This is a genomic window from Candidatus Tisiphia endosymbiont of Empis tessellata, assembly GCF_964031035.1.
Taxonomy (GTDB): Bacteria; Pseudomonadota; Alphaproteobacteria; order Rickettsiales; family Rickettsiaceae; genus Tisiphia.
In genome coordinates, this window is sequence record NZ_OZ034997.1 from 980,411 (window position 1) to 1,211,096 (window position 230,686).

At 32.9% G+C, this 230,686-nt stretch carries 219 protein-coding genes, 4 tRNA genes and 7 pseudogenes (1 of these 230 only partly in view); 118 read left to right on the forward strand and 112 right to left on the reverse strand.

Annotated features, from left to right (window positions below; all coding sequences use genetic code 11):
• The first annotated feature begins 291 nt into the window (after positions 1 to 291).
• The 12 genes from yidC (at position 292) to AAHM86_RS05245 (ending at position 22,034) form a co-directional block, all read left to right on the forward strand.
• Positions 292 to 1,980, forward strand: a complete 1,689-nt coding sequence (gene yidC / locus AAHM86_RS05185; protein WP_342268391.1) for a membrane protein insertase YidC — start codon at positions 292 to 294, stop codon at positions 1,978 to 1,980.
• Positions 1,970 to 2,578 (forward strand): ribosome biogenesis GTP-binding protein YihA/YsxC, encoded by a 609-nt coding sequence (gene yihA / locus AAHM86_RS05190; protein ID WP_342267517.1) that lies wholly within the window; start codon positions 1,970 to 1,972, stop codon positions 2,576 to 2,578. The genes yidC and yihA overlap by 11 nt, the downstream gene beginning before the upstream one ends.
• On the forward strand, positions 2,532 to 3,446 hold the full coding sequence (locus tag AAHM86_RS05195; protein WP_341747911.1) for an acetylglutamate kinase: 915 nt from the start codon (positions 2,532 to 2,534) through the stop codon (positions 3,444 to 3,446). The genes yihA and AAHM86_RS05195 overlap by 47 nt, the downstream gene beginning before the upstream one ends.
• A gap of 98 nt (positions 3,447 to 3,544) precedes the next feature.
• Positions 3,545 to 3,832, forward strand: a complete 288-nt coding sequence (locus tag AAHM86_RS05200) for a VirB3 family type IV secretion system protein (RefSeq protein ID WP_342267518.1) — start codon at positions 3,545 to 3,547, stop codon at positions 3,830 to 3,832.
• A 32-nt stretch (positions 3,833 to 3,864) separates the two neighbouring features.
• Entirely contained in the window at positions 3,865 to 6,279 is a 2,415-nt protein-coding gene (locus AAHM86_RS05205; RefSeq protein ID WP_342268392.1) for a VirB4 family type IV secretion/conjugal transfer ATPase, read from the forward strand.
• Positions 6,280 to 6,286: 7 nt separating this feature from the next.
• Entirely contained in the window at positions 6,287 to 9,229 is a 2,943-nt protein-coding gene (locus AAHM86_RS05210; protein ID WP_342267519.1) for a type IV secretion system protein, read from the forward strand.
• A 265-nt stretch (positions 9,230 to 9,494) separates the two neighbouring features.
• On the forward strand, positions 9,495 to 11,570 hold the full coding sequence (locus AAHM86_RS05215) for a type IV secretion system protein (RefSeq protein ID WP_410521581.1): 2,076 nt from the start codon (positions 9,495 to 9,497) through the stop codon (positions 11,568 to 11,570).
• 15 nt (positions 11,571 to 11,585) lie between these two features.
• Complete coding sequence (locus AAHM86_RS05220) at positions 11,586 to 14,525, forward strand: type IV secretion system protein (RefSeq protein WP_342267520.1); 2,940 nt, start codon at positions 11,586 to 11,588, stop codon at positions 14,523 to 14,525.
• A gap of 23 nt (positions 14,526 to 14,548) precedes the next feature.
• Positions 14,549 to 17,260: a type IV secretion system protein gene (locus AAHM86_RS05225; RefSeq protein ID WP_342267521.1), complete on the forward strand. Its 2,712-nt coding sequence runs from the start codon at positions 14,549 to 14,551 to the stop codon at positions 17,258 to 17,260.
• Positions 17,261 to 17,287: 27 nt separating this feature from the next.
• A complete protein-coding gene (locus AAHM86_RS05230; RefSeq protein ID WP_342267522.1) occupies positions 17,288 to 20,521 on the forward strand; it encodes a type IV secretion system protein in 3,234 nt (1,077 codons plus the stop codon).
• 484 nt (positions 20,522 to 21,005) lie between these two features.
• Complete coding sequence (locus tag AAHM86_RS05240) at positions 21,006 to 21,785, forward strand: IS3 family transposase (protein ID WP_342267523.1); 780 nt, start codon at positions 21,006 to 21,008, stop codon at positions 21,783 to 21,785.
• 12 nt (positions 21,786 to 21,797) lie between these two features.
• Positions 21,798 to 22,034: a DDE-type integrase/transposase/recombinase gene (locus tag AAHM86_RS05245; protein ID WP_342267524.1), complete on the forward strand. Its 237-nt coding sequence runs from the start codon at positions 21,798 to 21,800 to the stop codon at positions 22,032 to 22,034.
• Here AAHM86_RS05245 and AAHM86_RS05250 read toward each other — a convergent pair.
• Genes AAHM86_RS05250 through AAHM86_RS05270 form a run of 5 tightly spaced genes read right to left on the reverse strand, consistent with a single transcriptional unit; the run spans position 22,013 to position 24,055 of the window.
• Entirely contained in the window at positions 22,013 to 22,144 is a 132-nt protein-coding gene (locus AAHM86_RS05250; RefSeq protein ID WP_342267525.1) for an IS3 family transposase, read from the reverse strand. The genes AAHM86_RS05245 and AAHM86_RS05250 overlap by 22 nt on opposite strands.
• Positions 22,125 to 22,301, reverse strand: coding sequence for an integrase core domain-containing protein (locus AAHM86_RS05255; protein WP_342267526.1), 177 nt, complete (start codon positions 22,299 to 22,301; stop codon positions 22,125 to 22,127). The genes AAHM86_RS05250 and AAHM86_RS05255 overlap by 20 nt, the downstream gene beginning before the upstream one ends.
• On the reverse strand, positions 22,298 to 23,104 hold the full coding sequence (locus AAHM86_RS05260) for an IS5 family transposase (protein WP_342267527.1): 807 nt from the start codon (positions 23,102 to 23,104) through the stop codon (positions 22,298 to 22,300). Before AAHM86_RS05260 ends, AAHM86_RS05255 begins: the two co-directional genes overlap by 4 nt.
• A 3-nt stretch (positions 23,105 to 23,107) precedes the next feature.
• Positions 23,108 to 23,263 (reverse strand): hypothetical protein, encoded by a 156-nt coding sequence (locus AAHM86_RS05265; protein ID WP_342267528.1) that lies wholly within the window; start codon positions 23,261 to 23,263, stop codon positions 23,108 to 23,110.
• Between the two features lie 12 nt (positions 23,264 to 23,275).
• Positions 23,276 to 24,055, reverse strand: a complete 780-nt coding sequence (locus AAHM86_RS05270; protein WP_342267529.1) for an IS3 family transposase — start codon at positions 24,053 to 24,055, stop codon at positions 23,276 to 23,278.
• Between the two features lie 96 nt (positions 24,056 to 24,151).
• On the opposite strand from AAHM86_RS05270, the gene AAHM86_RS05275 reads away from it, so the two are divergent.
• On the forward strand, positions 24,152 to 24,397 hold the full coding sequence (locus AAHM86_RS05275) for an integrase core domain-containing protein (RefSeq protein ID WP_342268395.1): 246 nt from the start codon (positions 24,152 to 24,154) through the stop codon (positions 24,395 to 24,397).
• A 116-nt stretch (positions 24,398 to 24,513) separates the two neighbouring features.
• Here AAHM86_RS05275 and AAHM86_RS05280 read toward each other — a convergent pair whose 3' ends face one another.
• The 11 genes from AAHM86_RS05280 to AAHM86_RS05335 form a co-directional block, all read right to left on the reverse strand.
• Positions 24,514 to 24,654 carry a hypothetical protein gene (locus tag AAHM86_RS05280; RefSeq protein WP_341747918.1) on the reverse strand — a complete coding sequence of 47 codons (141 nt, stop codon included), beginning with the start codon at positions 24,652 to 24,654 and terminating at the stop codon, positions 24,514 to 24,516.
• Positions 24,655 to 24,811: 157 nt separating this feature from the next.
• Positions 24,812 to 25,549: an LPS export ABC transporter ATP-binding protein gene (gene lptB / locus AAHM86_RS05285; RefSeq protein ID WP_410521544.1), complete on the reverse strand. Its 738-nt coding sequence runs from the start codon at positions 25,547 to 25,549 to the stop codon at positions 24,812 to 24,814.
• Between the two features lie 22 nt (positions 25,550 to 25,571).
• The gene (locus AAHM86_RS05290) at positions 25,572 to 25,943 is read right to left on the reverse strand and encodes an LptA/OstA family protein (protein ID WP_342267530.1); all 372 of its coding nucleotides are present in this window, start codon (positions 25,941 to 25,943) and stop codon (positions 25,572 to 25,574) included.
• Positions 25,944 to 26,025: 82 nt separating this feature from the next.
• Positions 26,026 to 26,658: an LPS export ABC transporter periplasmic protein LptC gene (gene lptC / locus AAHM86_RS05295; protein ID WP_342267531.1), complete on the reverse strand. Its 633-nt coding sequence runs from the start codon at positions 26,656 to 26,658 to the stop codon at positions 26,026 to 26,028.
• 85 nt (positions 26,659 to 26,743) lie between these two features.
• Entirely contained in the window at positions 26,744 to 27,700 is a 957-nt protein-coding gene (locus tag AAHM86_RS05300; RefSeq protein WP_342267532.1) for a KpsF/GutQ family sugar-phosphate isomerase, read from the reverse strand.
• A gap of 246 nt (positions 27,701 to 27,946) precedes the next feature.
• The gene (locus AAHM86_RS05305; protein WP_342267533.1) at positions 27,947 to 28,555 is read right to left on the reverse strand and encodes an outer membrane protein; all 609 of its coding nucleotides are present in this window, start codon (positions 28,553 to 28,555) and stop codon (positions 27,947 to 27,949) included.
• A 150-nt stretch (positions 28,556 to 28,705) separates the two neighbouring features.
• Positions 28,706 to 29,440, reverse strand: a complete 735-nt coding sequence (locus AAHM86_RS05310) for an outer membrane protein (protein ID WP_342267534.1) — start codon at positions 29,438 to 29,440, stop codon at positions 28,706 to 28,708.
• Positions 29,441 to 29,986: 546 nt separating this feature from the next.
• On the reverse strand, positions 29,987 to 30,292 hold the full coding sequence (locus AAHM86_RS05315; protein WP_342267535.1) for an RNHCP domain-containing protein: 306 nt from the start codon (positions 30,290 to 30,292) through the stop codon (positions 29,987 to 29,989).
• Between the two features lie 302 nt (positions 30,293 to 30,594).
• Positions 30,595 to 31,374, reverse strand: coding sequence for an exodeoxyribonuclease III (gene xth, locus AAHM86_RS05325; RefSeq protein ID WP_342267536.1), 780 nt, complete (start codon positions 31,372 to 31,374; stop codon positions 30,595 to 30,597).
• A gap of 75 nt (positions 31,375 to 31,449) precedes the next feature.
• The gene (locus AAHM86_RS05330; RefSeq protein WP_342267537.1) at positions 31,450 to 31,902 is read right to left on the reverse strand and encodes a DUF2269 family protein; all 453 of its coding nucleotides are present in this window, start codon (positions 31,900 to 31,902) and stop codon (positions 31,450 to 31,452) included.
• A gap of 23 nt (positions 31,903 to 31,925) precedes the next feature.
• Positions 31,926 to 32,330, reverse strand: a complete 405-nt coding sequence (locus tag AAHM86_RS05335) for an NAD-dependent epimerase/dehydratase family protein (protein WP_342267538.1) — start codon at positions 32,328 to 32,330, stop codon at positions 31,926 to 31,928.
• Between the two features lie 300 nt (positions 32,331 to 32,630).
• Between AAHM86_RS05335 and AAHM86_RS05340 the strand changes: the two genes are divergently transcribed.
• Positions 32,631 to 33,296: a bifunctional (p)ppGpp synthetase/guanosine-3',5'-bis(diphosphate) 3'-pyrophosphohydrolase gene (locus tag AAHM86_RS05340; RefSeq protein ID WP_342268397.1), complete on the forward strand. Its 666-nt coding sequence runs from the start codon at positions 32,631 to 32,633 to the stop codon at positions 33,294 to 33,296.
• 270 nt (positions 33,297 to 33,566) lie between these two features.
• On the opposite strand, the gene gmk is transcribed toward AAHM86_RS05340, so the two are convergent.
• Entirely contained in the window at positions 33,567 to 34,196 is a 630-nt protein-coding gene (gene gmk, locus AAHM86_RS05345; RefSeq protein ID WP_342267539.1) for a guanylate kinase, read from the reverse strand.
• Positions 34,174 to 34,359: a DUF465 domain-containing protein gene (locus AAHM86_RS05350; protein WP_341755487.1), complete on the reverse strand. Its 186-nt coding sequence runs from the start codon at positions 34,357 to 34,359 to the stop codon at positions 34,174 to 34,176. Before AAHM86_RS05350 ends, gmk begins: the two co-directional genes overlap by 23 nt.
• 104 nt (positions 34,360 to 34,463) lie before the next feature.
• Between AAHM86_RS05350 and AAHM86_RS05355 the strand changes: the two genes are divergently transcribed.
• Both AAHM86_RS05355 and AAHM86_RS05360 read left to right on the forward strand, forming a co-directional pair.
• Positions 34,464 to 35,051 carry a UbiX family flavin prenyltransferase gene (locus AAHM86_RS05355; protein WP_342268398.1) on the forward strand — a complete coding sequence of 196 codons (588 nt, stop codon included), beginning with the start codon at positions 34,464 to 34,466 and terminating at the stop codon, positions 35,049 to 35,051.
• Positions 35,052 to 35,110: 59 nt separating this feature from the next.
• Positions 35,111 to 35,716 (forward strand): carbonic anhydrase, encoded by a 606-nt coding sequence (locus tag AAHM86_RS05360; RefSeq protein ID WP_342267540.1) that lies wholly within the window; start codon positions 35,111 to 35,113, stop codon positions 35,714 to 35,716.
• 26 nt (positions 35,717 to 35,742) lie between these two features.
• Here AAHM86_RS05360 and AAHM86_RS05365 read toward each other — a convergent pair whose 3' ends face one another.
• Positions 35,743 to 35,982: a palindromic element RPE1 domain-containing protein gene (locus tag AAHM86_RS05365; RefSeq protein WP_342267541.1), complete on the reverse strand. Its 240-nt coding sequence runs from the start codon at positions 35,980 to 35,982 to the stop codon at positions 35,743 to 35,745.
• 161 nt (positions 35,983 to 36,143) lie between these two features.
• On the opposite strand from AAHM86_RS05365, the gene AAHM86_RS05370 reads away from it, so the two are divergent.
• A complete protein-coding gene (locus tag AAHM86_RS05370) occupies positions 36,144 to 36,386 on the forward strand; it encodes an AbrB/MazE/SpoVT family DNA-binding domain-containing protein (protein ID WP_341747931.1) in 243 nt (80 codons plus the stop codon).
• Positions 36,370 to 36,789, forward strand: a complete 420-nt coding sequence (locus AAHM86_RS05375) for a type II toxin-antitoxin system VapC family toxin (RefSeq protein ID WP_342267542.1) — start codon at positions 36,370 to 36,372, stop codon at positions 36,787 to 36,789. Before AAHM86_RS05370 ends, AAHM86_RS05375 begins: the two co-directional genes overlap by 17 nt.
• A gap of 272 nt (positions 36,790 to 37,061) precedes the next feature.
• Here the strand turns inward: AAHM86_RS05375 and groL are convergent, their stop codons facing one another.
• Together groL and AAHM86_RS05385 are read right to left on the reverse strand one after the other, a co-directional pair.
• Complete coding sequence (gene groL / locus AAHM86_RS05380; RefSeq protein WP_342267543.1) at positions 37,062 to 38,696, reverse strand: chaperonin GroEL; 1,635 nt, start codon at positions 38,694 to 38,696, stop codon at positions 37,062 to 37,064.
• A gap of 57 nt (positions 38,697 to 38,753) precedes the next feature.
• The gene (locus AAHM86_RS05385; RefSeq protein ID WP_342267544.1) at positions 38,754 to 39,038 is read right to left on the reverse strand and encodes a co-chaperone GroES; all 285 of its coding nucleotides are present in this window, start codon (positions 39,036 to 39,038) and stop codon (positions 38,754 to 38,756) included.
• 603 nt (positions 39,039 to 39,641) lie between these two features.
• Between AAHM86_RS05385 and AAHM86_RS05395 the strand changes: the two genes are divergently transcribed.
• Entirely contained in the window at positions 39,642 to 40,097 is a 456-nt protein-coding gene (locus AAHM86_RS05395; protein WP_342267545.1) for a hypothetical protein, read from the forward strand.
• A 310-nt stretch (positions 40,098 to 40,407) separates the two neighbouring features.
• Here the strand turns inward: AAHM86_RS05395 and AAHM86_RS05400 are convergent, their stop codons facing one another.
• The 3 genes from AAHM86_RS05400 to AAHM86_RS05410 form a co-directional block, all read right to left on the reverse strand.
• Positions 40,408 to 40,734 (reverse strand): hypothetical protein, encoded by a 327-nt coding sequence (locus AAHM86_RS05400; protein ID WP_342267546.1) that lies wholly within the window; start codon positions 40,732 to 40,734, stop codon positions 40,408 to 40,410.
• 281 nt (positions 40,735 to 41,015) lie between these two features.
• On the reverse strand, positions 41,016 to 41,159 hold the full coding sequence (locus AAHM86_RS05405; RefSeq protein ID WP_342267547.1) for a hypothetical protein: 144 nt from the start codon (positions 41,157 to 41,159) through the stop codon (positions 41,016 to 41,018).
• 199 nt (positions 41,160 to 41,358) lie between these two features.
• The gene (locus AAHM86_RS05410; RefSeq protein ID WP_342267548.1) at positions 41,359 to 43,047 is read right to left on the reverse strand and encodes a peptidylprolyl isomerase; all 1,689 of its coding nucleotides are present in this window, start codon (positions 43,045 to 43,047) and stop codon (positions 41,359 to 41,361) included.
• A 76-nt stretch (positions 43,048 to 43,123) separates the two neighbouring features.
• Here AAHM86_RS05410 and AAHM86_RS05415 point away from each other — a divergent pair, with 76 nt between their 5' ends.
• From AAHM86_RS05415 to kdsA, 3 genes are read left to right on the forward strand one after another with little or no spacing between them, the layout of a single operon-like run.
• Positions 43,124 to 43,864: a triose-phosphate isomerase family protein gene (locus AAHM86_RS05415; RefSeq protein WP_342267549.1), complete on the forward strand. Its 741-nt coding sequence runs from the start codon at positions 43,124 to 43,126 to the stop codon at positions 43,862 to 43,864.
• A complete protein-coding gene (gene secG, locus AAHM86_RS05420) occupies positions 43,861 to 44,166 on the forward strand; it encodes a preprotein translocase subunit SecG (protein WP_341755495.1) in 306 nt (101 codons plus the stop codon). Before AAHM86_RS05415 ends, secG begins: the two co-directional genes overlap by 4 nt.
• Before the next feature lie 17 nt (positions 44,167 to 44,183).
• A complete protein-coding gene (gene kdsA / locus AAHM86_RS05425) occupies positions 44,184 to 45,017 on the forward strand; it encodes a 3-deoxy-8-phosphooctulonate synthase (RefSeq protein ID WP_342267550.1) in 834 nt (277 codons plus the stop codon).
• A gap of 376 nt (positions 45,018 to 45,393) precedes the next feature.
• Here kdsA and AAHM86_RS05435 read toward each other — a convergent pair whose 3' ends face one another.
• Positions 45,394 to 46,221 carry a class I SAM-dependent methyltransferase gene (locus AAHM86_RS05435; protein ID WP_342267551.1) on the reverse strand — a complete coding sequence of 276 codons (828 nt, stop codon included), beginning with the start codon at positions 46,219 to 46,221 and terminating at the stop codon, positions 45,394 to 45,396.
• Between the two features lie 242 nt (positions 46,222 to 46,463).
• Here AAHM86_RS05435 and ffh point away from each other — a divergent pair, with 242 nt between their 5' ends.
• Both ffh and AAHM86_RS05445 read left to right on the forward strand, forming a co-directional pair.
• The gene (ffh, locus tag AAHM86_RS05440) at positions 46,464 to 47,816 is read left to right on the forward strand and encodes a signal recognition particle protein (protein ID WP_342267552.1); all 1,353 of its coding nucleotides are present in this window, start codon (positions 46,464 to 46,466) and stop codon (positions 47,814 to 47,816) included.
• Between the two features lie 71 nt (positions 47,817 to 47,887).
• A complete protein-coding gene (locus AAHM86_RS05445) occupies positions 47,888 to 48,952 on the forward strand; it encodes a hypothetical protein (protein ID WP_342267553.1) in 1,065 nt (354 codons plus the stop codon).
• 5 nt (positions 48,953 to 48,957) lie between these two features.
• Here AAHM86_RS05445 and AAHM86_RS05450 read toward each other — a convergent pair whose 3' ends face one another.
• Both AAHM86_RS05450 and AAHM86_RS05455 read right to left on the reverse strand, forming a co-directional pair.
• A complete protein-coding gene (locus AAHM86_RS05450; RefSeq protein WP_342267554.1) occupies positions 48,958 to 49,710 on the reverse strand; it encodes a hypothetical protein in 753 nt (250 codons plus the stop codon).
• A gap of 116 nt (positions 49,711 to 49,826) precedes the next feature.
• Complete coding sequence (locus AAHM86_RS05455; protein ID WP_342267555.1) at positions 49,827 to 50,279, reverse strand: hypothetical protein; 453 nt, start codon at positions 50,277 to 50,279, stop codon at positions 49,827 to 49,829.
• 500 nt (positions 50,280 to 50,779) lie between these two features.
• Between AAHM86_RS05455 and AAHM86_RS05460 the strand changes: the two genes are divergently transcribed.
• Positions 50,780 to 51,082, forward strand: a complete 303-nt coding sequence (locus AAHM86_RS05460) for a hypothetical protein (protein ID WP_342267556.1) — start codon at positions 50,780 to 50,782, stop codon at positions 51,080 to 51,082.
• A 51-nt stretch (positions 51,083 to 51,133) separates the two neighbouring features.
• Here AAHM86_RS05460 and AAHM86_RS05465 read toward each other — a convergent pair whose 3' ends face one another.
• The 5 genes from AAHM86_RS05465 to AAHM86_RS05485 form a co-directional block, all read right to left on the reverse strand.
• Entirely contained in the window at positions 51,134 to 52,204 is a 1,071-nt protein-coding gene (locus AAHM86_RS05465) for a hypothetical protein (protein WP_342267557.1), read from the reverse strand.
• Positions 52,205 to 52,217: 13 nt separating this feature from the next.
• Positions 52,218 to 52,550: a ferredoxin family 2Fe-2S iron-sulfur cluster binding protein gene (locus AAHM86_RS05470; protein WP_342267558.1), complete on the reverse strand. Its 333-nt coding sequence runs from the start codon at positions 52,548 to 52,550 to the stop codon at positions 52,218 to 52,220.
• A gap of 16 nt (positions 52,551 to 52,566) precedes the next feature.
• Positions 52,567 to 54,375 carry a Fe-S protein assembly chaperone HscA gene (gene hscA, locus AAHM86_RS05475; RefSeq protein WP_342267559.1) on the reverse strand — a complete coding sequence of 603 codons (1,809 nt, stop codon included), beginning with the start codon at positions 54,373 to 54,375 and terminating at the stop codon, positions 52,567 to 52,569.
• On the reverse strand, positions 54,366 to 54,893 hold the full coding sequence (gene hscB, locus AAHM86_RS05480; protein ID WP_342267560.1) for a Fe-S protein assembly co-chaperone HscB: 528 nt from the start codon (positions 54,891 to 54,893) through the stop codon (positions 54,366 to 54,368). Before hscB ends, hscA begins: the two co-directional genes overlap by 10 nt.
• A 317-nt stretch (positions 54,894 to 55,210) precedes the next feature.
• The gene (locus AAHM86_RS05485) at positions 55,211 to 56,452 is read right to left on the reverse strand and encodes an MFS transporter (protein ID WP_342267561.1); all 1,242 of its coding nucleotides are present in this window, start codon (positions 56,450 to 56,452) and stop codon (positions 55,211 to 55,213) included.
• A 443-nt stretch (positions 56,453 to 56,895) separates the two neighbouring features.
• On the opposite strand from AAHM86_RS05485, the gene rpmI reads away from it, so the two are divergent.
• From rpmI to AAHM86_RS05505, 4 genes are all read left to right on the forward strand, one after another.
• Positions 56,896 to 57,099 (forward strand): 50S ribosomal protein L35, encoded by a 204-nt coding sequence (gene rpmI / locus AAHM86_RS05490; protein ID WP_341747956.1) that lies wholly within the window; start codon positions 56,896 to 56,898, stop codon positions 57,097 to 57,099.
• 27 nt (positions 57,100 to 57,126) lie between these two features.
• The gene (rplT, locus tag AAHM86_RS05495; protein ID WP_342267562.1) at positions 57,127 to 57,483 is read left to right on the forward strand and encodes a 50S ribosomal protein L20; all 357 of its coding nucleotides are present in this window, start codon (positions 57,127 to 57,129) and stop codon (positions 57,481 to 57,483) included.
• A gap of 607 nt (positions 57,484 to 58,090) precedes the next feature.
• Positions 58,091 to 58,273, forward strand: coding sequence for a hypothetical protein (locus AAHM86_RS05500; RefSeq protein ID WP_341751631.1), 183 nt, complete (start codon positions 58,091 to 58,093; stop codon positions 58,271 to 58,273).
• Between the two features lie 24 nt (positions 58,274 to 58,297).
• Positions 58,298 to 58,564 (forward strand): hypothetical protein, encoded by a 267-nt coding sequence (locus AAHM86_RS05505; RefSeq protein ID WP_342267563.1) that lies wholly within the window; start codon positions 58,298 to 58,300, stop codon positions 58,562 to 58,564.
• A gap of 3 nt (positions 58,565 to 58,567) precedes the next feature.
• Here the strand turns inward: AAHM86_RS05505 and fabF are convergent, their stop codons facing one another.
• The 4 genes and pseudogenes from fabF to AAHM86_RS05525 all read right to left on the reverse strand — a co-directional run bounded on the left by fabF (position 58,568) and on the right by AAHM86_RS05525 (position 61,848).
• Positions 58,568 to 59,827 carry a beta-ketoacyl-ACP synthase II gene (gene fabF / locus AAHM86_RS05510; protein ID WP_342267564.1) on the reverse strand — a complete coding sequence of 420 codons (1,260 nt, stop codon included), beginning with the start codon at positions 59,825 to 59,827 and terminating at the stop codon, positions 58,568 to 58,570.
• Positions 59,828 to 59,836: 9 nt separating this feature from the next.
• Positions 59,837 to 60,094, reverse strand: coding sequence for an acyl carrier protein (gene acpP / locus AAHM86_RS05515; protein WP_341747960.1), 258 nt, complete (start codon positions 60,092 to 60,094; stop codon positions 59,837 to 59,839).
• 211 nt (positions 60,095 to 60,305) lie between these two features.
• Positions 60,306 to 61,208, reverse strand: coding sequence for a TerC/Alx family metal homeostasis membrane protein (locus AAHM86_RS05520; RefSeq protein WP_341751634.1), 903 nt, complete (start codon positions 61,206 to 61,208; stop codon positions 60,306 to 60,308).
• A 62-nt stretch (positions 61,209 to 61,270) separates the two neighbouring features.
• A pseudogene (locus AAHM86_RS05525) lies at positions 61,271 to 61,848 on the reverse strand (YqgE/AlgH family protein).
• A gap of 183 nt (positions 61,849 to 62,031) precedes the next feature.
• On the opposite strand from AAHM86_RS05525, the gene AAHM86_RS05530 reads away from it, so the two are divergent.
• The 4 genes from AAHM86_RS05530 (at position 62,032) to AAHM86_RS05545 (ending at position 70,753) form a co-directional block, all read left to right on the forward strand.
• The gene (locus tag AAHM86_RS05530; protein WP_342267565.1) at positions 62,032 to 62,724 is read left to right on the forward strand and encodes a CvpA family protein; all 693 of its coding nucleotides are present in this window, start codon (positions 62,032 to 62,034) and stop codon (positions 62,722 to 62,724) included.
• Positions 62,717 to 62,986 (forward strand): palindromic element RPE1 domain-containing protein, encoded by a 270-nt coding sequence (locus tag AAHM86_RS05535; RefSeq protein WP_342267566.1) that lies wholly within the window; start codon positions 62,717 to 62,719, stop codon positions 62,984 to 62,986. The genes AAHM86_RS05530 and AAHM86_RS05535 overlap by 8 nt, the downstream gene beginning before the upstream one ends.
• A gap of 249 nt (positions 62,987 to 63,235) precedes the next feature.
• Complete coding sequence (locus tag AAHM86_RS05540) at positions 63,236 to 65,311, forward strand: hypothetical protein (protein ID WP_342267567.1); 2,076 nt, start codon at positions 63,236 to 63,238, stop codon at positions 65,309 to 65,311.
• A 642-nt stretch (positions 65,312 to 65,953) separates the two neighbouring features.
• Complete coding sequence (locus AAHM86_RS05545; RefSeq protein ID WP_342267568.1) at positions 65,954 to 70,753, forward strand: autotransporter outer membrane beta-barrel domain-containing protein; 4,800 nt, start codon at positions 65,954 to 65,956, stop codon at positions 70,751 to 70,753.
• A gap of 616 nt (positions 70,754 to 71,369) precedes the next feature.
• Here the strand turns inward: AAHM86_RS05545 and pheT are convergent.
• Complete coding sequence (pheT, locus tag AAHM86_RS05550; protein WP_342267569.1) at positions 71,370 to 73,751, reverse strand: phenylalanine--tRNA ligase subunit beta; 2,382 nt, start codon at positions 73,749 to 73,751, stop codon at positions 71,370 to 71,372.
• The gene (pheS, locus tag AAHM86_RS05555) at positions 73,748 to 74,797 is read right to left on the reverse strand and encodes a phenylalanine--tRNA ligase subunit alpha (RefSeq protein ID WP_342267570.1); all 1,050 of its coding nucleotides are present in this window, start codon (positions 74,795 to 74,797) and stop codon (positions 73,748 to 73,750) included. Before pheS ends, pheT begins: the two co-directional genes overlap by 4 nt.
• A gap of 232 nt (positions 74,798 to 75,029) precedes the next feature.
• Here pheS and AAHM86_RS05560 point away from each other — a divergent pair, with 232 nt between their 5' ends.
• The 5 genes from AAHM86_RS05560 (at position 75,030) to AAHM86_RS05580 (ending at position 79,229) form a co-directional block, all read left to right on the forward strand.
• Complete coding sequence (locus AAHM86_RS05560; protein ID WP_342267571.1) at positions 75,030 to 76,118, forward strand: LptF/LptG family permease; 1,089 nt, start codon at positions 75,030 to 75,032, stop codon at positions 76,116 to 76,118.
• A 34-nt stretch (positions 76,119 to 76,152) separates the two neighbouring features.
• Positions 76,153 to 77,193, forward strand: coding sequence for a rod shape-determining protein (locus tag AAHM86_RS05565; protein ID WP_341751642.1), 1,041 nt, complete (start codon positions 76,153 to 76,155; stop codon positions 77,191 to 77,193).
• A gap of 3 nt (positions 77,194 to 77,196) precedes the next feature.
• The gene (gene mreC, locus AAHM86_RS05570; protein ID WP_342267572.1) at positions 77,197 to 78,033 is read left to right on the forward strand and encodes a rod shape-determining protein MreC; all 837 of its coding nucleotides are present in this window, start codon (positions 77,197 to 77,199) and stop codon (positions 78,031 to 78,033) included.
• 175 nt (positions 78,034 to 78,208) lie between these two features.
• On the forward strand, positions 78,209 to 79,015 hold the full coding sequence (locus AAHM86_RS05575) for a palindromic element RPE1 domain-containing protein (protein WP_342267573.1): 807 nt from the start codon (positions 78,209 to 78,211) through the stop codon (positions 79,013 to 79,015).
• Positions 79,008 to 79,229: a hypothetical protein gene (locus AAHM86_RS05580; protein WP_342267574.1), complete on the forward strand. Its 222-nt coding sequence runs from the start codon at positions 79,008 to 79,010 to the stop codon at positions 79,227 to 79,229. Before AAHM86_RS05575 ends, AAHM86_RS05580 begins: the two co-directional genes overlap by 8 nt.
• Here the strand turns inward: AAHM86_RS05580 and AAHM86_RS05585 are convergent.
• The 12 genes and pseudogenes from AAHM86_RS05585 to AAHM86_RS05635 all read right to left on the reverse strand — a co-directional run bounded on the left by AAHM86_RS05585 (position 79,198) and on the right by AAHM86_RS05635 (position 85,293).
• Positions 79,198 to 79,443 (reverse strand): integrase core domain-containing protein, encoded by a 246-nt coding sequence (locus AAHM86_RS05585; RefSeq protein ID WP_342268337.1) that lies wholly within the window; start codon positions 79,441 to 79,443, stop codon positions 79,198 to 79,200. The genes AAHM86_RS05580 and AAHM86_RS05585 overlap by 32 nt on opposite strands.
• A 9-nt stretch (positions 79,444 to 79,452) precedes the next feature.
• Positions 79,453 to 80,112 carry a DDE-type integrase/transposase/recombinase gene (locus AAHM86_RS05590; protein ID WP_342267575.1) on the reverse strand — a complete coding sequence of 220 codons (660 nt, stop codon included), beginning with the start codon at positions 80,110 to 80,112 and terminating at the stop codon, positions 79,453 to 79,455.
• A gap of 54 nt (positions 80,113 to 80,166) precedes the next feature.
• Positions 80,167 to 80,394, reverse strand: a complete 228-nt coding sequence (locus AAHM86_RS05595; RefSeq protein ID WP_342267576.1) for a transposase — start codon at positions 80,392 to 80,394, stop codon at positions 80,167 to 80,169.
• Between the two features lie 74 nt (positions 80,395 to 80,468).
• Complete coding sequence (locus AAHM86_RS05600) at positions 80,469 to 80,612, reverse strand: hypothetical protein (protein WP_342267577.1); 144 nt, start codon at positions 80,610 to 80,612, stop codon at positions 80,469 to 80,471.
• Positions 80,613 to 80,618: 6 nt separating this feature from the next.
• Positions 80,619 to 80,990: a PDDEXK nuclease domain-containing protein gene (locus AAHM86_RS05605; RefSeq protein WP_410521545.1), complete on the reverse strand. Its 372-nt coding sequence runs from the start codon at positions 80,988 to 80,990 to the stop codon at positions 80,619 to 80,621.
• A gap of 371 nt (positions 80,991 to 81,361) precedes the next feature.
• Positions 81,362 to 81,610 (reverse strand): group II intron maturase-specific domain-containing protein, encoded by a 249-nt coding sequence (locus AAHM86_RS05610; protein ID WP_342268401.1) that lies wholly within the window; start codon positions 81,608 to 81,610, stop codon positions 81,362 to 81,364.
• A gap of 117 nt (positions 81,611 to 81,727) precedes the next feature.
• Positions 81,728 to 82,205 (reverse strand): annotated as a pseudogene (locus AAHM86_RS05615) (reverse transcriptase/maturase family protein); the annotation flags it as partial.
• A 149-nt stretch (positions 82,206 to 82,354) separates the two neighbouring features.
• Positions 82,355 to 82,693, reverse strand: a pseudogene (locus tag AAHM86_RS05620) (reverse transcriptase N-terminal domain-containing protein).
• A gap of 460 nt (positions 82,694 to 83,153) precedes the next feature.
• Positions 83,154 to 83,861 (reverse strand): DUF1016 N-terminal domain-containing protein, encoded by a 708-nt coding sequence (locus tag AAHM86_RS05625; protein WP_342267578.1) that lies wholly within the window; start codon positions 83,859 to 83,861, stop codon positions 83,154 to 83,156.
• A 58-nt stretch (positions 83,862 to 83,919) separates the two neighbouring features.
• A complete protein-coding gene (locus AAHM86_RS07205) occupies positions 83,920 to 84,288 on the reverse strand; it encodes a PH domain-containing protein (RefSeq protein ID WP_410521582.1) in 369 nt (122 codons plus the stop codon).
• Positions 84,278 to 84,829, reverse strand: coding sequence for a winged helix-turn-helix domain-containing protein (locus AAHM86_RS05630; protein ID WP_342267579.1), 552 nt, complete (start codon positions 84,827 to 84,829; stop codon positions 84,278 to 84,280). Before AAHM86_RS05630 ends, AAHM86_RS07205 begins: the two co-directional genes overlap by 11 nt.
• Before the next feature lie 374 nt (positions 84,830 to 85,203).
• A tRNA-Ser gene (locus AAHM86_RS05635) sits at positions 85,204 to 85,293 on the reverse strand.
• 217 nt (positions 85,294 to 85,510) lie between these two features.
• On the opposite strand from AAHM86_RS05635, the gene AAHM86_RS05640 reads away from it, so the two are divergent.
• On the forward strand, positions 85,511 to 85,924 hold the full coding sequence (locus tag AAHM86_RS05640) for a helix-turn-helix transcriptional regulator (RefSeq protein WP_342267580.1): 414 nt from the start codon (positions 85,511 to 85,513) through the stop codon (positions 85,922 to 85,924).
• Here AAHM86_RS05640 and AAHM86_RS05645 read toward each other — a convergent pair.
• From AAHM86_RS05645 to AAHM86_RS05685, 9 genes are all read right to left on the reverse strand, one after another.
• Positions 85,921 to 86,361: a hypothetical protein gene (locus AAHM86_RS05645; RefSeq protein ID WP_342267581.1), complete on the reverse strand. Its 441-nt coding sequence runs from the start codon at positions 86,359 to 86,361 to the stop codon at positions 85,921 to 85,923. The two genes, AAHM86_RS05640 and AAHM86_RS05645, sit on opposite strands and share 4 nt — an antisense overlap.
• A 165-nt stretch (positions 86,362 to 86,526) precedes the next feature.
• The gene (locus AAHM86_RS05650) at positions 86,527 to 88,158 is read right to left on the reverse strand and encodes a tetratricopeptide repeat protein (RefSeq protein ID WP_342267582.1); all 1,632 of its coding nucleotides are present in this window, start codon (positions 88,156 to 88,158) and stop codon (positions 86,527 to 86,529) included.
• Complete coding sequence (locus tag AAHM86_RS05655; RefSeq protein WP_342267583.1) at positions 88,151 to 88,882, reverse strand: hypothetical protein; 732 nt, start codon at positions 88,880 to 88,882, stop codon at positions 88,151 to 88,153. The genes AAHM86_RS05650 and AAHM86_RS05655 overlap by 8 nt, the downstream gene beginning before the upstream one ends.
• A gap of 53 nt (positions 88,883 to 88,935) precedes the next feature.
• Complete coding sequence (locus AAHM86_RS05660; RefSeq protein ID WP_342267584.1) at positions 88,936 to 89,262, reverse strand: hypothetical protein; 327 nt, start codon at positions 89,260 to 89,262, stop codon at positions 88,936 to 88,938.
• A gap of 99 nt (positions 89,263 to 89,361) precedes the next feature.
• The gene (locus AAHM86_RS05665) at positions 89,362 to 89,592 is read right to left on the reverse strand and encodes a hypothetical protein (protein ID WP_342267585.1); all 231 of its coding nucleotides are present in this window, start codon (positions 89,590 to 89,592) and stop codon (positions 89,362 to 89,364) included.
• A 406-nt stretch (positions 89,593 to 89,998) separates the two neighbouring features.
• Positions 89,999 to 90,547 (reverse strand): CDP-diacylglycerol--glycerol-3-phosphate 3-phosphatidyltransferase, encoded by a 549-nt coding sequence (gene pgsA, locus AAHM86_RS05670; protein ID WP_341754986.1) that lies wholly within the window; start codon positions 90,545 to 90,547, stop codon positions 89,999 to 90,001.
• A 126-nt stretch (positions 90,548 to 90,673) separates the two neighbouring features.
• Positions 90,674 to 91,921, reverse strand: a complete 1,248-nt coding sequence (locus AAHM86_RS05675) for a hypothetical protein (protein ID WP_342267586.1) — start codon at positions 91,919 to 91,921, stop codon at positions 90,674 to 90,676.
• A complete protein-coding gene (locus AAHM86_RS05680; protein WP_342267587.1) occupies positions 91,899 to 92,570 on the reverse strand; it encodes a hypothetical protein in 672 nt (223 codons plus the stop codon). The genes AAHM86_RS05675 and AAHM86_RS05680 overlap by 23 nt, the downstream gene beginning before the upstream one ends.
• Positions 92,570 to 94,879 (reverse strand): AsmA family protein, encoded by a 2,310-nt coding sequence (locus AAHM86_RS05685; protein WP_342267588.1) that lies wholly within the window; start codon positions 94,877 to 94,879, stop codon positions 92,570 to 92,572. Before AAHM86_RS05685 ends, AAHM86_RS05680 begins: the two co-directional genes overlap by 1 nt.
• Positions 94,880 to 95,111: 232 nt before the next feature.
• Here AAHM86_RS05685 and AAHM86_RS05690 point away from each other — a divergent pair, with 232 nt between their 5' ends.
• On the forward strand, positions 95,112 to 95,711 hold the full coding sequence (locus AAHM86_RS05690; protein ID WP_342267589.1) for an ABC transporter transmembrane domain-containing protein: 600 nt from the start codon (positions 95,112 to 95,114) through the stop codon (positions 95,709 to 95,711).
• On the opposite strand, the gene AAHM86_RS05695 is transcribed toward AAHM86_RS05690, so the two are convergent.
• Genes AAHM86_RS05695 through AAHM86_RS07215 form a run of 3 tightly spaced genes read right to left on the reverse strand, consistent with a single transcriptional unit; the run spans position 95,694 to position 96,935 of the window.
• Positions 95,694 to 95,978, reverse strand: a complete 285-nt coding sequence (locus AAHM86_RS05695) for a hypothetical protein (protein WP_342267590.1) — start codon at positions 95,976 to 95,978, stop codon at positions 95,694 to 95,696. The two genes, AAHM86_RS05690 and AAHM86_RS05695, sit on opposite strands and share 18 nt — an antisense overlap.
• 3 nt (positions 95,979 to 95,981) lie before the next feature.
• Entirely contained in the window at positions 95,982 to 96,455 is a 474-nt protein-coding gene (locus tag AAHM86_RS07210) for an IS3 family transposase (protein WP_410521583.1), read from the reverse strand.
• 9 nt (positions 96,456 to 96,464) lie between these two features.
• Complete coding sequence (locus AAHM86_RS07215) at positions 96,465 to 96,935, reverse strand: transposase (RefSeq protein ID WP_410521546.1); 471 nt, start codon at positions 96,933 to 96,935, stop codon at positions 96,465 to 96,467.
• 109 nt (positions 96,936 to 97,044) lie between these two features.
• Here AAHM86_RS07215 and AAHM86_RS05705 point away from each other — a divergent pair, with 109 nt between their 5' ends.
• The gene (locus AAHM86_RS05705; RefSeq protein ID WP_342267591.1) at positions 97,045 to 97,980 is read left to right on the forward strand and encodes an ABC transporter ATP-binding protein; all 936 of its coding nucleotides are present in this window, start codon (positions 97,045 to 97,047) and stop codon (positions 97,978 to 97,980) included.
• Positions 97,981 to 98,200: 220 nt separating this feature from the next.
• Here AAHM86_RS05705 and AAHM86_RS05710 read toward each other — a convergent pair whose 3' ends face one another.
• On the reverse strand, positions 98,201 to 99,115 hold the full coding sequence (locus tag AAHM86_RS05710) for a LysM peptidoglycan-binding domain-containing M23 family metallopeptidase (RefSeq protein WP_342267592.1): 915 nt from the start codon (positions 99,113 to 99,115) through the stop codon (positions 98,201 to 98,203).
• Positions 99,116 to 99,206: 91 nt separating this feature from the next.
• Here AAHM86_RS05710 and rpiB point away from each other — a divergent pair, with 91 nt between their 5' ends.
• Positions 99,207 to 99,641, forward strand: coding sequence for a ribose 5-phosphate isomerase B (rpiB, locus tag AAHM86_RS05715; protein WP_342267593.1), 435 nt, complete (start codon positions 99,207 to 99,209; stop codon positions 99,639 to 99,641).
• 256 nt (positions 99,642 to 99,897) lie between these two features.
• Here rpiB and AAHM86_RS05720 read toward each other — a convergent pair whose 3' ends face one another.
• From AAHM86_RS05720 to AAHM86_RS05730, 3 genes are all read right to left on the reverse strand, one after another.
• Complete coding sequence (locus tag AAHM86_RS05720; RefSeq protein ID WP_342267594.1) at positions 99,898 to 101,322, reverse strand: hypothetical protein; 1,425 nt, start codon at positions 101,320 to 101,322, stop codon at positions 99,898 to 99,900.
• Positions 101,323 to 101,706: 384 nt separating this feature from the next.
• Positions 101,707 to 102,237, reverse strand: coding sequence for a DUF2497 domain-containing protein (locus tag AAHM86_RS05725; protein ID WP_342267595.1), 531 nt, complete (start codon positions 102,235 to 102,237; stop codon positions 101,707 to 101,709).
• Positions 102,237 to 103,586 (reverse strand): TolC family protein, encoded by a 1,350-nt coding sequence (locus AAHM86_RS05730; protein WP_342267596.1) that lies wholly within the window; start codon positions 103,584 to 103,586, stop codon positions 102,237 to 102,239. Before AAHM86_RS05730 ends, AAHM86_RS05725 begins: the two co-directional genes overlap by 1 nt.
• A 338-nt stretch (positions 103,587 to 103,924) precedes the next feature.
• Here AAHM86_RS05730 and AAHM86_RS05735 point away from each other — a divergent pair, with 338 nt between their 5' ends.
• From AAHM86_RS05735 to AAHM86_RS05745, 3 genes are all read left to right on the forward strand, one after another.
• Complete coding sequence (locus AAHM86_RS05735; RefSeq protein WP_342267597.1) at positions 103,925 to 105,178, forward strand: hypothetical protein; 1,254 nt, start codon at positions 103,925 to 103,927, stop codon at positions 105,176 to 105,178.
• Positions 105,179 to 105,347: 169 nt separating this feature from the next.
• Positions 105,348 to 107,786 carry a DNA topoisomerase (ATP-hydrolyzing) subunit B gene (gyrB, locus tag AAHM86_RS05740; protein ID WP_342267598.1) on the forward strand — a complete coding sequence of 813 codons (2,439 nt, stop codon included), beginning with the start codon at positions 105,348 to 105,350 and terminating at the stop codon, positions 107,784 to 107,786.
• Positions 107,787 to 108,088: 302 nt separating this feature from the next.
• The gene (locus tag AAHM86_RS05745; RefSeq protein ID WP_342267599.1) at positions 108,089 to 108,916 is read left to right on the forward strand and encodes a DUF2608 domain-containing protein; all 828 of its coding nucleotides are present in this window, start codon (positions 108,089 to 108,091) and stop codon (positions 108,914 to 108,916) included.
• A gap of 191 nt (positions 108,917 to 109,107) precedes the next feature.
• On the opposite strand, the gene AAHM86_RS05750 is transcribed toward AAHM86_RS05745, so the two are convergent.
• The gene (locus AAHM86_RS05750) at positions 109,108 to 109,944 is read right to left on the reverse strand and encodes a DUF2608 domain-containing protein (protein WP_342267600.1); all 837 of its coding nucleotides are present in this window, start codon (positions 109,942 to 109,944) and stop codon (positions 109,108 to 109,110) included.
• A gap of 148 nt (positions 109,945 to 110,092) precedes the next feature.
• Between AAHM86_RS05750 and AAHM86_RS05755 the strand changes: the two genes are divergently transcribed.
• From AAHM86_RS05755 to fabG, 6 genes are all read left to right on the forward strand, one after another.
• The gene (locus AAHM86_RS05755) at positions 110,093 to 110,692 is read left to right on the forward strand and encodes a hypothetical protein (protein ID WP_342267601.1); all 600 of its coding nucleotides are present in this window, start codon (positions 110,093 to 110,095) and stop codon (positions 110,690 to 110,692) included.
• 23 nt (positions 110,693 to 110,715) lie between these two features.
• Positions 110,716 to 111,585, forward strand: coding sequence for a hypothetical protein (locus AAHM86_RS05760; RefSeq protein ID WP_342267602.1), 870 nt, complete (start codon positions 110,716 to 110,718; stop codon positions 111,583 to 111,585).
• Between the two features lie 77 nt (positions 111,586 to 111,662).
• The gene (locus AAHM86_RS05765; RefSeq protein WP_342267603.1) at positions 111,663 to 111,908 is read left to right on the forward strand and encodes a hypothetical protein; all 246 of its coding nucleotides are present in this window, start codon (positions 111,663 to 111,665) and stop codon (positions 111,906 to 111,908) included.
• Positions 111,890 to 112,315, forward strand: a complete 426-nt coding sequence (locus AAHM86_RS05770) for a tetratricopeptide repeat protein (protein ID WP_342267604.1) — start codon at positions 111,890 to 111,892, stop codon at positions 112,313 to 112,315. Before AAHM86_RS05765 ends, AAHM86_RS05770 begins: the two co-directional genes overlap by 19 nt.
• 182 nt (positions 112,316 to 112,497) lie before the next feature.
• Complete coding sequence (gene recA / locus AAHM86_RS05775) at positions 112,498 to 113,538, forward strand: recombinase RecA (protein WP_342267605.1); 1,041 nt, start codon at positions 112,498 to 112,500, stop codon at positions 113,536 to 113,538.
• A 2-nt stretch (positions 113,539 to 113,540) separates the two neighbouring features.
• Entirely contained in the window at positions 113,541 to 114,266 is a 726-nt protein-coding gene (fabG, locus tag AAHM86_RS05780) for a 3-oxoacyl-ACP reductase FabG (RefSeq protein ID WP_342267606.1), read from the forward strand.
• 406 nt (positions 114,267 to 114,672) lie between these two features.
• Here fabG and AAHM86_RS05785 read toward each other — a convergent pair whose 3' ends face one another.
• Positions 114,673 to 115,491: a YihY/virulence factor BrkB family protein gene (locus AAHM86_RS05785; protein WP_342267607.1), complete on the reverse strand. Its 819-nt coding sequence runs from the start codon at positions 115,489 to 115,491 to the stop codon at positions 114,673 to 114,675.
• A gap of 515 nt (positions 115,492 to 116,006) precedes the next feature.
• Between AAHM86_RS05785 and AAHM86_RS05790 the strand changes: the two genes are divergently transcribed.
• The 15 genes from AAHM86_RS05790 (at position 116,007) to AAHM86_RS05860 (ending at position 135,824) form a co-directional block, all read left to right on the forward strand.
• Positions 116,007 to 116,381 carry a helix-turn-helix domain-containing protein gene (locus tag AAHM86_RS05790; protein WP_341747243.1) on the forward strand — a complete coding sequence of 125 codons (375 nt, stop codon included), beginning with the start codon at positions 116,007 to 116,009 and terminating at the stop codon, positions 116,379 to 116,381.
• 139 nt (positions 116,382 to 116,520) lie between these two features.
• Positions 116,521 to 117,210: an RNA methyltransferase gene (locus tag AAHM86_RS05795; RefSeq protein ID WP_342267608.1), complete on the forward strand. Its 690-nt coding sequence runs from the start codon at positions 116,521 to 116,523 to the stop codon at positions 117,208 to 117,210.
• 167 nt (positions 117,211 to 117,377) lie between these two features.
• Positions 117,378 to 117,761, forward strand: coding sequence for a 30S ribosomal protein S12 (rpsL, locus tag AAHM86_RS05800; RefSeq protein ID WP_341747241.1), 384 nt, complete (start codon positions 117,378 to 117,380; stop codon positions 117,759 to 117,761).
• A gap of 19 nt (positions 117,762 to 117,780) precedes the next feature.
• Positions 117,781 to 118,269, forward strand: a complete 489-nt coding sequence (gene rpsG / locus AAHM86_RS05805; RefSeq protein WP_342267609.1) for a 30S ribosomal protein S7 — start codon at positions 117,781 to 117,783, stop codon at positions 118,267 to 118,269.
• Between the two features lie 9 nt (positions 118,270 to 118,278).
• On the forward strand, positions 118,279 to 120,354 hold the full coding sequence (fusA, locus tag AAHM86_RS05810; RefSeq protein ID WP_410521547.1) for an elongation factor G: 2,076 nt from the start codon (positions 118,279 to 118,281) through the stop codon (positions 120,352 to 120,354).
• Positions 120,355 to 120,660: 306 nt separating this feature from the next.
• Positions 120,661 to 120,736 (forward strand) — tRNA-Trp (locus tag AAHM86_RS05815).
• Positions 120,737 to 120,757: 21 nt separating this feature from the next.
• Positions 120,758 to 120,958, forward strand: coding sequence for a preprotein translocase subunit SecE (secE, locus tag AAHM86_RS05820; protein WP_341748453.1), 201 nt, complete (start codon positions 120,758 to 120,760; stop codon positions 120,956 to 120,958).
• A gap of 19 nt (positions 120,959 to 120,977) precedes the next feature.
• Positions 120,978 to 121,511, forward strand: a complete 534-nt coding sequence (gene nusG, locus AAHM86_RS05825) for a transcription termination/antitermination protein NusG (protein WP_341748452.1) — start codon at positions 120,978 to 120,980, stop codon at positions 121,509 to 121,511.
• A gap of 705 nt (positions 121,512 to 122,216) precedes the next feature.
• Positions 122,217 to 122,651 (forward strand): 50S ribosomal protein L11, encoded by a 435-nt coding sequence (gene rplK / locus AAHM86_RS05830; RefSeq protein WP_341747239.1) that lies wholly within the window; start codon positions 122,217 to 122,219, stop codon positions 122,649 to 122,651.
• A 3-nt stretch (positions 122,652 to 122,654) separates the two neighbouring features.
• Complete coding sequence (gene rplA, locus AAHM86_RS05835; protein ID WP_342267610.1) at positions 122,655 to 123,362, forward strand: 50S ribosomal protein L1; 708 nt, start codon at positions 122,655 to 122,657, stop codon at positions 123,360 to 123,362.
• 21 nt (positions 123,363 to 123,383) lie between these two features.
• Complete coding sequence (gene rplJ / locus AAHM86_RS05840; RefSeq protein ID WP_342267611.1) at positions 123,384 to 123,860, forward strand: 50S ribosomal protein L10; 477 nt, start codon at positions 123,384 to 123,386, stop codon at positions 123,858 to 123,860.
• Positions 123,861 to 123,892: 32 nt separating this feature from the next.
• A complete protein-coding gene (rplL, locus tag AAHM86_RS05845) occupies positions 123,893 to 124,261 on the forward strand; it encodes a 50S ribosomal protein L7/L12 (RefSeq protein ID WP_342267612.1) in 369 nt (122 codons plus the stop codon).
• 1,734 nt (positions 124,262 to 125,995) lie between these two features.
• Positions 125,996 to 130,102, forward strand: coding sequence for a DNA-directed RNA polymerase subunit beta (gene rpoB / locus AAHM86_RS05850; protein ID WP_342267613.1), 4,107 nt, complete (start codon positions 125,996 to 125,998; stop codon positions 130,100 to 130,102).
• A gap of 83 nt (positions 130,103 to 130,185) precedes the next feature.
• Positions 130,186 to 134,331, forward strand: a complete 4,146-nt coding sequence (rpoC, locus tag AAHM86_RS05855; protein WP_410521548.1) for a DNA-directed RNA polymerase subunit beta' — start codon at positions 130,186 to 130,188, stop codon at positions 134,329 to 134,331.
• A 296-nt stretch (positions 134,332 to 134,627) separates the two neighbouring features.
• Positions 134,628 to 135,824 carry an IS3 family transposase gene (locus AAHM86_RS05860; protein WP_342267614.1) on the forward strand — a complete coding sequence of 399 codons (1,197 nt, stop codon included), beginning with the start codon at positions 134,628 to 134,630 and terminating at the stop codon, positions 135,822 to 135,824.
• Positions 135,825 to 135,993: 169 nt separating this feature from the next.
• Here the strand turns inward: AAHM86_RS05860 and AAHM86_RS05865 are convergent.
• A pseudogene (locus AAHM86_RS05865) lies at positions 135,994 to 137,550 on the reverse strand (methyltransferase regulatory domain-containing protein); the annotation flags it as partial.
• Positions 137,551 to 137,955: 405 nt separating this feature from the next.
• Positions 137,956 to 138,687, reverse strand: a complete 732-nt coding sequence (locus tag AAHM86_RS05870) for a porin family protein (protein ID WP_342267615.1) — start codon at positions 138,685 to 138,687, stop codon at positions 137,956 to 137,958.
• A gap of 190 nt (positions 138,688 to 138,877) precedes the next feature.
• Here AAHM86_RS05870 and AAHM86_RS05875 point away from each other — a divergent pair, with 190 nt between their 5' ends.
• A complete protein-coding gene (locus AAHM86_RS05875; RefSeq protein WP_342267616.1) occupies positions 138,878 to 139,411 on the forward strand; it encodes an HD domain-containing protein in 534 nt (177 codons plus the stop codon).
• 76 nt (positions 139,412 to 139,487) lie between these two features.
• Here the strand turns inward: AAHM86_RS05875 and AAHM86_RS05880 are convergent.
• From AAHM86_RS05880 to AAHM86_RS05905, 6 genes and pseudogenes are all read right to left on the reverse strand, one after another.
• Positions 139,488 to 140,872, reverse strand: a pseudogene (locus AAHM86_RS05880) (MFS transporter).
• A gap of 6 nt (positions 140,873 to 140,878) precedes the next feature.
• Entirely contained in the window at positions 140,879 to 142,144 is a 1,266-nt protein-coding gene (hisS, locus tag AAHM86_RS05885; protein WP_342267617.1) for a histidine--tRNA ligase, read from the reverse strand.
• Between the two features lie 5 nt (positions 142,145 to 142,149).
• Positions 142,150 to 143,544: an amino acid permease gene (locus AAHM86_RS05890; protein WP_342267618.1), complete on the reverse strand. Its 1,395-nt coding sequence runs from the start codon at positions 143,542 to 143,544 to the stop codon at positions 142,150 to 142,152.
• A 292-nt stretch (positions 143,545 to 143,836) separates the two neighbouring features.
• Complete coding sequence (gene mnmA, locus AAHM86_RS05895; protein WP_342267619.1) at positions 143,837 to 144,934, reverse strand: tRNA 2-thiouridine(34) synthase MnmA; 1,098 nt, start codon at positions 144,932 to 144,934, stop codon at positions 143,837 to 143,839.
• Positions 144,935 to 145,284: 350 nt separating this feature from the next.
• Positions 145,285 to 146,901, reverse strand: coding sequence for an ABC transporter permease (locus AAHM86_RS05900; protein WP_342267620.1), 1,617 nt, complete (start codon positions 146,899 to 146,901; stop codon positions 145,285 to 145,287).
• Positions 146,902 to 147,140: 239 nt separating this feature from the next.
• Positions 147,141 to 148,355, reverse strand: a complete 1,215-nt coding sequence (locus tag AAHM86_RS05905) for a penicillin-binding protein activator (RefSeq protein WP_342267621.1) — start codon at positions 148,353 to 148,355, stop codon at positions 147,141 to 147,143.
• A gap of 84 nt (positions 148,356 to 148,439) precedes the next feature.
• On the opposite strand from AAHM86_RS05905, the gene rsmI reads away from it, so the two are divergent.
• On the forward strand, positions 148,440 to 149,291 hold the full coding sequence (gene rsmI / locus AAHM86_RS05910; RefSeq protein ID WP_341748393.1) for a 16S rRNA (cytidine(1402)-2'-O)-methyltransferase: 852 nt from the start codon (positions 148,440 to 148,442) through the stop codon (positions 149,289 to 149,291).
• A 57-nt stretch (positions 149,292 to 149,348) separates the two neighbouring features.
• Positions 149,349 to 149,660, forward strand: a complete 312-nt coding sequence (locus AAHM86_RS05915) for a hypothetical protein (RefSeq protein ID WP_342267622.1) — start codon at positions 149,349 to 149,351, stop codon at positions 149,658 to 149,660.
• A 369-nt stretch (positions 149,661 to 150,029) separates the two neighbouring features.
• Here AAHM86_RS05915 and AAHM86_RS05920 read toward each other — a convergent pair whose 3' ends face one another.
• From AAHM86_RS05920 to AAHM86_RS05930, 3 genes are all read right to left on the reverse strand, one after another.
• Positions 150,030 to 150,503 (reverse strand): NfeD family protein, encoded by a 474-nt coding sequence (locus AAHM86_RS05920; RefSeq protein ID WP_342267623.1) that lies wholly within the window; start codon positions 150,501 to 150,503, stop codon positions 150,030 to 150,032.
• Between the two features lie 344 nt (positions 150,504 to 150,847).
• Positions 150,848 to 151,375 (reverse strand): cytochrome c family protein, encoded by a 528-nt coding sequence (locus tag AAHM86_RS05925; protein ID WP_342267624.1) that lies wholly within the window; start codon positions 151,373 to 151,375, stop codon positions 150,848 to 150,850.
• Between the two features lie 55 nt (positions 151,376 to 151,430).
• Positions 151,431 to 151,505 (reverse strand) — tRNA-Gly (locus AAHM86_RS05930).
• Positions 151,506 to 151,704: 199 nt separating this feature from the next.
• Here AAHM86_RS05930 and AAHM86_RS05935 point away from each other — a divergent pair.
• The 6 genes from AAHM86_RS05935 (at position 151,705) to AAHM86_RS05960 (ending at position 158,615) form a co-directional block, all read left to right on the forward strand.
• A complete protein-coding gene (locus tag AAHM86_RS05935) occupies positions 151,705 to 153,339 on the forward strand; it encodes a class I SAM-dependent methyltransferase (protein WP_342267625.1) in 1,635 nt (544 codons plus the stop codon).
• Between the two features lie 4 nt (positions 153,340 to 153,343).
• Entirely contained in the window at positions 153,344 to 153,883 is a 540-nt protein-coding gene (ppa, locus tag AAHM86_RS05940; protein ID WP_341748398.1) for an inorganic diphosphatase, read from the forward strand.
• A gap of 70 nt (positions 153,884 to 153,953) precedes the next feature.
• The gene (murJ, locus tag AAHM86_RS05945) at positions 153,954 to 155,477 is read left to right on the forward strand and encodes a murein biosynthesis integral membrane protein MurJ (RefSeq protein WP_342267626.1); all 1,524 of its coding nucleotides are present in this window, start codon (positions 153,954 to 153,956) and stop codon (positions 155,475 to 155,477) included.
• 157 nt (positions 155,478 to 155,634) lie between these two features.
• Positions 155,635 to 156,339: a TraX family protein gene (locus tag AAHM86_RS05950; RefSeq protein WP_342267627.1), complete on the forward strand. Its 705-nt coding sequence runs from the start codon at positions 155,635 to 155,637 to the stop codon at positions 156,337 to 156,339.
• Between the two features lie 240 nt (positions 156,340 to 156,579).
• The gene (locus tag AAHM86_RS05955) at positions 156,580 to 156,789 is read left to right on the forward strand and encodes a cold-shock protein (protein ID WP_341751689.1); all 210 of its coding nucleotides are present in this window, start codon (positions 156,580 to 156,582) and stop codon (positions 156,787 to 156,789) included.
• Between the two features lie 611 nt (positions 156,790 to 157,400).
• Complete coding sequence (locus tag AAHM86_RS05960) at positions 157,401 to 158,615, forward strand: DEAD/DEAH box helicase (RefSeq protein WP_342267628.1); 1,215 nt, start codon at positions 157,401 to 157,403, stop codon at positions 158,613 to 158,615.
• A 647-nt stretch (positions 158,616 to 159,262) separates the two neighbouring features.
• Here the strand turns inward: AAHM86_RS05960 and AAHM86_RS05965 are convergent.
• The 7 genes from AAHM86_RS05965 to AAHM86_RS05995 form a co-directional block, all read right to left on the reverse strand.
• Entirely contained in the window at positions 159,263 to 159,661 is a 399-nt protein-coding gene (locus tag AAHM86_RS05965; RefSeq protein ID WP_342267629.1) for a DUF2660 domain-containing protein, read from the reverse strand.
• Between the two features lie 46 nt (positions 159,662 to 159,707).
• Positions 159,708 to 161,042, reverse strand: a complete 1,335-nt coding sequence (gene tig / locus AAHM86_RS05970) for a trigger factor (protein WP_342267630.1) — start codon at positions 161,040 to 161,042, stop codon at positions 159,708 to 159,710.
• Positions 161,043 to 161,135: 93 nt separating this feature from the next.
• A tRNA-Leu gene (locus AAHM86_RS05975) sits at positions 161,136 to 161,220 on the reverse strand.
• A gap of 45 nt (positions 161,221 to 161,265) precedes the next feature.
• Complete coding sequence (gene dapE / locus AAHM86_RS05980) at positions 161,266 to 162,420, reverse strand: succinyl-diaminopimelate desuccinylase (RefSeq protein WP_342268404.1); 1,155 nt, start codon at positions 162,418 to 162,420, stop codon at positions 161,266 to 161,268.
• A gap of 65 nt (positions 162,421 to 162,485) precedes the next feature.
• Positions 162,486 to 162,914: a universal stress protein gene (locus AAHM86_RS05985; RefSeq protein ID WP_341755957.1), complete on the reverse strand. Its 429-nt coding sequence runs from the start codon at positions 162,912 to 162,914 to the stop codon at positions 162,486 to 162,488.
• 27 nt (positions 162,915 to 162,941) lie between these two features.
• On the reverse strand, positions 162,942 to 163,880 hold the full coding sequence (locus AAHM86_RS05990) for a TAXI family TRAP transporter solute-binding subunit (RefSeq protein WP_342267631.1): 939 nt from the start codon (positions 163,878 to 163,880) through the stop codon (positions 162,942 to 162,944).
• Positions 163,881 to 164,260: 380 nt separating this feature from the next.
• Positions 164,261 to 164,896, reverse strand: coding sequence for an epoxyqueuosine reductase QueH (locus AAHM86_RS05995; RefSeq protein WP_342267632.1), 636 nt, complete (start codon positions 164,894 to 164,896; stop codon positions 164,261 to 164,263).
• A gap of 216 nt (positions 164,897 to 165,112) precedes the next feature.
• Here AAHM86_RS05995 and AAHM86_RS06000 point away from each other — a divergent pair, with 216 nt between their 5' ends.
• The 4 genes from AAHM86_RS06000 to AAHM86_RS06015 all read left to right on the forward strand — a co-directional run bounded on the left by AAHM86_RS06000 (position 165,113) and on the right by AAHM86_RS06015 (position 166,433).
• A complete protein-coding gene (locus AAHM86_RS06000; protein WP_342267633.1) occupies positions 165,113 to 165,250 on the forward strand; it encodes a hypothetical protein in 138 nt (45 codons plus the stop codon).
• A 10-nt stretch (positions 165,251 to 165,260) separates the two neighbouring features.
• Positions 165,261 to 165,479: a D-alanyl-D-alanine dipeptidase gene (locus AAHM86_RS06005; protein WP_342267634.1), complete on the forward strand. Its 219-nt coding sequence runs from the start codon at positions 165,261 to 165,263 to the stop codon at positions 165,477 to 165,479.
• The gene (locus AAHM86_RS06010; RefSeq protein WP_342267635.1) at positions 165,473 to 165,961 is read left to right on the forward strand and encodes a M15 family metallopeptidase; all 489 of its coding nucleotides are present in this window, start codon (positions 165,473 to 165,475) and stop codon (positions 165,959 to 165,961) included. Before AAHM86_RS06005 ends, AAHM86_RS06010 begins: the two co-directional genes overlap by 7 nt.
• Positions 165,962 to 166,022: 61 nt before the next feature.
• The gene (locus AAHM86_RS06015; protein ID WP_342267636.1) at positions 166,023 to 166,433 is read left to right on the forward strand and encodes a hypothetical protein; all 411 of its coding nucleotides are present in this window, start codon (positions 166,023 to 166,025) and stop codon (positions 166,431 to 166,433) included.
• A gap of 272 nt (positions 166,434 to 166,705) precedes the next feature.
• Here the strand turns inward: AAHM86_RS06015 and AAHM86_RS06020 are convergent, their stop codons facing one another.
• A complete protein-coding gene (locus AAHM86_RS06020) occupies positions 166,706 to 167,707 on the reverse strand; it encodes a serine/threonine dehydratase (RefSeq protein WP_342267637.1) in 1,002 nt (333 codons plus the stop codon).
• Positions 167,708 to 167,796: 89 nt separating this feature from the next.
• On the opposite strand from AAHM86_RS06020, the gene lon reads away from it, so the two are divergent.
• The 3 genes from lon (at position 167,797) to AAHM86_RS06035 (ending at position 172,095) form a co-directional block, all read left to right on the forward strand.
• Entirely contained in the window at positions 167,797 to 170,136 is a 2,340-nt protein-coding gene (gene lon, locus AAHM86_RS06025; RefSeq protein ID WP_342267638.1) for an endopeptidase La, read from the forward strand.
• A 69-nt stretch (positions 170,137 to 170,205) separates the two neighbouring features.
• A complete protein-coding gene (locus AAHM86_RS06030) occupies positions 170,206 to 170,757 on the forward strand; it encodes a cytochrome b (protein WP_342267639.1) in 552 nt (183 codons plus the stop codon).
• Between the two features lie 369 nt (positions 170,758 to 171,126).
• The gene (locus AAHM86_RS06035) at positions 171,127 to 172,095 is read left to right on the forward strand and encodes an LD-carboxypeptidase (protein ID WP_410521584.1); all 969 of its coding nucleotides are present in this window, start codon (positions 171,127 to 171,129) and stop codon (positions 172,093 to 172,095) included.
• A gap of 129 nt (positions 172,096 to 172,224) precedes the next feature.
• On the opposite strand, the gene hemC is transcribed toward AAHM86_RS06035, so the two are convergent.
• The 4 genes from hemC to secA all read right to left on the reverse strand — a co-directional run bounded on the left by hemC (position 172,225) and on the right by secA (position 176,950).
• Positions 172,225 to 173,127, reverse strand: coding sequence for a hydroxymethylbilane synthase (gene hemC / locus AAHM86_RS06040; protein ID WP_342267641.1), 903 nt, complete (start codon positions 173,125 to 173,127; stop codon positions 172,225 to 172,227).
• Positions 173,128 to 173,540: 413 nt separating this feature from the next.
• Positions 173,541 to 173,954 carry a phosphotransferase gene (locus AAHM86_RS06045; RefSeq protein ID WP_342267642.1) on the reverse strand — a complete coding sequence of 138 codons (414 nt, stop codon included), beginning with the start codon at positions 173,952 to 173,954 and terminating at the stop codon, positions 173,541 to 173,543.
• Positions 173,869 to 174,279: a phosphotransferase gene (locus tag AAHM86_RS06050; protein ID WP_342267643.1), complete on the reverse strand. Its 411-nt coding sequence runs from the start codon at positions 174,277 to 174,279 to the stop codon at positions 173,869 to 173,871. The genes AAHM86_RS06045 and AAHM86_RS06050 overlap by 86 nt, the downstream gene beginning before the upstream one ends.
• Positions 174,218 to 176,950 carry a preprotein translocase subunit SecA gene (gene secA / locus AAHM86_RS06055; RefSeq protein WP_342267644.1) on the reverse strand — a complete coding sequence of 911 codons (2,733 nt, stop codon included), beginning with the start codon at positions 176,948 to 176,950 and terminating at the stop codon, positions 174,218 to 174,220. The genes AAHM86_RS06050 and secA overlap by 62 nt, the downstream gene beginning before the upstream one ends.
• Positions 176,951 to 177,096: 146 nt before the next feature.
• Between secA and AAHM86_RS06060 the strand changes: the two genes are divergently transcribed.
• On the forward strand, positions 177,097 to 177,942 hold the full coding sequence (locus AAHM86_RS06060) for a peptidylprolyl isomerase (protein WP_342267645.1): 846 nt from the start codon (positions 177,097 to 177,099) through the stop codon (positions 177,940 to 177,942).
• A gap of 284 nt (positions 177,943 to 178,226) precedes the next feature.
• On the opposite strand, the gene AAHM86_RS06065 is transcribed toward AAHM86_RS06060, so the two are convergent.
• A complete protein-coding gene (locus tag AAHM86_RS06065) occupies positions 178,227 to 178,508 on the reverse strand; it encodes a hypothetical protein (RefSeq protein ID WP_342267646.1) in 282 nt (93 codons plus the stop codon).
• Positions 178,509 to 178,816: 308 nt separating this feature from the next.
• Complete coding sequence (locus AAHM86_RS06070) at positions 178,817 to 179,395, reverse strand: disulfide bond formation protein B (RefSeq protein ID WP_342267647.1); 579 nt, start codon at positions 179,393 to 179,395, stop codon at positions 178,817 to 178,819.
• Between the two features lie 640 nt (positions 179,396 to 180,035).
• On the opposite strand from AAHM86_RS06070, the gene AAHM86_RS06075 reads away from it, so the two are divergent.
• Positions 180,036 to 182,069 carry a Sca4 family protein gene (locus AAHM86_RS06075; protein ID WP_342267648.1) on the forward strand — a complete coding sequence of 678 codons (2,034 nt, stop codon included), beginning with the start codon at positions 180,036 to 180,038 and terminating at the stop codon, positions 182,067 to 182,069.
• Between the two features lie 460 nt (positions 182,070 to 182,529).
• Here AAHM86_RS06075 and gltX read toward each other — a convergent pair whose 3' ends face one another.
• The 5 genes from gltX to AAHM86_RS06100 form a co-directional block, all read right to left on the reverse strand.
• Positions 182,530 to 183,900, reverse strand: coding sequence for a glutamate--tRNA ligase (gltX, locus tag AAHM86_RS06080; protein ID WP_342267649.1), 1,371 nt, complete (start codon positions 183,898 to 183,900; stop codon positions 182,530 to 182,532).
• A 66-nt stretch (positions 183,901 to 183,966) separates the two neighbouring features.
• Positions 183,967 to 186,336 (reverse strand): type I DNA topoisomerase, encoded by a 2,370-nt coding sequence (gene topA, locus AAHM86_RS06085; RefSeq protein ID WP_342267650.1) that lies wholly within the window; start codon positions 186,334 to 186,336, stop codon positions 183,967 to 183,969.
• 2 nt (positions 186,337 to 186,338) lie between these two features.
• The gene (gene dprA, locus AAHM86_RS06090; protein ID WP_342267651.1) at positions 186,339 to 187,478 is read right to left on the reverse strand and encodes a DNA-processing protein DprA; all 1,140 of its coding nucleotides are present in this window, start codon (positions 187,476 to 187,478) and stop codon (positions 186,339 to 186,341) included.
• Between the two features lie 344 nt (positions 187,479 to 187,822).
• A complete protein-coding gene (locus AAHM86_RS06095) occupies positions 187,823 to 188,425 on the reverse strand; it encodes a peroxiredoxin (protein WP_341747226.1) in 603 nt (200 codons plus the stop codon).
• A gap of 480 nt (positions 188,426 to 188,905) precedes the next feature.
• Positions 188,906 to 190,675 carry an ABC transporter ATP-binding protein gene (locus AAHM86_RS06100; protein WP_342267652.1) on the reverse strand — a complete coding sequence of 590 codons (1,770 nt, stop codon included), beginning with the start codon at positions 190,673 to 190,675 and terminating at the stop codon, positions 188,906 to 188,908.
• A 125-nt stretch (positions 190,676 to 190,800) separates the two neighbouring features.
• On the opposite strand from AAHM86_RS06100, the gene AAHM86_RS06105 reads away from it, so the two are divergent.
• The 4 genes from AAHM86_RS06105 (at position 190,801) to secB (ending at position 193,279) form a co-directional block, all read left to right on the forward strand.
• Positions 190,801 to 191,058, forward strand: a complete 258-nt coding sequence (locus AAHM86_RS06105) for a DUF2671 domain-containing protein (protein WP_342267653.1) — start codon at positions 190,801 to 190,803, stop codon at positions 191,056 to 191,058.
• 111 nt (positions 191,059 to 191,169) lie between these two features.
• Positions 191,170 to 191,676, forward strand: coding sequence for a copper chaperone PCu(A)C (locus AAHM86_RS06110; protein ID WP_342267654.1), 507 nt, complete (start codon positions 191,170 to 191,172; stop codon positions 191,674 to 191,676).
• A gap of 558 nt (positions 191,677 to 192,234) precedes the next feature.
• Entirely contained in the window at positions 192,235 to 192,801 is a 567-nt protein-coding gene (dcd, locus tag AAHM86_RS06115; protein ID WP_341747229.1) for a dCTP deaminase, read from the forward strand.
• A gap of 28 nt (positions 192,802 to 192,829) precedes the next feature.
• Positions 192,830 to 193,279: a protein-export chaperone SecB gene (gene secB, locus AAHM86_RS06120; protein WP_341747230.1), complete on the forward strand. Its 450-nt coding sequence runs from the start codon at positions 192,830 to 192,832 to the stop codon at positions 193,277 to 193,279.
• 282 nt (positions 193,280 to 193,561) lie between these two features.
• Here the strand turns inward: secB and AAHM86_RS06130 are convergent, their stop codons facing one another.
• Together AAHM86_RS06130 and AAHM86_RS06135 are read right to left on the reverse strand one after the other, a co-directional pair.
• On the reverse strand, positions 193,562 to 193,825 hold the full coding sequence (locus AAHM86_RS06130) for a hypothetical protein (RefSeq protein WP_342267655.1): 264 nt from the start codon (positions 193,823 to 193,825) through the stop codon (positions 193,562 to 193,564).
• Positions 193,809 to 194,519, reverse strand: coding sequence for an IS110 family transposase (locus tag AAHM86_RS06135; protein WP_342267656.1), 711 nt, complete (start codon positions 194,517 to 194,519; stop codon positions 193,809 to 193,811). The genes AAHM86_RS06130 and AAHM86_RS06135 overlap by 17 nt, the downstream gene beginning before the upstream one ends.
• Positions 194,520 to 195,064: 545 nt before the next feature.
• Here AAHM86_RS06135 and ctrA point away from each other — a divergent pair.
• The 6 genes from ctrA (at position 195,065) to sucD (ending at position 199,555) form a co-directional block, all read left to right on the forward strand.
• On the forward strand, positions 195,065 to 195,826 hold the full coding sequence (gene ctrA, locus AAHM86_RS06140) for a response regulator transcription factor CtrA (RefSeq protein ID WP_342267657.1): 762 nt from the start codon (positions 195,065 to 195,067) through the stop codon (positions 195,824 to 195,826).
• Between the two features lie 96 nt (positions 195,827 to 195,922).
• Positions 195,923 to 196,273, forward strand: coding sequence for a hypothetical protein (locus tag AAHM86_RS06145; RefSeq protein ID WP_342267658.1), 351 nt, complete (start codon positions 195,923 to 195,925; stop codon positions 196,271 to 196,273).
• A 24-nt stretch (positions 196,274 to 196,297) separates the two neighbouring features.
• A complete protein-coding gene (locus AAHM86_RS06150) occupies positions 196,298 to 196,972 on the forward strand; it encodes a DUF5394 family protein (protein WP_342267659.1) in 675 nt (224 codons plus the stop codon).
• Between the two features lie 118 nt (positions 196,973 to 197,090).
• Entirely contained in the window at positions 197,091 to 197,309 is a 219-nt protein-coding gene (locus tag AAHM86_RS06155) for a hypothetical protein (protein WP_342267660.1), read from the forward strand.
• Positions 197,310 to 197,487: 178 nt separating this feature from the next.
• Positions 197,488 to 198,648 carry an ADP-forming succinate--CoA ligase subunit beta gene (gene sucC / locus AAHM86_RS06160; RefSeq protein ID WP_342267661.1) on the forward strand — a complete coding sequence of 387 codons (1,161 nt, stop codon included), beginning with the start codon at positions 197,488 to 197,490 and terminating at the stop codon, positions 198,646 to 198,648.
• Between the two features lie 28 nt (positions 198,649 to 198,676).
• The gene (gene sucD / locus AAHM86_RS06165) at positions 198,677 to 199,555 is read left to right on the forward strand and encodes a succinate--CoA ligase subunit alpha (RefSeq protein WP_342267662.1); all 879 of its coding nucleotides are present in this window, start codon (positions 198,677 to 198,679) and stop codon (positions 199,553 to 199,555) included.
• Here the strand turns inward: sucD and acpS are convergent.
• The 3 genes from acpS to AAHM86_RS06180 form a co-directional block, all read right to left on the reverse strand.
• Positions 199,552 to 199,935 (reverse strand): holo-ACP synthase, encoded by a 384-nt coding sequence (acpS, locus tag AAHM86_RS06170; RefSeq protein WP_341751721.1) that lies wholly within the window; start codon positions 199,933 to 199,935, stop codon positions 199,552 to 199,554. The two genes, sucD and acpS, sit on opposite strands and share 4 nt — an antisense overlap.
• Positions 199,932 to 200,327: a DNA-directed RNA polymerase subunit omega gene (gene rpoZ, locus AAHM86_RS06175; protein WP_342267663.1), complete on the reverse strand. Its 396-nt coding sequence runs from the start codon at positions 200,325 to 200,327 to the stop codon at positions 199,932 to 199,934. Before rpoZ ends, acpS begins: the two co-directional genes overlap by 4 nt.
• Positions 200,328 to 200,493: 166 nt before the next feature.
• A complete protein-coding gene (locus tag AAHM86_RS06180; RefSeq protein ID WP_341748029.1) occupies positions 200,494 to 201,660 on the reverse strand; it encodes a glycosyltransferase family 4 protein in 1,167 nt (388 codons plus the stop codon).
• A 24-nt stretch (positions 201,661 to 201,684) separates the two neighbouring features.
• Between AAHM86_RS06180 and AAHM86_RS06185 the strand changes: the two genes are divergently transcribed.
• From AAHM86_RS06185 to AAHM86_RS06205, 5 genes are all read left to right on the forward strand, one after another.
• Entirely contained in the window at positions 201,685 to 202,449 is a 765-nt protein-coding gene (locus AAHM86_RS06185; RefSeq protein ID WP_342267664.1) for an alpha/beta hydrolase, read from the forward strand.
• Entirely contained in the window at positions 202,446 to 203,207 is a 762-nt protein-coding gene (locus AAHM86_RS06190) for a DUF2608 domain-containing protein (protein ID WP_342267665.1), read from the forward strand. The genes AAHM86_RS06185 and AAHM86_RS06190 overlap by 4 nt, the downstream gene beginning before the upstream one ends.
• Positions 203,183 to 204,196, forward strand: coding sequence for an efflux RND transporter periplasmic adaptor subunit (locus AAHM86_RS06195; RefSeq protein WP_342267666.1), 1,014 nt, complete (start codon positions 203,183 to 203,185; stop codon positions 204,194 to 204,196). The genes AAHM86_RS06190 and AAHM86_RS06195 overlap by 25 nt, the downstream gene beginning before the upstream one ends.
• A gap of 85 nt (positions 204,197 to 204,281) precedes the next feature.
• Positions 204,282 to 205,253, forward strand: coding sequence for a stomatin-like protein (locus AAHM86_RS06200; protein WP_342267667.1), 972 nt, complete (start codon positions 204,282 to 204,284; stop codon positions 205,251 to 205,253).
• Between the two features lie 147 nt (positions 205,254 to 205,400).
• Entirely contained in the window at positions 205,401 to 206,003 is a 603-nt protein-coding gene (locus tag AAHM86_RS06205; RefSeq protein ID WP_341751728.1) for an ATP-dependent Clp protease proteolytic subunit, read from the forward strand.
• 72 nt (positions 206,004 to 206,075) lie between these two features.
• Here the strand turns inward: AAHM86_RS06205 and AAHM86_RS06210 are convergent, their stop codons facing one another.
• From AAHM86_RS06210 to phaZ, 3 genes are all read right to left on the reverse strand, one after another.
• Positions 206,076 to 207,182: a hypothetical protein gene (locus tag AAHM86_RS06210; protein ID WP_342267668.1), complete on the reverse strand. Its 1,107-nt coding sequence runs from the start codon at positions 207,180 to 207,182 to the stop codon at positions 206,076 to 206,078.
• Positions 207,183 to 207,244: 62 nt separating this feature from the next.
• Positions 207,245 to 208,009: a hypothetical protein gene (locus tag AAHM86_RS06215; RefSeq protein WP_342267669.1), complete on the reverse strand. Its 765-nt coding sequence runs from the start codon at positions 208,007 to 208,009 to the stop codon at positions 207,245 to 207,247.
• 204 nt (positions 208,010 to 208,213) lie between these two features.
• On the reverse strand, positions 208,214 to 209,458 hold the full coding sequence (phaZ, locus tag AAHM86_RS06220; protein ID WP_342267670.1) for a polyhydroxyalkanoate depolymerase: 1,245 nt from the start codon (positions 209,456 to 209,458) through the stop codon (positions 208,214 to 208,216).
• A gap of 184 nt (positions 209,459 to 209,642) precedes the next feature.
• On the opposite strand from phaZ, the gene der reads away from it, so the two are divergent.
• A complete protein-coding gene (gene der, locus AAHM86_RS06225; RefSeq protein ID WP_342267671.1) occupies positions 209,643 to 210,992 on the forward strand; it encodes a ribosome biogenesis GTPase Der in 1,350 nt (449 codons plus the stop codon).
• 21 nt (positions 210,993 to 211,013) lie between these two features.
• Here the strand turns inward: der and AAHM86_RS06230 are convergent, their stop codons facing one another.
• A complete protein-coding gene (locus tag AAHM86_RS06230; protein WP_342267672.1) occupies positions 211,014 to 211,817 on the reverse strand; it encodes an RMD1 family protein in 804 nt (267 codons plus the stop codon).
• Positions 211,818 to 211,950: 133 nt separating this feature from the next.
• Between AAHM86_RS06230 and AAHM86_RS06235 the strand changes: the two genes are divergently transcribed.
• Positions 211,951 to 212,889, forward strand: a complete 939-nt coding sequence (locus AAHM86_RS06235; protein ID WP_342267673.1) for a folate-binding protein — start codon at positions 211,951 to 211,953, stop codon at positions 212,887 to 212,889.
• A gap of 32 nt (positions 212,890 to 212,921) precedes the next feature.
• Here the strand turns inward: AAHM86_RS06235 and AAHM86_RS06240 are convergent, their stop codons facing one another.
• Entirely contained in the window at positions 212,922 to 214,265 is a 1,344-nt protein-coding gene (locus AAHM86_RS06240; protein WP_342267674.1) for a YhcG family protein, read from the reverse strand.
• Between the two features lie 242 nt (positions 214,266 to 214,507).
• On the opposite strand from AAHM86_RS06240, the pseudogene AAHM86_RS07220 reads away from it, so the two are divergent.
• The 10 genes and pseudogenes from AAHM86_RS07220 to AAHM86_RS06285 form a co-directional block, all read left to right on the forward strand.
• Positions 214,508 to 214,645, forward strand: a pseudogene (locus tag AAHM86_RS07220) (phosphotransferase-like protein); the annotation flags it as partial.
• A gap of 71 nt (positions 214,646 to 214,716) precedes the next feature.
• Positions 214,717 to 215,016 (forward strand): phosphotransferase-like protein, encoded by a 300-nt coding sequence (locus AAHM86_RS06245; protein WP_342267675.1) that lies wholly within the window; start codon positions 214,717 to 214,719, stop codon positions 215,014 to 215,016.
• Between the two features lie 112 nt (positions 215,017 to 215,128).
• Positions 215,129 to 215,686, forward strand: a complete 558-nt coding sequence (locus AAHM86_RS06250) for a histidine phosphatase family protein (protein WP_342267676.1) — start codon at positions 215,129 to 215,131, stop codon at positions 215,684 to 215,686.
• 28 nt (positions 215,687 to 215,714) lie between these two features.
• Positions 215,715 to 215,852, forward strand: a complete 138-nt coding sequence (locus AAHM86_RS06255; RefSeq protein ID WP_341755915.1) for a hypothetical protein — start codon at positions 215,715 to 215,717, stop codon at positions 215,850 to 215,852.
• 25 nt (positions 215,853 to 215,877) lie between these two features.
• Positions 215,878 to 216,429 carry a GNAT family N-acetyltransferase gene (locus tag AAHM86_RS06260; RefSeq protein WP_342267677.1) on the forward strand — a complete coding sequence of 184 codons (552 nt, stop codon included), beginning with the start codon at positions 215,878 to 215,880 and terminating at the stop codon, positions 216,427 to 216,429.
• 3 nt (positions 216,430 to 216,432) lie between these two features.
• On the forward strand, positions 216,433 to 216,960 hold the full coding sequence (locus AAHM86_RS06265; RefSeq protein ID WP_341755914.1) for a GNAT family N-acetyltransferase: 528 nt from the start codon (positions 216,433 to 216,435) through the stop codon (positions 216,958 to 216,960).
• A 558-nt stretch (positions 216,961 to 217,518) separates the two neighbouring features.
• A complete protein-coding gene (locus AAHM86_RS06270; protein WP_342267678.1) occupies positions 217,519 to 218,121 on the forward strand; it encodes a BON domain-containing protein in 603 nt (200 codons plus the stop codon).
• A gap of 72 nt (positions 218,122 to 218,193) precedes the next feature.
• A pseudogene (locus AAHM86_RS06275) lies at positions 218,194 to 218,808 on the forward strand (septal ring lytic transglycosylase RlpA family protein); the annotation flags it as partial.
• A 67-nt stretch (positions 218,809 to 218,875) separates the two neighbouring features.
• The gene (pdhA, locus tag AAHM86_RS06280; protein WP_342267679.1) at positions 218,876 to 219,856 is read left to right on the forward strand and encodes a pyruvate dehydrogenase (acetyl-transferring) E1 component subunit alpha; all 981 of its coding nucleotides are present in this window, start codon (positions 218,876 to 218,878) and stop codon (positions 219,854 to 219,856) included.
• 8 nt (positions 219,857 to 219,864) lie between these two features.
• Positions 219,865 to 220,845 carry a pyruvate dehydrogenase complex E1 component subunit beta gene (locus AAHM86_RS06285; RefSeq protein ID WP_342267680.1) on the forward strand — a complete coding sequence of 327 codons (981 nt, stop codon included), beginning with the start codon at positions 219,865 to 219,867 and terminating at the stop codon, positions 220,843 to 220,845.
• Positions 220,846 to 221,008: 163 nt separating this feature from the next.
• On the opposite strand, the gene AAHM86_RS06290 is transcribed toward AAHM86_RS06285, so the two are convergent.
• The 3 genes from AAHM86_RS06290 to rph all read right to left on the reverse strand — a co-directional run bounded on the left by AAHM86_RS06290 (position 221,009) and on the right by rph (position 223,773).
• Positions 221,009 to 222,118 carry a patatin-like phospholipase family protein gene (locus AAHM86_RS06290; protein ID WP_342267681.1) on the reverse strand — a complete coding sequence of 370 codons (1,110 nt, stop codon included), beginning with the start codon at positions 222,116 to 222,118 and terminating at the stop codon, positions 221,009 to 221,011.
• Between the two features lie 231 nt (positions 222,119 to 222,349).
• Positions 222,350 to 223,027: a hypothetical protein gene (locus AAHM86_RS06295; RefSeq protein ID WP_342267682.1), complete on the reverse strand. Its 678-nt coding sequence runs from the start codon at positions 223,025 to 223,027 to the stop codon at positions 222,350 to 222,352.
• A gap of 20 nt (positions 223,028 to 223,047) precedes the next feature.
• Positions 223,048 to 223,773, reverse strand: a complete 726-nt coding sequence (gene rph / locus AAHM86_RS06300; RefSeq protein ID WP_342267683.1) for a ribonuclease PH — start codon at positions 223,771 to 223,773, stop codon at positions 223,048 to 223,050.
• A gap of 92 nt (positions 223,774 to 223,865) precedes the next feature.
• On the opposite strand from rph, the gene grpE reads away from it, so the two are divergent.
• From grpE to AAHM86_RS06330, 6 genes are all read left to right on the forward strand, one after another.
• Positions 223,866 to 224,447, forward strand: a complete 582-nt coding sequence (gene grpE, locus AAHM86_RS06305; protein WP_342267684.1) for a nucleotide exchange factor GrpE — start codon at positions 223,866 to 223,868, stop codon at positions 224,445 to 224,447.
• Positions 224,448 to 224,466: 19 nt separating this feature from the next.
• Complete coding sequence (locus AAHM86_RS06310) at positions 224,467 to 225,513, forward strand: AI-2E family transporter (protein ID WP_410521549.1); 1,047 nt, start codon at positions 224,467 to 224,469, stop codon at positions 225,511 to 225,513.
• A gap of 9 nt (positions 225,514 to 225,522) precedes the next feature.
• Positions 225,523 to 226,185 carry an HdaA/DnaA family protein gene (locus AAHM86_RS06315; RefSeq protein ID WP_341748226.1) on the forward strand — a complete coding sequence of 221 codons (663 nt, stop codon included), beginning with the start codon at positions 225,523 to 225,525 and terminating at the stop codon, positions 226,183 to 226,185.
• A gap of 147 nt (positions 226,186 to 226,332) precedes the next feature.
• On the forward strand, positions 226,333 to 227,748 hold the full coding sequence (locus tag AAHM86_RS06320; RefSeq protein WP_341748227.1) for a sigma-54-dependent transcriptional regulator: 1,416 nt from the start codon (positions 226,333 to 226,335) through the stop codon (positions 227,746 to 227,748).
• Positions 227,732 to 228,310, forward strand: a complete 579-nt coding sequence (locus AAHM86_RS06325; protein WP_342267685.1) for a biotin transporter BioY — start codon at positions 227,732 to 227,734, stop codon at positions 228,308 to 228,310. The genes AAHM86_RS06320 and AAHM86_RS06325 overlap by 17 nt, the downstream gene beginning before the upstream one ends.
• Complete coding sequence (locus tag AAHM86_RS06330) at positions 228,300 to 230,162, forward strand: pentapeptide repeat-containing protein (RefSeq protein ID WP_342267686.1); 1,863 nt, start codon at positions 228,300 to 228,302, stop codon at positions 230,160 to 230,162. Before AAHM86_RS06325 ends, AAHM86_RS06330 begins: the two co-directional genes overlap by 11 nt.
• Before the next feature lie 59 nt (positions 230,163 to 230,221).
• On the opposite strand, the gene ykgO is transcribed toward AAHM86_RS06330, so the two are convergent.
• Positions 230,222 to 230,347, reverse strand: a complete 126-nt coding sequence (gene ykgO, locus AAHM86_RS06335; protein ID WP_094648811.1) for a type B 50S ribosomal protein L36 — start codon at positions 230,345 to 230,347, stop codon at positions 230,222 to 230,224.
• Positions 230,348 to 230,586: 239 nt separating this feature from the next.
• On the opposite strand from ykgO, the gene AAHM86_RS06340 reads away from it, so the two are divergent.
• On the forward strand, positions 230,587 to 230,686 hold the 5' portion of the coding sequence (locus AAHM86_RS06340) for an AmpG family muropeptide MFS transporter (protein ID WP_342267687.1). The gene runs 1,145 nt beyond the window's last position; only the first 100 of its 1,245 coding nucleotides appear in the window; it begins with the start codon at positions 230,587 to 230,589; its stop codon lies off the right edge, out of view.

Below are 230,686 nucleotides of genomic sequence, written 5' to 3' on the forward strand. Positions count from 1 at the left end.
ATTGACAAATTCTTATGCCGAATTCGCGTGTTACGATTAAAATTTTACCTCGCATAATATCAGAGTTTGATTGCAAATCAAGACGTATACTCAAATGACCCTTTGAGTATCAATCAAATTTCTTGATTATTTTGCTTAAATCTTATAGAACTCATAGGAAAGTCTAATGAAGATCCTAAGATGAGGGAGCTATTTTTATTGTATGTACCTAAATTAATTATATATAAAAAGACTTAGTGGAATCAAATATTCTGATATATTCTAGTAAACTTAAATTATTTTTAGACCGTGATGAATCATAACATAGTTAACTTGGTAGCTGCCATTGTCTTGTCCCTTGGTATTATTTTTGGATGGCAATATTTTTACGATAAACCAAGATTACAAAAATTAGAACAGCAAAATAAAATATATAATAAGCAAGTTCAAGAGTTAAAGAAAAAGAATGTTCAAGTAGAAGCCTCTAAAGAAGCTGAATCCTTTGTTGCTACCAAGAGAATTCAGATAAACTCAGAATTACTTTCCGGATCGATTGCTTTAAAAGGGTTAAGGTTTGATGATTTGGTTTTATTGAAGTATAAGCAAGATCTATCAAAAGACAGTAAGCCTGTTGTATTATTTGCTCATTCTCAGTCAGAAGAAGCCTATTTTGCAGAAATAGGTTGGTTTGATAAAATTGGTAATACTATTATTCCTGACAGTGAAACTCTTTGGCAAGCTGATAGTGATGAGCTTACTCCTACAAAACCTGTGAATTTATCATGGACTAACAAAGATGGGGTTAAATTCTTGGTTACTATCAGCATGGATAGTAATTACTTGTTCACCATAGATCAAACTACGGTAAATGATAGTAAGCAGCCAATATCAGTTCAGTATTATGGACTAATTAACCGTAAATATACTGGCAAAGAGAAAGTGGCTAATATCCTGCATCAAGGACCAATTGGTGCTATTGATGGTAGGCTTAAAGAACATTCCTTTGATGACTTAAAAGATAAAAAGACTGAAAAATTTCCGCAAGGCGTTGTTGATTGGATTGGCATAACAGATAAATATTGGCTAGCTTCCTTAATTCCGGATAAAATTAGCAAGTATAGTTCTAATTTCAATTGTGTAATAAAAAACGGTATTGAAAAATATCAGGTTGACTTCATTTCACCAACTCAAACTATAGAAGTAGGAAACAAATTTACTATATCACAAAGATTATTTGCCGGAGCAAAGAAAGTTGATTTATTAGATAAATACGAAAAGCAATATAATATTAAGTTATTTGACCGGGCAATTGATTTTGGTTGGTTTTATATAATCACTAAGCCAGTCTTTAATGCTATGAACTTTTTCTATCACTATGTTGGTAACTTCGGTATTAGTATCTTGATTGTAACTGTTATCATAAAACTGCTAATGTTTACTCTAGCTAATAAATCATATCGTTCGATGAAAAAGACAAAAAATCTTCAGCCTGAAGTCGAGAGAATTAGGGCTTTATATGCTGATGATAAAATGAGGCTTAACCAAGAAGTTATGGCATTGTACAAAAGAGAAAAGGTTAATCCCATAGCTGGTTGTCTCCCCCTTATTGTACAAATCCCAGTATTTTTCTCAATTTATAAAGTGTTAAATGTAACTATTGAGATGCGTCAATCACCATTTTTTGGTTGGATAAAAGATTTATCTGCTCCGGATTCCACAACAATTTTCAACTTGTTTGGATTACTGCCATTTACGTGTCCAAGCTTCCTGATGATTGGTGTATGGCCCATTTTTATGGCTCTGACTATGTTTCTACAGCAAAGGATGAGTCCAGAGCCAGCTGATCCAGTTCAAGCTCAAGTAATGAAATTTATGCCGCTGGTTTTCTTAGTAATGTTTAGTAGTTTTCCAGCAGGATTGCTGATTTACTGGTCTTGGAATAACATTTTATCGATAATTCAACAATATTACATCAATAAGTTAGACAATAATGTCGGTTGATAAGGTTACAAAACTTTTCCGTCAAGAAGTAAAATTCATCGTTGGTGTGGCAAAAATAAATCAGTTTCCTAGCATATTTTTGCCAGAAATTGCATTTGTCGGCAAATCAAATGTTGGCAAGTCAAGTTTGATTAATAGTATATGTAATAATTCAAGTCTTGCTAGGGTGTCTAATACCCCTGGTCGTACTAGGCAAATAAATTTTTTCTCCCTTGCCGATAAACTTATTTTAGTTGATCTTCCTGGATATGGCTTTGCAGAAGTACCAATATACATAAGGCAGCAGTGGGAAACCTTAATAGCATATTATCTCAGAACGAGTTTAAACCTCAAATTAGTAAATTTATTGATTGATGCTAGAAGAGGAATAAAGCAAAATGACATAGAGATTGCTAAATTATTACTTTCTTGTAATAAAAATTTTCAAATTGTTTTTACAAAGTCGGATAAGGTAACACATAGAGAAAACCTAACGACGTTAACACAGAATTTTCTTGCAACTTTAGGCTACTCCTGTAATGTAATTTATACAAGTAGCAGGAGTAAAGAAGGTGCAAAAGAATTGCAGTTTAATTTGGCAAAATGCATTAAATTATAAAGAAAAGGAGGGGAAAGGTTTTGCCCGTGTCAAAGATACTAGCCTAATTAAAGACATAATAAGACGTAGTAGTGAAGTTAGAGACCAAGTCATGGTATTTAAGCTACCGTCATTAATTATTGATGATGACAAATTGTTAACGAATTTTGCAGAGGTAATACAGTTACTTGACAGTTGTGGCATTAAAATCTTTATAGTTCATGATCATACTAATTTGGTAAATGATACGCTAAAATTGTTTGGCTGTGATGAAAAATTTATCAATAATATTAAGGTAGCCGATTATAAAAGCTCGCAGATTATGGAAATGGTTCTGTCTGGCTATATTAATAAGCGTATAGTTTCAAAGCTCTGTAGTTTAGGTTGTTATGCTATTGGTATTTCCTGCAAAGATGCTAATCTTATTCAAGCTAAAAAATCAAAATTATCACATAGGAGAGACAGTAATCAAGCTGTAATAGATATTGGGTTTGTCAGTGAACCAGTTATAATAAACCCTGAGATTTTAATAAATTTTGAAGATAGTAATATTATTCCTGTTATAACACCAGTAGCTAGTGATGAAAAAGGCAATACTCATCTACTGGATGTAAATCTGACGACCTCGATAATTGCTTCCTCATTAGATGCAGATCATTTAGTATTATTATGTGATGGGATAGAATTTGCCGGAGAGAAGTACATACGAGTAAGGGATATTAATGTATTGAAAGAGATGTTGAATAATACTGTTGATCCTGAAAAAGTTAGCTTGCTTGAAGCAGCTTTAAGTGCTATTCAAAACAGTAGCAATTATGTACATTTTCTCAATTCGGCTTTCCCTGATTCGATATTGTTAAGTATGTTTATAAGTAAAGAATATGAGTGAACCCCAATTTGGGATAAGAATTAGTTAATTCTTATCCCGAATTCGCGTAGTGAGTTATAGATTTAATTTTTGGTAAAAAAGCAAAAGAGAGGTAATTTATGTCAGGCATTTTAGTATCAGACCCGTTATTTGTCGGGTTAACAAGACCTGCAATGATATTTGGTGTGAGTATAAAATTTGCAGCACTTAATATGATTATATCTATGTCATTATTTATTCAAAGTAATAGTGTTATGAATTTGCTTGTTGCTTTTGTGATTCATATGATAGGGTATGTAATATGTTTTAAAGAACCAAGATTTATAGAATTGCTTTTAAATAAATCTTCTAAATGTAGTCAGTGTCCTAATAAATCATTCTATGGAGCGAATTCATACGGTATCTAGGTTTTATGAGCAAAGTATAAAATGACAAAATGATAAAATTATCTGTAACAAAAACAGCCAAAGAGTCAATATCTAGGAAAGAAAAACCTACTTCTCATTTTATTCCTTATAAATGCCATTGGGATAGTAATACTATTTTAACTAAAAATAATGAATTATTACAAGTAGTAAAAGTAGGTGGTTTCTCCTTTGAAACAGCCGATGATGAAGATTTAGATATTAAAAAAAATATCAGGAATTCGTTACTTAAAAATATGTCATCAGGCAATATTGTGATGTATTTCCACACGATCAGGAGACGCAAACCAGTGATTTTTGATGGGCTTGAATATACCTCTGACCCTACCATAAAAGTACCTAATGATTTCACAACTTATTTATCAAATGAATGGCGTAAGAAACATGCAGGTTCTAGGTCGTTTTTTAATGAATTATATGTTAGTATTCTTTATAGACCAGATAAAGCTGGGGTTGCTATAATCGAATATTTCATTAAAAAGCTGATGCAAAAGTCTGATAAATCAGCTTGGGAAAATGACATGCGAGATATGCAGGATAGTTTGCGAGAAATGTCCTCAAGAGTAGTTAATACATTCCATAGTTATTCGGCGAGGTTACTTGGCGTACGCAAGTCAAATAGTGGCTATTGTTGTGATATTATGGAATTCTTGGGTACTTTGGTGAATTGTGGATCTTCAATGCAAATGGCCGTTCCAAGAAATTCAATAGACCAATATCTCCCCACTCATAGATTGTTTTTTGGTTCTAGATCTATAGAAGCACGTGGTCCAAAGGGTAGAAGATACGCCGGTATATTAAGTATTTTAGAGTATGGACCATCTACGTCAGCTGGAATTTTTGACGGATTTTTACAAATGCCTTTTGAGTTTGTAATGACCCAAAGTTTTGTTTTTGCTAATAGGACAGTGGCGATTAGCAAAATGCAACTACAACAAAATAGAATGATTCAAGCAGGGGATAAAGCTGTATCACAAATTGCTGAAATCTCTCGAGCACTTGATATGGCTACCAGTGGTGATATTGGTTTTGGAGAGCATCATTTTTCGCTTCTATGCTCTGATAGTAATTTAAAATCCCTTGAGGATACCCTATCTATGGCTTCTGTTGAACTCTCCAATTCTGGAATTCAACCTGTTAGAGAAAGAATTAATATGGAACCAAGTTATTGGGGGCAGCTTCCTGGAAATATGGATTATATAGTAAGGGGTTCGACTATAAATACTTTAAACATGGCTAGTTTTGCATCTATGCACAATTATCCATTAGGTAAGGTTTTTAATAATCACTGGGGAGAATATGTAACTGTACTCGATACTACCTCGGGAACACCTTTTTATTTCAGTTTTCATGTTAGAGATGTTGGGCATACTCTGATCATTGGTCCAACTGGTGCTGGTAAAACAGTATTAATGAATTTTTTATGTGCACAAGCACAAAAATTTAAACCTAGAATGTTTTTCTTTGATAAAGACCACGGTGCTGAAATATTTATTAGATCACTTAATGGGATTTATACCACAATTGATCCAGGAGGAGAATGTAACTTTAATCCTTTGCAACTTGATGATACTGGGGAGAATAGAACATTTATATTAGAATGGCTTAAAGTATTGGTGACTTCTAATGGAGAGTCGTTATCATCAGAAGATAATAAGATTTTATCACAAGCAGTAAGTGGTAATTTTAAGTTAGAGAAAAAAGATAGAAGATTAAAAAATGTTGTAGCATTTTTAGGCATAGATGGTCCTAATAGCTTAGCAGGCAGGATTGCTATGTGGGTTGGTAAAGGCTCTAATGCTAGAATATTTGATAATGAGGCAGATAATATTGATTTGCAGCAAGCTCGAGTATTTGGCTTTGATATGACCGAACTGTTAAAAGATCCAGTTAGTCTTGCTCCTGTGCTACTATATATTTTCCATAGGATTAGTATTTCTTTAGATGGTCAAAGAACTATGATAGTTCTTGATGAGGCGTGGGCTTTGATTGATAATCCAGTATTTGCTCCCAAAATTAAGGACTGGCTAAAGGTTTTGCGTAAGTTAAATACTTTTGTAATTTTTGCTACCCAAAGTGTTGAAGATGCAGCTAAAAGCAGGATTAGTGATACCTTGATCCAACAAACTGCAACACAAATATTCTTACCAAACCTTAAGGCAACTGATATTTATCGTAGTGCTTTTATGCTTAGTCAACGTGAATATATTTTGATAAAAACTACAGATCCAACATCGCGTTATTTCTTAATAAAACAGGGGGTAGATGCAGTTGTTGCAAAAATAAGTTTAGATGGTATGACTGATATTATCAATGTTCTTTCTGGTCGGGTTGAAACAGTGTTATTGTTAGATCGGATTAGAGAGAAATATGGTAATGATCCTGAGAAATGGTTACCGGTATTTTATGAGGAAGTAAAATCACTTTAGTTAATTTATGCATTATAATTTTATAAAAAATTTACTTAGTGGGACAAAAATATTTGCTAAAATAGTAGTGCTATGCAGTCTACTAAATTTTACTATTATCCATAATAGTTATGCAGAAGAACCAAAACAAAAAGATACTTTAGATACTATAATTGATATTCTTTCAGGTTTGACCTGTGAAACTCAAGGTATCGGTGATTTATTACGTACGGAATTTTCTCACACTTGTATACCAGCATCATTTTTTACCTTTGCTGTTGCTAATATAATTTCGCCAGGATTATATGCAAATACCATGCTACGTCTTAAAATAAATGACCATGAATTATTTGATGGAGATTACCCTGGAGGACAATGTGCAAGAAATAATAAAATTGATCCAAATGACCCTAAATTAACCTTTGCATTTTGTAATAATGTTAAGCTAGCAGCTGTTAGAGTACAGGCAATAGCCATTTCTGCTCTTGCTATTGCTAAAGCCGTATTAACCGGTTCTGATCCGTGGGAAGAGATTATGAATGCATGGAAAAGCAATAAAGCATCATTTCATACTATTTATAAGGACACAAAAGATGGTTATTCTAGTGTAATGTTGGACGTACCTATACCAGTTATTTTTAAAGTAGTAAAAATAAAAGATACCATGTGTGTGGCTGCTCCTACTATATTAGCAGATTGGGTATCAGTTGGCTGTAAGTATATTAGAGAACCTTACCCTGAATCGATCTATGCGACTTTTATGAGTCTTGATGGTGGAACTAAGAAAGGTCCTAATACCGCTACTGACCCAATGGCAATAGTTGATTGCGGCTTGTCATCTTCTAGTTGTTACCAAAGGGCTTATAATAACTCTAAGACAGCTATAGTCATTTCTTCACCATTAATCGAATGTATTAAGGAAATGACAGCAAGATTACTGATCAGTAAAGATGTTTGTACATTCGATGATGTTAATAAAGTGATTAATTCCAGTAAAAGGGAGAGTAGTGTATTATTTCAATTCCAACGTAATATGCACAGGACTGTTACTGCTTTATTAACTATATATGTAATTTTCTTTGGTTTTAAAATCATACTTTCTAGTGAAATTCCACCCAAAAATGAAATAATTAATTTTATATTAAAAATGTTATTTGTGACCTATTTCTCTGTAGGTATAAACATTACCCCTGGTAGTGGTTCTGACTATAATCGACTAGATGGTATGGTGCAATGGGCTTTTCCTTTATTATTAGGAGGAATAGATACGCTTGGTGGTTGGGTTATGAATTCTTCTCCATCAGATTTGTGTAAATTTGATCCCAAAGATTACGTCGATAAAAATCTTTCTTATATGCCCTTGTGGGATGCATTAGATTGTCGAATAAGTCATTATTTGGGATTAGATATTCTCTCAACTTTACTGGTAGAAAATCAATATAAAAATCATGATTTCAAGAGTTTTGACTTTTTTAGTTTTTCAGCCCCACCTTATGTATATTTACTGATTCCTGCTATTATTTCAGGTAACATGACTCTAGTATCCTTGGCACTGTCCTATCCTTTATTAGTGATTTCTGTTGGAGCGTTTATGGTGAATGCTACAGTGATGTGCATGATATCTATAGTAATATTAGGTGTTTTAGCTCCTCTTTTTGTGCCAATGTTTTTATTTGAATATACTCGTTGTTACTTTGAATCATGGGTAAAGTTATTAATATCATTTTTGCTACAACCTATGGTAGTGGTAACCTTTCTGATTATGATGTTTTCAGTTTATGATTTCGGTTTTTATGGTCACTGTAAATATGAAAGTAAACCTATACAAAATAGTATAGAAAGTGGAGGAGATGGAAAAAGAAAGGTAAAAATATTTTATGTTAATACTAATTGGGATGGATATCTTAATAAAGACGATGTTAAAAGTTGTAAGAATAGCCTAGGTTATATGCTTAATAATCCACTTGCAACAGTTTTTGATTTTGCCAAAGATAACCTAAATGAGATAGTGAAAGAAAAACCAGGTAGTGGTAGTACAAGCGATCATTTATCTAAATACCAATTTTTGCAGGGCATTATTATGGGACCCGGTATGTTCTTTGTATCACCCAAATTAGTTTTTGAGAAAATTAAGGATATTGCTCTAGCTTTAATTACTGCCTGCTTTACTTTGTATTTAATGTATCACTTTAGTAGCCAATTAGCAGAGTTTGCGGCTGATATGACTGAAGGTGTACCTCTTAGTGGTGTTGCCATACATCCACAAGCAATATACAAAGCTGGTATGGCTGCTCTTGGAGCTGCTGGTAAAATGCAGGCGGCTGATAAAGTAGCTAGAGGTGCTGGAGGTGCTACTAAGGATATGGGTGGTGGAGGTGGATCAGCTGAAGATACTGAAGCTACTGGTGGTGAATCAGCAGAAGATAGCTTAGACACCAGCGGTTCATCTAGAGATACTGTATCAACAACAGGAGGAGGTGGTGGTAAGTCTCTAGGTGGTGGACTTCCTATCTCTCCAACCCGTCATATAGCAGAATCTACTGCAGCTAGTGTATCTGAATCGAGTTCTTCAAATGCAGGAGGTTCTTCAAGGGAATCAAGGGCTAATTTGCAGACTATTGACGAACCTATTCTACCTCCAACTAATAAAATAGTAGAAACAGAGGATTTTGTTAATAGATCACCACAGATAGCTACAACAAATACACAAGAATTAGGAAGGACAGTAGAGAAATCAAGTACTGCTAAGGAATTACCAAAAGAGCAAAAGACCCATGAGTTACTCTCTAAAACTTTGGGAGGACTTGAGGATTCTACGGTGCAAGCTGGAAAGGCTGGTGACATTAAACAAGAAATAAAAAATCGTGAGGAAAAAGTTAGGAAGGAAAGCTATCTTAAAACTAGACCAGCTAAGAAAACTACAACTGCTAGAACTAATGTAAAAAAAGATGGCTCTGATGAAAATTCATAAAGTCACCAACTGTACAAGTTTAAGTAGGTATAATAGTCCTCGATGTTATGTGGGCAGGAATCTATACTATTTAACAGCCTTTCAGGCTATTTATTGGATTCTTGCCTACACGGGAATGACGATGTCAAGGGTGATATCATGCTTGTTAGGGGTGATTTCGTCGCTGCGTAAGCAGGTATCTAATAACAGCTTTAGTTATTTTACTTTTTTAGATTCCTGCCTTCGCAGGGATGACATTAAGGGAAACAGAAATGATACCTTAGGGCTGTTATACCTACGTACATTTGGTAAAGTCATAAAAGTTTTGATACAATGTTGTTTGGTACTTTTCTCAAGCAAAGTTTTTGCTGGTTTTGGAGATCCGTGTCCATCAGTTTCATTTGCAGTAGATGATTATTTAAGACAAAACACAGCTTACGGGCATCTTCTATATAGTATTGATATGACCGGTACTCCTAATGGGTGTGATGCAACTGACCCACAATTTAAATTCTGTCTAAAAAATAAAGATGGTAGTCCTATAGAGTGTAAAGTTATTACTCTTAATTTAAATGATTCTAAGCGTCTTAGTGAGTTAAGCACTGATAATAATCCCGATTTAGGTGGAAATACTTTATTAAAAGATATTATTTTAACAGTAAAAATTATTGATAAAAGATTATGCCTAGTCATGTCTACCTCAAAAGGACAACTTCCACTAGCTTGTAAAAATACTACCACACCAACTCCGATACCACCACCAAACGAACAATGCCGGAATATAGGTAAAACTTGTTATATGGGTACTACAAGAAGTCAGTCATTACTTAATTTTTCTGGCTTAGCTGTAGATTGTGTAAAGGAAACTCTAGATAAAGTTTTTTTTCGTTATAGTAGCTGTGATCCAAAAAATGATCAGATTAGTTTGACTGCCCTTAATCCTTTCTCAACCTTCCAAGAATCTTTGAAAATATCTATTAGGGCGGCGTTAATATTATATGTTATGTTTTTTGCTGTTAATATGATTTTAAGCAAAGAATATGGTAATTTAGATAAAATAGCATCTTTTGTTATGAAGCTAATAGTTGTCACTTATTTTGCTACAGGTCTTGGACCAGTATATTTTAAAGGTGGAAAGGAAACTACCGAAAATGGTATGCTTCAGTATGGTTTACCATTACTCACGGAGCTTACTCCACAATTTGCCCAAATAGTTTTTAATGCTGGTGGCTCTCGAGGATTATGTGAGTACGATACTAGTAAGTATAAAGATGGGTATAAGTTTTATGCACTTTGGGATGCTGTTGATTGCAGGATAGGTTATTATTTGGGTATGGGACTATATTATAACACAGAATCCGTTTTAAACGGCATTCCTAGTAGAAGTGTGCCGGGCAAAAATAAAAATAATCCTGTAAACTTTAAAAAACCTGGAAATGAAGCTCCGGATGCATTGAGGAAAGTAGGAGGATTCAGATTTCTTACTGTAATGTTTGGTCTATTATTATCTGGACAAATAATAATAGTAGCATCTGGAATAATATTTTCTGTAATATTTGTTTCAATAATTTTATATTTTATAACACACTACTTAGTATGTCTAGTTACCATATATGTCATGACCTATATTTCTCCTATATTTATTCCTATGGTTTTATTTACTAGAACCAAAGCATATTTTGATGCATGGCTAAAAATTTGTATATCTTGTGCAGTGCAACCCGCAGTGGTGGCTGGTTTTATTGCCTTGTTACTTACTATGTATGATTCGGCAATATACAAGAATTGTGAGTTTATGAGGCATGACTATACGTATAGCAGTGATGTTCAGTTTAGTACTTTTGAGCTTAGATTACCAAATGCTAATACTGATGATTGTAAAAATAGTGCTGGATATAAATTATTGCGATATTATTCAGGGGAAGGTTGGGAGAAGCATCTTTTAAGTCTTTTTCCAATTAAATCAATTGTTGTAGATGTCGTATCACTGTTAGTAGACTTACTTTATGTATTAATTTTTTCAATTATTTTTTATTATTTTTCAAAATCAATTAGTCAGTTTGCTGCCGAGCTTACTGGTGGTCCTATCATGGATTCTGTAACAGCTAGTCCTACTAAGATAGTTGATATGGTTAAGAAGGGGGCAGAATTTATTGCCGATGCTGCACAAAGCTCCGGTGGAAAACCACCGCAGAAAAATCCTTTAGAAAAACCAAGAAAAGGAGGAGAAGAAGCAAAAGATTCAGGTGGTGGTGATAGTGGTGGCAAAGCTGAAGGTATGGCAGGTTCTAGTGGTGGCGGTAGCGACGGTGGTATGGGTTCTGGAGGAGGTGGTGGTATGAGTGGTGGTGGCGGTGGTTAACTTGGATATTATTGTATGAAAGGAAATTTATCAAAACTCATAATGGTATTAGGCATAGCGGCTTTAGTGGTTAGCGTTGTTATGGTATTACTTGGGATGATAGGGTCAGTAAAAATTACCAACGGTTGCCTCCTTAGATATGATCAAGACGCAAAGGGAGGTAGTACTGATCGTATTACTAATACAATCATGCTTAACGCAACAGCAAACTATACTGTTACTACTACAACAAAACCAGATGGGTCGCTTGAAACCGAGTATGATCCTAACCGTTACGGAGAATGGTTAAATACTAACCTAGCTGTTACAAATGAACAGGAGATTAAGTTTAAAATAGACGGTAATATAAGCCTTTGCAGGGCTTATGTACCAAAGAATAATATTCAACAGCTTTCAGATTTGGATGACAATGGTAACAAAGTTGCCATTCCTAGGGTTGAAGAAACTAATGTAGAACCGCTATCCTTAATTTTTGATGCTAAAACTGATGAATGGCGAAATATAGCTGAATTGTTTATTAACGATAAGATCATAATATCAGTTTCACCGGATCACAAGAAATTGCCGGATTTGCCAAATAATATGGCTAGTGTAAAAAATATCTTTAAGCTTGTTAAGCAATATGGTGAATTTAAAAATTTTATAGAGACAGCAGATTGTTCAGAAGGACAAAAAACATATAGTCCATTATGTGGTAGATACTCGATATATTCCGGGCAGTATGTTAGTGGTTGTAAGTGGTCAGCAAATTGTAACAATCCGAATGATTGCGTTAATATTAATCCACATGAGGTGTGTTGGAGTAAGCCATATGACTGGGAATTGCCCTCGACTGTTTGTAACATAGATCCATTGCATGTAGGAAGTTACTGGAAAACAATATGTGATAAGACTCCTTTTTGGGCTAATGTGATGAGTACAGCACCAGAATCTTATCGTGATGACGGTTTTTTTACTTCGCCTTGGTATGATAATACTGATAAGCTATTTACTAATTTCTACCCTGAATGTTCTAACAATTCTAGTGCTTCATCTCGTAGATGTCCTGATGTTGATCATAGCATTAAAGATAAAGCTTACATAGAAGGAGAATACCAAAATAAAAGATATTTTTGGTATTCTGCCGATGGTCCAACAGGTCTGTTATATAGAATGGATAATAGTGAGACTTCAACTAATGCAAAATCTTTAGGGACAGGCTATGAATTTGCTAAAATAATTGCTGGAAACAAAGATTATGATCCAATAAATAATAGTAGAGCTGCTAATATTAAATATCAAATCATTTATAACGATATTATAGCCGGTACAGCAAGAACCTATTTACAATATCGTTTATGGTCAAAATATCCTGACTATAGCAAGAATACTGGTGGCTATGTCTTAAACATTAAGCAGACCAAATGTCGAAGAACTAATGGTGAGAGTTTTGATGATGTTGTAGCTAATCGTGGTAAAGTGCAATATTTAGTAGTACCATATGACGAAAATCCTAACAAAACTAGTACAATTTATAGCACTAGTAATATTAAAGTGGTTGATGCAGACGGCAATGCAAAAATTACTGCGAATGCCAATGGATATCTATGGATGAGAATTTACAATAAACAAGAGGATTATAAAGAAAGTTATGGTAGATACCAAGTACAATTCTTTACCTCAGAAAAAGTTAGTAGTTTTACTTTAAATATTTTAACCCCTTTATTTGAGTTATTAAAAGGCAAAATCAAGAATGCAGCTGTGATGATTTTTAAGAATATGACTTGCTATGGTGGGGGAGTTACTACTTGTACTAACTTTTTTAACTATATAAAAGCCGTATTAATTCTTTACGTTATGTCATACGGAGCAATGTTTTTACTAGGTATGGTCAAAATCAACCAACAGGATTTGGTAATTAGGATAGTAAAAATCGCTATAGTTAGTGGGTTAATGAATGAAAGTACTTTTGAATTTTTCAATAATTATATATTTGATTTTGTAACTAATTTTTCAGATGGAATTATCTCCAATATGAGTGGCTATAGCATGTTTTCATCGACGAATAAGATAACAAATCCTTTCATGTTCCTAGATGCATTAATGAGTAAAATATTGTTCAGTAAAACTTTTGCTGGTCAAGTGCTTTCTTTAATCTCTATGGGTCTTAGTGGATTGATTTATTTTGTTATAGTATTTATTGCTACAATGATAGTAATCATCACCGCTCTTCGAGCCGTGGCAGTTTATATTATGGCATTTATGGCAATCGCTATATTAATTGGTGTAGCTCCATTATTTCTTACGTTTATGCTATTTGATTTCACTAGATATTTATTTGATAATTGGGTGAGGTTTACTTTTAGATATATGATAGAGCCAGTAATTTTAATGGCAGGAATTATTATACTTACTCAGTTATTTACAATTTATTTGGATTTTGCAACTGGTTATAGTGTGTGTTGGAAATGTGCTTTACCTATAAAAGTTCCATTTCCTGCTATCCCAGGTCTTCCTGCGATTTTCTCTAATTTAGAGATTTTTTGTATCAATTGGTTTGTACCTTGGGGAATGGATTCTCGTTCTGGCATGATGGGTTTGAATATGCAACATTATATTGCATTAATTATGATTGCTTATGGAATGTATGGTTATGTTGAATTTTCTGGAAAAATGGTGGCAAAGTTGACTAGTACCGCTGGACCTTCTGCAACATCTATGGGGCATGCGATGTCATCGGCAATGGAACAAGGAGCTTTAAAAAAGGTTGGTTTAGATCAGGCATCTAGAGATACAATTAAGAAAGAAGCTGCCGGTAGATTAAAAGATAGGAATAAAGCAATATATAAAGGGAATAAAGCTAGGTCAAAAGGTGATACAAAGGATAGTGATGGTAATAATAAGGATCAGAATCCAAGAAGTGGTGTTGAGAGTGGTAGTGGTAATGAAAGTGATTCTAATGCGAATCCAAAGTAATAACTGAAAATGAAGTGAATAGGATGAGAAATTTCAGGTATCTAATTTTGTTGGTAGATTTTCTATTTAAAGGGCAACTGTTTATTGCCTTAGTAGTTCTATTAGCCTGTAATCCTGTCAAAGCTGATGATAGTGAGAAAGATGCTAAATTTGATTGGATGAGTTCGAGTTTAAGTGGACTTGCAGCTCTATTTTCAGCATGTCTAGAAGTACCAAAATTCAATAGTTTTCAAGAAGGTAGCATTTCTTTAGACCTTACAAAACCAAATGAATGGAATTCTACTGGTAACTATGTCAAAAAAGATAAAGCCATTAAGTTTGACTGGAGTACTAGTGGAGCTGTAAGTAGTCCAAGAAAATACCGAGTGATGTACCGTATAGATCCAAGGTTCAATAGACCAAAAATATTTATTAAAACTTTTAATCATTTAACTAAAAAGTATGAAGCTACTAATTTTCCTAAATTTAAGGCAACTGATCCAACTAAAGATTATATAAGTCTAGCATTTAGCAAAATGCAGAATTATGTAGACTATTTTAATTTTGTTGAAAATCGTCAGAAAATTCGGGTAGAAAAAGGTGATGTAATAAATATAACTCTTGCAAGAGCAGGAGATTTTTTTAGTGTAGCTACTGACGAAGATTTTTTAAAGTCAGAGCTTGACAATAATATGTTAGGAATTCCGTCACTTTATACAAATAGCAACCTTGATAATAAAATACTATATTCAACTGCAGAAAAATTATGTTATTCTATTGACCCCTCAAGGGATAAAGTGTGTCAGGGTACTGGAGCAAGTACCAAATATAAGGCTTTAGATAAGTTAGTATTAGTTGGTAAACCGTTAACCCAAGGTTCTATACAACAGATTATTACAATTTGTCCTGATTTTGCTAATGATAAAGATAACTCTCCAGTGTGCTTCTATGATCAAGGGAGAGGGATGAGGATACTAGTAAATAACCAGATTATAAAGAGAGAAGCGGAAAGTTTTGTATATTCTAAATTTCTAAAAAAGAGTTTCTTATATTATAAATCTGATATTGCTGGAGATTTAGATTTTTTAACTGATTGGTCAATCCAAGGCATGTTTACCTCCCTAGACAAACCTTTAATGAGTGATTGGATTGGAGCTTTTTCAGATATTAATGAACTTAGTTCTTATATTAGTAGCCCAGCTGTAGACTTAAGTAGTAGTTTTTTACATTTTGGACGCTACATTATGATGGTGGAAATAGGTAATGGTGATAAGAGTATTAGTGATGCACAACAAAAAGACATAGAAGTTGAATATGTAATAATGAAAGATGGTGGGACACCACTTGCATCGCTAGTGGGTACACAAATCAACCAAGATTTTGCAACTGATGCTGACAAAGATGGCTATTTATGGGTTAGAGTAAAGAATCCTAATAAAGAGGTAATGGGGTTAATTAAGGTAAATTATGCTAATTATACGGGGAGTACTTGGTTTTCAGATATTGTATATAACGGGGCAGTTAAACCTATTACCGATGAGTTTCATAAATTTACTATGAATTTTTATACTAAATTAACTAAAAATGTAACATTACACCGAATCATAAAAGCTGCATTGATTCTTTACGTAATAATATATGCTTTAACCTTTTTAGCGGGTGCTATTCAAATAACTGCCAAAGACTTATTAACAAGAATTATAAAAATAACTTTGATAGTAATACTGATAGGAGATGATAGTTGGAACTTTTTCAATAATTACTTATTTAATGCCTTTATTAAGGGTACTGACTATCTAATTACCAATGTAGTAGGGCTTACTAGTTCTACAGTTAACATTTTTGGTTTTATTGATCCAATATTTGATAAATATACCAATGGCAGATTTTGGGGGCTTTTATTTATACAATTACTCCAAATCCATAATGGTCTTACTTTTGTTGCTATCATAACTATTTATTCTCTGACGCTTTATTTTAGAGCTATTTTGGAAGTTATCATAGGTTACGTTATAGCATATATTAGTCTTGCGGTTATGATATCTTTAGCACCATTATTCATAATTTTGGTACTATTTGAGAAGACAAAAAGCATTTTCGATAACTGGTTATCTACTTTATTTAGTTACATGATGCAACCAACCATATTATTAATATTTTTTCTATTAATAGATCAGGTGATGTCTGAACAACTTTTAAAAATTGTGGTAAGAGCATGTTGGGATAGTATGTTCATCCCAATAGAGATAGGATTAGATTTAACGCATATGAACATGCCGATTAATTTTTCGTTTAAATTACCATTTTTACCTGGGATACCTTTCTTTGCACCGGATGTTACGGAAATTAATAATGCACAGGATTTATTAAATTCTACCGGGACATTCTTGGTAATATTTACCAGTAGCTTGTTATTCTATGCTTATTGCCTAATGTGTTATGGACTTGTCGATTATGTGACTATAGTAGTTGCTCAATTGACCAACGTAACACCTGCAAGACAAGAGGGTGATTTCCAAAGACCTGATAATCCTACAAAATCTATTATGCAGGATATGGAATCTGTGGCAAGACCAGTCAAGGATCTAGCTTTTGCTTCAGCTAGAATATTTAAAGATAAGGTGATAGATCAAAATTATAAAGCTAGGAAAAGTGATCTTGACGGCAAGAAAGAATATACTGGCAAAATATTTGCCTCAAGAAATGATTTAGACACTGGTGGTGAAGCAGATGGTGGATCTAATAAAAAGGAATAATTACTATTTAAGCCTAGGTTTTTATAAATGAAGAATATTTTTGCTATTTTATTAATTTCTATGTTGTGCCTTTCAGGATGTACTGGCGATAGGTGCATTGATGCAGATGATTTTGGCTTTATAAAATTTGTAATTTCTTCAAGATATAAAAAAGAAGAGTTAAGCGGACAACAACAAGATAATCAAACAGCTCCTTGGATCAATACTGGATATAATGTGAATGGTCAACCACTTACTATATTGGTAAAAACTTGGGATTATTCTAAAGGAGATAAAAACAACTCTACAGAATTATCAGCTTGGAGTGCGTGGTATGGTCAAGAAAAGAATACCAATACTTTATCTGAATTTTGTAAGAGACTACAAATATGCCAATTTATAGATGGCAGGATGTGTACTAGTAGTAAGGATGCCAAAATTAGTAATGCACCGTGTTTATTTAAAAATGGTGTAGGGCTATACATGTTAATTGCTGAGCGTGATAAAAATCCTAATCTCTCTTTGGATACACAGCGTACACCCTATTGCATTACCGCCCACCTTGGTGAACCTCTTGTTGGTTATGAACTTTATGATCTTAATAAAAGAGGGGAATTAGTAAAAGCTGGAGGAATAAGTTATCAATATGAAGGTGAGGATAAAGTTAAATACGTTCAATGCCCATTATATTTTAAGATTTTAGATAAATTTTATGATGATAATAATGGTCAGTATCGTGTAGTTATTAAATCTGGGGTCACTGACACTAGACCTGACCCTATTGAATTTTTAACGAATTTAATAAAAGCTGAGTTATTTGGTGATGGTAAGAATCATGGGCTAGTTAGGTCAATTTACGAGGGTATTATTAAAACACCAGGGTATCGTGTATCTGTTTCGGCTCTATTAACTTTGTATATTATGTTTACAGGGTTTTCTTTCCTGATTGGCAATGTTAATCTCACACATACTGAATTAATAATTAGAATAGTAAAAGTTAGTATAGTATCTACGTTACTTAGTTCAACTAGTAGCTGGCAATTTTTTCATGATTACTTATTCGTGTTTTTTATGGAAGGGGTAGAGGAAATATTACGAATAATTAAAGAAACAGCGGCTACCGGACCTGGGTCTTGGAGTATTATAGGTTTAATGATAGCCCCGCAAACTATGGCAAAATTATTTTCATTACTATTTGTTGATCCGTTAGGATTTATATATATAATTTTATTCTTGATAGCCCTTTATTTTATCTTCATGATGGTATTTAAGGCTACTATTATATATCTTACGGCACTGATAACCGTTGGGATGATTATCATAATGGCTCCAATATTCATTTGCTTTATGTTATTTGGTATCACGCGTTCATTGTTTGAAAACTGGTTAAGACAGCTGATTTCCTATGCACTACAACCAATTATATTATTTACTGGTATTGCTTTTATTTCAATGATTATCAGAACAGAAATATATTCTTCACTTGGTTTTGGGGTATGTAAGTATGACTTCCCAAATTTAGGTCCGATAAATGACATATTTGGTAGTATGAATGAATATCTAGACACTAGTCTTGGAGACTCAATATTTTATTGGTGGTTTCCATCTCCAATGAAAGCTGGCAAATTTTCTAAAACAAAGGCTAATATATTAGTGCCTGTTGATCATCGCATCGATGATGGCTCGCCTGATGGCAACCTATGTTTAGCTTATCAATGTATCGAAGAAAGATATGTTGAATTACCATTTTTAGATTTAGTCCAAGATGTAAGAAGAATTGATAATTTTTTCAGTGGTCACTTTGTTCAGCTGGATGGATTATTGTTAATTTTTGTATGTGTTTATTTACTAAGTAAATTTAATGATATAGCTGTTTCAAGTGCTAAATTCTTATCTAGCACCTCAGGTAATCTAACAAATTTACAAGCAATTGGACAAGCTGCTTTTGCCCCTATTCAACAGCAAATAGAGAGACCTGCAAATTATGCTTTCGGTGCTGTCAAGCAAAGGGTAGATCAAGTAACTGAGAAGGCAAGTATGTTTGTTGCCGATCAGTATGAAGATTGGATGATGGGGGGTGTAGCCCAAGAGGTACTTGACCCAAAAGCAGTAAAATCTAGTGTTTTAAGTGAAGTAAAAAGAACTTATGGTATAGATTATAAAGACGTTAATGTTAAAGCTGGAAGTGATTATCAAAGGGCTATTAGCGAGGTTATGGAAACTATTAAACCTGATGGACAAGTTAAAGAATTTACTGGCAGTAGTTATGCAGAACTTAAGGATCATTTAGCAGCTCTTAAATTTGGAGAAGGTAAAAAATATGATTCTCTTAGCGAAGAGCAAAAGAAAGAACTTAATGATTTAATGAAAACTAAAGATGGTAAAACTTTACGAGAATTAGCGAGTGATGCAAAGTTTACCCAAGATTTCCAGCAAGCTTATGTGGATACACATCAAGCAATGTCAGCAAGGGGAATAGGGTTATTTGGTAAAAATATAGCACCTCTCAAAAGTTGGCAAGAGATGAATAGGCGTGTTGATGAAAAGAGAGAGCTACGTGATAAGAAGCGTAAAAATATAGGAGAGAGAATATATGCTGGTTATGAAGGGTTAAAACGAGAAGCACTTACTGCTATTGTTGGTAAAGATTTACGGGATGCTTTTGAGGGTAACTTAACTGGAGCAGAGTGGGAAGATTTTAATTATAATGATCCAAGACTTAGAACCCATAGTGAATCACTTAAGGATCAGCAAATATCTTTGGAACATCAAGAACTTCTAACTAAAATCAATAAAGAAACCATTGCTGTTCAGGAAGATATTTCATCTCCTGAATATCTAGCCAAGCTTGAATTACAGGGTAGAACAGCAGATATTGCATATTATGCAGAACTATCTAACAAAAAACTTGCCTTTGAGATATATGATGCTTTAGCTAAAGGTGAAGGTGATAAGGGGGAGAATCCCGTGTTGATGGGCGAGCGATTCATACGAGAAAAAGCAACGGATACTCAAACTCGTAATATGATTGACAGTGCTTATAGAATTAAGCAGACACTAATAGATAACGATAAATATGCACGCAGACAAGAACATTATGAAATTATGCGTGAGAAAGCTGAAGCTAATGGGGATAATCAATCTTTAGAGTATAGTAAAGCAGTACTAAAGAAAATAGAGGAAAGAAAAGAACTTATTAAGAAAGAAGTTATATCTCACATTGATGGAATTAATCAATATCGCTTAAATGCTAAAATGCCTAAATATGAAAAAAATAATTAACTTTTTCAAAGCAAAATGAGTGCAAAATAATAGTCTCTTACCCCTTGCCAATCACTACTATGTCACCCCGCAGGGGTTAAATAGACTTCTTTCGAAACTCTACTTCTGGCTGGTGATTTGTACGTCGATGCGGTACTCGAATCCTCACGTATATTAGAGTACGCTGCGGTTCTGCGTCTCCTTCAAATCCCTCAGCACAAGCGAGTTTCGAAAGAGGTCTAATATATAAACACCTCCTCTTTCAGGAGATTTTTTTAGATACCCGCCGTAGCTCCATCGTTTTGACGTTAGCACTACAATTGTAGCATTAAGTATAGCATATATTTTTTAGGTACTAATAGATTTTTGAAAATTTTGTCGATAACAAGGTGTATGACCGTATTTGGTAACAAGGTAATATAATGGACTGAAGAAAATGGACAAAAAAATAGAGTTAAAAGTTTCCTAATTAAGATAAAATAATAAGAAAAAATTAGGAGAAAAAATGACAAAAGAAAAAGTAAGAGTTTTTAGTGCTGAAGAAAAAACTAGGATAGTATTAGAAGTGCTGAAAGAAGAGAATCCATTATCAGTGATAGCATCAAAATATGAGATAAACTCCAAGACAATTAGTAATTGGAAAAAACAATTTATATCAAATGCAGCATTGGCTTTTGAACCAGCAAAACTGGTAAGTAAATATCAGGAACAAATTAATATGCTGAAAGAACAAAATGATGAATTAGCGAAAACTCTTGGAAAAACAATAGTAGAGAGAGATTGGGCTGTGGGAAAGCTACAAAGCTTGGACTTATCAAATAGAAAAGAACTTGTCGATTCCAAGCTAGCAATGTTACCAAAGACAAGGCAATATGAATTATTAAAGATTAATCGTTCTTCAATGTACTATAAAGCAAAACCATTTAGTGGGTATAACTTAAATATTTTAAATAAAATAGATGAAATATATACTGATAATCCTGAATTTGGTTATCGTTATATCCATAGACAATTATTAGAAGATGGCTTGGTTATTGGTAAGGATCGGGTTCTAAAATATATGAACATGATTGGCATAGAGGCTATTTATCCAAAGAGGAAAAAGTTAACATCTGGAAAAGATAAACAGCATAAAATTTATAGTTATTTGCTTGATAAATATTGGTCTAATCTAGGTACAAGTAAAACTGTAGATGTACCTAACGCTAACGAGGTTTGGAGCGGAGATATCACTTATGTTAGAACTAATTCGGGATTTATGTACATGGCGGCAATTATAGATTAGCATAGTAGAGCTGTGTTGAGTTATAAATTGTCAAATAGTATGGATGTAAGTTTGGTAACTGAAGTATTGCATGATGCACTTAACAAATATCCTGCACCGCAGATATTTAATAGTGATCAGGGCAGTCAATATACTAGTCATGAACACATTGAAATTTTACAAGAGGATACTGGACTGAAAAATCAAGACAAAAAAAATAATAATGTTGTTTCCCATTTTTGCATTTTTCAAGCTGCAATTTGTTCATAATTTTGTATAGAATTTAGATAGGCATTCATAGGCTTTTTGTAACCAATACTTGAATGAAATCTTCTATAATTATAGTGATTGATGTAATCATCAATACCACTCTTTAACATCTTTAAAATCATTAATAAATATACAATTATATTTTAAAGTTTGGAAAAATCTCTCCATAATTATATTATCAATACTTCTTCCTTTACTATTCATCGAAACTTTAATGTTATGCTCTTGTAAAATTTCAATGTGTTCATGACTAGGGTATATCGTCACGAGATTTTAGTCCACATTAGTAATCCCCTTAGACAAAGGCCTGCCATGTATGATTTTGTATTTTTAGCATATCTTGTTGCTATACCACGCCATTCTTTAAATTTTTGAAATGTATTTTCAATAATGTGCCTTAACTTATATAAATCCTTATCTATCTCTCTTTGAATCTTTCTGTTTCTTTTTGATGGTATTACAGGAATTATATTTGCTTGCTCAGCAAATTCTACGATGCTATTTGTGTCATAAGCTTTATCTGCTATAAGGTACTCTGCCTCTATATTTTGGGTTAATTCACAAGCTTGAGTACAATCGTTTCTGGAACCTTCTGTAACAATAATTCTGACCGGCATACCATTGCACATCCACGGCCATATGTATCTTTGTATTGAGCCCCCTTTTGTACGGCTAATCGTTTGATTCCCGCCTTTTGCCCTAAGTCCTGCTTTATGAACTTTTACAAATGTTGAATCTATCATTAACCATTCGAAATCAGGAGCATTTATAAAAATATTTAGTACATGCTCCCATACTCCATTATCGCACCATCTACAGAATCTTCTGTGTACATTCTTCCAATTACCATAATCAGGTGGCAAATCTCTCCAAGGAGCTCCTGTCCTAAATATCCACATTACTGCATTTACAAAGGTTCTATTATCTTTTGCAACCCCTCCCCAACAACCTTCCCTGCCAGGCAAATGCCTTTGTATCTTATTCCAAAGTTCATCATTTATATCATGTCTTCTATGTGCTAGCCCCATAACTATTATCCCTATTACTATAATTAGTATAACCAACTTCACAAATTATTCAACTATAATCTCGTGACGATATGCCCTAGTATATTGACTGCCCTGATCACTATTAAATATCTGCGGTGCAGGATATTTGTTAAGTGCATCCCGCAATACTTCAGTTACCAAACTTACGTCCATACTATTTGACAATTTATAACTCAACACAGCTCTACTATGCTAATCTATAATTGCCGCCATGTATATAAATCCCGAATTAGTTCGAACATAAGTGATATCTCCGCTCCAAACCTCGTTAGCGTTAGGTACATGTACAGTCTTAGTTGTACCTAGATTAGTCCAATATTTATCAAGCAAATAACTATAAATTTTATGCTGTTTATCTTTTTCAGACGTTAACTTTTTCCTCTTTGGATAAATAGCCTCTATGCCAATCATGTTCATATATTTTAGAACCTGATCCTTACCAATAACCACGCCGTCTTCTAATAATTGTCTATGGATATAACGATAACCAAATTCAGGATTATCAGTATATATTTCATCTATTTTATTTAAAATATTTAAGTTATACCCACTAAATGGTTTTGCTTTATAGTACATTGAAGAACGATTAATCTTTAATAATTCATATTGCCTTGTCTTTGGTAACATTGCTAGCTTGGAATCGACAAGTTCTTTTCTATTTGATAAGTCCAAGCTTTGTAGCTTTCCCACAGCCCAATCTCTCTCTACTATTGTTTTTCCAAGAGTTTTCGCTAATTCATCATTTTGTTCTTTCAGCATATTAATTTGTTCCTGATATTTACTTACCAGTTTTGCTGGTTCAAAAGCCAATGCTGCATTTGATATAAATTGTTTTTTCCAATTACTAATTGTCTTGGAGTTTATCTCATATTTTGATGCTATCACTGATAATGGACTCTCTTCTTTCAGCACTTCTAATACTATCCTAGTTTTTTCTTCAGCACTAAAAACTCTTACTTTTTCTTTTGTCATTTTTTCTCCTAATTTTTTCTTATTATTTTATCTTAATTAGGAAACTTTTAACTCTATTTTTTTGTCCATTTTCTTCAGTCCATTATAGAGCATAACATTAAAGTTTCGATGAATAGTAAAGGAAGAAGTATTGATAATATAATTATGGAGAGATTTTTCCGAACTTTAAAATATAATTGTATATTTATTAATGATTTTAAAGATGTTAAAGAGCTAAAGAATGGTATTGATGATTACATCAATCACTATAATTATAGAAGATTTCATTCAAGTATTGGTTACAAAAAGCCTATGAATGCCTATCTAAATTCTATACAAAATTATGAACAAATTGCAGCTTGAAAAATGCAAAAATGGGAAACAACATTATTATTTTTTTGTCTTGATTTTTCAGTCCAGTATCGTTATGCCAAGTAAGACAAAAATATTACAATAGGGGGTCAAAACCTGATTACAATTTACACTCCTTCTATTTCTTCTGCCATATTTTTATATTTGCTTCCTCGACACAACATTAATGATTTTATTATGCCCTTGAACGTATTTAGTCTTGTATCTTTCATCTCAAAATGATTATATAGTAATTCGGCTAGTAACATAGAGTACCACAGATTTTTTTGTGTTCAATCTAAAATATTCTATTTACTAGCTCTTGCAACCACACCATCTCTTTTGTCCAGTAGTGTGGACAACTAGTACGTGAGGAGCGGAGATCATGAAGTACGACGACGTGATGATTAGTTTTTGGAAATGGTATTACAAACAAAAAGATTGCCCTAGATATACTTCCTTTACTTGATAGCTTGTGGCTATTTCTTGTGGAGTTCCTTCTAATAGGACTTTTCCTTCGTAAATAACATAGGCTCTGTCAACTATATTAAGAGTATCTCTAACATTGTGATCGGTAATTAGGATGCCGATATTGCGGTTACGTAAGTGAACAATTAAATTTTTAAGATCCTCAATTGCTAACGGATCAATGCCTGCAAGTGGTTCGTCAAGCATAATAAATTTGGGATATAGTGCTATTGTTCTTGCGATTTCTAGCCTACGTCTTTCTCCGCCGGATAATCCTATTACTGGCATGTCTTTTAGATGAAGAATAGAAAATTCTTTAAGCAAATCTAATGTTTTTTGTTCGATAATTTCTTGGTCATTTTCTAAAATCTCTAGCATTAATCTAATATTATCTCCTACAGATAGCCCACGAAAAATTGATGGTTCTTGAGGAAGATAGCTAAAGCCAAACCTAGCTCTTAAATAAATTGGTAAATGAGTAATATCATGATCATTATAAAATAATGCTCCACTATCTGGTTTGGTAAGTCCTATAATAATACTAAAACAGGTAGTTTTACCTGCACCGTTTGGACCAAAAAGACCAACTATTTCTCCTGTTTTTAATTGAAGAGATACGTCGTTTAGGATCACTCTCTTATTATAAGATTTTGAAATACTACTTACTTGTAATTTCTCTATTATTAAATGCGGCATACTTTAAAAATTTCTTACATAACTAATTTTTTGATTTGCTATAATCTATATTATTGAGTTCCGTATAATATACTAGTTTGTCAGTTTTTATAATACCATCCTTATTCTGTACTATTACATCACCAAGCAGTACTAGTTCTTTTCTTTCTACAAAATATTTTGCAGAAGTAGCAGTTAGTAACTCTTGACCATTATTCTTTTTAGCAGTCAATCTTGACGGTATGGAGATGTAATCAATAGTTTTTTTATTATCAACTGTTTTATAAAAAATTTCTAAATTAGTTGTTTTTACCATCATATCATCAAACCACAAAATCACCTCTCCTGTAAAACAAGCTTGATTCTTAGTTTGATCAATTATTAAATTGTCAGAATGAATATATAATCTATCCATACTCGAATGCTTTGAGTACGGATGTTTCCCATAAGCTACGGATGAACTCATGATTAGAAAAAACAATACATAGCAAATCATGCTAAAAATCCGATACATCAATAACCGTCGATACATTACCTTTGAAATTTATAATATCATTATCATGTGTAGCACTAAAATTATTAGAAGTAATTTTACAATTTTTATAAGATAATACCACTCCTGTATTACTATATGTTTCTTTATTTAGTAGATTCAGTTGTGCTTCTTGTGCTTTTAATGTGCTTTCTCCTAAAAAAAACTGTACATCATTTTCTAATTTTAATATGTGACTACTCTCATTCAATATACCATTTTTTGCACTGATCACTAAGTCTTTGTTGTCATTTATTTTATATGTAGCATTAATTTCTTCTAGTTTATATTGATTACCTAAAGTCCTAACTGCTTGCATAGTCTGAATCTGGTAAGGATTTAAGTTTTTATTGAACCCCTTAAAAATTGAATTTGAAATTTTTATTTCATAATCTTTATCATTTGGATTAAAAGCACTATTGCTACTATTATCCTCCGTTGATTTTGAATTATTACTGATAGGATTTAAATTTATATAAATTAAACATAAGGTTAATATTATTCCTAAACAAGATAAGATCTTTGATAGACTAATTGAACGTCTATAAGATGAAATGATAGCACTACTACCTTTATCTATGAAGGGAATCTTAACCATAATATTGCCAACATTATACGCGAATTTTGGATAAGAATTAATTAATTCTTATCTAAAATTGGGGTAACATTATCATGGACATTCATCAACTAATTCCTGCCCTAAGTAAGTCATGGATATGAACAATACCAATCACCATATTATTTTCAGTTACTGGTATGCTAGTAATCGATTTACTATTCATTATACCTAAAGCCTCTCCCGCTAATTTTAAAGGAGAAATTTGTTTTGGATTAGAAGTCATTACATCGCATGCATACTTCATATCTATTTTATCATTAATATGTCTACGCAAATCTCCATCTGTTATAATACCAACCAAACTCAAATCTTTATCTACCACTATAGCACATCCAAGACTCTTTTGATTCATAACCAATATAGTATCGGTAAATGAGGTATCAGCATATACTAAAGGCAACTGATCTTTCACCCGCATTAAGCTCTCTACCTTTATAAGATTCGCTCCAATCTTTCCTCCAGGATGATACAGCCGAAAATCATCTTCAGAAAAGCCTCGTGCTTCATGTACAGAAGTAGTAAGTGCATCTCCAAGAGATAACATCATTACTGAAGAAGTTGTTGGAGCGGCAATATAAGATGCTTCATTGATTCTTGGTATTAATAATAGGAAATCACTATTGATTGCTATAGTAGAGTTGGCATTCATAGTCATGGCAATTATTTTTATAGAAAATCTCTTACAATATTTCATTATATCAAATAATTCTCTGGTCTCTCCTGAATTAGACAACATAAATACTACATCATTGTCAGTTACCATACCAAGATCACCGTGGCTAGCCTCAGCTGGGTGCAGATAAAAAGCAGCCGTACCGGTAGAAGCAAAACTTGCTGCTATTTTATGAGCTATATAACCACTCTTTCCTATACCGGTTAAAATAACCCTACCTTTACAGTTAATTATATAATCTACTATATTGTTAAAATCACTAGGAATATTATTAGATAATTCAACTAATGCAGCAGATTCTTTTAATATAACCCTTTTGGCAACATCACAATGGTATGGTATTTTCATATAGTGTCCGAATTGTTCAATGATGTTATTCCACAACTGTTGAAAGTTAAAAAATCGTCTATTAGCGAAGCACTGTTGTAAGTCTTAAACCGTCTATTAGCGAGGAATCGCGAAAAAGCGGCGACGCGGCAATCCAAGTACGCGAAGCGTTACTCTAAAAAAACAGCTTCGCTGTTTACCTGGATCGCCACGGCATCTAAAGAACCTTGCTATGACGATTATAGAAAAATGTAGGGTACTATGATATTACACATCAAACCTAACGGCAAGTGATACATTATGACCTTTATATGCTAATGACTTAATATGATTTTTTATTTCTTTTGTGCTACCAAAATCTTTCCAACTATAAGCTGCTTCAACTTTTACTCCTGGGGCTAACTTTGTAGCAGCTCCAAGAGTAAGCTGGTAGACTAGGTTATTTTTTTTACCACTAGAAACTGATACACCATTATTCTTAGTAATTTGGTTTTTTAGTTGACCAACTCCAGCACCAGCACCAACAAAAAATTCACAAATACTTATATCAACAATATCCACATAACCATTAAGCATTAAAGTAGCAATTTGAGGCTTAATTTTTGAGTCTGTACCGGCAAAAGAATGCTTAAATTGATGATTAGCAATCCAAGCAAGCATGAGATCAGTTCTAACATTATCTAAAATATAATAACCCAAACCTCCGCCAAGAAACATAGCTGTATTTTGCTTTAGTTTTTTATCATTTAACTTAATATTAGCCATTTTATTCGCCCCAACCTCTGCTTTCAAATAAAATTGATTTTCAATAGCTAAAGAGGAAAAAGAGACTAAAAGTGAAATAGCTATAATCGTTACTAAGAGTAAATTTTTCATAATTCTATTTTTTAATTTACATTTTACTATAAATTAAACTAATCCGCTAGCTTATTTTCAAGATAACCCTACAAATAACAAAAGAAGAGGGTTACTAAAAGCCCTCTTCTTTTGTAGCACAAAAATAATAAATCTATAAATCATTTACTATTAGATATCAAATCTTAAGCCAGCCATTAAATGGTGACCTCTGTAAGCACTCTCTGATTTGCTTTCTTTCCCTTTCCCATGTTTTGCTACTCCATAATCTCTCCAGCTATAGGCAAGCTCAACATTTATACCATCAGCCACATTAGCAGAAGCACCAACACTCAACTGATAAGCAAAATTATTAGAATTATTAGACTTTGTGGATATATCGATTGATTTTCGATTAACCTCTGTAGTGTTACGTGTAGTCACTATAGGTCCATTTAGAGTTGCTTTCTCTTTTATTTGAGCCATACCAACACCTGCTCCTGCAAAGAACTTAGCAAAACCTGCATCATACAAATCAACATAACCACTGAGCAACAATGATATTACTTGCCCTTTACGCTTTGATGCTAGAGTTCCTTGGAGCTTTCCCTCGCCTTTTCCCACCGCACCAGTAACAGTAATAGAATCTTTGAATTCTATATTAGGAAGGAAATCAAGTGTCAATTCTGCTCTAACATTATCCATTGCATAATAACCAGCACCAAGACCAACAACACCAACAGCACTTCTTTTAACTTTCTGTGTCAAGGATAAGTTTTCCATTTCTTTAGGTAATTTACCCTTTTCTTTATTCAACATAGCTGCACCACCTTCAGCTTTAAGATAAAACCCCCCTGTTTCAGCAAAAGATGTAGCAGAAGTTAAAAGAGCCGTACTTGTAGCAGCGATTAAAAACAACTTTTTCATAATATTTCTCCTTAAATTATATAGACAAGAATTCCCTTATTAGATTCTCAAATAATGCCCGTGAAACACAAATCTCTCCAAATTCCACTTAGGCTACCTAGTTCGGTATATATAGCATACTATTTTCTTTAGGACAAACTAAAAAACTATTATGAGCATTAATCAATAGTGTTATAGAGATACTTTGTGGCAATAAAAACACAATAGACTGAATCTGTAGCTAACCCGAAAATGTTTGAGCCATCGTAATGGTGATAGAATTTATGCCATTGCCCTGATATTACGCGAATTCGGGATAAGAATTTGTCAATTCTTATCCCAAATTCGTTGAAATTATCGAAACAATCAGATTTGAGACGGCTCTGCATCTGATTGTTAAATTAATATTTTGCTAAAAACATGATTTTAAAAGATTAAAATCATGTTTTTAGCTTTAGAAAGGTTTAAAATGCATTCGCGTTAGCCGCTTTAAGAATGCATTTTTCCTTATATTAAAGCCAATTAGGGATAAGAATTAACTAATTCTTATCCCTAATTGGGGTATATTCATGCATAACTGAAAGCATCTAGCAAATTCTCTACGCTATCTGTGCTTGCAAGCTTGTTGTTTTTATATTCTCCACATTTAAGACATTTATGGGTTAGAATTATGCCCTTTTTACTATCGAGTTTATAGGAAACTGGCTGCATTAGTCCGTTACATCTAGAGGCTCTATCCCCAGGGTTAATATCCACATGTTTGCTGTAGAAACATGCTGAACAATGGTTAGTATAGCCATTTCCTTGTACCAATTCACTACATATATCACAAATAAAATCTTCTTTATTTCTATAAAACTTTTTTGTAACCATTTTTTAACTTTTTTTTGGCAATACATGCTATTTTTTTAGCCCCCTATCTACGCAAGGAACACCCTAGGCTATTAAACCGATGTCTTACATCACCCCAATTTGGCATAAGAATTGACAAATTCTTATCCCGAATTCGCGTACATCGATATTAGACCTCTTTCGAAACTCTACTTCTGCTGGCGATTTGTACGTCGATGCGGTACTCGAATCCTCACGTACATTAGAGTACGCTGCGGTTCTGCGTTCCGCGTCTCCTTCAAATCCCTCAGCATAAGCGAGTTTCGAAAGAGGTCTATTTGAGGTTAACTAATGATAGCAACAACGGGTATATGATCAGAAGGCTTAATTTTAGTTCGTAGATTATAATGCATGTAGCAATCATTTAGATAATCTGCAACATTGCTTGATGCAAGTATCATATCAATACGCATACCTTTATTTTGTTCAAAGCAACCTGCTCTATAATCCCACCAAGAAAATTCTTGCTTAGTAGGATTTGATAATCTATATAAATCCTCAAAACTAGAATTTAAAATAATTCTCAATCGTTGTTTTTCTTCATTAGTAAAACAAGTAGTATTTTGTAACTCTTTTGCTGAGTATACGTCAATATCAAAAGGAGCAATATTAAAATCTCCTCCAACTATCACCTTAGTATCAAGAGTTCTTTTGGATTCGAAGTAATTAATTAAATTATCATAAAATTCTAATTTCATTTTAAATTTATCACTACCTACCAATGAACCGTTAGGTGCATATAATGAAGTGATACTACAAAAACCTATAGGAGTTTGTAGAGATATTTCTATAATCCGTGCTTGATTAGTACAATTAATACCCGGAAAGTCTTTTACCACTTCATCAGCTGGAAACTTTGATAAGATAGCTACACCATTATAGGATTTCTGACCATACACATAGAAATTATATGCTAGATCTGATAGTTCATCAAAAGGAAACTTATCAGTCTCACACTTGATTTCTTGTAACAAAACAATGTCTGGATATACTTCTGTTAAAAAGTCCCGTAAATGTTGTAGTCTTATTCTTATAGAATTAATATTCCAAGTAGCTATTTTCATTTCTAATTCCTAGTGTACGTTTATATACAAATTTGGGATAAGAATTTGTCAATTCTTATCCCGAATTCGCGTATTTTACATCGGCTTAAAAACCATTAAAAAGAAAATAATAACTAGGCTGATAAATGCTGGCCAGCCAAGATAAAACCATAAATTAAATAATTTATAATACTGTGCTGGTAATTGCTCATTATTTTTTAATGTTCTGACTGCAATACTCCGTAATTGTATTTGAATCCATACTACTGGTAGCCAACATGCTCCTGTAATAGCATATCCTAAATAAGTTAGAACAAGCCATAAATCAAAGAAATCATATCCAACTATTTTTAATACTCTACAAATTTTTCCTTCTCTTTTAGTGCAATTAACAACCACTTTAGTTAAGTCATCCATATGTATGGGTTGGAATTGTTGTGATCCATCTCCTATTAAAGGAATAAACCAAGGTAAAGCTGAAAGATATCTAAATAATGAAGTACCTCCATAACAACCACTTGTATACACAAGCGATGGTTGTAAAATCACCCAATCAATATTTTTTAAAGTTTTTAAATAATTGTCAATTTTTTCTTTGTTATAGCATAGTCAGTAGTTTTCTCATTATCTATACCAAGAGCTGAAATATGAATAATTCTTTTTACTTTAGCTAAAATACATGCATCAAATAAAGCTTTTGGACCAAAGAAATGAACATTCTCTATTTTGTTGTTATTAGTTGAAGTTAACACTCCGGATACATTAATGACTACATCAATATTTTGTAAATTGTTAAGCCACTTTTGTTGATCAGTATCATTGTTAAAATCACAAGCTAAAATTTCTAGGTTAGGAAATTTTCTTTTAGTAGCTTTTATATCTCTAACTGCACAAACTACATCATGATTATCTTTTAATAACTCAGCGGTGATATATGAACCAATAAAACCATTAGCACCTACTACTAAAACTCTCACCCTATCCTCTCTATAACATAGCAAATTCAAATCAACTGATTGTATAATAACATAAAATAACTAAACACTAAGTACATTAATCTCAATTCGATATAAAAATTGTTTAACAAATTATATCATTTGGAAAATCTTTCTTATTTATAAATTAATAATTTGATCTTGACAGGGTAATAGTTTTTATTAATATTACAGGTATATTAGATGCTTTTGAAGAATTGCCTTCGTAAATACTTGCGAATTCTTGATAGTAAAGTATATATAATAATCTAAATCAATAATTAAAGTAACAGTGTGCATTTTATGTTATACGAGGATATTGATAATTTACACAATATCACTGATATTATTAGTACTAAATTGCAAGAGAATTCTATAGTAGCGAAGATATCTTGCAGATTAAAAGACCCTTATTCTATCGTAAAGAAATTTGTAAGAAAAGGTATTGGTTTTTATCAATTAACTGACCTCATTGCTTTTAGAATTATAGTTGATACGCTAGAAGACTGTTATAAAGTACTGGATATTATTAATGATATATATCCTAGTAACCATGAAAAATATAAAGACTATATTGTTAATCCCAAAGATAACGGCTATAGTTCCTTGCATATTGTGACTACTATTGGTATATCTAGACGTAATGTGGAAATACAAGTACGGACTAGTCAAATGCATGATATAGCAGAGTTTGGTATCGCTAATCATGGTGAATATAAAGAAGCACAAGAAGCAAGGATAAAAAAATTATTTTCTCCAGAATTACTTAATATAATTGTTCTGCACATCGGACTAAATAATTTATATAAACTTTTTGAACAATTTAATTGGACTATGTCTGAACTGGTTGCTTACGAACAAGAAATTAAAAAATTTTGGGATAATTTTCAAGATAACTTGCAAACAATACAAGAGCAATTTATAAAAGAAATAAATAATGTAGAACCGTTAGAGAGAAATTTTGTCTAACTAATCCAAGGTTGGCAGTTGGCTAACCCTATAAATATTTGTGGGTAATAGTAAACTCTACTGTTTGGAATAACGTCCATAACTGTCGAAAGTTAGTAAATAAATACATCTTCTCTATACGTCTATTAGCAAGGAGGGTTGTAAGACCGACGAAGCAATCCAGTAACATCATTTATATCTATAGGTTGTTTCCTAGATTGCTTCGCTTATGCTCGCTAATAGACGCTGTGGTATAGGTATTTGTAAACTTTCAACAGTTGTGGGATAACATCAGAGTTGGTCATGCCAATCATTATAAAACTTGCCTAAATCAAGTCTTATTCTTTTCGATCGCTCAGCAGTGATTATAGAATATATTGTTTCAAGAGTGGTATCAAAATCATCGTTAATAACCACGTAATCATATTGTTTGGCATAATACACTTCTTTAGTAGCCAATTTCACACGCAACTTTATTGATTCTTTACTATCTTGCCCTCTATTTTTAATTCGTTGTTGCAAAATACTAAGACTCGGTGGCAAAATAAAAATTGTAATTACATTTGGCAAGGTTTTTTTTATTAGCTTTGTACCTTGCCAATCTATATCAAACAAAACATCTAACCCTTGACTTAGTAAGTCTTCTACAACTTTTTTAGGTGTTCCATAATAATTATTGTAAATATTTGCATATTCAAGAAATGCATCTTGCTCAATTAATTTATTAAATTCCTCTTTGGTCTTGAAATAGTAACTTACTCCATCAACTTCATCTGTTCTTGACCTTCTAGTAGTTGCAGAAATGGATAATCTAAGATTACTGTCGATTTTTAAAACTGCTCTAGCTAAGCTAGATTTACCAGTAGCCGAGGGCGAAGACAAAATAATAACTAATCCTTTACTTCTGAGAGATAGTAGCATTCTTGGTGAAACCTTTATATAGCAATAGAATTTTATCTTTTAATATTAATTTTTGTTTCTTTAACTGCCTGACTTTAGTATTATCTTGCAAATGCAAAAATCCGGTATTTATTAGTCTTTCTAAATCATTATGTTTTTTTTGTAAACTTTGTATGTGGCTCATGAGACTCATCTGCAAACTCCATAATCAGTTAAAAGCTTGGTTTTTTGTAAACCAAGCATCATTTTAATATAAGCAAATACACTTTGAAAGGAAAAAATATAGCTATGACTAGCGATAATAAAAAAAAATTACTTGTGGCAATCTCTGGAGCTTCTGGAGCAATATATGGTATAAGGTTACTTGAGATTCTGAGGCAGATAAATATTGAGAGTCATCTAATTATTTCAAAATCTGCTCATCTTACCATATTACATGAGACGAATTATTCCATAGAACAAGTAAAAGATATAGCAGATTACTGTTACAATCTTTCTGATATTGGTGCTAGGGTTTCTTGCGGTGCTTTTAGGACATTTGGTATGCTCATAGCTCCATGTAGCATGAGAACTCTTGCATCAATTGCTGGCAGTATTGAGAATAATTTAATCAGTAGAGCAGCAGGGGTTACACTAAAAGAACGAAGAAAACTGGTGTTGATGATAAGAGAGACTCCTTTACATCTAGGTCATTTAGAAAATATGTTAAAAGTAACGAATTATGGTGGGATAATTGCACCTCCAGTACCTGCTTTTTATAGTTTACCTAAAACCTTGGATGACATGATAAATTATTCAATTTCGCGGGTTCTTGATATTTTTGATATTAATACTGATTTAATAAAACGTTGGGATGGTATGCCTACAAAAATTTAAAATCTATTAGTGCTTGAAAAATATCTGCTATAATTGTAGTGACGTCTTGAGGGTCATATATGCAACAAAGTTTTGAAAAAATACTAAAAGGCTATCAGCTATTTAGAAAAAAATATGCTTATGGTAATAAATCTATTATGCAGAGTCTATCCCGTGATGGTCAACAACCAAAGATTATGGTGGTTGCTTGTTGTGATGCACGAGTAGATCCAGCATTAATACTACAATGTGATCCAGGGGATTTATTTGTTGTACGTAATGTAGCAAATATTGTTCCTCCTTACGAAAAAGATGGATCTCATCATGGCACAAGTGCTGCCTTAGAGTTTGGAATATGCTTTTTGAAAGTTGAACACTTAATTGTATTAGGACATAGCCAATGTGGAGGAATTCAAGAATTATTAAATAGTGACGATAGAGTGCAGAATGATTTTATAACCAACTGGGTTGCTCTAATAAAAACACCTAATTTTAGATATCATAATGCTGATGATTATACAAAATTAGCACTTAAACAATCACATCAAAATTGTATGACGTTTCCATGGATTAATAAACTAGTGACCAAGAAAGAGCTAACTATTCATTTATGGTTTTTTGATATAAAAACTGGGCAAATTTTTACTTATTCTGATAAGCAACAAACATATCTACCCCTTGCTTAGGTTCTTTAGCATACTCAGGTAGAACTTCAAGAATTAAGATTCTCGCGACCTAAAAATCGAATGCAGTCATGTATCCGGCTTATAGCAAAGTAAATTTTATTAATAGACCTCCTTCGAAACTCTACTTCTGCTGGTGATTTGTACGTCGATGCAGTACTCGAATCCTCACGTATATTAGAGTACGCTGCGGTTCTGCGTTCCGCGTCTCCTTCAAATCCCTCAGCACAAGCGAGTTTCGAAAGAGGTCTAATAGATATTTTTGGCAAACTCGCTTATTAGAAATCTAAAATTAAAAAATTAGACTAAAAAGCAGGATTATTAAAATTAGTATTTATCTAGTATTTATTAAATTGACCATTTTTATAATTTTAGTTACTATGTATATAGTTATATCTTTATATTAATCTTAACATTATCGGTATATATTATGACAGCATTAAAAAGTTATATAGACAGTAATGGGAGACTTGCTATCCCCGCTAAAATTAGGAAAAAACTGCATCTTAAAGCTGGTGATGAAGTGTCCATTAAATATAAAGATTCTGAATTAATAGTTTCGACTTATCATGCTAATATAGAAAAAGCTAGAAATATTTTAAGTAAATACAAGAATATTGATTTACAAAAAGAGCTAAAACTGATGAGGAACGAAGATGCAAACAAGTTCTAAATCTCTAATCAAGACTAAGAAATTTTTATTAGATACATCTGCAATCATTGCCTTATTAAAACAAGAATCAGGTTATAAAATATTAGAGGATGTTATTGCAAGTAGTGCCTTATCATCAGTTAATTTAAGTGAATTAGTTTCTGTCTTAACTAGATCTAATATAAAAGAAAATGAAATTGATACAATTATAACAGATATAGTTCCAGACATCATACCATTTTCTGAAAGTATAAGTATCAAAGCAGGCAAGTTAATAAGTTTAACAAAAGATTATGGTTTATCTTTAGGTGACAGAGCATGTATAGCAACTGGTAGTTATTATAATATGGAAATTTATACTACTGATAAAATTTGGTTAAAGTTATCTGATAAGCTTCCGGTAAAAATTATTTTAGTACATTAGACCTCCTTCGAAACTCTACTTCTGCTGGTGATTTGGACAATGATGCGGTACTCGAATCCGTAACGGAATTAGGAGTACGCTGCGGTTCGAGATGAAGCGTCTCCTTCAAATCTCTCAGCACAAGCGAGTTTCAAAAGAGGTCTATTAATAAAAAGATGTCATCCCTACAAAAAAGCAGAGGGATGACATCAAAGTACGCAAACTTTGGATAAGAATTAACTAATTCTTATCTAGAGTTGGGGTAAAGTGTTATTCGTATGAAGAAATGAGCGTTAGAAGTCCATACCGCCCATACCACCACGTGGCATAGCAGGCTCATCTTTATCAGCTGGTTCATCGATAATAAATGCTTCAGTAGTAATAATCAAAGAAGCAACCGATGCTGCATCTTGTAAAGCAGTACGCACGACCTTAGTTGGATCGATAATACCAGCCTTAATCATATCAACATAAGTCATATCTTGAGCATTGAAGCCAAAGTTTTTCTCTTTACTATCAGTAAGTTTTCCAACTACAATAGCTCCGTCCATACCAGCGTTCTCTGCAATTTGCCTTACTGGAGCTTGTAGAGCTTTCTTAACGATGTTAATACCAGCTTGCTGATCTTCATTAGTACTTTTTAACGACTCTAAGGATCTTGCTGCATAGAAAAGAGTAACACCACCACCAGCAACAACGCCTTCTTCCACTGCAGCTCTAGTAGCATGCAATGCATCCTCAACACGATCTTTTCTTTCTTTTACTTCAACTTCAGTAGCACCACCAACTTTTAAGACAGCTACGCCACCAGCAAGTTTAGCCAAACGCTCTTGTAATTTCTCTTTATCGTAATCTGAGCTAGATTCATCAACTTGTGTACGAATTTGAGAACAACGAGCAGCGATATCCGCCTTGCTACCAGCACCATCAATTATAACGGTATTTTCTTTGGAAATAGTAACTTTTTTAGCAGTACCTAGCATTTTGATATTAACATTTTCCAGTTTCATACCAAGCTCTTCACTGATAAGCTGACCACCTGTTAAAATAGAGATATCTTCCATCATGAATTTTTTTCTATCGCCAAAGCCAGGAGCTTTAACTGCCGCAACTTTTAACCCACCACGTAATTTATTTACTACCAGAGTAGCAAGTGCTTCTCCTTCTACATCTTCAGCGATTACTAGTAAAGGACGTCCTGATTGCACTACTGCTTCAAGTACTGGTAACATTTGTTGTAAATTTGATAATTTCTTTTCAAATAGTAAGATAAACGGATTTTCCAATTCTGCTACCATCTTTTCGGAATTAGTAACAAAATATGGTGATAGATAGCCTCTATCAAACATCATGCCTTCAACTACATCTACTTCAAAACTAAAATTCTTAGCTTCTTCAACGGTAATTACGCCTTCTTTACCAACTTTTTCCATCGACACGGCAATTTTTTCGCCAATTTCTTTGTCACCATTTGATGAAATAGTACCAACTTGAGCAATCTCCTCTTGGCTGCTGATTTTTTTACTAGCTTTCTTAATTTCTTCAACTACTAGGTTAACAGCTGAATCTATACCACGTTTTATATCCATAGGGTTAAAACCAGCTGCTACTGCTTTGTTACCTTCTCTTGCTATTGCTTGAGTTAGAACAGTTGCGGTAGTTGTTCCATCACCAGCAACATCAGATGTTTTACTTGCCACAGATTTTACCAATTGAGCTCCCAAATTCTGAGCCTTATCTTTTAGTTCAATAGCTTTTGCCACTGTTACACCATCTTTGGTTAGCCTTGGTGCCCCGAATGACTGTTCAATTGCAACATTTCTACCTTTTGGACCTAATGTTACTTTTACGGTATCAGCTAAAATATCAATACCTCTTAGCATTTGTTCACGTGCATTTGAGCCGTGTCTTATTAATTTTGTTGCCATATTTATGTTCTCCTTACAAATTAAATAATTCTTAATAACAATTTAAGTAAATTACTATTAAATTATGCCCATGACATCACTTTCTTTCATGATAATCAGATCTAAACCATCAACTTTAACCTCTGTACCAGCCCATTTACCATATAGTACTTTATCGCCTACTTTAACTTCTAATGGGTGGATAGTACCATTTTCTCCTCTCACTCCTTTTCCTACAGCTATTACTTCACCCTGCATAGGTTTTTCCTTCGCTGTATCAGGGATGATAATTCCACCGGATGTTTTTTCTTCTTGTTGAATTGGTTTTACCGCAATTCTATCATGCAACGGTCTAAAAGACATTTTTACCTCCATAGATTTAATACTTAATAATGTGTATTCTATATATGCTTGATTTTGTAACAGTTCAAGGGGTAAAAAGAAAAATTTTTAAGAATAATTGCTGTGAGCAAATTGTGTATAATACCTTTTTTATCCTCGCATAAGTTTTTCTATTATTGACTTTATAGTAGTATAGTTTAAAATTAAAAATAGACCTCTTTCGAAACTCTACTTCTGCTGGCGATTTGTACGTCGATGCGGTACTCGAATCCTCACGTACATTAGAGTACGCTGCGGTTCGAGGTGAAGCGTCTCCTTCAAATCCCTCAGCATAAGCGAGTTTCGAAAGAGGTCTAATGAAGTAACTGCAAAGTTATTTTGGGGTGTAGTAACCTCTTATAGCATCGGAACACATCTGCCGAATAAAGGTGCAATCCTCGATTGTTATGATCGGGGAGATGTTAGCTATGTTCAGGGTTTAAGGTGTAAACCTTAAACCTAAAGGCTAGCGTAGCTGTTATGCTATACAGTTTACTAACTCCCCGATCGCCAAAGTAATCTCTTAAGGTTCTTTGGTGGTTAAAACTTGATAACTTTAAGTTTAATCACAAAGGGGATACTGCTATGACATATACAACAACTTTACCTTCTGAAGCAATCATCTTTCTTGATCCAGCTTATGACCATTCTAAGGATATAAAACTTAGAGATGATGTCACTACTACCAGCCAACAAGAAGGGCTAACAGTAGTAGAAATTATCGAATCTAAAGGACCTTATGACCACAGTACTTTTGGTAAGTTAATCCGCCGGGTAATGAGCTGCAATAATAAGCCTGTCACCATCCTCATTAATGAAGATATACGGCATACAACAATTAACACTCTACTTTGGTTTGTACTTGGTACTTTGTCATCTGCCGACCTAATTACCGTTACTACTTACGAAAGATTCTATAAAAAAGTACTCTTGAAAAAAGTAAATATAGAGGATGATTATTTTTTATACGTGGCTGCTACTTATTGTAAAAACCATTATAAATTTGCTAATGAACCATTAAATTTCAATACAGATGAATAATATACTACTCGTAAATGAAGAGTTGATATACTATAGAATCAAAATCCTGATAGTAGTAAGAGTCAAAGGGTCTAGGTGCTAGGCGTACATATAGTACGTGGCTACCTACGAATACGTCTATAAAAGGCGTCTATAAAACGTCATTGCGAGGAGACCATAGGTCGACGAAGCAATCCATATGACAAACTTCATGGATTGCCACGCTCACGTATGTTCGCTCGCTAATAGACGGTTTAAACCTTACAACAATGCTTCGCTAATAGACGGTTTTTTAACTTTCAACAATTGTGGTATAACCATAAAGCTGAGCTTAATCATGATGATATACAATCTCACCTAAAAGCTGGTTCTTCTCATCAGATTCTATTGACACATCATGCACTACTTCATTATATGAAGGTGGTATTGGAGGAGGTGGTGGTGCAGGTTTACGAACTTTCGGGTAAGAGTACATTGGGGATGTAGTTGTAATACCTAGAGATAGTTGCGGGTATAAAGATTGATTAGATGGTAGTACACTAGGTTGTGCAGAATCTGCTGCTGGATAGTTGTTATTAGTAACATACGTATTATTACAGTTACTTGATCCTTCAAGAAGAGTTGATATAGGGGTAGTGCTGGAACACTTGCTCCACATTCAGCTTGATGTGCTTCTAGTATTATCTTATATTCTTCCCGTTTAACTTCTAAATATTTATCCAAATTTTCAAAAAAAGTATTTTCTGTTATCCATATTCTAGTTATTCCTGGTGCACCCTTCTTAATTATATAGCTCAACCCAGCAATCTTCAGTGCTTCCTTAAAATCATGTTGGTCAATACATTTAAGTAACTTTCTAGCTTGAATTATTGTGTGTATTTGGTCACTACGTTCTTCAAACTTTTTGCAATTAACTGTATTATACTTTGATAAGACAGATTATTGACTATGCAGACCTTTTAAACTAGCTTTTAATTCCTGACTAGCTGATGATCTATCTTCCGTAGTTTTTACAAAATTACAACATTCCTCCAAATTAGCAGCCTTCAATATCTCATAAACACTACTATCAGTAGCAAACAACTTTATAGCTCGTTCTGTCTTATAAGTAATTGTTTTGCGGTAGAAAGCCTTACTAATAGCGTACGATCTTTTGACATAATAAACACATATTAAGATTATATTAATATGACATAATATAGTCTTAATATATATTAATATGCAAGGTTTAGTAACAATATAGTTAAAATTAGTTATCTAAATTGTCATATTTATATCATGATCACATACTATTTTGTTTCATTTTATTTTTCTTGATGGCATAGCTAATCAGCTCATCCATAACATTGTTTCTTATGGCTACTGCAATATCTACTTCATTTTTTTTCTGAATTTCTTGCCTTTTCGTCTTATCAATTCTTTTTGATTTTACATAAGCAAAATACGCCTTATCTTTTGACTGAAAAACTGGAGTATTGGAATCAATGTTAGCATTAAAAATTGCTGATAGTAATTCTGTTGGTAATTGCTGATTATTATGAACTTCATACCTAGAAAAAGTTGCAGCTTGGTTGGTAGTAATGTCTAGAGGTTTTTTACTTTTACCAGGTTTATATTCTTTAGCAAGACTCTCTATGTTTCCTAAATTTATCTTTCTAATATATTGCTTATACCATAGTTCGTATACTTGATCCTTGACTGCCGAGAATTCTTGTAGTTTACTTGGCTGAATAGATTTAATCTCAACCAATATAAAAGCTCCTGTATCAGTTAGTTCCATTGGATATGATAATTCTCCTTCTGCAAGATCAAAAATACTGTCAGCATTTTTGCCAAGATCAACATACCATTCGCCTTTTAAGTGTTGGCGTTGTGGCACGATGGGACTTCGCGTAGGAACAACGGTTTGATTACGCCTAGTCCGCTCGCCACTCGCAGGCTTAGCCAACTCTTGAAATTCATCTTGTATATTATTAGTTAAATCCTTATAACTTACAGAATCTAAATTCTGTATTGGTAATTCATATTTTTTGGCAATTTCTGTTAAACTTGAACCAGCTGCCACATCATCTTCTAGATTTTTTGCTAACAGTAGCTTCAGTTCTTCTATTTTTTGTTGTTGCAATAATTCATTAACCTGTTTTCGTACCTCGCTAAATTTTTTATTAGCAAATTCTTCTTGGTTATCCTGATAAAACTTCAATAATTCTTCATCGCTATTATGAATTTGCTTAGCTAACAGTTCACTTGATATTTTTACATAAGACAAGCTACGTTTTTCTGGTATTTCAAATAACTCTTGATTTTCCTTGTACAGCTCTTCTAACTCGACCGGAGTTGCATAAGTCATAAACGCACCTTTAGGTTGAGCTTTTAGGTCAATTTGTACAAGGTCGACCTCTCTTGTTTCAGCCATATAGTCTACGATATTTTTGACCATTATTTTTGGTGTTTGAAATGATTCTATAAAAATACTAATTAGAGTATTATTTAAGGTATGTTCTTTAACATCAAATACATAGTCCTCCTCATTAATATAAGAATTTTTTAAAAAACCTTTAAAGAGTGCTATGTCAAATAGACCTTGCTCATTCTTAAAATTAGCGGATTCTTTAATAAACTGAATCACAGTATCATCAGTTATATCTAGATTATAATAGTGTACTAAATAATTCATAATGCGATTATTGATAAGTTTTTTAATAATAAAATTATCAATATTCAACTGCTTTATATCTTCTTCACTAAGATGTGTTCCAGTTTGTTTTTGAATAACACGAATTTGTTCGGCTTTTGCCTTTAGAAAATCTTCTTCACTAATAGTTTTTGCATCAGAAAATGTAATCAAATCAAAATTATTGGTAGTCTGTAATACATCTTTAATTCCCCATCCAACAAATGCAAAGGCAATCATTCCAAGTAAAACACGCATTACAAAACTATCAGCAGCGTTTCTAATATTATTTAACATAAATTATAAATTTCTTCTTCAAGTTTTTGTAGTATACTACAATAGTTCTGTACACTAATATCTGCAAGCGATTTTTATGAAAAAACTTATTATTGCTAACTGGAAAATGCATATAAGTTTAGATGATGCATTTAAATTTTGTGCTAGACTGATAGAGCAGCAACATAACAACAAATTTATTATAGCTCCTCCTACTCCCTATCTTGCTTATTTATCTGATAAATTTAAATCTATAGAGTTTTGTGGACAAAATGTCAGTCAATTCGAAGAACAAGGAAGTTATACTGGAGAATATTCAAGCCTATTACTGAAACTAAGTGGTATTAATTACGCTATTGTTGGTCATAGTGAACGTAGAAGCTTTTTTCAAGAATCCAATAAATTAATCAGACAGAAAGCAGAGAATTGCTTAAATGCCAAGATTAGCCCTATTATTTGTATCGGAGAAGACCTAGCTACACGAAAAAATAATAATTATAAAAATTTTTTATTAAAACAATTAGTGGAATCCCTACCAAATGATAAAATAGGGGAGGGGATAGATGTGATAATAGCCTATGAGCCGATTTGGACTATAGGAACAGGGATTATTCCTAACCAAGAAGAATTAATAGAGATATTTGATGCCCTCAATTATTTTCTCAAGCAAAGCCAAGTTGCAAATAATGTTAGCTTAGTGTATGGTGGATCTGTAAATTTAGGTAATATAGAAAAAATATTAAGTGTACAGAATATTGATGGGGTTATGATTGGCAAATCTTCACTTGATTATCAAATTTTAGTTCAAATATTAAATTATAGGTTTTTTGAAAAATGATGAATATATTACTTTTTGTTCATATTGTAATAGCAATACTGCTAATTATCGTAATTCTGATGCAAAAGACTGGCAATGATGGGTTAAGTGGTATGAGCGGTGGTAGTGGTAATATGGGTGTTGTAACAGGCAGAACTGTAGCTAATTTCTTGACTAAAACCACGGTAGTGCTTGCCACCTTGTTTATAATTAATGCTATTATTCTTGCCAATCTGTCTTCTAAGAAAAACCTTGGGATAATTAAGAAAATTGAGCAAGTTGACGATAAACAAGAAGAGTCTAGCTTGCCAATTGCCAAGTAAAATTTAAGGACCAAGTTATGCAAAAAATAATTGATTTACATAATATCAAAATTGGTAATGCCTTACCATTTGTGTTTATTGCTGGACCTTGCCAAATAGAAAGTCTAGATCATGCATTATTTATGGCTGACAAGCTTGTGACCCTTACTGCTAAACTTAACATACCCTTTATCTATAAATCGTCATTCGATAAAGCTAATAGAACTTCAATAAATGGTATCCGGGGTAGCGGTCTTGAGAAAGGGCTGGAAATTTTGTCTAAAGTAAAAACAGCCTTTAACTGCCCTATTCTTACTGACGTTCATACAGAGAATCAGTGTGCTAAAGTTGCTGAAATTGTTGATATAATCCAAATCCCTGCCTTCTTATGTAGACAAACAGATTTGCTGCATGCTGCAGCTATGACTAATAAGGTTGTTAATGTTAAAAAAGGTCAGTTTCTTGCCCCTTGGGATATGAAGAATGTGTATGCTAAACTTGAAGCGTTTGGTGCAAAGAATATCATGCTTACCGAACGGGGTGCATGTTTTGGTTACAACACACTAGTATCAGATATGCGTAGTTTGCCAATTATGGCAGAAACTAAGACCCCTGTAATTTTTGACGCAACCCATTCAGTTCAGCAACCAAGTGGCATAGGCAACAGTAGTGGTGGCGAAAGAAAATATGTTGAAATATTAGCAAGGGCAGCTGTTAGCGTCGGAGTAGCAGGTGTTTTTATGGAAGTTCACCAAGACCCAGATAATGCCCCAAGTGACGGACCTTGTATGATCAAGCTGGATGATTTAGAACCTATATTGGTTAGGTTAAAGAGCTATGATGAGCTAACTAAAGCAATATTTAAGATATAACCTAACCTCAACTATTGATGTATAGTCAATTCAGGAGGATTTGGTGCTAGGAGCGATGGAGCGACGCCTATATGTAATAGGCGAGCGGAGACGAGTGACGACGTCACCAACTTCTCATCAATTGACTATAAGACATCGGTTTAATAGCCTAGGGTATCATCCCACAACTGTAGAAAGTTAGAAGAGGAAGCGGTTTTAGAGCTTATTATGGCAGTTTAAAAGTTGCAGAAAAATAACCAAGGTCATTGCGAGGAGGCATAAGCCGACGAAGTAATCCATTTTTGGTTACTTTTATGGATTGCTTCGTCGACCTACGGTCTTCTCGCAATGACCTTGACCATATACAACTTTTAAACTGCCCTGTCTAAAACCCGCTCTACATTCGAACTTTCGACAGTTGTGGTTTTCTCCCCCAAGATTGAAACACCCCACCTGCACTTTGTATAACCGTCTTATCCTGAATAATCTGATCCATTTCTTTTAGCATCTTTTCTATTTCTAAATTATCGATCAACTTATGCTTAATAAAATGTTCTTTTTCTTCTAAAAGAGATAATTTTAATAATAATTTTTCTTCAGCCCCATTAAAAACTGGTTGATGAAAATCAAATTTTACATCTGTTAATTGAAGACTACACAAAGTATTAAATAGCTTTATACCATAAGAATAATCTACACTAAGTCTTTTTTCAATTTTATGTAATAATTCTTTATATTGTTCTATTGAACGAGCATATGGATAATTAAATATAGCTGTATAATCATGCTCTTCACATGCAATAGTTCCACCCGGCTTTAATAAACTTAACATATTATTTAAGGCTTTTTGAGGATGTGTTAGATGTATGAGTACAAACCTACAATATACGAGGTCATATTGCTCATTACCCTGATAATCTTGTATATCTGCAACTTGGTATTCAACAATATCGATGTTTTTACTACTTAACTTACTTTTAGTAAGCTCTATCTGTTTTTGGCTTATATCTAGGCATAATAGTTTGCCATCTTGTCCAATTTTCTGATATATTACATCAATAGACTCCCCCGATCCACAACCAATAATTGCCACTTTCATATTTGGACGAAGTGCTAGCCTATCCAATAGAATATTAGTATATTTGCCATATATTTTATTCAAAATACTGATCCTATAATCTGTTTCATCGCCAGTTGCCAAAATATAGCTATTCTTTTTTACCATTTGATTTAATTTTATATATCTATTTTTTAGTAAATATATTGCTGATTTGGTTTATTGATAGCAAGAGAAAATAATATAGAAAATTGAAATAATAAATTCTTGATTGTAACAATATCACTAGTTCTCAATAGAATCCGAAAATTTTATTTCACAAATTAATTACTATTTTTTTTGCTAATATGCTTAGTGATTATTAGTAAATATGCTACAATGCGGTGAATTCAAGTAATTTATTACATTTTATGTTTCAAACATTAACTCAAAATCTAACGAAAATTTTTGATCGTATCAAAAGAAGTGGTACTTTATCGGAGTCCCAAATAAACGATACTATGCGTGATATTAGGATTGCCCTTCTTGAAGCAGATGTTGCACTACCGGTAGTTAAGGATTTTATTGCTGAAGTAACATTAAAAGCTACGGGACAGGAAGTCGTAAAATCAGTAGCTCCAGGGCAGATGATAGTAAAGATTGTCCATAATGAGTTAATTAATATATTATCCTCGTCTCTAGATGAAAGTAGTTTACAGCTTAAATCTGAACCGCCGGTAAATATTTTAATGGTTGGTCTGCAAGGTAGTGGAAAAACTACAGCAAGTGCCAAATTAGCACTTAGGCTAAAAAATCAAAATAAAAAGGTACTTTTAGTCTCTCTTGATATTTATCGACCAGCTGCACAGGAACAATTAACTATCCTTGGTAAATCTATAGGGGTAGATTGTTTAACTATTGTCCCCAACTATACTCCTATAGATATTGCGAAAAGAGCTTTACACGAGTCGAAATTATCTGCCTATGACGTCGTTATTTATGATACAGCAGGTAGGTTGCAAATCGATGATGAGATGATGAAAGAAGCATCAAATATAAAAAATTTAATAGACCCAAAAGAGATAATTTTGGTGGTTGATGCAATGACGGGGCAAGATTCGGTACTTATAGCTAGCAATTTTGATCAAAAATTAGGGATTACCGGCGTAATTTTATCCCGTATTGATGGCGATGCCAAAGGTGGGGCAGCTCTAAGCATTAAACATGTTACCAAGAAACCTATTAAGTTCTTAAGCACTGGCGAGAAATTGACAAATCTAGAATTGTTTGACTCAGAACGCATAGCTTCAAGAATATTAGATATGGGAGATATTATCTCCTTCGTTGAAAAAGCAGCAAGCATAATAGACCATCAAGAGGCAGAAAGAGCGGCTGCTAAACTTAAAAAAGGTAAATTTGATTTGGAAGATTATCTAATGCAAATGAGGAGTATAAAGAAACTAGGTGGATTCAGTAGTATGATGAGTATGTTGCCTGGTATTAATAAAATTATCGATAAAGTCGATCAATCGAAATTAAGTGGCAAATTAATAGACCACCAAGAAGCAATAATTTTATCTATGACCAAAAAAGAACGAAAAAACCCAGATTTGCTAAATGCCTCACGTCGAAAACGTATCGCTGAAGGCTCTGGAACATCAGTCCAAAAAGTGAATAGTCTATTGAAACAATTTAAACAAATAAGTGGTTTCATGAAAAAGGCAAGCAATATGAATCCTAAAAGCCTAATGCGTAGTGGTATAGGCAACTTATTTAAATTATGATAACCTGAATTACCTTAATTCGATATAAGAATTGTTAATTCTTATCCCAAATTCGCGTAACTGGAGATTAAATGCTTAGCAAGGTATATAACGATCTTATTTTACAGATTAAATCCAATAAATATGATTTTTTAAGGTTTGATCTGATTAAGCAAGATGCAATAAAGGATCTTGCAGCTCAGCTTGCTTTAAAATATGATATTGTGGTAGTTATAGGTTTTGGTGCGTCTTCTCTAAATGTTAGAGCATTATTAAGTATAAAGGCAGTAGCTACTAAAAGGCTAATATATCTTGATAGTTTAGATCAGTTGGAAATTGATGAAAAACTGGCATTAGTTGATTTAAGTAAAGCAGTCTTTTTCTCATTGAGTAAGTCTGGGAACACAAATGAAACCTATTTATTAACTAAGTATGTTTTAGAAGTTTTACACGTTCCCCCTCAAAATATTTATGTAATAGTACCGTTTAGTAATAATTTATTACGTAATTTAGCAGAGTATTTTGGTACAAATTGTCTAGAACATGATAACATTCGTAGTGGAAGATTTGGCGTAATTTCTAATGCATCTTTGCTCCCAACCGCAGTTGCAGGAGTTGATGTACATAAAGTCTTACTAGCTGCTTCAAAAAAAATATCAGATATTATTTTTGATGGATTTAATATTTGTGAGATAGCGGAGTATTACCTTAATCAATATTCTTTAAATAGACATATATTAGTTATGTTTAATTATTGTTATCAATTAGATGGTCTATGTAGATGGCAACAACAGATTATAGCTGAATCACTTGGTAAGAATGGTTTTGGTATAACTCCTATAATAGCAAAAGGAACATTTGATCAACACAGTCAATTGCAGCTTTATTTAGAAGGTCCGGATGATAAATTTTATCAAGTTATTACTAACAAAGCAAGCTCAGATATTGAAATAGCTCTAACTGCTCATGCTAATAATATATATAATGCATTAGATCAAGTTAAACGACCAGTGAAGCTAGAGAATTTTGTATATATCGATGAACAGGTAATTGTAGATCAAATTATTCACGTAATGTTGAGTACTATACTAATTGCAAATCACCTAAAAATCGACCCATTCAACCAGCCATCTGTGGATGAATATAAGAAGGTATAATAGACCTATTTCGCGTCAGGGAGATCTGCAAGTGCTGAATTAAACAACTTAGAAAGATTTTTCTTATCTACTTTGTCACTATCAGAAAAACTAGCAATAGTGGTGTCAATCATATCACTAGGCAGTCCTACCGAGTGTGTCCATAGTACCCTACCAGTTGGTACATCAAGAATAGCTAATCTAACTCGCGAAAATTCTGATGGGTCTAAATTGACTCTACCAGTTATACATCCCTTCAAAATCTCTGTACAAAAATCCTTAGTTACTGCACCAGATGTTTTACTCTCCGCATAGAAATTCATTACAACTAGTAAATCAGCTCCGGCTTTCCCACCAAGATCAACTACAGAAGGAATCTTTTCATCAATAGAATATGCCGCATCCTCTTTCCAAGCTCCACTAGCATAGAGTATATTTAGAGTCTCATCAAAATTATCCTTAATGTCAACGACGTATTTTGATAGTTTATTAGTACCAATTTCTGTTCTAGAGAAAAGTTTAATATTATACCCTTTGTCCTGCATTTTGGTTATGAATGTATCTACAATATTTTCTTCAAGGCGATCCTCATAACTATAAACTCTCGTTTTTTTGTTAAAAGCATCAATTTGATTTACTTCAACTATTGGTGGTAAAAATAAAACAATTTTGGACTTAGTTAGTGATTGCGAATAATCAGGTGCATATCTAACAAAAGTCGTCTTAGTACAAGCCGATGTAGAAAAAAACAGTAAAATTATAAAGAAAATTCTGACCATTAACTATGTGTTTTTATTAATTTTTATATGTAGCTGGAATGAGTCTAGATCTCTTCTCAGAAAGAATAACTAGAACATCTTGCCCCTCATTTATCATAGGATTGGTTTTATCTTCTTTAGCCCTGCACAATGGTGATAATACCTGTCGCACGTACAGCTGCTATAGCATTTCTTAAAAGTCTGCTACCTTCGTAATAATCGTCTTTCAAATTCGATCTATTAACCTGTACGATATATTCTGTACCTTTTGATGTTCCCAAAGCAGATTGCATTATTGCACCAGTAACACCTCCAACAATAGCACCACCAACAATTATAGCTGCGTTATTAGTTCCGCTAGCAGCAACCGCCCCACCAGCGACAGCACCAGTTAGACCACCAATTGTATTATCACCAAGTCTTTCATCCTTCGTGATTTTGACATCCCTTTTGGCAAGAAGCTTTCCTTCCAATACAATATTTAATGTTGAATCACTAGTATATGTATTTGTCGCAAGATTCCGACCGCAACTAGAAAGAGTAGAAGCAATTATAAGAATCAAAAAAGTATATAAAAGTTTTTTAATCATAAAATTATTATTTTTATATTGCTAATAAAATTTAAGAATGAATTAAAAGTAAGATTATACTAAATGTACAAAGATACATGCAATAAATTACTATCTCCAGTTGCCAATTAAACTGAATAATTTTTAGGAAAAATGTAGCTGAATACCGCAAGCAGTACGCAGATGTATGTGAGAAATGGAAGCAAATTTTGACGACAAAATTACCACAAAAAATCCGTTCGCAACACTATCATTATTTTGATGACAAAACTACTTCTAAGTTGTACTTCTAAATTGCACGCAACAATAGACCTCTTACAGAATCCTCTTCTGCAGAATTTGCAGGAGAGCCAAAACCTTAACCCGCAACTTATCTTTGAGAGGGAGAAGTGCTTGAAGAGGCAGGAGAGTAAGGTTTACAAGAATTCTGCGATAAATGATATATTTTAAGAAAAAATGGTTCTATAGCCCGAAAAGTTGAGTTTGATAGGAATAACCGAGTTAAAAAACTAGTTAGCAAGGTGGAAGAACATAATATATATGTATCAACGCATAAGAAAGCAAAGCCAAAAACTGGTTTAAATAATATTCAAAAAATTGCTGAAGAATGGCGGATAGATAAATTTATCAACCTAAAATTAGACGGCAACCAAATAGTGGTTGAAATTGATCAAGATAAGAAAAAAGAGTTATTTGCTCTTGATGTTTGTTATGCGATTGAAACACAGATTGAAATTAAACTGATGAGTAAAGAATTGGTTGATAAAGCTTACCATAATTTACATGAAGTAGAATCGAATTTTAGCAGTATGAATTCAGGATAAGAGTTAGTTAATTCTTATCCCGATGCTGGGGTAAGTTATATTGAACTCATGTTAACTTTCAGTGTTGTTCTCTTCTATAGCCTCATCTACTTTACTATCCTCTAGTTTAAACTCAAGCAAATTAATTGAACCTATATGTATACCATTATCAGAAAACTCAATATCAAATTTCACCTTTTCATAAGTTGCTAATTCATTATCATCTGTCTTAACTACTCCAGGTAAAGAAGAATCAACAGCTTTCTCAATGATAGTTTTGACCATTTTTTTAGGTAATAACAAATTGTTAGGAATCAATTTATCGATGATATCATGGTAATTAGTTAATTCAAAAGATAATTTACCTTTTGGTAACTTACTATCAAAAAATTGTAGAAACCCTACCAAATCTAATTGGGCATTATCATCACAAGAAAAAACTAAACGATCGATATTTAGATTTCTGATAGAATTTGTATCTTTACCCTGGTTAGTAGCAATATTGATCAGTGTGGCTAAATCAAGCTGTGCTGTTTTGAAATTAAGAAAATCTTCCCCCGCAGAGTACAACAAACGTAATTGTAGAGCTATATTTTCACCGTCCTGAGATTTTGCCTTATTGATTAGGAAAACTAAATCAGCAATATTAAAAATTTCCTTATCTTCCTGAATGAAGGATAATAATTTATTGTTAACTTGCAGAAACTTTACGATAGATTTTAAATTATCTCCATGGGATAATTTATATATAGGTTTATTAAATTTAACTAGTGCTGTAATATATTCCTTGGACTGAACACTATACTCTACTAATTTACCATCAAAATTCTCTTGTTGTTTTATTCCTTGTTTTCCTAAAATCAATCTAGCCTTTTTAAAACTAAAATCAAACAAAAATGTCATTTCTTCAGTAGATATTTCTTTGGAATTAACATGATCGATAAATTTCATTTTTGGCTCGACTAAATGAATTTGAAAGCGAATAGGAAAGCCAGAAACTTTGATTTGGCTATAAGATATTTTAGTATTATCTGTCTCTGAATTCTTTATAGTATTTACTATATTGCTTTTGATAGTATAAGCAATGCTAAACCATATTATGGTGTAAATTAAACAAATAAAAAACAAAATTTTACGTATCACTCTATATACTCAATTATAAGTTAATATTACGGGTAGCAGATGGTAAGCGAACCCTTATACCGTCAAGATCTTCACTAACAATAATCTGACAACCAAGTCTTGAAGTATGAGTAAGACCAAATGCTAAGTCAAGCATATCTTCTTCTGCCTCAGAAGGATTTTTTAATTTGTGATAAAATTCCTCATCTACAATAACATGGCAAGTGGCACATGCTAGTGAACCTTCACATGCACCTTCAAGATCAATGTCATTTTGATGAGCAATTTCCAAAATAGACAGTCCTATAGGGGCATCCACTATTCTTTCTATACCATCTTTATCTACCACAAAAATTACTTTAGGCATTAATTATCATTCCTTTTTAGTTTATTTCATCAACATGCTTACCTTTAAGTAAGCTCAGAGTAGCATTATTTAATCTTTCAGAAAGAAAATGCTCTGTTATATTCTCAAAATTCTTGCTACATTCTATAATGTAATCACGATCATTTGAGTTTATTGCTTCTTCTAAAGTTTTAATTGCCATATCAATTTTTTCCATTTCATTCTTTGCAAGAAGATTTGGCATCTCCCTAATAGCATTTTTTATATTATAAATCAAAGATTTTGTATCAATAAGTGTTTCCTGCAACAATTTCTTATTATGATCATTAGTTGTATTTTGATAAGCATTTTCTAAAATCTCGGTAATTTCACTTTCATTTAAACCATAACTTGGTTTTATTTCAAGGTTATGTGATATATTACTATTTTTTTCTAGAGCTGATACTGACAAAATACCATCTGCATCAATAGAAAATGTTACTTCTATCCTTACTCCACCTGCTTTCATTAGTGGCAATTTTAGTTCAAATCTTGCAAGTGACCGACAATCTTCTACCATTTCTCTTTCTCCCTGTACCACATGCAACTTCATAGAAGTTTGGTTATCTACATAATTGGTAAACTCCTTAGTAACCGATATCGGTATGGGGCTATTACGAAGAATGATTTTCTCAGTAATACCACCATTTAATTCGATACCAAGTGACAAAGGAACTACATCAATTAATAAGGAATTAACATTTGCTGAAGTTAGATTCTCTGCCTGCAGGGCTGCTCCCCATACTACCGCCTTATCTGGGTTAATATCCGAGAAAATAACAGTATTAAACATTTTTGCTAAACTTCTACTAATTAAGGGTATGCGAGTTGAACCACCAACAAGGATGATACCTGAAATATTAGGATTCCCTGCATGCTCTAGCGTATCTTTGGTAATAGCTATTGTACGTTCTACTAATGGTGATATTAATTGTTCAAAATCCTCTATATTTAATTCTAATATCTTCTCTTCATATATAATACTACATTTATTTTGTACACTAAGTGTTTCTTTAGCTTTTTTTGCTAATTTTATTAATTTGCTAGATTCTAGTAATTTATATTTATCACAAAAATGCCTCATCACTAAGTGGTCAATATCATCACCACCTAAAATATTATCTCCACCAGTGGCGATGACTTGAAATATACCAGTTTGCATATTTAGAATTGATATATCAAAAGTACCACCTCCTAGGTCATACACTAAATAACATCCACTACTTTCTTTATTTAAACCATATGCATAAGCTGCTGCTGTTGGTTCTGCAATTAACCGTAATACCCTAAACCCCGCAATTTTTGCAGCTAGCATTACTTCTCCTCTAGCAGCATCGTTAAAATGTGCTGGCACAGTTATTACAGCTTTTTTGACTTCCGAATTCAATTTTTGAGTAGCCTGTTTCTTTAAGTACAAAAAGATTTGTCCGGCAATTTCTGGAATCGTCAGTAATTTTCCAGCAAACCTTATTCGTAAAATTTCGCTATCTAAATCAATATAATCTTTCACTAAGGCAAAAAACACAGGGTTGTTGCGTATATCAGATAGTTTTTTACCAAAAAGTCTTTTAATAGAACGAAAATTATCAATTATATTATCATTGCCAACAATAAAGTCTTTGCCATGAAATGCTATAACTGATGGTATAAGTTCTTGACCATGATCATCTATGATAATTTGTATTATTTGTTTATTTGATAAAGCAATCAATGAGTTAGTTGTACCAAAATCAATACCAACTGCTATATCCTTATCATGTTCATGCTGGTTAGAAGAGCCAGCTTCGCTAATTTCTATTATTTGCATGACTTGATTTTTAGTTGAATATTATTAATTAAATTTTTAAGGTATTTAAATTTTATGGTAATATCAAGAACGTTTTGCATATTTTGATCTTGAAATGCAGTAGTTAGAGATTCAATAAGTTTTTCTTTTTCAAGGATTTTGTTATTTAGCATATGCTCTAACTTAGTTAATTCTTGAGTAGTTTCAACAAGCTCTAATTCACTCCACACAATATTTAATTGTTCCTTTGAGATACCTTGCCTAACCGTTATTTCATCCAAGACTATATTGTTTAAAAGTAGAAGATACTCAGCTCGTGCTAAATCATCTTTAAGAATTGAATAAGCTTTATTTATATCAATAGAGAGAGCCAAATTTTCTTGCCTCGCATTGTTAGTTTTAACTCTATCTGGATGATATTTTGATTGCATAGCAAAATATTGACGATCCAATATATTTAAGTCAATATTATATTTTCTTTCTACACCTAATAACTCAAAATAACTGCTCATAATCACTTCTAGTAGATCAATTATCAAACCATGCCCCTGTGATTATATACTAGAAACCTCAGTTTTGGATTAAAATTTTTAATTTTAATCTAGAACTGGCTAGAATATCAGAAAAATGCATTCTTGAAGCGGCTGGCACGAATGCATTTTAAACCTTTCTAAAGCTAAAAACATGATTTTAAAAGATTAAAATCATGTTTTTAGCAAAATATTAATTTAACAATCAGATGCAGAACCGTCTCAAATCTGATTGTTTCGATAATTTCACCGAATTTGGGATAAGAATTGACAAATTCTTATCCCGAATTCGCGTATATAGATAGCATAGTAAAGTATCAAATCTATTAAATCTTACGTATCCTTAAAAAGGCTGGTACAAATAACATGCTAAATAACGTAGTCAATAAAAAAAGTTGAGACCAGTCCATATAATTTGCACAAATGCCAGATAAAAAGGATAAAATAATCCGTACGAAGGAGCCAAAAGAAGATATAATTGAGTATTGTGTGGCTATCAATTCGCTACTACATAAACTAGAAAAATAAATAAGAATCGCTGTATTACCAAGCCCGCAACAAAAATTCTGTACAGTAATTGTTATAGTAAATATAAGCATATCATGACCTAGCATAGATAAAAACACAAACATTAAGGGTGACAGTAATTGTAGACTCCCACATATTAGGATGCTTCGGGATATTCCTATTTTTGCAGTTAAAATACCGCTAATGACTCCTCCAGAGATCATTAGCATGAATCCATATGCTTTTGAAATAGAAGCAATTTCTTGAGAGGTAAAAGACAAGTCAATAAACACTGGCGAACTCATTGCCATAGGAATTGAGTCGCTTGCTTTATATAGAAAGACAAACAGTATAATGAACATCCAGTTTGGATGATTTCGTTTTAACAATAGTAAGCTATCACCAATAACTTGAAAATATTGTGCAGGTGAAATTAAATCAGTAGAGATGTGTTGAGTTTTTTTTGTAACAGGTTCTTGCATATATAAGGTTATTATAGGTGCAGCCATTGTTATAAGAAAGATATATAGATATACAAAGTACCAATTAAAGAGGCAAGATAAATATAATGCCCCTGTACTATTAATAAGTATTCCTATGCGAAAACCAGTTGAGCTAAAAGTTGTAGCAATTGAGAGATATTCTTTTTTTATAGTCCGCTCTATACGGTATGCATCTAAAACAACATCTTGAGTTGCTGCACAACAGGAAATAATAAAAATTAAAATTGCGGTAATAATTATGTTAACAGGGGGATCTATAATTAAAAACCCGCTAGTAGTGACTAATAAACATGCTTGGGTAACTAATGTCCATCCACGACGTTGGCCAAATTTTCGACATATAACAGGTATAGAATATTTATCAATAAACGGTGCCCATATTGGTTTTAAGCAATATGGAATAGATGTTAGAAACATTGCACCAATAATATCAGTTGAATATCCCGCCTGTGATAATTGGTAATGAATAGTAAATGATACTAAAGAAAAATTTACTCCTGCAACTATTCCAAGCAAGAAGAAACAAATAAAATAAGAGCGTGTATGATTAGTTAGCATATTCAGGAGTGATATCCATCTTTTCAAACAATTATCTAGACATTACACCCCAATTCGGGATAATAATTAGTTAATTCTTATCCCGAATTGGCTTTAATATAAGGAAAAATGCATTCTTAAAGTGGCTAACGCGAATGCATTTTAAACCTTTCTAAAGCTAAAAACATGATTTTAAAAGATTAAAATCATGTTTTTAGCTAAATATTTATTTAGTAATACAGCTTTTTTAATAATTTCATATAGTTAATATGCTAACCTCATGTATGAACCTCCTGTAAAATGCAAGAAAAAAATAATATATATAAACGATCCTAGCAAAAATATTTGCAAAATTGACTTGAAATAATACTTAAAAACATTATACTTACGTCTATTAGCAACGTGGCTTTGGTATGCCTAGTTTTTGCTAGACTGATCTTAAAATACCAAATAAAGGAATTATAATGCCTAAATTAAAAACAAAATCAGCGGTAAAAAAGCGCTTTAAGCTTACTGCTACTGGCAAAGTCTGTGCCACTCAAGCTGGAAAAAAGCACTTCATGCGACGTCGTACAAAATCTCAGCTTCGTAACCTTAGAGGAACAACAATTCTCTGCGATCAAGATGCAAAGAACTTGAAAAAATTCTTTCTTCCATATGGAATTTAATAATTTAAATAAGGAAATAGGTGAGATATGTCACGAGTAAAATCAGGAAAAGTTTCAAAAAATCGTCATAAAAAAATTCTCAAACTTGCTAAAGGTTATAGGGGGAGATCGAATAATTGCTTTAGGGTAGCAATTGAAAAAGTTGAAAAAGCTCTACAATATGCTTATAGAGATCGTAGAAATCGTAAGCGTGATTTTAGAGGGCTTTGGATACAAAGAATTAATGCAGCAGTACGTGAGCATGATTTAGTATATTCGCAGTTTATAGGTGGACTGAAAAAAGCTGCCATAGATATTGATCGCAAGGTGCTAGCTGAATTGGCAGTCAACAACCCACAAGGTTTTGCAGATATAGTGGTGCAGGTAAAGACTCATCTGCAATAGACTTATTATTAAACCTCTTGGATCATTCTACTTTTGCTGGTAATTTGGGCGTTGGGATTAGACTCAAATCCTCACGTATATTTGTTATACTGCTTGCGACTTATTTTCGGTGTGGCCAAGAGTACGAGTCACTGTAGAAGTGAGGAGTGGTGGCTGTACTTAACATGGTGGTAGGTCCACCGGAATCGGCTGGTATGAGCAGATATCAAACTACCTTAAGCTGCTGTATTCTAAGGAATATGGTGGTGAGTGTTAAGGAAAAGGCTGGAAACAGTCAGGTATGACCTATGGAGGTGAACGAAAGTGAATCACTGTATTTAACCTCAACCTCAGCTCGATATAAGAATTAATAATTCTTATATCGATACTTACTTTGTTATAAGGAAAAATGCACTCTTGAAGCGGCTGACGCGAGTGCATTTTAACTTTTTTCATCATTCAATATGTGATTTTAATTATTAAAATCACATATTGAATGGAGTATTATATTTTAACAATCAGGTGGGCAGCCGCTTCAAACCTGATTGTTTCTATATATAATACTGAATTCGATGTAACTTGTTACATCGAATTCAGGTTATTTTAATTAATTTCAACCACTATTTGGTTGCCATCTAGAACCGATTTAACTGTAACCGCTATACTGCATGATACCATTGAGGATACTAAACTGACCAAAAGCAAGATTGCCTATATCTTTAGTGATCTAATTGCTGATCAGATAGAAAAACTAACTAGGGGTAAGTGCGACAGAAAGATTAGCTCGGCAGAAATCATGGAATTATTATAGCAGCACAAGATATATGATATCATAATGGTTAAAATATTTGAAAGAATTCACAATTTAGAAACTGTTAGTATAAAATCTCTAGAAAAAATTAAGAAGATAATAGAAGAAACTTTTAAAAATTTTATAAGTATTAGCATGTGTTGTGGAACAAAACAACTAGAAAATATATTAACTACTTTATGTTACAAACATTTACTAATTACTGAATCCCCCTTAGAGCTTACAACAATTATCCAACATAAATACCAGCTTCCTACTCCTACTTTTGAAAATGATACAAACCAAAAGTAAATCCTATACTTTCTTAATAATTAAGCTTGCATTAGTTCCTCCAAATCCAAATGAATTAGAAAGTACATAACTAATTTTTGTATTTTTAGCTTCTAAAGCAACTAAATCTATTTTTGCTTCTGCTATCGGTTTATGCAAATTTAGAGTTGGTGGAGAAACTTGGTCTCGCATAGCAAGAATTGAATATATTAATTCTACGCTACCAGCTGCTCCAAGCAAATGACCAATAGATGATTTGGTTGACGACATAAGAACATTCGGGTTAGCATCCAAAAATAATTTTTGAACAGCCGTTAACTCTATAGCATCACCAACTTGGGTAGAAGTGCCGTGAGCATTGATATAATCAATAAGACTTGCATCAATTTTTGCATCTTTAAGAGCCTCAGACATAGCTCTATAAGCACCTCTTCCATCGGGATGAGGTGAGGTCATATGATAAGCATCGCCAGTAGAACCATATCCAATAATTTCAGCATAAATCTTAGCGTTTCTAGCACAAGCATGCTCATATTCTTCAAGTACTACAACACCTGCCCCTTCTCCCATTACAAATCCATCGCGATCTTGATCCCATGGTCTTGATGCAAGTTCAGGCGTAGAATTATATTTAGTAGATAATGCTCTTGCAGCAACGAATCCAGCCACCCCGACCGGAGTAACCGGTGCTTCGGCCCCACCAGCAACCATAACATCTACATTACCATATTGAATCATACGCATAGCATCCCCTATAGCATGAGAGCCAGTGGAACAAGCTGTAACGACAGCTTGGTTTGGTCCGGTGAATCCGTATTTAATGGAAACATGACCTGCAAAGAGATTAATTAATGAGGAGGGGATAAAAAATGGACTAACTTTGCCATTATTTTCTTTATGAAACTTTACGGATGTTTCTTCGATCATCCCAAGTCCACCTATTCCTGAACCAAGTATTAAGCCGGTTCTATCTCCCGATAATTCATCTTTTACTTTCCACCCGCTATCCTCGATTGCCTCAGTAGCTGCTCCTATACCATATTGGATAAATAAATCCATCTTATGGACATTGCGAGGGTCAATAAATTTTTCCGGGTTAAAACCATTATCTGTTGAGTGATCCACTGTACCCGCTATTTTACAGGCAAGGTTAGAAGTATCAAATCTTGTGATTGACTTGATGCCACTGCGGCTCTTTATAATACCTTCCCAAGAGGGCTTTACACCAACTCCTAGTGGTGTGATAAGCCCAATACCGGTTATAACAACTCTTCTAGTCGACATGATTATTTATTAATTAGTTATTTTTTTATTTATGTACTGTACAACATCAGAGACAGTTAAAATTTTACTGGCATCTTCATCTGGTATATCACATTTATACTTTGCTTCTATTGCCATCATTAATTCAACTGTATCTAAACTATCGGCTTTAAGATCCTCAACAAATCTAGACTCAAGGGTGATTGAATCTTTCTTTACTTTTAATGTATTAGCAACGATTTCAATAACATCTTGTTCGATGATATTCTGAGCAACACTTGCATCCATAATTAGAACCTCATAACTTAATTTAATTTTAGTAAAATATTCAAACTCTAGCCACTCATGATTGACTTGTATGGAATAAACATAATCTATACATAAGTAAGCTTTGAATAAGACGATACAATAATTCCAAACTTCTAGCATAAAAAAATATTTTATGCTAGTGTAAAATTTCTTTAGTTCTTAAATTAAAATATTACTAATGGTTTACAGTTTAGTATACACTCCTTTTCCTGATAATAGAAGCAATAATACCAAACAACAGAAGAGTAATAGTCATAGCCAATGCAGCGTAAGATGGAATCTCAATAAAATGTTCAGCGAATATTTTTATGCCAATAAATATTAATATTAATGCTAGCGAATATTTTATATAACTAAATTGCTCAACAATATTAGCTAAACATAAGAATAAGGCACGTAAACCTAATATGGCAAAAATATTAGAAGTATAAATTATGTAAGGATCCTTAGTGATAGCAAATATTGCTGGTATACTATCAATGGCAAAGACAATATCCATGATTTCTATAATTATTAATGATGCAAGAAGAGGCGTAATACTTAACCTATTATTAGTTTTAACAAAAAATTTATAACCGGAAATTTTAGGAGTAAGATTAAAGTATTTTTGTAGAATTCTATAAATATACGATTCCTCTACTTTAAAACTTTTTTTTGCTATATAAAAAGTTTTGATGCCTGTAACTATAAGAATAGCTGCAAAAATATATAATAACCAAGAGAATTTCGAGATAACAATGACACCTAGATATATAATTATGGCTCTAAAAACAATGACACCTAGAATTCCCAAAAATAATATCCGATGCTGATATATTAAAGGAATAGAGAAAAACTGAAAAACCATCAATATAATAAAAATATTATCCAATGACATAGCTTTCTCTATAAAAAAGCAAGTGTAGTATTCCCGGGCTTTTTCTCCTCCCATATCAAAAAAAATGAAAATACCGAAGAGGCATGCTATAATTAAATAAAAAAGGCTAAAATAAATAGTTTGGCGGAAGCTCATCACTTTATTTTCTTGGTTTGCAAAACCAAGATCGTAGATTAGTAAACCTGCAATCACTGTACAAAAAACAACCCAAGTCAAGATTCCCTCCATAAACTACTATAACAACTTGAAGAATTAATTCTCAAGTTTATGATCTGATGTTAAGCATTAGCCATTCGTGAAGTAAAGTGGGATTCTTTGATACCGAGATTGTATAAAGCATTGTGCCACTTATTCTCTGGATGATCAGAAAAAATAAATTCTTTATCACATTTTGTTATTATCCACAAATTCTCCTTAATCTCTGTTTCAAGCTGCCCTACCTTCCAAGCAGTGTATCCAATAATAAATAAACTATTTTTAGGACCATGACCAGAAGCAATATCATGAGGGATTTTAGGATTAGAGCTAACTGCTAAATGATTCTGAAATTTCAATAGTAGATTTTCATCATAATCATCAGAATGTAGGAAGAATCCGCGTTCATGCTCAACTGGTCCTCCTAGATATATAGGCATCATAATATTACTATCTACTTGATCATCAGATATTTTAAAAAACGATTTTATCTCTATATGATTCACCAAATTATTGAAAATTAAACCCATTGCTCCTTCTGCTGTATGAGACAGCATATAAAAAGTGATTTATTAAATATACCATCAAGCATGTAAATGTAAGGAGTAGCGATCAGAACCTTACCAGATAAATTATCAAAAATCTTATCGTTTACACTCATAATGTTTATTGTATTTTAAAATTTATTAACATACTAGCTTTTAGATACATATAATGTTAAATTACTGCTATTCAATAGACCTCTTTTGAAACTTCATCTGAGAGGTTTAATAAAAATTTTGAACATGATAGTAAATATACTCAACTTCTGTTCTAAACTTAAAGTAATTTTTTAAAAAGTCTAATGTTTACTTGGTTTGATATAATAATATTGGCAATTATTACTACTTCATCGATGCTCGGGGCATATGGAGGAATAATAAAGCTTACTATTAGCTTACTTAGCTTTATAGTCTCAATTCTTTTTGCCTATTACCTATCTCCATATACTATTTCCATTATTACTCGATATTTTAATAACCACATTGCATTGGTAGTTACCTCTGGGATTATTTCCTATATTATCTCTCTAATCATATGCTCTTTTGCAACCCGTAAATTTTTTTTGATAATCTCTGTTATAAGTGGTGGGGTCATTGACAGATATCTAGGCTTAGCCGCAGGCATGTTTAGAGGTATGATTATTTGTTTAGGTATCTTCCTAGTCCTAACAATTTTCTTTTCTGACAGTTACTTACAAGCAGAAACCCTAAAAGACGTTATACAAAATACTACTATTGATAAATATCCAAAATGGCTTAAGGAATCTGTGACTACATCGTATCTAGATAATTTAAGTAAAAATCTTATAAGAACTCTACCACAAGATAGTTTGGAATTCATTAAATTACCTAAAACATCAAAGATTATTGGTACTACAAATGTGTTAGAAAAATCACAATCTCAAGAATCTCCCAATACAGAAAAACAACTCCCTGAAGATCTTATGCAAGAACTTGATGAAGTATTATCAAAAAAAGTAGAGAATCATGACTAGGCTATTGAATAACTATAATAGACCTCTTTCGAAACTCGCTTGTGCTGAGGGATTTGAAGGAGATGCTTCACCTCGAACCGCAGCGTACTCTAATTCCGTTACGGATTCGAGTATCGCATCATTGTCCAAATCACCAGCAGAAGTAGAGTTTCGAAAGAAGTCTAATAAAAAGAGTTATATTATTGGTAGATATATTCAAGATATAGCTAATCATGAGTTTATTCAAGAGCAAAAATTTGTTGTCGAATATAAGGTAATTTAACCTAAGTTCGATGTAACAAGTTATCAGTATTATCTCTGTTAGAGGTGACATCGGGGCTATTAAACCGATGTCTTACATCGAACTCAGATTACATGAATGCTATCTAGACTAAGTTAGTTTACAAAAAAGTTCCTAAATATTAAAGATATTGTTATTATTTGCTTGACATTAGTTAACAGATATTATTCTAATAGTATCCTATAGTAAATAAATTTTTAATAATCTGTAATATAACTGGAGAGAAAAAATATGGGACGTATTAATAAGTATAGTAATGGAAATTTGGTTAATCAGAATCGGGAGATTCAGGGGGAGTTCCTAAAAAAACAAGATACTGAATCATACTCATTGAGTAAAAAGATGAATAATGGGAACAACATACAAGAAAAGAATACAGTAAACATAGATGACTTATTTAATATTCCTGCATTGGATACTGCTACAAGTCAGGATAGTATAAAGCCTATTGACGGAGGTACAGCACATACTCCTATTGCACAAGCTTTATTGCCTCTTCTTACCCTCCTTTCTGCCGCTTTTCCTAATACTACTGCTCCACCCAATAAAGCTATCGATAATCCAAATGGCTCATTGAGTAGAGTAACAAGTCCCACTAAGGTGAATATGCCTGTTCTTTTTGATACTACTCCTGCAACTACTTCAACTAGCCAAAACCATGCCCCATCAAAAAAGCTGACAAAACATAGTGATGACCCATCTCTTATTAGGGAAAAAGATGGTTTTATACGACATAGTGCTGATGGTAATATTATACTAGGTGGTGATGGTAAAAAGTTAACTTTCAGCCATCATCTAGACATAAAGATACTCAAAAAACAACTCACAAATAGTAATATTACTGAATTATGTCTATGGGAGGTTGCGACTGTTCGTCAGAAAGCACAAAAGATTGGAAAAATTCTTAAAGATAATAGTAATGTTAAAGTATTAAGTATATTATATAGTAATATAGGAGATATAGGAACAATAGACTTTGGAAGAATGCTTATAGATACTGAAGTTACTACATTAAATCTAGCATATAATAGAATAGATGATGAAAGTGCAATAGGTCTTATAGAATCACTTAAAGGGACTAAGGTTCAAGAACTAAATCTATCAGATAATAGAATAGGCGATAAAGGAAAAGGAGCAAAAGGTCTTATAAAATCACTTAAAGAGACTAATGTTAAAGTACTAGATCTATCAGATAACAATATGAGTGATAAAAAGGTAAATGATATTATACCAGAACTTAAAGAAAATACTAAGATTATTGAATTAGGTCTAAAAGACAAAGGTATAAAACGTAAGACATTCAAAAAAGTCTTAGAGGTACTAGAACAAAATAGACATGTTAATAAAGAGCCCACCTCTACAATAGAGTCTAGTACTACTGAGGGAGAGTCTAGTACTACTGAGAAAAAGCGAGAGAAGCGTGATATTCATACTACTGAGAAGACTCTTCCTGATGAGACTCTTCCTAAGCAAGAGACTACTGTTCTTACTACGGATGTATCTAGTACTACTACGACAGAGTCTACTACTTCCGCTACTGAAGATTCAACTAATGCTAAGGAAGAGACTACTGTTCCTACTGTGAAGAAGTCTAGTACTACTACAATGAAGGTTACTACTTCTTCCCCTATTGAAGATTCAACTACTGCTAAGGAAGAACCTACTACTACCGTGAAGTCTACTGTTCCTACTGTGGAGGAGTTTAGTACTACTACAATGGAGGTTACTACTTCTTCCCCTATTGAAGATTCAACTGCTCCTGAGAAAAAGACTACTACTCCTATTATGGAGAAGTCTAGTACTACTACAAAGAGGGTTACTACTTCCTCTACTGAAGGTTCGGCTACTACTGAACAAGAGACTACTGTTCCTACTACAGATGGGTCTAGTACTACTACGACAAAGTCTACTGCTTCCTCTGCTGGAAATCCTACTACTCTTAAGGAAGAACTTACTACTCCTAAGAAAAATCTTACTGAGAAATCAGAACCAATCGCTGTTGGTGTAGTTGTTGATTCTATTACAGAAAAGCATATTCCTGAGGAATTAAATCCTAATAATCCTGCTAGTAGCACAATGTCAACAAAAGAAATCTTAGCTCTGATATCTTTTGCTGTAACTGCTATAGGTGTTGGTGGAGGTGTTGTTATATGTGCTATCAAGAAGTTTTGGGGTGGAGTAAGCCATTTGGGTCATGAAGCATTAGCATTAGCTGACTTAGCATTAGTAGAACTAGACAATCGTTTAGACAATAATGAAGAGACATCATCTTTAACAGGTATAACAGTTAACGATGACATGGATTAAAACTAGGGTAATTTAACCTGAATTCGATGTAACTTGTTACATCGAATTCAGTATTATATATAGAAACAATCAGGTTTGAAGCGGCTGCCCACCTGATTGTTAAAATGCACTCGCGTCAGCCGTTTCAAGAGTGCATTTTTCCTTATAACAAACTGGTTTAAAGAAGGATTCATTTTAGCCTATGCCTTAAGATTGATAGATCACTACAACAGTTTGTTTATGTTATCACAAATGCACAGCGGTTTGTTTGGTGCTTGGAAGAAAGTTTGGGAGTCAAGTAAGTCAAACTATCATGTATAACAAATTTCTATAGCTGTTTCAAATATAACACAGTTGATAGAAATTTATCAAAAAAATAGTCAAGTAGCTTGTAATTAATTATTTTTACATATATAGTAGCTGCGTGTTTAGATATTTCTAAAAAGGTTTTTAAGGTATTATGATTGCGTAGGGTCATCCCTGTGCATTCGATGGTTACCCTTGCAAAAGTATGGGGCTAGAAAAGTTTAATATAGTCTGCTAGGCTGTTTTTTTAGATTTCTCTACCTGCACGGGAATGACATCGAGCAAAAATAATTTTTGAAACTAATTGCTCTAAGAAACTGTATTTAGAAAATGAATTAACTTAAATAGGAAAAAATTATGAATAATAAAAGTAAAAAAAGCAGTTTTTTGAAAAAATTGCTAGCGACTGCTTCTATTGCTTCAGTTATAGTCGGTAGTAATACGGCATTTGGTGCTGCTCTTGCACCACAAGGTAGGATTACTACTGGTACCCCAGCTCCCGTTAGTGAAGCAGGTGCTGGAGGTCGCAATTTGTGGTCAACTGTTGATGCTGCTGCTGGTGCTGTTATTGTTGCTGGTGCTGACGCAGCAGGTCCAACTGATAATCAGGCAGTTATATTTGGTCGTATTAATGATGCAATTAATATTGATGCTCCTCGGATACTTAAGGCAATTAGTGCTGGTGGCAAGGCTGGTACTCTTGTAAATCTTAATGCAAACCTTACTGTTGGTTCTGTCGTTGATGAGGTTGGTGCTATTGTTGGTGCTAATGTAGTAAATTTTACTTTTGTTGATCCTGGTAGTACTCTTACCTTAAACGGTGCAGCTGCCACTGCTGCTCAGCATGGTTTTGTTGCAGGTGTTAACGATTATAGTGCTTTAGGTACGGTTGACTTCACAGCTGTAGGTGATCATACCTTAAATATTAAACCTATTGATGCTACTACTAACATCACGTTTGCTAAGTTTGAAGTTGCTAACGGTGCACATGCAACATTGAGTATTGACCATGTTAATAAGACAATAACATTTAATAAAGCATCAGTTGCCGAATCCCACACAATTAACATTTCTGATAATAGTACTGTTCAATTCAACTCTGCTCCAACTGTTGCTGGTGGTAATACGTTGAACTTACAACAACAAGGAGCAAATAGTAGAATCAAATTTGGTGATCAGGGTAATGGTATATTGTTACTTACTTCTAAGAATGCTGCTGCTGTTAACTTTAAAGTTGTAGATGGATCTCTTGGTGGTACTCAAGATGGACATGGTATAATTCACTTCGATACTCAGGGATTAGTTGCATCTCTTTCTCATCTTGGAGGTGCAGGTAGAGCCGTAGTTGGTATAGATAAGGAGCATAGAGCTGGGAAATTCATAGTTGATGCTAGTGGTGGTAATGCTGGAACAATTACAGGAAAAGTATATACTAAAGAGCTTGAATTACGCGGTGGGACTATCAATTTACAAGGTGAAGTTGATGTAGGAGATCAGGGTAAGACAAACATAACAGCAGCTACAGTTCTAACTCTAAACGAAAATAGTAATCTTGGTACAACAGATTTCCATAATATACCTAATAGTACAATTACTGTGGAAGCTGGTAAAACACTTGAAGGAAACTTTCATGCTGACTTAAACGGTGGCGGTGCAGCTCAAGTTGGAACGATAATTTTTAAAGGTGATGGTGTATTAAAAGCTGATGTAATAAACAAATTAGATGCAATTGAAAATACACAACCTGGTCTTCTGAGATTGTCAGGACAGCATACTGTCACTGAACTACGAGGAACTGTGGCTAATACACATTTTAAATTTGCTAAGGATTATAAACTGATCGGTAATATTAATCACACTGCTCCTGCTGTTTCAGATTTAACGTTTGAGGGTGATGCTGAAATTACTGGTGACATTGGTGCTGCTGGTGCTGGAGTAGTTCGTAATATTATCATCCCTAAGGATAGCACAGTAAAAGTTGGTGGTGCTACGATTAATGCTGTTAGTATCTTTGATACTGCTGATAGTGGAACATTGAAATTAACTAATAAAGCAGGTGATGTAACCATTACATCTACAATGAGTGCTAATAGTGGCGGTATTATTGATGCAACTGAAATGAAAAAGGATAGTACTTTAAATATTACTGGCACTATTGGTACGAATCCTGCTGGTGATGATTCTAAGGCTTTAAAGAAATTATTACTGAACAGACAAAAACCTAACTTTGACATAGCTGCAGCTGCCAATAAATGGGTTAATATTGCTGGAATTGATTTTGGTGGTGGAGCTTCAACAGTTAAGATGAATGTTGATACTGCTAAATATGCCTTTGGAGCTTTGACAAATGCAGAGGAAGCTACATTTGAAATTAGTGAGAATGTTGACTTATATAATACAACAACCTCTAAGGATGGGGGAGTAAAGGAAATCAAGTTTACAGCAGACGATAAGACTCTTACTCTTCATAAAGGTAATGATATTACTGCTAAAAGTATAACTGCTTCCGGTGGAGCTAATGGAAGTAATCTAGTTTTTGCTGGGGATGCTGCTCTAAAAGGCGACATAGGAACATCAAACAGGCAATTTAAAGGTCTCAAAGTAAATGCTGGTGTTAAGGCAATTACATCGGGTCAAGGCTTTTTCAGCGAAAATATAGAATTAGCAGATGGCGGATCTACATTAGTTGTAGATGGTAATTATACTACTAAAGCAGTTGTTGGTAATGTTCCTGGTAATGGAACACTGAAATTTGTTAATGCTGCTGATGTTGGTACTGGTGTAAAATTCACTACTACAGCAGCTGCTAATACTGGTGTTATTAACGGTATATCTACCTTAGAATTGCATGGTGGTAATGTTGAATTAGTAGGTGATAACGGTCTAAAATTTAGCAATATTAAGTTTGCAACTGCTGCAAGCTTAACTTTAGCTTCAAAGATGGAAATTAAAGATATAAATGTTGATAGTACTCTTGATAGTGCGAGTTCTAAAGGTGCTAGACCTACAGTTATATTATCAGCTATTGATCACACTATTAGTAAACCTAACCATATTGGTGATAAGGATCATTTGGTTAATCTACAATTTGCTGGAGATAATACCTTAAATGTTACTACTACAGACTTCTTTGCTGGTGTAACAACTACAACTGATAATCAAGGTGCTGTTAACTTTAAGGCTGGTTCTGATAAGGTTTATGGTTTAGGTTCTAGCGGACATAACTTAAAAGCTGCAACTTTTGAAGTAAATACCGAAAACTTTGGTGATACTTATGTCAGTAATGCTATTATTAATGACAATGTGAAGTACACAGCTGGTGGAACAGTAGCTGGTGGACTACAAGTTGGTAGTGATAAAGGTAGTTCTGTAGCTGAGTTTAAAGATGGTGTTATTTTGACAGCTGCTGTAACCAGTAAGGGAGCAGATAATAAGATTAACTTCACAGATAATGCTGCTATTATTGGTACTAAGCTTGGTACAGAGAATGCTCGTCTTAAGGCTATAACATTTAATGGCGATAAAAAAGTAGACTTGAAGAATGATGCTATGTATGCAGAAGTAGTTAACTTCGGTACTGAAAATATCGTAATTACTGATAACAACATAATTAGTGGTACTTCACATGTTAATGCCAATATTAATTTGAACTCTGGTAAGTTAATCTTCCAAGCTAACCAAAATGATGTAAATTCTACATGGGGTCCTAAGACTTCTATTGCAACTACCTTAACTGCAGATGGAAAACTTGGTTCTATAGAAGTTAATACTCATATAGAGGTGGCTGCTAGTGTACCAGTTAATGTTATAGTCGTGCAGGATGAAGCTCAATTAGGGGCGGATCAAGAGTACAAGTTGATTAGCAATGGTAAAAATCTAATTCTAGGTAATGATGCACGATTTGGTCCTCTAACAGTAGCAAAATCAACAAATCAAGCATATGCAAAGTGGACTGTTTCTACTAAAGATGATAAAGATGTTTACTTGTTGTGTTCAAATGATGCTGCAACTATAGCTCCAGCTGATGTGAAACTTGCTGGTGGTGATGATAAAGATCAGGAAAATGCTGCTTTGCTTGGTCGTGAGGCATTAGCTGCTATGACTGATATTGGTACGTTATCACAAGACCCAAAAGTACGTGGTGCAGCACTAAAAAGAATTACAAATGCTGAGAATTCACTAGTGACTGATGCTGTCGAACATACTAATGCTGGGATTGCTAGTTTAGTGGGAGCAAGACTTGCTCAAGTTAATGATCAACAAAAACCTGTAGGTAGTGGTTCTGATGATGTAGCTGATGAATCAATGGGTGCATGGGCTATGCCATACTATAATCAAGCTGTTCAGAAGGGTGAAGATAGTGTTGTTGGCTATAAAACGAAATCTACTGGTGGAATCCTTGGTTTCGATGCTTTAGCAAACGAAAATCTAATGATCGGTGCTGCTGTTAGTATTGTTAGAACTGATATGAAATACAAAGATTATAAAATTGGAGAAAAAACAAACATTAATACTGTGATGCTCTCTATTTATGGATCACAACAACTTGATAAAAATTTCTTTGTACAAGGTTTGGTTTCTCTTGGTTCAAATAAAATTAAGAATAGCGATCCTAGAAAAGTTCCTACTTCTCGTAATGCTAGTGGTCAGCAAATTGCTAAAGCTAGTTATGATTCTCTGTTTTACGGTGGTCAAGTATTATTTGGTTACAATGCTAAAATGTCTGACTCAATGTCATTAATACCGATGGCTGGAATTCGTTATACAGGTTCTAGCGATGAAGGTTATAAAGAAACTGGTACAGACAACGTAAATAAGGTCGTTGCTAAGAAGATTAACAATAAAGTTGAAGCTGTGTTTGGTACTAGATTTGCAGTTTCTGTAGATACTAGCGGTATTACAGTGATGCCTGAAGCACATGCTTTTGTTTCTCAAAAGTTATTTGGTAATTTAGGGAAAGTTAGTGCTAAATTAGATGGTATGACTAGTTCGTTTGCTACTAGATCTGACAAAGAGGCAAAAACATTATTTAACCTTGGTTTAGGCGTTACTGCTAAAGCTGGTAATATGGAGTATGGAGCTGGTTACGATGCATATTTAGCTAGTAGTAAATATGTTGGTCACCAAGGTACTTTAAAAGTTCGTGTAAACTTCTAAACTAATCTTTTAAGTTTACTTATCTATTACTTCAAACAAAAGGGTTTTCTTTTAAAAAAGAAAACCCTTTTTGTTTAATAAGAGTGCTTACGAATTGATTCTTCCTGATAAGTTTGTCGTCAGAATTTGCTTTCTCTTCTTATATAATGGGCTAAAAAATTTAGACAAAAAAGCATGTAGTTTTGTTTTGTAATAAGATAGAATAAAAAATTATACTTAGGATAAACGAATGACAAAGAAACAAAGTAGAAATTTTAGTGCAGAAGCAAAAAACTAAGATATAGTCAATTCAGGAGGATTGGGTAGCAGGAGCGGTGGAGTGAGTATCACAACTGTTGGAAGTTAAAAAATCGTCTATTAGCGAAGTGCTGTTGTAAGGCTTAAACCGTCATTGCAAGGAGTCGCTGCAAGCGGCGACGTGGCAATCTTGTGAAGGAGGTCTTGACTATCATGAAGATTGCCACAGTGCCTAACGGCGTTTAGACGATTTTTTAACTTCCAACAGTTGTGCCTTCGCGGGGGGGGGAAACATTGAGAATGTTAAATCCATGTCTCATATCGATGCTTAGGTTACTTTAGCATTTTTTGGATATATATTTAGTCTGAAAGTAGGAGTTTATTCTCTTAACTTACCTTGAAATTTCTCATAAGCAGTTGTAACAACTTCTTGATTTAATAAATTTAGGTCTGCTTCATTTAACGTCCGATCATCTGCTTGAAATTGCACCTTAATTGCCACTGATTTTTTACCGGAAGGTAGTTTATCTCCCGAATAAATATCAAATAGATCAACAGACTTTATCATTTTTTTATTAGAATTCTTGATATAAGCAATTATCTTGCTAACCGGCTGCTCTAGATCAACTACAAAAGCATAGTCTCTAAAGGTTGGCTGGAAGTCAGAAACAATAAACTCGTCTCTTTTAGCAAATTTTACTTTAGCAAATGGTATATTGGCAATATCTATTTCAAAGGCAAATATCTGACAGTCAATATCAAAATGTTTTAATATAGAGGGATGAATTTGTCCAAAATAGGCTATAACATTTTTACCAAGTTTTATAAGGCTTGATTTTGTCGGATGGTAATAAGGTAAATCAATAGGAGCAAATTGACACTTATCAATCGGTAGACCTACATAATTTAAAACATTTTCTAAGTCAGATTTAATATCAAAAACATCTACTAAGCGAGCTACAGAATGACAATCTTTTTCATTATATAGCCCACATCTTACTGCAGAAGCAAAAATTAATTCTCCATCTGATATACAAGAGTTAAAGATTGGTCCCAATTCCATCAAAGCAATTTCTTTAATGGATCTTGTAAAATTCTTTTGAACTAATTTAAGTAATTTAGGAATGATGCTAGGTCGCATATAATTATTATCAACATTAATAGGATTTAGCAAAAATAACTCCTCTTTTATTGAAGCAAATAATTTTGCTATTTCACTATCCATGAATGAATTTGTTACTACCTCATCATACCCATAACTGGCTAAAATTCTTTTAATATCAGAAATTCTTCGTTGCTCTTTAGGTATAATCCTTGTTAGTTGCATTTCTGGTAATTTAATCGGCTCTAATTTGTCATAGCCGTAAATACGAACAATTTCTTCAACAATATCTTCTTTAATTGTGATGTCATGTCGCCAAGATGGTATGGTAAGTTTGAGAGTATCGCCTATATCTACTATAATAAAGCCAAGATTTTTTAAAATGTTACAAATCTCTGTTTTGCTTAAGTTTAGACCGGTTATTTTAGCTAGGCAATTTATAGGGAAGTCCAAGGATTTTTGTACAAAAGCAAACCCTTCATTATACACTATATCAGAAATTTCACCTCCACAAATAGATAAAATCATTTTACTTACAATATTTAAGGCTTTTAAGGTAAATGCCTGATCAATATTACGTTCAAAACGATAACGCGAATCAGTATCAATCTGTAGATATCTCCCCGTTTTAGTAATATATTTAGCAGAAAAACACGCCGCTTCTAGCAAAATATTTTGCGTCCCAAGCTCACTTTTACTACTATCACCTCCTATAATACCAGCAAGAGTAAGTACTTGCCTATCATCTTGAATTACCAAAGATTCTTCATCTAAATCATATTCTTTGCCATTTAAAGCTAGAAATTTAGTTTTTTCTTTAAGTAGTGTAATTTGCAGCTTATCTGATAATTTACTTCTATCGTAAGCATGCATTGGTTGCCCGAAACTATACGATATATAGTTAGTGACGTCCACTAGGGCTGAAACCGGTTTTAGCCCAATATTTTGCAATAATTGCTTTAACCAATCAGGGCTTGTCTTGTTTTGTAAATTTCTTATTTCCCGAAAGCAGAATAATGGGCAGGCTTCTTTATTTTCTATCTTTAAAGCCAAAGTAGATTTAAATTCTCCGGTAATTGATGGCACTTCTAATTCTTTAAGCGTACCAATACCCTTGCTAGCTAGGTCTCTAGCTATACTATAGACGCCAAGAGCATCACCACGATTTGGGGTAACGTTAATATCAAAAACTGGGTCATCATACCCATAATATTGTATAAATGGTTCTCCTATTTTAGCATCGGGCATCAGTTCTATTATACCATCAGAATTAGTACCCACTAATAGTTCTGCTTCAGAACATAACATTCCGCAACTTTTTTCTCCGCGAATTACTGATTCTTTAATTTTAAATTTACCATTAGGGATTTCACAACCAATTTTTGCCAATACTACTTTAATATTCTCCCTAGCATTACTTGCTCCACAAACTATTTGTAAAATTTCCTCATTAGTTTGGACTTGACATATCTTAAGTTTATCCGCCGATGGATGGGGTTTAGTAGCTAGTATATGAGCTACTTCAAAATCTTTTAGCTCCGTCCTTCTATCTACTATTTCTTCCACTTCTAGACCAAGCATAGTTAAACATTCAGCAATTTCCTCAACAGAACTCTCGGTATCTAGGAATTTTTTTAACCAAGATAAAGTAAATTTCATCTTGTTAATCCTCCAGCTAGAGTTGGCAAGTCAAAAGCAGAGAAGTTATAGTGTTTTAACCATCTTATATCTCCTTCAAAAAATTGCCTGAGATCCTTGATTCCGTATTTTAGCATAGCAAAACGCTCAACACCTAGACCAAAGGCAAACCCTTGATAGAGATCACTATCTATATTAACATTTTTAAGAACGTTTGGATGGATCATGCCACAACCAAGCACCTCTAGCCATTTATCGCTATCCTGCATCTTAATATCCACTTCGGCAGATGGCTCAGTAAACGGGAAGAAACTTGGTCTAAAACGCACTTCAATATTTGTTTGTTCAAAAAAATCTTTAATAAATTCCATGATAAGGTATTTTAAATGCCCCATATTAATATTTTCATCGAGTACTAGACCTTCAATTTGATGGAACATCGGTGTATGCGTCATATCGGAATCCGACCTATAAGTTCTACCAGGCGCGATAAACCTAAAAGGTGGTTTAGCATTTTGCATCGTCCTGATTTGTATCGGTGAAGTATGAGTACGTAACAATAGGGGGTGTTCTGCCTCTTTTGCCTTTAGATAGAAAGTATCGTGCATCTGCCTTGCTGGGTGATCTTCATAAAAATTTAGGGCAGTGAAATTATACCAATCGTTCTCAATAGTTGGACCATCCTTAATGGTTAGCCCAAATTTTGTAAATACTTGAATTAATTCTTCAGTAGCTTGGGTAATGGGGTGTATGCTCCCCTTCTTATACTGCCGAGCTGGAATTGTTAAATCTGTCTTTTCTTCAGCAAATCGTTTATTTAATTCAATTTCCTCCAAGGCTGCTTGTTTTGCTTCTAGCAAATTACTAATCTGTTCTTTAAGCAGATTAACTGCCTCGCCTAACTTTTTACGATCATTTTGCTCAAGACTACCAAGCTTTCTCATTTCTTGGTTAAGTAAGCTTTGTTTCCCAAGAAACTCCACCCTAATTTGTTGCAACTCTGATAGAGCTTGAGTTGATTCTATTCTGCTTTTTGCAGATTTTAATATTTGGTTTAGATGATTCATAACAAGTTAATAATAATATCGAGCCATAAATATTAGACTATATTTTATTATATCTCTAGATTAATTAGAAGCAAATGTCAATAACATGTTATTGACAATGACTTAGAAAAAACTTGATTATCGAGTATTATTACTGATATAGTTATTATATTAGTAGTAGTGTTTTATAATAGTTTTTACTTCACTTTTGGTTGTAAAATCATCCACTACGGTCACCAATTTTTATTTTAAAATGATTAATTTTAAAACTCTTTCAATTTACCTACTCAGGCTATATTGTAGCTATTTCATCGGTATATTGCTTCTGCTTATCGGGGTTTTAATTCTTTCAAATATCTTTGACATTTTGCAAAAATTTAAAGCTGTATATATCCCAACACATTTTTTTTGGAAACTTGTATTATATAAAATACCTTATTTAGTTAATGAAGTAGCTTCTCTTCTTAGCTTCATTGCGATGTTATTTTTTCTAAAAAGACTAACTAAACATAACGAACTAATAACTATTTTATGCAATGGTATCCATATTTGGAGGGTTATTGCTGTTCCAGTTTTTGCAACGGTGATTTTTGGTATAATACTAATAACTATATGCAACCCTATTGGTACATTTGGTTTACAAAAATATGAATCTTTAGAAGCAAAATTGAGTAAAAAGACATCTAATAATTTGATAATATCAAAATCTGGTTTACTATTTTTTGAGAATTATCAAGGCAATAAAAGAATTATTCAGGCTGGGTCTATTGATGTAGTGAACAATAAGTTAAATAAGATTATTATATTATTTTTAGATGACAAAAATAATTTCTTAAAAAGAATTGATGGGGAATATGCTATTTTAGTTGATAATAATTTAAAACTAACTTCTGTAAAAATTTCGGATAACTATAATGTCAAACAATATGAGCATTTTACCGTTCCAACAAATTTATCAATAAGTAACTTACTAAATAGTTTTATAAATCCTGAGATGATTGCTATTTGGGATTTACCAGATACAATTAAACATTTAGTAGAATTTGGTTTGCCAATAACTAACTATCAAATTTATTTCTATAAACAGTTATTTAAGCCTATAATTATGGCTACCACAGTGATTTTAGCAGCCTGCTTTTTTAGTCTCAAGCAACGTGATAATTCTCAAGAGAAAATCTTAGTAATTGGCTTATTTCTAGGTTTTATTATTTATTTCCTATTAGAGATTTTGTTTAAAATACTCGCATCTAATGCAACCCCCCCTTTCTTAGCTATTTTATTGCCAAATATATGTATATTATTTTTCAGTAATTTTGTTATTATGCATTCTCAAGAAACCTGATGCGTTAAAATGATTTGATTTTGGAGAAATAAAAATGCTAACAAACTTTTTCAGGAAATTTGTATGTGATATGGCCATAGATCTTGGTACGGCTAATACTTTAGTGTATGTCAAAGGCAAAGGAATCGTACTTAACGAACCTTCTGTAGTTGCATTGATTAAAGTGGACGGAGCATTTAAGCCATACGCATTTGGTCAGGAAGCAAAAAATATGTTAGGACGTACCCCAACAGACATTGAAGCAAAAAGACCACTAAAAGATGGTGTTATAGCCGACTTTAAGGGAGCTGAAGAAATGATAAAATATTTCATCAGAACAGTACATAATCGTAGATCATTTACTGGTCCAATGATTATAATTTGTGTACCCTCAGGTTCTACACCAGTTGAGCGTAGGGCTATTCAAGAAGCAGCAGAGAGTGCAGGAGGTAGAGATGTATACCTTATAGAAGAACCTATGGCAGCAGCAATTGGTGCCGGCTTACCAGTAACAGAAGCAACTGGTTCAATGATTGTTGATGTAGGCGGAGGGACAACAGAAGTAGCCGTCCTATCATTAGGTGGTATTGTGTATGCTAGATCAGTACGGGTAGGTGGCGATAAAATGGATGAGTCTATTATTTCTTATATTAGAAGGCATTATAATTTACTAATCGGCGAAGCTACAGCAGAAAAAATCAAAAAGCAGATTGGAGCTGCTTACGTAGATGATAGTTTAGAACCAAGAGTAATGGAAATTAAAGGACGAGATTTAATCCATGGTATCCCTAAAGAAATGCTACTAAACGAAAGACAAATTGCTGACAGTCTAATTGAACCAATTAGTCAAATTGTAGAAGCAGTAAAAGTGGCGTTGGAATGCACTCCTCCAGAGCTTTCATCCGATATTGTAGATACAGGAATTGTTATGACTGGTGGTGGGGCATTACTCCGAAACTTAGATCATGTCCTAAAAGAAGCAACTAAACTGCCGGTAATTATTGCGGATCAAGCACTATCATGCGTAGCTCTTGGTACGGGAAAAGTACTAGAAGATTTTCAAAAATTTAAGCATGTGTTATTTAAACAAGATTAACCAATGGCATTACTTGCAAACAGAATAAAGCGTTCTAGTAAAATGGTAGAGTTTGCTAGATTTATACGTGTTACTTTGAGACGTGTTTTCGTTTTATTTTTTGTTATCGCCTCACTTTACTTATTTCTTGCTGCTCCAAAAAGATTTTCTTCCATTTCTCTTGAAGTCGTTGGACATGTTATTTTTGGTGGATTGCTAATTCATGAAAACATATTTAATCAAATTAATTTAATAACCCAAAATTTTATTTATTTACGAGACTTAGCAAGAGAAAATATCGAACTACAATTAGAAGTGGCAAGACTAAGAAAGTTACAGAGTAATATATATTTGATCCAATATGAGAATAAAGAACTAAAAAAACTACTATCAGTTGTAGAAGAAGAACAATATAACTATGTCAGTGCTAAATTACTAAGTGTTTCATTAAACCCCTTCAGTAAAACTGCTTTAGTGTCAGCTGGAGTAAGACATGGTGTGGAAGTTGATCAGATAGTTACCAACAGTGAAGGATTAGTTGGGCGAGTAATACAAGTAAGCAACAATTACTCTAAAATAATTTTAGTTAATGACGTAAACTCTCGAATCCCGATCACTACCGTATCTTCAAAAGAGAAAGGTATCATGAGCGGTTATGGTAATGGTAGCAAAATACTCTATTTACCAAAAACTCATCTTGTCCAAAAAGGCGAAAAAGTTATAACATCTGGTTATGGTAATATTTACCCTTACGGCATAACGGTAGGTTACGTAAAAAAAGCAAATGCAGAAAAGGTTCTTGTAAAGCCTGTAGTTGACTTATCAAAAACTGAGTTTGTCAGTATATTGCTTCCTCAATGAATCTAATAATTGGCTTTTATACTGCTATGATTTCAAGAGTTGATAGACGAAGAGGTCAATTTCAAGAAGAGCTATGCAGTAGCAAAGTCGAGCAGCTAGGCGTACATGAGTAACGGAGCAGCTGAAATCTTTAGACACAACGACCTTAATTCTTGAAGTTCTACCTGAGTATATTATGTTTGGACAAAATTCTAAAAGACCAGCAATATTTAATGATGGAACTAATCTAGAAATCAAAAGTATTTTTAAGACTATTCAGGGAGAAGGGCCTTTTGTAGGTATGCCTGCTATTTTTATTAGGCTTGGCGGATGCAATCTTGCTTGTAATTTCTGCGATACCGACTTTGAAGATTTTAATATATTAACTATTAACAATATTATCGAAGAAGTTGAAAAACTGGCAATTAATAGACCTCTTGCAGAATTCGCTTCTGCTAGGGAATTTGCAGGAGTCATGGAATCTCAATCCCCAGCGTATTTAGATCTACGTGAGGGACAGAGTACCGGTAGCACGCACAAATTACCAGCAAAAGTAGAATTATGCAAGATATCTAATATCAAATTAGTGGTTATAACTGGTGGTGAGCCTTTTCGTCAACCTATAGAATTATTGTGCTACAAATTATTAGATTTGGATTATATAGTGCAAATTGAAACTAATGGCACATTATATCGTGATCTTCCAGATAAAGTCCATATAGTTTGCTCACCAAAAGCTGGGAAAAATGGTTATGCACTATTGAGAGATGACTTACTATCTCATATTAATGCCCTAAAATTTTTGGTGGCTAAAAATATACCCAAATACTCTAACATACCAGAAGTAGGACAAAGCAAGTATAATATACCAGTATTTATTCAGCCTATGGATCAAAATAATCTGTTGCTAAATAAAGAAAATGAACGGTTAGCTATTGATTTGACCATTAAGTATGGTCATCGCCTTTCCTTACAAACTCATAAGATTTTGGGTATTGAGTGATTATATATTAGATATCTTTGACAAACTCGCTTATGCTGAAGAATTTAAAGAAGCCACGGAATCTCAACCCGCAGCGGACGATGATGTACGTGAGGAGCAGAGTACCGGTAGCATGAATAAAGATACTGGACTGAAAAATCAAGACAAAAAAATAATAATGTTGTTTCCCATTTTTGCATTTTTCAAGCTGCAATTTGTTCATAATTTTGTATAGAATTTAGATAGATATTCATAGGCTTTTTATAACCAATACTTGAATGGAATCTTCTATAATTATAGTGATTGATGTAATCATCAATACCACTCTTTAGCTCTTTAACATCTTTAAAATCATTAATAAATATACAATTATATTTTAAAGTTCGGAAAAATCTCTCTATAATTATATTATCAATACTTCTTCCTTTACTATTCATCGAAACTTTAATGTTATGCTCTTATAAAATTTCAATGTGTTCATGACTAGTATATTGACTGCCCTGATCACTATTAAATATCTGCGGTGCAGGATATTTGTTAAGTGCATCATGCAATACTTCAGTTACCAAACTTACATCCATACTATTTGACAATTTATAACTCAACACAGCTCTACTATGCCAATCTATAATTGCCGCCATGTACATAAATCCCGAATTAGTTCTAACATAAGTGATATCTCCGCTCCAAACCTCGTTAGCGTTAGGTACATCTACAGTTTTACTTGTACCTAGATTAGACCAATATTTATCAAGCAAATAACTATAAATTTTATGCTGTTTATCTTTTCCAGATGTTAACTTTTTCCTCTTTGGATAAATAGCCTCTATGCCAATCATGTTCATATATTTTAGAACCCGATCCTTACCAATAACCAAGCCATCTTCTAATAATTGTCTATGGATATAACGATAACCAAATTCAGGATTATCAGTATATATTTCATCTATTTTATTTAAAATATTTAAGTTATACCCACTAAATGGTTTTGCTTTATAGTACATTGAAGAACGATTAATCTTTAATAATTCATATTGCCTTGTCTTTGGTAACATTGCTAGCTTGGAATCGACAAGTTCTTTTCTATTTGATAAGTCCAAGCTTTGTAGCTTTCCCACAGCCCAATCTCTCTCTACTATTGTTTTTCCAAGAGTTTTCGCTAATTCATCATTTTATTCTTTCAGCATATTAATTTGTTCCTGATATTTACTTACCAGTTTTGCTGGTTCAAAAGCCAATGCTGCATTTGATATAAATTGTTTTTTCCAATTACTAATTGTCTTGGAGTTTATCTCATATTTTGATGCTATCACTGATAATGGACTCTCTTCTTTCAGCACTTCTAATACTATCCTAGTTTTTTCTTCAGCACTAAAAACTCTTACTTTTTCTTTTGTCATTTTTTCTCCTAATTTTTTCTTATTATTTTATCTTAATTAGGAAACTTTTAACTCTATTTTTTTGTCCATTTTCTTCAGTCCATTATAAAATTACCAGCAGAAGTAGCAGCCAAGAATATAATAGCTGATAACCAACTAAGTAGAATAGTTAGGTTCAAACATACGGAGTTTATGGGCATAAAGTTGATATCCGCTTCCTCTTGATTAATAACATTCATAATTTACTAATGCTTTTTTATTTCTACTGCTTTTTGGTCATATCGATTTTTTGCTTGTAGGACTATTTCCTGAATTTTTTTCTCAAAGACCTTAATAGGTGGAAATTCGGTCCAATATTCTGCTACATGTATACCACTTGCTGATACATCCAAAAGCTCAATTTGAGCATGTGATTTTTCAGTGCAAAGAATAATACCAATTGGTGGGTTTTCTCCTTCAAAGGTCTCATACTTCTTAAGCCAATTTATATAAAGCTCCATTTGCCCTTTATATTCTGCCTTAAATTTGCCAGTTTTGAGTTCAATCGCTACTAACCTTTTGAGTTTCCGATTATACATAAGTAAATCTAAGTAAAAATGCTCATTATCTATGGTCATTCGCTTTTGACGTGCAACAAATTAGAAGTCAAGTAAGCAGGCAGTATTACTACTGCTCACTCCTCTAAGAACCGTGCATGCGAATTTCCCCGCACACGGCTCAAGTCTCTCAAAGGCCATATTAGACCCGGATACTAGGTTGTTTATCATCTTACTCCTACCAAGTGCTGTGTCCTTAAATGTGTCCAATGTGCATTTGATGATCCTCTCTTAAGGCGTAAACGTTTCTCGAAATAATCATCGTATGCTGGATTATAAGGAGTAGCATCTTTCCTGATTTTAACGTGCCTTTTAATTGGTAGAGATGCAATTTTGAACAAGTCAAAGTTTACCACCTTTCCCAATTTATCGCGGATTTTAGTAAAAAATATCTAGTTTCGTAGACCTTCGCTCCGAAAGTATTTCGTACTTCGCCAAGTTCCACTCTTCTTCGGATGCCTTCTATTTATCCACCACTTCAAGGCTACGTAAATGCTATCATCTACTTTAGAGAAGATTCGTTTTGATACCACATGTTTGTAATAGTGCCCCCATCCTTTAGCTTTAGAATTAAGTTGCCGCAATAACACTTCAGTGGTTGACGATATATTCATCCTAATGACTTCTCGTATTTCTTGCATAAAGCTCTTTACACTAGCTTTAGCAGGCTTGATCAGTAACTTACCTCCATACCTGCGTACATTAAATCCAAGAAAGTCAAACCCTTGATCTATATGCGTGATTTTGGTCTTTTCTTCCAAAATAGCTAAACCACGTTCTTTTAGGAAGTTTTCGATAGCTGGTTTGATCTTGTCTTCTAGCAGTTCTTTCGATTCAGCTACAACAACAAAATCATCCGCATACCTTACCACATAGATTTTATTCAGATATCGAGGATAAACTGCTTTATATACAGCTTCTTCCAGTCCATCTAGTGTCATATTAGCCAACACTGGCGATATAACACCACCTTGTGGCGTTCCTTCTGATGTAGGTAGTAGGGACTTGCTTCTCTAGGTATACTGCTGATAACCACTGCTTTAATACTATTGTATCTGTTAGAATGTTCTTTACGAGCCATTCATGATTTATAGTATCAAAGCATGATTTTATATTATCACCTTCTAAAATCCATTGAGCTCTATTACCAGCCCTGAGAGCACAGAAACATTGTTCAATAGCGTCAGCTGCAGACCGTTTCGGACGGAAACCATACGAATCGAGATCCGCTGTCATTTCAGCAATGGGTTCTAAAAAGCAAGTGTAGTGCTTGCATGGCTCTATCCTTCATTGTTGGAATGCCTAACGGTCTTTTCTGACCATTTTTCTTAGGTATATATATCCGTCGAAGTGGCATGGCTTGATAGCCTCTTCTCTTCAACGACTCAACCAACAGTAAGCATTTTCTCTTCTGGTGTCTGTAAGATAACATTATCAACACCTGCAGTATTACGACCGCGATTTTGGGTTACTCGCCTTACTGCTAACAACTTCGCCATCATGCGAGTGAGTCAAGATATCCATTGCAATGCTTTTGCCCTGCCTTGATGCCCCTCTCTAGTAGCCTTTGCAATACGGACTTGCAGTCGATATACATTTCTATCAATTGTCTCCCAGTTTATAGAGTTCCAATTGGTAGATGCTGAAGACGCACCAGTTTGCAATTTAATTTGCCCTGTCATTTGCTTTTCCTCATAATTTTGATTCTCCAAATTATCTTGCATTAAAAGACCAATCGGACGTAGGCTCACTTTCGTGCCAGGTAATGTTACAACCCGTATCTGAGTTATTACTGCTCAGCATTCGCTTCTTCCAATATCCCAATCCAGCACTACCATAACTTATCTCACGATAAATCTTCCTGTGTGCACAGGAGTAATACTGGGTTTCCACGTTTCCTATCAAAGAGTACGCCAACTTAGATGCCTGCTTTCAGCCGGAAGGCTTATTGGTCACGAAGCGCTTACAGGACACGGCGCTTACCTACCTTCATCACCTTTTTGGTCAAAGCGTATAAACCATTTCCGCTTCTCACTAGTAACAACCTTTATCACAGATTCAGATATCTTCACCATATTGGCTACCTAGCAACTTATCCGGTTATGGTTACCAGACGGGAGGTCCTCTCACGATTCTCTCCCTATGTAGTTAGCATATTGTCACATTGTCGGGATAGCTCTTTATTCATATCCCTAGGTTCATCCAGTGACATGGATGGTTTCCTGCAAACATGCGGAAACAACTCTTTAATACGACCTCGTGTCGCACTCCTGTACCAAGCTCTAAAATAAATTGTTCAATTTGCTGCAAAATAGCACTTTCTAGATCACTTTCATAAGGGGCATCCGGCAAATTTAAAAATTCTAATATGTATGGGTATTTTAACACTAACTCTGGAACTAATTCATTATTTGATTTTAATAATGACAAGATTTGCCCACTATGTTTTTCAGATTTCTTGGATAATTCGCTTCTTTCATAAGTCATCTTATGGATGCTAGTGCAAAGTTGCCGTACACTCCAATTACCTTGTATACACATATATGCGTAAAATTCTTTTTGGTTTTGTTCTTTCAATGGCAATAACTCTATTATATGACTCCAGCTCAATTGTCGCGACACTGTCGCGACAATTTGCTCTTTCTGAAAAACTTCATAAAACTGTAGCATTCTAAACAATCCTGCACGGGTAAATCCTCTACCATATTCAGCTGAGAGATGCTGTGCCAGTGTTTGAATGATCTGCTGCCCGTATTCTGCTTTTGTATCTTTAAGAGTCTCTTCCTTAATTCTCTTACCTATATGCCAATATATCATGGTCATTTCAGAGTTTGCTACTCTTGCTACTCGACTCTTGGCTTGAGTTATCAGAAGTTTTATATCCTCTATCAAAGAATTATGGTCATTCGTTATTATTTAGTTCATTTATTTTTCCTATCCTTGCATGTGGTTATTTCAATTGCAATTTCTTATGCTCAGCTATTCTTGCTTGAATCAATTCGTAAACTCTATGGGGATTTTTTAGACTATAAAATGTTACACCAACTTGATTCATAGTTGCGTTACTAATCATTGAAACAGTACCCAATCCAAAAATACGTTTTAAGACACCACATGTTAAAATTAGTTCTTTTATATCCTCGTACTTAATATCTACCCTTGTATAATTAATAAAACTATTAATATATGAAACTTTATCTGCCCCAATTAAAAAATTTGTACAATGATATTCTAACGCTATAGCTCCAAATAATATAAAAGGTACTAGAATTAATAAAGTGAGGATAAGTGTATTGACATCTGAAACATCACTTGTAATTCAAGTCCCTGTGATTTAGATTGTGTATTTGCGGCGGTAACCACTGAGCTGAAGTTTTTTTAAAAGCTTCCATCTCATCTTTATTTTGCTTTGGATGATGGGGACGAGGGAAAAATTTACGCCAACAATGACGATGTAAAATTTTGTAGATTGCTGATTTAGTTACTTTCTTTTGCAAAACTTCTTCATATTTTTTCTGTATTTCTCTGACTACTACAATTTCCCCTTGTGATGCTCTATGATTAAAAGATTCCAGTATTTTACTTTCATTAGCCTCGTCCATATAGCAATGATTCCTACCACCTTTTTTAGTTTCTTTTAATACTGATTCTCCGAGTTTGTAATAAGCTGTATGAATTTGCCTAACTCGACTAATACTCACACCGGTAATTTCAGAGATATGCTTAGGTAAATATAAAAACTTGGCACGTAAATAAATACATTGAATCTTACGAAATGCTATCATATCTAAGGCTGATTTTAACAAAAATTCCATCCGACAAACTGTTTCTGATGGATAAACATATTGATAACCTGACATTAGCTTTTTTATTTTTATTCTATAACTTAAATTATACCATCTTCATTCTATATTGAAAGATAATTAGTATCAGTGGTGAACTTAGCAAAAAAGAATTTCAAACAAAAAAACAACAATTAAAAGATCGCCAATATGAAATTGATCATTTAGTGAAAACTTATGATGAAGCAGATGATAAATTTACTGATACCGCTACAATGCTGATAACTCTAGCATCGCAAGACCTATGAAACTTTTAAAGATTCTGAAAGCCCTCAAAAACGCAAAATGATAAATTTCGTATTTCAGAACCTTAAACGTCAGGAGCAAAAAACTTGATACCTCTCTACGTTTCCCTTTCGATATTTTTAAAAAAACGATGACTTGTACCACAGTGGCGGATAGGGTGGGATTCGAACCCACGGTACGGTTGGCCGCACGCTAGTTTTCAAGACTAGATCCTTAAACCACTCGGACACCTATCCAAGGTAATACATATCAGATAGATTAAAAAAATTCAAGTATAAATGTTTATAAGAGGGGTCAGGGTAATTTAAATTTTTTAGTAGATCATTAAAAATTAGTGTTACAAACTTCCATGATCTAAAATAATTAATTATAATTAATTATTTTAGTTATTTACTTTTTGATGGTTATACCTTATTATCTAGAAATATTAATTTTATATATAGAATCTTATCTATGGCAAATTTACAAACCAAACTTAGCTCATTAATGGTGCAAAAAAATATAAATGCTGTAGAGATAGAGAAAAAAACTGGATTAAGTAGAAATACTGTTTATAGCATTTTGTATGGTAGTTCAAAAAACCCTAGTGCTAATAATTTACAATTAATTGCAAAAGCCTTAGATATTAGCCTAGAAGCTCTTGTTGTTGATAACGAAATAAGCCATGAAGTGCTAACTATTGATCAAATGAAAATTTTTAGTAAAGCCACTAGTGCAACAATTAATATGTTAATTGAAAGAAACTTAAATTTTTCATTTACAAATCTTACAGTTATAATAAAAGAAGTATATGAATATGCACTGAAAAAACAGTCTGTTGATAATACATTTATAGATTGGATGATTGATAAATATCACAAACCTTAATCTTGCTTTACCCATAAATCCATGTCATATTGTTTACAATATTCAAACATGGCAATAGTATTAGGGTGATTTATTCCAAATTCCTTAATTTGTGGTTTACCAAAGAATTTATAATTATATAAATCTTTGTTTTTACAAGCTGCTTTTGCTCCTTTGTTATATAACTCACTTACTTGGACAACATTTTTACTTTTATCCCCATAGAAATAGTGGTATATAGCATAAGCTTTTTTATAAGATTCTATACTTCCTTTAATGTTACCTTGAGCAAGTAAAATATCACATTGTACTACATAACCTGCTGCTAAATCTGGATATTCCAAATGATCTATATTCTTAGGATTTCTACGTTCATCTGCTAAAAATATTGTTATAGCTTTATTAATATGATCTAAAGCAATATCTATTTTATTTAATCCTAATTCACTTTTTGCCATTTGTGTATAAATATAACCTAATGCCTATTGGTTTACAGATTTATGCATATTATATACTTGTTGAGTTTGAACATAAGCTTCTTGATATTTGCCAATAGAGCTTAATATTGCTTCCCTAAGTAAATAATCTCTAGTAAAACCTAGATCATTAGGATCTAACGTCTTCTATACCTCGATGCCTTTATTGACGTATTCTAAAGCTTCATTATATTTACCTTGAATAAAAAATATTCTAGCTTTTACATGATATAATATAAATATATCTCCTCCCTCTATCCTATGTTTAAATAGCTTCTCCATTTCGTTAATAATTTCTTCAGCAGTTTTTATATTACCTAAATATACATGAGTTAGAGCAATGTTTAAGCTACAGTTAAATTTAGAATAAATATAATCATAATCATCACCTAGGGTATCTAAAACTTTAAGTGCTTTAGTTAAATAAGAAATAGTTTTTTGATAATTTATCGATGTTATTCTGTTGTAAAGTCCTACTCCTACTAAATATCTAGCGTAACAGAATTTTTGATAAGTAGACATTTGCCAAAATTTAAACTGTTCGTCTTGTTCTTTTTGCTCAAACCAGTTAACCATTGGATTTGATTTGTATAGATTCCAGGCATTCATATATGAGGCAAACAATTGCAATCTTAAGTTAAGCATTAAATATATGTTAATATTATATTTTTCAGCATTTTGAAAAATAATCTCTAAATTTTCGGATATAGTCTTAGTAGCTCTCCATACATGGGCAGAATGCACTCCTTTGAGTTTAGGTAATTTTAGAATAATATCCTCTAAACATATTTTATTGTTTTTATCCCCATTTATCTCCATTATTTTGTTGCTAACTACATCATTCATTTCAAAAATAGGATTATCCTGATTAGAATCAATATTGCTAATCAACATAAACTTAGATAATTGGTATATATCATCATCGAGAGTATTCTTGTTATCAGTAATTATAGCAAGTAATTGTTTTGAGAAACTTTGGTTATTTATCAAAGATATTTTATTAAGTAACTTTACCGCACTAGGCTTTAATTCCTTTATAGCCATACTAATATTTGTTGCTATTTTATCAGTTGATTGATAAATTTTCTTTTTATATTCTTCTTTATCTAGACCTTTAATTTTATTTAGTAATTGGATTCCTTGAACTATAAGTATTGGATAACCACTAAAAGATTGCGTTAAAAATTCGATACTATTTTTATCTTTATTATCTAATAAAGTATTAGCCAAAGTTACGATAGTAGGTTTATCAAATAAGGTCATTAATATAACATTAGGTAATCTTTCGTTATTTTGAGAACAAAACACGACCTGACCATTATGTTCCCAATCAATAAAGTTTTGCACTTTTTTATTTTCATTAACTTTTAAATTATCAAACACCAATAACCATTTACTAGTAGAAGTTAAATATGACATTACTTCTTTTTTGACTAGAGTTACTGCCTCAGATATATTAGTTTGTTTGACTATATTGAGTTGTTGGGCTAATTTAACAAATTGTTCATTAAGGTCTAGGTTACAATCAAACAACCAGATTAGATCATAATTATTTTTATTCTCATAACTATACATCCTAATTAACTGAGTTTTACCTATACCACTAGTACCAACTATACTTGCTTGTCTATATTTACCTAAATGTTTCTCAAGCATTTTAATTTGTTGCTCATGATTAATAAAATAGCTAACTGGAGTGATCAAATTAGATATTTGTGTATGGGCAAATGAATTATTGACTATAAATAACACCATAAGTGGTAATAAATATTTATTCATTTTTTTCCTCGTTAAAGATAGCTAGTATAATCACATTATTTTCTGTTTTTATTGGTTGTTGGTTACTTTTATTTTCCTGTCTTATGCTTGAATCATTTGGATAGATTTCTATAATATTGCTTTGGTTATAACTTATTTTATAGTTGAATCCATCAGCTCTTAATATATTAAATACTTGACTTAAATTAAGTAAAAAAGGGTTAGCATGCGTTTTGAAAAAATGATTTGATGTTTTGAGCAGTTCTTCTGCTGTCATTATAGGATAACCGTCATATTCAAAACGTAGCTCTATTTTTTGTTTTATATCATCAATAGTTAATCTAATAGTGTGTTTGGTAGTAGAAGATTGTTTTTTTAACAAAAAAAATAGATAGTTAATAATACTATAAATGATTTGGTACAACGCTGCATTAGAAGCAAAATATAATACTTTTGCTTTGCTTAAAATTTCAATCGATATATTTTCGTCTTCCTGATTAAATCTATCAGTAAATAAGTCAACTAATTTACTGGCATTAATTTCTTCTATTTTATTTTCTTGATACAGAAGTATAGAGCAAGGTACTTTATCACCAAAGTTTTTTAACCTATAATCCTTGATCATATCTTCTTGATTGTTAGAACTCTTATCAAGCAAGGATATTTGATTAGCTTCCTGAGCAAATAAACAATTAATTTCTAAATCTTTTTGTTTATTGAAATCATTATTCCAAATTTTTCTCATTAAAGAGGTCTCGCAATTTTTTAATTCCTTCTGATAATTAAACTTAAGCTGTTCTAATTCTGTAGCATGTTTGTCTTGATAATGTAATGCATACGATTTATTGAAACTCTTAAATAAGCTTTTAAAGAGAAAATATAACAATATAACAATAGAAGATTAGCAGTAATAAATGCTGTTAATATCCAAAATGGTCTTTTAATATCTGCTTTTACTTTATGCCAATATGTACTATTAATTGCCAAACTAATATTAAGTTGGTTAGAAGCGTTGATAGGATATATTTTATCTATTTGATAATTTTGAGTTTTGATATTTGAATAAAGAAATTTTTTATTGAGTTCTATCTTGTAATAAATGAATACCGGAACATGCTTATTCAATAATGCTCCAAAATTAAAAAGATTATAGTTTATACATTTTTCTGCCTCATTACATATCTCAAGTTCACTACCATTACTATTGATTGTAACATTTTTTTCCTAAATATTGCTAGATAAATGATACGCTAGAGAAGAGATTTTATTCATACTTACTGCTAGTATTTTATTATACTGGTTTTGTAGAATTTGTGTTTTTTCCATTTCAACTTTAGCATTATAATATTTATACAATGAAGCTATGATTGTACTATAAACTATAAAAATTAAGATAAATATCTGGAATAAATTTTGCTTTAATTTATCTAAATATGGTGAATTTTGCTCCTTCATAACCCAATAAACTAATAGTTAGAGATTCATAGCTATTCTTTTGTTTGAAACGTAAGTTGGCTGCTTATAATAGTTGCGTAATGTATACTGCTCGTAAATGAAGAATTGATAGACGATAGAATCAAAATCATGATAGTAGCAGGAATTACCAAGTCGAGGTGCTAGGCGTACATATAATACGTGAGCACCAGCAGATATTGGATAATGACAACGCAATTCTTGATTTTCATCGAGTATATCTAAAACATTTAGGATTAATACCTATTATTTAATTATATATCATACTTTTTATGCTACACTAAGTTACTATTATATCAATAATTTTATTTTTTATTATAATAAATAATTGCTCTTAGATGGTATAATTTAAATCAATAGTGATATTTTGGCTTAGGGACTAATTTGCTCAAAAATATTTACTACAGGCCTTCAAATATGAATATCCGGTTACTACAGTTAAAAGTGCAGCAATCCATAAAGCTATTTGGCCTATTAAATCCATATAAATTATACCTGAACCTTTAGAACCAAGAATTAACGCTGACAAAGCAAACATTTGGGTAAATGTTTTAATCTTAGCTAATCTAGACACAGGAATACTTACTTGAATTAAAGCTAGAAATTCACGTAGTCCAGCCACTAAAAATTCACGAGCTAAAATTAATAAGCACGGTATCTCTCCCGCTGCTCCTTTTTTTACCAACATTATAATTACACAACCTACTAATAATTTATCAGCTATTGGATCAAACATTTTACCAAACCCTGATACTAAATCAAATTTTCTAGCAAGATAACCGTCAAAAAAATCAGTAATACTAGCTATAATAAATAATAACGCTGCAATTCTATGAGCGAGTTTGGAGTTATCTAGATAAAAGGTTATTACAATAATTGGAATAACCACAATACGAGCTATCGTCAGATAATTTGGTATATTTTTATCAATATTCATTTATTATATATTTTTACTTCTTGATTTCTTGAGGAAATGACAACGACGGATTATGACCTAAATCCAAGAAAATAGGAACAAATTTTTATAGAATAACTTAAAAGAACTAACCTAGGTTGCCGTAACTTAAATGCTAATATCATTATCATCATTAACGCCTAATGGTTCTATCCCCTCTCTTTGTAAGTTCATTGCTAAAATCATCAAGTCTAAATCTAACTCTTGTGTACTAGCACTACACTCAGTATCTTTAGGAAGAGGAGGTGCAAAAGATATTTCTTTAGTTTCAATAATTTCTAAACCTTTGATTGCCATTGCCGCTTTCTTTGTATCATTATGATCACCGAGATGGTCAAAAACAATTAAGTATTCGCCTTGAGGATTTTTATATACCCGCTCTGTATGTAATCGATCATCGTCGCTAGGAATTTTAACTTCCATCAATTTGTTAGGTATAATTTTTATCCCTTTACTCTTATGCTCTTTATCAATTAACCCTTTTGATATGGCAGCCTTAAATTTCTCGAATAGTTGATGATCCAATTTACCCGCTAGCTTTCGATCGATCGTCACATAAAAATTTGGTTTATCTTCTATAGGATAAACATCCTGTTGATTAGAAGCATAAGTATCTTTACCAATACACCAAATATATGGTTGTTCTTTAATAGTAGTGTCTACTGATTTTGCAAGTAACCTGTGTTTTCTGTCCTGAAAGAAATCATGAACTGCCTTTGGATCAAGCTTAGCAATAAAACCATATAACTCTGCATGATCTTCTATCAAATCGATTAAAACAATATTACTTTTTTCTTTTTCCTCTTCTAATTTAGTGAGCAGGGCTAGATTTATACGATCATTTTCAAGATATTGTTTAAGTTTGTTTAATAAATATATTGACTTGTTTGTTTTGTTATTTAATGGAACTAAATATAAATACTCTAATGCTTTGTCAAAATTTCCTTTTTCTACATTTATGTAAAAAGCAAACTCATTAGCATAAGATAGTAGTGATAGAGCTGACTTGTCACCTAAATTAGCATTAGTTTTTAAAAAATTTAAGCAGGCTTCAGATTCTTCTTCCAAGTTATTTTGTTTATAAAATATAAATCCTAGATATTTAAGAGGAAGGAAACCATGATGTTGTAAAATTTCGTTATGTTGTTGGTACTTCTTTTTTCTAATAAATTCTAACCCTTCGCCCCAAAACTCAGCTTTTTTACAAATTTCCAATATTTTAAATAGCTGAATTGGTACATTATGTTCCTCCATACAAATATTGATTTCATCGCAACACTCAATGGCTTTATTAAATTCCTTCTTTTGTAAAAAGAATTTTATCCATATTTCTTTATAAATCTCTAAGATCACCATCTTTAATTTTCTCTATTTGCTTTGAAGCATTATCAATATCAACAAGAGTAAGATAATGTTTTAATTGCTCTATTATTGCGTCCTGATCACCTGGCTTTGTTTCTTCTGCTTGGGCAAAATAGTCTAAAGACTTTATTGTATCAAGATATTTCCACGCTAACCCTAGATTAAATAAGATTTCATATAACGATCCCTCATAGGTCTTATTTTGTAATTCTTTGGAACTATTAAGCAAAGAATTATGGGCATATTCAGCATATTTAATAGCATTATGGTAATCTGCTGCTCCTAAATACTCTACACACATTATATTATATAATAATATTGAGATAGTAGGTAACTTATGGAATATAACTTTATCTATGATATATTTTTGCAATTCAGCACTATCTTCATATTTATAGTACTGATATAATTTAACTAAAAATTCTAAGCTGCTATTGATATATTCTATTTTTTCAGAAGGGTTTGGTAATGGGTCAATGAAGCTTTTTATATCATTGATAGCACTTACAAAATAGTTTTCTTTATTTTCCTCTGATAAAACAGCTTTATAAAAATTTATTATTCCTTTATGAAATCCTAAATCTTTGTCTATCTCAGGTGATGGTGGTGCTTTTATATCAAGTTTTGCCTTTCCTGTTGCCACTAATTTATGAAGAGTAGAATAATTGCATCCTTTTTTCTTCCTCCAATAATATTTTTTAATATATCTTCAGGCTTGATACCTTTCTTAACGCCATCAACCACACTATTTACTAAATTTTTCGTAAGATATTTCTTTAATACGTTAGTATCAAGTTTATGCTGTGGATTATTCAGATTGCCATACAGGTGAACTTTCAATGGTGGTATCGAATTTATATTTACATTAATAACACTATCTATATCAAGTGTATATTTAGGCAGGTTAACATTTCCAGTAACTGTTATCTCTGACGAGACAGCATCTAACTTACCGTTTGTTATGTTAATTATACCTTCTGTTATTTCACTATCTACTACTAGTTTTTGGAACTTTGTTTCACCACTTGCCAAAGAAGCATCTAGCATTTTTAAAATAGTTGCCAGATTTTTAATATTTCTAAGGCTATCTAATAGTTTTTGCAGATCAAATCCACTAACTATACCGTCAGATGCTGTTAATGTTGCTTTACCGAATAAGTTACCTACATATTGAGATTGGCTTTGACCTTTTGTTTTGATATCTGTTATTAGATTAACCGTCCCTTGCGTAACTTTAATTTTATTGCCCTGTGAGACTATATTTTTTAATTTAGCATCTTTAAGACTAGCTTTAAAACTAACAGGTTGATTAACTTGCGAAGAAATTTGTCCAGTAGCGGTTAAACTTCCCCCAAATAAATTACCATTTAAAGATTTAATATCCAGCACACCACCTGCAAGTAACATAGTAGTTTTGACATTATCAAAGATCAGGCTTCCTTTAATGATCTTTTGTATAGTTAAAGTTAAGTCTCCATCAAGCTTATTTAAAAATGATAAATCTATAATGTCTTTAGACCAAGGCACAGAATTATTTACACTTTGCCCAGAACTAGTAGATAAGCTATTAGATGGCACATCAGTGAAATCATCTAAATTTAGGGAAGCTATCATTATATCTGATAAAATTTTTGGTTTAGCAGACGCTAAATTGATAGTTACTGCTCCACTGAAGTTTATAGGCTTCTTTTTAAACTCAAGAGTAAATTTATTTATATTAGTTTTAAGAAATTTTTGTTGTTTAATAGTCTCACCCTTTAGCCACATATCTCCAAGACTAGTCGGTAGAGTCTTACCAAATAAACTAGCAATGGTGGGTATCTCACTAATTTTTACATTATAAGAAACCACTAGCTCTTTATCCCAATCCTTAACCCCAACATTGCCTGTTAAATTAGCTTTATCTGCAGCAAAATTAATGTCATTTAGAGATAAATTTTGATCTAAATAGGCAAAGCTTGTTGCTAGAGAAAATGTCTTATCTAATAATTTAACTCTTAAATCTACCTTATTATCTGCAAAATGGAAGTTAGCGTTACCCTTAGCTAATATCTTACCTGCAGTAAAATCAATGTCACTAATTTTTAATGATTTCTTATCACTATTAATATTAAAAGTTAGTTTATGATCTAAATCGTGTAGGATAGGTATATCAGGAAAAATACTTTGCAGATTTTTAGCAGCTCCTTCCAGTTTGAGCTGTCCAGCAAAAGTCATATTGTCGTAAGCAAAGTTACTTGAGAAATTAACCTTTTCTTGTAGGGCATTTAAATCTACGGTTAAAGCTATGACACCTTGCTTGTCTTGTATATTACCTTTGACATCATAATTCTTACCGGAAGAATAAAACTGACAAGCTAAATCAGATGGACCGCGAAGCTTTTTGATTTCTAATCTATCAATATCTATTGTTGTTGGGATAGCATTATTACCCTTAGCCTTATCAGCAAAATCAACATAATTTAACTTAGCATCAACAATTTTAATTAAGTTGATATATAAAGAAAACGGTGCCTTGCTATCATTCATTTCACCCGTTGAAGTTTTACTAACATTGCCTGGTATTTTGGAAAATTCCCAAGAAGCCACACCATTACGCATCCGTTCTAAATTAATTACTGGTTTGTTAATTTCAATCGTTGAAATGTCTATCTTTCCTTTAAGTAAGGATAATATAGAAAGAGAAGCAGATACTTCCTTAACTTCCAATAAAGAAGGGTAATGGGCATTAGGTAGAGAAGTAAGAGTTACATCCTTAATGGTAATAGTCGGAGTGGGCAGCAAAGAGATGGTGATATCTCCATTAATTTGCAGCTCTCTACCAGTTATTTCTTTGACTTTATCAGAAGCTAGTCTTTTATATGATTCTAAGGAAATAAATAGAGGCGTTATTAGCAGTATAACAATTATTAAAATGAGTAACGCTACTGAATATTTTAGAAATTTTTGCACTACAATTCTCTTTTAATTTATGTAAAGAATTTATTATAGCAGGTTATAACCTTACCACTAATAAAAAAAATACTGAAGATAGTACTTAGTGGAGATATTGTAACCTGCTATAATAAAGTGCATTTTTGCATAATCTAGAAGAAATATTTTTATGGACTCAAACTACCAGCTAAAATCGTATTTATACTGCTTGGCTTACAAATACCGCATATACCTAGCTAGCCTTACGCTTATGTCCATTGGTGCTTCACTATTTACTTTATTCGTTAACTATCAAATTAAAGAAATTACTGATACTATTGCCAAAGATCCAAAAATAGATGTTACTCTACTTCTTATCTTGTTCGTATTATATAAAATGATGAATCACGGTACGTTTTTTATCGTTAGGCTCTTTGATATTAAATACAAGCCAGCGATGCTTGCAGAAATCGTCGAAAGCACCTATGGCAAAACTATCAGACACTCTTTACATTGGTTTGATTCTCATTTATCAGGAGAAATTGCCAGTAAAATCACTGATTTTCAAGATGGTATTATAACCATAGTTACTATTCTAAATCGTTCTTTGGTACATCTTACAACTATGGTAAGTGGCATAATATTTTTGTTCATGATGAATTATAAAATAGCAGGGGTTGTAATTGCTTTTCTTGTTGTGTATGTACCAATAATGTCAGTTTTATTAAAAAAACAAGGGCAGTTGCAAGAAGAATATGTTAAGGCTCGACAAGAAGCGGTTGGTATTATCAACGATTCTGTTGCCAATATTTTTGGTATTAAAATTATTGGCAATGGATACTGGACTGAAAAATCAAGACAAAAAAAATAATAATTCCTTACCAATAACCACGCCGTCTTCTAATAATTGTCTATGGATATAACGATAACCAAATTCAGGATTATCAGTATATATTTCATCTATTTTATTTAAAATATTTAAGTTATACCCACTAAATGGTTTTGCTTTATAGTACATTGAAGAACGATTAATCTTTAATAATTCATATTGCCTTGTCTTTGGTAACATTGCTAGCTTGGAATCGACAAGTTCTTTTCTATTTGATAAGTCCAAGCTTTTTGTTTCCCATTTTTGCATTTTTCAAGCTGCAATTTGTTCATAATTTTGTATAGAATTTAGATAGGCATTCATAGGCTTTTTGTAACCAATACTTGAATGAAATCTTCTATAATTATAGTGATTGATGTAATCATCAATACCACTCTTTAGCTCTTTAACATCTTTAAAATCATTAATAAATATACAATTATATTTTAAAGTTCGGAAAAATCTCTCCATAATTATATTATCAATACTTCTTCCTTTACCATTCATCGAAACTTTAATGTTATGCTCTTGTAAAATTTCAATGTGTTCATGACTAGTATATTGACTGCCCTGATCACTATTAAATATCTGCGGTGCAGGATATTTGTTAAGTGCATCCCGCAATACTTCAGTTACCAAACTTACGTCCATACTATTTGACAATTTATAACTCAACACAGCTCTACTATGCCAATCTATAATTGCCGCCATGTACATAAATCCCGAATTAGTTCGAACATAAGTGATATCTCCGCTCTAAACCTCGTTAGCGTTAGGTACATGTACAGTCTTAGTTGTACCTAGATTAGTCCAATATTTATCAAGCAAATAACTATAAATTTTATGCTGTTTATCTTTTCCAGATGTTAACTTTTTCCTCTTTGGATAAATAGCCTCTATGCCAATCATGTTCATATATTTTAGAACCCGATGTAGCTTTCCCACAGCCCAATCTCTATCTACTATTGTTTTTCCAAGAGTTTTTGCTAATTCATCATTTTGTTCTTTCAGCATATTAATTTGTTCCTGATATTTACTTACCAGTTTTGCTGGTTCAAAAGCCAATGCTGCATTTGATATAAATTGTTTTTTCCAATTACTAATTGTCTTGGAGTTTATCTCATATTTTGATGCTATCACTGATAATGGACTCTCTTCTTTCAGCACTTCTAATACTATCCTAGTTTTTTCTTCAGCACTAAAAACTCTTACTTTTTCTTTTGTCATTTTTTCTCCTAATTTTTTCTTATTATTTTATCTTAATTAGGAAACTTTTAACTCTATTTTTTTGTCCATTTTCTTCAGTCCATTATAATTGGCAGCAGCCCAAATATTTGTGACAGCATATTTATACAAAACTGGACAAATCACTGCTGGTGATTTTGCCGTTAGTATAATAATTACTTCTAACATTGAATGGGCGATTGATCAGTTATTAGACAATATAATATTTTCCATCAACCCCAAAATTGCTGCCATCAAATCTTCATATAACTTTATTAATACTATATCAGATGTTACCGATGCAGAAAATGCTAAGCTGCTTCCTCCTATCAAAGGGGATATTAAATATCAAGATGTCACCTTCAACTATGGTAGTGGTGGAGATAATATATTTGACAATCTTACATTGCATATCAAAGCTGGAGAAAGGATCGGAATAGTTGGTACATCAGGGGCTGGAAAAACTACCTTAATCAAATGTTTACTCCGATATTTCAATTTGCAAAGCGGAGCTATTTTAGTTGATGGATATGATATCTCACAGGTAACGGAAGAGTCGCTAAGAAGCAATATTTCAGTAATCCCGCAAGATATTACGATGTTTCATCGTTCTATTCTAGAAAATTTGCAGCTAGCTAAATATGATGCTACTTTACCAGAGATTGAAGAAGCATGTAAAAAAGCTAGAATACATGATGATATTCTACGAATGCCCAATGGTTACCATTCAATAGTTGGTGAACGAGGAGTAAAAGTAAGTGGCGGACAACGGCAAAGGATTGCAATTGCTAGAGCTATTTTAAAAAATGCACCAATCCTTATTTTAGATGAAGCAACATCGGCACTTGATTCACCAACCGAGGCTCTAATTCAAAAATCTATTGATGAAGTTTTGGAGACCAGTAATGCTACAACTATAGTCGTTGCTCACCGTTTATCAACATTGCTGCATATGGATCGTATTTTAGTATTCAAGCGTGGCAAAATTGTGGAAGACGGTACTCATGCTATATTAATCGCTAAAGGAGGGCTATATAAAACTCTTTAGGATGCACAATATAGAGGATTTTTGCCGAGCAAGGAGAATATAGCTAACCAGCAATTATAAATTCAAAAACATTAGTTTAAAAATAAAAATACAAAATGCTTAAGAAGCCATCAAATATTATGGATTCCCACTGTTGCTAATGACGACTTACAATTGCTTCGCCGTGCTTGCGTACTCCTCACAAATAGACGGAAATATAGCTAATCGGATTAGCTATAGCTTAATAGTCTACATATTTCAGCGGATCAGCAGCTATCTTTCCCTCGCGAATAGCAAAATGTAGCTGAGGATATTTAGCATCTCCAGTACTCCCTACATGTCCTATTATCTTGCCTTGTGAAATTGTTGCTCCTTTTTGAATAAGTAGGTCTTGCAAATGAGCATAAGCAACATAAAGGTCGCTATTATCTAACTTTATTATTAATAAATTACCAAACTTTGTATCATTACCTGCAAACATTACTTGACCTGTTGCAATAGATTCTACAGCAGTTCCTTCGTCTGCAGCAATATTAATTCCTTTGCTTTTTCCTTTAGATGTTTGTTCACCAAATTTGATAATAATTTTACCTTCAATTGGTTTGATAAATTTTGGTGTATTAGTTTGAACAGCATTTTTCGTTTTTCTTACAAGACTTTCTTGATTTTTTTTATTTAATAACTCAGTACTAATTTTTATTGTGATAATTTGGGATTCATTAAGATGATATGGTGCAGATATGTTATTTAGCTCAGCTAATTCTTCAACCTTCTGACCATAATCATTTGCTATTGATACTAATGTTTCTCCTTGTTGCACCTCGTGGTAGATTAGCTTACTATCATTTGGTTTCACTTTTGGAACTATTATTACATCGTCTCGATTTTCAGTTTCTATGGCATTACGATCTTTTAAGAAACCAGTTGGAGCGTCAAAATCTTTTTCTTTCTCATCAATTTCTCTACTTATTATTTCATCTTCATCGCTTTCTAATATGTTCTTATTCTCGGAATATGCTGTAGTTGGTGAATTGATGGTTGTAGACTTTTTGGTAAAATCCTTTCCATGATTATACTCAATAGGGGCTGGAGGTTGTGTGCTACATCCAGAAATCAAAAAGACTATAAAATAGACAAAAACTATATTACTCTTCATAACTTACCAAAAAATTTGCAATTTTATTATGCAATAAACTAACTTTAATATAGAATCAAGTCTAGTATTTTTTTATCAAAATTAAGTAATTATGAAAACTTACGATCTTATAATAGCCAGTGATCACTCTGGATTTCTACTCAAGAGCAAAATTATCAGTTATTTACACGATAAAAATATATCTATTCTTGATTGTGGTACTTACAATCAAGAAATAGTGGATTATCCAGATTATTCTAAAAAAGTTGTTGATGGGATTTTAGAAAATGTAGCTCCTTTGGGAATTTTAATTTGTGGAACTGGCATAGGTATGTCAATTGCCGCAAATCGTACGTCTGAAATAAGGGCAGCTTTATGTTTTGACTTATTTATGGCAGAAAGATCAAGGGCTCATAATGATGTTAATATAATAGTGTTAGGAGCTAAAATACCTAATGAGGAACTAGCTTGTAAAATGATCGATAAATTTTTAACGACTAAATTTGAAGGTGGAAGGCATAGTGCTAGATTAGCAAAAATAAACTAACTCACCTTACGCATGGCATTTAAAAGTTATAGGGAAAATAGCCTAGAGTCATTGCGAGGAGTCACTTTGGTGGCCGGACGAAGCAATCCAATAAATGTGGATTGCCACGACCACTACGTGGTCTCGCAATGACGTCTTGTACTTTTCTGCAATTTTTGAATTGCCATAGGGGTTATGCGTAAGGTGAGTAAACTAATTTTCTTTTGAATCCATTATTTACCTGAATTATAACAAGTGATATTAGAGCATTTTCAAACTAATTTGCTGTTGCTTTCATTATCAAACAGCCCACATTATTATTTTGTTCATCAGAGATGTCCAATGCCGTTCTACAATGATAATTAGTAGCCTTAATGTTTATACCACGCATAATTAACAATTTTGCTATATAGTAATTATTAGTTTCTGCAGCTTCATGTAAAAGAGTATAATTATCATTCCCCCTTCTTTGGATGATTGGATAATTATCCAAAAGAACCCTAAGAACAAATAAATTATTTTTTCTAACTGCCTCAAATGCTCTATCCGTTGCATCACTTACTATAGTAGTATGGAAAGCACTATCATAATTATCAATAAAATTATCTATCATCTTTCTTTGCTGCTTTCTATTGTCACTATCATAAATTTTCTTAAACATTTGAATAAATGAATACATATCCATTTGCTCTAATCTTGCCTCTTCTGTAAGCTCTCCCAATACGACATCATCATTTGGTAAAAGTAACATTTGTGCTTCATCTTGTACAAATTCAGTTATTTTAGGAGATGTTTCTTTGATGGTGCTAGCTTTATCTTTTGTAATTGTAGATTGATTAGGTTGATGCTTATTTACTTCTTGCACTTCTTTGGTTACATTACTATCTTTCTCTAGGACAGTTTTATTAGAGTCATCTAGTTGCTTATCCTTTTTTACAAATACTGGTATAGGAGTTTGAGGCTTAGTCATTTTAGATTCAGTATTTTCCTTAGGTGATACTATCGGTACGATAGGAGCAGTTACTTGTGGTTCAGTAGGTTTTTTTTCTTGCGAAGAAGGCAATATATCTAGATTAGGAGCAACCACTTCTTTATTATCTGCATTACTTGGCTGCTGTAATATTACTGGATATTTCTCTTTATCAGGTATAGTTACAGAAGGTACAGTAGCTTGTGGCTCAGACTTATTACTACTTGGAATATCTATTTGAGGTTTAGACTGGGCAGATGAATCAAGTGGCTTAATAGGTACAGCATCTTTAACCTCAGTTGCTGGAAGAGTAGGAGAATCTTTGTTGGTATTACTGTCATTCTTACTAGGTGTATCTAGATCAATTTTTTGGTACGGATGTTTATCTAATTGATCCAATTCTTTTGTATTTTCTAAGGTTGGTAATTTATTATTCCCTAAATCAATGAAGGAATCTGTCTCACCTTCTTCATTATTAGTATCTTGTGGTGTGGATGCTGGTTTGCTTGATCCTGATACTTCATTATCAATTTTCTTAGAATGCATAAATTGCTGTATTTTTCCCAGCAAAGAATCTGCCTCTTCTTTCTGTTTATTCACTTTATCACTTTCTAATTGTGGCAGTGCTGGAGGAAGAGGTGGGGGAGCAGCATCAGCCTTATCCATAAACAAAAAGATAGTTATTAGGACTATAAAAAATTTGTTACCTAAGATAATCTTCTTACTTTCCATGTTAAATTACATTTATAATTATTCTCACGTTAAATTTATTATATACTCGATGAAAATCAAGAATTGCGTTGTCGTCTTCAGGGATCATAGGTCACAACTGTCGAAAGTTAGTAAATACAGCTTCCCTATACGTCTATTAGCGAGGAGGCTGTAAGACTGACGAAGCAATCCAGTAACATCATTATAGAATGACGCTGTGGTATAGGTGTTTGTAAACTTTCGACAGTTGTGGATCATAGGTAGCCACGTACTATATATACGCCTAGCACCTCGATCTTTCGACTCCTGCTACTATCATGATTTTGATCTATCGTCTATCAACTCTTCATTTACGAGCAGTATATTGTTAAAATAAGACTAACACAAATGATATCCTCCACTAAGTCATTTTTTATCATTTGGTATTAATTTTTGAATTTCTTTTTCTACCAATTGTTTTACTAATAAAGGCAAGTTTGTATTTAACCATTGACTCAATTGTGGTCGTAACATTTCAATAATTATATCCTCTAATGTTTTGACCGTAGGGTTCGAAGCATTTGCACTAATCTCCTGAGCTGTTTTAGAGAAATGCTGAAAAATCTTAGTAGTTTCTGCTGCAGATTTATCGGATACCAAGGATGTCTGCAATAGTTCCTCTTCTAGTTCACTATGCTTATTATTTTCTAACTTATTTGCCTCATCCTCTACTATATTTGTCAATTCTAGTATTTCATCATCGTTAGATTGGCTATTACTATAGTTAATTGAGGAGAAGTCGGTAGAGTCATCTTTATATGTAGGCGGTGTCGCTCCATCGCTCCTATTACCCAATCCTCCTGCATTGATTGTAGCACGACTATCAATCACTCCTTTAATTGATTTCAATATCTCTTCAACTGACATATCTTGGTTTTTTCTATGATCTTTACTCATTAAAAACCTATAATAAGTTTCTTTTTAAGTCCTTTAAACTCATCTTCAGGAGTAAAATATTTAACTTTCAAATTTAAGCTTTTTGCTGTCAATTCCCCAATTAAAGATTTCATTTGGTAAGCTGCTAAAATAGAGTCTCTGTGTGCATCAACTTTTGACACCCTAGCACTATGTAATTTTTCTTCAGCAGTTAAAACGTCTAAGATTGTTTTAGAACCAACAATTTCTTCCTGTATTGTGCCATTATAAGCTATTTGAGCGGCTTCTACACCTTGTGATGTGGCAATAATTTTAGACTTTGCTGCTTCAAATCCTTCCCAACTACCAATAGCACTTGCTCGAATTTGTTTTATTGTGTCATCAAGTTGAATAGCTGCACTCCTAGTACTATTTTTAGCTTTCCTAATTCTTGAATATTCGCTACCCCCGTGAGAATAAATAGGTATATTAATTGATAATGTAGATGTAGTACTTCTATTGTTGGTATTATATGGACTTTCTGGAGTGTAATGGGTTTTACCAGATTGAACTTTAAAGCTTACCTTGGGTAAAAGTTCAGCTTTTGCTGCCAGTTCACTAGCTTTATGACTTTTAACACTATATCTTGTACTATCTATGTTAGGATTAACATTTATCGCTCTTTGCATTAAATCCTCTAATGAAGTAGGTAAGTTATCAGGTATAGGAGGCATATCAATATCATTCGCTTCTATACCGAACATTCGAATGAAGCTTGCTTTTGTTGCTTGATAATTAGCATATGCGGTTAACTTCTCAGTTTCAGCTTTTGCAAGACCAGCCTTGGCACTAGCTAAATCTATTGATGTTGCCTCACCTAATTTTAGTTTTTCTTCAATGGTTTCTAATTGCTGTTTGTTAGCTTTTACACTAGTTTCAGAAATCTCATATTTTTCTTTTGTTTCATAACAATCGAGATAAGTTTTTATTAGGTTAAGAAGAATTTTTTGTTCTTCTGCATAATATTTAGCACGTGATGCCCTAAAAGCTGATTGGGCGGCTTCCAAATTTGCAACACTACTCCCACCACTGAATAGAGGCAGCTCTATTACTAAAGCTCCCTGTTGTGATTTCAGCTCTTTTTTATTAGAAGGAGCATATTGACTATTTGGTTTATTCGTATTAATAGCAGAATCAATATTATAAGACGCACTGGGCATAAAACCTGAAAAAGCTGCAGGGAACTGTTCAATTTCATTTAAAAAAGTCTGCCTATTGATTTGTAACTCACCATTATTATTATACGCACTAGTTAGAGCATCAGACAAGTTAATAGCATAAACTGAATAGTTTAATAAAATGATAACGGTGAAGTATATGAATTTATGCATAATTGGTTTTCTAAAAATATGTTTATGTTAAAAAATTTTGCTAGCTTATGCAAGAAGTTAAAGGTATTCTTGATCTAAAACTTGATTTGTTGTGATAAAGCTAGCACGTATAGCTCAAAATATTTAATCAGATCAAATCAAGTAGCCACAATTTGGGATAAGAATTAGTTAATTCTTATCCCAAATTCGCGTAAGTAGCTATAACATATCAAAAACTAACTGTCAGAGCAATATAAAAAAACTAACTGTCAGAGCAATATAACAGTTTTAAAGTGTAGTTTTTATTTGTATTATTTGAGTAATAATTTAAAAATTTTAATATAATTCAATTATCTATTATGCCTAATATATACTCTTTCCTTTCAAAAGTCGCTTTACCCACTATCTTATCAAATGCTTCTATTGCTAGTGCTATAGAACAGTTAAAGTTTGATTCTATGAAAACACTCAAAACGTTTCCTAGGAACTTAAGGGCTATTAAAAAAAGAGTTGACTATATATATAACATATTTCTAGATTCAGAAGATCAACAAAGGGAGCAAGAAATAGCTGAATCATTCAGAGAAACAGTAGGTAATTCCTTAGATGAATTAGAAAAGTACATTGATGAACAGCAACGGGTAAAAGAAGAGATATTATTCTTTGAAGATGCTTTCATTGAGATAATAATAAAAGTTCTTGAAAGTATTTTGGAGTTTCAAAATAGACTAGATAACTTATATCCTGGAGCATCAAAAGATATCGTTGATTATTTAGGTAATTTATTAATTGGTATAATAGCTGTGCAAATGCCTGTAGTTGGTTTAATACTCAAGGGAAGTGGCTTATTAGAATCGGTGAAATCTTTTCTCAGTACTGAGAATCTAACGAAGACAATAGATAGTTGGCAAGAAAAACTAGAAATAGTTAGAGAAAAACGAGTTGAAATAGAAAAAAGTACAAGCCTTAAAGAAAAATATTCCAAAGCTACGCAGATTGTTGAAATAGCAGAGATAGCAGGAGTGTCGCCTGTAGCTGTAGCAGAATTAGGGTTAGATATTGATTCTTTAAAGAAAATTAATAAATTGGTTGTACAAGATCCAAAAGAAAAAAAATCTTTTAAAAAACTTATTGACTTATCTGAAGAAATCCCTCATACTAAAGATGGTATAATGGGGAGTGTTGACCTTCTGCGTAAAGGTATGACTAAAATCCTTGGAAATATACCTAATCAAGGAAAATATCTAAAAAAATTAATTGAAACCGAATTATCTCACATAAAAGAAAACCTCATTGCTGCATTAGATCCCAATAAAAGCATTCTTGAGAAGTTAGGATATTGCCAAAAAGCAGCCAAAAATATATTGATTATTGAATCAAAAATACAAGAAACAGTCAAATTAATACCTGACAGGGAAAAAATCACCACATCTTTTGCGAATTTAGTTAAGGATAAGACAAAGAATATTCTACCAGCATATTTTTTGAAAAACCTTACATCGTTAAGAACCCCGTTAGAATCATTGCCTGAACTACTACGAGTAGGAAATGCTATGAAAATAGTCCTTGAAAATAATAGTAGTAAAACCCAAGGTGTAGTACGAAAAAGGTAATATTTAGTATATATAGTCAATTGATGAGAATTTGGTGACGTCGTCACTCGTCGCTCCTACTACCCACTTCTCCTAAATGGACTATAATTTTAGTAAACTACTTGAAAACTATACACTTGCTGTAATTTTTGTGTATAGTTATTCTTTATCTTTCATTTTATGTATAAATATGTCAACTAATCAACAGCAATCAATAGCAGAAGTAGAATATGGAGCTGACTCCATCAAAGTTTTAAAAGGTCTTGAGGCAGTTAAGAAAAGGCCTGGTATGTATATTGGTGATACTGACGATGGTTCAGGATTACATCATATGATTTACGAAGTCGTTGATAACGCCATAGATGAAGCTTTAGCTGGTCACTGTGACCTAATTAAAGTAATCCTAAATGCTAACGGATCTGTAACAGTACGTGATAATGGACGTGGGATACCTGTTGATATTCACGAAGAAGAAGGTATATCAGCAGCTGAAGTTATTATGACCCAATTACATGCTGGTGGTAAGTTTGATCAAAATTCTTATAAAATATCTGGTGGATTGCATGGTGTTGGTGTATCTGTGGTAAATGCTCTGTCAGAATGGTTAGAACTTAGAATTTGGCGGGATAATAAGGAATATTTTATAAAATTTAGAGATGGGGCGGCTGAAACGCCACTTGTACTAAAAGGAGAGTCCGTAGAAAAAAAAGGCACTGAGATTACTTTCCTTCCATCTATTACCACTTTTAGCTCAATTGAATTTAATTTTGCTACTGTAGAGCATAGGCTTAGAGAACTAGCCTTTTTGAATTCTGGTGTAAGGATATTACTAAAGGATCATCGTTTTGCTGAACAACAAGAAGTAGAGTTTTGTTTTACTGGTGGTGTAGAAGCTTATGTCAAATATATAGATAAAGCTAAAACTTCATTACATAAATGTATATCACTTAATACTAATAATCAGGCAACAGGGATTACTTTTGAATTGGCAATGAATTGGAATGATTCATATCATGAAAATATTTTATGTTTTACCAATAATATAAGACAACGTGATGGCGGTACGCACCTTATTGCCTTTAAAGCTGCTCTTACTAGAGTTATTACCACTTATACCGAGAATATTGGGCTTAACAAAAAAAATAAAGTAAATTTCACTGGTGATGATACGAGAGAAGGTCTCTCATGTATTTTATCATTAAAAGTACCAGACCCTAAGTTTTCTTCACAAACTAAAGATAAATTAGTTAGTTCTGAGGTTCGACCTATCGTAGAAGGTGCCGTATATACTAAGATTTTAGAATGGTTTGAAGAACATCCTAGTGACGCAAAAATAATTATTAATAAAATTATTGAAGCTGCAACTGCTAGAGAAGCAGCAAAAAGAGCAAGGGATTTAACTCGTCGGAAATCGGCTCTTGAAATTTCTAACTTACCTGGGAAACTTGCCGATTGTCAAGAGAAAGACCCTGCTCTTTCAGAGTTATTTATTGTGGAAGGAGACTCTGCCGGTGGTACAGCAAAGCAGGGTAGAGATAGGAAATTTCAAGCAATCTTGCCACTGCGAGGTAAAATCTTAAACGTTGAAAGAGCTAGATTTGATAAAATGTTAAACTCTGAGCAAGTAGGGACTCTAATAACAGCTCTTGGCACTGCTATTGGTAATGAAGACTTTTCTTTGGATAAGTTAAGATATCATAAAATAATTATTATGACTGATGCTGATGTTGATGGTTCGCACATCAGAACCTTATTACTTACTTTCTTTTACCGGCATATGCGTCAATTAATTGATAAAGGATATCTATATATAGCTCAGCCGCCTTTATATAAAGTAAAAAAAGGTAATAACGAGCTTTACTTAAAAAATGAACAAGCTCTGCAAGATTATTTAGTCAAATCTACTATTAGTGATGCAACAATTATGCTGTATAATGGGGCAGAGATCATAGAGATCATTGGTAATGATCTTGAGGGGACAATAAAGGCGGTTATCAGGTTTACTACGTTGCTTGACCAAGTAAGCAAAAAATTTAATAGGCAAATTGTAGAATGTCTAGCTATAAAAGGTTTATTAGGTAATCAAATATTTGATGAAAATAAAACGAATGAAATAAATCAGGCTTTAAATATTTTAAATCTTGGTGATATCGCACCTGATAAGACAGACTGGCAGTTTATAGTTAACGCAAATAATATAGAATTTTTCCGTTTTGTTCGTGGAGTAAAAGAAAGTAAAATTTTATCAAAAGAACAGCTTGAATCTTTTGAATTTACTCAACTTGCTAAATCATTTACTCCTCTTGTAGATTTATTTATTGAGCCAACAAAGTTACTAATTAAAAACCAAGAATATATTATTACACTGCCTAGTATGTTGCTAAATTATATATTAGAAAGCGGCAAGAAAGGTATAGCTATTCAACGTTTTAAAGGTCTTGGAGAGATGAATTCTGATCAGTTAGGAGAGACAACATTAGATCCGCAAAAAAGAACTTTACTGCAAGTTAAAATAAATGAGCAAGATAGTGCCGAGATGATTTTTTCAACATTAATGGGAGATTTTGTTGAACCTAGAAGACAATTCATTCAAGCAAATGCTTTGAATGTAGTTAATTTAGATGTTTAAAACTCATAGGCGCTACCGTTAACTAAGTTGTTATAGCAAAAAGTAGAAGTGTATTGGGATACCATTCATCCAAATGGCGACTAAAAATAGATATCATCAAGATAGGTTGTGTAATGATGAAAAACTACTTGAACCAGATTAAATTGGGTATACTCTTCTGCTTTAAAGAATTGGCTTTTGCAAATACTTGCGGAGAATTCGCATACGAGCAACGGTTTACTACGCCTAGTCCTCTCACCCCTTGTTTTACGCTCCAATTCTCCAAATCATTTGAGTATATTAAGATTGTATTCATGGTGTTCATGGGTTTTTTCGCTTTTGAAGCAAATGCTCAAATTGTACAAGTATCTTCGGTTAACGAGATTAAAACATATGCTTCTCAATTTGATGGCGAAAACACTCTTATTTTATTTGACCTCGATTATGTGCTGTTTGTACCACGGGATAGCGTGTTGAGATATGCGGGCGAAAAAGACAATTATCGCTCAAAACACCTCAAAGCCATCTTTAAAGATTTCCAAGGAAAAGAGATTGCACTTAGTGGGCGTAAAGTACCGATGGCTGAGTATTTAACTAGTCAGATTTTGTCTTCTATTAAGGTTGAATTGCTTTCTCTAGACATGCCAAATTTTGTTAACGAACTTGATGCTCAAAAAATGACTATTGTTGGGTTTACGGCCAACAGCAGTGGGAACTATGGTATCGTTCAGAATGAAGCACAACTTCATTTATCACGCTTAAAGTCTCTGGGATATCATTTTAAAGATAATGGTGATTTATTAAAGGAGGACTTTCCTAAATGTATCTCTCGTGTTATATTCACGAACAAAATAGATAAAGGGAAAGTGCTTTTAGGTTTCTTGGAGCAATTAAATAAAAATTACAAAAATATCATTTTTGTCGATGACCACTTGAAAAATCTAATTTCAGTGCAAAATGTACTTAAAGATAAATATCCTCAAATTAATTATCTAGGTATTCATTATACTGAACTCAAAGATAAAAATGAGGTATTAAATCAGGATATAGCAGATAAACAGTTTCAAGTATTATCCCAAGATCATATATGGCTGAGTGACGATGAGGCACAAGCTCGACTGAAGATGAGGTCCATCCGAAATTCTGATTAAAAGGGATCAAATTTCAATTCTAGTTAACCACCTCTCTCTTACTCAAGGCATTTTGTACAATATCTATGTTCTCTGATAGTGATTTTTTGTCCGAAAATTACACTATCACATCTTCCGATTTTTTGCTCCTACTTAGAAATGTTCACAAAGGCTAATTTTATAATTCACATTTAACCTAACTTTTCTTTACATTATTCAACTTTGGCTTTATTCCTCATTTGTAATAAAACTGAGGCTTGTTTATCACTTAACCAAATAGATTGAGTTTTAAGAAAATTTTGCTGCAAAGTAGAAATATTGTTTGTAAATTTTTGTTCTACAAATTTATCATAGCTATATTCTACTAGCACTATTTTACCAATCTGATTTTCTAGATGTTTTTTAATAGAATCTAAATTTTGAGGTTTATCGTCTATCACCACTATCTTGCTATAGGCAGTATGTTGTTGATCAAGGTATGCTTTGAGAACTAATCCCTTTTCATATCCTCTTGCAAAAATAACTCCCTCAATGGCTTTTGGCTGGGGTCTTTTTTGTTTATCAATTTTTATTTGACCGTGATATCTTTTATCAAACAATAATCCTTTATCTTTAAGCATATCAACACGATCTTGTTCCTGATCAAAATATGGATTATTTGGTCCCATTGGTGTTAAGGCAATAACGTCGTAACCATTGAACTTTAGAAACCAAAAGTGTTTCATTAAGCTTGGTTCAATTAGCTTATATTCCATCTGAGCAGCAATAAGTGCATATATATTTTTTCTCTGAGCTAGACCTTGTGATTTTTCAATGTCATCAAGAAATTTATGACGTACTTCACGATTATTATGGCTTAAATAGCTGTCCTTAGGACAAAGAATAACTCCATCAATATCAAATACAATTAGCGTATCTTTAGCTTTTATTGGGTCATTTTTAATTTGATCAACTAAATTATCAAAAGAATGTAGCTTTATTCTTTCAATACTTGCAAATGCTTCTATTACGATAAATTGCAAAATCAGAATTATTAAAATTTTTCTCATAAAAATTCTCTATTCATATTTTTAATGATGATTATTATTAATATTCAAACTTAAGTTGAGTTATTTTTGCTTATACTTTATAGTTATGCGTATAATATGTTTTATACGTACCGTTAGGGCATAATTTATTTTTTAACAGTTTCATTATATGAAAAATTTTCTACTATCAATCATATTATTAATCATTAATACTAGAACTTTTGCTCAAGAACAAGTATCTAATTTAATCACCCCAGTTAGTTATTTTGTCAATCATGAGCAACAACTTAAAATCCTTGATGAATATTTAAGTAAATATAGACAAGCAAGTATAGTTGGTACTAGTGGTATAGGTAAAACTCAACTGATTAGGATGTATAGTTATGAGAAAAAAAATAATTATGATCTAATTTGGTTTTTTGATTGTAACCTTGATTTTGATGAACAATTTGTTAAATTAGCCAAACAACTTAATAAGGTTAAACAAACTAATATATCTGAAGAAGTTGCTTTAGCAAAAAAAGAAGTAATGTCATATTTAACTTCTACTAATAAATGGTTATTATTGTTTGATAATTTAAAAGTTAATGAAAATAAAAAAGTACAAGATTTAGTTGAATGGGAACATAATGGTAATGTGGTGTTTTGTTCGCAAGATAATGAAAAGTTACCTAATATTATAGCAATGCCCATATTTGATAAGCCTACTATTATAGCTTTAGCTAATAGCTTATTAAACAATAAGGATAATAATAGTATCGAATTTTAACGCAATCTTTTAGTGGTTATCCAATGTTGATAGTGCAAGGAGCTCAATTACTTAACAGAGTTAAAGGTTTGGATAAAGAGGAATATAAAAAGAAAATTTATCAATCGACTGATAAAATAGCAACAAATATTAGCATGGCTATTCAACAATTAAATCCTAGTGCAGTAAAGTTACTTAATAAAATAGCTTTGCTAAATAACCAAAGCTTCTCGAAGCAGCTTCTTAGCACCATTACTGATCATAAAGATACTTTAGATGATGATATATATCAATTATCTAAATTTATGCTAATCAGTAATATTAGTTCTAGCGAAGATAACCCTATTTTTGAAATGCATGATATAGTTAGTAATAAAATAATGGAACTAAATGGTGATAATAATAAAATATATTTAGAAAATATTATTGCTAAGATACCTAAGCCGAAAGGAACTCACTCAGGATATTTGTGGAGGAGTGCTCAAACTGTATTAGAAAACCTAGAAATTATTCTTATAAATTCTGAGAAATATAATGTTAACATATATGCAATGCTTACCTTAAGAAGTGAATTATTGTCTCTATATATAAACGTTTATAATAATAAAGCACAACAAATGGTTAATTGGTTTAATTGGAAAGATAAAAACAAAAAATTTAAATTGTGGCAAATGTCTGAATATCAAAAATTTTATTACGCTAGATATTTGGGAGCAATAGGAGTGTATAATAAAATAATATTAAGAAATTTTGAAACAGCGATTTCTTATTTTACTAAATCATTAAAGATTTTAGGTAAACTTGATGATGATGAATCTATTTATTCTCTCAAATTTAATTGTATATCTCATATATCTGGATATTATATGTTTTTAGGAGAGATAAAACTTCTGAAGAATTTCTTAAAAAGATAGAAAAATTAGTAAAACAAAGAATAATACAAGAAGCTGATGTATCTATAATATATTCTTTAAAAAGTACATTATTTAATATGCAAGGAAAATATCATGAGGCTTTAGAATATGTAGATAAAATTATTGAGCTGTTTATAAAAAACGGATCGCATATTAATGACCCATACTTTACTGGGGTTTACATACCTAGAGCAAAGATATTGAATTCCCTTGGTAGATATCAAGAAGCTTATGCTCAAGCTCAACAGTTATATTATATACATAAGCCCATAAAGAATGAAGATAATGAAATATTTATACAGAAATGGCGAGAAGTATATTAGGTTTAAATAAAGTAGATCAAGCTTATGAATATATTAAAAAAGCTATTTCCATATTTTTAGCAAGTGAAAATAGCAATTCGAAGCAAACAAATTATTCTAATAATTTCAGCTTGGCATCTAGTTATATAGTACAAGGTGATATTCTATTTACCCAAAATAAGCTAAAGCAGGCTATAGAATCTTATAAAAAAGCATTTGTTATATACCATTATTTATATAGAGATAGAAGTAAAAATATTGCTCAAGTAAGTGATTTATATAATCATGCAGCAAAAGCAGCTTGTAAAAGCAAAGATTTATATAATTATAAATTCTTTGGTAAACCGCAAGTTAAAGAATTTGGCATACATCACCCTAATACTATCAGTATGTTTGAATATTGCAAACAATATAACATGGATTTGTAGAGCAAGAACAATTAAACATTAAGGTTGCTGTTGACAGATCATCTTTAGGTTAAAGAATAGATTTTAATTTTTAGTTACAATTTTTAAATCACTATGATATTAATATTTGTAATTATTTTACTGGATTTTCCTCGTATGTTACTTTATAAATTTAATTTGATTTTATTAAGCTGATTCTAGAAATGAACGTTATAGACAAAGAAAGAGCATTGCTTGCTGCAGTTAGCCAAATTGAAAAAAGTTACGGCAAAGGTTCTGTCATGAAACTCGGTCAACGTCCTGCTGTAGATGTTGAGGCAATACCAACAGGATCGCTAGGGCTTGACTTGGCACTCGGTATAGGTGGGTTACCCAAGGGAAGAATTATTGAAATTTTTGGGCCGGAAAGTTCGGGAAAGACCACTTTAACTCTACATATGATTGCTGAAGCACAGAAGAAAGGTGGTACTTGTGCTTTTATTGATGCAGAACATGCTTTAGACCCAGCATATGCCAAAAAACTTGGCATAAATATTGACGAGCTTATTATTTCTCAACCAGATACTGGAGAGCAGGCACTTGAAATAACTGATACTCTAGTACGCTCTGGAGCTATTGATATGGTCGTTATAGATAGTGTCGCTGCTCTTGTGCCTAAAGCAGAGATTGAAGGGGAAATGGGTGACTCTCATATGGGGTTACAAGCTAGATTAATGAGCCAAGCACTTAGAAAACTTACTGCATCAATTTCAAGAACTAATTGTATAATTATTTTTATTAACCAAATTAGAATGAAAATAGGTGTCATGTTTGGTAGTCCAGAAACTACCACAGGTGGTAATGCTTTAAAATTTTATGCCTCAGTAAGGCTAGATATTAGAAGAATTTCAACAATCAAGGATAAAGAAGATATAGTAGGAAGCCAAACTAAGATTAAAGTTGTTAAAAACAAAGTCTCTCCACCGTTTAAAACGGCAGAATTTGATATAATGTATGGTAGTGGTATTTCTAGAGAAAGCGAGATAATTGATCTTGGTGTTAAATTTGAAATAATAGAAAAATCGGGGTCTTGGTTTTCATATAATGACACTCGTATAGGTCAAGGTAGAGAAAATGTTAAACATTACCTAAGAGAACACCCTGCTATCTGCTCTGAAATAGAACAACTAATTCGTCAAAAATCTTCTCATAATACTAGTGTTACTTTTGATAGCGAAACGATAACTATAGAAGAGGAAGAATAGAAATGATAGATTTAACTGCTAAAAAATCTCTAATTACTGGAGCATCTGGGACAATTGGTGGTAGCATTGCTAAGCTATTCCACTCTCTTGGTAGTCATGTGATAATTAGTGGTAGTAACCAAGATAAACTACAAGAACTTGCAAATAACTTAAAAGATAATTATACGATAGTACCATGTAATCTAGCAAATATTGATGAATGTACTAACTTGGTGTCTAGTCTTGAGCAAATCGACATTTTAGTTTGTAATGCCGGAATCATTAAAGATATGCTGGCAATAAAAATGTCCAATGAAATGTTTGATCAAGTTATAGATATAAACTTAAAAGCTAGCTTTATTCTAAATCGTGAAGCGATAAAGAAAATGATGAAAACTCGTTATGGTAGAATAATTAACATATCATCTGTGGTTGCAGTTTCCGGCAATCCAGGACAGGCAAATTATTGTGCTTCCAAAGCTGGTTTGATCGGTATGACAAAGTCTCTAGCAATTGAGGTAGCAAGTAGGGGTATCACAATTAATGCAGTTTCTCCTGGTTTTATTAAATCAAACATGACTGATAAATTAAACGAAGCTCAAAAAGAGGCTATAATGCAAAAAATTCCTCTTAGAACTTTCGGAGAAGCCGAAGATGTTGCAAACGTAGTAGCTTTCCTAGCAAGCGACAAGGCTTCCTACATCACCGGTCAAACTATCCATGTTAATGGTGGAATGTTGATGATATAATTGAAGAAGTGAAATTATTAAATGGAGCGACGCCTATTGTAATAGGCGAGCGAAGACGATGCTACCTACTTCTCATCAGTTGACTATAGTAACCTCAACCTCAGTTCAATATAAGAATTATTAATTCTTATGTCGATACTTGCTTTGTTATAAGGAAAAATGCACTCTTGAAGCGGCTGACGCAAGTGCATTTTAATTATTAAAATCACATATTGAATGGAGTGTTATATTTTAACAATCAGGTGGGCAGCCGCTTCAAACCTGATTGTTTCTATATATAACACTGAATTCGATGTAACTTGTTACATCGAATTCAGGTTATAGTAGTAAATTATTGTTCGTGCATGCACACCTCAAAGTTTTGCGATAGCTTTTCTTGAAAGCGGAAGAGTATACTCTTCTGCTTTCAAGGATATTCTCTTAGTAGGTAATTAAATTCTGCACCATATATAAAAATCATGTTAATAATATAAAAAAATATTAAAGTCACTATTATACTACCAAGTGAACCATATATTATACTTAATTGGTTATAATATATTATATAGGTAGATAATAAATATCCACTTATCACCCATAAAATTACCGTTAATAAAGCTCCAGGAACTACGTCTGTAAAATTTAATTTTGCATTAGGGATTATATAATATAGTGATGAGGAGGTAATAAATAATGAGCAGAAAATGATAACATATCGAAAAAGGGTTAAAGTGTGCTTATGTTCTTCTATCATTTGTAAAATTATTGGTAGTTTTGTTAATATTATTGGTACTATAATAAGAATAAGCATGGCAAAGGTAATGAATATACTGATTACTAAAAACTGTGCTATGCTAAGTAATCTTCGCCTTATGTAGGTGGGAGGAGATTTTATCTCATATACCCTATTTAAAATTGTTCTTAAACATTCAACAAAAGATGAAGCAGTCCAAATACTTCCCATTATTGCTAAGGTCATTAGGCTCTGAGGAGGAGTTTTCCCAAGTTCATTTATCCTAATTTTTATTGAGTCAGTAGCCAGTTCTGGCATACTTTCAAGAAGAATAGTGATAAAATTCTTTCCAAGTTCTGATGCTCCAACAAAACTTGTTAGTGCTAACAAAAAAACTAAAAAAGGAAAGATCGTTAGGAGTACCATAAATGACATATACCCTGAATGTTCAACACCATCGTGTTCAATTGTTCTAAAGGCTGCCTGATATAGGCATTTTATAATTCTTTGCATCAAGTAACTTTCTTTTGTTTTATATAATCATTCAAGTATATATATAAAATTCAACATTATCACTTATTTATATTAAGTATATTTTTTAAACCTCAATAGAACCTAAATTATTTTAGCCATTTTTAATTTTAATACAAAACTGAAGTTTTAATATTCTGCAATAATTCTTTAAAAATCATAGTTAATTCTATGATTTTAATTTTTTAGTCTTATTCTATCTAGAATAGTAAAAAAAAGGTTAAAAAAATACGATAAAAATGAAATTATAATTTACAAGGTTGCTAAGTATCTATAAGATCAGTATAATTATATAATAGTTAAAAAATATTAAGTACTACTTGTACATAAACAAAAAATATAATCAATACTTACTGATAGTAGACAGTTTACATGTGGGTATTCCTATGTGAATTGTTGGCTTTCTAGGTTATATAATATATGACAGTAATCTTTTTATTTGTTAATAATCTATTATATTCTTAAAATTTAATAGTTCATGCATAAAGGAGTTAATTATGGTACGAAGAAATGACTACATACAAAAAGTTGATCAATTTATAGGTGGGAAAATCTATTCTTTAAGGCTTGCCAAAGGGTTGTCACGTCAACAACTTGCAGAGGTAATAGAGGTAACACATCAGCAGTTACAAAAATATGAGAAGGGTATTAATAGAATATCAATAGGTAGGTTGGTTCTTATTGCTAAAGCATTAGATAAAAATATCGATTATTTCTATCAAGGTTTAGAAGATGCTGACAATGTCGAGCCTGTGCTTACTCAACATCAGCGTATGTGTATAGAAGTATCAAGGAATTTTATGAAAATTCGTAACTCAGAACATCAGCAAGCAGTTAATGCATTGATACGTTCTTTGATTAAAGAAGATTAGGTGAAATGAAAAAATCATTAGTTCGTTATGAAACTAATAGTTGATAGAGATAAAAGAGTATAGTAATTGGATACGAGTAGTTAATAGGAATTAAGTAGCTATTTAAAAGAAAATAATTACATATTAATCAAAGATGTTTATGCCAATTATTATTTTAGTAGCACCTCAAATGGGTGAGAATATTGGTGCTACTGCTAGAGCAATGAAAAATTTTGATGTTTCAGAGTTGAGAATCGTTTCACCTAGAGATGGTTGGCCGAATGAACAGGCACGTAGTATGGCGGTATCAGCGGTAAATATCATAGATAATGCTAAGATTTATGATAGTTTGGAAGCAAGTATAGAGGATATTGATTATTTATATGCAACAAGTTCAGCAACACGTAATATCAATAAAAACTATGTTCTATCAGAAAATTTAAGTCAGGATTATCCTACAGGTCTTAAAGTCGCTATCATGTTTGGTCGTGAAAATTGTGGTTTGCGAAATAGAGAAATTACTTATGCCCATAAAATTATTAACATTAATACAGGGGGTTTTAGTTCTCTTAACATTGCACAGTCAGTAATTATTATATGTTATGAGCTATTTCGTAATAAACAGCTGAGAATAAATGTTAATAATGAACAGGACGTAGCATCAAAAGGAGAATTAGGATATTTCTTTGAACATTTGTTTACTGAATTAAACAAAAAGAATTTCTTTAAAGTGCCTGAGAAAAAATTACACATGACTCAAAATATTATGAATATTTTTACTCGTATAGATAAATTATCTAGTACAGAACTACAAACTTTAAGGGGGGTAATTACAACCCTAAGCTCATAAAAATAACTAATCTAGTCAATGTTGTTAAAAACTCGTTGCTTTTATAAAAAAAATAGCTATAGTTCCACTTGTTGCCGCTTAATAGTGAAAGTGGTACAGTATATAGTTTTCCCTATAGCTTTAAGGGTTGATAGATAAATATCAAAAGGAAAAATTTGGAGTATTGAATGCCAACAAACAATCAGTTAGTACGTTTTGGAAGACAGTCGAAGATTCGTAGGACAAAATCCCCAGCTTTGGAATCTAATCCATTTTTGAAAGGTGTTTGTGTAATAGTGAAAACTGTTACTCCTAAGAAACCTAATTCTGCTCTTCGTAAAATGGCACGTGTTCGCTTAAGTAATGGGCAGTACGTGAATGCTTACATACCTGGTGAAGGGCATAATTTACAAGAACACTCTACGGTGTTGGTAAGAGGCGGAAGGGTTCCTGATCTTCCAGGTGTTAAGTACCATATAGTACGTGGTGCTTATGATACTCAGGGTGTAAAAAATCGTAAGCAAGGACGCTCACGTTATGGTACATCAGCGAAGCAAGCTGTAAAAAAATAATTTGAAATAGAGAGATAAGATGTCACGTCGTCATGCCGCAGAGAAAAGGGTTATCTTGCCTGATATGAAATATAATAGTCCTCTGCTTGCTAGGTTTATTAATAATATTATGAAGGAAGGGAAAAAAGCTCTAGCCGAAAAGATAGTATATTCTGCTTTTAGTAAAATAGAAAAAAAACATAGGGTAGATCCTTATGAAACTTTCAATAATGCTATGAATAATGTAAAGCCATATCTTGAGGTTACCTCAGTGCGTGTGGGAGGTGCAAATTATCAGGTCCCTTCCCCTGTTGATGAAAGAAGAGGGTATGCACTTGCGTCACGTTGGATTATCAATGCAGCAAATAAGCGTTCTGAAAAAATGATGATTGATAAGTTGGCGGAGGAATTATTTGAAGCATCAAATAATAGAGGGGTTGCTATTAAAAAAAGAGAGGACACTCATAAAATGGCTGAAGCTAACAAAGCTTTCGCTCATTTTAGTCCCAAAAAATCGCAAACAAGGTAATTAAATCATATGGCGATTACAGAATTTTCTCTTGCTAATACTCGTAATATAGGTATTTGTGCTCATATTGACGCTGGTAAAACTACTACAACCGAGCGTATTCTCTTTTATACAGGAAAATCACATAAAATTGGTGAAGTTCATGAAGGTGGTGCCACTATGGATTGGATGGCACAAGAGCAGGAACGTGGTATCACCATTACTTCTGCTGCTACTACCTGTTATTGGAAAAATATAAGGATTAACATTATTGATACTCCAGGTCACGTAGATTTTACTATAGAAGTAGAAAGGTCTTTACGTGTTTTAGATGGAGCGGTGGCGGTATTTGATGGTGTAGCCGGTGTTGAACCTCAGTCAGAAATAGTTTGGAGACAAGCTGATAAATATAAAGTACCTAGAATGTGCTTTGTCAATAAAATGGACAGAATGGGTGCTAATTTCTACAAATGTGTAGAAATGATTAAAGATCGTCTTGGTGCAAAACCTCTAGTAATTCAGTTGCCAGTTGGTATTGAAGAGAATTTCAAAGGAGTTATTGATTTAATCAAGATGCAGGCAATAATTTGGAAGGATGAATCTCTTGGAGCTGAATATTCGTACCAAGAAATCCCTGCTGATATGTTAGAAAAGGCTGAAGAATATCGTGCTTTGCTAATTGAAATGGTTGCTGAGGCTGATGATCATTTGATGGAGAAATATTTATTAGGTGAAGAATTTACTGAGGAAGAAATTCAAGTAGTAATAAGGAAAGGAACGATTGACCGAGTCTTTTTTCCTGTGTTATGTGGTAGTGCCTTTAAAAATAAAGGTGTGCAACCTTTGCTAGATGCGGTTGTTGACTACTTACCTTCACCAATCGATATTGGAATAGTCAAGGGAATAGATATTAATTTTGGAGAAGAAAAAGATTTTAAAATATCAGCATCTGAACCTTTCTCTGCTTTAGCTTTTAAGGTAATGACCGATCCATTTGTGGGATCTCTTACATTTATCAGGATTTACTCTGGTAAGATTAGTTCAGGTGCTACTGTCATTAATACTGTAAAAGACCAAAAAGAACGAGTAGGTAGGATGCTTCTTATGCATGCTAATGAAAGAGAAGATATTAAAGAAGCTTTTGCAGGAGATATTGTTGCTCTAGCTGGTCTTAAAAATACTACTACTGGTGATACTTTGTGTGATCCGGATAAGCAGGTTATTTTGGAGAGAATGGAATTTCCTGAACCGGTTATTGAATTAGCTGTAGAGCCAAAATCAACTGCTGATCAAGAAAAAATGGGAATGGCATTGTCTAGGTTAGCTGCTGAAGATCCATCTTTTAGAGTATCAACTGATCAGGAAAGCGGTCAAACTGTTATTAAAGGTATGGGTGAACTGCATCTAGAGATTATGGTTGATCGTATGAAACGTGAGTTTAAAGTTGAGGCTAACATTGGAGCACCACAAGTAGCTTATCGAGAAACAATTACCAAGCCTTGTGAAATTGATTATACTCATAAAAAGCAATCTGGTGGAGCTGGGCAATTTGCACGGGTTAAAATAATATTTGAACCTCAAGAAGCTGGAACAGGATTTGCTTTTGAAAGCAAAATTGTTGGAGGATCTATACCCAAAGAATTTATTCCTGGTGTTGAAAAGGGTCTAAATAATATAAAAGATACAGGTGTAGTTGCCGGCTATCCAATGATTGATTTTAAAGCAACCTTGATAGATGGAGCGTTCCACGATGTAGATTCAAGTGTACTTGCATTTGAGATTGCTGCAAAAGCTGCTTTTAGAGAAGGTATGCCAAAAGGTAATCCAAAATTACTTGAACCAATTATGAAGGTTGAAGTAATTACTCCTAATGAGTATATGGGGGATATTATTGGTGATCTAAACAGTCGTAGAGGGCAAATGCAAAGTATGGATCCAAGAGGTAATGCACAAGTTATAACTGCAAATGTGCCATTGGCCGAGATGTTTGGGTATGTTAGTACTTTGAGATCTTTATCACAAGGTAGATCTCAATATAGTATGGTTTTTTCTCATTATGAGCAAGTACCATTACAGGTGGCCGAAACTATTAAAGCTAAGAAATAAAAAAAATTATTAAGATAGCTATTAGTGTATTACATATAATATGCTATAATGTTATTTTTTGTGAATAATAAGGAGATAAGGAAAAATGGATTTTTTAGGCAACGATGAAGGATACTATACAGATAACAAATGGTCATGAGATAAGCCGAAAAGCAGTTATCAATTAGTGTATCATGTATAATATGATATTATATATGACATCAAAAATGAGAAGTAACTTTTAAATTGCCTTGGCTAATGGCATCATTCGAATAAGTAAGAATTTTATTGAAATTAAAACACTTGACTTTTTGATAAAAATATGATAGGAGTGTAGCTCAATTGGTAGAGCGTCGGTCTCCAAAACCGAAGGTTGCGGGTTCGATTCCTGTCGCTCCTGCCAACTATAATGAGTTCGTATAATATGTTAAAGGAAAATAGAGTCTACAAATTTTACGAGCAAGTAAAGCAAGAAGTTTATAAAATTGTTTGGCTTGGTAAGAAAGAGTTGATAACTTCAACTCTTATAGTAGTGGTGGCTGTATTTATTTTTAGTATAATTTGTTTGGTGTTAGACTACGGTATACATAGCATAATGCAAGTTTTACTTAATATTGGGAAGTAAAGAATAGGTTTAGGGAAAAATTGTGGTGCAGTGGTACGTTATTCATACATTATCAGGATCAGAAAAGCGTGTAAAGCAAATGATTCTCGATCAAATTGCTAAACAGGGTATGTCGGAGTTTTTTGAGGATATCGTTGTTCCGGTTATTGAAGTACCTGAAGTTAAACGTGGTAAAAACGTTAAGACAGAAAAGAAATTTATGCCTGGTTATATTCTGATTAAAATGAATATGACAGATGATTCTTGGCATTTGGTAAAAAGTGTAACTAAGGTTACAGGTTTCTTAGGTGGTAAAAGTACACCACAAGCCCTTAGTGAAAAAGAAATACAAAATATTTTTAGTAAACTGGAAGCTGAAACCAAAGATGCTAGGGTTTCGAAATTATATGAAATTGGTGAGGCAGTAATTGTTACTGACGGTCCGTTTGAGACTTTTACAGGGGTTATAGAAGAAATTGATTATGACAAAAATAGATTGCGTGTGTCTATATCTATTTTTGGTAAAGCAACTCCTATAGAACTAAATTTTACGCAGGTTAAGAAAAATAATTAGGGTTTGTTTAGGGTAGGGTGTGTACTCAAATGATCCTACGAATTGGATTTGAAAATGAATGGTGAGCAGGCGTAGCGTACATATAGTATAGTTACGCATGCGAATCCATGATATTTTCAAAAAACAATTCGTAGGAGCAGAAGAGTATACAGCTTATTGTCTCTAGCATCCTAGCTAAAGGTGCATGAGTGTCAACTTAAGCAAACTCTATGTCCTTCTTCCATCCCAGCGTAAGCTGGTATCTAAAAAGAGCCTTCTAGGTTGTTTAGACCTCTGTCTACGCGGGGTGACATTAGCACTAATAGGGATGATACTAAGCCTATTATTAATTTGTTATCGAACTGAGGTTAAGCTGAATTCGATATAATATTACCGTGTGATGTAATCCTAACGTAAGCTGGGGTCTAATAGTCTTTTAGGCTGCTTTTTTAGATTCTTGCCTACGTGGGAATGCTTTGCTAGCGTGGATCAAAAACGGTAACGTTAGTATGGTACTTACAAGGTCAAAAACGATATCATTCCTAGCTAAAAGCGGGAATCCAAAAAATAGCCTGCAAAGGCTATTAGATATTATGGATTCCTTACCGAAGCGGGAATGACATACTAGTGATTCATGCGGGCAATGCTTTTAGCTAGGAACGAGAGTGTATTGACAAGGCTCACGTGAATAAAGCTATTAATTAAATAAGTAAGGATAAGATTATAATGGCAAAAAAAATAACCGCTTATATTAAGTTAACTGTGCCAGCAGGTAAGGCTAATCCATCCCCACCTATTGGTCCTGCACTTGGTCAGAAGAAACTTAATATTATGGAGTTTTGTAAGGCGTTTAACGCTGCGACGATAGCTATTGAACCAGGGACTCCTATCCCAGTCGTGATTACTGCTTATGAAGATAATAGTTTTACTTTTGTAACTAAGACTTCTCCAGCATCGTATTACTTAAAACAATTTGCTAAAATTCCTAAAGGTTCCAGTGCTACTAAAAAAGAAGCATTTGTTGGTAAGGTTACCATGTCAGATTGCATTGAAATTGCAAAAATTAAAATGGTAGATCTTAATACTGATAATTTAATAGCTGCCGCTAAAATTATTCGTGGTACTGCTGAATCTATGGGTCTTGAAGTGGTAGGAGATTAATGTATGTTAGTTGATAAAAAATTAGTTGGTGGCAAAAAGATTAGAGAAGCAAGAAAAAAAGTAGCTCTAGTTGGCAATCGCACTTTAGCAGAAGGAATAGAGCTACTCAAGTCTGTGTCTTATACTAAATTTGACTCTACTTTGGAAATGGTGATGAAATTAGGGGTAGATCCTAAGCACTCGGATCAAATGGTGCGTGGTGTTGTCGCATTACCAGCTGGTACGGGTAAAGTTAGTAGAGTTGCAGTGATTTGTAAGGATGAAAAGATAGAAGAAGCTAAAGAAGCTGGAGCAGATATTGCTGGTTCTACAGAAATTATCGATGATATTAAAGCAGGAAAAATTAATTTTGACGTTTGTATTGCAACACCAAATATGATGCCAGCAATAGGTGCAGTGGCAAGAATTTTAGGACCAAAGGGCTTAATGCCAAATCCAAAACTGGGGACTGTAACTACCGATATCGTAACGGCAATTAAAAATGCCAAAAGTGGTCAAGTAGAGTATAGGGTTAAAAAGGCAGGTATTATTCATGCTGGAATTGGTAAATTATCATTTTCCAAACAAGATTTGCTAGATAATGCATCAACTTTAATATCTGCTGTAGTTAAAGCAAAGCCTTCTGGTGCTAAAGGAAATTATTTAAAAGCAATATATCTATCTTCTACTATGAGTCCATCAGTAAAAATAGATTTAGCAAGTATATCGTAAAATACGACAAGGAGAGTTAAGGTGTTAAGATCAGAGAAACATGAATTTGTCGTAGAACTTGAAGAGGTGTATAAACGGTCAAATTCCGTGATAATTACTCATTATCATGGGCTTACTGTTAGTCAAGTAACTCTACTACGTAGGTCTCTTAAAGCAAAAAATGCGGGGTTCAAAGTAGTTAAAAATACTTTGTCAAAAATAGCAGCAAATAAGGCTGGTATTGGTGATATTGTACATTTGCTTGTTGGTCCGACAGCCTTTGCATATTCTGAAGACCCTGTTGAAGCTGCGAAAGTTGTTGTAGAATTTGCTAAAACTAATGAATGTTTGAAAATAGTTGGTGGTTTAGTAAATAATCAAGTATTAGATGCGAATTTTGTACAACAACTTGCAAAATTGCCTTCATTAAATGAGCTTAGAGGCAAAATTATTGGTGTGGTGCAAGCTCCTGCAGCCAAGCTTGCTAGAGTTTTTCAAGCTTATGCAAATAAAGAATAATTTAATAAAAAAGTTTTAAAAGGAAGAAAATTATGATAGACCTAGTAAAAATTGTAGATCAATTGTCAACACTTACAGTAATTCAAGCAGCAGAGCTTGCAAAAATGCTAGAAGAAAAATGGGGTGTAACAGCTGCAGCTCCTGTAGCACAGGTGGCGAGTCCTGTAGCATCAGAAGCAGTAGCTGAAAAGACAGCGTTTGAAGTTGTTTTAGTCAGTAGTGGTGATAAAAAAATAGAAGTAATTAAGGTAACTAGAGAACTTACTGGTCTTGGCTTAAAAGAGGCTAAAGAGTTAGTAGATGCTGCCCCAAAAACTATTAAATCCGGTGTAAATAAAGAAGATGCTGAAAGTTTTAAAGCAAAATTAGAAGCAGCTGGAGCAAAAATTGAATTAAAGTAATTGAGTATACCATCGGGCGGAAAAACCTAGAGTTTATTTTGGGGGTGTATTAAAAACTTGTTTGTGTAAGCTCATATTAATTAGGCTCTGTGAAGGTTGTTAGGATAACTTTCTAAGTTAATTATAGAGTATAGTGATTAAAGAATAGGGACAAAGGGGTAAAAGATTAAGCGTACATTTGTAAGTATGAGAATCCCCATTTATGGGTATTAACTTAAGCACAGGGTTGTTATTGTTGAGCAGTATTTTAACAAAAAAGATGTTATTCCCGTGTAGGCAGGAATGACATTAACCGTCACAGGGATGATATACTCGAATGATTTGGAGAATTGGATTTGAAAATGAGGGGCGAGTCAATGGAGCGTACATAAGGTACGTGAGTACACGAGTCCCTGATATTTTCAAAAAATAATTCGGAGTCACATTCAAGTATACATATATTTATTATTGTTTTGCTTTATAAAGAAAGGCTATCACAAAACTATTACATGGGTATAACTTAAGAAGCCTAAGTATACTCTTCTGCTTTGAAAAATTGTTTTTTTAAATATCAGGGACTCGTGTACTCACGTACCTTATGTACGCTCCATTGACTCGCCCCTCATTTTCAAATCCAATTTGGAGTCACATTCGAGTATACCGCAAGATTTAGAATATACATAGATTGGTAGAAACATTTTGGGACTAAATCTAGGTTTGTATTGTTAATAATGGAAATGAACTTGTTGTGTGATATTCTATTTGGTTTACGAGTTATGTTGCTAAATATGTTATCATACCCGTATAAACTATTACATTTTGTACAAAAACTTATAAAACTTTTAAGACAAAGTTCTTTTGCTTTAATAGGTCTTTGTATTTATTCATCCAAAATTCTGAATCAGATGAAGATAAGAAACAGATTTGTACATTTTAGTATATTTTTCTACTTTAAAGAATTGGTGTGGCAAAATTTCGGGTATTTGTGTATTTACGTACTAGATGTACGCCTAGTTCGCTTAGCCCTTGTTTATTGTCCCCATTCTTCAAATCATTTAAGTACACTCCTATTATATTTGAATAATTTAACGAATTGGTTTCGCAAAATTACAGAGTATTCGCATGTTTTTATTCCTAATGTACATATGCTACGCTCCCCTCTTGTTTTATGCTCTAATTCTTTAAATCATTCAAGTAATATTTTTAAATCGAGTTTTTTTAGATTTTTATCTTTATTTGGAGTTTATATAGAATACTAAAAAAGAAATTTAAGGTATACTCTTCTGCTTTGAAGAATTGTTTTCGCAAATACTTGCGGGGATTTCGCGTACGAACAACGGTTTACTACGTTGCGTTTGCTCACCCTTTGTTTGTTGTCCCCATTCTTCAGATCATTCGAGTATAACAATTTAGTTTATGTTAAGGTAAAGAAATTGGTAATTAAAGTTTAATTTTGAATTAAATAATCTGAATTTGATGTAACAAGTTAGTAGCAAATTTAATGTTATCTTTATTAGGGTTGATGTTATCCGAGCTATGATACACGGATAAGCAAACTCTATATTATCTCAGCGTAGGTAGTGGAATCTAAAAAAGTAGCCTTCTAGGCTTTTTCTAGACCTTGCTACTTTCGTAGGGGGACATTTGAAGGGAATGACATTGAGACTATTGTAATATGTGAGATTTCAAGTTTGAAGTAGATTTTTACTTGTTTTCAAAATAAAAAATTATTAAAAGCATTAATCGGGAGATTATATGACAACGCAATCCTTATCAATTGGCAAACGCGTAAGAAAAAATTTTGGTCACATAAATTTGGTAGCGTCTATACCAAATTTGATAGAGGTTCAGAAAAATTCTTATGAAAAAGGTTTTTTACAATTAGGAGTTAAAGATTCTGAGCGAGAAAACAGAGGATTACAATCAGTATTAAGTTCAATTTTTCCGATTCACGACCCCTCTAATATTGCATATTTAGAATTTGCTAAATATGAATTTGATAATCCTAAATATGATGTCGAAGAGTGTACTCAAAGAGGTCTTAGTTATGCTGCTCCTCTTAAAGTCACATTGCGATTAAGTATTTGGGATATTGATGAAGACACTGGAGCAAGAGAAATCAAAGGTATTAAAGAACAAGAAGTTTATATGGGGGATATTCCCCTAATGACAAAGAATGGTACTTTTATTATTAATGGTACAGAAAGAGTAGTGGTATCACAGATGCATAGGTCACCTGGCGTATTTTTCTATCATGATGATGGGAAAATTCATTCTTCAGGGAAGTTTCTATATTCTGCTAGAGTTATACCTTATAGAGGATCATGGCTAGATTTTGAATTTGATGCTAAAGATATTGTTTACTTTAGAATAGATAGGAAAAGAAAGCTTTATGCTACTACTCTTCTTAGAGCCATTGGAATGTCTACCAATGAAATTATAAAATTCTATTATGATACGGTAACATGTTTTACCAAAAATGCAAGCTGGGCAACAAAGTTTATACCTGAGTCTATAACTGCTCATAGGCTAGTTAATGACTTAGTGGATGCGGATACCAGCAATGTGATACTTGCATTTAGTCAGAAGATTACTCCTCGTTTGGCTAAAAAATTTGCTAAAGATGGAGTGAAAAATATTTTGGTAGAACGTGAATATTTAGTAGGCAAATATTTAGCACAAGATCTTGTTAATCCGGATAATGGTGAGGTACTAGCCGAAATTGGTGAAATGATCACAATGGATATGCTGGACTCTATTATGACTCTTGAAATTCCGTCTGTCGATGTACTTGCTATAAATCCACAATCAAGTCCTTACATAAGGAATACCTTATTTGCTGATAAAAATCAAAATTCTGAATCAGCATTGATAGACATATTTAGGGTATTAAGACCAGGAGAACCAGCTAATATTGAAGCTGCTAAAACATTATTTAACAACTTGTTCTTTGACCATGAAAGATATGATCTTTCAGAAGTTGGTCGTATTAAAATGAATGCAAGATTGGAACTTAATATACCAGAATCTACAGCTATTTTAACTATTGAAGATATTAAAAATATTCTTAAAGTTTTAGTAGAGCTAAAAGATGGTAAAGGTTCGATAGATGATATTGATCACCTTGGTAACAGAAGAGTTAGGTCAGTTGGTGAACTAATTGAGAATCAGTTCAGAATTGGTCTTGTTCGTATAGAGAAATCAGTACTTGAAAGAATGTCGGTGGTTGATCTTGATGCCGTTATGCCTCATGATTTAGTAAATTCAAAAGTTTTGGTTTCTGTAGTAAAAGAATTTTTTAGTACTTCACAACTTTCTCAATTTATGGATCAAACTAATCCATTATCAGAAATAACTCATAAAAGAAGATTATCAGCTTTAGGACCTGGTGGAATTAACAGGGAGAGAGCAGGGTTTGAAGTGAGGGACGTCCACCCTACTCATTACGGGAGGATTTGTCCAATTGAAACACCAGAAGGACAGAACATAGGTTTGATTAATTCCATGGCTACTTATGCTAGAGTTAATAAGCATGGCTTCATTGAAACACCTTATCGAAAAGTCGTGGATTGTCATGTAACTGACGAAGTTGTTTACTTGTCAGCTATTGAAGAAGGAAAATATAAAATTGTTCAAGCTAATGCAGTTGTCGATCAAAAAGGTTTGTTACAAGAAGAATTAATTAACTGTCGAACGGAAGGTGGTAATTTTGTTATGGTTACCCCTCTAGAAGTAGATTACATTGACGTTACCCCGATGCAGGTTGTTTCCGTTGCTGCATCACTTATTCCATTTTTAGAAAATGACGATGCTAATAGAGCCTTGATGGGGTCAAACATGCAACGTCAGGCTGTACCGCTTATTAGAAGTGATGCTCCTTTAGTTGGTACTGGTATTGAAGGAATTGTTGCACAAGATTCTGGGGTTTCAGTTGTAGCCTTGCATGATGGAATAGTAGAGCAAGTTGATTCAACTAGAATAGTTGTAAGGACTAAGGAGCAGAAAACAGATGGATCACCTAGTGTGGACATTTATAATTTATTAAAATTTCAAAGATCTAACCATAATACTTGTATTAATCAAAAGCCGTTGATTAACGTTGGTGATTATGTAAAAAAAGGTGAAGTAATTGCTGATGGACCAAGTACAGATAATGGTGAAATAGCTCTTGGTAGAAATGTGCTGGTAGCTTTTTTACCATGGAATGGTTATAATTTTGAAGATTCGATTTTAATATCAGAACGTATTGTAAAAGATGATATTTATACCTCAATTCATATTGAAGAATTTGAAATAATTGCTAGAGATACAAGACTTGGTCCCGAAGAAATTACTCGCGATATTCCAAATGTTAGTGATGAAAGTTTACGCCATCTTGACGAAGTAGGTATAGTATATGTTGGTGCAGAAATAAAACCAGGCGATATCTTGGTGGGTAAGGTTACCCCTAAAAGTGAGTCACCTATGACTCCAGAAGAGAAATTACTCAGAGCTATTTTTGGAGAAAAAGCTTCAGATGTTCGGGATTCATCTTTACGTGTTCCTACTGGGATCACTGGTACAGTGGTAGAAGTACGAGTGTTTTCTCGTAGGGGAATAGAAAAAGATGAGCGTGCTATAGCTATTGAAAAGCAACAAATTGAAAAATTATCAAAAGATAGGGATGATGAACTTCGAATCATAGAGCATTTTGTTTTTATGCGTTTAGAAAAGATTTTAACAGGACAAATAATTGTTAGTGGTCCTAAATCCGTAAAATCCGGTCAATTGATTAGTGATCAAACCCTTAAGTCATTATCAAAAGGACAATTTTGGCAACTGATTGTTGAAGATGCTAATGTAATGAATGAAATTGAGCAAATTAAACGTCATTATAATGAAAAGCAAGACAAGCTTAATAAGCGTTTTACTAGCAAAGTAGAGAAATTACAAAGTGGTGATGACTTACCACAAGGTGCTCTTAAAGTTGTAAAAGTATTCATTGCTACTAAACATAAGTTACAACCTGGAGATAAAATGGCCGGAAGACACGGGAATAAGGGTGTTATCTCTCGTATTATGCCAGAAGAAGATATGCCATTTTTAGAAGATGGTACAGTAGTTGATATCGTTCTTAACCCACTTGGCTTACCTTCACGTATGAATGTTGGGCAGATTTTAGAGACTCATCTTGGTTGGGCGGCAGTAAATCTTGGTAAAAAAATATCTTCTATGTTGGATCAAGTTCATAACAAAAAAATTGATGTAGAAGAGCTTAAATCTTTTATTTCCGAGGTATATGGGCATAACTCAACGACAAAAAATATAAAGAAAATGTCCAATCAAGAGATTATTGAGTTTTGTAATAATATCGATAAGGGGGTATATTTTTCAACCCCAGTTTTTGACGGTGCAAAGGTTGAGAATGTAAAAGAAATGCTAGTCCTTGCAGATCAAGACCCATCAGGTCAAATTAGGTTGATTGATGGTAGAACAGGAGAGTATTTTGATCGTGCCGTTACAGTTGGCTATAAATATTTCCTAAAATTACATCATTTGGCCGATGATAAAATTCATGCTCGTTCTATCGGTCCTTATAGTTTGGTAACTCAACAACCATTAGGTGGTAAGTCGCATTTTGGAGGTCAAAGATTCGGTGAGATGGAGTGTTGGGCACTGCAGGCTTATGGTGCTGCTTATACGTTACAAGAAATGTTAACTGTAAAATCGGACGATGTGGTTGGTAGAATTAAAATTTATGAATCTATTGTTCGAGGTGATAACAATTTTGAATCGGGTATTCCTGAGTCGTTTAACGTGATGATCAAAGAGTTCAGGTCTTTGTGCTTAAATGTAAAGCTTGAGGATACTACCACAGATTAAAGATATTTTTTGCAATTGCTACAGAAGGTCCAAGAGGCTTTTTACTAAACTATATCTGAAAAATTTTTTAAGGAAGAATCTTTATGACAACAGGGATGACAAATTTTTACGGACAATTAAGCAATACTCAGCAATTTGATCAAATAAGAATTAATATTGCTAGTCCTGATCAAGTGCGTTCATGGTCTTTTGGTGAGGTAATGAAACCTGAGACAATAAATTACCGTACTTTCAAGCCAGAGAAAGAAGGATTATTTTGTGCTAGAATTTTTGGGCCCGTGAAGGACTATGAGTGTCTTTGTGGTAAATATAAACGTATGAAATATCGTGGTATCACTTGTGAGAAGTGTGGTGTTGAAGTTACTACATCTAGAGTCCGAAGAGAAAGAATGGGGCATATTGAGCTAGCAGCACCAGTTGCCCATATATGGTTCTTGAAATCTTTACCATCAAGGATTAGTACATTGCTAGATATGACTATGAAGGATCTAGAAAAAGTTCTATATTTTGAAAGTTATGTTGTTGTTGATCCTGGGTTATCTGCTCTGCAAAAGGGTGACCTTTTATCAGAAGACAGTTTGCAAAAGGCACAAGATGAGTACGGAGAAGATAGTTTTACTGCTTCTATTGGGGCTGAAGTTATTCAGCAGATGCTTACAGAACTTGATTTACCTGAATTAAAGAAGAGTTTGCAAGAAGATTTATTAAATACATCTTCAGAAGTTAAAAAGAAGAAGATTGTTAAAAGACTTAAGTTAGTTGAAGATTTTCTTGAATCTGAGAATAAGCCAGAATGGATGATTATGACTGTTCTGCCAGTTATCCCACCTGAAATTAGACCATTAGTTATGCTTGATGGAGGAAGGTTTGCAACTTCTGATCTTAACGAACTTTATAGAAGGGTTATTAATAGAAATAATAGATTAAAGAGACTACTTGAACTAAAAGCACCGGATATTATCATCAGAAATGAAAAAAGGATGTTACAAGAATCGGTCGATGCATTATTTGATAATGGTCGTCGTGGTAAAGTAGTGAAAAATACTAATAAACGTCCATTTAAGTCACTTAGTGATATGCTAAAAGGTAAACAAGGTCGTTTTCGTCAGAATTTGCTTGGTAAACGAGTGGATTATTCTGGTCGTTCTGTTATCGTTGTGGGACCAGAGCTTAAGTTACACCAATGTGGTTTACCAAAGACGATGGCGTTGGAATTATTCAAGCCATTTATTTATTCAAAGCTTGAATTATATGGAATTGCTACCACTATAAAAGCCGCTAAGAAAATGGTTGAAGCTGAGAAATCAGAAGTATGGGATATTTTAGAAGAAGTTATACGTGAACATCCAGTGTTGTTGAATAGAGCACCAACTTTGCATCGTTTAGGTATCCAAGCTTTTGAACCTTTACTGATAGAAGGGAAAGCTATCCAGCTACATCCTTTAGTCTGTGCTGCGTTCAATGCTGATTTTGATGGTGATCAGATGGCAGTGCATATCCCTCTTTCAATTGAAGCTCAGCTTGAGGCAAGAGTACTTATGATGTCAACAAACAACATATTGAGTCCGGCAAATGGTCGTCCGATTATCGTCCCTGATAAGGACATAGTACTAGGTCTTTATTATTTAACAATGGTTTTTGACAATGAACCTGGTGAAGGGATGAGTTTTGCTAGCATGTCGGAGATTGAACATGCTTTGTATAATAAGGTAATAACTATTCACTCAAAGATAAAATTTCGTCGCGATGTGCTTAATATTGAAGGGGAGGTTGTATCAACTATAGTGGATACTAGCTTTGGTAGGTTAATTATAGGAGAATTATTACCACGTAATCATAATGTTGGATTTAAGTTCGTAAATAAATCCATGACTAAAAAGGATATATCTGCGGTTATTGATTTGGTATATCGCCACTGTGGACAAAAGGCTACAGTGATCTTTGCTGATCAACTAATGAAACTTGGATTTAAATATGCTTGTTCCTCAGGCATTTCTTTTGGTATGGACGACATGGTTGTACCAAAATCAAAAGATAGCCATATTAATTCAACATTGACTGAGGTAAAAGAATTTGAACAACAATATTCTGATGGTCTAATTACTTACGGTGAAAAATACAATAAAGTGATTGATGCTTGGTCTAAATGTACGGATAAAGTAGCAAATGACATGATGAAAGAAATTGCTATGACACCTGTTAATAATAAGCCTAATCATCAGAAAGTAAATTCGATATATATGATGGCTACTTCGGGAGCAAGGGGATCAGCAGCACAGATTAAGCAATTAGCTGGTATGCGTGGTTTAATGGCTAAACCATCAGGTGAGATTATTGAAACCCCGATTATTTCTAATTTCCGAGAAGGTCTTACTGTCCTTGAATATTTTAATTCTACACATGGTGCACGTAAAGGTCTTGCAGATACAGCGTTGAAAACAGCTAATTCTGGGTATTTAACCCGTAGATTAGTTGATGTTGCTCAAGATTGTATAATTAATGATGAAGATTGTCAAACTACAAAAGGCATAGAAGTCAGAAGTATTATCGATGGTGGTGAAGTTATTGTATCGCTCGCAGAGCAAATTTTAGGCAGAACAGTTGCGATTAACGTATATCACCCAGTTACTAATGCATTATTACTATCAGCTGGTGAATTAATTAATGAAGCAAAATTAGAAGAAATCGAATCTTCTGGTTTGGATGTGGTAATGGTAAGATCTGTTCTAACATGTGAGGTTATTGATGGAATATGTGTAAGATGTTATGGTAGAGATCTAGCCACTGGTTCTTTAGTATCAGTTGGAGAAGCAATAGGGGTGATTGCTGCCCAGTCAATTGGTGAGCCAGGTACTCAGCTGACCATGAGAACTTTCCATATTGGAGGAGCTGCAACGAAAGGTGTTGAAATATCTTCAATAGAAGCCTCTCATGATGCAAAAGTGAAGATTTTAGGTCGTAATGTGGTTGTTGATTCTGAGGGACGTAAGATCGTAATGGGTCGTTCATGTGAGTTATTATTATTGGATGCTAATAATAATGAGAAAGCAAGGCATAAAGTAGCGTATGGTTCAAGATTAATAGCCGATGATTCAGATAAGGTAAAAAAAGGACAAAAATTAGTAGAGAGGGATCCGTACACTATTCCGATTATTACCGAGAAATCTGGAAAGGTTGTATTCAAGGATATGGTAGAAGGAGTGTCAATTCGTGATATCACTGATGAAGCAACTGGTATTTCTAGCAAAGTTATAATTGAATCAAAACAATATTCACGCGGAGCAGAGTTACGTCCTCGTATTCAATTAGTTGATGAGAATGGAGAAACTATTATGCTATCCAATGGTTTGGAGGCTAGATATTACATGCCAGTGAATGCTATTTTAAATGTTGAAGATGGTGCTAAGGTGTCAGTAGGTGATATTTTATCACGTATTCCAAAGGAGTCAACCAAAACAAAAGATATTACTGGTGGTCTTCCACGAGTAGCTGAACTTGTTGAGGCTAGACGTCCAAAAGATCATGCTGTTATTGCAGAAGTAGATGGTAGAGTTGAATTTGGCAAAGACTATAAGTCAAAAAGGCGTATTGTTATTCAGCCAAGTGATAACACTACACCAATTGAGTATATGGTACCAAAGGGCAAACATGTTGTTGTTAATGAAGGTGATTTTGTAAAAAAAGGCGATATGTTAATTGATGGCAATCCAGTTCTACAGGATATTTTAAAGGTAATGGGAGTGGAAGCTCTTACAAGCTACATGGTGGGAGAAATCCAAGCGGTTTACCGTTTACAGGGCGTAAAAATTGACGATAAGCACATTGAGGTAATAATTCGTCAAATGTTACAAAAAGTAGAAGTAACCCATTCTGGGGATACGACATTAATGGTTGATGAGAAGATAGATTATCGTGAATTTGCCGAAATTAATAAAAAAGCTATAGATAATGGTTTAAGACCGGCTGAAGCCCAACCAATCCTACAAGGTATTACTAAGGCATCGCTGCAAACTAGATCATTTATTTCTGCTGCTTCTTTCCAAGAAACAACAAGAGTTCTAACGGAGTCTGCTATAGCTGGGAAAATTGATAAATTGCGTGGGTTGAAAGAAAATGTCATAGTTGGTAGATTAGTGCCAGCAGGAACAGGCTTTTACATGAATAGGATGCGTAAACTTGCAGCTAAATTGGACCAGGAAGAGGTCGATTATCAGAAAACTTTAGGATAGATTCTCTTTAATAGGGAGTGTACTCTTCTGCTTGGAAGAATTGTTTTTTGAAAATATCAAGGATTCGCGTGTTCATGTACCTTATGTCGCCTAGCATGCCTACGGTCTCCTTGCTAATAGGCGTGGCAATCCATGAAGCTTGTCATATCGAAACAATCAGATTTGAGACGACTCTGCATCTGATTGTTAAATTAATATTTTGCTAAAAATATAATGGACTGAAGAAAATGGACAAAAAAATAGAGTTAAAAGTTTCCTAATTAAGATAAAATAATAAGAAAAAATTAGGAGAAAAAATGACAAAAGAAAAAGTAAGAGTTTTTAGTGCTGAAGAAAAAACTAGGATAGTATTAGAAGTGCTGAAAGAAGAGAGTCCATTATCAGTGATAGCATCAAAATATGAGATAAACTCCAAGACAATTAGTAATTGGAAAAAACAATTTATATCAAATGCAGCATTGGCTTTTGAACCAGCAAAACTGGTAAGTAAATATCAGGAACAAATTAATATGCTGAAAGAACAAAATGATGAATTAGCGAAAACTCTTGAAAAAACAATAGTAGAGAGAGATTGGGCTGTGGGAAAGCTACAAAGCTTGGACTTATCAAATAGAAAAGAACTTGTCGATTCCAAGCTAGCAATGTTACCAAAGACAAGGCAATATGAATTATTAAAGATTAATCGTTCTTCAATGTACTATAAAGCAAAACCATTTAGTGGGTATAACTTAAATATTTTAAATAAAATAGATGAAATATATACTGATAATCCTGAATTTGGTTATCGTTATATCCATAGACAATTATTAGAAGATGGCGTGGTTATTGGTAAGGATCGGGTTCTAAAATATATGAACATGATTGGCATAGAGGCTATTTATCCAAAGAGGAAAAAGTTAACGTCTGAAAAAGATAAACAGCATAAAATTTATAGTTATTTGCTTGATAAATATTGGACTAATCTAGGTACAACTAAGACTGTACATGTACCTAACGCTAACGAGGTTTGGAGCGGAGATATCACTTATGTTCGAACTAATTCGGGATTTATGTACATGGTGGCAATTATAGATTGGCATAGTAGAGCTGTGTTGAGTTATAAATTGTCAAATAGTATGGATGTAAGTTTGGTAACTGAAGTATTGCATGATGCACTTAACAAATATCCTGCACCGCAGATATTTAATAGTGATCAGGGCAGTCAATATACTAGTCATGAACACATTGAAATTTTACAAGAGCATAACATTAAAGTTTCGATGAATGGTAAAGGAAGAAGTATTGATAATATAATTATGGAGAGATTTTTCCGAACTTTAAAATATAATTGTATATTTATTAATGATTTTAAAGATGTTAAAGAGCTAAAGAGTGGTATTGATGATTACATCAATCACTATAATTATAGAAGATTCCATTCAAGTATTGGTTACAAAAAGCCTATGAATGCCTATCTAAATTCTATACAAAATTATGAACAAATTGCAGCTTGAAAAATGCAAAAATGGGAAACAAATTATTATTTTTTTGTCCTTGATTTTTCAGTCCAGTATCAAACATGATTTTAATCTTTTAAAATCATGTTTTTAGCTTTAGAAAGGTTTAAAATGCATTCGCGTTAGCCGCTTTAAGAATGCATTTTTCCTTGAGTATATCTTATCTTTAAATCAGCAGAGCATTAGTCACGAATCTAGTTAGTGTAGGTTGCAAGAATGTTTCTAATTCTTTACTGACTTCATCAATATTATCTATTTTTTTACCGTCACGGCTTAATGTCATCTCACCAGAATTAACATGCTGCATGACAGATTCAATTATTTGCTTATTATCATGCTTACCGTCCATATATTGTAGAGCAAATTTTTCAAAAAGGTTAATAGCTACCACCTCATGTCTTTGGTTTGTTACCCACATATTGGGTGTATGAGCTACCTGATATGCGATCAGCTTTGATGCTTTAGGTTTATTAAGATATACTTCTTTTCGAGTTACCTGTAACGTTATATTAATATATCCTTGCAATACTAATTTCATGGCATTAGCTAAGAACTCAGCCTTTATTTCACTCAATTTTGTTCCATGTAATTTTTTATTGCTACTCACGGCAATTTTATCAAAACTCATTGGGTTATTGATATTCTCAGAGAAAGTATAGAGTATTGCTTTCATATAAGGAGAAGATATTGATAAACTACTATCCTTATTACCATTATAAAAAAACTTCTCTGTTTCAAGTGAATTAAGATCTATATCAACAAGAGGCTTTTCTGGTACTATATTAAATGTCATATTAAATTTATTAATATCCTCATTATTGATAGATCTATTTAATTTAACACTATTATGGCAAAGTAAGGTTGATCTAAATCGACGATTGGTAATGAAATCCATATATTGTTCGGTTCTAACAATATCATTTATCGCTTGTAATTTTTCTACCACTTTTGCCGGCATATTTCCTAAATACATGCTAGCTATACTACAATCAGACAGATATTGTAGATTATTTTTTTTAGCCTCATCCATAAATTCATGAAAATAATATTGTACATTATCTTCTTCTAGATGGTCATGACGCAAATAATGGTCATTTTGTTTGGCAAGCAAACTGGCTTCAGATTTTAACACTTGAGCATAAGGAGAGTCGGAAGTTTCCAAGCTATCCTTAACAAATTCAAGTAACAATCTAGATTGAGCAATTTTATCTTGAATGTTATTAAATGTATTTGAGTGATAAAGCATCATATCTCTTATGGTACGAACCATATTCCAACCAGGTAGTGTATTATAACTAATATACGCGATTCCATTCTCTGATAAATTTTTACTACTTACTTCAAAAATCTTATCCTGAACAAATTTTGGTACCCAAGAGATTACTCCATGAGTAATTATGTAATCAAATTTACCAAATGACTCATCAATATCTGTAATAGAACAATGTCGGAATTCTATATTTTTAAGAGCTAATCCTTCTTTATGTTTATTAGCTTCATCTATTTGCACTTTAGATAGATCAACTCCAACAAAATGTGCTTTAGGATAATTAACAGCATGAGGTATTAAATTCCCGCCTGCAGCACATCCTAGCTCTAGAACTCGTGCAGTTTCAATTGCTATTGGTTTCATCCCAAATAAAACAGCAAGCGTCCGTAGGTGATATGGATTGGTTAAGGCGTACGGATAACTTTCGTAAGGCACTTCATCGTATGTATTATGAGGTGCTGAGGTGAGTTCTAAATTAGTGGTCATATATTCTCCATAACGTAAAACAAAACAAGGATAACACCGTATTTTGTTGTCAATTCTTTAAATTTTTACTAGTATAACCTCAACTATTGATATAAGAATTAATAATTCTTATATCGATACTTGCTTTGTTATAAGGAAAAATGTACTCTTGAAGCGGTTCTACGAGTGCATTTTAACTTTTTTCATCATTCAATATGTGATTTTAATTATTAAAATCACATATTGAATGGAGTGTTATATTTTAACAATCAGGTGGGCAGCCGCTTCAGACCTGATTGTTTCTATATATAACACTGAATTCGATGTAACTTGTTACATCGAATTCAGGTTATTATACACTAAAAAATTCAATACACTAATAGTCTTCTTGCATTAAATTGGTAACTTATAAGTAAACCCTATACCAAATTCTCCAACCCCTATGGTCTTTTTAATAGGAGTGGCTGGTATAAATTGCTGGGTTTTCATATCCAAAGTAGCATAGTTAATCTTTATTGAATGAGCAGCTTGTAATTTTACTGCTGCATCAATGCTAAAATTGCTAGATAACTCCTTAGAAAATCCAAGACCCACTTGCCAAGCAAAACAATTACTACGAGTTGTTTTAATTCTAAAATACTCTACATTCATTAAATCCCAACGAGAAGAAGCAGAGTTAACTTTTACCCGTGCCACCCCAGCACCTAATATAACAAAAGGAGTTATTCCCTTCACTTTATCGAGATCATATACTAAATTAATCATATATATATTGGAAATTACCTTAGTGATCCCTAGAGTTTGTGGTATAATTAGAGAGGGAGCTAGTTCTTTTTGTGGTAAAACATAATGTAGTCGGTATTTTGGTTGGTGTGTTACCGAAAGCTCAATTGCCATTTGCGTATAGAAGCTGTAACCAATCTTACCGCTATACATCTTAGACCTTTTTAAAGTAAAACCACTACCTGAACTATGACGGAACTTTTTCACTACTGGTTCTACTATACCAGCTTCAGTACCAATATAAAAAAATCTTTGATCAGCTGTAATCTCATCTGCCTGAGCATTCACAAAAACTAAGAAACATATATAAGTTGTAAATAATATTTTTTGTAATTTAATCATTATAATTTTATACTTATTGAAAGCGTGGATTATATAATTATCTATAGGCAGGTCAATATAAAAAATTTTTTATTGTTGATTTTGGGAATTGGTATAAATATTTATCTTTTTCAAAAAAATATAATAAATTCCTAGTAATATTCTAATTTTTAGTTTAACTTGTGTAGTGATTTAAAATATTATGGTTCTTATGGAAGAAGATATTAATTATTGGGACAACTCAAAGTATGCACCTTGTCAATATGCTACTAGGTTACTGGACAAATTACGTAAGATGAATGAGGAAGTAAATAGGTCAATAGATATTGATGAGATTATAAAGGCTATTTATTATGCCAAGAAATATCATGGCAGCCAAATGCGGCAGTCAGGCGAGCCTTATTACTCTCACCCAATAGAGGTGGCTTATATGATCTCTGATTATCTTTTCCGCACTGACATTATTGTTACCAGCATATTACACGACACCATCGAAGACACTACACTTACCGAAAAAATGATTGCCTATATTTTTGGAGAGCAGGTTGCTAGTCAAGTAGAAGCTTTAAGTAGGAACAAACCCCACGGCAAGATTAGCTCGGCGGAAATTATGGAAATCTTATATAGACAAAAAAAATATGATGTGGCATTGATTAAATTATTTGATAGAAAGCATAATTTACAGACTATAGGAGTTAAATCGCCGGAGAAAATGAAGAAAATCATCAAGGAAACTATGGAATAATTCATAATTATTGCTATGCATTTAAAAATACCAGCAATACTACAAAATTTAGTTGCATTATGTTATGAAAATTTATCTATACCACAGTTCGTCCAACATAATCTATATCAGATTTTTGTGGATAATTCCCAGCTTCTTTCTCCAATTTTTCAAAATGATATAGACCCACTATAAACCCTATGATTGTTGGCAATATTATTAGTAATAACCCCCAGTTTCCTAAATATTCTGTCAAATAAACAATCCCAAAAGAAGTAATAACATACATTAAGGCTCGTGATAAAGCAAATATGAAACTAACGGAAGTAAAGCGTTTAAAGACAGGAAAATGCCTATAAACAATTGATACTGCTGGAACAGGACCAATAATAAAAAACATAATAAATGATTGGATTAAAAGTAAATCAAAAGGAGTTTTAATATTATCCAATAAATATGGACAAAATAATACGAAAATAAACAATATGGAGGCTATTACTTTAAGAATTTTTAAAGGATAGATAATATAACTTAAATATGTTAGTAGGCATATACCCAACAATTGTATTATAGATACGATAAAATTTTGATGAATAACTTGCTCAGCACTATAACCAAAAGAAACTTTAAGGATACTAGCACAATGAACATAAGCAAAATAAAAGCAGAAGGGCCATGTACAATCTATTAAAAACAAAGCAAGTAATGTATTAGGGTTAACTTTTTCTTTATAAATTGGATTATTTTGCACATTTGTTTTATCTATGTTTATCTTATCTGAAGTCATATCTAAAATTTTTTTTAAATGACGTTTAGCATCAACAAATTCTGGAGTCTCTCTAAGAGTTGTCCTAGCTATAGACCCAACTAAGGCAATGCCAGCCCCAATCCAAAAGGCAATACGCCAATTAAACCCATTTTCAGTAACCAAACAGCCAATAGCTAAAGCCGCCATCCCCCCTAAACTACAAGAAAGTGTAACTAATGAAACAGCTGGATATTGTATAGGAGGTTTTGTTATTTCAGTAATATAGAGTTTTGCTCCTATTGTTTCCCCTAGGGAAGACATGCTTTGAACAATACGACATATAGTAACGAACCAAGAAGCAGTAACACCTATTTGAGCATAAGTTGGTAAATTAGCCATGGGGTAATACAAGAAATAGCCATCATAGAAGTTGTGATGATAACAGTGGATTTACGCCCTATATTATCACCTAACCAACCAAAAATTAATGCACCGATGGGACGAAAAATATAGATAGAACAAAAGGCAGATGCTGTGATAAGGGAAGTAGTAAAAGGATCATATTTCGGAAAAAAAAGCTCATTCAACAATACAGCCATATGAACATAAAGCATCAGGTCAAAATATTCTAAGAACGTGCCAATTGAGAGTAATCCAATAGCTTCTTTCTGTTGTTTAGTTAGGGTGGTCTGAGTATATATAACCCTACCATCTGCTCGTACAAATTTGCTCATATATAATTATAATTTGTTTACATTAACTAATAATTCCATAATTTGTTCAAATTGCAATAGATATTCTTGTTGTTTATCAAGATCTTTTAATTTTAAATTATTGCTCATTTGTTCATTATCGCCAACAAAAATAGCATATTTAGCCTTTTGTAGATTAGCTCGTACCATTCTTTTAGCTATTTTGCCGTTAGTATCTAAGGTAACAGGAATATTTTTTTGACGCAATTGATTTGTTAAAATTAAGCAATATTCTAAATTATTGTCGCTAATGGGAAAGACAAATACTGGTCTTGGTTTAGATATGTGGTACTCTCTCATTAGGCTAAGGCGTTCAATTCCAGCAGCAAAGCCAATGGCTTTTACTTCAGGACCTCCCATAAGTTTGCTCAGCCCATCATAACGACCACCAGCAAGAACTGTCGACTGACTACCAAACTGACTACCAAGGTTGCTAGTAGTAAACTCAAAAGCTGTATGACAATAATAGTCAAGTCCCCTTACTAATCTTGGGTTAATGATATATTTTACATTGAGTAAATCTAAGTATTTTAGCAAATCGTCAAAATATTTTGCAGCATCACTACTATAATAGCATGACATTAGCGGACTATTTGCAACTATTTTTTTATCATGCTCATCTTTCGAATCTAATATACGCATTGGATTCTTGATAAGCCGCTTTTGGCTATCTTCTGATAATTCTGACTTATAATCATTGAAATATTCTACCAACTTTTGTTGGTAAACAGCACGAGTTGTAGTACAACCCAGTGAGTTTATTTCTAAAGTTGTATTTTGATCTATTTCTAAAGCTTGAAGGATATCTAATGCAAGCTTAATCGTTTCGGCATCGGTGCTAGGTCCTTCTTCACCAATATACTCAAAATTTATTTGATGGAACTGTCTTTGTCTTCCAGCTTGTGGTCGGTCGTAACGAAACACTGGACCGTTTGAAAAAAATTTAATAGGTAATGTTTGTTGCAGATTATTAGATATAAAAGCCCTGATAATGCCAGCCGTAAACTCCGGTCTAAGAGAGATATGATTAGCACTTTTATCAAGAAAACTATATATTTCCTTACTTATTACATCAGAAGTCTCTCCAAGTGTACGATCAAAGACTTTAGTATATTCAATTATAGGTGTACTTATGGCTTGATAACCATAAAGCCCACCTATATGTTTGGCTGTGTTTATTATGTAATCGTGAATTAGGTAATCCTCAGGTAGTAGGTCTTTCATACCACGTAAAGATTGTAATTTATCACTCATACAAATTAGACCTCTCGTTTTATGAAAAATGACCTAAAAATATATAGGACAAACATTGCCACAAACCAGCAGATTAGTGCTTTTCCCGCAGTCATTAAATTAAACTCACCATCAACTATTTGTATAACTAGTAAATATAGACAAGCTACTAAAACAAATGGTATAATGATAAATGCAGCAGGACATTTAAACGGTCTTGTTGCACCCGGCATTTTTATTCTAAATAACATAACTATTATAGCAACTGCCGTATAATCTATTAAAGCTCCCATAGATGATAGCTGAACAAGAATTGCAGTTGGACAAAATCCCCCTAATATAGCAGCAAGGGCAGAAAATAGTAAGATAGTAATATATGGACTATCATATTTAGGATGTAGTTTGGCAAAACTTTTAGGTAGTAACCCATCTCGGGCAATTACATAAAAGATACGAGACGTACCATAAATATTCATCATTAATACTGTGGTCATACCAGCGACAGCACCAGTAGCAACAATGGCAGAACCAATATTACTGTTATTTAGGCTCAGTGCATAAGCAAGTGGTTGATCATTATTAAGTTGATCAAAAGATGCTATGCCAGTAGCCAACCCAGCTATTATAACATATACTATTGTTGAAATTACCAGTGACCCAATAATTCCGATCATTAAATCACGGTTGGGGTTTTTACATTCTTCAGCTGTAGCGGCTATCGTACCAAAACCTGTCATAGCAATAAATAGGATAGACGCACCAACTAGCATATTATTAAAGCCGAAAGGTAAAAAATTCTGCCAATTTGTAGCATTAAAATGTGGTGTAGCATATATGATAAAAGCAAAGATAGCTGCCATTTTTATAAATACTAATATAGCATTGAGTCTTTTACTATCTTTTGTTCCTAAATATAAAATAAAAGAAATAAATACTACAATAAGAAAAGCTGGTAAATTTATCATGCCACCATTGGCGGGTACAGCAGTTAAAGCCTTAGGTAAATATATTCCGCCTGCTGACAATATTGCCTGAACATATCCAGACCAACCAGCTGCAACAGCACCAGCAGCAAAACCAAGTTCTAGTACAATGACGCTACCAATTAACCAAGCAAATATTTCCCCAAAAGCTACGTAAGCATAGGTATATACACTACCCGAAGTAGGTAACATTGTAGCAAGCTCTGTATATGCAAGGGCAACGAATATACATGTTATCCCGGCAATAGCATATGATAGCATGACGGCAGGACCAGAATATATGGCAGCGACTATACCAGTCATTACAAATACACCTGTGCCTATTATAGCACCAAGCCCTAGTAGCACTAAGTCAAATGCTCCTAGGGTTTTGCTAAGACCACTAGTCTTACCTAGTTCTTTTATTGATTCAAAACTTTTCCTCGTTAAAAAACTCATTAATTCCTCCGATTTTAAATAGTAGAAAACCCTAGAAGGGTGTATTACTACAGTTGTAGTATCGTATCACTAGACTATCAGTAGTAAAAACGATGTCACCTCTGCGTAGGTAGGGGGTCTAAAATAACCTGCAAAGGCTATTAGATATTATAGATTCCCGCCTACGCGGGGGGGGGGATGGCATACTAGTGATCCACGTAGGCAAAGCCTCGCAGGGACAACATTGTGAGTAACTACAACTGTAGTGCTAAGATTACTTATTTTATAAAAATAGACTTTTCTGAAATTGTATCTATACAATTTCTCTAGTGATCCATCCCCCACCAAGAACCCGATCATTATCATATATGACACAAGCTTGACCAGGAGTTACAGCTTTCTCTGCAGAGATTAATTTTACTTTAATTTCTGTATTACTCATTTTACTAATCTTGGCAAAGGTAGCAGGACGAGTAGAGCGAATCTTAACTTGCACATCAATTTCCTCTTGTGCAACCATTTCTCTGCCTAGCCAATTAACATCCTTAATAGTAAATTCGGTAGAATCTAATACCGAATCTGGACCAACATGTACAATTTTTGTATTAGGGTCAATTCTTACTACATAAAGTGGCTCATGAAAAGCTATTCCAAGCCCACGACGTTGACCTACAGTATAGTTTATTATACCATTATGTGTCCCAAGTTCAAAGCCGTCTACATGAATTATTTTACCTTTCTCATTAGCGTTGGTTCGTATCTTACTAATTACCTTCCTATAATCACCATCTGGCACAAAACAAATATCTTGGCTATCAGGCTTATCTGCGACGCCTAAATTAAATCTAGTAGCAATATTTCTTGTTTGCTCTTTACTTAATTCTCCCAAGGGAAAAGATAGATAATTTAGTTGTTCTAAGGTAGTTGCAAACAAAAAATAGCTTTGATCCTTGGTTATATCAATACCAGTATGTAATTCTGCCCCATCGATACCTTCGATTTTTCGCACGTAATGACCAGTAGCAAGACAGTCTGCCCCTAAATCTTTTGCTACTTTTAATAAGTCTTTAAATTTAACTGACTGATTACATTTTACGCAGGGCAGGGGGGTTTCGCCTCTAATATAACTATCAGCAAAGTCATCAATTACTGATTCTTTAAATTTAGACTCATAGTCTAAGATATAATGCGGAATGTTCAACTTATCTGCTACCATTCTTGCATCGTAAATGTCCTGCCCAGCACAACAGGCATTTCTTTTCTTGGTAGCTATACCGTGATCATATAATTGTAAAGTTATACCAATGACTTTATGGCCTTGTTCATGGAGCATAGCAGCTACTACTGAGCTATCAACCCCACCAGACATTGCAACTACTATCGTAGATGGATTGTTTATTCTATTATTCATTGTATTGCTAGCCTAGCTAACCTGAATTCAATGTAACAAGTTACATCAAATTCAGGGATACATATAGAAACAATCAGGTTTGAAGCGGTTCTTCACCTGATTGTTAAATATTAATTTGCTAAAAACATGATTTTGAAAGATTAAAATTATTAGCTTTAGAAAGGCTTAAAATGCATTTGCAAAACCGCTTTAAGAATGCATTTTTCCTTATAACAAGCCAATTCGTGATAAGAATTAACTAATTCTTGTCCTGAATTTAGGTTAGCTAAACGAAACATTACATTATAATAACTTTACAGTTAAATGCAATAGGCTTTTTTGAAATTTTTGGATATTCTAGATTCATAGAATTATAGCTGAAATCTTTTAATAGAATACTCATTTAACGGTTGCCAAAATAAACGATTAAACAATACCACAAATAGAGCCATAATGCCCATACCTAAAACTATTTTATTAAAATCAGCCTTTATTGTCATTTCAGCTATATAACTTCCAATACCGCTTGCTGCTATTTTCCGATCGCCAAAATTAATAATTTCTGCCACGATACTAGCATTCCATGCCCCACCTGATGCAGTTATTGCTCCTGTTATAAAATATGGGGTAATTGCTGGTAACATTACTTTGAACCACCAATTCCAACCACTAACTCTGAAAATTTTTGTGGCATCTTTAAGATCATTGGGAATAGTTGATGCTCCTACTATAACATTAAATAATATATACCATTGAGCTCCCATAATCATCAAAGGACTAAGCCAAATATTAGGGTTTAAATCGTAACGAGTAATAATTATAAAGATAATTGGAAATAATAAGTTTGCTGGAAAAGCTGCAAAAAATTGTGCTAGTGGTTGTACAATAGCTGTTACTCTAGGATTTAGTCCAACATATATACCAATCGGTACCCATATAATTGCCGCAAGAATTATAAGTACTACCACACGTAACATAGTAATTGATGCTAAAACAAATACATTCAATAGCTCAGACCCACCAATATCGTAATGCAAGAAATGATATATGTAATAGCCTGAAAAACATGCTATGCCGCCCAGCATAGTATACCATAAATAATCGCTCCACGAAGGATTATTGGAAAAATTATTTGATGAACTTGAATTTATTTCGCTATAACGATTAAGTATGGGGAGATAAAGTATAAATTTTGCAATATAAGCAATAGGGGAGAATAATTTATGAATAATCAAACTTCTTTGAAATAAATTGAATGCCCAAGAGTGCGGCACATTGTTACCTGCGTTCATTTCATAACGAAATCTATCAGACCATGCCACTAGAGGTCTAAGTAGCAATTGATCATATGATATAATCACCAGTGACATTGACATAATTGCTGAGCTAATTGCATAAAGATTTTTCTGCGTAATTGCTAAAGCAATATATGATCCTATTCCAGGCAAGGTTATATGAGTATTGCCAACTGTGATAACCTCTGAAGCTACTACGAAAAACCACCCACTAGATATTGATACTACAATATTCCAAACTAATCCTGGCACTGCATATGGAACGCTGACCTGCCAAAATTGCCTCCATTTTGACATTCTAAAAATATATGCTGCATCATGCAATTCTTGTGGGATATTCTTAAGCGAATAATAAAAACTAAATGTCATGTTCCAAACTTGCGATGTAAAAATGGCAAATATCGCTGCACATTCAGCTCCCATAATACTTGACGGGAAAAGAGCTAAAAAAACTGTAACTGTAAAAGAAATATATCCAAGAATAGGAAGAGATTGAAGAATATCTAGTAACGGAATTAATATTTGTTCACATTTCTTGCTTTTAACAGCTAGGCTGGCATAAATAAAAGTAAAAATTAATGAGACAATTACTGCAATTAGCATCCTCAAAAGCGTTCTAAGAGAATACTGCAAAAGATTACTATACTCTAAAGTTACTAGTTGTTGCTCTAATACAGCTATTGGTGCTGCCATCTGCTTTAAACCCCAAGCAATAAAGATAAGGATGCTAGCGATTATCAAAAATGTTAACAAATTGAAGATAAAATTGGACTGAGTTTTTTTTGAATATTTTATAAAATATCTCATTGAATTTAACCTTAACTTAAGCAGCTTCTACATAATTCCTACTCGCTATAAACTACCATGAATTGTAGCCTTCAGAAAAAAACTTGATTATCGAATTAAACATTTTTGAGTTAACTATATCTAAATCAGAATTTGTTATCACTTTTTGCCATAGTACTATACAGACCATCTTCTTTCTTAATTATATCATACTCTCTTTGAGCTATTGAATCGATGAAGTAGACATTACCTGATATACCAGTATACGGAGTTTTGCCATTAATAGCTGCTAAAAATCGTTCTTCGCTAAAGTTGCTACCTATATATTTTGATGTTATCCTTCCTAGATCATAAGCTACAGTATGCATGAAAGACAAATGATTAATACCTATATTCTTAGCCCTTTCTATTATATTACTATTAACAATATTCAATGAACCAGTGTAGATAATATCTACCGGTTCAGAACGATCAATATCAATTCTGTTATCACCTATTATAACTGCTTTCTTATCTAAATTATACTTATGAATACTATCAAAAAGCAAATCTAAATTTTTACTATCATCTGACAGATAAATTACAGGTTTAGTTGCCGTATCCTCCATTTCATTTAAATTATCAACACTATTTGAGACAGTTAAAACCGCCTTTTCTATTGATTCCGGTATATTAGCATAAAATTCACTCCGCACTAAGGTAGAATTTTTTTGAATTAGTATATTTTGGATAAGTTGGTTTATAGCTTGTGCATGACTACCTGAAGGTAAAAGTGCAATGAAATTTTTATAATCATTATCGGCAAAGTAATTAATTATTTTTGTGAGCTGCTTTGACGGAGCATGACCAAATACAAAAAGTTTTTTGTCTGCCAATACAGGATTATTAGACATGGTAATGATAATAATATCATGTGCTTTAGCTTTATTGGCAATTATAGAAGTAAGATTTGAATATAATGGTCCGAGAATAATTTTTGTTTTACGTAGTAGTATTTTATCCATTGCAGCAAGTACCTGCTTTTCATTAGAACCATCATAAGAAGTAACATGAACATAAGTTTTTAAGCCATCTTCTAGACCCATTTTAATTAATTGGTTGTATTGCTTACCTAATGTAGAATGTTCTCCTGTTAGGGGCATTAAAATAGCTACTTCTAGAGTTTCCTGAGCAACTTCTTTTGACCTAGGAACAACAGTCTCCTTATTAGATTGGCAAGAAAATAAAGAGACAAGACATATGAATGATAAGGTAGCCTTTAAAAATTTTTGTGCATAAGTCAATCTAGCTGGTGATTTTGTCGTCGGAACTTGCCCTAGTACCTTACGTACATTTGAGTCCGCAGCTCGACTTGACTTCATTTCTCCTAAAAATCTTTCAACTATCTTTGACTTATGCAGGAAGTCTTTTATACTGCTCATAATGCTTACTTATAGGATTAAATTATGATCTTTAAACCAGGGCTATACATTGTCTCAACACCTATTGGTAACCTAGATGATATAACACTCCGGGCTTTAGAAACGTTAAAAAATTCCACAATTATACTGTGTGAGGATACTAGAATATCAAGAAAATTACTAGCAAAACATAATATAAAGACTAAGTTACAAGTATATAATGATCATAGTGATTATCAAGAAAGAGAATTTATCCGCACATTAATTGATAATGGAGCAATAGTTAGCCTAATATCCGATGCTGGAACACCGTTAATTGCTGATCCTGGTTATAAACTAGTAAGGGATTTAAGGAAACTGAATTATCACATAGATGTAGTGCCGGGCGTTTCGGCATTAACTACCTCTATAACCATTTCTGGATTACCATCAGATCGCTTTTTATTTGCTGGATTCTTACCAAAAACTACGGAAGGTAAAAAGAAGATTTTTACAGAATTATCTAATATAAAAGCAACTTTGATTTTTTTTGAAACTGCTAGCAGAATAGAACAATCGCTACATACAGCTTTTACTGTTTTTGGTAATAGGGAGGTATGTGTAGCACGAGAACTTACTAAATTTTATCAAGAAGTAAAGTCTGGGTTAATAGAAGATGTGCTAAATTTCTATAACTCGAATATTATCAAGGGCGAAATAGTACTGCTAATTTCTAGTGCTTCTGAACCTCATAAAGCTCTTCTTGCAGATGACTTAAAAAAATTTATAGATTTATACTTATCTAAAGGATGGAGTGCAAAAAGTGTCACAGATATAGCTAATGAAAATTTTGGAAGAAGCTACAGCAAAAAAGAAATATATTCTATAGTTAATAAAATCAAGAATTCAAGTGATTAATAACACTTAGATAGAACCACTTGGGAATTAGGACAGGAGATAAGAAATATATTAGTATTGTCGGTATCATATAATAAAATTGCTATGCCATTAATATATAAAATAATTCCTTATAAAGGAGCATGTACGGCAGACGATCAAATTGCAGTAATATCGAAATTTATAGAGGAATTTGGTAAGGAAAAGATAGAGGGAATATTAGGAGATAGGGAATTTGATAATGAGAAATTAATTACCTATCTTCACAATAAAAATATTAATTATGCATTAAGGGTGAGAAGGACAAATAGAATAGTTAATAAACAAGGTCAATGGATTAGGATCGATAGCATGAAAGAAATAAAGATAAGCAATTTTTTGATTTCTTAATCATAAAATTGTTTAAGTTACACTTTGTGCAACCAACCTAACCTTTTTGTCCAGTAGTGTGACTACATATATGCTCCGCTTGCTCACCATTCATTTTCAAATCCAATTCTTCAAATCATTTGAGTATAGTACGTGAGTACCGCAGATATTGGATAATGACGACGCAATTCTTGATTTTCATCGAGTACATCGTCTACCAACTCTTCATTTACGAGCAGTATACACCTTCTCTACACGTCATATATGGGCTTCGTCCATATATGACGCTGTGGTATAGGTATTTGTAAACTTTCAACAGTTGTGCTTCGCATACACAGACGATTGTTATAGAGCAAAAGCAAATTTTGACAACAAAATTACCAAAAAAAATCAGTTCGTAACACTCCCATTTCTTGCAGTACATATAAGGACATTACCATCAACTTGCACTATGCAGAGTATATCTCCTTTATGTACTGATTTTATAGTATCTTTGCTGAGTTTAGCATTCATAATAGTTCCTGACCATAATACCTGTCCTGTTTCCCCTACTAGAAGTTCATTGCTGTATACCACTACTTCCTTACCAACCATATCAGAATATTCGTACTTATCATATTTCTTGTAAACATAAAATTTTAGCGGATACCATAAGGTAATCAGCCACATAAAAGAAGCAAAGCCAAAAATTATATACTGGTATTTTAAAAGACCCGGGTAATTGTTTAATATTATTGCAGTAGATACTCCACCTAGACCCAAAAATAAAAAACCAACATTTGGAATATTAGCAAATTCTATAATTATACAAATAACGCCAGCGATCAGCCACCATTCTACTATTGAAATTTCATATAGGATCATAGGATACTTTCTATAGATAAATGATTTCACCGAATTTGGGATAAGAATTGACAAATTCTTATCCCGAATTCGCGTACATCAAACCTCAATTTTGGATTAAAATTTTTAATTTTAATCCAAAACTGGCTATAATATCAGAAAAATGCATTCTTGAAGTGCTTCTACGAATGCATTTTAATCTATTATCGCTAATAATCTTATTTTTATTAGTATAAAAATAAGATTATTAGCAAATGAAATATTTAACAATCAGGCGTCAAACCGCTTTAAGCCTGATTGTTTACTTTCTCATTCCAATTTCGGATTAATGAAATTAATCCGAAATTGAGGTATCAAGGGAGAATTTAGTCATGAACAAATGTCTTTAAAAACATTATAACATTAGCTATATCTTGAGGTTTATTTAAACCAGCAAAAGTCATCTTTGTACCAGGTATATATTGACTAGGTTTATGCAAAAAATGAAATAAACTTTCTTCATTCCAAATTCCCCCTTTGCTGGATAAAGCACTTGAATATTTATAATTCTCTGCTTTAGCTTTTTCTGCCCCAACGATATTCCATAGATGTGGTCCAACCTTATTAGCTTTATTCTTATCAAGAGAATGGCACATTAGGCATTTTTTTGCTATCTCCCTTCCTGCTTCAGCATTAGCAGTTTTCATCAATTCTTCTATATTCACTGGTGCTTCTACAGTAGCTTTAGCGTCAAGGTCACTATGAGAATCTTCTGTTACTTCTACACTATAACCTCGAGATTCAGGATGTAAAACAGGCTTATACAAAATATTTGTTATAAACCCTACCATCATTGCAATTAAACTGGCTAACAAAATAGAAGCGGCAATTTTATTTAACTCTATTCCAGACATATTTAGGTCGTCTCCGTAGAGAGAATATGTATTACTCTTAGAACCATTTTTATATTGGAGCGGGTGAAGGGATTCGAACCCTCGACTTCGACCTTGGCAAGGTAGCACTCTACCCCTGAGCTACACCCGCTTTTAAAAGGCTCACTTATATAAAAACAACTCATGAATATAAGGAAATACTGTAAAAAGATCAAGAAGAAATAACATCAAAAGAAATTTAATTTTAATCGTAGATACTTTTAATTAGGTATCCTATAGAAATGTAGAAAATCCTTGCTTAAAATAACTAAATCCACTAGAAATTATTACTTTTATCATGGAGCAAATATATGGGGCAAAAAAATAATCCTAATAACAATCCTAATAACACTTTACTAGAAAAGCAAATAAATAATATTAATTATGATGATTTCCCTTATGAAAGTTTTCCTTTTATTTATACAAGACCGGAACATTTAAGAACTATTGGCCTATTATTTAACATGAAACCTCCTGCTATAGATACTGCTAGGATACTTGATATTGGTTGTGCTGAAGGTGGCAATATGATTGATTTTGCTGAAAGTTACCCAAAATCTTATTCTTTAGGAATTGATTTGTCAAAGGTCCAAATTGTTAATGGCATGGAAATAATTAAGAGTTTAGGTCTTAAAAATATTGAACTAAAACACTTATCTATACTAAATCTTGATGAGTCAGTTGGTAAGTTTGATTATATAATTTGCCATGGAGTAATCTCGTGGGTGTCTACTATAGTTAAGGACAAGATTTTTGAAATTTGCAATAAATTATTAAACCCCGACGGTATTGCCTTTATTAGTTATAATACTCTACCAGGCTGGAATATGCAAAAAACTATCAGAGATATGATGATGTTTCACAGTAGCACCTTTACTGACAACCATAGTAAAATACAACAAGCTAAATTATTATTAGATTTTGTTACTGATTCTTTAGAAGGTTCAGATAATTCTTATTCTAAATTCTTACAACACGAAACTAAACTTCTTAAAACTACAAATGATTCATATTTACTACATGAATATCTTGGAGAAGAAAATACAGCTTTTTATTTCAATGAATTTATAAGTACAGCTAGAAAACATAATTTAAATTACCTTGGGGATTCTACACTTTCTGCGATGTTTGTCGGTAATTTACCTGCCAAGGCTGCAGAGCAATTACAAGCGATAAATGATATTGTTAGAACCGAACAATATATGGATTTTATCACTAATCGTAAATTTAGGACTACTTTATTATGCCACAATAATGTCTCTATAAATAGGACAATTGAACCAAGTAAGTTAAGTGATTTTTATACTACTTTTAATATTATACCAGTCATGTCTGAAAACGAAGTGGATATGAATAATACAGTAGAAAGTTTGGGATTTCATTATAATAATTCAGAATCCCCTAATATTTCGACGTCCTCTCCTATAATAAAGGCAGTTTTCTATGTTTATGCTGATAATATTGGTAATCCTTTGACTTTGGATCAAATTTGTAAATTGGCTATGAAAAAATTAGAAAAATTACAGCTTAAAGATATTAGAGAAGAATTAGATTCTGTAATTATAAAACTAGTGTTACAAGGGTACGTACAAATATTTGCAACAAGACCTCAGTCAATATATGACATTTCGTCCAAACCAAAAGTAAGCGATTTAGCAAGATATCAAGCCCAAAAATTAGACTCAACTAATTTGTTTGTGACAAATCGAGTTAATGCTGTTGTTCCATTGCAATTACATGAAAAACATATTATTGAACTATTAGATGGACACAACTCTATACAACAGATTGAAGAAAAAATATTTGAAAAATTTGCTGCTGGAGTATTAGTAGCATCTAATGAAAATGGTAAGATAAGCGACGAAAACCTTTTAAAGCCATTTATTAGTCACTATGTAGATGTTTGCTTGCAAAAATGCAAAATGAATTATTTATTAATTGGGTAAAGTGATGTTAGTTGAAAAAATTAAGACCAAAGTTGGTCATGAAGAGATAAATGTGATTATCGAGATTCCAATGCAAGATAGTCCTATAAAATATGAGATGGATAAGGAATCAGGAGCAATATTTGTTGATAGGTTTATGCAAACCGCTATGTTTTACCCATGTAATTATGGGTTTATTCCGCACACCTTATCAGAGGATGGAGACCCGGTAGATGTATTGGTTGTATCACATTATCCTGTCATACCTAGCTCTGTGATTAGGTCACGCCCTATTGGTGTTTTAATGATGGAAGATGAATCTGGATTGGATGAAAAAATTATCGCTGTGCCTAGCTCTAAGCTAGATATTACTTTTGATTCAATAAAAGATTTAGATGATCTTTGTCCGATGTTGAAACAACGTATAGTACATTTTTTTGAACATTATAAAAATCTAGAAAAAGGTAAGTGGGTGAAGGTAACTGGCTGGGAAAATGCTCAAAAAGCTAAGGAGTTGATTAATGAAGGTATATTAAGGGTATCTACTAAGATAGAAAATCAATAATTGGCATTTGCTTTATGACCGAAAACGATAAGGTGAAGAACAGTGCTTACATGATATCGAGGCAGCTTAAATGAAAGGCGAAGGATATACATTATTTCGTTCTGGAATTATAGTATCTATCTTTACTTTAATCTCCCGTATATTTGGTTTGGCTCGCGAATTATTCATTGCTTCATTATTTGGTGCTGGTAATATTGCTGATAGTGTTAATGTTGCTTTTAAATTACCCAACCTATTTAGGCGTATTTTTGGGGAAGGGGCGCTTTCAGTCGTTTTTGTACCTATTTTTAATACAAAACTCATAGAATCTCGAGAAGCAGCACGCCATTTCACTGGAATTATCTTTACTATTTTACTTATTACTTTAGTAAGTGTAGTAGTGTTAATGCAGGTTTTCATGCCATCATTAATGTTCATCATTGCTCCTGGTTTTCATGAAGATATAGACAAGTTTAATTTGACAGTTATTTTGTGTCGCATTACCATGCCATATTTAATTTTTATCTCGGTAAGTGCTTTACTAGGGGGAATTTTAAATTCAGTAAAAAGATTTGCAGCTTTTGCTTTTTCTCCGATCATTTTAAGTATTACTGTTATAATTACAACAGTAATATTACAAGAACATATATCTACTCCTATATCGATTAGTTTATCTTTGTTGATTGCTGGGTTATTACAAATTATCTTTATGTTTTTTTGTGTAATTAGGGTTGGTTTATCATTCCCACTAGTTTTTGACCCATGTAATAAAGATGTAAAAAAGTTTTTGTTTGGTATGGGTCCAGCGACTATTAGCTCTGGATTTCAGCAACTTAACTTATTTATCTCGCAATCAATAGCTAGCTTCATCGAAGGGACAATTTCAATATTATCCTATGCAGATAGAATATACCAATTTCCTTTATCTATAATAGGGGTAACTTTTGGTACGATATTATTACCAGAATTATCAAAAACATACCAAATGAATGATTTAGAAAAAGCGGCAAGGATTCAAAATAATGCTATTAAAGTTGGACTTTTATTATCTTTGCCAGCTGCGTTCGGTATTATCGCTTTATCAGAATCAATCATTCATGTAATATATGAGCGTGGAGCTTTTACTTATGCTGATACAATTAAAACTGCTGAAGCTATTTCCGGTTTTGCCCTTGGTTTACCAGCTTTTATACTTGCCAAAATTTTGATGCCTATATTTTATGCTAATAGTGATACGAAAACTCCTTTAAAAATAACATTATATTCTCTTACTGTGAATACTATATTAAATATCGTTCTGATGAAACCATTTGGTCATCTTGGTATCGCTCTTGGCTGCTCTATTACCGCTTGGTATAATGTTTGGTTGTTATATATATATACAAAGAAATATGGTCATTCTTTCATTGATTCAAAATTATACTCTTTTTGTGGCAAGATTTTATTCAGCTGCGTAATAATGGTACTAGTAATTTGGGTGATTAAGCACTATTGTTCTGAATATTATTATTCCGAATTATTATTAGTAAAAACTTTTATGCTTGCAGCCACAATTTTAGCTGGAGCGATAACGTTTTTTCTAATGGTTTATTATTTTAAACTTTATCCAAAATAATTTAACCTTAGTTCTATGTAAGACATAGGTTAAATCGCTTCGGTGTCATTCCTACGAAAGTGGGGGGCTTTGCAAACGTGGATTAAAAACACCAACTATACAAGAATTATGCTCAATCTACTAACTCGTTACATCGATATTTGAGGTTAATTTATTAATGATGAAAACTGAATCTAATTATCAAGATTTTTTGAAAACTATAGCCATAATAACCATGGTGATAGATCATTTAGGGTTATACTTTTTCCCTGAATATGAAATAATGCGGGTTATCGGTCGTATTAGTATGCCGATTTTCTGCTTTTTTGTTGGCTATAATTTTCATAAAAAACCAAAAATTAAAATCCTTGTAGTCGGGGTTCTACTACATATTTTTACTACCATATTATTTAAGCAGTTCACCACAACTAACATACTTATTCCTATTTTTCTAGGTCAATGCTATCTTTATTGTTTTCAAAATAGCCTAAATAATTTTTTCTATAAGGGTTATTGTCACGTTGTCTTCCTTGGGACTCTTTGGTTCTGCACTTGGTTTTTGGTTGATTATGGTACCATAGGTTTAGCTATCATGTTACTTGGCTATATAGCTAAACATGATCTAGGTAATCTTAGGCTTGCCCTTGCAATATCTATGATTTTGACTGTACTGCATACCATTGCTGTTTTTCCCTTGTCGTATATCTATGTACTTATAGTAGTTATATTTGGAGTTTTGCAATATATATTTATGGTTGCAAGAAATTTTGAGCAAAAAATTACTATAAATTTACGGATTATAAGCCATAATGCTTTATATATCTATGCTATACATCTAGCAATTTTACAATTTTTATTTTTCAAATTCTACTTACAGAATTGATAAATCAGTGAATAAACTGTGCTAAAATATCTATGTTTCAAAGAAAAATATAGAATCTACACATAATTGTCTTATCCCTTGTTGACAATTATTAAGAAAAAGAGTAACATACTTGCTTGAGTTTAATAATTAACTCTTTAATAGCATGAAAACCTTGTATCTGTCAATTTATTTGGTTTAATTTCTACGGAAGAGTTGTGAATTAAGTTCGAATAAGTAACTCTATACTAAAAGGTTTTTATGGCTACTAAAGTAGGTAAGGTTAAATGGTTTAATACAACCAAAGGTTTCGGTTTCATCCAGCCAGACGATGGGGGGAGTGACGTTTTTGTTCACATCTCGGCTGTAGAGCGTGCCGGTATCCGTAATCTTAATGAAGGTCAAAGTGTTGGCTTTGATCTAGAAGATAATAAGGGGAAAATTTCTGCTGTTAATCTACAAATAAAATAATATTTATTTAAAACTACAAGCAACTACTCAAAATTTATGAGTGGTTATTAAACTAGTGAATTTTGGGTAGTATCATCTTTTTATACACTTCATGGATTATTTTTTGTAATTCAGTGTTTCACTGTAAGTTAAAGTTATAATTTTGTTGGGTCATGTGAGTATATTTTGTTACATCATAATATAATAGTTTTTTACTACACAATTAATTGACAACTCACATTATAACGTAAGAACTTAATCATACACTTATTCTTTTAAAGTATAGAATATATGTTTACTCAAATGCTTTGACTAACCTGAATTCGATGTAAGACATTGGTTTAATAGCCTAGGGTGTCTCAATTTTGGATAAGAATCAACTAATTCTTATTAAAAAATCGTCTATTAGCGAAGTGCCGTTAGGCACTGTGGCAATCTTCATGAAGTATAAGGTCTCCTTCACAAGATTGCCACATCGCACCCCAATTCGGGATAAGAATTAGTTGATTCTTATCCCGAATTTGCGTGTCGCTGCTTGCAGCGGTTTCTCGCTAATAGACGGTTAAAATCCTGAATTGGGGTAAAGCATTTGAGCATTTTTAATTTAAGATAAATAATATTGGACTTATATAATGAAAAGTTTTAATTTACCAAATGAAGTGATTATATCACTTGAACGCATGAACATAACCTCTCCAACGGAAATTCAAAGAAAGGCCATACCGGTTGCTATGCAAGGTAATGATGTTCTAGCTTCTAGTCAAACTGGTTCGGGTAAGACCCTTGCCTATTTGCTACCAATAATCAATTCTTTTATACAGACTAAATCAATGTCTTTGGTACTTGTTCCAACTCGGGAATTAGCTACTCAAGTGCGTGATACTTTAACTAAGGTAACTACTCAAATAAAACTTCCTAGTGCGGTTTTGATAGGCGGTGAACCAATGTATAAACAATTTACACAACTAAAAGTAAATCCTAAAGTTATAATTGGCACACCAGGTCGTATCATAGATCATTTACTTCGTGGTACTTTAAAATTAAATACTATCCAACTGGTAGTACTTGATGAAATGGACAGAATGCTTGATATGGGTATGAAAGAACAATTAGAAGAGATAAATAAATATATACCTGCAAAACGCCAGGTTTTAATGTTTTCAGCTACTATGCCAAAACATATTATTGCATTATCGCAAAAATACGTGGTTAATCCTCATCGTATTACTGTTGGATCAACTACTAAGGCTGCATCTCAAATAAAACAAGAAACTTTGCGTGTTTCTGATAAAGAGAAATTTCCTGAGCTTATAAAGCAATTAAATGAACGTGATGGTTCTATAATTATTTTTGTAAAAACTAAGCGTGGTGCTGATCAGCTTGCAAAAATGTTGAAATTTGAAGATCACAAAGCTGAAGCTATACATGGTGATTTAACACAAGGTAGACGTGATCGTGTAATTTCATCATTTCGCTCTTCTCGTCATAGGATCATGGTGGCAACAGATGTTGCAGCTCGTGGTTTAGATATACCTCATACACAGCATGTTATCAATTATGACTTACCAATGGCTCCAGAAGATTATTTGCATAGAATAGGTAGAACTGGTAGAGCTGGTCTCTCAGGTTGTGCATTATCATTCATTTCGCCAGAAGATAATATCAGATGGAAAGCTATTGACCGCCTAATAAATCAAGGTGAAACTACTTCAAGAGCAGATATGAGGGAAAGTAAGAATCGCAGAAAACCATTTAATGGTCATAATGGCAAAAAAAGTTATTTTCCTCGTAATAATAATGATAGGAAACCTTATGCTGGTCCTGCTAGAAATAATAAAGCATTCTAATATACTCAGGTAGAACTTCAAGAATTAAGGTCGTCGTGTCTAAAGCACAACTATTGAAAGTTAAAAAACCGTCTATTAGCTAAGTGCTGTTGTAAGGCTTAAACAATAGTACCCTACATTTTTCTATAATCGTCATAGCAAGGCTCTTTAGATATCGTGGCGATCTAGGTAAACAGCGAAGCTGTTTTTTTAGAGTTAAACGCTTCGCGTATCCTGGATTGCCGTGTCGCCGCTTCCAGCGACTCCTCACTAATAGACGATCAGCAGCTATTTTAATAGTAGACCTCTTTCGAAACTCTACTTCTGCTGGTGATTTGTACGTCGATGCGGTACTCGAATCCTCACGTACTAGAGTACGCTGCGGTTCTGCGTTCCGCGCGTCTCCTTCAAATCCCTCAGCATAAGCGAGTTTTGAAGGAGGTCTAGTGGTTATATAAAAAATGTAGGGTACTATGGTTAATAGCTCTCAACTATCGAAACCAATTTTTTAAATCATTTGAGTATATGAAGAGTTGGGTAGACGATAGTATAACTTCAAGAAGAGCTAGGCAGTAGCAAAGTCGAGCTGCTAGGCGTACATTAGTACGTGAGCAGCTTCGATCTTTGGTCGCGGGAACGCCAATTCTTGAAGTTCTACCTGAGTATACTTATTTACCCAAAGTTTTCTGAGATTGGGAATATGCTTGTTGTTCAATGCTTGCAACCCTTGATATAGCCTGTTGTTTGATACCAAGATCTACTACATGCTCATATCTCATTCCATTATCTAACAGGATATGACCAAGTTTATTTACTAACTCTACATCCTTTTTAGATAATTTACTAATAATTAATTCTGTAATTTCATATAAAAACTTCCAAGATAGCTCGACTCTATCATTGAGTGAGAGGTTCTTTTTATTATTTTCTTTATTAAATGGTTCTGCATTATTAGGATCATCAACAAGCGTTCTAACCGATGTTTTCTTGCTCTTTTTATAAATAAAGAATGTGACAAACACTAGAAATAAACCTACTACAGCGATTATCAAATTAGTATTTTGCATAAAACCCTCCAAATATATCTTACTGATAATGCCCTGCTACTTGACTCTATACCACACGATCTTCTTCTTGTGCTAAAAATTCTTCAAGCTTTTCTTTCGTATAATTTTTTTCCTCTAAGATCACTTCATTGTCAAAAATATGTTGTACTGTTTTTTCTTCTAATAACAGACCTTTTAAGCGTTCAAGAGCATTAGGATTTTTTTTATAAAAATCAAATATTGCTGTTTCTTGACCTGGAAACTTCCTTGCTTGAGCCATAATAGCACTTACAAGATCTTTCTGTTCGATATGCAAATTCTTAATTTTCATATATTCGGATAACATTAGACCTATTCTAACACGACGTAAGACTAGCTTATTATAATACTCACTAATTTCTGCTTCTGATTTATCTTTAAATATCGAATCTGAGTCACTATTGCTCTCCTCCGTTTGAGATTTCAGAATACTTATCTCTTGGTCTATTAAAGATTTAGGAACATTAAACATTAATAGCTTTTCTAATTGATCAAATAAGCTCATTTTCATTAAAGTGCGTATAGGCTCACTATATTCATTTTCTATGCTTTTAGAAATATTATCACGTAACTCTTCTAGTGTTTCACAATTAAATTTCTTAGCAAACTCATCATCAATAACTACCTCATCAGCAGAATGTACTGCCTTTACTTGTACAATAAACTTAGCCGGTTGACCTGCGACTTGCTCCATATTATAATCTTCAGGAAATTTAACGTTGACTTCTACCTCATCTCCAATCTTAGTTCCAATAAGCTGATCTTCAAACCCCTCAATAAAAGTTCCACTACCAATTACTAGTTTATAATCTGTAACCTTACCACCTTCAAAAGCCTCATTATTGACATAACCAATCGCATCAATAGTAACTTCCTGCCCTTTTTTTACTTTCCCTTTACTTTCTTTATTATAAATTTTTGATATAGATGCAAGCTTATCTATTTGCTTATTAACATCATCTTCTTTAATTACTAACTTTGGATGAGTAATTTTCATTTTTTTAAAATCTGGCAATTCAATATCAGGTAATAATTCAAATTTTAGAGTAAATTCTATATCCTCATTCTCTTCATTACGTAAATTTTCTAACTGCGGATCACCTATTGTTTTTAGTTTATGATCTTTAATAACATGCTGTACTGCATGATTAATTTCATGGTTTACCACATCAGACCTAACAGATTGCTTATATTTTTTATTAACAATGCTGATTGGCACTTTACCAACACGAAACCCATCAAGCTTAACTTTTTTTGCTAAACTATCTAATTCTTTTTGCACTTCATTGGCAATTTTAGAAGAAGGAAGGACTACTTTAACTTCAAAATCTAGACCTTCATTTTTAAGTTCTGTGACTTGCATACTAAAAAACTCATTAGCAATATTAAAACCTTACGAAAACTTGAAGAGCTACTAAATTAAATCAAGCTCTTCAGTTTTTGTATTATTATTTTGTGGTGCGGATGGAGGGACTTGAACCCCCAAGCCTTGCGGCGCTAGAACCTAAATCTAGTACGTCTCCCAATTTCGTCACACCCGCATAGCTGTATCCCTAACCTTAACATAGATTGTTTTAACAACTTAATTAAATAGGTTCAGCTAGGAATTTTATCAGAGAATTATAATACACATGATACAGACTTTGTAAATCGTTAATTTCTGTGTATTCATTAATTTTATGAGCTGTATTAGATTGTAAACCAAATTCCACAACAGGACAATAATTTTGGATAAACCTCGCATCAGAAGTACCACCACTAGTAGATAATTTTGTATATACTCCTGTTGTATTAGATACTACCCGAACAAAATCGGCAATTAACCCTACTGGTTCTTGAATAAAACAATTAGCTGAAGTTACACTACTTAATTCATATTTAAAGTTATATTTCGCACAATATTTATTAATTATCTGATCTATCAAATCTGTTATGCTCGATGATGAATGAAGATCATTAAAACGAATATTAAACTTTGTTGTAATTTTTGAAGGAATTACATTAGTAACATCATTACCTACATCAATAGACGTAACTTCTAGATTCGACTGTTGAAAAAATTCACTTCCTTCATCCAGTCGATAATTAACCAACTCATTGAGTATCTGAACTAAAGGAGTAATCGGATTACTGGCTTGTAATGGATATGCCACATGCCCCATTGTACCATATAGAACTAAGTTAAAGTTAACACTTCCTCGTCGACCAATTTTTATGGTATCGCCTATTTGATGCTCATTTGTTGGTTCACCTACAATAGCAAGATCGATCAAATTATTACTATCCTTATGCAAATATTTTAACATTTCCACAGTGGCATATTTGGCTTTTCCTTCCTCATCGCTAGTAATTAGAAAACTAATTGAACCATGCGGAGTTGGATTTAACTTAATAAAATCTAAGCTAGCAGCTAGGAAACATGCTATCGCTCCCTTCATGTCAACAACTCCCCTACCATAAATCTTATCACCTACGGTAGTTGCTATAAAAGGGTCGTTAAGCCATAATGCCTTATCACCTGTTGGCACGACATCAACATGTCCAGCAAAACAAATATTAGGTCTTGCATTACCATAAACAGCATAAAGATTGGTTACTTTATAATTATCCTCTCCAAATATTTTGATTTCAGTCTTAAAACCATTTTCTTCTAATAAATCATTAATATATTCAATACAACCACTACTCTCAGGAGTTACTGATTGAAAACTAATTAAGTCTTCAAGAAATTTTATCAAGATAACCTCCAATAGCCATAAACTTATAGTTCTTCCTAAAAATTCCTCTCTCATATCTAGCCAATGTTTTATTCTCTGACAACCAAAACAGACACACCCGAGTGCCGCACAATCTTGGAAGCATTAGGACCTAACATATAGTCTCTAAGCTGTGGTCTGACTGCTGAAATAATGATTAAGTCAGCTTTCACTTCATTAGTATATTGTATTATTTCATCATATACTGCCCCTCGACCAATATGCAATTCAACTTCGATCTCCTCTGGCACATATTGTCTAATTAATTCTGTTACTTGTACCCGATATTTTTCTTTTTGATCTTTTGCCCAACTTTTAGGCAAATAATCTTCAACCATTTTCATACCGAAATCTGAAATGATATAAAGAAAATGTAATTTGGCACTAAAGATAGTAGCAAAACTTAAAGCCTTTGGTAATATCACCTTAACTGATTGTTTATCCGACAAATCTATTGGTATTATTATATTTTTAAACACAATTAACACTACTCCGGTGCATTTATATTATTTTCTATTTCTTACTACTGAATGTTTTGGTAAAACAAAATTATTAGTATCAGCAAAATGCTCAATATCTATATTATATAACATATAATTAGAATGTTTAAAATGTTTTACGTTTTTGTGAAACATCCCGATAAATTTATCCAATAGTTTAGCATCCATATTGCTATTAGTAACTAAAATTGCTGTTACTGCTACTGTATTCTGATCGAGAGTGATCCCAGGATATAATCTTTTATCCAGTAATGCCTTATGAAAAGCTTTATTAGTGGCAATTAATTGTGCAATTTTATTATCTTCAATAGGCACAAAATCAACTTTACAGCTATTAGCAGTAAATCCCATCAAGGCATTAGGATGACCTACCGTCATCATTATCACATCAATGTTACCACCGCAAAATTCTTTTATTGACTCTTCATAATTAATTTCATCAACATCTATTGGTTCTTTAGTAAAATTATATAACTTCCTTATAGCATTATAGGTAATAGTATTACTAGAGAATGGCAAGCCATTTGATATTCTCTTACCCTCAATATATGAAAAAGTCTTTATCTCATCCCGATTTTTTACAACAACAGTAAAAAACTCATCATATAGATTAAGTACCTGACGCATTTCTTGCATTTTTTCTGTATTAGAGTAATATCCAGTACCTTCAAAAGCCTCAAGTGCTACATTAGATTGCACTAAAGCTAAATCTATCTTACCTTCTTTTAACAAAGCTAAATTTTCAACCCCTCCACTGGTAGGTACTACTTCACAATTCACACTTTTATCAGCTAAAGTAAAGGTTTTACACAAATCCAATCCGATAGAGTAATAACCCTTCAAAATAGAACCAGACCCAATTCTCACTGTTTTCTGTGAAGCAAAAACGCAATTACTAGTAAAAAATAGGCAAAAAACTACCAATAAAACTCTGAAATTATTCATAAATAACACTATACACTAAAAATAATTGACCACTAATACTTAAAGACTTAAAATTTAATAAATCATTTTCCCTATCCAAAGTACCTTTACTATTATTGATAATCAAGATAATTGTTACAATTCATGTGTAAAAAAATCCTTATTCCTTACCAAGTGTGCAAGTGTTAGTAACTGACCTTATGCATAGTATTTAAAAGTTATAGGGAGAACAGCACAGCGTCATTGCGAGGAGCTACTTTAGTAGCGACGAAGCAATATAATAAATGTGGATTGCCACTACACTCACGCGGTCTCGTTAATAGAGCCTTGTACTTTTCTGCAATTTCTAAATTGTCGTGTAGATTATGCGTAAGGTGAGTTACTAACACTTGCACTCTTAGTTATTCCTTATAATATTCTTCTCCAATTTCAATTTCACTACGGTTATTTAACTTACGCCAATTATTGCTGTCCCTAAGTGAGTAGATGCAGCCACAATATTCTTGCTTATAAAAATTTTCACGTTTAGCTATTTCGTACATTCTACTGCTACCTCCATTTTTACGCCAATTATAAGTCCAGTAAGTTATTCCATCGTAATGAGAAGCAGCCTTGATCCCTGATTCATTAATTTGATCCATATCTTTCCAACGGGAAAGACCAAGAGAACTGGTAATAACTTTAAAATCATTCTCATAGGCATAAAGAGCTGTCCGTTCAAAACGCATATCAAAACACATAGAACAACGTTTACCTCTTTCTGGTTCATATTCCATACCTTTGCTTCTTGCAAACCAATTCTGCACGTCATAATCTGCGTCAATGAAACTGATACCCATTTTTTCAGCAAAACGGATATTTTCATTTTTACGAATTTCATACTCTTTTTTAGGATGAATATTAGGGTTATAGAAAAAAATAGTTAAATTAATACCAGACATTAACATTTTTTCCATCAGCTCTCCTGAACATGGAGCACAACAGGAGTGTAGTAATACTTTACTTTCACCATTTGGTACTTCTAGAATTTCATTCATAATTATCTGCTAAATTTTTTCTGTAAGTTTCTTTATAAAATCTTAAAATAATATACAATATAGCTAACTCGATTAGTATTTATCCACAGTTGATCTAGGGCAATGTTGTCATCCCCGCGTAGGCGGTGATCTAAAATAGTGTTCAAAAAACCCTGAAATATTATAGATTCCCGCCTTCATGGGAATGACATCCTTTTCGTTGAAACAAATGGATAAATGTTAGTCGGGTTAGCTATATTATCACAAGGACAATTCAATAAATTAAGATATTGTATTGTAGAAAAAAGTATAATAAATTATTATTTTTTATTAACAATAATTTTGTTACTAAATATTGAATATTGGTTTAATTGAGAGATATATTATGTTGAATGAAACAGTCAATTTACCGGAAGGTTTTGTGTATTTGGATCAAATAGATCCTACTATAATTCAACAGATGATGTATTATGATACTAGAAATTTTGTAGGAAAGCAGATCGATGGCTATAAAGCTAATAGAGCTATACTAACTAAAGAAGCGGCTACTGCCTTAAAAAATCTTCAGCAAGATATAAAAAAAATGATAACTACTCTTTGGTAATTTATGATGCTTATAGACCTAATAAAGCTGTACAACATTTCGTTAGATGGGGAGAAGATGTTGCTGATCAAAAAATGAAAGACTCTTATTATCCATACATTAATAAGGCTGAAATTTTTCAATTAGGTTATGTTGCTAAACGATCACCTCATAGTCGTGGAAGTACTGTAGATTTAACTATTATCGAACTTGGAAAACAATTAAATCCAAACCCTAAAATGATAAAAAGACCTCTAAAAGATGGTCGTCTAATTCCTTATTTTGATGATAATACGGTTGACATGTATAGCTCTGTAGATCTTATGGATATAGTATCTTCCCATGATAGTAAACTAATTGATGAACTTTACTTACAAAATCGTAATTATCTACGTAAGAAAATGAAAAAACATAATTTTAAGGAATATTCGGTTGAGTGGTGGCATTATACCTTGCAAGACGAACCTTATAAGGATCAGTATTTTAATTTTGATGTTAAATAGACTTTTTGCATTAAGTATAATAACTTAAAAAAAAGTAATAATTATTTAAGGAGAAATTAAAATGAGTAAAGATAGAATTACGGGACGTAATAAAGAACTCTTACAAGATGCAGCTCAGAGATTAGGGATTTCTGAAGATGAAGTTCCCAGTAAAGTTCCAAACGGAATATTATTAATGGCTACATTCAACGACAAAGCCCTTGGAGGTTTTCTAAAGAGAATGCAACCAGATATGTCTCAAGCAGCAGTATTAGAGAAGCAAATAGCCGACGATAAAGTTGGTGGTGGAGTCCTAAAAGTTGGGGCTGGAGTCCTAGATTTTCTTAATAAAACACAAGAAAACTCTTCTCAACAACAGGAGGAAATGTCTAGTACTGCTAGTTGTCAGGAGAGTACTATTGGTTGGAGTCAGCAAAATAAAATGCACTTAACATCTATAGCTAAACTATCAAAAAAGTCTGTGAAGTTTTAAAGGAAATTTCACGAGACCTAGGGGAAGCTTTATCTAACCCTGAAGAGCTTGAAAACTATCTAACAGCAGTGCTAGATAGCCACCTAACAATTAATGATTCTCGCACAAACGACAATCCCCCTATTGATGTAGCAGCTGGATATAATGCCTCTAGCTGTGCTTTAACGGGTGAAAATCCAACCATTAACGAGGACTGCAATTAAGTAAAAATGTCCTAATTTCACCGAATTCGGGATAAGGATTAACTAATTCTTATCCCGAACAGGGGTAGGTTACATTAATGGGCTTGGTAAATTAGATAGATAATTCCCCTTCCAAAGCTCCTGATAAAGAGCAGGATCAATGTTTCCACCTGATATAAGTACTAAAACTCTCTTAGGTTTTGATTGTCTCTTTAACCAATCAACTACTCCAACCATATTTAAAGCACATGATGGTTCACAAGCAATTTTCAGTAAATGCGTTAACCAAGCGGTCCAGTAATATATAGAATATTCATCAGCAAGAAAGAAATCATCAAGTTTATTTAGATAATTAAATGTACGTGGTGAAACTGCTAAAGTACGCAAGCCATCTGCTATAGTATGTGGTGAATTAGCAAATCTATATATTGAACCTTGCTGAATAGATAAAAAAGCATCATTCGCATTAACCGGTTCTGAACCTATAAGCAAGCTGGATGGAGACAGTAATTTTTTTGCTAAATATGATCCAGAAAGTAATCCACCTCCTCCACAAGAAGCAAAAATAGCATCTGGGCTAAACCCCAGTTGTTGCAAGGCTTCATAACACATAGTACCAGCTCCAGCTATACTCGAATCACTATCAGAAGGATGCAAATAGTAGAAATCATTTTCTATGTCACCTTTTGCCCTATCTTCTGCCACTTGCCTAGTATCGGTCAGTATAACCTCTGCTCCGTAATATCTTGCTGCTTGTTGCTTAATTGGAGAAGTATCTTTGGGCAAATAAATTCTTGCATTTAGATTAAGAATTTTTGCTACCCAAGCAAGACCAATTCCATGATTACCTGTACTATATGCAACAATTTTATCTAGTAAACAATTTCGTTCTTGTAACTCTAATAAATGGTTTAATACCCCTCTAACCTTGAATGCTCCAGTTTTTTGCAACGATTCTATTTTAAAGAAAATTTTATGCCCTAGCATTTCATTTAAAGTTTCAGACTGGACTATTGGAGTCAAATGCAGATATTGTTTTACCCTATTACTTGCTATTGATATTATATTTAGAGATTGAGGTGATAAATGCATATACAAAATAAATGTAGCTTGAAATCCCAGCACGGCAACATTATATAGTTAACAATCCCTTTAGTATATAAATTTTTCAAGGTTTTAGTATGACAAATAAAGAAAAATTACCCCTACTCGCATTAAAAGACATGGTGATATTTCCCGGCATGGTTGCTCCCATATTTGTCGGTAGGACAAAGTCTCTAAAAGCCTTACTGAATACTAAATCTACAGATACTAATAGATATATATTATTGGTGTTACAAAAACAACAAGATCAAGACACTCCAGATATTCAAGATATTCATTCTACAGGAGTAATTGCTAAAATTATACAAACAGTAAGATTACAAAATAATGCAAAAATTCTTGTTGAAGCAATGCAGAAGGTTAAACTTCATAACATAACTAATAAAGAAATGTTTGAAGCTGAATATAGCATACTACAAGATGAAGAGGTAATTGATGTGGAAGCTTTAAAAGTTTCTACGTCAATTGTCATTGAGTTATTTATGAAATATACCAAGAATCATAAAAAAATTAATCCAGAAATAATAGAAACAATAGCTGATGAAATAACCAAAGATCCGACAAATTTTAGTTATATTACTAATGTGCTAGCCTCTTATCTGACTGCACCATTACTAATAAAACAAACTTTATTAGAAGAAACAAAACCTCAAACACGAATTAAAACTATAATAGATACATTGACATCTAGTATGGCTCAAATGGAAGCAGAACAAGCTTTACAACTACGAGTAAAAAAACAAATTGAAAAAACTCAGCGTGATTATTACTTGCACGAACAAATGAAAGCTATACAAAAAGAACTCGAGCAGGATAAATCTGACTTTTCTGATATAGAAAAAAAGATTAAGACCTTAAAACTTTCAAAAGAAGCAAAAGAAAAAGCCGAATCAGAACTGAAAAAGCTAAAGCTTATGAATCAAATGTCAGGTGAATCCTCAGTTGTTCGTAACTATCTTGATACAATATTAGCTATGCCATGGGGAAAATTTGATAATAGTAAAACTGATATAAATAAAACTAGAGAAATTTTGGATCGGGATCATTTTGGTCTTGAGAAAGTCAAGGATCGCATCATTGAATATTTAGCAGTATTACAACGCTCTAAAAAAATTAAAGGACCTATACTATGCTTAATTGGTCCTCCAGGAGTGGGAAAAACATCACTGGTCAAGTCAATTGCTGAAGCAATGGGTAGGAAATATACTAAATTTGCTCTTGGCGGCATTAGAGATGAATCGGAAATTAGAGGTCATAGAAAAACATATCTTGGTTCTATGCCAGGAAAAATCATAAACTTAATTAAAAAAGTTAAAACTAATAACCCTGTTATGTTATTAGATGAAATTGATAAAATGGGTTCTGATTTCCGAGGCGATCCAGCATCTGCTTTACTTGAAGTTTTGGATACTGAACAAAACAGCCATTTCGTTGATCATTATTTAGAAGTAGAATATGATTTATCAGAAGTAATGTTTATTGCAACAGCCAATTCTTATAATTTGCCAAGAGCTTTACTAGATCGTATGGAGATCATTAATGTTTCTGGTTATGTTGAAGAAGAAAAATCACAAATTGCTAAAAACTATTTAATACCAAAGCAATTGAAACTACATCAAATGAAGAAAAATGAGCTAATTATTGATGATGGAGCAATCTTAGAGTTAATCAGATATTATACCAAAGAATCAGGGGTAAGATCGCTTGAAAGAGAAATTAGCTCTGTTACAAGAAAAGTATTGCAAAAGATTCTGAGTAACAAAGAAGTAAAAAGCATATCAATATCATCTGAAAATCTTGAAGAATATTTAGGTGCTAGAAAACATAATTTTGGTTTAGCTGAGAAAGAAGACCAAATAGGCAGTACCACAGGGCTTGCTTATACAGAAGTTGGCGGAGAACTATTAACCATTGAAGCATTGTCATTCCCTGGAAAGGGAGATATTAAAACTACAGGCAAGCTTGGGGATGTAATGAAAGAATCCGCTCAAGCAGCTTATAGTTGTTTCCGCTCTAGAGCTAATAATTTTGGACTGAAGTACGAAGATTACAAAGACCTTGATATCCATTTACATGTACCGGCTGGTGCAATTCCAAAAGATGGACCATCTGCTGGATGTGCAATATTTACCACTATTGTTTCACTTATGACCAAAATACCAGTCAAAAGAACTGTGGCAATGACTGGAGAAATTACCCTAAGGGGTACAGTGTTACCAATTGGAGGACTAAAAGAAAAATTATTGGCTGCTAGCCGAGGTGGTATACAAACAGTATTAATACCTGAAGAGAATATCAAGGACTTAAAAGATATTCCACCGAATATAAAGAATAGCTTGGAAATTTTATCAGTGTCAAATATAGATCAAGTACTAAAATTAGCTTTAGTGAATAATAATTTTACAGTTGCTAACTAAAAAAATATTAACATTAAGATAGAAACTTGAATATACTTAAAATTATTTAGCTATGTTGTAGGTTTGAATATGACTATTAAAAACACTGAAAATTCCTATGGTTTAGTTACAAAACTTCTACATTTGATAGTTGGAGTTATGATAGTGTCAATGATTATAGTTGGTTTTTCTATGCAAAACATAGAATATCCTGTTATAAAACAGCAAATTTACGCCTCCCACAAGGCTATAGGCGTGATGGTATTATTACTAGTATCCATAAGATTGCTATGGCGTTTAATTAATATCAGAGTAATCTTACCAAGTGATTTACCAAGATGGCAAAAAAATGTTGCTACCTTAAATATCAATATACTCTATCTTTTAATGTTTATAATGCCAATTAGTGGTGTGTTAATGACCATTCTGTCAGGTTGTAACATTGATATATATGGACTGTTTACTATCACTTCATTCATTCAGAATGCATCATTTGCCAAAATATTTTACAAAATGCATGAATTTTCAGCATTTATTCTCTGTGTTTTAATTGCTCTGCATACTTTAGCTGCCTTTTATCACCATTTTGTAAGAAAAGATGATGTATTGAAGAGAATGTGGTTCAATAACAGAAATAATTGAAAATGTAAGGAATTAGGCAACTTTTGGAATTGCTGCATATAACTATGTATAGTCCTCTATAATATAAAAGCATTGAGGATAAGTTTGTTAATAAAAAATGAATGATCATTTTGTAAAATCCATGTTCAACTTAATTTTACATCTTATTAACAAGCAAATATATTGCTATAATTGCTTAAAGTATAGATTAAATCTTATTAATATCTTAATTGTAAATAGAAAAAATATTAATGCCATTGACTAATTTTTACTTAGTGCATAACTTTTATCGTGTATAATCAAATTAATTAATCAATAATAAAATTCAGACTATAATAGAAAACCATCCATATTATAAATAGGCTATGCTCGATGAGAAGTAATATTTGTATAATACTCCTACCAGTTGTTTTTATGTTATTATCAGCATTTTCGAATCTAGACTTTAACAAAAATAATAAGGAATTTATTAGCTTATTGAAAGATACAAAAATTACTGTTGTTGCTCCTGCCTCAGGGGTAAGCAGTGAATTATTATCTAATTTAAAAAATATTACTTCATTGAAACTAGATATTCCAAATAGTTGCTTTGGAGGAAAAAGCTTATTCCATTCTACCGACGATAAAACAAGGTTATCGTGTTTAGAAAACGCGTTACTGGATCAATCAAATGACGTAATATGGACACTTCGCGGGGGATATGGTTCAGCAAAATTGATTCCTGACTTACAACGCATGAAAAAACCTATAAAGGAAAAGTTTTTTATAGGGTTTAGTGATATGACTGCTTTACATATTTTCTTTTCTCAAGAATGGGGATGGAAGACAATTCATGGTAACGGAATCATTGAAATATTTAATCCAACAAGAGATCATCAGAATTTTATAAAAATAGCAAAAATAATTTCTGGTAAAGAAACTCTAGCTAAAATTAAAGGGTTATCAGCAATCAACCATGCTGCAAAATCTAGCAAAATTGTTACAGGTAATCTTACTGGCGGTAATCTAACCATTGTACAAACATCTATAGGTACATCATGGCAAATAAAAACAGCAGATAAGATTCTTTTTTTGGAAGATGTTGACATAAAACTATATCAGCTAGATCGCATTTTATATCATTTAAAACAAGCAAGGCTGCTAGATCATGTAAATGCTATAATATTTGGGACTTGTGGAGGTGATGGTAAGAGTATCATTACTGTTCTTACTGATTTTGCAGCAACCTTAAAAATTCCAGTATTTAAGACTAATAGGTTTGGTCACGAGCAAATTAATGATCCAATTATTTACAATACTAGTACAAAAATTATTCCTTCTAATGATAACCAGTTCGAATTAATAATGAAATGCTATTAAGAATAATTCTAAGTTAACCCAAGAAGGTTTTAGCCTATAGTCAATTGAAGAGAATTGAGTAGCAGGAGCGATGGAACGACACCTGTATGTAATAGGCGAGGGATCGAAGACGACGTTACCAAATTTTTCTCAATTCACTATAGCTAACATCAAAGTTTTTGCAGCCTGTATGCCAGAATTTTTGCAATCTTTTGGTTTAGAAATATCGCTATGAAAAACTATTTTACTCCCGTCAAAATCAGAAAGCATAAACTCTGTATGAATATCATTACCTATATACGTTGAATAAGCAGCTACAGGAATTTTACAATTTGCATCTAAATATTCCAAAAATGCCCTTCCAGCTTGCATTAGCTCCCATGTTTCAAGATGGTTAATTTTATTACATATTTCCTGTATTTTATGATCGTTTTTTCTTATCTCTACCGCTATAACTCCCTGACCTACAGATGGTAATATCTCTTTTGTCTCTATTAAGTGGCAATATTGTGTATTAAATAGTCCTAATCTTTTTAAACCACTATAAGCTAAAATGGTTGCATCAACATCACCTTGCATTAATTTTTTTATTCTTGAATCAACATTTCCTCTAAAAGTAACAATTTTTAAATCAGGTCTTTTTCTTTGTATTAGGATTTTTCTACGAACTGAAGATGTACCTACCTTACTAGCAAAAGGCAGTTCTTCTATTGATTTATAATCTAAGCAGACAAATACATCTCGTGCATCTTCTCTCTCAAGTACAGCACATATCATCAATTCTGACGGTAGTTTGCAAGGTACGTCTTTTAAGGAATGTACAGCTAAGTCAATTTCGCCATTTATAAGAGCATTTTCTATTTCTTTTAAAAATAAAGCTTTGCCACCTATATCATACAGATTTTTATCCTTAATCAAATCACCAGAGGTAATTATTGGAACTATTTCATAAATTATGTTTGGATAATGAATTTTAATTTGGTCTACTACTAAATTTGTTTGTATTAAAGCCAAAGGACTTCTTCTTGTACCTATTTTTATTACTTTCTTCATAGAACCCAGCTATTTTCTCAAATGCAGATCTTTTTATTACTGTTAATCTACAAAACTCATCATCTCCAAAATATTATAATTACATATATTCCATGATAAAGATTATTTTTATCATCATGATCATTTATTTTAGGTTACATAAGAGGGCTAATATAGAAATTACTTCTATGTCCTATTTTTGCTATTCATAACATTGTTTAGTTATGCCTGTAATCTGTAAGTACTTCATCAATAACACGCCATGATTGTGTGATTTCTGCAGTATTTGTACCCGGGAGAGGTCTGCTGCGATAATTAAGGCCTTCCATAATGTCCATGCACGACCGCGAGTCCAAGTGCCGGCGTCTAATGGAAGCATTGTCCGAAAGATTTCCCGACTTCTTCCTTGAAATAACGTCCAAGTAATTGCCAAATCACAGGCTGGGTCGCCTGATCCCTAGCCCTCCAAAATCAATGACAGCACTCAACTTTCCTTCTTGTACTAGCAGGTTGCCGGTGCTGATGTCACCATGAATCCATATTGGCGAAGCTTGCCAAGTAGTAGTCAGAGCTTCTTCCCAAATTTTAGTATCAGTGCTGATATCGATCTTGTTACTTAATGCAGAGATTGCTTGTCGTGTCTCAGTGTCGTAGATCGTTAGAGGTCCACCACGATAGAAGTTATGTAAGCCTGGTAGAGGTCCGTCCGTGGGATCAATGCTTTGCAGAGCGATAAGAAATTGTGCGAGATTGGTTGCGAAGTCACCTAGGTCGGCTATGTGTGCAGATGTAGTAGTTTCGCCCTTCAATCCAGCGGTAAATGGACCATCGCCATGGATAGCCCTCACCAGCTTCTCCCATTGCTACAGGCAGTGGAATTGGAAGTGGCAGCAAAGATGCCAATCTAGGCAACCACTTTTGCTCTTTTTCTACCTGTATTGCATACCTCTCGCTACTAGGCATGCGTACAAGCATGTGCTTACCCAAGCGAAATGTTCTGTTGTCCCAACCACTGAGTTCGACCGGCTGAACAGGCAAATCTCTAAATTGTGGAAACTGGGTGGCTACTAAGCAACTCACAAGTTGACTGTCTATCATTAAATTGCACTGCTTATTCATTACTTCCGTGACAATATTTATATTTCTTGCTAGAACCACAGGGACATAACTCATTTCTAGCCACTTTTCCCCAACTTGATGGGTCTGATTGTACTCTATCCTGTGGATTGACTTGAGTTTTAATGGTTTTAAGTTGAGTTTCAATACTAACACCAGCATTATATTTATTAAAAGCTGGATACTCCCTAGTTTCTTGCATTGTCTTTTGAAGTTTTTTATTTTCTAAAGACATTGACTCTTTTTTAATATGGCTAGTATCCATATGGAGATGACAAACTCTTTGGATAAATAATTCCTTCAAATTATCGAGCATTTGTTCAAATAAATTGAAAGCTTCTCTTTTATACTCGTTAAGAGGATCTTTTTGGGCATAAGCCCTTAGTGATATACCTTGTCGTAAATGATCTAAATTATGTAAGTGATCTTTCCATACTTGATCTAAAGTTGTCAGTAAAATATACTTAATTGCGTCATTCATCAAGTTAACGCTATATGCTTCCTCTTTTGCTTGGTACAAATCATTTACCATTTGTACAACGTCAGATACCACCTGTAGTTTGGTAACATCAGCTTTTGTTATGGATTCATGCTGTAGTTTTATAGCAAAAATACGCTGCAACTCTCCTGTTAGAGCATTTATATCCCAGTCTTCTCTATAAGAACTAGGTGGAATAAAAGTTAATACCACTTTTTCCACTAGTTCTTTTGTCATGTTAGTTAAAAAATCATGTGCATCTTTTGACTTAATGATGTCACTACGCTGTTCATAAACTATCTTACGTTGATCATTCATAACATCATCAAAACGTAATAAATTTTTACGTATTTCGTAATTATGTCCTTCAACTTTCTGTTGAGCTTTTTCAAGTGAACGACTAATCATAGGGTGATGGATTGCTTCACCATCTTTTAAACCTAACGTTCTTAAAACTCCGGAGATACGGTCTGAGGCAAAAATACGCATCAGATCATCTTCTAAAGACAAGAAAAATTTTGTATTGCCTGGATCACCTTGTCTACCAGCTCTTCCTCGTAACTGGTTATCTATCCTACGACTCTCATGCCTTTCAGTACCTATAACAAATAATCCTCCAGCCTCTATTACACGCTGCTTCTCTTCAGCTATCTGCTCTTTTATTTTTACTATTTCTAATTCATATTGCTCTTTTGCTAGGTTCTTTAGAGATAGTTGTTCTATTAGCATTTCTGGGTTACCGCCAAGCATAATATCTGTACCACGACCTGCCATATTTGTGGCAATAGTCACAGCCTTAAATCGTCCAGCTTGAGCTATAATAAATGCTTCCTGCTGATGAAATTTTGCATTTAAAACATTATGAGTTATTTTATTTTTGGTAAGTAAGTTAGAAATTTCTTCAGACTTCTCTATACTAACCGTTCCAACCAGAATAGGTTGACCACGATCATGACATTCTTTTATTAATTTTAGGATAGCTTCATATTTATCTTGTTTACTGCCATAAATCTCGTCATCATAATCAACTCTAGTAATTGGATTATGGGTAGGAACAGCAAGAACATCAAGATTGTATATGTCTTTTAGCTCTGCAGCTTCGGTCATTGCTGTACCAGTCATACCTGATAATTTGGGATAATTCCTAAAATAGTTTTGGAAAGTAATAGAAGCTAAGGTTTGATTCTCATTTTGAATTTGTACATGCTCTTTTGCCTCTAGTGACTGGTGTAACCCTTCAGAATACCGTCTACCTTCCATAACGCGTCCAGTAAATTCATCAATAATCATAACTTTTCCATCGCGTACTAAATAATCAACATCACGATTGAAGAGAATATGTGCTCTTAGTGATTGATTGACATAATGAACCAAACTTAAATTCTCAAAATCATAAAGGCTTGAACCTTTCTCAATAAGACTATTGGTCACAAGCATTGATTCTACATGAGTTATACCATCCTCAGTAAGATTAACTGTCCGTAATTTCTCATCTTTTTCGTAATCTTCATCTTTAAACTGACGAACTAATTTATCAATTGTGCTGTATAAATCCGAGCGATCGTCTACTGGACCTGATATAATTAGCGGAGTTCTTGCTTCATCAATTAAAATTGAGTCAACTTCATCAATAATAGCGAATTTAAAAGGGCGAAGTACCTTAGAATCTTCACTATATTTCATGTTATCTCTGAGGAAGTCAAATCCAAGCTCGTTATTAGTTGCATAAGTAATATCTGCTCTATAAGCGTTACGTCTATCATCATCACTGATATTAGCGATGATACAACCAACAGATAACCCTAGGAAATTATGAATTCTTCCCACCCACTCAGAATCACGTGTTACTAAATAATCATTTACCGTAACAACATGCACCCCTTCACCAGTAAGAGCATTCAAATATGCAGGTAATGTGGCAACTAAAGTTTTTCCTTCTCCTGTACGCATTTCAGTAATCATACCACGGTGCAATATCAATCCACCAATTAGCTGAACATCAAAATGTCTCATCCCATAGACTCTTTTTGAAGCTTCCCGTACAACAGCAAAAGCTTCATAAGTTAAGTCATCTAATGACTCACCATCTTTTAATCTTTGCCTAAATTGCTCTGTTTTATTTCTCAAATCATCATCAGAAAGTTTTTGTATTGAAGGCTCGAGCAAATTAATTTTTTCAATTTCTAAAGATAGTTTTTTTATACTTCTATCATTTGCTGTGCCGAATAATTTTTTAAGTAAAGAAAGCATTTATATCCTAGATTCAAATAGTAAATATCCTGTAAAATATGATATTTTATGATATTTATCAAACAAATTGTAAATAGCTGTTGACGTAGAAGGGTTATCCTTATAAAATCCAGCTATCATAAACAATATATAATAATGGATAACAAATGAAAAGAACAACTATAATTTTTTTAGCTGCTAGTTTACTTGCGAGTAGTGCTTTTGCTGATGAAGATAAAATTGTTGCTACCTACAAGGGTGGTGAAGTAAAAGAATCACAGGTTATGCAACAATTCCAATCTTCTTTAGATACCCAACCAAGTGTTAAAGGAAAAAAGTTTACTGATTTCGATGCGAATATACAGGAAATGTTAGTAAAGGGCTATATCGATGCAAAATTGCTTGAGCAAGAAGCCAAGAATTCTAATATTGAATCTTCAAAAGAATTCCAATCTAAGTTGAATATAGTAAAAAACCAATTGGTTCAGCAAGAATTGATGGAGCGTTATGTAAAATCTCATGTTGATGAGAAAATGATTAATGCTGAATATGATAAATTAGTTGCTAGCCTAAAAGGAAAAGAGGAAGTAAAAGTAAGTCATATTTTGGTTGCAACTGAAAAAGAAGCAATAAATGTACAAAATAGACTTAAAAAAGGGGAAAAATTTGCTAAGCTTGCTAAGGATTTCTCAAAAGATGAAGGGTCTAAAGCCAATGGTGGAGAAATAGGCTATATTACTTCTGGACAGCTAGTACCTGAATTTGAAGATAAAGCATTATCAATGAAAGTAAATGAAATCTCTTCTCCAGTTAAAACCCAATTTGGTTGGCATATAATTACTGTACTTGATAAAAGACCTGCACAAATACCTTCTAAGGAGGAAGCTACTGCTAGTATAACCAATCAACTTAGTAGAGATGCTATATTAAAGTATGTTGCTGATCTTGAAAGTAAAGCTGATATCAAAATAATGTTACCGAAGTCACAAATAACAAATGAGACTAAAAAATAATCTAGTATGACCTAATAACCTGAATTTGATGTAACTTGTTACGTTGAATTCAGGCTACTACAGTTGTAGTTACTACACAGAGCTGTCATTCCCGCGTAGGCGGGAATCTAAAAAAATAAACCAAGATGGTTTATTAGACTTTTTTAGACCCCGCACTGAAGCAGGGGTGACAGCACTTCTCTTATTATAGCAAAAATCTTCTTTGGTTAACTATAAAGATAGCTCCGGACACTAATGAACCCACGCAGGGAATCAATATCTGCCTTGGTAATATTATTTTATCCTCAACGTGTTCTTGACCCCTCGAATGCTTTGCTAATCGCTTTACCTAGAGCTTCTGCTGATTTGGTAAAGTTATCATATGCTTTTCCACGTTCTTTAGCAGATTTACCAATAGATCCTATTAAAGCGACAGTAGATTTTAAAAAATCACCGAATTGAGTGATAACTTTTGGAGTTTTCATATCTTTCATAAAATTATCTTTGAGATTATATAAGTCATCAACTATTTCAGCAAGATTTTGTGGACTTGGCTTAACCCCTATTTTTCCTTCTATCTTCCGCAAAGTTTTTGCAGTTTCTGGGCTTACTTGAGCAACTTTAGAGTTAACTTTTTTTAATCCCTCTCGCGCGGAGTTTGTCTATTATCTAATCATCAGTTGGTACAGCATCAACAAATTGCTCTACCTTTTGTTCTACCTTATCTGCTAATTTTGCTGCTCCTTTTTTTACTTTTTCTACAAAGCTTTTTGACATTGTATCCTCCATTTATTGGTTATTATTAAAAATTTTCATGATGTTCTGTTATAATAATATAATTAAACTTCTTGAATAATTATCTTTTTTAAACATAGATCTAATAAGTTAAAATTACTTAACTACTACCAAATAATTGCTGTAAATTTTTCCATTCTAAGTAAGTTGTAGGATCGCTAGGATACATGCCAAAACCACATTCAAAATAAGTTGCAAACACATTAACAAGAGTGATAATTATCAAACTAATCTCAATTAATGTAGGTACAAAACTAGGATAAAATTGTAGTATACTAAATTTACTTAGAATAAGGCTAATTATAGGAATTATAGACATTAATAGGATTAAAGAAAAAGAAATTATTGCTGACCATGTATAAAAATGTAACCCAAGGAAAGTATTACCATATCCTAAATCATGGGGTAAAATATGCAGCAAAACCTGCCTAAGCCCTACCATCAACGTATAAATACTAGAGGTGAATATAATCATATCATATTTCCAAGAAGGATTATATATTATGCTAAGTAGTGCTCCAAGTCCGATAGCAATAAAACCGAATCTTTGTAATAAACATAAAGGGCAGGGTAGTTCATAATAAAAAAATTGGAAAATAAAGGCTAAGACATTTGTTACTATACATAAAATAGCAATAGCAATATATATAATTGTAGGTTGGCTTGAAACTGGGTTCATAACAGATTAAAAAGAGATATTTAAGTGGTCAGTAGCATGTAAGTAAAAATAGATATTAGCTATTAAAAAATTAATATAAAATAATGGTATGATAAAATTATAGCTCTTTTGACTATCTCTATGCCTATTAATTGTAAAAACATAAAACATTAAAATAAATATCAAGATCATAATTACCATTACTTCCGCCTGTTAAAGCTTAGTTTGCCTCTAGGCAAAGAAAATGTCAAGATATAATTTCGTATATGCTTAGTGCTAATATTATTTATGATATAATTAACCTCAACTATTTATGTAAGACATAGGTTTAATAGCCTAGGGTGTCATCCTATAACTGTTGAAAGTTAAAAAACCGTCTATTAGCGAGTGAACGTACGTGAACGCGGCAAATCCATGAAGCTTGTCATATAGATTGCTTCGTCGACCTACGGTCTTCTCGCAATGACGATTTTTTAACTTTCACCCTAGGCTATTAAACCGATGCCTTACATAAATAGTTGAGGTGATAATTAAAGTGATGGACTATACTTTTTAAGGAAGTTGCCTTAAAAATAAAACAAAATAAAAACAAATTAGTTGCTTTAAAGAAGAATATTATCTAGCATCAATATAATTAGAATTTAAGAATAGGGTGGTAAAAATGAGTAAAGGAGAAAATCCTAGAGAGTATTTTGATTATTATACAGACTTGATGATTGAAATAGATAAATCTGGAGAAAAAGTAGACATTAAGGAAAAAAGTATTACAGTTGAAAATGAGGTTGTTGATCCTCTATTTAACCATCTACTTGAAATTCCAAATAGAGTTTCGGGAAATCATTTGCTTTCAAAAGAAAACAAGGTTGCTGTAATAAATGATGTATTAGACGGCTTGGCTGAAATAATCAAGACTACTGCTGATGAAGGTAAAAAGATAGGGGAAAATACTGAACAAGATGAGTTAACATTTAAGAAAGCTATAGTGTTTGAGAAACTAGCTGACAAATTGGCACAATCCATACAGAACGGGGAAATACCTGATAGTTGGCAAGGATATGAAGATAAGTTGCAGGCAATCATTGCTTTTACTAAAGGAGAGGAATCTGCTCAAGAAGAACTTGCTCAGGACGTCTTTGTGTTACAAGATACTGCTGAGGAAAATCCTAGAGAATTAGCAGACCATTCTCTTGACGCTATCCGTACCCCTTCTTTTTCTGCTGCTGATCGAGATGTTGACCCTATAACCCAAGCAATTAGAGAGCAAATCTTAACCAAGCAGAGGGAGCTAATAGTTGAAGCTCTAGTAAAGAATAATATAGTAGAACTAGAAGAAATTGAAGATATAACTAAATTTCGTGTGTACTGTGAAAATGAAGAAAACAAAGAGAAAATCAGTGAAGTTCTTAAAGGATCTGAGTTAAAAAGAGCTTTAGAACAAGTAGAAATTGCCGGCTACAAAAATGTTCATACCAAGTTTACAGATAGATTTAGTCCTATGGAATGGAAGGATGGAGTTGGAGAAGAAAGTGGTAATGGTATTACTACTAAAACGCAGATAGTACGAGATGCAAGTGGTAACGAGATTGCTACATTAACAGAAGCAACACATCAAATAAATCCTCCTAAAACAGTGCAAAAAAGTGATAGTACTACAGTAGAAATTAAAAATTATAGGACGATAGATTTTCCGATAGAACTTAAGGATGGTGGTCCAATGCATTTATCGCTAGCGGTAAAGGATCAGCATGGCAGGAATATTGCTGCAAGTAAGGCTGTATATTTTACGGCTCACTATGATGATGATGGTAAGCTAATCGAGGTCAGCTCGCCATGTCCAGTTAAGTTTAATGGAACTGGTTCTGATGCAGTTGGGTATATAGAACATGGTGGACAAATCTATACCTTGCCAGTAACGCAAGAAAAATATAAAGCAATGATGCAAGAAGTAGCCAAAAACAAGGGACATGGCGTGGATATTTCACAATCTATCGATACACTATCTGTGGACAGTATTATAACTTCCCCTCAGAAGACTGAGGAGTTGGATAGAACAAAAGAAGCTGTGGTTTCCTCTCCTCATGAACTCAAAAGTGAAGAAGTGAAATTAGAGGTTAAAACTCCTGAAGTTGATCTCATGCAATTCCCAACAAACGATGATATGGTACGTACAGCTAGCAAACCAGCTATGCCAAAGCATTTTGAGGACACTTTAGAAAAGACGGTGAGTAGTCTTAGGCACTCTCTATTATTTCCAGTGCGGAAAATCAGTAAGGATATTACGAAACTAGCAGAATCTTTATATGCAAATTTACGTGGAAAAGATCTTGCAGGAAAAAAAGAACATATCAATGGAGAATTAGACAAATTATCAACTCCTCAAGAAAAGATAGAACTATTACAGGAATTGGTACGGGTTGAATCGGATAAAAGGATGGAAAAAGTTCAACAAATTGCTCTTGGAAGAGAGGAAGAAGCGAATGTAGGCCAGGTTAGATTGAGAACAGAAGAGAGAATAACAAGTATAAATGGATCTCCTAAAATGGGATACCAACGGAAAGGAGAACATGTTAATGTTAAAGATGATGTAAATTTACAAACATTCCTAAAGAATAGAATTGTTGAAATTAATCAAGAATCCCAAAAGCCAGCTCCTGTTTTTAAACCTCGGAATGCAAGGAGTCATGGTTTATCCTAATTTACTTTAATTTCAGTTTTATGTAAGCAGCAAACAAAATGCTATGCATTATGTAAAAATATAAACAAACTATTAGAACAGTTTGTTAGAAGACATCGGTTTGATAGTCTAGGGTAAAGTTTGTTCAATTTATTTGATTTAACTATGCCCCAAATGACAAAATCTGCAAAATGACAATATGTAGCCAGTAACTAAAATAGACTTCTTTCGAAACTCGCTTATACTGAAAGATTTGAAGGAGACACTTCACCTTGAACCGCAGCGTACTTGAATGTACATGAGGATTAGAGTACCGGCTTGACGTACAAATCACCAGTAGAAGTAGAGTTTCGAAAGAAGTCTAATATAAATTTTCATCCCACACATCGCATAATAATACTACTTTGAAGTATAATTTTTGCTCATATTTATCTCGAAGGTGAGACGCGAATGGGGATTAATAGCCTTTCAGGCTATTTTTTTAGATCAACACAAAAATCAACTTTAATCTTTTTATAATTTCCTCTCTGCAAAGTAAGGGTAATATGATCGACATTTCCGGTCCGGATGCCATTCCCGTTATAGCAAGTCTTAAAGGCAGAAATACCTCCTTGCCTTTTTTACCAGTAACGATCATAATCCTTTTAGTCCAAATGCTCCAGCTATCGAGGGTTATTGGTTCGTCTGGTAACAATATAGCTGCCTGTTTTAAAAAATCTTTATCTAATCCTTCAATTTTGGATGGTGAGTAACAAATATTCCACCAATCTTTTATTTCATATAATTTTTGCAAATTAGCTCTCACTGCCAACCAAAACTGTTCAGTTACTTGCTCAGCCTTAATCTCTCTTAAGCGATCTTTTACTTCATCAAAACTAAGGCTAATTAGTAATTTATGATTCAGACGTTCTAATTCTTCCGGCAAATAAGTTGTTGGACTTTTAGAAAAATTATTAATGTCAAACTCTTTTATTAGCTGATCTAAATTCTTAAACGATACAATACTTGATGACGAACCAATTAAACTAAAAAAACTGTTAATTGCCATTGGTTCTAATCCAATTTCATCCCTTAGAGCAGCGATCTCAAATCCTCCTATTCTTTTAGATATTTTGTCATCTCGGCTAATAATTAGACCAAGATGAGCAAAATTCGGTATACTCTTTTGATTTGAGTATAGTTCTTCCTGTAGGGCTTCAAACATTTGTAGCTGAATTGCCGTATTAGTTACATGATCCTCGCCCCTAATAATATGGGTAATCGAATAATCAATATCATCAATAACTGAACAAAGCATATAAGTCATACTATTATCTTCTCTGATAACTATCGGATCACCAAGATTTTTCCCATCATATTTAACTTCACCCTTAATCATATCTTGCCATATAATTGGAGTATGCGATACCAAGAATCGATAATGTGGCTTTCTTCCTTGACTAATATAATCATTTATTTGTTGTTGAGTCAAATTCAAAGCTGCCCGATCATAGATGGGGGGGAGTCCTCTTGATAATTGTAATTTACGTTTCAGTTCTAGCTCTTCTTGAGTCTCAAAACAGGGATATAATCTATTTTTTTGTAATAATAATGTCTTTACAGCCTCATATTTAGCAAGTCTATTAGATTGACAGAAAGTTTGATCCCAGTTAAGTCCTAAAAATTTAAAATCCTCTACAATGGCATTTTTATATTGTTGCTTGCTACGTTCAAGATCGGTGTCATCAAACCTTAAAATGAATATGCCATTATGCTTTCTAGTATATAACCAATTTATAATAGCTGTTCTACTATTACCTATATGCAGCATACCTGTTGGTGATGGTGCGAATCTTGTGATAACCCTTCCCATAATTTTATCTTAACCGCTTATTGTACTTTTTTCTTTTTTGTTGTTTTTTTTGCTGTAGCATTCTTTTTAGAAGTTTTTTTTTGCAACTATTACCTGCTTGCCATTATCTTTCTCTTGTTTATTCTTTAACTTATTGTTAATAGCTTCAATTATTTCTACAGCGATCTCTGTTGTTATGGTAAAAGGATCGTATCTTTTTGGTATTGAAATAAACCTATCAAGATATTTAAGATACGGGCCATATCTACCTATACCAAGTATAATCTCTTGTTGAGATTCAGGATGCAAACATAATTTAGCCGGTAACTCAAGCAACCTCATAGCTAAAGCAAGAGTGACATCATTTTGGGCAATAGAAGGTGGCAATGATGCACGCTTTGGCTTTTCACCCTTGGCAACTTGCTCACTAGTCTGTACATATAAACCATATGGACCTTTCTTTAGAAAAACATCAAAACCATCCTTATTTACTCCTAATAGTTTGTTCTCTTCCATAGTAGTAGCAACATCATCACTATTTTTAGAGGTAATTTGTTTTTTGAAAGTACATTCTGGGTAATTACTACAAGCTAAGAATGCTCCAAACTTACCAAGCTTCAGATCTAATTGACCTGTAGAGCAGGATGGGCAAATTCTTGACTTGTTACTTTCTGACTTTTCTCCAAATAAGTGATAATCTAAGGCTTCTTCAACATAAATAATTATATCAGATATTTTCTTTCCACTAACTACTTCTACATTGTTATTAAACCCATCCCAGAATTTTTTTAGTAAAGACTTCCATTCTATTTTACCTTCTGCCACCTCATCTAAATCATTTTCAAGATCAGCTGTGAAATCATATTCCACATATTTCTTAAAAAAACCTGTTAAAAATGTTGTAACTAAACGCCCTAATTCCTCTGGAAAGAATCGTTTTTTCTCAACAACTACATATTTTCTATCTTGCAACACTGATATAATCGAAGCATAAGTAGACGGGCGACCAATACCAAGTTCCTCAAGCCTCTTTACTAAACTAGCTTCAGAATATCTTGGTGGCGGATCAGTGAAATGTTGTGCTGGATTCACTGAATCTGTAATTAATTTCTCTCCTTCTTTTAGCGGTGGTAGAAGCCTATTTTCTTCTTCTGTTTCATCATCTAGACCTTCTTGATAAATTTTATAAAAACCATCAAACGCAATAATTGAGCCATTTGCTCTGCATGTAAATTCTTTATCTTCTGTATCAAGCTGAGCTACTACCAAATCAATAATAACATTTTCCATTTGGCAAGCTACCGTCCTCTTCCAAATTAGGTCATAAAGCTTGTAAAAATCTTTATCTAGTTTATCCTTTAACTTTTCTGGTAGCAGGGTAATATCAGTTGGTCTAATCGCTTCGTGAGCTTCTTGGGCATTTTTAGCTTTAGATTTATAAACTCGCTGGCTAGCTGGCAGATATTTATCCCCAAAATTCTTATCTATCAACTGACGTATTTGCTCAACAGCTTCACTAGCAAGAGTTGTCCCGTCCGTTCTCATATAAGTGATCAAACCTATAGTTTCATTACCTATATCCATACCTTCGTAAAGTTTTTGGGCAATTTGCATAGTCTTCTTAGCAGTAAACCCTAATTTTCTTGCAGCTTCTTGCTGCAGCGAAGAGGTAATAAAAGGTGGTTGCGGTTGACGTTTTTGCTGTTTTTTTTCTATAGAGGCAACATGAAAATTCTTTAGTTTTATTTTCTCGACTAGATCATTGGCAGCTAGTTCATTAGTAATTGAGAATTTCTCTAATTTTTTACCATTAACATGAGTTAATCTTGCTAAAAACGGTTCATTATTACTATTAAGAATATTAAGACTAATATCCCAATATTCTTGCGATTTAAAACGTTCAATTTCGTCTTCTCGTTCGCAAATAAGTCTCAGTGCTACAGACTGGACTCTTCCGGCTGATCTACATCCTGGCAATTTACGCCATAATATCGGTGATAAAGTAAATCCTACCAAATAATCCAACGCCCTTCTTGCTTGCTGAGCATTAACCAAATCAATATCAATCTTTCTTGGGTTTTCAATTGCATGTAAAATAGCTTTTTTTGTAACTTCATCAAATGCTACTCTTTTAAAGAAATCACTAGATTTAACCAAGTTTCTTTCTTTTATTATTTCTGCAACATGCCAAGCAATTGATTCTCCTTCTCGGTCTCGATCTGTTGCTAGATAAACCATTTCAGCCTTGGCAGCATCTTTAGTTATTGCTTCAACATATTTTTCTGCTTTATCTGATATAATATATTTCATAGCAAAATCTTCATCTGGCAGAACTGAACCATTTTTAGATGGTAAATCTCTAATATGCCCAAACGAAGCAATAACTTTAAAACCATTATCTAGATATTTATTTATCGTTTTCGCCTTTGCTGGCGATTCTACTATTACTAATTTCATATTTATTTATAAATTAAAGATATCTTGTTGCCAGGATATCTAGTTATTTTTCCAGCCAGTTCTAGCTCCAGTATTATCATATATATAACCTGCAAAGCTAGCTGCGTTTGATGCAAACAATCAAAATCTATAGGAGTTGAAGATAAAAGCTCCTTAACTTTCATACGCATATCGTTGGTAATTGGATTAGCATATTTTATATCTAACGCTTTAAACTGGTTATTCTCAGCTGAATCATTCGCCACATCCTTAGATTTGCTGACAACCTTAGAAAAATGTGGTAGATTAGTTACTATATCTTGGGTAGATTCCACCATATATGCTCCTTCCTTGATAAGTTTATTAGTACCATGACACCTAGGATCTAACGGAAATCCCGGCACTGCGAATACTTCTCTATTCTGTTCTAAAGCAAACCTTGCTGTTATTAATGATCCAGATTTTAGGCTTGCCTCAATTACTACCGTTCCAAGAGATATACCAGAAATCAATCGATTACGTTGTGGGAAATGTTGTCCAAGAGGTTTTGAACCTATTGGTAATTCAGCAATTATTAACCCCTCTTGCTGAATTTGCTCGAATAATTTAACATTTTCTAGGGGATAGACATGATCAATTCCTCCAGCGATAACTCCTATTGTTTTAGAGATATTAACTTGATGCACTGCCGTATCAATACCTCTTGCAAGTCCAGAAACCATTATATAATCTGCGTCTGTCAATTCCTTAGCGATTCTAGCTGCAAAAGCACGACCATTTACTGAAGCATTTCTTGCTCCAACAATTGCTAAACATCTTTCGTGTGATAATAACCCGATATTGCCCTTATAACTTAGTATAGGCGGGCAATCAAAAATCTCTAACAATAACCTTGAATATTCTAAAGACTTATAGGTAATAATTTTGGCGTTATTCTTTTCCAAAAGCTCAAGTTCTTTACTTGCCTCACTTTGTGAAAATACCTTTACTGGTTTAGAGCGTCCACCTCGCAGTGAGAATTCTTGTATATTTTCAATTGCAGTACTACTACTACCAAATATCTTTATTAAACTCCAAAAAGTCCTTGGACCAACATTTTCACTCCTAATTAGTCTTAGAATATCAATTGTTTCTTTTGTATAAGATACTCGGTTAGTATCCAAAAATAGCTCCTTAAGCATCAAATCTCTTTCTTTGGCTTTAAGCTTACTTTGACATAAATTATCCCTTACGCGAATTCGAGATAAGAATTTGTCAATTCTTATCCCAAATTGGAGTCTCTTAGATGATATTTGCAGTATATAACAAAATTTTCCCCCACTAAGTAAAAAAACAATTAATTTCTAACTAGAGAAGTTTAAAAGCTACAACTAGCGGTAAAAACCTGCATAAACCTATGCGTGTCATATATGGTAATCTCGATGTCATCTCTAGCTACGGTATACGGTACATTGGTGTTCGTAGCTAGGCAATGACATCTACTGATCCGGCAAACCTACTCTATATACTATAATTTTTCTGCATTGGAAGCTAAGTAATCTGCTACTCCTTTATGTGATGGGGTAATACCTTCATCACCTTTATGCCACCCAGCTGGACATACTTCACCATGCTTTGCATTATAGTCTAGGGCATCTATTAGTCTTATTACTTCATCAATATTTCTACCAATTGGCAAATCATTAACTGACAAATGGCGTACTATGAATTCTTCATCAATAACAAAAGTACCACGCAGTGATATTCCATCATCATGAAGTACATTATAACTATGTGAGGCATTTTTATTAAGATCTGCCACCATAGGAATTTGGATATTGCCGACACCACCTTTATTGTAAGGAGTATTCTTCCAAGCCAAATGAGAAAAATGCGAGTCAACGCTTATTGCTATTAACTTTGTATTTCTTTCAGTAAATTCTCCTAATCTATTATTAAAGGCTATAATTTCTGATGGACAAACAAAAGTAAAATCTAGGGGATAAAAAAACAATACAACTTTATGACCCTTAGCATAATTTTTAAGATTAAATTCAGATTCTATACTATTATCAGGCATAATAGCTTTAGCTGTAAAATCCGGTGCAGCTTTTCCAACGAATACTTGCATTTTAAATTCCTTCAGTTTCAAGTGATTAAAAATAATTCTTATGATAACCTTAAGTATCGATGTAGCAAATTAATACTAGGCTCAGTATTATCCTCATTAGGGGTGATATCACCCTAGGCTATTAAACCGATGTCTTACATCGAACTCAAGTTATGATACACAAAATAATAATGTATTACAATACCAAATCTTAAATGAATTAGCAGAGTAATTTAAAAATTGCAATCAATAGTTGAGTGTGTGCCATAATCGGAAATGGTACGAGAACTATAAGTCATGTAATAAATAATCACTCACCTTACGTATACTGCTCGTAAATGAAGAGTTGGTAGACGATAGTATAACTTCAAGAAGAGCTAGGAGTGTCAAAGTCGAGCTGCTAGGCGTACATTAGTACGTGAGCAGCTTCGATCTTTAGACACGACGACGCCAATTCTTGAAGTTCACCGAGTATATAAGGTGAAATAATCAGCAATTTCTTTAAATTATTAAGCCTTTTACTTGTGATTTCCATAGTTTTTTGTACAATTTACTGTTTTTTAGTAATTCCTCATGTTGTCCATCTTCAACTATGCTACCTTCATTAAAAACCAAAATTCTATCCATATTCAACAAAGTTGATAATCTATGAGCTATAACTAATACAGTTTTATTTTGCATTAAGTAATATAGAGAATCTTGTATCAACTCCTCAGTCTTACTATCTAGACTACTTGTTGCTTCATCAAGAATTAATATTGGAGCATTCTTTAATATTGCCCGTGCTATTATTATTCTCTGCCTCTGACCACCTGACAAGTTATTTCCCCTTTCACCACATAAGCTTTGGTATCCTTCTGTTAGGCTCTCAATAAATTCATGTATATGAGCTAGTTTTGCTGCCTCTATTATCTCTTCTAAGCTAGCATCTTTTTTTCCATATCTAATATTATCCATGACTGTCCTATGAAATAGGATTGGTTCTTGCGGTATTATACTAATATTTTCTCGTAAAGAGTCTTGAGTTACATATCTAATATTTTGCCCATCAATTAGAATTTCTCCTTGGTCTATATCGTGCAACCGTGTAATAAGATTAATAAAAGTTGTTTTTCCTGAACCAGAAAACCCTACTAATCCGACCCTTTGTTGACTCAAAATTGTAACGGATTTATTCTCAAATAAATTATTATTATGGTAATATTTAAAACTAACATTTTTAAATATTATCTCACCTTTTGTAACCTTTAGAAGATGGGCATTCTCAATATCTTCTATAATATGAGGTTTCATTAATGATACACTTTGATTAAAAGAACCAAACTCTTCGAACATATCTCCTACTTCCTGCGTTAGATCCCAAATTTCACTACTAACCGTTATAGATAAAGTAAGTATCAACACGCAATCTCCTATAGTTATTTGCATTTGACTACGAAGTTGAGCTAGATAATAAACCATTATAAAAATCATTATAGAACAAGCTATGCCTAGTACAATACGTAGCTTAAACATAAAGAGTTGCATAATTTGTTCATTAACTACAGCATCATCTATCCTTACTTCTAGATTCTGACGTTCAAATTTATGAGAAGTAAACATCCGTATTGCACCAATATTTGCAATTGCATCAACAATACTGCCGGCAACTATTGATTTGCTTCGTGCATAATTTACTGAATATTTGTTTATTCTACTTGAACAGATAACACTAGTCCCTACAAAAACACAAATATGTATAAGGAATATAGTAGCAAATATTTGATGTATCCAGTACATTGTTCCAAGAGCAAAAACAATTATAGCTAGTTTGTATAGAATTTTCTCTCCAAATAAAGACAAAACCATTTCAAAAGATCTAGCCCCTTCAGTAATACGATTGGTAATATGACCAGCAAGGTTTTCTTGAAAAAATCTATGATTATGGTACTGAGTGTAATTATACATTTCGTCTAATATCTGAGCTTTGATATATGGCATAGTTTTTAGATAAATATAATCATAAATTCGCCACATAGTATTTACACATACCCACCAAAATGCATATATTATTGCCCAAAACAACATGGAGGAAGGTAGGTCTTTAACTGTTTCATTAGAAAAAGACTCAATCAAATTTATAATTTTTTGTAGCAACACACTATCAATAGCTGGTATCATTCCCCGTATTATGCATAACACCCCTAAAATAGTTAGTTTAATTCTTCTTTTCTTTAAAAAATAGAAAAATAACCTTATTGCAGACTTTGAAAAATCAAAACCTTCTAACACAGCACACACCTCATTACAAAAAAAACTAATTAGACTAAATAACCTAAATTAATCTAACAACAAACTCTTGCCACCTTATTACTAAACTGTTATAAAAACGTACAGAATATCTGAAGTTGTTTAGAATGAAAGAAAAAAACGTACCTATTTTGAATACTCCAACTAAGAAAACTACAAGCTCATTAGATACTGATAATAATCCCTTTTTTAATGTTAGGTATATTTGTCAATCAACGACTCTAATTACTGAATCTATACAAAAAGGCTTTGATGTTGCACAGTTACCTAATGGAGATATTACAGTTACAGAAATTAAAACAGTAAATGTTCACTATAATTGGGATTCTTTTAAACAAAGATTTGTTAAAGTAAGCCAAAGTTAGCATTATACACTATAAATATATTATTTTTTTGCAAAATATACTTAGTGTATTATAATATGTTATATAATTAAGTGAATCGATTGTGTAATTAATTTAATTTATGGTAATAATATGCTACTTAAGAACATAGTAACCTTCATTGCTGTTACTTTATATTTTAGTCTATCAATATGTTTTGCAACTACCATGCCAAGTAATAACAATCTAGCAGCATCATTAGAAGCATCAGCTCCTACGGCATTAACTGCATCTGTTACAATACTAAATGCTTGGGCAAGACCTTCTGCTACTGTTAGCAAAAATAATAATTCTGCAATATATTTTGAGATTTTTAATGACTCTGACCTCGATTACAATTTGGTAAATGTTTCTTCAGATATAGCTAACAAGGTTGAATTACATAAAAGTTTTGTTGATGAAAAAGGGGTTAGTAAAATGGTAAAACTCGATAAGCTAGTCATCCCAGCTAAAAGTAGTGCTATTTTACAACCGGGTGGTATGCATATTATGCTCTTGGATATAAGAACTATACTAAAAGTTGGTGATAACTTTGATTTATCCTTATATTTCGATAATGGTCTTCAGAAAGTTGTCCAAGTAGAAGTAAAAACAAAGTAGTTAGTCGTTCTTATAATGAATGGATATTTGCCTTATATGCCAGCTATCGTTAACTCTAGTATCGGTAGTCTAGATGTCATCCTACGCTGGCAAAGCTTTCCTTGTTTGTTGTTCCCATTCTTTAGATCATCCGAGTATACTCTTTTGCTCCTACGAATTGTTTTTTGAAAATATCATGGATTCGCATGCTCATCATTCATTTTCAAATCCAATTCTTCAAATCATTTGAGTATATACGTGAATCTCCTACAGTTTTGCGAAACTAATTATTTAAATTAACCTGAATTCGATGTAACAAGTTACATCGAATTCAGTATTATATATAGAAACAATCAGGTGTAGAACCGCTTCAAGAGTGCATTTTTCCTTATAACAAAGCAAGTATCGATATAAGAATTATTAATTCTTATATCGAACTAAGGTTAAAGTAGAAGAATATATAAATATTTTAATGAGGATGCCCTGCTAATTAAAGCTGCTAATTAAAGTTTTAGTACTTTTAATTTTTAACTATATCATTTATATTCGGTAATTTAAACATAGTATGTGTAATTATATATGACCATTATGTCTGATAATTGGATAAGAAAAATGTGTATAGAACACGATATGATTGCACCTTTTACTGATACGCAGGTTAGATTGAATAATTCAGAGAGAATTATTTCTTATGGTTTATCTTCATATGGTTATGATGCAAGAGTCTCGAAGGAATTTAAAATATTTACTAATATTAATTCGGCAATAGTTGATCCAAAAAATTTTGATGAATATAGTTTAGTAGACAGAGAGGTTGATGTTTGTATTATTCCGCCAAACAGTTTTGCCTTAGCAAGAACAATTGAGTATTTTAAAATTCCAAGAGATGTGCTAGTTATCTGTGTTGGTAAATCAACCTATGCAAGATGTGGTATAATTGTTAACGTAACGCCGTTAGAACCGGAATGGGAAGGGCATGTAACATTAGAGTTTTCCAATACTACCCCACTGCCAGCAAGAATTTATGCTAATGAAGGAGCATGTCAATTTTTGTTTTTAAAAGGTGATCAAACTTGTAATATATCTTATGCCGATCGTTATGGGAAATATATGAAACAAAAAGGTGTTACCCTTCCAATAACTTAAAATTTAAAATGTAAAGGACTATATTATTATGAAAGATACTAACCAAAAAGAAATGCCTCATATCGCTGTTAATGCACAATACATAAAGGATTTATCTTTTGAAAATCCAGACGCTCCGAGATCTTTAGTATCTTTGGAACGTAATCCACAAATTGACTTATTCCTAGACCTCAATATTTCTAATTTACCTGAAGAGAATTTTTATGAGGTAGAATTAAGTATAGAAGCTAAAGCAATGAGTGAAAAGCATAGACTATTTATAGTGGACTTAAAATATGCAGGGGTTTTTAATTTAATTAATATAGAGGAAGATCAACACCAAATAATACTAGCAATTCATTGTCCAGCAATGATTTTCCCATTTGCTAGAAAAATTATTGCTGATGTCACTCAGGATGGTGGTTTCCAACCATTGATGATTGACCCGATTGATTTTGGTGCTTTATATCATAAAAAAATGCAAGAAAATGATAATTAACCATTCACCTTACGTATAGCATTTAAAAATTGTAGAAAAGTACAAGACGTCTATTAGCAAGACCACATGAGTGTCGAGGCAATCCACATTCATTATACCTCTTTCGAAACTCTACTTCTGCTGGTGATTTGTACGTCGATGCGGTACTCGAATCCTCACGTACATTAGAGTACGCTGCGGTTCGAGGTGAAGCGTCTCCTTCAAATCCCTCAGCATAAGCGAGTTTTGAAAGAGGTCTATTAGATCAACTATGTTCGCAATAAAAATTTAAATAAATTTGGTTTAAATTTTTATTGCTTCTGCAGAGCTAGTTAAATCACGTAACTTAGCGTTTGCAATCACAATGATTTTACGCATTAATGCTACCATCGCCACCATTTTCTTTTTTCCTCTATTGATCAATTTTTCATAAAATACCTTCAGTTCAGAGTTAGAGTTTCTAGCAGCCATAGCAGCTACAAACAACATAGGTCTAACAAAATTTCGACCATGACCTGTATGTCTATATCCGTTATATCTACCGCTATCATTAGATATTTGGTGCAATACCTACTAATGATGCTATTTGTTTGCGGTTCAATGTACCAAGTTCAGGTAACAAAGTTATAAGCTCATTAGATACTACTGTGCCTATACCGCTAATAGTTTGTAGAGTTTCTTTCTTAGCCTGTAAGAGTTTATCTTTTACTATTAAGTCATCTATTTCTTTAGTAATAGATGCAATTTGTTCTTCTAGTACTTCGATCATTTTAACGCAACTAGACTTGATTAAATCAGCTCTCGGGGACTGAAACCTATTTTTTTCTGCAATCAACATTTGTTTAATATCGTTCCTACGTCCTACTAATTCATACAAGTTTAAAGCTTGCTTAGATTGTACTTTAAATAGCTCTAATCTTTCTGATCGTTCAAAACCATAAAGTGCCAAAGCTTTAGCGTCAAGACTGTCAGTTTTAGCTGCATTACCAAAAGACCTAATAAAGTTTTTAACTTTGCGAGTATTGGCTCTATGTACAGCAAAACCCTGATTGCAAAGCGTTAGTAATAGTTCCATTTCATATCCACCAGTAGTTTCTAAAACACATAATCCAGAACTAATCTCTTTTTTGTAATCCTTGATAAAATCAGCTATTCCATTAGAGTTGTTATTATATTCTTTAGTTTCTTTTTTTCCATGAATAGCAACAACAAAATTGAATTTTCCTATATTAAGACCGATAAAATTATTATATAATAGCATAATACCTCGAAGACTTTTAATGTTTACGATTGTAAGCGGGAGTGCAAAGGCATCCCCATCAACTATTCAAACGTCTCGGGGATTTGGGATAGAGTACCAGTATCTATACGATCTTAAGACCAATTGCTTCACGGTCGCTCACGCCTGCACAGCGATAGTCATTATAAATCATTATTTACATTGACTTTAATATCTATTATATCATACTTTTTACTTACAATTGCTTCGTCGTTGCAAAGCAGCTCTTCGCTAATAGGTGCTAGGCTGTTTTTCCTATGACTTTTAAATTGCCATGGGGGTTATGTGTAAGGTAAGTTAACCATAAAATTATCGAAACAATCAGATGCAGAGCTGTCTCAAATCTGATTGTTTCGATAATTTCACTGAATTTGGGATAAGAATTGACAAATTCTTATCCCAAATTCGCGTTACTTGGATATTATTTTGATAAAATTACTTGCTCTTATAGAGATAAAATGAGAACATAGATGTGTAATAAAGAATAATAAATTAATAATTATAGAAAAGTTAATGGGAGAAATATCATGAGGGTACTGTTAGTAGAAGATAATAGTGATATAGCTAGTTCTATTGAATTAACGTTAGCTTCAGAAGGAATTATTTGTGAGGTGGTGGAGTTTGGTACAGAAGGAATAGAAATAGCTAAAATTTATAATTATGATTTAATTATTTTAGACCTGATGCTGCCAGATATTAGTGGGTTCGAAGTCCTACTGAGATTACGTTCTGCTAAAGTAAAAACACCTATACTGATTTTATCAGGTATTACTACAGTTGATCAAAAAATTAAAGGACTTACGTGTGGGGCAGATGATTATATCACAAAACCATTTAACCGCGAAGAGTTAATTGCTCGTATTTATGCAATTGTTCGTCGTTCTAAAGGACATTCTGAGTTAGTTGTTAGGTTTGACAAGGTAAGTATTCATCTTGATACTAGAATTGTAGAAGTTGATGGAACAAGGGTTCATTTAACGAATAAGGAATATGCTATTTTAGAATTATTAGTCTTACGTAGGGGAACAGTACTGAATAAGGAGATGTTCTTAGACCATCTTTATAGTAGTGTTGATGAGCCGGAAATTAAAATTATAGACGTATTTGTATGTAAATTACGTAAGAAATTAGCTGATGCTGCTGGTGGTACAAATTATATTGATACAGTATGGGGGCGTGGCTATATGTTGAAAGAATATGATGAACAAGAATCACTATTGCATCATTTTCAAGGAGAAGTTATTGAACCATCTCTAGAATCAGAGGTAGAAGATAACAAAGAGTCGTGATATAAAATAAAGGATTATGATTTTGATTATATCGTCTATCAACTCTTCATTTACGAGCAGTATAACAGAAGCTTAATTTAATATAGATAGAGAATTATGATACCTAGCAAGATAGAATTAACTGGTAAAGTCTATATTAAATATGTTGATCCTATACCAGTCCCAAATGTTGGGGATGTTAAGCTTTTATTAAATGATGATGCATTGAGTCTTAACAAAGGAGATTATGATAACTTAAAGTTAAATGGTTATATTAAAGCAAAAATTTTTGATGGACTTGTTTGGCAAAATATTAATATAAGTGAGTTATGTCTTGAAAAAGAACATAAATTTACTAAAAAACAAAAATCTATTGACTCAGCCTTACTGTGCCAAAGTATAATTGAAAAACATCGGGGAGTCACGTTGCACCGAACTTATAGAGGACATTTTACTACTCAAGAATAGACTTCGTAAACAGAGGACTAATAAATGGAAACAGATGACAAAAAACCAAGGGACTCTAGAAAATTGGCAGACCAAATTAAAGATGCATTAGTAGGCATCACTGATAATGAACTTGGATCTGATGAGGCGATGGAAATTTTCAATGAGTTAAGTAAAAACGATGCTTTCGAACAGGAAATAGAACAAATATTGGCTTGTCTTAACGAGCAAACAATGTATCTAACAAAATTACAGACACAGATCATCCTATTAATAAAAAAATATTTAGGTAAAATTGCACACAAGAAATTAGGAAAATTAGGTGTTAAAATTGATGAGAACCTTGTTAGTAAGAATGTTGCTGAAGTAAGTAGTTACTTAATGCAACAACATTCACAATTGGTAAAAGAAGCTAACCGAGGTTTGATAAAATCAAAAGATAAGCTACAAGGCATAAGTAATCAATCTAGATTGGAAGCAAAACGTTTAGTGAAAAATTTTGCTTTATACCAAGTTTATAAGTTCATGAACCCTAAAAGAATAGCTGGAGAAACAAAGGAAGAAAATTTTGCTTATAATATGATTAGAGGGGGGATAGATCTAGCTAAAAAATATGAGGGTGGATCGAAAAATGATCTTAAATCTTATTCTCCAGAATTTATCAAAAAATTAGATAAGGCTCATCAGAATTTTAAAGGTAGTGGCAGGACAATTTATTGATTAAGTTATTGATTTAATGCGAGTTACCCATTATGGATTGTTTTATGTTCCAATTGAAGTAGGATTATTTGTATAACCCCAGTTGTCAATTAAATAGGAGTGATGAAGTAGAACCACTATGAAAGCAACATTATATATCTTAAGTTCATTTGGACTTGGAGCAATGAAAGCTAGTATAGTAAAATCTCTTAATAGTAGTATACCTATTTCTCTAGTTGTATTTTCTTTAATTTTAAGTGTAGTTATATGGCGGGAAATACCAGGTAGTTTTTCAATTATTGGAGCAATAATAATAATCTCAAGTGGAGTATATATATCTAGGAGACAAAAATCGTAAGCAAAAAGTAGAGTAAGATGAATATATCTATTAGTTTATGCTTTTGCAGGGATAACATTGGTGAATTTTAGATATCCTCAAGACTACTAACGTCTAACAAGTAGTAAATGAAGCTTTACAAATTGGCAACATTTGTAGTATAAGAGCCTAGGATTAAATTATTTAAAGAATTATAAAAATGAATATTCATGAATACCAAGCAAAGATGATTTTGAGGCAATATGGTATACCTACTTCTACAGGAGTTGTAATATTGCAAAAAGAAGATATCGATAGGCTAATTGATGGTTTAGAAGCAGAAATATATGTGGTTAAAGCCCAAATCCACGCAGGTGGTAGGGGGAAAGCTGGGGGTGTAAAAGTTGTAAGAACTAAAGAAGAGGCAAAGAAAGCAGCACACGCAATGTTTGGCATTAACTTAGTAACTCATCAGACGTCAGCTATTGGGCAAAAGGTTCGCTATCTCTATGTTGAATCTGGGTGTGATATTTTAAAAGAATATTATTTTAGTGCCGTTTTTGATCGTAGTAATAGCAAGGTAACTTTTATAGCTTCTACTGAAGGTGGGGTAGATATAGAAGAAGTTGCTCATAATACTCCAGAGAAAATTATTAAAGTATCAGTTGATCCTGCAACAGGCATACAGCCATTTCATTGTCGTAGAATGGCATACAAGCTTGGTTTTAACAATGAGCAGGCAAAACAAATGATGAAAATTGTTGAATCAACCTATCGAGCTTTTATAGCAACTGATGCTAACCAAATTGAAATTAATCCATTAATAACAAAAGCTGATGGTAGTTTATTGGCACTTGATGCCAAGATTAACTTTGATGATAATGGATTATTTAAACATCCTGATATTTTAAATATGCGGGATGATGATGAAGAAGATGCTCTTGAAATAAAAGCAGCTAGCCTTGGTCTTAGTTATGTTAAGATGGATGGTACTATTGGTTGTATGGTGAATGGGGCTGGGCTAGCTATGGCTACAATGGATATTATCAAGCTTTATGGTGCTGAACCGGCAAACTTTTTAGATGTTGGTGGTGGGGCTGATCGTGAGAAAGTAACGGAAGCACTAAAAATAATTTTATCAGATTCACATGTACAAGGGGTTTTAGTTAATATTTTTGGTGGTATAATGCGTTGTGATATAATAGCCGAAGGCATTATTGCTGCAGTGAAAGAGATTGGCATTACAGTTCCACTGGTTGTACGTTTAGCTGGAACCAATTTTGAATTAGGTAAAAATATTTTAGCAAATTCTGGTTTAAAAATAATTGCTGCAAATGATTTAGGTGATGCTGCTGTTAAGATCGTCGATGCAGTAAAATAATTCATATAAAAATACGGAAAATGCATATATGTCAATATTAGTTGATAAAAATACAAAAGTAATTTGCCAAGGTTTTACTGGCGCTCAAGGGACTTTTCATTCTGAGCAGGCAATCAGTTATGGTACTAAAATGGTAGGAGGGGTAACTCCTGGAAAAGGTGGAAATACTCATCTAGATCTACCTGTATATAATACAGTACATGAGGCAGTTGCAAAAACTAAGGCTACTGCTAGCGTTATTTATGTTCCACCACCTTTTGCTGCTGATTCAATTTTGGAAGCTATAGATGCAGGAATTAGTTTGGTAGTGTGTATTACAGAGGGAATACCGATACTTGATATGATAAAGGTCAAAAGGGCATTAATCGGATCAAAAACTAGATTAATTGGGCCAAATTGTCCTGGCATTATTACTCCTGATGAATGCAAAATCGGCATAATGCCTGGTTATATTCATAAGAGAGGCAGGGTAGGAATTATATCCCGGTCTGGTACTTTGACTTATGAAGCAGTAGCACAGACTACAGCTGTTGGTCTTGGTCAATCTACCTGTATTGGTATTGGTGGAGATCCAGTTAATGGCACCGATTTTGTTGATTGTATTGAAATGTTTTTACAAGATGATGAAACAGAATCGATTATTATGATTGGTGAAATAGGAGGGGATGCTGAGGAAAAGGCTGCTGAATTAATAAAAAGCTCAAAGATTAAAAAACCAATAGTTACTTTCATTGCTGGTGTTACTGCTCCTGAAGGTAAAAGAATGGGGCATGCTGGTGCAATTATTTCTAATGGACAGGGTTCAGCTGAAGATAAGTTGGAGGCATTGCAAAGTGCAGGTGTTACTATCACTAGATCGCCAGCTGATATTGGTAAAACTATGTTTGAACTATTAAAGAAGCTCTAAACCTTAGAGGTAATAACTGCAAAAGCTACAGAAATTGGGTAATCGTCTGAAATGGACAAGTGAATTTTGATTTGTCCAAATTTGTTTGGATTTTCAGGATGACAAATTTGGACAAAGGGCTTTCCTAAGGCATCATTTAGTATAGAGATGTCTTTAAATCGTAAACCCCGCCCAATTCCGATACCAAGGGCTTTGCTAACTGCCTCTTTCGCAGCAAACCTTTTTGCCAAAAAACAACCATATTGGTCTTTGCTTAGAGAAGTTAGCTTTTGTATTTCCGTTTTAGAAAGAATTATGTTTACAAAACGCTGGTCATATAGGTTTAATATCCTTTCTATTCTTGGAATTTGTACTATATCTGTACCAACACCAATAATCATTTTTGTTCATCATCACTAGCATTATCATCAAATATTTGATCATCTAAATCAGAGTAGTCTTCAGTAACACAAAGATCTGAGCCGTTTGGTAAATAATCAAACTCTTCTACAGCAGTATCAAGGGAAGCATCAGTATTTTCTTCATCAATAGGATCGATTCTGCTTTTTGTTCGAAGACGTTTTAATAATTGTGCCTTTAGGGCTGGAATCGTTATATGGCCAGCAGCTATTTCACGTAATGCCAGTACAGTTGCCTTATCGCCTTTTTTCACGTTATTAATAGTCATTTTACTACCAGAATTTATATCATTTGCTCTTTGAGCAGCTAAAGCTACAAGCTTAAATCTATCGTGAATCTTTCCAACACAATCTTCAATCGTTATCCTAGCCATAATACTCTCTTTTTAATTTTATAAGATATATATACAATAACGGATCAGTATAAAGTATAATTAGTAGATTTCAAGAATAGAATTTTCATTGCCTCTCTAGGGTAGTTTAAAAATCATAGATACAGGTGGAAAGATGTAAGAACACTACAAAGAACTGGGGAAAATATTATGTTTTTTTGAGCATTTCTTTATATAGATCTAAGGTTTTACTAAGCATTAAATCAAGGGAAAAATTATCGATGACTGCTTTTCTTGCTGCTTGTTGTATTTTGTTACCTTCATTGGTTTTGAGTATAGATAAGCAATGTTCGATTTTTTCTGCTAAATCAACAGCATCGTTTGGTTTGACATGAAATCCAGTTTTTTTATCTAATATTGTTTCAATAGCTCCACCTATATTTGTAGCAATTACTAGCTTTTCCATTGATTGTCCTTCAGTTATAGTGCGACCAAATGCTTCTGGCTCAATTGAGGTAGATATTACTATATCTGAAACACCGTAAAGGCTGAGCATATCAGCTTCATTACCAAAAATTTGAATTTTACTTTGTAGCTTCAATAAGTTTATAAGAGATTTTACTCGATTGGTAAAATTGGGATGTTTGGATAAATCTCCAACCATTAGACAGTAGAAATCTAGATGTTTTAATTTGCCAAGTGCTTCAACAAGGGTAAGATGCCCCTTCCAACTGGTCATTCTTGATGGTAACAATATTATAGGAGTATTGTTAGATATACCGTATTTCTTTTTATGTTTTAGTAACTTTTCTTCGGTAACATTTTTTGGATCAAAATAACTATAATCTACCCCTCGATATATTACAACAATTTGATCTTCTAGGATTTGATAATTAATTAATATATGGTGTTTTACAAAATTAGACACAGCTATGATCTTTTCGCCTTTGACCATAACGCTATTATAAAAATGTTTGAAAGGATTTGAGATGTTGTAAATTCCGTGGAATGTTGTTAAGAATTTAGTGCCTGTAGCCTTTGCCGCCATATAACAACTCCAAGCTGGAGCTCTCGATCTTGCATGTACTATATCTACGTTATATTCCTTAATTATTTCTGACAGAATTCTTGCGTTTTTCCATATTGTCAAAGGATTTTTAGTAGCACTATTCATAGAAATATGTGGCACTCCTGCCGCCACTAATTCTTCAACCAATGAACCACCAGATGAGACTACAATAACATTATAATCAACTTTTTTTAACATTTTAGCCACTTCAATTGTTCCTCGCTCTACTCCACCAGAGAATAAAGCTGGAACTACTTGCAAAATAGTGGGTTTATGATATCGTTTGGGTGAATCTGATGAAATCATTAATCTTTTACATAATTAATTTAAATGCGTAAAATATATAATACAGAAAAGAAAAGATTTATCACTTACAATCATCATGAAAGTAGCAAAAAAAATATGCCATCGGTAATTTTTTTGCATGGCTTGATGTCAGGTATGAATGGAAAAAAGGCTATATTTCTTGATAATTATTGTAAAAAACGTGATTATAATTTTATCACATTTGATAATTTTGGTCATGGAGAATCATCAGGTAGATTTCTAGATGAAACGATTGGATCTTGGCTTACAGGGGTTGAATTAGTTTTAAATAAACTTGTAGTGCAACCAGCTATTATCATAGGCTCCAGCATGGGTGGTTGGTTAGCCATTCTTGCTGCTATAAAATTTCCTAATAAAGTTTGTGGTCTTGTTTGTATTGCTCCTGCCCTAGATTTTACAGAAACTATTTGGCAAAACTTAACTGAAATGCAAAAAACACAAATGCAACAACAAAAATACCTTGAGATTAGTGGGCGTAATTGCAACGATAAATATCCAATAAGTTATCAATTAATAATCGAAGCTAGAAATCACTTGTTACTAAATTCAAATAGTATTAATCTTAAGGGAGCTATACATTTAATTCACGGGATGCTAGATGAGGACGTACCTTATACCATCTCAAATAACCTTGCAGAAAAAATTACTAGTGACATGGTAGTGATAAAATTGATAAAAGATGGAGTTCATACTCTTGTACGAGAATCAGAATTAGCTATAATAGCTAATTCTTTGGAAGAAATAATAAACTTATCATTAGAACGATGAATAAACATATATTTGCTAAAATAACTAAAGTTTCCGATTTTTTAAAGATATCGGAAGTAATAGATAAATTAGATCAAGATAGCTTGGTGCTTTTTGATGTAGATGACGTACTTATCATGGATCAAGATGAATATCGCTTAACTCATCCTTATAGGCGGCAGTGGCGTGCTGAAAGCAAAAACCGTCTTACGAGAGAAGAAAGGCATCTTTTATACAGTATTATTTTAAAAAATCGTACTATTCGCTTAGTGGACTATAATATAACTGATATACTAGGTAGATTATGGGAGATACAAATCCCAACTGCTGCTCTGACCAAATTATACACAGGGAAATTTAGTGTTATTGAGGATTTTACCAATTGGCGTCTTACAGAGCTTAAAGGGATAAATATAGATTTTATGAAATCTACTCCGATAAAAGAGGAAATATTAGTTGATGAATTACATATTGGGGGTGGTGTGCCAACGATGAAAGAAGGTGTGATTCTTACAGCCGATGTTGATAAAGGTGCAGTATTAGAGAATATTTTACACAAAAAAAACTACTATCCTAAAACAATAATATTTGTGGACGATATTTTAGAAAATATTGAGTCAGTGGCAAAAATATGTAGCAAATTACAGATTAATTTTTATGGTTTTGAATTTGACGGAGCTTCTTTGATCCCGGAAACAGAACTAGATGAAAAAAGTGAAAAAATTCGTTTTGAGATTTTAGAGAAGGAACATCGTTGGATAACAGATTTAAAACTATAATTATTTTTTTGTGTATATGCATTACTTCTTGCTATGCTATAGCTGAAGAACAAGAGAGTATTGGGGTAAAAGCTACTAAAGTACAAATGGCTGATTTATATAATGTTTTCAGTGTTATAGGACAATGTAAGAGTGGTATGAGCCGTGATTATTATGCAAATGTTTCTGGTAGACTTGATTTACTATCTACTTCCCAAGGAGGTAAGATCCATCAAGGTGATGTTTTGCTTATTATTGACCAAGATTTAGCTATGTCAATTAAGTCACAAGCGGAAGTCTCTTTAAGAAAAGCTATGGCTTCTTATAGCCGTGACAAGGAATTATTTGCCAAAAAATATATTAGTAGTGATGTGCTAGAAAAATCTAATAGCGAGTTAGAAGAAGCTAGGCTTGCTTTTGCTAAAGCAATGAATAGTTACAACGATATGGTTCTTATAGCTCCATTTGATGGATATATTGGTATAATAAAATCCAAAATAGGGGATAAGATAAAACAAGGAGATTATCTTTTTAGCATTATTGCTCAAAACTCTACTACTAATAATATTTTAATGGAGCTACCTGAGGGGCTTTATAATCAGGTGTCAGAATCCACTAATTTAGTGATAACCGATAATAAGGGTGGATTAATTAATGGAAAAATTGCTGAAATCTCACAATATGTTTCAGATAATGGTACTATAAGTGCTAAAGTTATCATTGATTCTAATAGTAATATTGTGCATGGAAGCTATGTAAATATAGATCTAATTCTTAACAAACATAGGAATTTAGCTGTGCCTAATCAATCGGTACAGAGTAATAATAAAGGTGAGTATTTTGTATATAAAGTCAATGACAATAAGGTACAACAACTTTATGTTAAACTTGGCACTAGTTTAAATGGTTTAACAGAGATTATCTCAAGTGAAATTAAGGAAGGAGATATGGTGGTATTGGAAGGGATTACTAAGATTTATGATGGTAGCATCGTCAAATTGTTAGATTAACCTGAATTCATATAACAGGTTACATTGTTAAGCATCAACCGTGAACGATGTCACCGAACTAAGATTAAATTAACAGAGGATTAAAATGGAATATATATTATTAGTTTGTAGTATCGTGGCAATTCTTATTATTGTACAGATGGTTAAGGTTGTACCACAACAACAAGCATGGGTTGTAGAAAAGTTTGGAAAATTTGATAGGGTTCTGCAGCCAGGATTGAATATTTTGATTCCAGTGATTCAGAGAGTAGCCTATAAACACACCCTGAAGGAAGAAGCTATTGATGTTACTGCTCAAACAGCCATTTCAAATGATAATGTTACGTTATTAATAGATGGAGTTTTATATGTAAAAATTGTTGATCCAGTCGCTGCATCTTATGGTGTTAATAGTCCATATTATGCTATCACACAGCTTGCACAGACCACCATGCGTTCAGAAATAGGAAAATTACCATTAGATAGGACTTTTGAAGAACGGGAAACGTTAAACATCGCTATTGTGTCTGCTATTAACCAAGCTGCAATGAATTGGGGGATACAATGTATGCGTTATGAAATTAAAGATATTCAGCCACCACAAACAATACTTAAAGCAATGGAATTACAAGTTGCAGCAGAACGTCAGAAACGAGCTCAAATTTTGGATTCAGAAGGCAATAGACAAGCAAAAATAAACCATGCAGAAGGTGAGAAGGCTCAAGTTGTATTAAATTCTGAAGCTTCCTATACTGACCAAGTAAATAGAGCTAGAGGTGAAGCTGAGGCAATAGGATTAGTAGCAATGGCTACTGCTAAAAGTATTGAAGTTATTGCCGCATCTATTCAAAAGTCTGGGGGTAATGACGCAGTATCTTTAAAAATTGCTGAACAATATATAAATGCTTTTGGTGAGTTAGCCAAAGATAGCAATACAGTAATTCTTCCGGCAAATCTTTCTGAACCAGGAAGTTTTATAACTCAATCTTTAAGCATTTTTGATCAGCTAAAATCAGTGAGCAATAAGAAATTGTCTAAGGAATCTTCTATGAAGAAACAAACTAGTGCTAGTGAGTAATTACTTATTTAACTTGAATTCGACATAAAAATAATTATTATTCTAAGCATTTTCGAATGTCAACCCTAACAGGGACTATATTGATAACAAGTTATATCGAACTCAGGTTACAATAATCAGGTTACAATAAATTTAGGAGAAAATTTAATGACATACGTGCCTATAGTAGTTGAACAAACCCCTAGAGGGGAAAGAGCCTATGATATATATTCTAGGTTGTTAAAAGAACGTATCGTTTTTGTTTGTGGTCAAATTGAAGATTATATGGCAAATGTAGTGGTTGCACAATTACTGTTCTTAGAGGCAGAAAATCCAGAAAAAGATATTTTCATGTATATTAATTCTCCTGGTGGTGTTGTAACTTCTGGTTTAGCAATTTACGATACTATGCAATATATTAAACCTAAGATTTCTACGCTTTGTATAGGTCAAGCTTGTTCTGCAGGGTCTTTGTTGCTTACGGCTGGTGAGAAAGGTATGCGTTATTCCTTGCCACATAGTCGTATAATGATCCATCAACTGTCAGGTGGTTACCAAGGGCAAGCTACAGATATAGAAATTCATGCTAAAGAAACCATGAAATTAAAAAGAATGCTCAATAACTTGTATGTCAAGCATACAGGACAAGAACTAGATTCTATTGAAAAAAGTATGGAACGTGATAATTTCATGGATCCCGAAGTAGCTAAATCATTTGGACTAGTTGATGAAATTATCACCGATAGAGCAAAAATCTTAGTAAGAAAATAGTTTAAAAGGCTGTTAGATGTTATGGATTCCCGCTTACGCGGGGGGAAAATGACATTGTACCGAGTCTTGACTCTATTCATCCATCGACGATGCTCCTATTAGTGGCAGTTCATTATTATGATTAGTACAATAAATCTCTTCGTAAGTAGTATTCCCTATATATTTTTTTACTTCTTTATGATTCATTTGTTCAGTAAATAACATTAATTTTTCGTTATTTTCGTTTATATAAGTTTTATGAGCAACTAATCTAACATCATTACTACAATCTTTTGCTTCATAAATACCATGTTTTTTTAAGTACTTAATGCCATTTTCAGCATTTTTTCTTGAAGTAAAACCTTTTCTTAGAATGTTCTCCCACTTACTAAGATCATCTAATTTTAAACTAGAATCAATAGCAGCGTATAAATTAGGAAATATATTAATTGCATCTAATAACTTAATTTTAGTCTCTGCATTGATTATCCATCCAGCATCTTTATCTTTATTAACCGGATTTATCGATTGTTCTAAAAGAATTTTTTTACTTAATTTGAAATATTGGTCTATTTTTTTAGGGTCATAGCTATCAATTATATCATCATACAAAGACAAAATTTGTGTTGGTCTAGTTTTTTCTTTTGGAACTCTTTCTTCTATCTGTAACTCTTCGTCATTACTTAGAGTTATTTCATCCAGTTTTTTATGTTCAATTTCTGCTTGTTTTTCTGGATACGATTCCTGAAGATTATCTAAAAGTTCCTTATAAATTTCTAAAATGTGTTTGTGAAATAAGTATAAAGGATCGTTTGATTTATAGGATATAGCTAGATCTATATATTTTAAGGCAATGTCATAATTGAAACCATTAGAATATAATACTGATAGCTTATAAAACAGTGCTGATGTTATATCAGAATCAAGCTTTTTTATAATTGCACTGACATTCTCAACACGATTATCTAATAATAATCTAGCTTCTGCCTGAAATTCAGGTGAGATTTTGTTAAACTCTTCTTTTTTCGCTATTACCTCATGTTTTAATATTGACCTATAAGATTCTATGTGTTCTTCATCATTTAATGATATAGCCAATTTAAGATTGATAATAACTATATTGTGCTTATCTGTATAACAAAAATCTTTTATTAATTGCAAATCAGTATATTCTTGGTTATTTAAAACATCTTTAATCATCTTTACACAAGGTAACGCATCTGAATGTTTATTAAATAGAGCCTCTGCTTTATTATAGTCTCCTATTGTAATGTATAGACTATATAAATTAATGACAGTATCTGGATCAGGATTATATTGATAATATTTTTAAAACAATCTATAGCTTCTAAGGGTTTATTCTCAGCCATTAGTAGCTTACCGTTATTCCAGTAATGATTGGCTTGTAATACTGTAAAATCTTGTTGTTTATCAATCTCATGAAGTTGAGAAGAACGTATTAGTTGATCTGTAATGTTTAAAAAATATTTTGTCTCTTCTATATTATGAATATTAATAAAATATTGTGTTAAGTTTTGGGAAAGTATTATTGACTCTTTAAAGAGTTGCTTATTACGAATTACTTGTAAAGTATCTTGATCCATTGATCCAATAACTTTGGTAAAATCAAAAAACAATTCAATAAATAGTGTGCTCTTATCTATAGAATCTATAATTAATAGGAAAGACTTTTTTATACAGTGTATATCCTTAGGTATTACTGTGTCTTTTGATTTATAGTTGTGTAAGTTTAGTAATGCTTCGGCATAAGACGTCCATACATTTTCACTTTGACGTATATTTAAACTATTTTGGGTAGAGATTACTTTTACTATATCATCATTTGGCTTCTTAAATGTGATGCTTGGATTAGTTGGATGAATTTTGCTAATTTTAATATCGCCATAGTCTCCAATAAATTGGGCAAATGGTTTGTTGTATATATACTGCCTCCCCTTATATTCTTGATAAGAACATAAATTAACAAGCAAAGCTTCTGTTGTTAGTTCTATATCAGTTCCCAACATTTTTTGCTTAATTAGTGCCATTAACACTTCAGGATGAGCATTAGAACAAATATTGTCTATAAAATCTTTATTACTTTGTCTTGTTGGAAGTGATTCAAGTGAATTAAGATTTACTTTAAATTCTCTTTGTAGTAAAAGCTGAAATTTTTTTTGCTCATATAATTTGCATTTTAATTAATGCAATAACTTTTTTGCATTAGAAGTCTAATTTTGACAACTATATATAAAATCCTTAATTATCGGTACAATAAACTGTTTGAATTTGCTACCACTAAATAAGCCGTAATGCCCAACTCCCTTTTGTAAATGATATTTTTTCATTGTCATAGGAATACCGGAACACAAATCTAATGCAGCTTTAGTTTGTCCAACCGCAGCTATATAGTCATTCTCGCCTTCGATACCTAGTAAAGCACAATTTGTTATATTTTTTAAATGAACTTTACGATTTTTTGAGACAAATTCATTTTTGGCAAGAGCAAAATCTTTAAATACTTCTTGTATTGTTTGGAGATAGAATTCCGATGTTATATCCATAGTGGCTAAATATTCATCATAAAATTTTATGGTATGATTAGCTTTTTCAAGGTTGCCATCTAGCAAATTTTGTAGTAAATCCAAATGCGAATTAATATGCCGAGGAATATTTAAACTGATAAAACCCATAAGTTGTAAAAACCCTAGATAGACATTTCTTCCGTAACCAGGATAGTTAAAGGGGACGGATGTAATCATCATTTGGCAAAACCATTGCATGCTTTTATGGATTGCAAACAAGTCAACATCTGTAGGATTAAGCCTTGCATCAATAGGACCACCTATCAGAATCATTGACCGCGGCACATTTACATCATTATTTGCAGACATTATACTAATGGCAGCTAGAAGGGGGACTGTTGGTTGGCATACTGCCATAGTGTGCAGATTTGGTCCTAGAAACGTCATAAACTCAATTAAGTAGTCTATAAAATCATTTAAGTTAAATTTACCAAGTTGATTAGGTATAGTGCTTGCATCAAGCCAATCTGTAATATATACATCTGCATAGGGGAGCATTTCAGTTACAGTGTCCCTAAGTAAAGTAGCATGGTGTCCTGACATTGGAGCAATTATTAATAACTTTGGCATTTCTTGCTTAATACCAATTTTGCTAAAATGCTTTAATTGACAAAATGTTTTAGTAGCAACTGTTTTTTCTTTAACAACATAAGACGTACCATCAATAATACATTCATTAATGTTAAATTCTGGCTTCTTGTATGTTCTAGTCATCCTTTCAGCAAGTGTCAAATATGCTAACATAACGTGAGTATAGCCGCTATCTTTTACAGGATTATTACTATTTTTAAACCACTGCTCTAAAATTTCTATGTTTGCTTGCATTGGAATAAGCATAGTTTTAAAGCCTTCTAGTGCATAATAAAGATTATTAGAACTGCCATTATGCATAATATTTGTCCTTTAGAAGTCTGTTTATGCTTTAATTTTATATAATTAAGTGTTAATAATATACTCAAATACTGCAATATTCAAATGATTTACCCCAATTTGGGATAAGAATTGATAAATTCTTATCCCGAATTTGCGTATTTGAGTATTAGTGCTAATGAATTATTATGATAATATAAAGGTGATGCATAAAAAAATTGTGGCGATTATTGGTAGACCCAATGTAGGGAAGTCTACGCTCTTTAATCGTTTGGCTATCAGGAAAAAGGCTATCGTACATGATCTCCCGGGGGTAACACGTGATCGAAAATATGCTGATGCTCAAATTGGATCATTCGATTTTATGGTAATTGATACTCCTGGTTTAGAAGAAGCGGAAGGTGCGAAATTAGAATATAGAATGATGCAGCAGACTGTAGAAGCCATTCTAGAAGCAGATTTACTATGCCTTATGGTGGATGGCAAAAATGGTGTATTACCGGAAGATAAGTTTTTTGCTAATTTTATCAGAAAATATGATAAAAAATCTGTGTTGATTGTCAATAAATGTGAAGGACGGTTTGATTTTGCTAAAGAATACTACAAGCTTGGTTTTGATAATGTAGTGCCAATTTCTGCAGAACATGGTGTTGGTATGGCAGATTTACACGATGCAATAACTGAAAAATTAGGAGATGAGGAACTAGAGGAAGAATTAATCGACCCAATAAAGGCTGACTATATACAAATAGTGGTGAGTGGTAGACCAAATGCAGGAAAATCTACTTTTATTAATAGTATTATTAATAATGAAAGATTGTTAACAGGACCTGAAGCCGGTATAACAAGGGAATCTATAGAAATTGATTGGCTATATAATGATAATAAATTTAAATTAATTGATACGGCTGGTCTAAGAAAAAAGGGAGCTATTAACAAGTCCTTAGAAAAATTATCAGCTTCTGATACTATTAATAGTATTAAGTTTGCTAATACTGTTATTTTGATGGTTGATGCACAAATGAATTTGGAGCAACAAGATCTAAATATTGCTAGTTATGTTATAGAGCAAGGCAGAAGCCTGCTTATAGTAGTTAATAAGTGGGATTTAATTGAAGGGAAAAATAGAGATAAATTTAAGGAAGAATTTCTTTATAAGATGGAAACCAATCTACCACAAGTTAAGGGAGTATCGATAATATTCATATCAGCCTTAAAAAAGCAGAATATTAATATGGTACTAGATGAGGCTATAAAAGTTTATACTTTATGGAATAAAAAAATTGCTACTAGTAAACTGAATAATTGGTTAGGTTTTGTCCTTGAACAACATCCACTGCCCTTACAAAAAGGCGGTAGACGTGTTAGAATTAAATATATGACTCAAACAAAAATTCGTCCACCAACCTTTAAACTATTTTCCAATAACCCTGAGAAAATCACTGATAGTTATACTAGGTATCTTATAAACAACTTGCGGGCAGCGTTTAATTTACCAGGTGTGCCAATAAGATTTACTTATACTAAAACTGAGAATCCATATGTAAAGTCATAGGTCTAATATGAGTAGAGTTAATTAATTTCCATTCAGAAGATAACCAATTATTTTGAAAAAGAGTTTATCATGAATAAGGGATAGTACTACTTCTATGGTAATTAATATTATAATGATCCATTCAAGTCTAGTTGAGTGTTTATAGTTTAAGTCATTTGACAAAATGTTATAGAGTTCATGGATCATGTTCAGTCGATGGTTAAGAATATTCTGACGAATTTGAATATCTTGAAACTCTGCAGTCATTAAGTATAAAGGTTCATAACTAGGACGACGCCAAAAAAATTCAGGAGTATCTAGTATATCGCTGTGTAAATTAATAGAATATCGTTCGTTAAATAATATGCCAATTTGTTGAGATATTTCCTTTTTTGAAATTGATACACTGCCAGTGCTGGCTAGCTCTTGTTGAATCGGTGTTGTTTTTACAATTAAATTACTTACTGATTTTTCTAGTACACTAAGTTTAACTGACTGAGCTAAAGCATGCGATATAGATAATTTTATAAAAGTTGATTTATCTGCTAGAATGATTTGGTTTTTTTCTTCATCTATAAAGGTTTTACCTGTAGTTTCATCATAATCAAAATAGATAAAGTCAGACATTATCTCATCAGTTTGATTAGCTTGCAGAGCTACTATATCGTCTAGAATCATTTTCTCTTGGCTTTCTTCAGCTCCCCATATAGTAACACAGCCAAATGGGAAAAAGAAAACATCTATAGGATCTAAGTTTTTTACTTGTTCTTTTTGAATATATAGTACATCATCAAAGTGTTTAGGTTCAAGACCAATCTTATTGAGATTTATTACTAAGTCATTCATCTTATATTCAGAAGTCGTACAGTAGGAAGCACATCTCATATAATAAATAATTTATAGCAAACAACTATTGCATCAGTATAATATAGTATTATAAAACTTATTAAAGTCAATTAAAATATCATAGTTGGTAATTATGCATGAAATATTAACAAATAGAGCAATTATTGAAGTTGTGGGTGATGATGCGATGAATTTTTTGCATAATTTGACAACTAATGATATAAAAAATAATAATTATTGTTATAGTTATGCTCTAAATAATCAAGGAAGGTATTTATTTGATTTTTTTGTATTAAAACTATCAGCAACAAGACTTTTTATTGATATAAATGTTAATCAGTCTGATTTATTTAAAAATCACTTAGTGCAGTATAAATTACGTGCTAAAATTGAAGTGAACGACTTAACTAACATCTATCAGGTTATTTACTCAAAACAACAGTTGGAATTTAATGGATACAAAGACCCTCGTTATGAGCAACTCGGTTTCCGTTCCATTGTTAGTAAAGATGTACCAATAACTGCAGGAACAGCAGGACTATACCTGCAAGATAAATATAATTTTGCCATAGTTGATGGGTATGAGGATCTAATTTTCAACAGATCCATTCCGGTCGAATATGGCTGTGAGGAATTAAACGCTGTAAGTTACACTAAGGGTTGCTATATTGGACAGGAAGTTATTTCAAGAACAAAATACCAAGGAGTAGTAAGGAAAAAAATATTTAAATTATACTCTCCTTCCCCTTCGAATTGCCTCCGTAAAACTGTGGGGGATTCGCGTGCTCACGTACTAGATGTACGCTCCGCTCACTCACCCCTTGTTTTACGTTCCAATTCGAAGGGGAAGGAGAGTATATCTGCTACTACAGACAGTTTAGATATCTCAAAAGATGATGAAATTATGGCAAATAATACAAAAATTGGAGTAGTATGTTCAAGCTATAAGAATAGTGCAATAGCTTTAATTAGAGTGGACGACTATCATTCATTACAAAACACAGTTATTACTGTAAAAAACCAAATTGTTTCTTTGTGCGTTCCACCTTGGCGTTCATATATGACTATTTAGGAACTTATGACAATATCGAGAACTTAATAAAGTTAGCTATAGATATATCTGAGTGATAATTTTATTTTCTTCAATGTCTCATGAAAAAATTTCTCAGTTGCCTTTAGATCGGTCATCATTTGGTCTACTGTTTTGACTATTTGGGTAGCTTCTTGTTGTATCTCGCTCGATTCAGGTAATTGTTGTTGTACTAAAACCCATTTTTCATAACAAACACTTATTTTTGTATTGTTCTCTAACTCTTCTAATCCTGTACTAAATGATTTTATTTTTTGTTCTAGCAAGTTAATTGCAGATTGTAATTTATCCAAGGTTTCTTGATATTCATTAATTTCCTGCTTAAAAGGCTCATTAGTAAAATCCTTGGACAATTCATCTTCCAACTCTTCAATGGTTGGTAGGGCAGTTTTAATATTTTCTGGCAAGCTTTCAGTCAACTTATATTCAGCAAGACCAATCGGCTTAGTCATGTCCCGCAGTGCATATTCAGCAAGTACTTGATCTTTGGTCTTACATAATATCAAACCAATGGATGGGTTATCTGTTGGGTGTTTTATTTGATCGTCAATTATAGATAAATAGAAATTTATTTTGCCGGCATGCTCTGGTTCAAATTCAACTGCTTTAATTTCGATTGCTATGAAACACCGAAGCTTTAAGTGATAGAAGAGTAAATCTAGGTAATAATCTTTTTTACTAACTTTTAAATGATGTTGACGTCCTATAAAAGAAAATCCGCTACCTAATTCCATAAGAAACTTTTCAATGTGTGCTATTAGGCTCTTTTCTATCTCTCTTTCATGTGCATCCTGACCTATACTTAAGAAATCAAAGGAGTAGGGATCCTTTAGAATTTGGTTAGCTAAATCTGATGTTGGAGATAGTAACTTTTCTTTAAAGTTAGTGATGGCTTTCCCGTGACGTTTATAAAGATTCATGTCAATCTGATGTATCATTACGGCACGTGACCAACCATACTGCACGGCTTGCTGCATATAAAATATCCTTGCTTCCTGCTCTTTTACTCTTTCCATTAAAATAACATGATGATACCATGGCAATTCTCCAGCAAGTTGCTGGAGAATTGTATAGTCCTGATATAGTTCAGCAAATCGACGCATATTATGTAAATTGGTAACACTAAAGCCTTTCATATCTGGAAATGTTTTTAACAGATCTTTACTTAAATTATGAATAATTTTTGTACCCCAATCTTGATTACGTTGTTTCTGTAAAATCTCGCTACCAATATGATGGTATAAGATTATTAGCTCCTTGTTAACTGACAAAGCTGCCTTATAACGACTTATAATTACACGGTCTTTTAACTGTTCTAAAAACTCTTTATATTCTGTAGTTATAATATTTTTATCCACGGTGGTTCTTAATTTATTGATTCCCTAACGTAATCACTATACTATTAATTCAGGATAATGATAACTCTTAAAAAAATGTGAGCAAGAGTAATGTATTGAGGAATGAAAAAAAATAAGCAACCTTGCAAAAATAATGAAAATTGTTATTAGTGGAGCATAAAAATCTGTTATATTTATTATATATAGTTAACCCTAGGAGGACACAGTATTAGTAGCAATGAGAAAGAACAGCAAGATACCATATGAGTAAGATTATATTTTTAAATGGATGTGGCTCTGCTGGTAAAACATCTATTGCAAGAGCAATACAGTATTTAAGTAAGGATTCTTGGCTTACTTTTGGCATAGATACTTTTATTAGTATGACACCATTACCATGCTCATCTGATGATAAACCGGATGTTAGATACTTTTCCTTCGTTCCGGGGATAAATGATCGTGGACACCAACCATGCGTGTTGAAACTAATCCAAAAGGTGAACAGCTCTTTGGTATCATGCCAGATTTTGCCAATCTACTTGCAAGTCGTAACAATAACCTTATCATTGATGAAGTCTTATTTGAAGATGCTTGCCTCAAATCTTATATAAAAAGCTTGAATGGCTATATTGTCTATTTTGTTGGAGTTTTTTGTGATCTTTCAAAAGTGATGCAGGAGCGAGAAATTTTACGCTGTGATCGTGCTATAGGTTTATCTAATGACCAAATAGATAGGGTCCACGTAGAGGTAGCCTGCGAGAATATGATTTAACAGTTGATACTACTAGCAAGTCACCTTTTGAGATTGCCAAGCAAATTCTGATTTTTGTAGAGGAGAATCCTGCACCACAAGGTTTTATAACTATGCATGAGAGATTACAGTTATGACGCTTCCCTTAAAACCTTTTTATTTTTTACGTCATGGTGAAACAGATTGGAATCGACACCATATTTACATGGGTTCGCAGGATATTCCTCTTAATCAAACTGGAGAAAACCAAGCACGGGAAGCCTCTGATATTCTTGGAAAAAAGGGTATAAAGCATATTGTTAAAAGCCCGCTTATGAGAGCATACAGGACTGCTGAGATCGTCAATGAAAAGCTAAAGGTTGATATTATAATTGTCCCGGAGTTAGCAGAATGTTGTTGGGGTGAATATGAAGGCAAGTCCGTTGATGATAATATTTGGAAAAGATGGCGAGATGGCAATACTCACCAAGGAGCAGAATATGTAAATGATTTTGACAAGAGAGTTTTGTGTGCTTTAAATAGTACGATCAGCTTTCAAGAGCCCGTTTTAATTGTTGCACATAGTGGAGTTTATTATGCTATCCAAAGACTTTTAGGATGGTCAATTATACATCTTAAAAATTGTTCTGCTATTTTTCACAGTCCACCAATCGGACAAAGTCAATTATGGTCTATATGTGAACTAAGTTAACCTCAGGTTAGTTGTGAGGAGGAGATTTATGAGTAATATCAAAATTCGTTACTGTGCAATGGAGGACCTCTCTTGCATGTTGCCTCTCATGGAACAACTTGGGTATAGGTCTTCAGAGGATAGAAAAATTGATCATTATTATGAAGTTATAGCCAAGAAAAAATAAGATAAACCTTGTTACAGGATATGTTATGAATATTCATTTTGAAAAAGCTAACTTAAGTCATAAAGACACTATTTTTAACTGGTTAAAAGAACCCCATGTTCAGGAATTTTGGGATAATAGCCAAGAACATAAAGATGATATTTTAAATTTCATCAACGGTCGTATAAAACCTTCAAGTTATGCAGATGGTCTATACACATATTGGATTGGGTGTATCTACAACGAACCTTATTGCTTGGTCATGACACTACAAGAAAAGCAGGAATATTCTATACCACTACTCAAAAAAGCTTATCTTTCAAAGCATGGTCACACCTATAGCATGGATTATACCATTGGTAATATAGCCTATTTTGGCAAAGGATTAGGGGCAAAAAATTTAGAAGTGTTTATTGATTTTATTAAAAGTAGTTATGATAGCCAAGCTGATACTTTTTTTATCGATCCAGATGTCACAAATCCAAGGGCTAGACATGTTTATGAAAAGGCAGGATTTAAATATATCGATGATTTTATTATGGAAGGGGAGGGAGTATTTGCTGGACGCAAAACACATTTTTTAGTAAAGCGATTGTAATCAATGGTACAAATTAATACCAAAATAAAGAATACAGTAAAGTTTCAGGAAAATATTTTAATCCGGCTTGCTGAAACTACTGACATTTCATCATTTGTCGCTCTGTCATATAAAAAGCGTCGTGCTTATGAAAAAGTTCAGCCACAGTTTTGGAAATATGCCGGTCCTGAAGCTGAGAAATCTCAAAAGCAATGGTTCGAAGAGTTATTGAGGTTAGACGATCACATTATGCTAGCTGCAGTTTACAAAGAAAAAATATTAGGTTTCATCATCGGTAGATTAATGTCAGCACCAAAAGTCTATAACCCGGGTGGACTAACGCTTATGATCGATGATTTTTGTGTGGAAAGTAAACACGATTGGAATTCTATTGGTCAGAAATTGATTAAGGAAATCAAGAAACTCGCAAAAACTAAAAATGCTACTCAGTTTCTTGTCGTTTGTGGTGCATATGACGAACCCAAACGTAATTTCCTTAAAAGCATGGGCTTAACTGTAGCTTCTGAATGGTATGTGGGAAGAATTATGTGATTACAGGAATGAATCATGTTACTTTAGCTGTAGTTTGATCAGTCTTGTGAGTTTTTTCGTAATACTCTGCTGCTTTAAATAATTATTTTTTTAATATCATGGATTCACGTATTAAATGGTAATACTTGCGTTCGCCCGCCTCTTATTTGTTGTTTCCATTCTTCAAATCATTATGGGTATACTCCCCAAATCTAACTTAAAACAATAGAAATCAGTTGTGTTTATTGTGAATTTTATTATAATGAACTATTTAAAGCCTTTATTTTAACTCAAGGTTATCTTAAGGCACGAATATTACTGACTTTAATATAAGGAAAAATGCATTCTTAAAGCGGCTAACGCGAATGCATTTAAAACCTTTCTAAAGCTAAAAACATCTATTAGCGAGGAGACAATAGGTCGACGAAGCAATATAGTTTCACTGAATTTAGGATAAGAATTGACAAATTATTATCCCGAATCCGCGTGACTACGTGGGAATGACACCCTAGACCTAGGCTATTAAACCGATGTCTTACATCGATATTTGAGATTAAATTAGTAGATTTAAGGACGGTTATGTATAGAATTAACTTTATTATTATAATCTTATCTTTCATGCTTACAGGTTGTCTGCCAGCTGTTTTTACTGCAGCAACTACCTCTACTCTTGCAGTTGCAAAAGATCAATCAATTGCGGAGACAATTGATGACGTAAAAATAGCTACAAAAATCAAAGCTTCTTTTATAAAAAATAATTTCAGGGAATTATATACTAAGATTAAGGTTGAGGTAAATCAGGGTAGGGTACTACTGACTGGAATCATAGACAAAAAAGAAGATGCATTAAAAGCTGTAGAAATTGTGTGGGGTGAAAAAGGAGTTTGTGAAGTTATTAATGAACTAATAATAGATAAAAAAAGTGATCATTTTGACTTAGTGCAATATACTAAAGATGCTATGATTACTAGTCAGATCAAGGTTAGAACTTTTGTTAACCGAGATATAAAATGGGTAAATTATACCATTGTTACAGTGAATGATATAGTATATATATTTGGTATAGCAAGGTCTGAGGAAGAATTAGAAAAAGTTACTTCTATTGCTTCCCAGATTAATGGTGTGGCAAGGGTTGTCTGTCATGTTAAAATAAAAGAAACTGAAGAAAATGATAATAAATAATCTCAATTCGATATAACTTGTCATATCAAATTCAGGTTAAATATGATATAAATGAAAGTGAAACTTAGATATATTCTTTTGTTGTTAGTTTATTGTATAGGGCTTAGCTCTTGTTCTACTAAGCTTAGTCTATATCGTAAATTATCGCAGGAAGATCCTAAAAATGTTCATTATAAGGGGCATTATAAGATAGGTAAAAAATATACTATCAAAGGTAAGACTTATAAACCTAAGGAAGATATTAATTGCAACCAAGTAGGTATAGCATCTTGGTATGGTTCTAAACATAAATTTCATGGAAAAAAAACAGCAAATGGTGATACATATAATAAACATATGCTAAGTGCAGCCCATCCTAGTTTGCCATTACCTAGTTTGGTTAAAGTGACTAACTTAAGTAATAATAAATCTCTTATTCTTATGGTTAATGATCGCGGTCCTTTTAAAAAGAACCGTATTATAGATGTTTCGGAAAAATCTGCTAAAATTTTAGGATTTAAAAAACAAGGTACAGCAAAGGTTAGAGTACAATATATGCATAAGGAGACTAAAGAATTTTTGAATAATATTGCTTTAAAGCCTAAGGAAAATTGTATTGCAAAAAAGAAAGTAGCCAATCCTAAATGTAGCGTTAATTGTCATATTAAATTAGTAAATCTAAAACATAAATTGGCAGTTAACCCTTGATGATTTTTGTATTATAGTGTATGCCCAAATTGGAAAACCAATTCTTCAAGCTTTTATAGGAGTATACATGATTGTTTTTGGGAAATATAAATTAAATAGTCCTCAGTATCTTGAGTCTTATAGGAAGATGTTGTTGCTTAGAAGATTCGAAGAAAAATGTGGGCAGTTTTATGGTATGGGTCTAATAGGTGGGTTTTGTCACTTATATATTGGACAAGAAGCGATAATTACTGGTGTGGATTTAGTAAAACAGCTTGGTGATAGTACTATTACCAGTTACAGGGATCATGCTCATATTATTTCAGCAGGGACTGAAGTAAAATACGTATTAGCAGAACTGATGGGTAAAGAGACTGGTTGCTCGAAAGGCAAGGGTGGTTCAATGCATCTGTTTGACGTAGAAAACAAATTTTACGGTGGACATGGTATTGTAGGGGCTCAAGTACCTATAGGTACAGGCCTAGCTTTTGCTGAAAAATATCGAAATACTAATAATGTATGTTTTACTTTCTTGGGAGATGGGGCAGTTAATCAAGGTCAAGTATATGAAGCTTTTAATTTAGCGGCGTTATGGCACTTACCTGTAGTTTATATTATTGAAAATAATCAATATTCAATGGGTACTTCAGTAGCTCGTTCTACCTTTATGACTGACCTTTACAAGAAAGGGGAGTCATGTGGTATTACGGGATTTAGACTAAATGGTATGTCGTTAGAGTCAGTTTATGATTATGTTCGGCAGGCTGCGGAGTTTGTTAGAAATGATGGTGGACCAATAATATTAGAAATGGATGCTTATCGTTACAGAGGACATTCAATGTCTGATCCAGGTAAATACCGTAGTAAGGAAGAAGTGGAAAACTATAAAGAACAGGACCCATTATCACAAGTGAAAAATATAATTCTGGCTAATAAATATGCTAGTGAAGAGCAGTTAAAAGAAATTGAGAAAGAGGTTAAAGAGGTCATTGCAGAAGCAGTTGAGTTCTCAGAAAGATCGGCATTACCGGATGAAGAAGAGCTATATACGAATATTTACGTTGAATGAGTAGAAACATGTTACAAACGACAGTACGGGAAGCCTTACGTGCAGCAATGCAAGAAGAAATGTTAAGAGATGATAGTATCTTTATTATGGGAGAAGAAGTTGCTCAGTACCAAGGAGCGTATAAGATAACCCAAGGGTTATTAGAGCAGTTTGGTTCAAAAAGGGTAATTGATACGCCAATAACAGAACATGGTTTTACTGGTGTGGCTATTGGAGCGGCATTTGCTGGGCTTCGTCCCATTGTTGAATTCATGACATTTAATTTTGCCATGCAAGCAATGGATCAAATAGTTAACTCTGCAGCTAAAACTCATTATATGTCTGGTGGAACTATTAAATGTCCAATAGTATTTCGTGGACCAAATGGGGCAGCAAGTCGAGTTGCTGCCCAACATAGTCACAATTATACAGCTTGTTATAGTCATATTCCGGGGCTTAAGGTAGTAGCTCCCTATAGTGCAGAAGATCACAAAGGGCTTCTAATGACTGCTATTCGTGACGATAACCCGGTTGTTTTTCTAGAAAATGAAATTCTCTATGGATATAGTTTTGAAGTCCCAGAAATAATAGAACCAATTCCATTTGGTCAGGCTAAGAAACTTATTGAAGGTGATGATGTCACAATAGTAACATTTTCTTTGCAAGTTAAGTTGGCTTTAGATGCAGCAAATAGCTTGTATGATAGTGGTATTAACTGTGAGGTAATCGACCTAAGAACTATCAAGCCCTTAGATATAGAAACTATATTAGAGTCGGTTAAAAAAACTAATCGGTTGGTTGTTATAGAGGAAGGCTGGTTTTTTGTAGGTGTTGGTGCAACTATAGCTAGTATGGTAATGAACCAAGCATTTGATTATCTAGATGCTCCTATAGAGATTATCTCGGGTAAGGATGTTCCTCTACCATATGCTATTAATCTAGAGAAATTAGCACTGCCAACTATAGAAGATGTTATTAGTGCTGTGAAGAAAGTGTGTTATACTAGCTAGACTTCAAGAATTAAGGTCGTCAGTTTAACCACTACCGATATCATTCCCGCGTGGATCACTAGTATGTTATTCTCTCGTAGGCGGAAATCCATAATATCTAATAGCCTTTGCAGGCTATTTTTTGGATTCCCGCTTTTAGCTAGGAATGGCATCTTTCTGCCATTTAATAGTTTGGTGATGTATTTAGTAATATACTAATAATTTGGTCGATAAGATCAGAGTTAGCATTAATGTAGTCTTCAGTTAACTTTAATAACGCAAGCAGATTGGCTTTAGAAGCATTATCCATAGCACTTGTCTTTTTATCAAGTTCAAATTGTAGGCGGCAGGAATTACCATAAATTTCCCCTAATTCAGCATTATACAAACCTTGAGCTTGCATCATTCCGCTAATTAAATTAGCTTTTATTACCCAACCAATAACCCCTGATTTACATAAATCTTTTGACTCTATGCCTAGTTTTGTAAATCCTGTACCAAGTGATATGAGTACGATATCTTTTTGAGTTAGTGTATCATCTAGTTCATAAGCTAAATTAGCAGCTGTCAACTCAGGATTACTGGCAAACATACCCCCATCTACTTGATAACTGCTGTTATTATACGCATTAGTTAGAAGCTTTGGTGCAAAGAATATAGGGGCAGCACTGCTAGCTGCTGCAATATTACTTATCAAAAAATTATTATTAGGGTCTTTAAGTGCCTGCTTTCTAGTCCACACCTGTGGTAAATTAGTATCCAAATTATAGGAAGTAACAGCCGTAGGGTTTATTAGTTGGCTCATCCTAGTATTACCAAAAAGCCCTATTAATATCTTGTCATATTGATTACGATCGTATTTTGGTCCCCAAAGACCAAAACCAGTATATATTTTTCTAAACATGGAAGCGTAAAAAATATCTTTAGACTTTTGCATATATATATCTAAAATGTCAGAAGCTTTATATTTTGGCTGTCCTGATTCATTAGGTGTAGCGAGAGCTAACACCACAAGTCCACCTGTAGAAGTACCTACCATAAGGTCGAATAACTCACTGGCAGGTTTACCACTTCGATTTTCAAACTCTGCAACAATACGTGCTGGTATAATACCCTTAACCCCACCGCCATCTATTGATAGTATTCTAACAGCTTTCTTTTTAAGAATAGATATATTTTTTGTTACTAAAGGACATAAGTTGGCAGAAATTAAAGGAGAGTCTTTTTTGCTATATTGCATCTGTTTTTTAGGAGTACAAGCAGTAAATACTACTAATATAAGTAAAAATATCATGACATTTTTCATAATAACCTAAGAACATTTAATTTATAAAAAGTTAAGACTTAATTTTATAGACACTATAAAATACATATTTTGTCATCAAGATAATTCAGGTTACCCCAGCATTCAGGATAAGAATTAACTAATTCTTATCCCAAATTCGCGTTAAACTGTATATTTACAGGGAAATTTGCACAGCCAATAGTTAATGTGCATAGTAGGTATTAACTACGAACGATGATATTAACGTTCAATATGTTGTGTTTTTCTCTTTTCATCTCCTATTCTTTGTACAAATTTGGCAGTTGTAGTAGGAGTTTTCTTTTGTGTTTTTTCCTTAACTTCTTTAGTCTTAAGTGTAATAGGTTTGCTGTCCACGTGTTCTGAAAGGCCATATTGCCCAACATTCTTGCCGGTTAATACATAAGTCACATAATCTATCATATGTTTTATAAAATTGCTAAGCCCTCCTATAGAATGAGCTTCTAGCTGAAACCATGTTTTCCCGTCTTTCGTTTTTCCAACTAAAAATTCCCTAAATATTTCTCCAGCTTGCACTGATGCATCTGGCTCAGCTTTATTACCTCTATGATGTGAAGAGATTCGTTCTTTAACTAATCCTAAATCTTTTAAGGTATCATACATATCTCCATTGTCCTCAACCATTACATGAGCTCCTTTTAGAAAATCACCCGCATGCTGCAATACAACTTTTTTCATTATATCTATTATTACACCAGCTTTTTCAAGGCTACCCTTTGGATATATAGATTTTTCAGGTGTTTTGATTATATTATGTATAAGTTTTTCTTTACTGTCTGCTGGATTTATGTTAAGACCCTTAACACGATCAACTAAAAGATTTTTTAAATCTTCAATATTTAATTCCGAATATCTAGTAAAAAATTCTTTTATAGTCATAAATATTCCATGTAAAAATATTAAATTGTGCTATTTAATAATATTTGGTTTTGTAGCTTGAATAGATCAGAGGAAGCAAACCTCGCCAATTTTAGCATATCATAAAATTGCTCTTCGGAGAAGGGGGTTTTTTCTGCTGTGCTTTGAATTTCTATTATATTTCCATTGCCTGAGAAAACAAAATTGGCATCTACTTCCGCGTTGCTATCCTCTAAATAATCAAGATCAACTATGGGCTGTCCTTTATATATACCGCATGAAATAGCGGCTACTTGGCTAATTAAAGGATTAGTTTTAAGTATTTTTCTAGCAATTAATGATCTAATCGCTAAATGAAGTGCAATATAGCTACCAGTAATTGCCGCTGTTCTAGTTCCACCATCGGCATTAATTACATCACAATCAATGATAATTTGTTTTTCTCCTAAGGCTTTTAGATCAATTGCAGCACGCATCGATCTACCGATTAGTCTTTGAATTTCTTGCGTCCTACCTGACTGCTTTCCTTGCGTCGATTCACGCTTTATACGCTGGTGGGTTGAACTTGGTAACATACCATATTCGGCAGTTATCCAGCCCTGATTTTGCCCGCGTAAAAATGGCGGTAAACTTGCCTCATAGGTTGCACTACATATTACATGGGTATTGCCAAACTTAATAAGGCACGAACCACAAGCATTAAGTAGAACTGATGGTTCAATTGAAATATTGCGTAATTGATTATTCTTTCTATTAAAAGCTCTCATGGATTATTACTTAATTAAAATTGACTTGAAAATACAAAGATTTACACTATATGTTAAGAAAATAGATTTTTGCAAGAAAAAAGGCTGTAAATATGGAAAAACAACAGGAGAAGAATAATGACAACCAAGAAATTAAAGTTGATAATGATGCTCATCTAGTAAATGAAATAGAGGAAAATCCTACAGATACCCTGATTTTGCAAGATAGTTTGCAAGAGATTGTTAGTTTGAAAAGTCAAATTGAAGTTTTACAGGATAAATTGCTAAGGACAATAGCCGAATCTGACAATACTAGGAAACGTTTAGAAAAATTAATTGAAGATGCAAAAGACTATGCAATTTTCTCTTTTGCTAAAGATATGCTAAGTGTTAATGATAATCTTTCTAGAGCTTTGGAGCATAAGCCACAAAATACGGAAGGTGATCTAGCTAGTGTTATTACCGGGGTAGAAATGACTAAAAGTGAATTGACTAGCATACTAAAAAAGCACGGTTTAGAATCAATAGAACCATTATTAGGAGAAAAGTTTGATTACAATATACATCACGCAATTTCACAAGTAGTATCAGATGAATATGATCAAGATAGTATTATAGGTATTATGCAATCAGGCTACAAGATAAAAGATAGGTTAGTTAGACCTGCTATAGTGCAAGTATCGAAAAAAACATGAATAAAGAAAAGGCATAATCTTGGATAAAGTTATTTTTTGGTTTATTGTTATTGGGACTGTTATAGTAACTTTGACTTTGATCTCTGATATATTGATGCCATTTCTTATAGCTGGGGTAATATCATATATATTACATCCTATAATTGATAATCTCTCATTACGATATAAACTATCTAGAACTATAATAGTTTCGGTAATTTCTTTGCTGTTTTTCAGTATTTTTACTATAGTGGTTGTGGTAGTGTTGCCTATCATATATCAACAAACAACTCTACTTATTAGTAAAATTCCTACCTATAAAGATTACTTACAAACTAAATTAGTACCGGTTATTACGGCAAAAATTTATTCAATAGATCCAAATATTGCCGATAAGATAAAAGATTCTATTAGTAATTTTGTTAATGGCATATTTTTGCTTATCACAGGCCTTGCTAATAATATTTGGCATGTGACGAAGGTAACAATCAATTTATTTGTGTTAATTTTATTAATACCGCTTATATTGTTTTATTTTTTACGGGATTGGCTAACAATGGCAAAGAATATAGACCTCTTGCTACCTTTAAAAGGTAAAAAGAGAATTCAAGAAATATTATCAGCAATTAATTATTCCTTATCTGCTTATATAAGAGGGCAACTAAATGTTTGTTTATTATTATCAGTTTATTATGGGGTCTCTTTATCGATTCTTGGCGTAGATCTAGGGGTATTATTAGGACTTGTATATGGTTTTTTAATAATTATACCATTCGTTGGAGTTTTTATATCCTTTTCTCTTACCATGATTGTTAGTTATTTTTCTTTTGGTATGGTCAATAAATTATTTTATATAATAATTATCTATTTGATTGGTCTAATAGTTGAGGGGTATATTTTATCACCGAAAATCATAGGTGATAAAATAGGATTACATCCTCTTTGGATAATATTTGCGGTTCTAGCACTGGGTAACCTATTTGGCTTTATTGGTATATTTTTTGCTGTGCCAATTGCTAGTATAATAAAAGTTTTGTTTTTAGCCGCTATCGACTTTTATAAATCCAGTAAGTTTTATAAGACTTAAACATTAATTATGCCAAACTCCCAGCAATATGTATTACCATTATTTAGTAATAATCTATATGCTCTAGATAATTTTATTAATTCACTTTCTAATCAAGTTGCATACAATTCAATCAAAAACTGGTCTGTATCTTGGGGAAGTAAACCGTATGAGTTTACAGTTTTGATTTACGGGCCACCATCCTCTGGTAAGACCTATCTTAGTAAAATATGGCAAAATTTGTCGAATGCATTTTTTATAAAAAAAGATTTAGATATACTTAGTGCAGAAGATATAATGCAGTATAATGCTTTTATTATGGAAGATATAGAATTTTGGGATGAAAGGAAAGTGCTCCATTGTTTTAATTTAATAAGTGAGTATCGTAAATATTTGTTGATGACTACAGGAAGTTTAGCTAGTAATTTTGCGTTACAGGATTTATCCTCAAGAATTAATGCTGTTGTAAGATTAGAAATAAACCAGCCTGATGATGAATTAATGACCAAGTTAATCTTTAAGTATTTTTCCGATCAATCGCTTAAAGTATCTGACTGTGTAATTGAATATTTATTAATTAATTTACCGAGACAATTTGAACAAATGATAAAATTATTAGGGGTAATAACGCATTTTGCATTAGTTCATAAACGAGCTATTACTGTTCCTCTTATAAAACAAGTTCTTAAATAGTATAGTCTTATCACGAATTAGCGTGCCTTGGTGTGGGCTTAATATGTATAATTTTGATTATGTGGTAAAAATGTTATAAAAATTAGTTGATTTCTTTTATGTAAGCTATTAACGTATAATTTCAATAATTAGTTTTAGGAAAAATCAATGTCTATAGATGTTCTTGTTGTTGATGATGAAGCAGATATTAGAGATTTAGTCTCAGATATTTTAAAAGAGGAAGGATTTACTACCAAGACCGCTGCTAATAGTATTCAAACTTTTAAAATACTCCAGGAAAGAACCCCCTCGGCAATTATTCTAGATATTTGGCTCCAGGGTAGTGAACTTGATGGACTTGGGATTTTGGAAATAGTAAAAAAACGCTATCCACTAATGCCTGTGATAGTTATTAGTGGACATGGTACTATTGAAACTGCAGTAAATGCTATCAAAATGGGTGCATATGACTATCTAGAAAAGCCATTTAGTCATGATAAGTTAGTGATTTTATTAAAAAGAGCCTGTGAAGCAGCTAAGTTAAAGCGTGAAAATCTTGATCTGAAATCAAAGGTTATTGATAAAACTGAGCTTATAGGTAACTCTCACATTACAGCTAAGCTTAAGTCGGATATTGAAAAAGCTGCTTTAGCTACTAGTAGAGTATTGATTCAAGGTAAAATTGGTAGTGGTAAAGAACTAGCTGCTCGGTTAATTCATAAAAAATCAAAAAGGGCTAATGCTCCTTTCGTAATCTTTAGTCCAGTATGCATGAATCCTGACCGAGTCCATCAAGAATTATTTGAAGGAATAGAGAACCAAGGCGTTATACGTCCTTCGATATTAGAAATAGTAAATAATGGTACTTTATACATAGATGAAATTAGTGGTTTGCCAGTTTCGGTACAAGTAAAATTGCTTAAATTTGTGCAAGATCAAATGTTTCATAAGGGGGGAAGCAAAGCAATAAAATTAGATATAAGGATTATTGCTGCAACTTCTAAGGTTATACAAGAAGAAATAAGTAAAGGTGAACTATTGGAAGATTTATATCATCGCCTAAATGTTATTTCCTTAAAAGTACCATCTTTATATGATAGAAAAGATGACATGTCTGTATTAGTCAAATATTTTGTTAAGCAACTTGCTAAGTTTTCTGGTTTAAAAGCACGTGAATTTTCTGATGAAACTATTGCAGCTCTGCAAGTTTATAATTGGCCAAGTAATATAAGGCAATTACGCAATGTGATAGAATGGACTTTAATTATGAATCCACTATCTTCAAATAATAATGAAGTAATAAAACCATCTATGATACCACCAGAAATTCTAGTTAATAGTGCTAGTTCTGCAAAGCAGGAAGATAATGTTGATATGATGACCATGCCACTTCGAGAGGCAAGAGAGATTTTTGAAAGACAATATTTAGCTGCTCAAATGTATAGGTTTAATAATAATATTTCTAAGACCTCATCCTTTGTAGGTATGGAACGTTCGGCTTTACATCGTAAATTGAAATTGCTCAATTTACATATTCCTAATAATAAATTTAACGAAGAGGAAATTTATGACAGTTACGAATAAGAAAACTCTAGCAAATTTTATAGCTAATAAGCATGCTGTAGTTGTTATTAAAGTGATGATGGGGGTAATAGCTCTCTTTGCTGGAGCTCAGATTATTATTCCTACCCAGCCAGTACCAGTATCTATGCAAACTGTGGTGGTTAGTATTATTGCTTTTACTTATAGCCCTCGACTTAGTTTTGCTACGATTTTAACTTATCTTACAGCCGGAATAGTAGGGATGCCAATGTTTACAAAATTATCCAGTGGTTTATATTTTCTTCTTGGTACAACAGGTGGTTATCTTATAGGAATGTTATTGGCAGCTCCTGTTATGGGTATAATTAATAGTAGGTTGTCTGAAAAATTTACTAAGAGATTTTTAGCAGGGTTTTTTAGCTGTCTTATTGGTCACGTTATAATTTACTTTTTGGGAGTTAGCTGGTTGACAACAATTATAGGAATTAAACAAGCTATTTATAGTGGGTTTATAGTATTTATACCAACTGGTTTAGTGAAGATATTAATATTTTCTTCTTTATATCATTATATAACAGGGGTAAACAGAAAGAATGCTCTGTAATATCTTTAAGCAGCCTCGGTGTCATTCGAGCTACGGCGGAAATGACGTTAAAGGAAGCAAGAGTAACATCTCTTTTGTTGGCGAGTATTTTAAACTAAAATTCTTTATTCTAGCTTTACTTTTATTCCTTACCGGATGTTCGGATTCTCCGAGAAATGCAGATGGTTTATTATCTAATAGTCAAAGTCTTGTTATTAGGAATTATATAATAGAGCAGAATAAAAATAAGGTACGAGTAAATATTAAAAGTAAATTTGGTTCAAATTTAAGGGGATTAAAATTATTAGGTGTTAAACTGACAGATGAAGACCTTTCTAGTGTTGATTTAAGTTTCTGTGAAATATCACGTGTGGATTTCTCAGGAGCGAATTTTGAGAATGCAGTTCTAACAAAATCTGTAATTCAAGAAAGTGATCTCTCTAATACTAGATTAAAAAATATATCAGCTTATGGCTCAGATTTTCAAGCATCTATATTTGAAAATGCCAATTTGGAAAATAGTAATTTTATTCAATCAAATTTTGAGGACACTGATTTTATCAAAGCTAATTTAGAAAATGTTAATTTTGAAAATGCCAATCTTATTAAAGTTGTATTTGATGATAGTATTATAAGTAAATCTAATTTTCAGAAAAGCAATTTAGGAAAAAGTAGTTTCAAAAATGCAGTTATATCAAACTCTATTTTTTATGGTACAGATTTGCGGCAAATATTAGCTAATTACGCTAGTATCACTAATTGTTATTGTGAATCTGTAGATCTAACAGGGGTGGATTTTACTGGAGCGATTATTAATAATTCAGATTTTACTCATGGTATTATTAATCAGGCTCAATTAAAAAATATAAAGCTTACTAACTCGTTATTCTCTTTTTCTTCTTTTCAGTCTGTGAATTTTACCAATGCAATTATTGAAAGTTGTAATTTTGAAAATACCAATTTTAATAATGCACAATTGCAGCAAGTGCAAATTCAAAAGAGTATTATGGATAATACTCACTTTAATAACACTAGCATAAAGGATCTATCAATAAAGAATTGCAGTAGCGTTTTGCTTAAGTTAAATAAAATTAACATTGTTAATAGCGATATTGAGAATAGTAATCTTACTGGTATATTACTGAATAATAGCTATGTCAAACAAGCAACTATTATTAATTCTGATTTGACTAATAGTGAGTTAATAAACTCTAATTTCTCTAGTACTCAATTTAATAAGGTGAATTTCACTAAAGTGCTTATGCAGAATACTGTTTTAAATAGTACCAAATTTGTTGATAGTAATTTTTATCAAATGGCTATCATAAATTCAGAGTTGTCAGAAGTAACCTTTGATAATTCATCAATTATAAATTCTCAACTAAATAATGTGAGATATAAAGATAGTAATTTTGTTAATTCAGATTTTAATAGAAATATTGTATTAAATAGTCAAGACTTTGATAAGCTTAAGTCAACAAATATTATATATTCTGTAAAAGATTTAGAGCAGGTAAAAGACTTATCAAATATGAATTTACAAGATTTAAATTTACTAGATATTGTATTTAATCAAACTATTTTTTCAGGTTCTGTTCTTAAAAGGGTAGATTTATCTAATTCTAAGCTTCAGAGTTGTATATTACAAAATACTGACTTAACTATGGCAAATCTAAATAACACAGATTTTAGTAAATCATCGCTTATCGGTAGCAAATTAGAATCTGCCAAACTTTATAATACAAATTTTAATGATACTGATTTAACAAATGTTAATTTCATTAAAGCCTTTGTTAGTAAAATATCTTTAGTTAATGCAAAGCTGGATGGAACTAAAGGCCTTGATGGTCAGGGCAATAAAAATATAGAATAATATAACCTACGCGAATTCAGGATAAGAATTAGTTAATTCTTATCCTGAATTGGAGTAGTTTAGCCTTGCTTAGCTTTAAATCTTTTGATTTTCTTGTTTATTACAAGGATTTTACCTTTTCTTTTTACAACCTGACAATCTTTATCTCTTTTCTTTAAAGATTTTAACGAACTTACAACTTTCATATAAAACTATCCTTGGTATTATTTGCAAAAACCTAGAAAGTGATAAATCAACCTTCAAACTTTCACTAGCTTAAGTTTAAAAAAGTAATAATAATATTTTTTATCAATTCAGTCAACCTAAAAACTTCTTTAGGGTAATTTAAAAGTTGGGATGTACTTGCCTTAGCATAGATGTAGAGAAATCTAGCTTGTATAAAAAAATTATTACTATATTCTAACTTTTTTCCAATATTAATTTTATGTTAACTCCTTTAAAATTATTCGTTATTTGGTTATTTGGACTAACTAGCGGGTTTACCTTAATGATTACAGGTAATGCTTTAAACTACTGGTTGGCCA

Bases quoted from the DNA above. Each gene is read 5' to 3' on its own strand.
- yidC (WP_342268391.1), top strand. From the start codon at position 292: ATGAATCATAACATAGTTAACTTGGTAGCTGCCATTGTCTTGTCCCTT.
- yihA (WP_342267517.1), top strand. From the start codon at position 1,970: ATGTCGGTTGATAAGGTTACAAAACTTTTCCGTCAAGAAGTAAAATTC.
- AAHM86_RS05200 (WP_342267518.1), top strand. From the start codon at position 3,545: ATGTCAGGCATTTTAGTATCAGACCCGTTATTTGTCGGGTTAACAAGA.
- AAHM86_RS05210 (WP_342267519.1), top strand. From the start codon at position 6,287: ATGCATTATAATTTTATAAAAAATTTACTTAGTGGGACAAAAATATTT.
- AAHM86_RS05220 (WP_342267520.1), top strand. From the start codon at position 11,586: ATGAAAGGAAATTTATCAAAACTCATAATGGTATTAGGCATAGCGGCT.
- AAHM86_RS05225 (WP_342267521.1), top strand. From the start codon at position 14,549: ATGAGAAATTTCAGGTATCTAATTTTGTTGGTAGATTTTCTATTTAAA.
- AAHM86_RS05230 (WP_342267522.1), top strand. From the start codon at position 17,288: ATGAAGAATATTTTTGCTATTTTATTAATTTCTATGTTGTGCCTTTCA.
- AAHM86_RS05240 (WP_342267523.1), top strand. From the start codon at position 21,006: ATGACAAAAGAAAAAGTAAGAGTTTTTAGTGCTGAAGAAAAAACTAGG.
- AAHM86_RS05250 (WP_342267525.1), bottom strand. From the start codon at position 22,144: ATGTTAAAGAGTGGTATTGATGATTACATCAATCACTATAATTATAGA.
- AAHM86_RS05270 (WP_342267529.1), bottom strand. From the start codon at position 24,055: ATGACAAAAGAAAAAGTAAGAGTTTTTAGTGCTGAAGAAAAAACTAGG.
- AAHM86_RS05280 (WP_341747918.1), bottom strand. From the start codon at position 24,654: ATGTTACTAGCCGAATTACTATATAATCATTTTGAGATGAAAGATACA.
- lptB (WP_410521544.1), bottom strand. From the start codon at position 25,549: ATGCCGCATTTAATAATAGAGAAATTACAAGTAAGTAGTATTTCAAAA.
- AAHM86_RS05290 (WP_342267530.1), bottom strand. From the start codon at position 25,943: ATGGATAGATTATATATTCATTCTGACAATTTAATAATTGATCAAACT.
- lptC (WP_342267531.1), bottom strand. From the start codon at position 26,658: ATGGTTAAGATTCCCTTCATAGATAAAGGTAGTAGTGCTATCATTTCA.
- AAHM86_RS05300 (WP_342267532.1), bottom strand. From the start codon at position 27,700: ATGAAAATACCATACCATTGTGATGTTGCCAAAAGGGTTATATTAAAA.
- AAHM86_RS05305 (WP_342267533.1), bottom strand. From the start codon at position 28,555: ATGAAAAATTTACTCTTAGTAACGATTATAGCTATTTCACTTTTAGTC.
- AAHM86_RS05310 (WP_342267534.1), bottom strand. From the start codon at position 29,440: ATGAAAAAGTTGTTTTTAATCGCTGCTACAAGTACGGCTCTTTTAACT.
- AAHM86_RS05315 (WP_342267535.1), bottom strand. From the start codon at position 30,292: ATGGTTACAAAAAAGTTTTATAGAAATAAAGAAGATTTTATTTGTGAT.
- xth (WP_342267536.1), bottom strand. From the start codon at position 31,374: ATGAAAATAGCTACTTGGAATATTAATTCTATAAGAATAAGACTACAA.
- AAHM86_RS05340 (WP_342268397.1), top strand. From the start codon at position 32,631: ATGTTATACGAGGATATTGATAATTTACACAATATCACTGATATTATT.
- gmk (WP_342267539.1), bottom strand. From the start codon at position 34,196: ATGCTACTATCTCTCAGAAGTAAAGGATTAGTTATTATTTTGTCTTCG.
- AAHM86_RS05350 (WP_341755487.1), bottom strand. From the start codon at position 34,359: ATGAGCCACATACAAAGTTTACAAAAAAAACATAATGATTTAGAAAGA.
- AAHM86_RS05355 (WP_342268398.1), top strand. From the start codon at position 34,464: ATGACTAGCGATAATAAAAAAAAATTACTTGTGGCAATCTCTGGAGCT.
- AAHM86_RS05360 (WP_342267540.1), top strand. From the start codon at position 35,111: ATGCAACAAAGTTTTGAAAAAATACTAAAAGGCTATCAGCTATTTAGA.
- AAHM86_RS05370 (WP_341747931.1), top strand. From the start codon at position 36,144: ATGACAGCATTAAAAAGTTATATAGACAGTAATGGGAGACTTGCTATC.
- AAHM86_RS05375 (WP_342267542.1), top strand. From the start codon at position 36,370: ATGCAAACAAGTTCTAAATCTCTAATCAAGACTAAGAAATTTTTATTA.
- groL (WP_342267543.1), bottom strand. From the start codon at position 38,696: ATGGCAACAAAATTAATAAGACACGGCTCAAATGCACGTGAACAAATG.
- AAHM86_RS05385 (WP_342267544.1), bottom strand. From the start codon at position 39,038: ATGTCTTTTAGACCGTTGCATGATAGAATTGCGGTAAAACCAATTCAA.
- AAHM86_RS05395 (WP_342267545.1), top strand. From the start codon at position 39,642: ATGACATATACAACAACTTTACCTTCTGAAGCAATCATCTTTCTTGAT.
- AAHM86_RS05400 (WP_342267546.1), bottom strand. From the start codon at position 40,734: ATGTGGAGCAAGTGTTCCAGCACTACCCCTATATCAACTCTTCTTGAA.
- AAHM86_RS05410 (WP_342267548.1), bottom strand. From the start codon at position 43,047: ATGTTAAATAATATTAGAAACGCTGCTGATAGTTTTGTAATGCGTGTT.
- AAHM86_RS05415 (WP_342267549.1), top strand. From the start codon at position 43,124: ATGAAAAAACTTATTATTGCTAACTGGAAAATGCATATAAGTTTAGAT.
- secG (WP_341755495.1), top strand. From the start codon at position 43,861: ATGATGAATATATTACTTTTTGTTCATATTGTAATAGCAATACTGCTA.
- kdsA (WP_342267550.1), top strand. From the start codon at position 44,184: ATGCAAAAAATAATTGATTTACATAATATCAAAATTGGTAATGCCTTA.
- AAHM86_RS05435 (WP_342267551.1), bottom strand. From the start codon at position 46,221: ATGGTAAAAAAGAATAGCTATATTTTGGCAACTGGCGATGAAACAGAT.
- ffh (WP_342267552.1), top strand. From the start codon at position 46,464: ATGTTTCAAACATTAACTCAAAATCTAACGAAAATTTTTGATCGTATC.
- AAHM86_RS05445 (WP_342267553.1), top strand. From the start codon at position 47,888: ATGCTTAGCAAGGTATATAACGATCTTATTTTACAGATTAAATCCAAT.
- AAHM86_RS05450 (WP_342267554.1), bottom strand. From the start codon at position 49,710: ATGGTCAGAATTTTCTTTATAATTTTACTGTTTTTTTCTACATCGGCT.
- AAHM86_RS05455 (WP_342267555.1), bottom strand. From the start codon at position 50,279: ATGATTAAAAAACTTTTATATACTTTTTTGATTCTTATAATTGCTTCT.
- AAHM86_RS05470 (WP_342267558.1), bottom strand. From the start codon at position 52,550: ATGCCTAAAGTAATTTTTGTGGTAGATAAAGATGGTATAGAAAGAATA.
- hscA (WP_342267559.1), bottom strand. From the start codon at position 54,375: ATGCAAATAATAGAAATTAGCGAAGCTGGCTCTTCTAACCAGCATGAA.
- AAHM86_RS05485 (WP_342267561.1), bottom strand. From the start codon at position 56,452: ATGCTAACTAATCATACACGCTCTTATTTTATTTGTTTCTTCTTGCTT.
- rpmI (WP_341747956.1), top strand. From the start codon at position 56,896: ATGCCTAAATTAAAAACAAAATCAGCGGTAAAAAAGCGCTTTAAGCTT.
- rplT (WP_342267562.1), top strand. From the start codon at position 57,127: ATGTCACGAGTAAAATCAGGAAAAGTTTCAAAAAATCGTCATAAAAAA.
- AAHM86_RS05505 (WP_342267563.1), top strand. From the start codon at position 58,298: ATGGTTAAAATATTTGAAAGAATTCACAATTTAGAAACTGTTAGTATA.
- fabF (WP_342267564.1), bottom strand. From the start codon at position 59,827: ATGTCGACTAGAAGAGTTGTTATAACCGGTATTGGGCTTATCACACCA.
- acpP (WP_341747960.1), bottom strand. From the start codon at position 60,094: ATGGATGCAAGTGTTGCTCAGAATATCATCGAACAAGATGTTATTGAA.
- AAHM86_RS05530 (WP_342267565.1), top strand. From the start codon at position 62,032: ATGTTTACTTGGTTTGATATAATAATATTGGCAATTATTACTACTTCA.
- AAHM86_RS05535 (WP_342267566.1), top strand. From the start codon at position 62,717: ATGACTAGGCTATTGAATAACTATAATAGACCTCTTTCGAAACTCGCT.
- AAHM86_RS05540 (WP_342267567.1), top strand. From the start codon at position 63,236: ATGGGACGTATTAATAAGTATAGTAATGGAAATTTGGTTAATCAGAAT.
- AAHM86_RS05545 (WP_342267568.1), top strand. From the start codon at position 65,954: ATGAATAATAAAAGTAAAAAAAGCAGTTTTTTGAAAAAATTGCTAGCG.
- pheT (WP_342267569.1), bottom strand. From the start codon at position 73,751: ATGAAATTTACTTTATCTTGGTTAAAAAAATTCCTAGATACCGAGAGT.
- pheS (WP_342267570.1), bottom strand. From the start codon at position 74,797: ATGAATCATCTAAACCAAATATTAAAATCTGCAAAAAGCAGAATAGAA.
- AAHM86_RS05560 (WP_342267571.1), top strand. From the start codon at position 75,030: ATGATTAATTTTAAAACTCTTTCAATTTACCTACTCAGGCTATATTGT.
- AAHM86_RS05565 (WP_341751642.1), top strand. From the start codon at position 76,153: ATGCTAACAAACTTTTTCAGGAAATTTGTATGTGATATGGCCATAGAT.
- mreC (WP_342267572.1), top strand. From the start codon at position 77,197: ATGGCATTACTTGCAAACAGAATAAAGCGTTCTAGTAAAATGGTAGAG.
- AAHM86_RS05575 (WP_342267573.1), top strand. From the start codon at position 78,209: ATGTTTGGACAAAATTCTAAAAGACCAGCAATATTTAATGATGGAACT.
- AAHM86_RS05595 (WP_342267576.1), bottom strand. From the start codon at position 80,394: ATGACAAAAGAAAAAGTAAGAGTTTTTAGTGCTGAAGAAAAAACTAGG.
- AAHM86_RS05600 (WP_342267577.1), bottom strand. From the start codon at position 80,612: ATGAATGTTATTAATCAAGAGGAAGCGGATATCAACTTTATGCCCATA.
- AAHM86_RS05605 (WP_410521545.1), bottom strand. From the start codon at position 80,990: ATGACCATAGATAATGAGCATTTTTACTTAGATTTACTTATGTATAAT.
- AAHM86_RS05610 (WP_342268401.1), bottom strand. From the start codon at position 81,610: ATGCAAGAAATACGAGAAGTCATTAGGATGAATATATCGTCAACCACT.
- AAHM86_RS05630 (WP_342267579.1), bottom strand. From the start codon at position 84,829: ATGTCAGGTTATCAATATGTTTATCCATCAGAAACAGTTTGTCGGATG.
- AAHM86_RS05640 (WP_342267580.1), top strand. From the start codon at position 85,511: ATGGCAAATTTACAAACCAAACTTAGCTCATTAATGGTGCAAAAAAAT.
- AAHM86_RS05645 (WP_342267581.1), bottom strand. From the start codon at position 86,361: ATGGCAAAAAGTGAATTAGGATTAAATAAAATAGATATTGCTTTAGAT.
- AAHM86_RS05650 (WP_342267582.1), bottom strand. From the start codon at position 88,158: ATGAATAAATATTTATTACCACTTATGGTGTTATTTATAGTCAATAAT.
- AAHM86_RS05655 (WP_342267583.1), bottom strand. From the start codon at position 88,882: ATGAGAAAAATTTGGAATAATGATTTCAATAAACAAAAAGATTTAGAA.
- AAHM86_RS05665 (WP_342267585.1), bottom strand. From the start codon at position 89,592: ATGAAGGAGCAAAATTCACCATATTTAGATAAATTAAAGCAAAATTTA.
- pgsA (WP_341754986.1), bottom strand. From the start codon at position 90,547: ATGAATATTGATAAAAATATACCAAATTATCTGACGATAGCTCGTATT.
- AAHM86_RS05675 (WP_342267586.1), bottom strand. From the start codon at position 91,921: ATGGTGATCTTAGAGATTTATAAAGAAATATGGATAAAATTCTTTTTA.
- AAHM86_RS05690 (WP_342267589.1), top strand. From the start codon at position 95,112: ATGTCCATTGGTGCTTCACTATTTACTTTATTCGTTAACTATCAAATT.
- AAHM86_RS05695 (WP_342267590.1), bottom strand. From the start codon at position 95,978: ATGCAAAAATGGGAAACAAAAAGCTTGGACTTATCAAATAGAAAAGAA.
- AAHM86_RS07215 (WP_410521546.1), bottom strand. From the start codon at position 96,935: ATGACAAAAGAAAAAGTAAGAGTTTTTAGTGCTGAAGAAAAAACTAGG.
- AAHM86_RS05710 (WP_342267592.1), bottom strand. From the start codon at position 99,115: ATGAAGAGTAATATAGTTTTTGTCTATTTTATAGTCTTTTTGATTTCT.
- rpiB (WP_342267593.1), top strand. From the start codon at position 99,207: ATGAAAACTTACGATCTTATAATAGCCAGTGATCACTCTGGATTTCTA.
- AAHM86_RS05720 (WP_342267594.1), bottom strand. From the start codon at position 101,322: ATGGAAAGTAAGAAGATTATCTTAGGTAACAAATTTTTTATAGTCCTA.
- AAHM86_RS05725 (WP_342267595.1), bottom strand. From the start codon at position 102,237: ATGAGTAAAGATCATAGAAAAAACCAAGATATGTCAGTTGAAGAGATA.
- AAHM86_RS05730 (WP_342267596.1), bottom strand. From the start codon at position 103,586: ATGCATAAATTCATATACTTCACCGTTATCATTTTATTAAACTATTCA.
- AAHM86_RS05735 (WP_342267597.1), top strand. From the start codon at position 103,925: ATGCCTAATATATACTCTTTCCTTTCAAAAGTCGCTTTACCCACTATC.
- gyrB (WP_342267598.1), top strand. From the start codon at position 105,348: ATGTCAACTAATCAACAGCAATCAATAGCAGAAGTAGAATATGGAGCT.
- AAHM86_RS05745 (WP_342267599.1), top strand. From the start codon at position 108,089: ATGGGTTTTTTCGCTTTTGAAGCAAATGCTCAAATTGTACAAGTATCT.
- AAHM86_RS05750 (WP_342267600.1), bottom strand. From the start codon at position 109,944: ATGAGAAAAATTTTAATAATTCTGATTTTGCAATTTATCGTAATAGAA.
- AAHM86_RS05755 (WP_342267601.1), top strand. From the start codon at position 110,093: ATGAAAAATTTTCTACTATCAATCATATTATTAATCATTAATACTAGA.
- AAHM86_RS05760 (WP_342267602.1), top strand. From the start codon at position 110,716: ATGTTGATAGTGCAAGGAGCTCAATTACTTAACAGAGTTAAAGGTTTG.
- AAHM86_RS05765 (WP_342267603.1), top strand. From the start codon at position 111,663: ATGCAAGGAAAATATCATGAGGCTTTAGAATATGTAGATAAAATTATT.
- AAHM86_RS05770 (WP_342267604.1), top strand. From the start codon at position 111,890: ATGGCGAGAAGTATATTAGGTTTAAATAAAGTAGATCAAGCTTATGAA.
- recA (WP_342267605.1), top strand. From the start codon at position 112,498: ATGAACGTTATAGACAAAGAAAGAGCATTGCTTGCTGCAGTTAGCCAA.
- fabG (WP_342267606.1), top strand. From the start codon at position 113,541: ATGATAGATTTAACTGCTAAAAAATCTCTAATTACTGGAGCATCTGGG.
- AAHM86_RS05785 (WP_342267607.1), bottom strand. From the start codon at position 115,491: ATGCAAAGAATTATAAAATGCCTATATCAGGCAGCCTTTAGAACAATT.
- AAHM86_RS05790 (WP_341747243.1), top strand. From the start codon at position 116,007: ATGGTACGAAGAAATGACTACATACAAAAAGTTGATCAATTTATAGGT.
- AAHM86_RS05795 (WP_342267608.1), top strand. From the start codon at position 116,521: ATGCCAATTATTATTTTAGTAGCACCTCAAATGGGTGAGAATATTGGT.
- rpsL (WP_341747241.1), top strand. From the start codon at position 117,378: ATGCCAACAAACAATCAGTTAGTACGTTTTGGAAGACAGTCGAAGATT.
- rpsG (WP_342267609.1), top strand. From the start codon at position 117,781: ATGTCACGTCGTCATGCCGCAGAGAAAAGGGTTATCTTGCCTGATATG.
- fusA (WP_410521547.1), top strand. From the start codon at position 118,279: ATGGCGATTACAGAATTTTCTCTTGCTAATACTCGTAATATAGGTATT.
- secE (WP_341748453.1), top strand. From the start codon at position 120,758: ATGTTAAAGGAAAATAGAGTCTACAAATTTTACGAGCAAGTAAAGCAA.
- rplK (WP_341747239.1), top strand. From the start codon at position 122,217: ATGGCAAAAAAAATAACCGCTTATATTAAGTTAACTGTGCCAGCAGGT.
- rplA (WP_342267610.1), top strand. From the start codon at position 122,655: ATGTTAGTTGATAAAAAATTAGTTGGTGGCAAAAAGATTAGAGAAGCA.
- rplL (WP_342267612.1), top strand. From the start codon at position 123,893: ATGATAGACCTAGTAAAAATTGTAGATCAATTGTCAACACTTACAGTA.
- rpoB (WP_342267613.1), top strand. From the start codon at position 125,996: ATGACAACGCAATCCTTATCAATTGGCAAACGCGTAAGAAAAAATTTT.
- rpoC (WP_410521548.1), top strand. From the start codon at position 130,186: ATGACAACAGGGATGACAAATTTTTACGGACAATTAAGCAATACTCAG.
- AAHM86_RS05860 (WP_342267614.1), top strand. From the start codon at position 134,628: ATGACAAAAGAAAAAGTAAGAGTTTTTAGTGCTGAAGAAAAAACTAGG.
- AAHM86_RS05870 (WP_342267615.1), bottom strand. From the start codon at position 138,687: ATGATTAAATTACAAAAAATATTATTTACAACTTATATATGTTTCTTA.
- AAHM86_RS05875 (WP_342267616.1), top strand. From the start codon at position 138,878: ATGGAAGAAGATATTAATTATTGGGACAACTCAAAGTATGCACCTTGT.
- hisS (WP_342267617.1), bottom strand. From the start codon at position 142,144: ATGAGTGATAAATTACAATCTTTACGTGGTATGAAAGACCTACTACCT.
- AAHM86_RS05890 (WP_342267618.1), bottom strand. From the start codon at position 143,544: ATGAGTTTTTTAACGAGGAAAAGTTTTGAATCAATAAAAGAACTAGGT.
- mnmA (WP_342267619.1), bottom strand. From the start codon at position 144,934: ATGAATAATAGAATAAACAATCCATCTACGATAGTAGTTGCAATGTCT.
- AAHM86_RS05900 (WP_342267620.1), bottom strand. From the start codon at position 146,901: ATGGCAGCACCAATAGCTGTATTAGAGCAACAACTAGTAACTTTAGAG.
- AAHM86_RS05905 (WP_342267621.1), bottom strand. From the start codon at position 148,355: ATGAAGTCAAGTCGAGCTGCGGACTCAAATGTACGTAAGGTACTAGGG.
- rsmI (WP_341748393.1), top strand. From the start codon at position 148,440: ATGATCTTTAAACCAGGGCTATACATTGTCTCAACACCTATTGGTAAC.
- AAHM86_RS05920 (WP_342267623.1), bottom strand. From the start codon at position 150,503: ATGATCCTATATGAAATTTCAATAGTAGAATGGTGGCTGATCGCTGGC.
- AAHM86_RS05925 (WP_342267624.1), bottom strand. From the start codon at position 151,375: ATGTCTGGAATAGAGTTAAATAAAATTGCCGCTTCTATTTTGTTAGCC.
- AAHM86_RS05935 (WP_342267625.1), top strand. From the start codon at position 151,705: ATGGGGCAAAAAAATAATCCTAATAACAATCCTAATAACACTTTACTA.
- ppa (WP_341748398.1), top strand. From the start codon at position 153,344: ATGTTAGTTGAAAAAATTAAGACCAAAGTTGGTCATGAAGAGATAAAT.
- murJ (WP_342267626.1), top strand. From the start codon at position 153,954: ATGAAAGGCGAAGGATATACATTATTTCGTTCTGGAATTATAGTATCT.
- AAHM86_RS05950 (WP_342267627.1), top strand. From the start codon at position 155,635: ATGATGAAAACTGAATCTAATTATCAAGATTTTTTGAAAACTATAGCC.
- AAHM86_RS05955 (WP_341751689.1), top strand. From the start codon at position 156,580: ATGGCTACTAAAGTAGGTAAGGTTAAATGGTTTAATACAACCAAAGGT.
- AAHM86_RS05960 (WP_342267628.1), top strand. From the start codon at position 157,401: ATGAAAAGTTTTAATTTACCAAATGAAGTGATTATATCACTTGAACGC.
- AAHM86_RS05965 (WP_342267629.1), bottom strand. From the start codon at position 159,661: ATGCAAAATACTAATTTGATAATCGCTGTAGTAGGTTTATTTCTAGTG.
- tig (WP_342267630.1), bottom strand. From the start codon at position 161,042: ATGCAAGTCACAGAACTTAAAAATGAAGGTCTAGATTTTGAAGTTAAA.
- AAHM86_RS05990 (WP_342267631.1), bottom strand. From the start codon at position 163,880: ATGAATAATTTCAGAGTTTTATTGGTAGTTTTTTGCCTATTTTTTACT.
- AAHM86_RS05995 (WP_342267632.1), bottom strand. From the start codon at position 164,896: ATGAATGAAATTCTAGAAGTACCAAATGGTGAAAGTAAAGTATTACTA.
- AAHM86_RS06000 (WP_342267633.1), top strand. From the start codon at position 165,113: ATGTTAGTCGGGTTAGCTATATTATCACAAGGACAATTCAATAAATTA.
- AAHM86_RS06005 (WP_342267634.1), top strand. From the start codon at position 165,261: ATGTTGAATGAAACAGTCAATTTACCGGAAGGTTTTGTGTATTTGGAT.
- AAHM86_RS06015 (WP_342267636.1), top strand. From the start codon at position 166,023: ATGAGTAAAGATAGAATTACGGGACGTAATAAAGAACTCTTACAAGAT.
- AAHM86_RS06020 (WP_342267637.1), bottom strand. From the start codon at position 167,707: ATGCATTTATCACCTCAATCTCTAAATATAATATCAATAGCAAGTAAT.
- lon (WP_342267638.1), top strand. From the start codon at position 167,797: ATGACAAATAAAGAAAAATTACCCCTACTCGCATTAAAAGACATGGTG.
- AAHM86_RS06030 (WP_342267639.1), top strand. From the start codon at position 170,206: ATGACTATTAAAAACACTGAAAATTCCTATGGTTTAGTTACAAAACTT.
- hemC (WP_342267641.1), bottom strand. From the start codon at position 173,127: ATGAAGAAAGTAATAAAAATAGGTACAAGAAGAAGTCCTTTGGCTTTA.
- AAHM86_RS06050 (WP_342267643.1), bottom strand. From the start codon at position 174,279: ATGAGTTATGTCCCTGTGGTTCTAGCAAGAAATATAAATATTGTCACG.
- secA (WP_342267644.1), bottom strand. From the start codon at position 176,950: ATGCTTTCTTTACTTAAAAAATTATTCGGCACAGCAAATGATAGAAGT.
- AAHM86_RS06060 (WP_342267645.1), top strand. From the start codon at position 177,097: ATGAAAAGAACAACTATAATTTTTTTAGCTGCTAGTTTACTTGCGAGT.
- AAHM86_RS06070 (WP_342267647.1), bottom strand. From the start codon at position 179,395: ATGAACCCAGTTTCAAGCCAACCTACAATTATATATATTGCTATTGCT.
- AAHM86_RS06075 (WP_342267648.1), top strand. From the start codon at position 180,036: ATGAGTAAAGGAGAAAATCCTAGAGAGTATTTTGATTATTATACAGAC.
- gltX (WP_342267649.1), bottom strand. From the start codon at position 183,900: ATGGGAAGGGTTATCACAAGATTCGCACCATCACCAACAGGTATGCTG.
- topA (WP_342267650.1), bottom strand. From the start codon at position 186,336: ATGAAATTAGTAATAGTAGAATCGCCAGCAAAGGCGAAAACGATAAAT.
- AAHM86_RS06095 (WP_341747226.1), bottom strand. From the start codon at position 188,425: ATGCAAGTATTCGTTGGAAAAGCTGCACCGGATTTTACAGCTAAAGCT.
- AAHM86_RS06105 (WP_342267653.1), top strand. From the start codon at position 190,801: ATGAAAGAAAAAAACGTACCTATTTTGAATACTCCAACTAAGAAAACT.
- AAHM86_RS06110 (WP_342267654.1), top strand. From the start codon at position 191,170: ATGCTACTTAAGAACATAGTAACCTTCATTGCTGTTACTTTATATTTT.
- dcd (WP_341747229.1), top strand. From the start codon at position 192,235: ATGACCATTATGTCTGATAATTGGATAAGAAAAATGTGTATAGAACAC.
- secB (WP_341747230.1), top strand. From the start codon at position 192,830: ATGAAAGATACTAACCAAAAAGAAATGCCTCATATCGCTGTTAATGCA.
- AAHM86_RS06135 (WP_342267656.1), bottom strand. From the start codon at position 194,519: ATGCTATTATATAATAATTTTATCGGTCTTAATATAGGAAAATTCAAT.
- ctrA (WP_342267657.1), top strand. From the start codon at position 195,065: ATGAGGGTACTGTTAGTAGAAGATAATAGTGATATAGCTAGTTCTATT.
- AAHM86_RS06145 (WP_342267658.1), top strand. From the start codon at position 195,923: ATGATACCTAGCAAGATAGAATTAACTGGTAAAGTCTATATTAAATAT.
- AAHM86_RS06150 (WP_342267659.1), top strand. From the start codon at position 196,298: ATGGAAACAGATGACAAAAAACCAAGGGACTCTAGAAAATTGGCAGAC.
- AAHM86_RS06155 (WP_342267660.1), top strand. From the start codon at position 197,091: ATGAAAGCAACATTATATATCTTAAGTTCATTTGGACTTGGAGCAATG.
- sucC (WP_342267661.1), top strand. From the start codon at position 197,488: ATGAATATTCATGAATACCAAGCAAAGATGATTTTGAGGCAATATGGT.
- sucD (WP_342267662.1), top strand. From the start codon at position 198,677: ATGTCAATATTAGTTGATAAAAATACAAAAGTAATTTGCCAAGGTTTT.
- acpS (WP_341751721.1), bottom strand. From the start codon at position 199,935: ATGATTATTGGTGTTGGTACAGATATAGTACAAATTCCAAGAATAGAA.
- rpoZ (WP_342267663.1), bottom strand. From the start codon at position 200,327: ATGGCTAGGATAACGATTGAAGATTGTGTTGGAAAGATTCACGATAGA.
- AAHM86_RS06180 (WP_341748029.1), bottom strand. From the start codon at position 201,660: ATGATTTCATCAGATTCACCCAAACGATATCATAAACCCACTATTTTG.
- AAHM86_RS06185 (WP_342267664.1), top strand. From the start codon at position 201,685: ATGCGTAAAATATATAATACAGAAAAGAAAAGATTTATCACTTACAAT.
- AAHM86_RS06190 (WP_342267665.1), top strand. From the start codon at position 202,446: ATGAATAAACATATATTTGCTAAAATAACTAAAGTTTCCGATTTTTTA.
- AAHM86_RS06200 (WP_342267667.1), top strand. From the start codon at position 204,282: ATGGAATATATATTATTAGTTTGTAGTATCGTGGCAATTCTTATTATT.
- AAHM86_RS06205 (WP_341751728.1), top strand. From the start codon at position 205,401: ATGACATACGTGCCTATAGTAGTTGAACAAACCCCTAGAGGGGAAAGA.
- AAHM86_RS06210 (WP_342267668.1), bottom strand. From the start codon at position 207,182: ATGATTAAAGATGTTTTAAATAACCAAGAATATACTGATTTGCAATTA.
- AAHM86_RS06215 (WP_342267669.1), bottom strand. From the start codon at position 208,009: ATGTTGGGAACTGATATAGAACTAACAACAGAAGCTTTGCTTGTTAAT.
- phaZ (WP_342267670.1), bottom strand. From the start codon at position 209,458: ATGCATAATGGCAGTTCTAATAATCTTTATTATGCACTAGAAGGCTTT.
- der (WP_342267671.1), top strand. From the start codon at position 209,643: ATGCATAAAAAAATTGTGGCGATTATTGGTAGACCCAATGTAGGGAAG.
- AAHM86_RS06230 (WP_342267672.1), bottom strand. From the start codon at position 211,817: ATGAATGACTTAGTAATAAATCTCAATAAGATTGGTCTTGAACCTAAA.
- AAHM86_RS06235 (WP_342267673.1), top strand. From the start codon at position 211,951: ATGCATGAAATATTAACAAATAGAGCAATTATTGAAGTTGTGGGTGAT.
- AAHM86_RS06245 (WP_342267675.1), top strand. From the start codon at position 214,717: ATGCGTGTTGAAACTAATCCAAAAGGTGAACAGCTCTTTGGTATCATG.
- AAHM86_RS06250 (WP_342267676.1), top strand. From the start codon at position 215,129: ATGACGCTTCCCTTAAAACCTTTTTATTTTTTACGTCATGGTGAAACA.
- AAHM86_RS06255 (WP_341755915.1), top strand. From the start codon at position 215,715: ATGAGTAATATCAAAATTCGTTACTGTGCAATGGAGGACCTCTCTTGC.
- AAHM86_RS06260 (WP_342267677.1), top strand. From the start codon at position 215,878: ATGAATATTCATTTTGAAAAAGCTAACTTAAGTCATAAAGACACTATT.
- AAHM86_RS06265 (WP_341755914.1), top strand. From the start codon at position 216,433: ATGGTACAAATTAATACCAAAATAAAGAATACAGTAAAGTTTCAGGAA.
- AAHM86_RS06270 (WP_342267678.1), top strand. From the start codon at position 217,519: ATGTATAGAATTAACTTTATTATTATAATCTTATCTTTCATGCTTACA.
- pdhA (WP_342267679.1), top strand. From the start codon at position 218,876: ATGATTGTTTTTGGGAAATATAAATTAAATAGTCCTCAGTATCTTGAG.
- AAHM86_RS06285 (WP_342267680.1), top strand. From the start codon at position 219,865: ATGTTACAAACGACAGTACGGGAAGCCTTACGTGCAGCAATGCAAGAA.
- AAHM86_RS06290 (WP_342267681.1), bottom strand. From the start codon at position 222,118: ATGATATTTTTACTTATATTAGTAGTATTTACTGCTTGTACTCCTAAA.
- AAHM86_RS06295 (WP_342267682.1), bottom strand. From the start codon at position 223,027: ATGACTATAAAAGAATTTTTTACTAGATATTCGGAATTAAATATTGAA.
- rph (WP_342267683.1), bottom strand. From the start codon at position 223,773: ATGAGAGCTTTTAATAGAAAGAATAATCAATTACGCAATATTTCAATT.
- grpE (WP_342267684.1), top strand. From the start codon at position 223,866: ATGGAAAAACAACAGGAGAAGAATAATGACAACCAAGAAATTAAAGTT.
- AAHM86_RS06315 (WP_341748226.1), top strand. From the start codon at position 225,523: ATGCCAAACTCCCAGCAATATGTATTACCATTATTTAGTAATAATCTA.
- AAHM86_RS06320 (WP_341748227.1), top strand. From the start codon at position 226,333: ATGTCTATAGATGTTCTTGTTGTTGATGATGAAGCAGATATTAGAGAT.
- AAHM86_RS06325 (WP_342267685.1), top strand. From the start codon at position 227,732: ATGACAGTTACGAATAAGAAAACTCTAGCAAATTTTATAGCTAATAAG.
- AAHM86_RS06330 (WP_342267686.1), top strand. From the start codon at position 228,300: ATGCTCTGTAATATCTTTAAGCAGCCTCGGTGTCATTCGAGCTACGGC.
- ykgO (WP_094648811.1), bottom strand. From the start codon at position 230,347: ATGAAAGTTGTAAGTTCGTTAAAATCTTTAAAGAAAAGAGATAAAGAT.